Source organism: Variovorax sp. Soil_C_26 (genome assembly GCF_057657075.1).
The window spans coordinates 57,672-221,815 of sequence record NZ_JBDGJC010000008.1 but is presented as its reverse complement, the minus strand read 5'-3'; the positions used below and the strand labels follow the sequence as shown (position 1 = coordinate 221,815).

Here is a 164,144-nt window from a genome sequence, read left to right as displayed (position 1 = left end):
CAGTGTCGCCACGTCAATCACTCCTGTGCTCCTGCCGCTAAAAGCAGCAGGTTAGGGTTCTTACGTGGGTCAGATTTAGGTGGAAATCGCCGGGCTTAGTGGGTCACTTCTGGATGGAAATCAACAAAATTGCCATACTTTTCGCTCTGATCCTGCTCAACGGCTTGTTCGCCATGTCCGAGATCGCGCTTGTGACTGCGCGCAAGGCGCGGTTGCAGAAGCTTGTGGATGAGGGCAACCGCTCCGCTGTCGCTGCCGTCGAACTGGGTCAAGACCCGACGCGCTTTCTCTCGACCATCCAGATCGGCATCACCTCCATCGGCGTCCTCAACGGCATCGTCGGCGAGGCAGCGCTTGCCGCACCGCTCGCCGTCTGGCTCTCGAGCCTCGGTGTCCCCGATCCGTACGCCAGCTACGGCGCCACGGGCCTCGTCGTTCTGGTCATCACCTACTTCTCCATCGTGGTCGGTGAACTCGTGCCCAAGCGCATCGGCCAGTCGTACCCCGAGACGTTCGCCCGCCTGGTCGCGCGGCCGATCAACTGGCTCGCCGTTGCCACCAAGCCCTTCGTCGTCCTGCTGTCCGTCTCGACGCGCACGCTGCTGCGCCTGCTGGGCGTGAAGGAAACCAGCGGCAGCCCGGTCACCGAGGAAGAGATCCACGCGATGCTGGTCGAAGGTACGACCGCAGGGGTGATCGAGTCTCACGAGCACGCCATGGTCCGCAACGTTTTCCGCCTCGACGACCGCGAGATCGGGTCGCTCATGGTGCCTCGCGGCGACGTGAAGATCCTGGAGGTGGACTTGCCTTTCGAGGAAAACCTCGCCCGGATCGAATCCTCGAACCACGAGCACTTTCCAGTTGTGCGCGGCGGTCTCGACAACGTGCTGGGCATCGTCAATGCACGCAAGTGGCTGTCCCAGGCCCTGCGCGGCGGACAACGCGCCCTGAGCAGTCAACCGCTGCAGACGCCGCTCTACGTACCCGAGACGCTGACCGGCATGGAGTTGCTCGACAACTTCCGATCCTCCGATGTCCGCATGGCGTTCGTTGTCGACGAGTACGGTGAAGTCCAGGGCATCGTCACGCAGGACCTCATCGAGGCCATCACCGGCGAGTTCCAGCCGCGCAATCCAGAGACATCGTGGGCCGTTCAGCGCGATGACGGCAGCTGGCTGCTCGATGGCCACATCCCAGTTCCCGAACTGAAGGACAGGCTGACACTGGACGAGGTGCCGGAAGAGGATCGCGGCCGTTACCACACCCTCAGCGGCATGATGATGTTGCTGACGGGACGCTTGCCGAAGATCACCGACACCGTCGACTGGGAAGGCTGGCGCTTCGAGATCGTCGACATGGACGGCAAGACCATCGACAAGGTTCTGGCGGCACGCGTCCCCAAGGCCCCGGCCTCGAGCCGATGAAACCTTCGCTCGGCGTTGAGTAGATTCCGTGGCAAAGCATCGAGTCGCTGCTTCTGCCGGCCAGAGGGTCGCCGGAAGCTTGCTCCTCTTGGCTGCCCTCGGCACCGCTTGCACCGACGGCTACCCGACCAAGGACGTCCCGCTCTGCTGAGGCCGGAGAACATGGGCATCTCCGAACTTCTGCGGCAACCCGACGTGATCGGCGATCAGGCGCACCTCAGTCGCCAGGCCAAGGAGACGCACCTTCACCAAGCCGAACTGCCGCTTTCGGTGGACTTGTTCAGATGGCATGGGCGCGTTTGATGGGACAGGCAGGTCGGACCGGGACGAGCACACTCCGATAGGGAACAAGAGCAGCGAGCTCGATGTTCAGATGGGAACCTTGTCAGCGAAAACCATCAAGGCCAGTGCGCATATCAGCCTGCAGAACAGGCCGGATATAAGACTGCAGCCCTGCCTCCTGCCTCTTCACGCTACGATTTCCTTGTGATCCGGGAGGCGCCCGTCCAAGACCTTCCCTAAAATGGGTTGTCGTCGTCGTCGAAGCCTTTCTCCGCCGCTGGCGCCGCATGTGGCGCTCGTGTTGCGGAGGTGCTTTTCCTGGGTGTTTCGCTGCTTCTCTCAGCGGCAGCAGCGCCGAACATCGATGCCCCGACACCCGCGCCGTCGAGAGCCGCCTTGAGCGCCGCTTCGACAGCGTCGATGCGCTCCTTGCAGACCTTGTACGCATCGACGGACTCCGTGACGATCGTCAGCAGGTCGTCGATGTTCGGTTCGTTCTGGTCGCGCAGCGTCTCGGCATGCCGCTGCAGCACGCCGTACGCCTCCTTGAAACTTCGTTGAGCCATGGTCATTTCCTTCTTTGGGCAGGGACGGTCCGGACGTCGGTGGGTCCGTCCTTGAATTGAATCTGGAGTTGCGGCGCGCTTCGCGCCTGCACGCTCGAGGTCACCGGCTTCCCGTCGGGGGCGCGCACGATGGCGAAGCCGCGGGTCAGTGTCTTCTCGGGGCCTTGTCCGGCGATCTCGCGTATCAGTCCCTGGGCGTTGTCTCGGGTCCGTTGCATGACGCCGTCCGAACGCTCCGCGACCTGCTGCATGCACCCATCCAGCGCCTGCGCGGTGGCGCGCGCCGCCGCGCCCGTGCGGTCGACCACCGTGTTGAGGGCGACGCGTGTGGCCGATCGGGACGCATTGAGATTCGCCAGCGCGCCGGCGCGGATCGCGGTCATCCAGGACGGCACTTGCTGCCCGGCCGTAGCCAGTGCTTGAAGCGCGTCGCCGCGCGCCTGGTTGAATAGGGCTTCGGTATGCCTCGAGGCGTCGTGGACGCGCTGCACCGAACCGACCGAGACCGCATGGAGCGCCGTCGTGTTGGCTTGCTTGGCCCGGAAGAGATGCTCCCGTGCGTCGGCCCGGATCCCCGCGTTGAAACGCTCCAGCGACACCGAGACGGTGCGCGCGTCGCGCGCAGAGGCTGCGAGGATTGCGTCCCAGGCCATCCGGGCTTCTCGCGCCCGGCGCGCGATCTGCTGCTCGATGCCCCCGATGGCCTTGCTCGGCGTGTCGAAGCGGGTGTGCGCCACCTCGTCGGCCATCGTGCTGTCGCGCTCATGGCCGATTCCGGTCAGGACCGGGATGTTCTGCTCGCAGATAAAGCGGGCCAGGTCGTAGTCATCAAGCCACGCGAGATCATTCACGGCCCCGCCGCCTCGAATGACGACGATGGCGTCGGGGCGGGCCTCAAAGTCATTTTCCATTCTGCGCAGCGCCGCGGCCGCGGCGCCGGCGATCTCGCGCCCCGCGCCCTCGCCCTGGAAGCGGCTGTGCGCGTAGACGAAGCGGCAGATGCCGAATTGCGCAAGCCGCTCGGCCTCCTTACGGAAGTCGCCCAGCCCGGCGGCTTCCTGCGGCGCAACGACGAGCACGAGGCTGTAGTCCCACGCGGGGGGAAGCCGGCGATTTCGGTCGAACAGGCCTTCCTGCTGGAGCCGTGTGCGTATTCCCTTCTTGCGCGCCTCGAGGTCGCCGAGCGTGTATTCGGGATCGATGGCATCGATTTCCAGGTTCAGGCCGAACCGCGCGTTCACCACCGGCTTGGCCCGCACCAACAGCTTGATGCCCGCGCCGATCACGGCACCGGTGGCGTTTTCGAAGTCGGGCAGGATGCGGGAGGCCGTCGAGGCCCAGATCATGGCCCGCGCCCGGGCGATCGGCTGGCCACTGCGATCGCGCTCGGAGAGCTCCAGATAGACATGCCCGTTGCGGATGCTGGCCTCGTTGACCTCCACCAGGGTCCAGACGCCGCCGGCGAAAGCCTGGGCCACGGCGCTTGCAACGCCACCGAGGAGGCGCGAGAGCGGGATGCCACCCTTGGGAAGGGCCAAGCCCGTTTCCGCGGTGCCCGCGAGGGCGAGGTCGCCGGAGCCAGCGCCCGCAGAGGCTGCATCCGCCGGCAGCCAGGCGCCAAAGGGGACGAGGTCGGTGCCGGGCTCGACGTACCAGCGCTTGACCGCACCATCGAAGCGCGCGCCGAGCGCCTTGGCAGCGTCCTTCTGAGCGAAGGGAACGTTCAAATATTGGCGAGACATCGGTGCGGAGGGACCCTGTGCTGCGGCATTGTTGCCGAAAGGTGTTGAGCGAGCGCCCGATCGATGCCGAGTTGGACGCACTCAGGCAGCAGGTCGATTTTCCCAGATAGCCCGTTGCTGCAGGCGCTTTCATCGCGGGCTCGTACACCTGGGGCAGGTTGAAGGCGACGCTGCTCAGGGCCAGCACGAACAGCATCGCCCACATCCGTGATCCTGTGCAGTGCAGGTCGATGTGCAGTTTGCGGCCGCCGTTGCGGCAGCGTCCACGCCGGCCACCAGCGCACGAGCCACGGCGCTCGTCGGCGTCGCGCCATTGTGAGCCGCACGAACAACAAGGCCGCCAGGCTTTGGGCACCGGCGGCCTTGACGGGCCTCCTCGCGGCTGGGTTCCTCCTGTCGTCGAGCGGACACGACCTGCCCTGGTGGGGCAGGCGTCGGAGATTCTGATCGCGCGTCGCGGGTCACGCGCGCACGATGGGGTAGCTACCCGGCGGCTCCTGCGAGAAAGAGTTGTAGCCACTGACAACGCGCCTGGCTATCGTCTTGGCTATCGGTATGCGCGGCATGCGGCGATGACGCAAGCGCGGCGGCGGCGCCATCGCGAGGGCTCGCAAGCCAGGTCCCACCCGGCCACGCGATGCTCAGCATCCGCCGTACTTCTTCCGCCCCCTGGCGGTGATCGTGTACGTTGCGCCGCGGGAACCGACGGGGCAGGTCTTGCCTCCGGCGGCGCCGTTCTCGGTCCGGGAGACAGCAGTGCGCGGCGCGCCTGGCGCATGCACGGGCTGCGGCATGGCCGAGTCCTGGCTTGAGAGGGGCGGGGCGCCGTGGCCGATGCCGCTGGCTGCACGCAGGCACTCGAGGCGGTTGCTGGCCGGCTCCATCGCGTTGCATGCTTCCAGCAGGACCGCAGGGTCTGCGCCCAGGCCGGTGCGCTCGCGGCCAGCGCCACGAGGATGGTCCACGGCTTCATGGCTGTTCTCCTCCAAACTTCGCAGGCTTCGGTCCGTGAGATGCTCCCAACCGCATTCTGCCTGCCCTTCGCGGCGTGGGCGTTGGCAGTTTCACCGATCGGACAGGTCCCGACCCTCGGCCGTCGTTCTTCGCCCGGGCGCGCCGCGCCGCCAATGGCGGATGCAGCGCCACAGCTCCTCGAGGTAGCAAGCGCCCAGCAGCACGGAAGCCACCGCGAGCACGGCCAGATAGCCCAGCGGCGGGGCATCGGCGCGCAGCACGGGCGCGAACGCTGCCTCGCCCCGACGCCCAGCAACGCAGTGTGGCCTCCCAGTGCAAGGAAGCAAGCAGGGCGATGGCCGCAACGGGCAGCATCTCCTGCACGCTGTGCACCATCTGCTCCAGCGGGGTGATCGCCCGCCGAGGCGCTGCCCACCGCAGATCGAGGTACACCGTGACCTCGTACATCGCGAAAGCCCAGAGGCACAGCGCAAGCACACCGGCGTTGAACTCGAGAAGGATCACGGCCAGGATGGGAATGCCGATCTCGGCCAGCATGACGATGTGCAACACCGACTCCCGCACGCCCGCGTTGCGTTCGAACCCGCGTGCGCCGGTGCAGCGCCCAGTCGGCGAAGCCGGCGGCGAACCACGCCGGCATGACGACGCACATGAGAAGGATCGTCTGCGGCAACTTGCAGATCTCGTCGTTGCCATGGAACCAGCGGCCGTTACAGCAGGTGGTGCGGTGTGCCGCGCTCCAGTAGCGCGAAGGACAGGGCATCGGTGTCAAAGACAAGGTGCATCGGGGCTCCAGTCGGCGTCGTCTTGCTCGGCTTAGCGGGCGGCGTAGATCTCGGCCTGGGCCGGCTGGCCGAGCATCCCCTGCTAGGACGGGCCGGACAGATCCTCGGCACGCGTGAGTTGATCCCACACGAGAGCTATCGGCTGATCTACGAGGTGCGTGCCGACGCTGGATATTGACCTTGGTGCATATCGCTCGCCAGTGGCCGCCGACCAAGGTCGTGATCGATGCCCCCACACGCCATGGTCAGAGCGCCGCGCCTTGACCAGCACCGACGCAAAGTTATAATACAGAAATCTGTATCGCATTTTTGGCGGGTTGATTATGAAGACGACGCTCGATCTGAACGACAATTTGTTGATGCAGGCCAAGTCGCTTGCGGCGCAGCAGCGCACGAGCCTCACGCGCCTTATCGAGGAAGGGCTACAAATGCGGCTGAAGGTCAAGCCGGCAGCTTCCCAGACTGCGCGTTTGCCCGTGTTTCGCGGCAAGGGGGGGCTGGTCGGCCGCATGAGCGGCCTGAGCAACAAGGAACTGCTGGACGCGGCTGACCGTGACGCCTGACGTGAATGTTCTGGTCGCGGCGTCTCGAAGCGACCATCCGAACCATGCAACCGCACTCAGCTGGCTTGAGCGAGCGCTTGCGGATGCGAGCGCAGGACGCTCTCTTGCCTTGCAGCCTATGGTGGTTGCGAGCTTTCTGCGCCTGGTGACGAACTCAAAAATCTTTGTGATGCCCACGCCGATCGATGCGGCGCTGAATTTCGTCCAGGCTATCCTGAACTCACCCGGGGTCGAGATGAGGGAGCTTGGCGGTGAATGGGATCTGCTGCATCGACTCTGCGCCGACAACAATCTGACCGCTAACGACATTCCGGACGCGTGGTTGGCTGCGGCGGTCTCGCACCAGGGCGAGCACCTTGTAACGTTTGACGGCGATTTCAAGCGGCTCCTCACCAGAGCGCAATTCACGCGGCTTGCGACCTAGGAAGATGCTGCCGCAGTCGGAGCACGACGTTCAGATCGAGGAACGGTTCGCCGGACCGGTTCGGCGAATGCGAGATGCCGGCTGAAGTTTCGGCTTGGCCCGCTGCGAGCTCGCCTGCGACAGTGAGGACTTGGCCGGACGCCTTCTCGAACTTGCAGCGCAGCTAAGCTGCGGGTGGCAAGGATCTGCGGCCAGGCCGGGAATCGACGCCCGTCGGGCGCTGTGCTCCTTCCGTCTTTTGCACGCCGAGCGTTGCCGCAACACCCTGGACGTTTTCGCAGTCATGCAGGCTTAGCCATGCCGCAGGCCCGGGGTGCGGCCGTCGGAAGGGTGTGTCGCCGTTGCCAACGATCAACGGGGCCACCATTGAAGGACACTGCGCCTGTCGTTCACTGCGCGACGACGGCGATCCCTCGGATCTGGCCCGCGCCGGGCGGACCCGCGGGCCTCGGGTAGCGATCCGGCGAGAAACGGTGCATCAGCTCCGCCTCGCGGGCGCGGGCCATGGCAAGGTTCGCGAGCTTCACATGGCCGAAGCCGCGGATCGCGAGCGGCAGTGCGGCGATCTGGGCGGCGAGCACCTGGTTGGCAGGCGTGAGTTCGCATGCGAGTTCGTCTAGCCGGGCTTCGAACTGGCCGATCAGCGCCCGTTCGAGCCGTCGCTCCGCCGTGTGGCCGAAGGGATCGAAGGGCGTGCCGCGCAGCCGCTTGCCGTGGGCGAGCCATTTCATGGCAGGCAGCATCCAGCCGCCCAGGCGGATCTTGGCCGGTGGCTGGCCGTTGCGGGGACGCGCGAGAAAGGGTGGTGCCATGTGGAACGCGAGGCTTGGATTGCCTTCGAATTGCCCGGCGAGCTCCTTGCGGAAGCGGCCGTCGCTATAGAGCCGCGCGACCTCGTATTCATCCTTGTAGCTCATGAGCTTGCGCAGGCTGCGTGCAGCATTGCGCGCGAGCGGCAGGGACGGATCGCCGCCCACCAGCGCGGCCTCGCACTGAGCGATCCGGCGCACGCGCGTTTCGAAGCGCCGCGCCCAGGCGGCGTCCTGGTAGCTGTGCAACTGCGTACGGGCTTCGGCGATCAGCGTATCGAGCGATGCATCGGCGAGGTCCGTTGCGGCGGCTGCGCCGCCGCCTCGCAGCGTCTCGATCGCCTCTGGCCGTTCTGCGGCGAGGCGCCCGAGTGCGAACGCCGTGAGGTTCGCTGCGACGGCGACGCCGTTGAGCTCGATGGCGCGCGTCAGCGCCTCGAGGCTCAGCGGGATCAGGCCGCGCTGCCAGGCATATCCGGTGGCGAGGATGTTCGAGGCGAGCGTGTCGCCGAGGAATTCCTCGGCCAGGACCTGCGCATCGAACGTTTCGACCTGGTCGCGGCCGGCCGCGAAGCGCATCTTCTCGCACAGCAATTCGATTTGCAGGTCGGCGTCGGGATTGCGCAGCGATTCGGCCACCGGGATCCCGTGCGTGTTCGCGAGGATGCGGGTGCGGCCGTGGCGCACGGTCTGCAGGGCTTCCGGCGAAGCGCCGACCACGATGTCGCATGCGAGGATCGCGTCGGCCTGCTGGGTGTCGATGCGCACCTGGTTGAGTCGTTCGGGCCGGTCGGCGAGCCGCACGAAGCTCAGGACGGCGCCGCCCTTCTGCGCGAAGCCCATGAAATCGAGCACGCTGGCGGACTTGCCTTCGAGGTGAGCCGCCACCGCGATCACCGCGCCGACGGTGACCACGCCGGTGCCGCCGACACCGGTGACGAGCAGGTCGTAGGGCGCTTCCCAGTCGCTGCGAGCGGCAGGTCCGGGCAGTGCCTGCACCTGCTCAAGGAAGGCGTCGTGCCCGTCGGCCAGCGCGCCGCGCTTCCTGCGCAGCGTCCCGCCTGTCACGCTGACGAAGCTCGGGCAGAAGCCCTTCGCGCACGAATAGTCCTTGTTGCAGCTCGTCTGGTCGATCTTGCGCTTGCGGCCGAGCGCGGTCTCGAGCGGCAGCACCGCGACGCAGTTGCTCTGGACGGAGCAGTCGCCGCAGCCTTCGCAGACCGCCTCGTTGATGAACAGGCGCGTGGGCGGATCCGCCAGGTGCCCCTTCTTGCGCCGGCGGCGCTTCTCGGCGGCGCAGGTCTGCTCGTAGATGAGCACGGTCACGCCGGGAACCTCGCGCAGCCGGCGCTGGACCGCGTCCAGCTCGCTGCGGTCATGGAATTCGGTGCCGGCCGGGAAGCGGCCGCGCTGCGGCGCGTACTTCTCGATCGCGTCGCTGACGACGACGATCTGCCTGACCCCTTCGGATTCGACCTGGCGCGCGATCGCGTCGACGCTGATCACACCGTCGACCGGCTGGCCGCCCGTCATCGCGACCGCGTCGTTGAAGAGGATCTTGTAGGTGAGGGTCGCCTTGGCGGCGACGGCCTGGCGGATCGCGAGGTAGCCCGAGTGGTAGTAGGTGCCGTCGCCGAGGTTCTGGAACACATGCGGGGTGCGCGTGAACATCGCATGCGAGATCCAGTCCACGCCCTCGCCCCCCATCTGGATCAGTCCCGCGGTGCTGCGGTCCATCCAGTTGGCCATGAAGTGGCAGCCGATGCCGGCACGCGCGGTCGAGCCCTCGGGTACCCGTGTGCTCGTGTTGTGCGGGCAGCCGGCGCAGAAGTAGGGCAGGCGCTTGACCGTGTCGCTCGCGTTGCCGAGCAGCTGCGGCGGCGTGAAATCGCGCACATGCTGCAGCAGAGGGCCTCCGAACTCGTGGTGGTCCGGAAAGTGGGCGGCAAGCCATCGGGCCACCTGCTCGATCAGGCGCGACGGCCGCAGCTCGCCGAGCGCCGAGATGAAGGGCCGGCCGTCGCGATCCTGCTTGCCCACCAGCGCCGGCCTGGCGCCCGCTGGCGCGTTGTAGAAGAGGTCGCGCAGCTGGGTCTCGACGACGGGGGCCTTTTCCTCGACGACGAGGATCTCTTCCAGGCCCTGCGCGAAAGTGCGCATGCGGGTCTGCTCGAGCGGGAAGCTCAGGCCCACCTTGTAGAGCCGCACGCCCGCGCGCGCCAGCGTCTCGGGCGTCAGCGCGAGGCGGCGCAGCACTTCCATGAGGTCGTAGTGCGCCTTGCCGCAGGTCACGATGCCGACCCTCGCCTGCGGGCTGTGGATCACTTCGCGATCGATGCTGTTGACGCGCGCGAAGGCCGCGACGGCCGCGAGCTTGTCGGCCAGCCGCGACTCGATGCGCAGCGACGGCAGGTCGGGCCAGCGGTAGTGCAGGCCGTCGGCCGGGGCGCGATGGCCGGAGGCGGCGTGCACGCCCTCGGCATCGGCCCAGGCGGCGGCGCGCGCGGCGATCAGGTCGAGGTCGACCGTGCCCGCGCTCTCGACCACCTCGGAGAGCGCGGCCATCGCGACCCAGGCGCCCGAATAACGCGAGAGCTCGTAGCCATAGAGGCCGAACTCGAGGTACTCGGCCACGCAGGCCGGCTGCACCACCGGCATGCTCCAGGCCGCGAACGCGTGGTCGCTCTGATGCGGCATCGAGGACGAGACGCAGCCGTGGTCGTCACCTGCGACGACCAGCACCCCGCCGTGCGGGGATGATCCGTAGGCATTGCCGTGCTTGAGCGCGTCGCCGGCGCGGTCGACGCCCGGGCCCTTGCCGTACCACATCGCGAACACGCCCTCGACCGTGCGCTCGGGGTCGGATTCGACGCGCTGCGTGCCGAGCACCTGCGTGGCCGCGAGTTCCTCGTTGATTGCCGGTACGAAGCGGATGCCCGCATCGGCGAAGTCCGGGCCGGCCTTCCAGATCGCCTGGTCGACTATCCCGAGCGGCGAGCCGCGGTAGCCGCTGACGAAGCCGCGGGTGTCGAGGCCGCGCGCGGCGTCGCGCTGTCGTTGCATCAGGAGCAATCGCACGAGCGCCTGCGTGCCGGTCAGGAACACGGCGCCCGAGCGGGCCCAGAGGCCGTCGGAGAGCTGGTAGCTGGGGCGCTGGACAGGGGAGGTGGCGGGCGGCTTCATGCAAGGATTGTTCTTCGCCGCCCGGAGGAATACTCTTCCCGATGCACCCGAGGTCACCCTTGTTTTGAGAAGAACTTCCTCCCGAAACCACCATGAACGACGATTCTGTTCCTCTTGATGCCTACTCGCTCCAGATCCTGCTCGAACTGCAACGCGACGCGCGCCAGTCCGTGCAGCAGATCGCCGACAAGGTGGGGCTGTCCTCGACCCCATGCTGGCGCCGCATCAAGGACATGGAGGCCACGGGCGTGATCCGCGGCTACACGGTCGTGGTCGACCGCGAGAAGGTGGGGCTCAACCTTGCCGCCGTGACCGAAGTCAACCTGGACCGGCATCACGAGTCCAAGGTCCGCGACTTCGAGCGTGCGGTGCAGGCAAGCCCACAGATCGTGCGCTGCGTTTCGGCCACGGGGCCGGCCGACTACATCCTCACGGTGCTCGTGCCGGACATCAAGCACTACGAGAAATTCCTTCACACCACGCTCTTCGAGCAGGCCGGCGTCACGCATGTGCGCTCGGCGGTCGTGCTTCGGGAAGTGAAGGCCGGCGGTACGCTGCCGATCGATCTGGGTCAGACAGCGCCGACGGCGCGCAGGGCGATCTGAATCGGGGCGCGCTTCCGACATCGGGCAAACAACCCGCGCGACCTGGCGTGCAGAGACTGTGTCGCGGGGCAGTGCGAAGGCGTCAGCCTGCCTCGGAGACGGCGCGCAGTCCTTGGGATCGGGCGCCGCCCGGCAGAGTTCCGATCTGGGGCGCCTGCGCCATCGCGCAATGCGAGATGCGGGGCGCAGGACCGCCGCGTGCACACGCGAGAGCCTGATTGCGTGTCCTCCGGTCCCGATGCGCTCGTTGCACCCGGGCGCCAGGGCGCTCAGCGTTCCGGTGGCAGGTGGATCCCTTTGAGCAGGTGCCGCATGGATCTGTCCACTTCCTCGGCGCTCGGCCGGGCCGGGCGTCCCCCCGCAATCAATCGCTCCACCAGCGACAGCATCTCCGGAAAGTCGAAGGGCTTCGAGAGGAAAGCGTCGTAGTCCCGAAAGAGGCGCTGCACGACCTCTTCGTTGGTCCCGCTCATGAAAACGAACGGTACCTGAGACAACGTCGAATCGCTGCGCACGGCGTTGCCGAGTTCGGCTCCGTTCATGATCGGCATCATGAAGTCCGAAAGAATCAGCGCCGGCCTTTCACCCTGGAGCAGCGCCAGCGCGGCGCGTCCGTTGGACGCGGCAGCCACGCGATAGCCCTCGGCTTCAAACAAGAGCCGCAGTACCTCGGCATTGCCAAATTCGTCCTCGACGATCAGGACCAGCTTCATGAACGGCTCCTTTCACTCAGGCGTTTGGGGGCTGTGTGGCATCGAATCGGGACAGGTGAACGTCGGCGGCTCTCTTGGTGGCGCGCGTTCCGCGAACCTTGGTGATCTCGAGGGGACGCCTGCCGGGTTGCAGGGCCTGAACCGCCGCTGCGGAGAAAGTGAAAGCGTTGTCGAACCGGCCTACCACGCCATCGGCGAGCGGGGTACCAGCCGCAACAGCCAAAGCGGCGGGATCCACCGTGAACATCGATGTCACGCCGCGTTGCTTGAGTTCGAGAAGCAGTCGACCCAGAAAGCGGTAGCCCCGCTCAGGAAATGCCAGGGTGTCCGCCAGGCCTTCAAGGCCATCCACCACCAACCTTCGGATCCTCAGCTCGTCGACAAGCCTCAACAGCTTGTGCCCCATCTCATCCATAGACTCGTCCTCGCCTCCCAGTTGTTCGATCGTCAGGACACCCTCGTCCACCGCTTCACCCGCGGCGAAGCCCAGTTCGGTCGACGCAAGCAGCAGATCCGCCGCGGATTCGGTGCCGCAAAGCAGCAGGCCAGGTGAGGCCGGAGAACAGCCGGATGCGAATGCAAGGCCCAATGCTGTCTTGCCCGAGCCACTGTGCCCGATCACCACTGAAGAGCTGCCGGAGAGAACTCCACCGGCTTGTAGGACTGCATCAAGCGGGCCCAGGCCAGTCGGGAGAATGCCGCGACCCAGTTCGACACTGTCGTCGCGCCGCGGCAGGCTCTCGAGCCTGGGGAAGAACTGCAGCCCCTGCATCGTGATGCAGAACGTATGCTGCCCGCGTATGACCTGGCTGCCGCGGAACTTGCGAACTTGCATGCGGCGCTCGGCACGCCAATGGAAGCCATGGTCCTCGAACGAGAAAATGCCGTCGACCATGGTTTGCTCGGCGCTCAGGGCATTGCCGGTGCCGCTCGTCAGCACCAAGCAGGTACATGACATCGCGCTGACCAGGCTCTGCAGCTCGTGCACAAACTGGCGCACGGAATCATCGGTGGTCACACCCCTGTTGACCACCAGTCCGTCAATGACAAGAAGACCGGCGCCGCTGCGCTGGAGTTCGCCGCGCAGCAACTCGACCACGGCCTTCAGCCCGCCCTGCTCGAACTCGCGATAGCCACTGACGTAGAAGACCTCGGCATTGACATCGGCCTGATCAAAGAACACCTGCTGTTCCATGTGCTGCAGCATGCGCGCATGCGACTCGGCAAGCATGGTCACATAGAGCGTGCGCATCCTCCGCCGGGCCAGCGTGTACGCGATCTGGTTGGCGAGCGTTGTCTTTCCCACGCCGGGCGGTCCTTCGAAGATGTAGACGCCACCCTCGAACAGCCCGCCACTGAGGATTACGTCCAGGCCTGGAACTGCAGTGGGCAATCTTTTCATTCGCATCGGAAAATCGGGACGGGTTGGATCTGTGGTGAGGCAGCGGCGAGCACCTCGGGAGTGCTCCGCGGCTCAAATTCTAAGATGGGATCTCCCTGCACGGGCCGGGGCTGCGCCTGTTTGGGACGCAGCGATCGCTCCCGTGCCTGTGAGGCGGCGCATCGGACTCGGCGACGGCCGCACCCCGACGCCGCTCGTGCTGTTCGATCACCAGCCGGCGCGGAATCACCTGAGCGCGGAGGGTGCTGCATCGGAACCGATGAAACCTGCCAATGACCGCTGACGCGAGAGCATGCAACTCGGAACCTTTGCAGGCGACACGAGATCGCGGCGTCGCTAGGCTGGCGTGACGTCGAACGGATGACGCCGGCGCCGCCGGCGGGCCGCTCGGATCGGAGGTTCCCATGCAGCTGCCTTATCTGGAAACCGGCCTTCGGGCGGCCGGCGCCTGCCTCGTCGGCATGGTCTTGCTCGCGTGCGCTTCGGATGCGCACGGGCCTGACCCGGGCACTGGGTTCTCGCGGCTCGTCGCGATGAGCGCGGTGCGGCTCGACCTGTCGCGCCAGGTGGCGCTCACCAAATGGGACACAGGCCAGCCGGTCGAAGATCCGCCGGGCGATCCGCGCGAAGGCCAGGTCGTCGCCGCAGCAGCGCGCGAGGCGAACGACCGGGGCCTGGCGCATGAAGTGGCGACGGCCTTCTTCACGGACCAGATCGAAGCGAGCAAGCTCGTCCAGTTCGCGCTCATGGCCGAGTGGCGGCGCGGGGGGCGGGCGCCGGCAGAAACTCGCGCCGATCTGCGCGGCGAGCTGCGCCCCGCGCTCGACCGCCTGCGCCCGCGGTTCATCGATGAACTCATCGCCACCCGTTCGCTTCGCGCTCGGACCGACTGCCGCCAGCAGCTGGCCGATGCCACCGCACGGCACGCTGCGGCGAACCGGTTGCCGCCGCTTTACGGGATCGCGCTGGACCGCGGGCTGGCGCGCGTGTGCGCGAACTGATCGACCCGTGCCCGCCGGCGCACCGGATCAGAAGACCTGGCTGAGGAATCTCCGGATCCGCGGGTCGGCGCCTTCGCCGAAGAACTGGCCGGGTGGTGCCGACTGGACGACGCGGCCGTCGTCCATGAAGACGACCTTGTCCGCAACCGCGCGGGCGAAGCCCATCTCGTGCGTGATGCAGATCATCGTCATGCCGTCGCGCGCGAGGAGGATCATGGTCTCGAGCACTTCCTTGACCATCTCGGGATCGAGCGCCGACGTGGCCTCATCGAACAGCATGACCGTGGGATTCAGGCAGAGCGCGCGTGCGATGGCGACGCGCTGCTGTTGTCCACCCGAGAGCTGAGCCGGGTACGCCGAGGCCTTCTCGGCGAGCCGGACCTTCCCCAGGTACTCGAGCGCCGTCTCGCGGGCTTCGCTCGCGGAACGGCGCCGGACCCAGCGCTGCGCCAAGGTGCAGTTCTCGAGCACCGTAAGGTGCGGGAACAGGTTGAACTGCTGGAACACCATGCCGATATTGGCCCGCACCAGATCGGCGTGGCGCATGCGCGGCGAGACAACGACCCCGTTGACCGTCACCGCACCGCTTGCGTAGCCCTCGAGTCCGCTGATGCACCTCGCGAGCGTTGATTTCCCCGAGCCCGACGGGCCGCAGACCACCACGCGCTCGCCCGCAGAAACGTTCAGATCGATGTGGTCGAGGACCTTGTGGGCTGCGAACGCCTTCGACAGGCCCTCGACGGACACCACCGGGGAAATGGTGGCGGCCGGCGTGCCCGCGCTCATGCCGCCCCCTTGTAGAGTTCGGCTGCCGGGCTGTCGCGCCAGGCGGTCAGTTCCCCCGTGCGGACGCGGGTGCGGCCGTAGACCATCCACGCATCGTCCACCGTGCCGATGAACTGCGCCATGCGCAACTGCGCGGGATGCTCTTGGGCCGCACGGGCATAGCCCACGCCGGCCGGATACCTGCCGTCGATCACGCCCTGCGTGACCTCTGCGACAGTGTCCACGAACTCGATGTGCTGCCAGCGATGACGGTCGATGTAGGGCAGGGTGGGGCGCATGACCGCGAGCGACGTGGGCTGCGCCGCGTCGTGGCGCTGGAGGATGGCGAGGTCCTGGCTCGGGGCGATGAAGGTGTCGATCAGATGCAGCCCGATGAAGCACTTCGCGACGGTCGAAGCGGTCTCGGGATGCACGGCGCACTGGATCATGAAATCCGCGGTCCCCCGCAGCACGGCGTCTGCGCATCGATCGAAGTCCTGCGCGAGGGCCAGGCTTGCGGTGTGCTGCAGTCCATGGAAGTCGAGGTAGCGGCGGGCCACGAATTCGTGGTTGCTGCCGGTCGGGCCAAGGGTGATGAATTTCATGGGGATGCTCGATTCAGTGCCCGCGGCTGGGAGGGGCTTCCAGCGCGCGCAGCCCGCGCAGCAGCGCGTAGTTGATGGCGAGGTAGACGATGCCAGCCCCTAGAAAAACCTCGTAGGGCGCATAGGTTTCGGAAGTGAGCAGCCGAGCCGTGCCGGTGAGCTCGAGCAGCGTCACGGTGCTCGCGAGCGAGGTGGCCTTGCAGGTCAGGATGACCTCGTTGCCGAACGCCGGCAGCGCGGTGCGTGCCGCAAGCGGCAGTTCGACCAACCAGAAGGTGTGCGCACGTGCGAGCCCGAGCACGCGCGCCGCTTCCCGGGTGCCGCGCGGAACGGCCGCGAGCGCCGCCCCGAGCGTCTTGCCTGTGTAGGCGGCGGAATTCAGTCCCAACGCGATCACGACGCACCAGAACGGATCGCGCAGCACGGGCCACAGCGCGGAGTGGCGGATGGCATCGAACTGGCCCGCCCCGTAGTAGAGGAGGAAAAGCTGTACCAGCGCGGGCGTGCCGCGAAAGAAGAGCAGGTAGGCATGCGCGACCGCCCGGATTCCGCTCACGCGCGAGTTCTTGCAAAGCGCCACGGGGACAGCCAGGACCGTGCCGATGCCCACGACCCATGCGGTGAGCTTCAGCGTGAGCCACGCACCTTCGAGCAGAGCGGGGGCGACGGACCATAGGAGGGTGATGTCGAACATGGGATCAGCTGGCCAGGGGACGCGCGGCGCGCCGCTCTCCCCACTCGAGGCAGAGCGTGGCGAAGCCGGTCAGGACAAGGTAGATGCAGGCCGTGGCGAGATACATCGTGAACGGTTCGCGCGTCGCGCCGGAAGCTTCGGCGGCCTTGCGCATGAGCTCGTCGCATCCCACGATGGAGACGATCGAGGTCTGCTTGAGCAGCACGATCGACTGGTTGCCGAACGGTGCCAGCGCGAAGCGGACTGCCTGGGGCAGCACGACGGTGCACAGCGCCTGAAGGCCTGAAAGACCGAGCGTCCTCGCGGCTTCCCGCTGCGTCCTCGGAACCGCCAGCAGCGCGCCCCTCGCGATCTCGGCCGCGTAGGCGCCGAACGAGAGGGCCAGCGCGACGACACCCGCGAGGAACGTGTCGATCTCGACATAGCGCCCGGTCAGGGTGGCGAGCGCGAGAGAGCCACCGAAGAAGACCGCGAAGACGACGAGCAGGTCGGGAATGCCGCGGATCACCGCCGCATAGCCGTTGCCGAGCGCCCGCAACCCGCGGTTGCCCGCGAGCTGCAGCGCGCAAACGGCGGCACCGAGCAGTGTGCCGAGCGCGAGGGAGCACGCGGCGAGCTGCAGCGTCACGAGGGTGCCCAGGAGCAACTGGCCACCAAAACCTTGGAGGAAGTCCATTGGAGGCCGCGACGCCTACATCAGCTTGAACGGGAAGTACTTCGCCGTGATGCGATCGTAGGTGCCATCGGCTCGGATCGCCTCCAGCGCGGCGTTGATGCGCGCGAGCGTCTCGCCGTCGTCCTTGCGCACCGCGATGCCGTTGCCCTCGCCGAGAATGCCGCCTTTGAGCTCCGGCCCGGTGAACGCGAAATCCTTCGCCTCGGGCGTCTTCAGGAAGCCGACATGGTAGGTGACCATGTTGCCGAGGATGTACGCGACCCGACCGGCGACGAGGTCGAGTTCGGCCGCCTGCGGCGTGTCGTAGAACTTGAGCTCGGCGTCGCGGTAGTTCTGCGCGAGGTAGGCCGCCTGGACGGAGCCGCGCTGCACGCCGATGGTCTTTCCCTTGAGCGCGGCGGGGCTGACGTCGGGCGGCGTTCCCTTGCGGGCGACGAAGCGCGAGATGGTGTCCTTGTACTTGGCCGAGAAGGCCACGCGCTCGCGCCGCTGCGGCGTGATGGCCATGCTCGCGACGATCATGTCGTACTTGCGCGCGACGAGGCCGGGAATGATCCCGTCCCAGTCCTGGGCGACGATCTCGCACCTGGCCTTCATCTTCTCGCAGAGCGCCTTCGCGATCTCGACGTCCCAGCCCTGCAGCGTCCCTTGCGCATCCTTGAAGCTCCACGGGGGATAGGAACCCTCGGTCGCGATGCGGTAGCTGCCTTGCGCGTGAGCTGCCGCCATCCAGGCGCAGGTCGAGAGCAAGAGGCAGAGGGTTCTGCGGCGCGGACCGGTGAAGGAAGTTCGAGAGTGCATCGTCGTTGTCTCCGGCGTCGTTCGTTGTGATGGCGGCATCCTCGACGAGCTTCTGCGCGTGCGCAACGCTTGCATCGGATGCAACTGTGCGGCGCCAGGCCATCCTTTCGCACACTTGGGGCAGGCCTTCGTCCGCGCGCACGCGTTGCATGACAGGCAATTTCAAGGCGGCGCCGCCAGACGTGCGCTTCGGCCTCGGCACGGCTGCCTCCCGGCTGGCGCATGCATCCGACGCTTCGCGAGGCCGGAAAATTCGCCGCGCCGCTCGTGCCGCTCGGACACGGATGATCTCCCCGCGCAGACCCCTTCATGTGCACTCGCAGCGTGGCCGTCACCTCACCAGCGATCGTTCCGCGGCGGATCTAGAACTTTCGTATCGCGCGTCGGCTCGCATGGGAACGATCCGCGCCTGAACTACCGCTCGGTCTTGATCTGTAACATTCCCTGGCCGAGAATCCGGTCAGACCGCTGCCGGCTCGCCGCGAGGCCTGACCCCGCACCAACAGGGTCCGCCGAAAGCGGGCCCCTCCACCCATTTCCATGACCCTGGCCCGCCTCCCCTTCAACGTGCTCGACGGCTTGCAGAAAGCCGGAATGGATCTGGACGAGGTGGCAGTGCTTGCCGGCCTCCAACCCGACGAACTCCGGAAACCGCTGTCCGGCGAGCAGGCCGACCGTGTGTTCGTCGTCATGCACGAGAAAGCGGCCAACCCCGCTGCGGGCCTCGCGGTCGGTCTCCAGCCGATGCGCTCGGAACTGTTCGGTGTGGTGGGATTCGCCGGCATGCTGAGCGCGAACTTCGGCGCGGCACTGGCCCGGATCGCGCGCTACAACGCGCTGGTGTCGGCCTGCCACATCGACATGCATCCCGGTGCCGAGGAGTGCGAGCTCCGGATCCGCTTCGACGGACCGCCGCGACCCTACAGACGGGCCCAGTTGGACATCCAGATGGGTACGCTGCTCGTCTTCGGGCGCACCTTCACCGAGCGCGAGATCGTGCCGGTGCGCGTGACCCTCAAGGAGCGGCCCTCCTATCACACGATGTACGCCGATGCCTTCGGCTGCCCGGCGCTGTTCGACCAGGCGCACGATACGATCGTCTTCCGCCGCGCCGATCTTGACCTGCCGCTGGTCAGTGCCAACCGGCGCGTGGCCTCCATGTTCGAGGATGCGGCCGAGCGCGACCTGCAGACCTATGAGACCACGTGCAGCGGCACGGCGGCGGCGGTGCGCGAGATCCTGGAGCAGCAGTTGCACGGCGACGTTCCTGACATCGAAAGCGTGTCGCGCGCGCTCTTCCTGAGCGCGCGCACGCTGCAGCGCCGCCTGGCGGACGAGGGTGTGCGCTTTTCCACCCTGCTGGATGAGGTCCGTCTGGAAATGGCGCAGCGCTACCTGTCGGCCGGTCGCGCCACCCTGACCGAGATCGCCTACCTGCTCGGGTTCTCGGAGCCCAACTCCTTCTACCGCTCCTTCAAGCGCTGGACCGGCAAGACGCCGGCGGATTTCAGACAGGCCCGCTGAAGCCGGCCAGGCAGCCGCGCGAGCTGGCCGGTGGTGCGGCCGTGGCGCACTTGGATAGTGACGCTGTCGTGTTCGGTGCTTGTCGCCTGCCAGAGGCGCTTCTATCGTCCGCGTGAACTATTTCACGCTGCCGAACCTCAATGCCTTTGACCTTGCTGCGCGCTGTACGCGGCCCTTCGCCGTGAGCGCCGCGACATTCACTCGTCGCGCGATGACCGCCTCGCTTCTGGGGCTTGAGCCAGGCTGGGTGCCGCGCATGGCACATCAATGCTCTACGCCTCGTTCGACCCGCCGTGAAATCAGGGGCCTCGCATGAGCGGGCTCGCAGGCGCGCAACATGGCCAGCCCGCAACCGTGGCAGGAATGGGCGCGGCAGCGACGCGTTTCGCCGCACGCCTCCTGCCCGAAGAGGCGTGCAACGGCTTTCGAGCACTTGTGCCGACCGGATGGACGATTCCGCTCATGCCGGGAGGCGTCGCGCCTGTCGTGGCGCAGTGCGGACACGCCACTCGGCTCGCCGCGCCTATGAACCTGGAGATCGTTGCAGATCCTCCTTTTCGCGCCGAAGGCTTCTTCTGCGAGGGCCGCCATGGCTGGGTAGGCCACAGCGAAGTGCCGCCTTCCGAGATGCGCGCGCTGCCTGCAGAGAACTGCGTCCCGATCGTGCCCGGCATCAGCATCTGGGTGATCGAGAAAGGCGAGCTTGCGCTCGAAGAGGCGGGCACGGGCCGCACCGAATACGGTCCTGGCACCGTTTTGCTCTGGCGGGGGATGCAGCCACTCCGCGGGCGGTGGGGTCACGCGCGCTTCAGCTACATCCGGCTGAACGCCCCCCGGCACAGTCAGATCCCCGAGCATGTGGCCCCCAGCGGACCGGGCGCTGCGCAGCGTCTCGAGCACCTTGGGCTCGCGCCCTTCCTCGCGGCACAGCTCCAGACCTTCGCCGTCCACGCCGCCACATTGACAGCCGCGGAACTCGGCGAGGTTGTCGGCGGCATCGTCCAGGTCGCCGAGGCGCTGCTCAAGGCGGTGGCGTCCGCGTCCCCGGCGGCCGGTCACGAAAGCCCTGACGCCGCCAAACTGCAGGCGGTGCATCGCTACATCGAGCACAACATGCACCGCATTGAGCTGAGCGTGGCAGACATTGCGCGCGGCACCAGCATGTCGCGCGCGCAGCTCTATCGGCTGTTCGAGACGCAGGAGACCAGCGTGCGCGGCACGTTGCGCGAGCGGCGTCTGCAGAAAAGCATGGCCCATCTGGCGCAGGGCGAGGGCGAGCGGCTGAGCATCGGCGCGATCAGCCATGCCTGCGGATTCTCGGATCCGGCCGTCTTCAGCAAGCTGTTTCGCCAGCGCTTCAACGCGACACCGCGCGACGTGCGCGCTGCGCAAGGGCCGGCGAGGTAGCGCTGTTTCAAATGCAATTTATTTCATTCGAAACATTCGAGCTCGGCGCCCTGGCTGCTCCCACAGAATTGAAATTCACCCCGTCGCTGACGTTGGGTTCCTGGAGAAAACGATGAACATATTGGTAAGCAAGTCGGCAAAGCATGGAATGGCCGGCGCCCTGCTTCGCGCCGGTACACTGGTTGTCGCGGTGGTACTTTCCGCGTGCGGCGGCGGCAGCGGAGGGGGTTCCTCCTTCCCGGTGGCATTCCTGCCAGTAGTGCCGCCCCCGGACTCCGGCAGCGGTGGGGGCGGCGGTGGCGGCACTCCGTCTGCAGATGTCACCTGCAAGGACTTCGAAGGCAATCCCGTCACGGTCAAGCCGAAGTCGATCACGGTGCACAACAACTCCGACCGGGTGATCTATCCCGTGCTCTCGACGAGCGAAAACTCGAAGAACGAATGGATTCGAGGATGCTTGCGCGTCGACGACAAGCTGTACCCGACCGAGAGTGTCTACAAGCTGTACGTCAACGAGGGAACGGGGATTCCGGCCAACTCGTCGGTCACCGTCACCCTCCCGCTGTACACGGCGCTGTCGGCCGAGAAGTACATCACCTGGTGGAACGGCGGCCGTGTCGTCCTGGCGGACAGGAACGACAGGCTGCGCGAGCAGGAGGACGTGAAGCTGCAAACCCCAGGCGCCGTGTCGTGCCAGGGCCAGAACACGAGCTGCGCATTGACCGTCTATTCAAGCAAGGTCCAGTTCCCCGAGAACATCCATGCGCAGCTGTCGGAATACACCTTCGGCGATGCCATCATTCCGGATGGGCAAAAGCCGCTGCTGAAGCCCGACAACGTCGGCTACAACATCTCCTACGTCGACCACGTCTATCTGCCGGTCGGCATCGGCCCCAAGAACAACCCCTACATCGGGTACAGCGGGTCCGTGCAATCTCTGGGCAAGTTCGCCGATGCGCTGGCCTCGTTCATGGCGACCGATGCAGGCAGCGGATGGCCGGTCTACAACCTCCATTCGCTGAAGCTGCCGGGCGGCTACAACGTCTTCGCGCAACGAACGGGTGTGCTGCCCCCCAACGACGACGTGCCGGTCAAGCCGGCGGACAGCCCGCCGGTCCTGACGGTGCAGAAGTGCATCGGGGGCCAATGCACCGAAGACGAGAAGAAGAATCTGCACTTCGGCGAAGCGGTCCAGCGCATGCAGAACCTGTGGGGCTCGTGCGCCAACTGGGGCGCCGAGGACCTCAGCCCCTACGTCACCGAGACGATCGCCTGCCCGGCCGACATGGCGACGAAGATGGAGACGGTCAGGCAGTTCTTCGCGCAGAACCACGCGGACTACCTGGCGCTCTACGAGGGCGGATCCTGCAAGGGCGAGGAGCCCGAGAAGCCGGTCTTCACCTACATGGAGGCCCTCAAGCACATCTACGGCTGGGTGCCGTTCAACGAGGGGTGTGGCGCGGGCGACAACAAGCTGGCGGGGACCAAGATCCCCGGCTGGACGCATGCAACGATCCAACCCATGTACATCCACGACCTGCAATACGGCTACCGGCAGCCTGCGGTCAAGAACAACCCCAAGCTGAACTTCAACCCATACGTCGCGCTGATCCATGAAGATCTGCAGATGAATGCCTACGGGTTCTCGGTCGACGACGCCGTGGGCTTCATGAGCGAGCTGGGCGATGGCCTGGTCTTCGTGGTCGGCGGCGCCAACGGGCTGGAGAATACCAAGCAGTTCAGCTTCACGGATGGCTTCTCGCTCGCGATCGGCGCGCCGTCCACGCTGAGCCAGGGCACCCCGCTGATCAAGAAGTATGGCGTGTGCTCATTGAATCAGGAGGCGAGCGATCCGGGCTGCAGCGCGATCAAGCAGGACGTCACCATGCCGACCAACAGCCTGATCGCGGGTTTCCGGGTGGGCAGCGTGCCGAGCTATCCGGTCAAGGTGCGCTTCACCGACCTGAAGGACAACCTGTACACGTTCCATGTCACCGAGCAGTTCGCGGCGTGCGCAGCGGGTGCCGAGCCGGGACAATGTCCCAGCAACAAGGCCGGGATCAAGGCCGGACTGTCCTGCAGCGTGACCCGAAGCGACGGTGGGGTGCATCCAAAGTCGGCGCAATGGTGCAACGGGGCCAATCCGAACCAGATCAGGGACGAGCAGCTCACGAAGAACTTCCTGAGCTTCCCCGTGCCGGTCGACTACCTGCCCTGAGCGCGGCCTGACGAACGAAACAGCGCGCGCAAGCCGCGCGCTGGCCCTGTGAGACGCATCGACCAAAGCGTGAGACGGACGAGCTAACGCCTCGAGGGCGTTTGCAGAGAGACTTGCCGCGGTCACAACCCTCGAGATCATTCATGAAGAGCCTGCGCCCAGCCTGTTGCGAGCCGCACCGCCGTCATTTCCTGGGCACCTCCTTCGCGGCGGCCCTGGTCGGCGTGGGCGTCGGCACCGCATCGTCGTCCACCGAGGCGGCTTCGCTCAGCGAGGCGCAGCGCAACGCGATGACGCCCGACCAGGTGATCGGGAAGATCATGGACGGCAACGCGCGCTTCCTGTCGGGCGTGCACAAGGAGCGCAACTTCCTGGCGGAGATGCGTTCCAGCGCCGCCGGCCAGTTCCCGGCGGCCATGGTGTTGTCGTGCATCGACTCGCGCGCGCCCGTCGAGGTGGTCTGCGACCTTGGCATTGGCGACACCTTCAACGCGCGCGTCGCCGGCAACGCGGTGAACGACGACATCCTGGGGTCGATGGAATTCGCCTGCGCCGCGGCAGGGGCCAAGGTGGTGATGGTCATGGGCCACACCGGCTGCGGCGCCACCAAGGGGGCGATCGACAACGTCGTGCTCGGAAACCTCACGCTGCTGCTGGCTCGCTTCAAGTCGGCCATCGACGCCACGGTGTTCGCAGGCCCGCGCACTTCGAAGAACGACGCCTTCGTCGACGCCGTGACCAAGACCCACGTGCAGCAGGCGCTGCCGCTCATCCGAGGACGCAGCGCAGTGCTGGCCGGCCTGGAGGCGAACGGGCGTATCAAGATCGTCGGCGCCATGTACGACATTGCGTCGGGCAGGGTCACGCTGGTCTAGCCGACATGCGGTTTGACCAACGCGCACCGCGCTCAGCTTGCATCACTCGGCCGCGCCTGCAGCCTTGCCATCCCGATGCCCCTTGCGCACCATCGGCCGCCCTCGTCGGGGCTCCTTCAACTTCCGGATTCCAATGATCTGCAAACCCGTTCTCCTGCGCCGCTTCGTCCATGCGCTCTTCCTCGCGGCAGGTGCCGCATTGGCCGGCTGCGGCGGCGGTGGTGGTGGTGGTGGCGCAGCGTTCCACGTGCCGCCCTCGTCGCCGGGCACGCCGTCGCCTGCGCCGTTCAACATCACACCCGTTGCCTCGGCGCAGATCGATGCCGCCGTGGCCAAGCTCGACGGCGTGGCGGCCGAAGTGATGCGACGCACGAAGGTGCCCGGTATGGCCATCGCCGTGGTGAAGGACGGACAGGTCGTCTACGCCAAGGGCTTCGGCGTGCGCCGGGTCGGTTCGCCGGAACGGATCGATTCCGACACGGTGTTCCAGCTTGCATCGATGTCCAAGCCGATCGCCGCGACGGTCGTCGCCGGGCTCGTGGGAGGCCATGGCGTCTCCTGGGACATGCCTGCAGCGAGCCATTTGCCGGGCTTCAGCCTGTCGGACGCGGCGGTCACGCAACAGGTCACGATCGGCGACTTCTTCGCGCACCGCTCCGGCCTGCCGCCTGCTGCCGGCGACCAGCTCGAGGACCTGGGCTATGACCGCGAGCAGATCCTGCAACGCCTGCGCTACGTGCCGCTGCGGGCCTTCCGGACCAGCTACGCCTATGCCAACTTCGGCCTCACCGCGGGCGCGGAGGCGGCGGCCAACGCCTATGGCACCGATTGGGCGACGCTGTCCGAGCGCGTGCTCTATGCGCCGGTGGGGATGAATGCCACCAGTTCCCGCTTCGTCGACTTCATGCAGCGCGCCAACCGCGCGACGCCGCACGTGATGCAGGACGGCAGCTACCAGGCCGTCTACCAGCGCCAGCCCGATGCGCAATCGCCTGCAGGCGGTGTGAGTTCGAGCGTCAACGACATCGCGAAGTGGATGACCCTTCTTCTTCGCGACGGCCGCTACAAGGGGCGCACGGTGTACACCCCCGCGGCGCTGAAGCCCGCGATCACCGGACAGATCGTGAACGGGCCCCCGCCCGCGGACCCGTCCGAGCGTGCGAATCACTACGGCTATGGATTCAATGTCGGCACGTCGACGGGTGGGCGCCTGAAGCTGTCCCATTCGGGCGCCTTCATGCTCGGCGCGGGCACTGCCTTCACCGTGATTCCGGCGGCCGACCTCGCGATCGTCACGCTGATCAACGCCGCACCGGTGGGCGCGGCCGAAGCGCTGAACCAGACGTTCGAAGAACTGGTCGAACGTGGCACGACCTCGGAAGATTGGATCGCCGCCTATGGAGAGCGCTTCGAACCGTTCTACGCGCCCGAGGGCTCGCTGGCCGGCCAGCAGTCGCCCGCACAACCGGTGCCCGCGCTCGGCAGCAATGCCTACACCGGCACCTATGCCAGCCGTTACTACGGCAGCGCCATCGTGGAATTCGACGGCAGCGGGCTGGTGTTGAGGATGGGGCCGACGGGCGAGCGGCGCTTCCCGCTGCGTCACTGGAGCGGCAACACCTATGTGTTCGACCTGTCGGGCGAGAACGCTCCCGCAGGATCCCTCGGCAGGGTGGACTTCGAGCCCGGCGCCTCCGGCATCTCCACGGGCCTGACGATGGACTACTACGCGGAGGACCTGGACCGCGGCACGTTCACCCGCACGCCCTGAGCGGGTCAGGTCAGCGCGATCGCGCGCGCCGGGTCCAGCCGGGCGATGGCCGTGAGTGCGGCATGCCGCTCAAGCGGATCGGCATCGTCCTGGCTCAGGACGGGGTAGACCGCCACCCATGCCTCGATCGCCAATTCGGGGTCCCACCGGTCCAGGTCGTGGTGCTCGATCCTCTCGACCAGGAGCCGCGCAAAGGGTAGCGGCACGCGACCCTCCCGGTGCACGCTGAGCAACTGGCACAGCCGGATCTGCGCGCGCAGCTGCGCGGGTGCGTCCGCAGCGCGGGCGATGGCCTGCCGCAGCAGCGACACGGCTGCCTCGAGTTCGCCGCTCGCCGCGAGCCCATGGGCCTGCGCCACCACGCTGCCAAGGCCGTCGCCTGTCATGCCCGCTGCGGCGCCGCTGGCCAACGCCGCGGGCCCGCCCAAGCTGCCAATCCATTCCAGCGTGCGCGCGCTCGCGAAGGGCATGCCGTTGCCGAAGCACAGGCTGTCCAGCCCCGGCAGCCGCTGCAGCAGTGCGAAGGTGCTGCGCTCGACCTCCGCACGCGCGGCAGCGCCGGCATCGCCGATCTGCGCCAGCGCCGCGGCACTGAGCGCCTGCAGATCGAGCCAGAAAGGATAGGCCGGAAACTGGGACTCGGCAAAGCCGATGGCGTCGAGCGGCTCGGCCGCTGCGTCCTGCATGCGCCGCATCGCGTCCGCGACCTGCGAGATCGGCGCACCGATCTGGGTCATGCTGCCCGTGGCGGGTGGCAGCGCGTCGATGCTGCCCCAGTTGGCGAAGCGGCTGATGCGATAGGCGCGGGCATCGCCTGGGTCCGCTGCCATCATGACGTCGACCACGTGGTTCAGATGCGCGAGGGCGGGTGCCAGCGCCTGGGCGAGATCCTCACCGGGCGCCGGTGGGGCCAGGGCGGTGAGCGTGGGCAGGCTGGGCGGCGCTGCGAGCGCAGCGGGCGCTGAGACGGGGGAAGGGGAGGTGCCGGCCATCTCAACTGCTGGCGCGGCGACCGCCGGCGCTGCGTTCTCGGCGACGGGCACCTGATCGATCAACGCCAGCAACGCCCGCATCGAGGGCGCCTCTTCGTCCTTGGCGCGCAGCAGGTCATCGATGCGCCGGCCGGCGGCCAGGAGGCCGGTGACCAGCCCGGAGGCCTGCGGTGCGAGTTCGCTCCATGGCCGCTCCCGGGCACTCAGCTCGATCCGATCAAGCAGCCACTGGAGCGCGTTGCGGCGCGCGCGCAGTCGCGTCACGGGTGGCGACATGGCCTCCCAAAAATGCTCGTGCAGGTCGGCCAGCACCTGCAGGCCAGCGCGCAGGCCGGTCAGGCCGTCCGTCTGCAGCAGTGCGGCATTAAGGTAGCACGCCACCAGCAGGTCCTTGCCGCCATCGGCCAGAAGCGGCGCAGCAAGCCGTGCCACGCGCGGCCAGTCGGTCTGGCCGTCCGCGCCGGGGTTCGAGAGCTTGCCGATCTCCAGCTGCAGCGCGTCGAAGCGCGGATCCTCCCGCACATTGCTGCCCGCGGGCTGCATGGCGGTGACGGGCCGGCTTCCGATGCCGTCCAGCAGGGCAATGTCCACTTTGGTCGTTCCTCGTCGTCTTGTGGCGCAGCGCGCTCAGTCCCAGATGGCCTCGACGCAGAGCGCGTCGAAGTAGTAGCCCGCGCCGCGCTCGGTGCGAAGCAGCGCGGGACGCTTCGGATCGGCTTCGATCTTTCGGCGCAGGCGCAGTATCTGAACGTCGATCGAGCGATCGAACACGTCGTCGAAGGCGCGCGTTCTTTCGATCAGCTGCTCGCGCGTGACGATCGTTCCGGGCGCGCCCAGGAACATCACCATCAGGTTGAACTGGCTCGGCGACAGCGCCACCTCGCGGCCCTCGCCGGACCGCAAGCGGCGCGTGTTGAGATTCAGCTCCCAGCCGTCGAACCGGTAGGCCCGCGGATGCTTGCCGCGCGTCACCGGACTGCGGATTGCATCGGTGCGACGCCAGACCGCGCGCATGCGCGCCAGCATCTCCCGCAAGGAGAACGGCTTGACCACATAGTCGTCTGCACCGAGTTCCAGCCCCATGACCCGGTCGGCTTCGTCCTCGCGCCCGCTCATGCAGATGATCGGGAACCGGTGTTCCTGGCGCCAATGACGCGTCAGGTCCACGCCGTCGCCGTCGGGCAGTCCGAGGTCGAGCAGCACCATGGTGTAGTCGCGCTGCTCGACGGCCTCGAGCGATTCCTTGACGTTGCGGGTCACGTGGCTCTCGATGCCATGGCCCGCCAGGTAGCTGCCGAGGAGCGTGGCCAGCGAACCGTCGTCGTCGACGATCAGGACGGGCCCGCGTGGTTGCGGGTTCGTGGCTTCGATCTTCATGCGCATGGTCTTTCCAGTGGGGGCTCGGCGCCGGCGGTGTCGAACAACGGCACTTCGAGCCGAAACAGGCTGCCGTGCCCTGGCGCCGTGGCCATGCCGACGAAGCCTCCGTGCCCGCTCGCCACGCCCGCCACGATCGCCAGCCCGAGGCCCGAGCCCCCCTGCGCCTGGCGTGTGGAATAGAACGGATCGAACAGGTGCGGCCAGTGATCTGCGGCGATGCCGTGGCCGTCGTCCACGACCTCCACCCAGCCGTGCGCGCCACTGTTCCCGGCGCGTTGGTCGCCCAGCACGATGTCGAAGCGGACGTCGCACCGGGCCGCGGCGCTGTGCGCGCCGACCGTGAGCGTGACCTGCTGCCGCGCTGCCTGCACCGCGTTGCGCAACAGGTTCTGGACCGCCCGCAACAACTGCCCGCGATGGGCCAGCACCAGGGGTGCGGACAACGTCGGGGCGCGTTCGGCCATGGGTGCGCGCGTGATGCGGATGTGCGCGGGGCACAGCGGGCGTGCCATCTCGATCGCCTCGTCGACCAGTGCGCCGAGGTCGACACGCTCGCGCTTCGGATCGCCCTGGCGCGCGGCGAGCAGGATCTGCTGGGTCATGTCGATGCCACGGTCGGTGGCGCGGCCCAGTTGCGCCAGTTCGGCCTGGGCCGGACTGTCGGGCGGAATGCGCTCGCCGGCGATTTCGGCACACGCGCGGATCGTGCCCAGCACATTGTTGAAGTCGTGGGCCACGCCACCGGCCAGAAAGCCGAGCGATTCGAAGCGACGTGCCTGGTCGAGCCGGGCCGCCATGCGCTGGCGTTCGCCGATCGAGACCGCGAGCAGCAGCGACAAAACAGCAATGCCGATGAGGTCGACCTGCAGGGTCCACATGCCGTAGCCGAATTCCTCGTAGGGGCCGAAGCCGGCCAGCGTGAGGCCGACCATGCCGATGGCGATCACCGCATTCAGGGGGGCCACCAGCACCATGCCGCTGCGCACCGCGGCCCAGCACAGCGGCAGGGAGAGGGCCGTGCGCACCACTTCGTCGTGCATGCCGGGCACCAGCGCCAGCGCCAGGCAGGCGAAGGTGGCCGCGATCGGCGACCAGTTGCTGCGCTCGCGCAAGACCGTGTTGGCCGCTGGTGTTCCACAGGCAAGCAGTGCGGGCACCAGCGTCAGCATGGCCACCGCATTGGCAACGTAGACACCTCGCCAGGGCGCCAGCCATTCGGCCGCACTGCCCCACCAGAGCAGGGTGGCGACCAGCGCCGCATGCAGCATCGACCAGCCCACCGGCAGAAGCAGCGTGAAGCGCAAAAGGCGGCGCGAGGAATCCAGGTGCCCGTCGTTCGCGATCCAGCGCTGTCCGAGCCAGGCGCCCAGCGCGACTGCGAGCAGGGCCAGCGCGGCCAGCATGACGTTGACCGCCGACCATGTCGAAGGCGCACGCGCGCCGGCCAGCGCCAGCGCCCCGGAGGCCAGCAGCAGGTACAGCGGCCACTCGCGGACATGCCGGCGCCACAGCAACGCCACGCCGATGGCGGGCGCCGGCCAGGCGAGCGTCGACAGCGACGGGTCGGCCGCCATCCCCAGGCCGGCATGGGCGGGGAGGTAGTAGGACAGGCCGAGCAGAAAGGACAAGGCGGCGCAGCCGGCCAACACACCGGGCGGGCGCAATTTCGGGGACCCCGGTTCTTTCATCTGTAACGGTTGCATTTTGCGGCCGGACTTTAACCGCACTCGGTCAGCCAATTAACGGTTGAGACGAATTGACAAAAGTTTGAGATGCATCGACTAACGGGGAAACACTTTTTAACCCGAAACTTCGTCGCTCCGGAAACGCACGGCATTCAACGTCGCCTGCCACTGAAATGAATACTTTCGATGGCGTCTTGTGTGAAATGCATGGGGCGTTTTTTCCTCTGGCTTTTTGCGTTGGGTCACCCAACCTATTTCAGGAGATTTCCATGGCAGCCGATGGATCAGTCGCTCCCAAGGAGCGCGTCAATATCGTTTATCGCCCCGCCGTCGGCGATGCGCAGTCGGAAGTCGAATTGCCGCTGAAGTTGCTGGTACTGGGCGACTTCACGGGGCGCGCCACCGATCAGGCCGTCGAGGACACCAGGCCGGTGTCGGTCGACAAGGAGAACTTCAACGACGTGCTGAAGGCCCAGAAGCTCGAACTCAGCATCGGCATCGACAGCAACCTCGACCCGAAGGCCCCCGAGGGCGCGCAGTTGCCGGTCAAGCTGAGCTTCGAGTCGATCGACGACTTCTCGCCCGATGCTCTCGTCGGGAAGGTGCCCGAGCTGCAGCAACTGCTGCTGTTGCGCGACGCGCTCAAGGCGCTGAAGGGGCCGCTCGGCAACATCCCCGATTTCCGCAAGCGCGTGCAGGAGCTGGTCCAGGACGATCAGGTGCGCGCGCGCCTGCTGGGCGAACTCGGCATCGAAGAAAAGTAACGGAAGGCCCGCCATGGAAAAAACACAAGCCCAGCCGGACGCCTCTGCGCCTGCCGCCGCCGCTGCCTCGCTGCTGGACGAACTGGTCGCATCCGCGCGCGTCAAACCCGGCGACGATGCCTATCCGATCACCCGCCAGGGACTGCAGGCGTTCATCTCGCACCTGCTCGAGCCGCAGAACGCGGTCGAGCGTGTGACCCAGGCGACCGTCGACGACATGATCGCGGGGCTCGACCAGAGGCTCTCCGGCGCGGTCGACGCGATCCTGCACCATCCCGAATTCCAGGCCATGGAGTCTGCCTGGCGCTCGCTGAAGTTCCTGGTCGACCGCACCAACTTCCGCGAGAACGTGAAGATCCAGATCCTCAGCGTCAGCAAGCAGGCGCTGCTGGAAGACTTCGAGGACGCCGCGGACGTCACGAAGTCGGGGCTCTACAAGAACCTCTACACGGCCGAATACGGCCAGTTCGGCGGACAGCCCTTCGGCGCGATCGTGGCCAACTACGAGTTCGGCCCCGGGGCGCAGGACATCAAGCTCCTGCAGTACGCCGCCAGCACCGCTGCCATGGCGCACACGCCCTTCATCGCGGCGGCCGGGCCGCAGTTCTTCGGCATCGACACCTTCGAGCAGCTGCCGAACCTGAAGGACCTGTCGTCGGTGTTCGAGGGCCCGCAGTTCGTCAAGTGGAATGCCTTCCGCGAGAGCCAGGACGCGCGCTACGTGGGCCTGACCCTGCCGCACTTCCTGCTGCGCACGCCCTATGGGGCCGACACGGTGCCGAGCAAGAAGTTCAACTACCAGGAGAGCGTGACCGGCGGCAACAAGGACTTTCTCTGGGGCAACGCGGCCTTTGCGTTTGCCTCGAGACTGACCGAGAGCTTCGCCGACTACCGCTGGTGCGCCAACGTGATCGGGCCGCAGGGCGGCGGCACGGTGTCCGATCTGCCGATCTACTCGTACGAGTCGATGGGCGCGATCCAGAACAAGATCCCGACCGACATCCTCATCTCCGAGCGGCGCGAGTTCGAGCTGGCCGAGCAGGGCTTCATCGCGCTGACGATGCGCAAGAACAGCGACAACGCGGCGTTCTTCTCGGCCAACTCGACGCAGAAGCCGAAGTTCTTCGGCCAGAGCAAGGAGGGCAAGGAGGCCGAGCTCAACTACAAGCTCAGCACCCAGCTGCCCTACATCTTTGTGGTGAGCCGGCTGGCGCACTACATCAAGGTGATTCAGCGCGAAAACATCGGCATGTGGAAGGAGCGCGCCGACCTCGAGAAGGAGCTCAACCTCTGGATCCGCCAGTACGTGGCCGACATGGACAACCCGGCCGCGGGCGTGCGCAGCCGCCGTCCCCTGCGCCAGGCGGAGATCAACGTGCTCGACGTCGAGGGCGAGCCGGGCTGGTACCGGGTCGATCTGAAGGTGCGGCCGCATTTCAAGTACATGGGCGCGTCTTTCACACTGTCGCTGGTCGGCAAGCTCGAAAAGAATTAGTCCTTTATTGCAGGAGCGGCCCGTCCATGTTGCATGGGTAACCTGGACGGCCCAAAAGGAAATGCTGCGGTAGCCGCTCCCCAACACAATTGAGACCAACGCAGCCAATAACTCTGCCCCAGGCCGCGATTCAAATCCGAATGATGCGAACGCATTCTTCGAATTGACGGGGTTTTAACGTCGGCACGAATTGCCGAACAAAGAAAGTATTCAAATGCCGATGCCGTGCTACCTCACCCTCGAAGGTCAGAATCAGGGAAAGATCGAAGGCTCCACCAAGGTCAAGGGCCATGACGGGAAAATCCTCGTGCAGGCCGTCGAGCACACGATCGAGATTCCCAAGAGTCCGCAGACCGGCCTGCCCACCGGCAAGCGCGTCCACGGCCCGACCACGCTGACCAAGGAAATCGACAAGTCCTCGCCCAAGCTGTTCCAGGCCCTGACCTCGGGCGAGCAGATGAAGTCGGTGGAGCTCGAGTTCTACCGGATCTCGCCCAAGGGCACCGAAGAGAAGTACTACACGGTCAAGCTCGAGAACGCCATCCTCACGAGCATCCGCTCCTGGACGCCCAACTGCCTGAACCCCGAGAACAAGCAGATGGGGCACATGGAAGACGTGGCGTTCACCTACGAGAAGATCACCTGGACCTTCAATCCCGACGGCATCGAAGCCGAGGATTCCTGGCTCGCGCCGAAGTCCTGAGCGGACGGCGGCTGATCGCGTGCCGTGAGTGAATTCCGCCTGCTCGAACGCGTGGCCCGCTGGGAAAGCGGAACCGAGCGCCATGCTGCCGCCGGGGCGAGCCTGCTGATCGACTCCGTGATCGCGCACCTGCGCTGCATCCTGAACACCCGCCAGGGCAGCGTCCCGCTCGATCCGCACTTCGGCGTGCCGGACTTCACCAATCTCGCGGGCGGCCTCTCGGCCGGATCGGTGCGCGACATCGAAGTCGCTATCCGGCAGGTGATCCTGCGCTACGAGCCCCGCCTGGGTGCGCCCCAGGTGAGGCTGCGTGCCGATCCGCTCGAACCGATGTCGCTGCGCTTCGATGTCGATGGGCGGCTCGATGTGGACGGCCAGGAGATCCCCTTGCAACTATCGACCATCGTCGGCAGCAACGGCAAGGTCAGCGTGCCCGACCATGCACTGAGGCGTTGACCGCCTCGCGCGAACCGCGCTCCCAGACGAGATGAGCAAAGCCACATTTCTTCGCTACTACCAGGACCAGCTGCAGCAATTGCGCACGCTGTCGGTGGACTTCGCACGCGCCAACCCGGCGTTGGCGCCGATGTTGGCCGAGCCCTCGGGCGATCCGGACGTGGAGCGGCTGCTCGAAGGCGTGGCCTTCCTCAACGGCCTCACCAGGCAGAAACTGGACGACGAATTTCCGGAGCTGCTCCAGGAGCTCGCCAACCAGCTGTTCCCGCACTACCTTCGGCCGGTGCCGGCGGCGACGCTCGTGGTGTTCGAGCCCAAGGCCCCGCTCACCGAGGCGGTGCAGGTGCCCGCGGGCAGCGAGCTCGCCTCGCTGCCGGTGGATGGCACGCGCTGCCGCTTTCGGCTCAGCCATGCACTGCAGGTGGAGCCACTCGCGCTGCGCGGCTTCGAACTTGTGCACGATGCGGGCCGGGCGCCCGCGCTGCGGCTGGACTTCGCGCTGCAGGGCATCGACCTCTCGCAATGGCGGCGCGGGCGGATCCGGCTCTTCCTGGGCGCGGGCTTTGCCCAGGCCAGCAACCTGCTGATGCTGCTGATGACCCGCGTGGCGCAGGTCGAAGTCGCCGCCGGAAGCCCGCAACAGGGCGGCGAACGCTTCCCACTCGGCCGCGAGGCGCTTCGATGCGCCGGCTTCGATCACGAGATGCTGGCCTATCCGCAGCATGCCTTCTCGGGGTTTCGCGTCATCCAGGAATATTTCGCGCTGCCTGAGAAGCTGCTGTTCATCGAGCTCGACGGGTTCGAGCGCTGGGGTGACGCACGCGCCGGCCAGCAATTCAGCGTCTGGCTCACGCTCACGGACCTGCCGGAGTGGGCGCCCGAGCTGCGTGACAACAGCTTTCAGCTCAATGTGGTGCCGGTGCTCAACCTGTTCGAACACCCCGGCGAACCGATCCCGCATGAACACCGCACGAGCGAGTACCGCGTGCGGCCCGAGAACGAGAAGAAGGGCCACTACCAGATCTTCTCGGTCGACCGCGTCGTCGGCTATGTGCAGGGTGCGGGCGAGGAGCGCGTGTACCTGCCCTTCGGCATGGCCGGCCTGCCGGGCCAGGCGAACCAGGCAGATCAGGCACCGGCGAGCTACTCGCTGTCTCGCCGCGCTTCGGCCGTGGGCCGCGGCCAGGACCTGTTCATGTCGATCGCCACCCCGCGCCACCAGCCGCTGGCGAGCGAGACGCTGTCGATCTCGCTGACCTGCACGAACCACGAGCTGCCCGAGAGCCTGAAGCTCGGCGACATCAGCCAGCCCACCAGCAGCTCACCCGAGCGGCTGTCCTTTCGCAACATCCGGCCGGTCACGCCGCAGCTCGATCCGCCGGCCGACGAGCACCTGCTGTGGCGGATGATCTCGCACATCTCGCTGAACTTCCTGTCGCTGGCCGATGCGGCCAACCTCAAGATGATGCTGGGCCTGTACATCTTCTCCGAGCGACAGGACCATGGCCGCGAGATCGCCAACCGGCACCGCATCGCGGGCATCGAGTCGCTTCTCGCCGAGCCGGAGACGCGGTTGATCGGACGGCGCATGCTCAGCGGCCAGCGGCTGCGCCTGGGCTGCCGCAGCAGCCACTTCGCGAGCCTGGGCGGCCTCTATGTCTTCGGTTGCGTGATCGAGCGCTTCCTGGGCGACTACGCGACCATCAACGCCTACACCAGGCTCGAACTGCGCGACATCGACACGGGCGAGGCCTTCGAATGGCCGGCCAGACTGGGACGGCAATGCCTGCTCTGAAAGACGATCTGCGCGCTCGGGCCTCGAACTACGGCTATTTCCAGGCGATCCGCCTTCTGCGCCGCGCCGGGGCGCGCAACATCCGCGTGCGGCCCCATCTCAGCCTGGGGTTTCCGGACAACGACATCGCGCGCATCGAGCGCATGCGGGGTGCCGCAGCCGACGGCAGCGAGGACGCCTACCGCGTCACGGCCAGCTTCTTCGGCCTCTACGGTGTGTCATCGCCGCTGCCGACCTTCTACACCGAAGACCTGCTCGACGACGAGCGCGAGGGCCGCCACGCGCGGCGCGACTTCCTCGACATCCTGCACGGCTCGCTCTATCCGCAGCTGTTCGATGCCTGGCGCAAGTACCGGCTGCAGATGCGCGTGGTCGAGGATCAGGACCCGGAAGCGCTCGACACCCTGTACGCCTTCGCCGGCCTGGGCTCGCCCGCGCAGCGCGAGAGCCTGGCGCCCGAGGCCGGGAGCCTGCTGCGCCATCTCAATCTGTTCGCGCAGCGCACGCGCTCTGTGCTGGGGCTTCGCATGCTGCTGGCCGATGCCTTTGCGCCGGCCGCTGTCGAGGTTGAGTCCTGCGTGCCGAACTGGGTGCCGATACCCGACGACCAGCGCCTGCGGCTTGGGCTGCAGGCCCATGCACTGGGTGAAACCTGCCCGCTCGGCGTGCAGGTCGAGGACTGCGACAACCTGCTGCGCCTGGTCTTCGCCGAACTGCCGGAGGCGCTTTTCCAGCAACTGCTGCCGGGTGCGGCGGGCCATCGGCGGCTGCAGTTTCTGGTGCGCTTCTATCTCACGCGGCCGCTGCAGGTGGCTGTCGAACTCAGGCTGCGCAAGGACCAGGGACGCACGGCACGTCTCGGTGCGCCGGTCTGGTCGCGCCTGGGCCTGGACACCTGGCTGCCCGGTGCGCGGGACGGCGACCAGCCGGCCGTCGGCTTCCGCCTTGCGGCGCCCCTCACTTCCCCTACAAGGACCACTCCCCATGTTGCTGGTTGAACTCAAGCCGCTCGTCGGCCGCCTCGACGACCATTGCAAGTCCTCGCTCGAGAACGCAGCCGGCCTGTGCATCTCGCGCGGCCATTACGAAATTACGCTCGAACACCTGCTGCACCGGTTGCTTGACGAGCCGCAGGCGGACCTGTCACTGCTGCTGCGCCAGAACGGTATCGATGCCGGCGTCCTGCGCCACGGCGTCGACCGCGTCCTGGAGGAGATGCGCACCGGCAATGCCGGCCGGCCGGCGTTCTCGCCGCTGTTGCTGGAGCTGCTGCAGGATGCCTGGCTGCTGGGGTCGGTGGACCTCGGGCAGACGCTCATCCGCTCCGGCGCCGTGCTCGCCGCGCTGGTGGCGCGCGCGGGTTTCTATGCCGGCGGCGCCCTGGGGCCGCTGCTGCGCCCGCTGCACAAGGAGACCCTGCTCGCGCAGTTCCCCAGCGTCTGCGCCGGCTCGATCGAGGGCCATCCCTCGGCCGTGGGGGAGGGCGCAGGCGTCGAAGGCGGTGCAGGCGGCGCGCCGGCCGGTGCGATCGCCAAATACTGCGAGAACTTCACCGACAAGGCGCGCGCCGGCAAGATCGATCCGGTCTTCGGCCGCGACGCCGAGATCCGCCAGATGGTGGACATCCTCGCGCGCCGGCGCAAGAACAACCCGATCTGCGTCGGCGATCCAGGCGTGGGCAAGACCGCGGTGGTCGAGGGCCTGGCGCTGCGCATCGTCGAGGGCGACGTGCCCGAGATGCTCAAGGACGTGACGCTGCTGGGCCTGGACATGGGCATGCTGCAGGCGGGCGCCAGCGTGAAGGGCGAGTTCGAGAATCGCCTGAAGGGCGTCATCGAGGAGGTCAAGGGCTCGGCCACGCCGATCATTCTCTTCATCGACGAGGCGCACACGCTCATCGGCGCAGGCGGGCAGGCCGGTACGTCGGATGCGGCCAACCTGCTGAAGCCCGCGTTGGCGCGCGGCGAGCTGCGTACCATCGCCGCCACCACCTGGGCCGAGTACAAGAAGTACTTCGAGAAGGACGCTGCGCTGGCGCGCCGCTTCCAGCTCGTGAAGCTCGACGAGCCCGATGTCGCCACCGCGATACAGATCCTGCGCGGCCTGCGCGAGCGCTACCAGGAGGTGCACCAGGTTGCCATCCGCGACGACGCGCTGGTGGCCGCGGCCGAACTCTCCAGCCGCTACATCACGGGCCGCCAATTGCCCGACAAGGCCGTGGACCTGCTCGACACCGCGTGCGCACGGGTCAAGGTGCTGCAGCACGCCAAGCCCGACCGGCTCGAGGACACCGAACGGCGCATGCAGGCGCTCGAACGCGAGGCGCGCGGCCTGCGGCAGGACGTCGATCATCGCCAGCCCGTGGATGCCGGGCGTTTTGCCGACATCGACGCGCAGATGCGCACGCTCGCGGCCGAGGCCGAGGAACTGCGGGCGCGCTGGCAGGCACAGCGCGCCGCCGCCCAGGTTCTGCGCGACGCGCGCGCGGCCTTCGGCGCGGCGCGGCGCGAGCAGGGCGAGCAAGGAGAATTGCCCGAGGCGCCGGCGCTGCAGGCGCTCGAAGCCGTGCTGGTCCAGGCCGAGCAGGCCTTCGCCCGCGCCCAGGGCGGCGACGCGCTGGTGCGTATCGATGTCGATCCCGAGGTGGTGGCCAAGGTGGTGTCCGACTGGACCGGCGTGCCGGTCGGCAAGATGCAGCGCGACCGCGCGAGCACCGCGCTGGGCCTGGCCGATGCGCTCAAGCGCCGCATCCGCGGACAGGACGCCGCGCTCGACCAGGTGGCCGAGATCGTCAAGACCGCGAGTTCGGGCCTGAACGATCCGCGTCAGCCGCTGGGCGTCTTCCTGCTGGTCGGCCCTTCGGGGGTCGGCAAGACCGAGACCGCGCTGGCTGTCGCGGACCTGCTGTTCGGCGACGAGAAGTCGACCGTGGTCGTGAACATGAGCGAGTTCCAGGAGCGCCACAACGTGAGCCGGTTGATCGGCTCGCCGCCGGGCTACGTGGGCTACGGCGAAGGCGGACTCCTGACCGAAGCGGTGCGCCAGCGGCCGTATTCGGTGGTGCTGCTCGACGAGGTCGAAAAGGCCCACCTGGACGTGCTCAACCTGTTCTACCAGGTCTTCGACAAGGGGATGCTGTCGGATGGCGAGGGCAAGGAGATCGACTTCGCCAACACCGTCATCTTCCTCACTTCCAACCTCGCCACCGATGTGATCACCGAGATGACGCAGGGCGACGATCCGGTCGATCCGGCCCTTCTTGCCACTGCGATCCGGCCGCTGCTGTCGAGCCACTTCAAGCCCGCACTGCTCGCGCGCATGACCATCGTGCCCTATGTGACGCTCCACGCCCAGGCGCTCGGCGGCATCGTGCGCCTGAAGCTCGAGCGCATCGCCCTGCGGCTGGCGCACAACAACAAGGTGCGCTTCACCTTTGCCGACGCGGTGGTCGAGCGCATTGCGGCGCGCTGCACCGAGGTGGAGACGGGTGCCCGCAACATCGACTTCATCCTGCGCGGAAAGGTGCTGCCGCTGATGTCGCAGCAGATGCTGCAGCGCATGGGCAGCGGCGAGCCTGCCAGCACCGTTCATCTGGATGTCGATGCCGCGGGCGAATTCACGGTGCGCTTCGATGCCGAGGCCACCGCCTGATCCACGAGTCCAAGCCATGCGCACCCTCTCCGATCGCCTTCCCTCCGACCGCCGCTTCGAGTTCGCAAGCGCGGCCTGCCCGAGCGACACCTTCGCGGTCGTGCGCATGAGCGGCTTCGAGGCCATTTCGAAGCCCTACCGCTTCGAACTCCTGCTCGTCTCCGACAACGCGCAGCTGGACCTCGCGCGCGTGCTCGCCGCCAAGGCCGAGCTGCGCATCCTCGCGCCCGACGGCCGCGCGCAGGCCACCCCGTATGCGGGCGTGCTGGCCGAGTTCGACCAGCTGCACCAGGCTGGCGGCGTCACCTTCTACCGCGCGGTGCTGGTGCCGCGGTTGTGGCAACTCTCGCTCTGCCGGTCTTCCGAGGTCTACCTGCACGAGCAGACCATTCCGGAGATCGTGGAGGCGATCCTGAAGGGCGCGCGCTTCAGCCCGGCGAACGACTACGAATTCAGGCTGATCGAGCGCTATCGCCCGCGCAGCTATGTCTGCCAGTACCAGGAGACGCCACTGGACTTCGTCTCGCGGTGGTTCGAGCGCGAGGGCATCTACTACTATTTCGAACAGGTCGATGGCGCCGACCGCTTGGTGTTGCTCGACGGCAAGATCGCCCAACCCGCCCAGGCGGTGGCGGTCAACTACCGGCCGGCCGACGAACTCGATGTCGGACTGGCGCCGGATTCGGTCCAGGGCTTCGTCTGTCGCACGCGACCGCTGCCGCGCAGCCTGGTGCTGCAGGACTACAACCACCGACGCGCGGGTGTGCCCTTGGTGGCACAAGTCGAGGTCGCGGCCAACGGCATCGGCGAGGAGATGCTGTATGGCGAGAATTTCCGCACCGAGGAGGAGGGGCAGCGCTACGCCAACATCCGTGCGCAGGAACTGCGCTGCGGCGAGCGCGTATTCAGTGGCGAATCCACCGCCGTGGGCCTGCGCACCGGCTATTTCATGGACCTGTCGCACCACTACCGCGACGACTTCAACGGCCGCTACCTGGTCACGGAGATCACGCATGAAGGCTCGCAGGCGGGCGCGCTGCTGGCGGGCCTGAAGACCCCCTTCGACGAGCGTGAGGGCCACACCAGCTATCGCAACAGCTTCCTCGCGCTGCCGGCGGCGGCCCAGTTCCGTCCCTCGCGCACCACACCGAAGCCGCGCGTGGCGGGCACCATGAACGCCACGGTCGACGCCGAGGGCAGCGGCGACTACGCCGAGCTCGACGCCTACGGCCAGTACAAGGTGCAGATTCCTTTCGACCGCACGGAGAAGGGTGCGGCCAAGGGCTCGGCGCCGGTGCGCATGGCCTCGCCCTACGCGGGCAGCGATCACGGCATGCACTTTCCGCTTCACAAGGGCGCGGAGGTGCTGCTGTCGTTCACCGACGGTGACCCTGACCAGCCTGTGATCGTCGGCGCAGTGCCGAATTCGCAGAACCCGAACGTGGTCGACCAGCGCAACCCGCAGGACAACCTGATCAGCACCAAGGGCGGCAACCAGGTGCTGATGGCCGACACCAAGGGCAAGGAAGTGATCTGGCTGCATTCGCCCTTTCACAAGAGCAGCATCGGCATCGGCTCCGTTCATCCCGAGGGCGGCGGCAGCATCTACGAGGCCACCACCGGCGGCATGGACGCGGTGTCCTTCGGCAACAACAACGCGATGAGCTTCGGGCCGTCGAATTCACTCTCGCTCGGTACCAGTGCGTCGATCGGCGCGGCCTTCTCGAATGCTGTCTCGATGGGTACGAGCATCGGCATCAGCGCGTCCTCCAGCATCAGCTGGTCGATGAGTCTGGGGACGCTTCCCGCCATGGGCGCGTTCAAGGGCTCGGACGGCCTCAAGAACCTCTCGATCGACGACTCGAGCGGGGTCAGCCTGTCGCGCTCCTTCGGGGGCAAATCCAACGACACGGCAACCATCCAGGCCGGCGCGTTCGAGGATGAGGCCACCTCTGCCGCACTGGAGAAGTCGAAGCAGAAGCTGCGCGCGATGATCGCTGCCTACACGGCGCTGAACTTCGCGCAGTCCACCGCCTTCGGCATGGCGGTGAACGCGAGCGCCGGCGGGGCTGCACTGGGCTCGAAGCAGAAACAGGCCAAGAAGGACCAGGAGGCCAGGGACGCCAAGTTCGCCGAGGACGAGGCCAAGGACGAGGCGAGCGAAAAGGAAGGTCTCAAGAACAAGCTGATTCCTTCAGACGTCAAGACCGACGCCGACAGGCTGGCATGGCGGCTCGCCGAAGAAAAAGAAATCGAGGACAAGTACAAGAAGCGCGCCGCCGAACACGCCGCCTCTTCGAACCCCGATCGCCAGACGCTGCAGGGCTGGCCCGGCATCATCGGCAAGTTCGGGCTGGATGCAGTTTCCAATGTGACCGCGATGGCCTTGATGCAGGCCTATGCAAGAAAGCTGCAGGCCGAGATCGAGGACCTCAAGTTGATGAGTGAGATGAGCCTGGGGGTGGACGGCATCAAGCAGACGGTCAATGGCCCCGACGCGGGCATACCGGCGTTCCAACCCATGCAGGCGCTCGATGTTCACTGCGAGTTCGACATGTCGCCCTCGAAGGGCGTGAGCATCCAGGCAAAAAAGAAAACCGATTGGAATGCGAATCCGCCGACCGGGGGCGAAATAACCATGGGCGCCAAGCGCATTCACTTGTCTGCCGACGAACTCGAGTTCGATGCGCCGACGGGCCACCTGGGCAACCTCGTCGGCAACCGGTTGACGGGCTTTTCCTATTCGGTGGGCAAGGACACGGCAAGCCTGCAGTCCAAGCAGGGCACGGTGAAGGCAGAAGCGGATGCCCTGGACCTGGCTGCGCCGAAGGTGCGGATCAGCGTGGCGGCCAACAACGTTGCCTCGGCGACCCGGCGCATCAGCATCGACAGCAGCTCGGCCTCGCTGACCTTTGGTGTTTCGGGGTGGAAGGCCAGCGATCAGGGCCTTGAGCTCACAAGCGGATCCGCATCGGGGAAGTTCCAGTCGTTCGGCGTCAGCCTCGACGGCGCCCTGGTCAAGCTGGGCTGAGACCTCGACCATGAAGATCATCAAGCCCGACAACATGGCGGTCGTCCATCGCGCGCTGCGATGGCAGGCACAGGACCGCCTGGCCGTCGGCCTGGTGGCCCTGTTTCCGCTGGCGTCGGCGGGCCTCGATGCGCTGCGCCCCGAAACCGAGCTGTGGCAGCGACTGGCGCAGGCGCCCGGCGCGCCGGCCGTGCTCGACGAGGGCTACCCGAAGCCGAAGGCCGAGTTCCTGATCTACGGCGAGGCCTGTGCGCCCGGCGCCAAGGCCGTGACCGAACTCGCGGTGCGCGCGCGCGTCGGCAGCCTGGTCAAGCCCCTGATCGTCCATGGCGACCGGCAATGGAGCGCACTCGGCACGATGTCGGCGACCGCGCCCTTCACACGCATGCCCCTCGTGCCGGCCAACGCCTTCGGCGGCCCGGGCAACGAAGCGAACGCGCTCGGCAAGGCCGCGCCGGCCCTGCCCAACGTGGAGGACCCGCGCGATCCGATTGCCTTCATGGGCGACCGTCCGGCGCCGGCCGGCTACTGGGGTGTCGACAGCGGCGCGCCGCAACGCCAGCGGCACCTGGGCGCCGTCGGCACGGCCTGGCTGCAGAAGACCTGGCCGCACCTGCCCGAGGACACGGGCGGCGACTACTTCCAGAGCGCGCCGCCGGACCAGCGACTGGCCGGATTCTTTGCCGGCGACGAGGCGATCGAACTGAGCCATCTGCATCCCGAGCAGCCGCACATCGAGAGCGCGCTGCCGGCCTTGCGCGGTCGCTGCTTCGCGGCGCTTCGCGGCCAGGGCGAACAGGCCGGGTTCAGGGAGATCGCCACCCGTGCCGAGACGCTCTGGCTGATGCCGGGCCTGGGCCTGGGCGCGGTGCTCTACCGCGGCACGCTGGAGATCGACGACGAGGAGGCACAGGACGTTGCCTGCCTCGTCATGGGCTGGGAGCGGTTGTGCGACGCGCCGCTGCCTGATGCGCACTACCGCGACCAATTGCCGCCCCCGGCGGCCGCGGGGTCGGCAGCGGCAACGGTGGCACCAGCACCCGTGCTTGCAGCGCCCGCTGCAGCGGGTGCGACCGATTCGGCATCGCCGGGGCAAGCCCCGAAGCCGAACGTGGCCGCCCCGGTGCCCGCAGTGCTTGCCGACCCTGCATCGGCCGAGATCGAACGCCTCACGGCCGAGATGAATGCACAGACGGATCGGCTGCTTGCCGAGCACGGCATCCCGCGCTCGCAGATCGAGGCCATGATGCAGCCGCCTCCACCGCCGGTGCGCGACGTGTCGCTGGCCGAGATCGATGCCATGACGCAGAAGCTGCAGGCTGAGCGCGCGGCCGTGCTGGCGCAACACGGCCTCACGCAGGCCGATGTCGACGGGTTCATCCGCGGGCGCCAGGGCGCGTTGCCGCCGGCCGACGTGAGCCTGGCGGACATCGAGGCGCAGACACGGCAGATGCGACTGAACACCGAGCAGGTGATGCGCGACAACGGCATCGACCATGACGACGTGGCTGACTTCCTGAGCAGCCGCGGTGCCCATGACGATGCGGTTTCCTTCATGCGTCAGTTTCCGGCGTTGGCTTTGATCGATGCGAAGCCGTCGGCGCTGCCGCCGCCTGGCGCACCGTCGGCCACCGGCGCAGCGGCCGCCCCAACGCCTGCGAGCATCGCGGCGGCACCAGCAGCACCTGCACCAGAACCGGAACCCGCGTTCGCGCCCGCGCCCGCGCCCGCGCCTCATCCTCCGACCAACCGCGAGGAAGTGATCACCTGGCAGGCCGAGGGCCGCAGTTTCGCGGGGCTGAAGCTGGACGACCTGGACCTGAGCGAGCTCGACCTGTCCAACGCCGACTTCAGCACGGCCACGCTCGAGAAGACGCGCTTCGACCGCACCCGACTCGCCGGCGCCCGCTTCGACCAGGCCATCCTGCAGGGGGCCAGCTTCGAGGGCGTCGATGCGACGAACGCCAGCTTTCAGTCGGTGCGCGCGGCCGGCAGCCGGTTCACCGGTGCCGCACTCGGAGGCGCCACATTGAACGCGGCGGATTTCAGCGGCAGCGCGTTCAACGCCGCCAGCCTGCAGGACGCCCAGTGCGCCAGGGCCGACTTCAGCGGCAGCCGGATGGCCGGCCTGCGTGGCGCGAACCTGCAAGCCGAACAAGCCGACTTCAGCGGCTGCGCGCTCGAGGGCGCGGACCTCACAGGTGCGACGCTGACGGCCGCGCGCTTCGATGGAGCGCTCATGGAAGGCGCCGTGCTGGCCTGCGTCCAGGCCGAGCGTTCGCAGTGGTATGCCACGCAGGCGCCGAAGGCGGACTTCAGCGGTGCCAAGCTGCGCGGCGCGCGCGCCGGCGTGGGCAGCGTGTTCGCGGGCGCGAACTTGCGCGGCGCGAATCTCGATGGCGCGGCCTGGAGCGATGGCGTCGACCTGCAGGGCGCGGCCATGCAGTCGGCCTCGCTGGAAGGCGCGGACTTCAGCGGCGCGCGCGCGGCCGGACTCCTGCTGGCCCGCGCCAATGCGAGGGGCGCCAATTTCTCCCGCGCCGCGCTGGACGCTGCCGACGCCTCCGGTGCCAACCTGATGGGCGCGTCGCTGCGCCATGCGCAGCTCGCTGGCGCGCAACTGGGCGGCGCCAACCTGCACGCCATCGACGCCTATGGCTCGGCCATCGTGAATGCCCACACGGCGGGCGCACTCACCACAGGCACGCTGATGCAGATCCCGGGCCGGCCCGAGGCGCGACAGGCATGAACGCGACCGGACCCGCTTCCTTCGCCGATGCCGACGCCGCCCTGGCGGCAGTTGCCCAGGGCGGCCGCCAACTGGCCGGTGCCAGCGTCGCCGGACTCGACTTCGCAGGGTGCGACCTTTCCAGGGTGCACTGGCGCGACGTCGACCTGCGACAGGCGCGGCTAGAGCGTGCCAACCTGGAAGGCGCCGTTTTCGAGCGCTGCACGCTGGCCGGGGCCGTGCTCGCCGAGGCCATGCTCACGGCCACCCAATGGCAAGCCTGCGACCTGCAAGGCGCGCTGCTGCGCGACTCGCTTGGTGAGCGCATCTCGATGAGCGAATGCAGCCTGCGCGAGGTCGATGCCGCAGGCGCGCGATGGACCCATGCCACGCTCGACCGATGCGATCTGTCGGCAGCCCGCTTCACCGATGCCGCGCTGCTGCGCGTCGATGCGTACCAGTGCCGCTTCGACGGCACCGATTTCAGCCGCGCGCTGATGCAGCGCTTCACCGCCATGGACGCCGACCTGGGCAGCGCCCGCTTCGACGCCACCGACCTGACCCAAGCCTACCTCGCCGGCGCCAGGCTGGCGGGCCAGCGACTGGGCAACTGCGTGCTGCTGATGGCGCAGTTCAACCGGGCCGATCTCGCGGGCGCCGACTTCTCGAAGGCGCAGCTGCGGCAGGCCCAGTTCCAGCACGCGATGCTCGAGGGCGCAGCGTTCAGCGGTGCGACGGGCCTGCACGTGCGCTTTGGCGATGCACGCCTGGCGCGCGCGCTGCTGGACGAAGCCAACTTCGAGATGTCGGACTTCGCGCGTGCCGATCTCGTGGCCGCGCGGCTGGTGCAGCTGCGCGCAACGCAATCGAACTTCGCGGGTGCCCGCTGCCAGGGCGCGCAGATGGCGCGGGCGGTGTTCGTCGACAGCGACTTCTCGCATGCCGATCTGAGCGACGCCGATTGCAGCCATGCCGACTTCAGCGGCGCGAACCTGCATCGCGTCGTCGAGCGCGGCACGAACTGGCGCGACGCCGTGCGTCGCGGCAGCCATGCAACCGATGCCGGGCGCGCCCGCGCCGAAGACTGGCGCCCGACGCCGGCCACTCTTTCCTGAGAGCACCTCCCCATGAGCAACCACGACCCATCCCTCTCGACCTGCGCGCTCGACCGCGCTGCAGAGCCCGGGCCCCGTCTCGTCACAGGCACCGTCTGCGGTGGCGCCGGTGCCTGGCTGTTCGTGCGCAGCAGCGAAGGCGAGCAGCGCGCGCAGGTCGCGCCCAGCTGTCTGCTGGCGCCGGAAGACGGCGACGTGGTGCTGCTGTGCCTTGTGTCCGACATGCCGCTGGCCGAGCCGCGGAATGGCGCGACGAGCGTGCTGCCCTGCCGCCAGCACGTGTTGGCCGTGCTGTCGCGCCCGGCGACAGCGCAGGCAACGCTGCAGCTGCCGGGCGGCGCCAGGCTCGTGACGCAGGAGGGGAGCCTTCGCATCGAAGGCCGCGAGGTCGGCATCACGGCGTCCTCCGGGCTGCGGGCGCGCACGCCGCAGTTCACGCTGGAGGCCACCCGGGGCGACCTGCGCTTCGGCCACGCGAATGCCTCGGCCGGCAGCTTCACCGGGGTCGTCGGCGAGATGCGGCTGTTCGCACGCGATCTCAGCGCGCAGGTCGGCCGCCTGGTGCAGAAGGTGCGAAGCAGCTTCCGCACGGTCGAAGAACTCGACGACCTGCGTGCCGGGCGTACGCGCTGGGAGGTCGAAGGCCATGCCCAGCTGCATGCGCGGCAGGCCACCGTGCTCGCCGAAGGCACCGTCAAGATCGACGGCCAACGCATCGACCTCGGTTGAAGGGCGCCACCCATGTTCGCAGTGACCCTTGCCGGCGGCCAGTGCCTGGCCACCCCCGATGTCTGCCAGGTGCCCACGCCCCTGGGACCGGTGCCCACGCCCTTTCCGAACATCGGCGTGCCGCCGATGGGCGATTCGCCGACCACCAAGGTGCTGGTGAGCGGCATGCCCGCGCTGACCAAGGCCTCGAAGATTCCGCTCACCAACGGCGACCAGCTCGGCACGGCCGGGGGCGCGGTGTCGGGAAAGGTGATGGGCGAAGTCGAGTTCATCGCCGGCAGCGCGAAGGTCAAGTTCGAGGGCCAGGCCGCCGTTCGGTTGTCCACACCCACCAAGCAGAACGCCGGCAACGCCGTGGGCGCGGTGCTCGCACCAAGCCAATCCAAAGTCGTCATCGTCAGCTGAATCGGAAACAGAGGAACCCACATGAAATTCCACCCAGGCAAGAAACCCCCAACCGACACCCTTCCATTGCCCGGCCGTCGACAGGCGCTTCGCAGCGCCGCCGCGGCCATTGCAGCGCCTGCCCTCGTGGCCTGTGGCGGCGGGGGCAGCAGCTTCAGCAGCTTTGCCCAGTCTGCGCCCGCGGCCGTCAACCAGGCGATCAGCGAGTTCATGGCCATGGCGCCCGACACCGCGGGCGCGATGGTGCGTGCGGACGTACCGCTCACGCCCTGGTCTGCGGGGCAGGGCACCGAGCGCAAGCTCTTCGCAGCGAGCGCGGTCAAGACCTTCATCCTCGCCCAGTTCCTGCGCGGGGCCGAGGCCGAGGGCAGCAGCGTCGGCCTGTCCACCCGCTGCGAGGTGAGCGACATGCAGCGCAGTCTCGGAAGCCCGGTGCTGGGCGAACTCACCGGCACATCGAACTATGGCAACGTGCTGGACGCCATGATCGCGCGCAGCGACAACACGGCCACCGACATCGCGATGGCGGCGGCCGGACCGGAACGGGTTCGCGGCCTGATCGCGCAGGCGGGCCTCACGAACACGCAGATCTTCGACTCGACCCGTCGCGTGTTCTCCTACCTGGCGGGCGCCCCGATCGGGGTCGACCTGGGCTGGCCCGGCATGCAGAAGATCCAGAACGGCGAGAGCAGCGGATTTGCCTCGCGGACCGATGTCATCAATCCCACCGAGTCGATGCTGAGTTCTGCCGCCGACCTGGTGAACTGGTATCAGCAGGTGCTGACCGGCAAGTACTTCTCCACGGCGGCCAGCCTGCGCGAGTTCAAGCGCGTTTCCTCGCAGGCGACGGCGTTGTGGCAGGTGGTGCCCGCGGACGTGATTTCCTACGGCAAGGGCGGCAGCATCGACTGGGAAGATTTCCATGCGCTGTCCCTGGCAGGGCAGATGCGATTCGACAACGTGCCGGTCACCTTCGCCTTCATGCTGAACTGGCGCGGCGGCGAGACCAGCAACGCACGCACGCCTGCCTTCGGCGCGGCCGCGTCCAAGGTCCTGAACGCGGTGGCCGACGCGCTGCGCACCGCGTGAGAGCGCAATGACCATCGTCGCCGTCACCGCGCTCGCCCCCGATCCGCAGCGGCTGTCCGCCGTGGCCGGCACGCTCGCGCGCTATGGCCTCAAGGCGCTGGGCGGCACATGGGAGACCACGTCGCAGAAGGTGCTCGAAGTCGATTGGCGACCGATGGTGGATGCGTTCGTCGCGCGGCGCGCCGCGCTCTGGCTGGTGCTTGCCGATGCCAAGGCGCTGGAAGACCCGTCGGTGCGCTACGGCCTCAACCTGATCGCCGCGAACCTGCGCAGTGCCCTGGGCGGCGACTTCGGAATCGCCGTCCTGTGGCCCGACGACGCCGGTGCGGGAGGCGCGTCGGATTCCGCGCGTGCCGCGCTGCCCGCGCAGCTGCGCGATGCGCTCGTGCTGGCGCCTGGCGCGGCCTGGCCCGCCAAGCTGGTCGCGCACGTGCATCGGGCAGGGCGCCGGCCCGCGGCGAGCGCCGACCGGATCTCGGTCCACGGCAACGCGCAACTCGGTCAATGGATCGAACTTGCCCCCGGTGCGGGCAGTTGGCAAGGCGTGATGTTCGCCGTCGCAGGCGAGGGCGCCTCGATCGACTTCCACGCCACCGGGCCCAGCGGTGGCCTGCCCGAGACATCGACCATCGCCTACGGGCAAGCGGGCCTGAAGCTCGAGAGCGCCGGGCGCACCTTCACCGGCTGGGCCCTGCGCAACGAGGTCGGCGCCACGCCGGCCGGGCCCATGTCGTACTACGCACGCGTACGCGGACGCCCCGAGGCGGTGCTGTGGATGCCCTACACGGAAGAGGACGATGCCGATGCCACGCTGCTCGCACTCGACTGAGGCCAGCGCCCTCATGGTTCACAGCTTCTCAGGGCAGCAGGGCGGGTCCGATCACGTGCCCGAGCGAATCCAGGCGCAGCGCGGCACCGGGGTCGTAGCCGAGATCGACGCTGTATTCCTCGCCGTCGAACCCGTAGGTGACGCGATAGCGTGCGGCCTGCAGGCGCTGCGTGGCGACCGGGTCGCAGACGGTCTCGGGCGCGAAGGCCGGTGGCGGAACATCGCCTTCTGCAGTGGGTTCGGAGGAGAACATCCGCGACCACAGCGATGCTTCGGGCGGCGCTGCGAACTGCACGCCACAGCGCTCGCGCGTGCCGTTCTGCATCACCTGCGTGCGGTACACCGCGAGCACCGCAGCGATGCTGAACGGGCCGACGGCAGTCGGGGCGGGTACCACGGTTGGCGGCGTGGCAACCGGCTGGGCTTCGGCACCGGGTGGGGGCTTGGGTGCATGGGCGCAACCCCCTGCGATGGCCGCCGTGCAGAACACGGCGGAGGTCCAGGCGAACCGAAGAGAGAAGGGCAGGCAGTGCATGCAAGGGCAAGGCGGAAGCGGTCCGCCATCGTACGGGCTCGGGCCTCGGTGCGCCTTGCGAATCGACACGCGCTTTGTTTCATCGGCAACATGGCCGGAGGGCGTTCGTGAGCCGCCGATGGGCCGCCGCGCTGGCGCTGGGTGCCGTGGCCGTCGCCGTGCTGCAGGGCTGCGCGGCAGCCAATTCCGCGATGGGCGGCAACACGGCCAGGCAGGCGCGCGCCGAGGTCAGCTGGGAGGCAGGAAAAGACGGTGTGCTGATCGAGATCACGTCCGCCACCGATCTCAACCTCCACGAGAACGTGCCGCACACGCTGCTGCTGAGCGTGTTCCAGATGACCGACGCCGCAGCCTTCCAGAAGCTGAAATCCGACCCGCAGCGGATGTCGCACGTGCTCGCAAGCGGCCAGGCCGGCCCAGACTTCCTGCAGCTCAGCCGGTATGTGGTGGCGCCGGGCCGGCGCACGCTGCTCGCGCTCGACCGGGCGCAGCAGGGTCGCTACGTCGGCTTCGTGGCCGGCTACTACCAGCTCGATGCCGAGGGCAACGCCCGGCTCTTCGAAGTGCCGCTCACCGTGAGCAGCAAGGGCTGGCTCTCGAGCACCTACAGCGCCGAGCCGGTGCCGCTGGCGATCCGGCTGAACCTGGGCGCGCAAGGCATCGTCTCGGCGAGCATGCTCAATGCCTACCCGATACCGAAGAAGGAATCGGCGTGGATTCCGCTGGACGGGGGAGGCCGCGAAATCGACCTCGCGCCCCGGTCCGGCGAGGCCCTCGATCCGTCCACCCGCAAACTCTGAGCACCCATTCCATGAACGAGAAGGCCGGCATCTATTGGCAGCAGGGCATGTTCCTGCAGCCGCAGCATTTTCAGCAGTCCGACCTGCACCAGCAGTTCCAGCGCAAGCCGGCGCTGGAGAGCGGTCAGCCGCATTTCTGGGGCGTGGGCGAGCTCGTGCTGGGCGCTGCGGCCATCGCGAACCAGCGCATCGAATTGCAATCGGCCCGGGTTCTCTTTCGCGACCGCACCTATGTGGAGTACCCGGGCAATGCGGTGATCGCGGGCCGGAGCTTCACGACGGAGCAGTTTCAGGGCGACGAGCCGCTGACCGTCTACCTGGGACTGCGCCGCCTGCACGCGACAGAGTCGAACGTCAGCACGGTCGACGAGATCGCCGATGCGGCCCTCGCACCCACCCGGTACGCCACCACCTACGCGAGCGACGAGGTACCCGACCTCTATTCGAGCGCGCCTCCCGCGCAGGTGCGCTCGCTGGTGTTCGTGCTGCGCATCTTCCTGGACGGCGAGATCGAAGCCCTGCAGGACTACGAGCTGGTGCCGATCGCCAGGCTGGTGCGCGACGGCGCCCTGGTGCGGCTGGTCGAGGACCACGTGCCACCCTGCTATGCGATGACGGGCTCGCAGTGGCTGCAGCAGCAGGTCCGCGACATCCGCGACGAGCTCGCGGGCCGGGCCCGGCAGCTTCAGGCCTACAAGGCCCCGGGCGAGACCCGCGGCGCGGGGCTTGACGCAGCGGACGTGGTGCTCTTGCTGGCGCTGCGAACCATGAACCGCTTCAGTCCGCAGTTGCAGCACCTGAGCGAGGTCGAGAACCTGCACCCCTGGGCGGTCTATGGCGTGCTGCGACAACTGGTGGGTGAGTTGAGCTCGTTCTCGCAGCGCTTCAACCTGTTCGGCGAGGCCGAGGATGGCACCGCCGGCGTTCCGGCCTACGACCATCGCCAGATCGGGCGTTGCTTTGCCCGCACGCATGCCCTGATCACCCACATGCTCAACGAGATCACCGTGGGCGCCGAATTCATCGTGCAGCTCCAGCCCGAAGGCGACCATCTCTACAACGGCGAACTGCCCAAGCGCCTCTTCAGCGAGCACAACCGCTTCTACCTGCTCATTCGCAGCAACTCGATTCCCCTCGCGATCGCCCAGGCGATACCGAACGATGCCCGGCTTGGGCCAGCCGCCGAGATGCCCAGACTGCGCTCGCTGGCGCTGCCGGGCCTTGAGCTGATCCACCTGCCGGTGGCGCCGCAAGGGCTGCCGCGGCGCGCGGATTCGCATTATTTCCGCATCGAGCAGATCAGCCGGCAGTGGGAGTCGATCACGCGCGACGGCTTGATCTCGCTGTCGTGGCTCGATGCGCCAAGCGACCTTCGCGCCGAGATCGCCGTCGTCAGAAGGTAGGCCGTGAAACTGGTCGATGCTTTCATTCCGGTGTTGGCCGTGGTGCGCCAGTTCGCTCTGGCCCCGGACGGCGACGCCGCGGCGACGGCCGAGCGGCTGCAGCCGCTGCTGGTGCTGGCGCAGCAGGAAGCGCTCGCCATCGGAACGCCCGAGGACGACCTGCGCAGTGCACTGTTCGCGGTCGCGGCCTGGGTCGACGAAACGCTGTCCACCTGCGACTGGCCGCACGCCGGAAGCTGGCAGCGCCATTTGCTGCAGCGGCAGTTCTTCAACGTGTCGAATGCGGGCGTGGCCTTTTTCGAAAGGCTCGCCAGGCTTGGCGACGCGCAGACCGACGTGCAGGAGGTCTATGTGCTGTGCCTCTCGATGGGCTTTACGGGCCGCTTCGGCCATGGCGACCCTGGCGACGCAGGGCGCGCACTGGCCGACATACGGCTTCGCGCGATGCGTCGCGTGCTCGCCCAGGCGAATGCGCGGGGCCTGGACGCGGCGGAGGTGGCCGCGCTGGTGTTCCCGGGCGTCGAACTGAAGGCGCCGGAGGGCAGGGGAACGACGCGTCGCCGGCGGTTCGCGCTCTCGCGCCTGAGCGTGCTGGTGCTCACGGTGCCGGTGCTGGTGCTCTGCGGCTTGTACCTGGTCTTTTTTCTGGTGCTGCGCAATGAGGTGCAGGCCATCTTGCCCCTGATCTGATGAAGCTCCTCCGCAAACTGATCGTCTGGGCCTGCGTGCTGGCGTTGCTCGCGCTGCTCGGCTGGGGCGTGTCGCTCTACCTCGGGTGGCCATGGTGGAGCGCGGTGGCCTTCGTCTGCGGCGCCGTGGGCCTCTACCTGCTCTACCGCTTCTTGCGCCGCCTTCTGGTGGCGGCACGCTCGCGCAGCGCCATCGCGCGGACCGACATGGACCAGCGCCTGCGCACCGAGGCGATGGCGCCGCAGGCGGTGCTCAAGCGGCGCTGGAAGATGGCCGTCGACACGCTGCGGCGCTCAGGCCTGCGGCGCCACGGCAACCCGCTCGACGTGCTGCCCTGGTACATGCTGGTGGGCCGTTCGGGCGCCGGCAAGACCACGGCGCTCACGCGCTCGCGGCTGAGCCTGCCCCTGCAACAGGTCGACCGCAACGCGCCGATCCTGCAGACTGCCAACTGCGACTGGTGGTTCTTCGACGATGCCGTGCTGATCGACTGCGCCGGCCGCTACGTGGAAGCCGAAGGCTCGCGCGAGGACCGCGAGGAATGGAGCGTGGTGCTCGACCAGCTCGCGCGCTACCGTCCGCACGAGGGCATCAACGGCCTGGTGCTCACGATCGACGTGCGGCGTTTGCAGCACCCCGATCGCGATGGCCTGGCCGAGGAGGGCCGGGTGCTGCGTGAGCGCATCGAGCAGCTGATCCGGCTCTTCGACCGGCGCTTCCCCATCTACCTGCTCGTGACGCAGTGCGACCACCTGTACGGTTGGGAGGATTGGTCGGCGCGGCTCGAACCCGGCGCGCTCGACCATGCCATGGGCTATCTGGCGACGAACAGCGAGCAGCACTTCGTCGACCGCGCATTCGCCCGCATCGGGGAGCGGTTGGGCCTGCTGCGCCTGCAGCTGGCGGCGCGCGCGCCCGGCGCCACGCCGGCGCTGCTGATGTTCCCCAGCGAACTCGCGCAAGTGAAGGCCGGCTTGCGCCTGTTTCTGGACGCCTGCTTCAGCGACCATCCCTACCTGGAAAGTCCCTTCCTGCGCGGCCTGTTCTTCAGCAGCGGCGCGCAGCAGGGCGGCGCCGTCTCGACCCTGCTGCCAGAGCTGCTGGCGCCGGTGCCCGCGCATCGCACGACCCATACGGGCCTGTTCCTGCACGACTTCTTTGGCCGCGTCCTGCCGCGCGACCGCAACGCCGGCCTTCCAGCCGCGCTGGTCAACCACTGGCGGCGGGCCACGCGCCACCTCGGGCTGCTCGCGTGGGTGACCCTGTGCCTTGCGGCCGTCTTGCTGATGGCGGCGGCCTTCCAGCACAACCGCACGACAGTTGGGTTGGTGCGCGAGACCTACCCGCTGGATGCGCGCTTCGTCGGCAAGCTCGACGAGGATGCGCGAACGCTCGAGCGCATCAGCGACGCACTGGCCGTGGTCGACAGGCGCAACGACCGCTGGGTCGGCCAATGGATGGTGGCGACCAGCGAGGTGGGCGAGCTCGAGCAGCAGCTCCAGCGCAGTTTTGTTTCCAACTTTCGCCGCTACATCGAGAGGGGGAACTACGAGGCCTTTCAGGATGTGGGCCCGAACAGCGGGATATCGACCCAGCAGTTGCGCGCGGGCCGCGCGTACAACCTGGTGCGCCGCATCCATCACATCCAGCGGCGCCTCGCGGGTGATTCGCGCAGCGATCTCGACGGGTTGCCGGGTCTGCTGCCGGTCGATCCGGCCCGCCGCGTCGACGCGCAGATGGTCCACCGGCTGGAGCGACTTGGGCTCTCCTACATTGCCTGGCATCCGGATGAGGACGGGTTCCTCGATGCCCGGCTCGCGTCTTCGCAGATGCAACTGGAGCAGGAGGCCTATGCCGGGGCTTTGCCACTGGCCTGGCTGCTGGACCTGCCGGCGGATGCCTTGCTGGGCGACGACGTGACGTTGGCCCTGTTTTGGCGGCCCGTGGCGGGCGCCGCGGACGGCATGAGCGCCAAGGCTGCCGCAGCCGAGCTGGCCGCCCCGCGCGTGCCGGTGGCCTTCACGCTTGAGGGCCAGCGCGCCATCGACCGGTTCCTCGACGATATGGCAAGCGCGGTCCGGGATCGACCCCGGTTCGCGCGTGAAAGGTTGCGCTTCGAGCACTGGTACCGGCTGCAGCGTGCCAACGCTTGGCACCATTTCGCGATCGGCTTTCCAGCCGGCGAACAGCTCCTCGCAAGCGAAGCCGCTTGGCGAACCGTGCTGGCGCGCGTGGCCCACCGGCAGGATCCCTACACGATGCTGATCGAGCGGCTGCGGCAGGAATTCGCGTCGCTCCGCGACGAGGAATTGCCGCCCTGGCTCCTGCTGTCACGCACGCTGGGGCGGCTCCAGGTCGAGACCCGGACCGGCGCGATGCTGGCGGACAGTGCCACCGTGTCGCTGATGAGTTCGCTCGACGCGGTCGGCGGCCGGGCGCTGAAGGCGAGCACGTCCAGCCTGTCGCTCGGGCGCGAGACAGTGCGGCGGGACCTCTCCCTGCGCAAGCAGTTGAAGATGTACGACGCCAGCCTGGATGCGGTCATGCGAGAGGCGCTCGACGGCGAAGGCAAGTCCATGGCGCTGGCGGGTGAGTTCCATGCTTTCGGCAGAGACCCGTCCGTTTCCTCCTCCCGCCTGCATGCCGTGACCGATGCCATGCGCGAGCTCCGCAAGGACTCGGGCTTCGACGGCGGCGAAAGCGCGGTCGTTTGGAAGCTCGCCAGCGGTCCCTCGCACCTGCTGTTGCGCTATGTAGACCAGCAGGCCTCGTGCGTCCTGCAGAAGGATTGGGAGACCAGTGTCATGTGGCCGCTGCAGAGCGCCACCTCGATGACCCAGATCATGGACCAGCTGTTCGGCACCCGGGGCACCGTATGGGCATTCGTCGACGGGCCTGCAAAGCCGTTCCTGCGGCGCGACGCGACGCGCTTCGGCATGGTCGAGACGCTGGGCTACAGCTTGCCCGTGACGCCCGACTTCCTGCCGCTGCTCAACGGCGCCGTGAACAAGCGCGTCGAGCAGCTTGTCGGCCAGCAACAGCTCGAACTTGCACAACGCAAACGCCAGGCCGACATCGAAAAGCAGCAGCTCGAAGCCAGCCAGGCGGTGCAGGCGATCGATTCACGCCTGGCCGAAACCCGCCGCCAGACAGAGACCCTGCGCGCCGTGCCACTGCCGTTGACCCTCACCGCGCAGCCCACCGGCGTAAATCCGGGGGCCACGGTCAAGCCCTACCTGACGACGCTCACGCTGCGTTGCGCCGCGCGTGCCAACGTGATCAACAACTACAACTTCCCGGTGACCGAGCAGCTCGAATGGAGCGCTGCGACGTGCGGGGAGGCCACGCTGGAGATCCGGCTCGGCGAGCTCACGCTGAGCCGGCGTTTTGCGGGTGCCACCGGAGTGGCCGACTTCGTGGGGGAGTTCCGCGACGGCACACGCGACTATGGCGTGCTCGACTTCCCCCAGAGTCGCGCACGGCTCGAGGCCATGAAGGTCAGCAGAATCACCGTGCGGTACGACATGCAGGGGCAGGACGCACTCCTGAAGACGCAGGCCCAGCTCACGAAGCTCGCCCGCGATCTGGTGGAGATGGCGGCCGAGAAGCAGCGCCTCGCCGCGCAGCAGCTCGGACAGGCGCAGGCACTGGTGGACATTCGCACGCCGGGCGCCTCTGGCGAGCCGCTCATGCAGGTTTCGGTCCCGCCGCGCGTGGGCGCGTGCTGGAGCCTGGACAGCCGCCGCAAGTCGCCCCAGACCCTGCAGGCGATGTTCGACGCGCTGATCGCCCCCGGCGGCGCGCCGTGACGCGAAGATCCGTGATGGAACCCTTCGGAACTCCGAGCGCGCCTGCCATGCCTGCTGTTTGGCCATCCAGCGCGATGACAGGAGCCTCGCGCGCTGGCCTCCGGGCAGACCCGACGGCCTCGGACAAGTCGATGGCGGCAGCCTCTTCCGCGTTCGGCGGCGGACGGCGCTTTGTCTCGGCCGCCGGCCGAAGCGCTGCCACGCATCGCAGCGAAGTCACGACGGACATTTTCAGATCGATGCACCTGGAGCTCGCATCGGACGATGCGGTGCGCGGCCATGGCGTGCTTTGCGAAGACTCCAACGGAACTGTCGCGCATTGCGAAGTGCCTGCATCGGAGATGCGCTCGACCCTGGGATGCATCGGCGCGCCTCGAGAGGCCGACATCTGCCTGTGGCTCATCGAGCGCGGCACGCTCACGGTCGAGCAGAGCAACGGCATACAAACCCGCTTCGGGCCCGGCAGCGCATTGCTGTGTGACGTGGCGCAGCCGTTGCGTGGGCGCTGGGACCACGCGCGCGTCAGCATCGTGCGCCCCGCCAGGCCGCGGCTGGTGCAGCTGATCGGCCAGGCGCCGGCGGCAAGGGCGCGCTCGATCGAGGCCATCGGCCATCTTGCGCTCGCGCCTTTCCTGGCATCTCAGCTGGGTACCTTTGGCCACCATGGCGTCGCGCTGGGATCTGATGAGCGGCAGGCGGTCCTGGCAGGCATCTTCCAGACTGCTGAGACGTTGCTCGGTTCGGTGTATCTGGCCGGGTCCGCGCCCGCCGTGGATCGACTGCAGATGGTCCACCGGTTCCTCCAGAGCAACCTGCATCGGCATGACCTGAGCGTCGTCGACATCGCACGGGACACCGGGCTGTCGCGTGCACAGCTCTACCGCCTGTTCTCTTCGCAGGACATGAGCGTGCACGCGACCCTGCGCGAAAAGCGCCTGCTCAAGAGCCTGGGTTATCTGCAGCAGCCCAAAGGCGGCCAGCTGAGCATCGGCGCCATCGCCTACGCTTGCGGCTTTTCCGACCAGGCGGTGTTCAGCAAGCTCTTTCGCCAGCGCTTCGGCATGTCCGCGCGCGAGGCGCGTCGGCGCATGCCAATGGAACATGCGGTGGATGCACGTTTCGCTACCGTGACGATTGATTCCGGACCATCCGGAGATCCGTCAGCTTGAAACCTGAAACACGGACGGTTTCCAGTTCGAAGTGCAACACACTCGATCCCGAAGGAGAGAGCTTGCATGAACAGAAGCTACGAACAGTTGAGTGACGGAGAGCGCGGGATGATCATGGGGAAGAAGCTGCAAGGCCACCGTGCCAGATCGATCGCCCGGACCTTGCAGCGCGCTCCCAGCACCATCACACGAGAGTCGGGACGCAGCGGTTTCGAAGCCGATGCAGAGCTCGACACGATCGGGCGCCCGCGCATCGCGGGTGGCTACGACGTGGTGAGGGCCGGCGCTCGCTCGCGCCGCGTACGACGCCGGGCACGGCGCCTGTGCAAGCTCCACTTCGAGGGCGCGCTGTGGCGCAAGGTTCGAGCATTGATGGCGCAATGCTGGTCGCCCGAGCAGATCGCCGGCACACAAGGAGTTGGTGGCGCTGCTGCGCCAAGGTAGCGACTCGTCTTGGCCTTGCCTTGGAAGCGATCGCCTTTGCGCCAGTACTTGCCGGCAACCCATTGACGCAAGACATGCCGCCGCCCTCTGCGTAGCGCTCGCCAGTCGGGGCGCGCTTGTGCTTCACTTGCCTCACGAATGTGTCTGTCAGCGGCATCGCCATTCCCTTGCTGTCGGTACGTGGTTCAAGCCAAGTGCAGGTACCTCCAGAAGTACCGACGGACGCGAAGATTTCGATGCCATGCATCGCCACATGGCGAGAGGCAAAGAAAGGCCCCCCTGTGAGAAGTGCAAGTTGTGAAGCGGCGAGAAGCCGTATGAAATGAGGGACTGGCCCGCCCGGAGGTTCAGGATGCTCGACCGGTCAGTTCCTCGGCAAGGACGGCATCGGCCGCGCTTCTCGCCGGCTCCATGCGCACAAGATCCTGAGGCCGGATCGTTGTGCCTACGTCAAGCGGCAGCAGCAAGGGCAATGTCGCTGCGAGGCGCATCACGGGCCTGTGCGACGGGCAGTACGGCGGCACATCCGCCTTCGGGCCACCTCTTGATCGACGCATAGCTCGCGCGTGCCGTTGTCCAGGGCTCGGGCTTCGCCACCGTCCTCACCCGGTCCTCTCGCTGTTCGGCTGCGGCTTCCGGGCGGTCCCTGGACATCGCCCCTTTCACTCGCTCTTCATGCGTCGAGGCGGCTCCGAAAGCAGATCTTCAACCACCGCGGCACACCCCGCAGAAAGGCCCAGTCATGCGCGCAGTACGCAATCCCGTTCGCCAATCTCGGTCAGATGCCTTGGCAGCCACGGGCGTTCCCCCCGTACCCCCCGAGGGCTCACCAAAAGCAGCGCTCGGGAGCAATCGGGCATCGAAGTATGGATCCATCGGTCGCAAGGACCCGCGCCAGATCCTCACGGACCGGATCATTGCCATGCTCGAGAAGGGCGGCCATGTTTTTCGCGAACGTTGGCTGCGGGCAGCCGGCCGCGGAATGCCCCGCAACGGCAAGACAGGCAAGGCCTATCGCGGCGCGAATGTGCTGGTTCTCTGGGACGAGGCGATCGAGCAAGGCTACAGCTCCAACGTCTGGCTGACTTACAAGCAGGCGGCCTCGCTGGGAGCCCAGGTCAGGCGCGGAGAACGTGCTGTGATGTGCGTGCATTTCGAGCGCGCGCTCTCAGATCGCGGCCAGCGCGTGGACGAGGATCGCGATCCGCCGGCCGATGAGCGGGTGCAGCATGCGCCGTTCGAGGGCCGGCTCCTGTGTCGGCCGTTCTGGCTGTTCAACGTGGCTCAAATAGCTGGGCTCCCGAGCGAGGTGGCTGCACTCGGTCCACCGCCCGAGACATTCGCTGGCGGACCGGTGGAAGCTGCGGTGCGGCTCCTTGGCGGCTGCAATCCCACCATCCGCCATGGTTTTGAGCGCGCGATGTACCTGCCGGACCTCGACGAGATCCGGCTGCCGCTGCCTGAGCGCTTCACGAGTGGCGAAGCGTATTGCGCGACGTCGCTGCATGAATTGGTCCACTGGACTGGTCACCCGAGCCGCCTGAGTCGGTGCTTCGGCCAGCGCTTCGGCGACAGTGCGTATGCGTTTGAGGAATTGGTTGCGGAACTCGGCGCCGCCTTCGTGCTGGGGCACTGCGGCCTGGTCGAAGCGACGATCGAAGGCCATGCGGCCTATCTAGAGAGCTGGCTGCGCGTTCTGCGCGGCGATCGCAGCGCCATCTTCACCGCTGCGCGCCATGCGGGCGACGCGTTCGAATTCATCCTCGCCCGCTCGATGGCCCAGCCAGGAGACCTGGCCGCTCCGTAAGCTTCGCGAACTCCGTTGCCTAGGGCGTATGGCGGCGCAAGTGTGTCGCCGATGCCTGCGTTCCGGCTCCGGCTACTGGATGCGATGTTCGCATCTCGACTGTTCGGCATGCCGAACGTGGCGGCCTTGTGTTGCTATGAGGGCAGGATAGACTGATGTCAGCCATCGTATACGTCCAATAGATTTCCTGATGCGTTGCGCCCCACGCCCCGCTGTCGTCTCAACCCGAGTCCCCCGCGAGACCAAGGCGGCCCTTGCCTTGCTCGCCTCGAGACAAGGGCTTACGGAATCCGCGCTGCTTGCACTTTCCATCGATAGGCTGCTCGGTGCCAGCTTCGCTGGAGACACACACAACGTACTGACGGAGATGCCGGATCCCAGGAGAGCAAGTGACCGGGTCACGCTCAGGTTGCGGCCTGGCGACCGGGCGTTGGCAGAAGCCCGTGCCGCAAGTCGGCACATGAAGACATCTCGCTATCTCTCGATGCTGATCCGAGCGCACGTGCGCACCGCGCAGGTCATGCCTCCTGCGGAAATCGATGCTCTCAAAGCACTTGCTGGGCGCTTAGGCGCGATTGACCGAAATCTGAAAATGTTGCGCCTGTCTCGACACGATCCAGTATCTGCGTCCTGCACGCCGGACGGCCTGATGGAACTCGCGCGTGCCGTTCAATCGGTCCGTGAAGCGGTTGCTTCGGTGGTGCGGGCGAATCTCAAGAGCTGGGAAGCCGGTCATGGCTAGGCATCTGGTGGTGCTGCCCCGCACGCCAGGCTTGGAGCTGGACCTCGTGAGCCACGGCCGACGCGGGCCCGTCGCCACTTGCCGGTCAAGCGGCGGAGCGGTCGAGTTGGCGAGGGCAGCCAATCCCGATGGACCCGAAGTGGTGGTGAAAATATCCGGCGGCGCAAGAGACATCGAAGGAGCGTTGGCGCACCTGACCTACATCGGCCGCAACGGGAAGCTCGACATCGAAACGGACGATGGCGAGCTGGTGCATGGACGTTCCGCGATCAGTCGTCTGGTCGACGGATGGCAGCTTGACCTGTGCTCTAGCGGGTACCGGCCGAAGCCGCCGAAAGGCCGAAAGGACACGCGTGCGAAGCTGCTGCACCATATCGTGCTATCGATGCCGGATGGGACGCCGCCGCGCAAGGTGATTGCCGCTGCGCGCGCTTTTGCCCGTCAGAACTTCTCGTCGAAGTACCGATATGCGATGGTGCTTCACACGGACCAGGCCCATCCTCATGTCCACCTGAGCGTCAAATCCGAGCCGGAGTACGAACCAGGCGAACGACTGTGTGTTCGCAGGGATACGCTGCGACGATGGCGAGAGCAGTTTGCGGCATTGATGCGGGCGCAAGGCGTGGCGGCAACTGCCACGCCTTGGCAGGCCCGCAATCAGCGCGAGGTTGTCCACGACGGCGCGGAGGACCATGCTCCGCGCTCGCTGCGCCTGCTATGCATTGGTGCGGGCGCAGCAGACGGCAACACGCAACGCTGTGCGACTAGCGATACCCGACGGACCGAGCCCGGTGCACCAAGGGACCGCACACACGATTCCACTTACCCTCCCCAAAACCGCAGCCGGTGACACGGGCGTTTTTCGCATGCGCGCGGACGATCAGGGGCTACGTTCGAGCGGCGCAGCAGGAAGCGCCAGGCGGAATGTCGACCCACTGGCGCCTGTCTCGTGCAGTACCACATCGCCCCCATGGCGCATCGCGATCTCGCGCGACAGGTGCAGCCCCAGGCCGGTGCCCGCCACCGCGCCCACGGTTTCGGCTCGGAAGTATTTCTCGAAGATCCGGTCCGCGTCGGCCGGTGCAACACCGGGCCCGCGGTCGATCACGTCGACCTGCACGGTGTCGCCCGTCTGCCGCAGCACGACGCGAACCGGGTGCTCCGGCGGCGAGTACTTCAGCGCGTTCTGCATCAGGTTCTGCAGCGCGATCTCGAGCAGCGCGCGGTCGCCGCGCACCTGGGTCAGGGGGGCGTGCACCTCGAGCAGCAGGCGCGAAGCGCCGGGGAAGTCGAAGCCCTCGCACAGGCCGCGCGCAAGCGCTGCCAGGTCGAGGGCTTCGACGCGAAGCGTCCGGTTCTCGGGCTGAAGGCGGTCGGCCAGCAGGATGTTCTCGATCAGCATCGTCAGGCGCTGCACGGCGCGCCGGATTCGCTCGGTGCGCTGCTTCACCACGGGCTCCGCGCCGAGCTTCGAGATGTCGAGCGACTGCGCCGCGCCGTCGATCACCGTCAACGGCGTGCGGAACTCGTGCGACACCATCGAGACGAACTCGCGCTGCTGCGCGATCGCTTGCCGCTCGACGTCGAGCGACGCGCGCAGCCGGGCTTCGAGGCGGGCGCGGGCCGCGACTTCCTCGTGCAGCGCGGTGTTGGCCTGCTGCAGTTCGGCGGTGCGCCGCGCCACCGTGCCTTCGAGTGCCTGTTCGGCTTCGAGCCGCACCGCGAGCACGCGCTCGCGCTCGGCGCGGTAGTCGCGCTCGGCGCGCCGCGTGCGGTCGGCCACGGCCACGTTCAGCAGAATGAGGTGGACCATGGTCCCGAGCCAGTAGATGCGGTCGGGCGGCGCGCCCGGCACCCAGTCGCCGAACCAGAGCTTCAACAGCCCATAGAGCCCCAGCACCGTTCCCACCGCAAAGGCCGAGGCCGGCAGCAGGTATCCGAACTGGCGTCGCACGAAGATCAGGTAGCAGACGAAAACGGCGCCGAACAGCGTGGACGCGGTGCTGCCCGCGCTGACCCAGGTCGCGATGGCGGCGTGATGGCCGGCCAGGGCCAACATGAACGCGACGAAGTTGAACACGACCACTGCATTGAAAAAATGCGCAGCGGGCGGCCAATGGCGCCGGAACTGGAAGATGCGCGACATGAACGCGGTACCCACCATGTTGAAGAAGCAGTTGACCGCCAGCAGAGTTTGCGCGACGCGCTCCGGGCGATGGTCGAGAAACCACTCCGCTGCGAACCCCTGGCGGTTGACCGACAGTGCTGCGATGCAGAGGACGTAGAGCGCGTAGTGGACGTAGAGCCCGTCGCGCAGCCAGGCCCCGAAGATCAGGTTCATGCAGACGGCGAGCATGACCGCGCCGAGCAGCACGCCCATGATGGCGTAGTCGGCCGTGCGGTCGCGCTCGAAGCCGACGGGCTGCCACAGGTCCAGCTCGGCCCGCAAGGACGGCCCGTTGTTGCGCAGCCGAAGGAAATAAGTGGCCGGCTCCGTCGACAGGTCGACCGGGAACACGAAGTTGTGGTCGGGGATCTCGCGCGCCGCGAAAGGGCGGGCGTCGCCGAGCGGCGTCTCGACGAATCCGCCGCGCCCGTCGGGCGCATACAAGGTGGCTTCGTGGATGCGTGGCGGGCGCACCCGCAGCAGCCATCGTGCAGGCGCATCGGCCGTGCGCGCCAGCGAGAATCGCAGCCACACCGCGTCGCGGCTGAAGCCTTCCTGCACCGGCCCTTCGAGCGGCGCGAATCCGTGCTGCTGCGCGCCGCCGGCCACCTCGGCAATGCGCCACCGGCCCGAGGGGTCGCGCTGGATCTCGAGGCCGCTGGAGAGCTCGAGGCCACGGTCGATGCCATCGGAAGCCGACAGCACCAGCGCGCCGGCTGGCGTCGCAAAGCACCACAGCAGCAGCAGGCAGAGAAGAACGAGCAGGCGGCCCGGGACTGCCCGGATGGTTTCGACGTGGAGGCGCATTGGGGCGCGACTTTATACTTTCCGTGTCATGCCATCCTCAAGCCCGCGTACCGGTCTTCGCGTCCATGTGATCGAAGACGACGAAGACATCCGTGCAGAAACCGTCTTCGCGCTTGGAGAGCTCGGCTTCGACGCGGAAGGCTTCGGCGATGCCTCGTCGTTCTACAAGGCATTCGCGGTTCAGCCCTGCGACATCGCAGTGGTGGACATCGGGCTGCCAGGCGAGAACGGCCTCGCGATCGTGTCGCACCTGCGTGCGGTGCGGCAGCGGCTCGGGCTTGTGCTGGTCACCGCGCGGGGCAGGCTCGAAGACCGGCTGCTGGGCTTGCGCGAAGGTGCCGATGCCTACCTGGTGAAGCCGGTGAACATGATGGAACTGGCCGAGACGCTGCACGCTGTCGGACGGCGCCTCATGGCCGCGCCGCTGGAGAACGCAGCGCCTGTGCCGCCCGAGCCCGCCGCCTGGCGGCTGCTCGAAGGCGACTGGATTCTCGGCGATCCCGAAGGCCGGCAGATGGCGCTGACGACGAGCGAACGCGCCTTTCTCGGCTGCCTTTTCGGGCAGCGTGGCACGGCAGTGAGCCGTGACGACCTGATCCGCGCGCTCGGTGGCGACGTGTTCGATTTCGACGAACACCGCATCGACGCGATCGCCAGCCGGCTGCGGCGCAAGGCCGCGAAGCTCGGCATGCGGCTGCCGTTGCATTCGGTGCGCGGCACCGGCTACGTGCTCGCGAACTGACGCTCCCCGGGCAGCGGCACGGACGGGCCTGGCGCGTGGTCAGGAACCGTCAGAAAAGGTCAGGCAGGGCGCAGGAAAAAAAACACCGGGACTTGCACCATGCGGCACGCAACGCGCCGCATCTTCATGTCCTACTGGCTTCAATCTCCCGCCGAGCGTGCGCACATCATGGTCATCGACGACAACGTCGAGGAACTCCAGGTGCTGCTTGCATCGCTGCGCCACGCCGGCCACCGAATCAGCCTGGCCTTCGACGCGCTCGAGAGCTACCGCCGCGCCGGCGCGCTGCAGCCCGACCTGATCCTGCTCGACGTGCACCTGGGCGCCGCCAGCGGCTTCGAGGTGTGCCGGCTGCTGAAGGCGGACCACGCCACGGCGCACATTCCGGTGATCTTTCTCACCGCCGGGGCCACGCTCGAAGAGCGGCTGACCGGCCTGCGCGAGGGCGGCGTCGACTACATCCTCAAGCCCTTCGAACCCGAAGAGGTGCTGGTTCGCGTCGCGGTCCATCTCACACTCGCACGTCGCAGCGCGCAAGTGCCGCACGGTGTCGTCGGTGCGCCGGGCACGCCGTCGGAATCCGGAGACCAACCAGCTCACGACGTGGACCGCGTGATCGCCGCGGCCGCGCAGCGGCTCATCGAGAGCGATCTTGCGAAAGTGCCTCCAATGCCGACACTCGCCGCACGCGTGGGCACGCACGAGAAGCGGCTGGCGCGGGCGTTCCGCGTCCACACGGGCCGGACCGTGCCCGGATTCGTGCGGGAGGCCCGGCTGTTGCGCGCGCAGCGACTGCTCGTCGAGACGCCGCTCGCCATCGAGGAAGTGGCGCATGCGGTCGGGTTCTCGGGTGCCGCGAATTTCACGACGGCATTCCGGGAGCGCCTCGGTAGCACGCCGGCGGCGTATCGGCGGCTGCATCGCAGTTGCGCCTGCGGCGCCTGACGCGCAGCATCCACCACGCAGCGTTCGCCTCAGCCTATCCGCTCGGCCTGCTTGCGCTGGCGCTCCAGCGCCTTGCGCACCGAAGACTCGATCGCGCGCAGCTGCAGGGCAATGTCCTGCAGTTGCTGCGCCACGCTCACGAAATCCGTGCGCTGCGGCAACTCCGCGGCCGCAAGGGATGCCAGCCTGAGCCGCGTATCCGGCGTCGCAACGCCCATCAGGGCATCGACACTGACCGCCGCGCTTTCGGCAGCGGCACGCACCGCGGCCAAGGCCTCGTCGAGCTGCACGTCGCGGCGGGCCATGGCGTGCGCCAGCGAGCCGTGCCGCGCAGTGGCAGCGGCGACTGGCTCCTGGTCGAGCAGAGGTGCGATCTCCTTCATGGCGCCGATTGTGTCGGAGAACCGTGCTGTGGCCATCTGGAGTGCGCGGGCGATTTACCATGCGTCCATGTGTGTGTCGAAAATAGCGTCGGAACATCGTCCCGGGCGGTGCGCGTCTTGAGGCGGCTCGATGGGGCCATCGCAAAGCTGCTCTGGCGCTTGCTCGCACTGGTGCTGCTGGCCCTCGGCCTGATCGGCGTGTTCCTTCCGGTGCTGCCGACGGTGCCTTTCCTGCTCGCCGCCGCCTGGGCGGCCGGCCATGGCTGGCCGGCGCTGGAACGCTGGCTGCTCGCGCACCCGCGCTACGGCGAACACATCGTGCGCTGGCGGCAGTCGGGGGCGGTGCCGCGCCGCGCGAAATGGGCTGCCACCGGCATGATGAGCCTGAGTGCGGCCGTGCTGCTGGCCACGAGCGCGCCGCTGGCGGTGAAGGTCGGGGCGCCGCTGGTCATGGCGGCGGTGGCGTTCTGGCTGTGGCGACGGCCCGAGGCCTGATCACACCACGTCGGCCGGGCCCTGCAGAACGCGCTGGTACTTGCCCATCGCCTCTGGTTCCACACCGAGCCAGCGCGCCACCTCGTCGATCCGCGCCCCGCGACGCAATTGCCGCAGCGCGAAGGTGTGGCGCAGCAGGAACGAGCCGCCGCCGACCGCTTCGATCCCGGCCTCTTCGAGCACCTGCCTGGCGGCGACGTACTGCGCCTCTTTGCTCCAGGGTTTGCCGGTGCGCGTGGCCGGAAACAGGAAGTCGCCCGCGATCCCGGTTTCGGCACGCACTTGCAGCCAGTGCTGGAGCAGTTCGCCGGCCCAGGGCGCGACCGGCGCCTCGCGCGCCGGCGAGTTGCCGTTGCCGGGCACCGCGAGCTTCCAGGGCCGGTCGCGGCGGCCCGCGATCTGCGAGCTCGGCGCATCGAGCCGCAGCACGCGCACGTCGCCAGGCGCGAGCCCTGCGCCGAGCTGCAGGGCCACGGCCACGCGGTTGCGCAGTGCCTGCCAGCTCAGCGCGCTTTGCGCATGCCGCGTGCCCGTGCTGCCGGGCCGCGGGCGGGCGCTCGAAAGCCAGGTGATGAGCTGCTTCGCCTCGGCGAGCGAGAGGAACTCGGGCAGCGGATCGGCGCGCGCCGAATCGGCGTAGCGCACGGTCGGCTGCTCCGCGAGCCAGTCGGCGGCGGCGGTGTTCGCCCGCTGGCCGGTCGCCTCGGCATGGTGCCGGAGCACGCGGTCGATCAGGCGCAGCAGCCGAAGCGCATAGCGCGGCGAGAGCGACAGGTCGGCGCTCTTCATGCCGAAGCGCGCCTGCTGGAACGCCGCCAGGTCGCCGCGGTCGAGCGAGGCCAGCGTCACCGCCGGCGACTGGCCGAGGCACCAGGCAGTGAAGCTGCCCCACATGTCGCGGTAGACCGCGACCGACGAAGGAAGCCGCAGCGCGCCGTTGGCCTGCTGGGCCGCAAGCCAGCCATCGAAGGCGGCCTGGTGCGAATCGCCGGCGGGCTCGGGGAACAGTGGAAGGGACGACATAAAAAATACGCTAACGGCGACCGATGTTGGATGAGTATGTCTTTCCACTGGTGGACGGATTGCTGCGCGACGTGTCGGTTGAGCGCGTGCTTTATTCAAGCCGATTGCCGTTAGTGTATTTTGAAAGTGGAGTTTCAGGTTGCGGATTCCACCCTGCTTAGAGGAGCGCCCGCCCGCCTGCGTCGATCAGTAGACTGCCGCGCATGACGCCTCTATCCGTTCTCGACCATTACGACCGAGGCCACCTGTGGCCCGCTGACCGCGTGCTTCCGATCGCCGCGGACATCGACGCTGCCTACCAGCAGGCATTGGCGCTGCGGGCGTTGCGCATGGGCCGCGGCGAGCGCCCCGTGGGCTACAAGATCGGTTTCACGAACCGAACCATCTGGGAGCGCTACGCGGTGTATGCGCCGATCTGGGGAACCGTCTGGAACACGTCGCTGTCGTGCGCGAGCGACGGTGCAAGCGAGGTGGGCCTCGCAGGCACCTGCCAGCCCCGGCTGGAGCCAGAGATCGTGTTCGGCATCGGCGCAACGCCACCGCGCGATGCCACGCTGGAAAAGCTCTTCGAGTGCATCGTATGGCTGGCCCCCGGCTTCGAGATCGTGCAGTCGCACTGCCCCGACTGGAAGTTCAGCGCCGCGGACACCGTGGTCGACGGGGGATTGCATGCGCGCCTGCTCATCGGGCGCGAGACGCCGGTCAGGCGTCTCGCCAGTAGCGGGCAGTCACTGGACGATCTGCTGGGCCGCACCCGCGTCCGGCTGTACCAGGGCGACGTGCTGATCGACGAAGGCACCGGCATCAACGTGCTCGATGGTCCGTTGCATGCCCTGCACCATTTCAGCCAGGAACTGCAGCGTTGCCCGGGCGCGCCGGCATTGCAGCCCGGCGACGTGGTGACCACCGGCACATGGACCGATGCCTGGCCGCTGGCGCCGGGACAGCGCTGGCGCGCCGAATTCGACGCGCCCTTCGAGTCGCTCGACATCACGCTGCGGTAGGAGGCTGTCGGGCTTGCCGGCGCTCAGGCGGCAAGCGCAAAGCGCTCGTCTTCAGCCGCGGGAACCGCCGCCACCGCCTTCTTGATCTTGACCTTGTGTCGCTTCTTTGCGACCCATAGGTCGAACTCGCCCTGCATGCGAAGCCAGGTGCCGGCATCGCCTCCAAGCCATTCGGACAGGCGAATCGCCATCTCGGCGCTGATCGCTGCGTGCTCGTTCAGCACACGCGACAGCGTGGGGCGTGCAATCTCCAGTTGCGCCGCCGCTTCCGTCACACTCAGACCCAATGCAGGCAGTACATCCTCACGCAGAATCGAGCCGGGGTGCGGAGGATTGAACATATGAACCATCGCAATTCCTTTCAATGGTAGTCCTGGTAATCGACCAGGATCGCATCCGTGCCCTCGAACGAGTAGGTCACGCGCCAGTTGCCACTCACCGAGACGGCCCAGTGGCCAGCCAGGTCGCCATGGAGGGCGTGCCAGCCGAACCCGGGCAGGTTCACGGCTTCTGGCGTTGTTGCGGCATTCAGAACCGCCAATAAGCGCCGCAGCTTTGGCGCGTGATGAGGTTGAATGCCCTTCTTCGTGCCGGCCAGGAAGAACGCTTCCAACCCCTTGTGGCGCCATGTTCTTATCATCTTCCAAGTGTAGCGTGTAACGCTACACAAATCAACAAAGAACCGCTGTGTAAAGGCCGCCACGCGCCGGGCCCTTCTCGACATCCGCCTTGCGGCGAAGAGCACGACGTTGGGGATCACCTGGCGGTCCCGTCGGCACAGCGTGCCGCTCGACACGCTGACGAGTGCCCCGTTGTCCGGACGCCCGCTGGCGGTCGATATATGAATGCGTCGTTTCCCGGCCCGCCGACCGCAGCGGCAGCGCTTCAGCCCGCCGGCTGCAGCCGCGGCGCCGCCTGCCGCGCGGTACGCGGAAAGGTGAGCGCGACCGCCACCGCACCGAGACCAACGGCCATCGAGCCGATGTACATCCACGTGTAGCTGCCGTAGCGGTCGAACAGCCAGCCGCCGAGCACCGGCCCGAGCGCCATGCCCAGGCTCGAGAGCATCGTCGCCGCGCCGAGCACGGTGCCGAGGATGCGCGGGCCGAAGTAGTCGCGCGCCAGCACCGCATAGAGCGGCATCACGCCGCCATAGGCGAGCCCGAAGACGATCGCCACCGCATAGAAGCCGCCGAGCTGGCTGACCATCAGGTAGCTCGCGGCAGCGAAGGCCTGGATCAAGAGCCCTGCGACGAGCACTCGCTTGGCGCCGAGCCTGTCGGCCAGCACCCCGAAGATGAGGCGTCCGCCGAGGCCGGCCGCGCCTTCCATGCTGTAGATCGTCACGGCCGCGAAGGTCGGCAGGCCGCAGCCGATGGCATAGCTCACGGTGTGGAAGATCGGGCCCGAGTGCGCCGCGCAGCAGGCGAAGAAGGTGATGCCGAGCACGAGGAAGGCACGCGAGCGCAGCGCCTGGCCGACCGGCATGGCCGGCGCCGGGGCGACGGCACCCGCGCCGGCCGCGCTGCCGGTGCCCGGCGCCGCGCGAATGAACCAGACCGCGGGCAGCAGCAGCACCCAGGCGCCGATGCCGATGATCAGCTGGGCCATGCGCCAGTCGTAGCGGGTCACGAGCCAGGCGGCCAGCGGCGCGATGGTCATCGGCGCCACGCCCATGCCGGCCGACACGAGCGAGACCGCGAGGCTGCGGTGGCGTTCGAACCACGACGCGGTGGTCGAGATCACCGGCGCGAAGAAGCTGCCGGCCGCAATGCCCATGAGCACGCCGAACATCAGCTGGAACTCGAGCAGCGAACTCGCGCGGCTCGCAAGCACGGTCGCCAGGCCGAGCAGCAGCGTGCCCGCGAGCACCACCACGCGCGGACCGTAGCGGTCGCTCAGCGCGCCCCAGCCGAAGCCGGCCACGCCCATGCTCAGGAAGGCGAAGGTCATGGCGGTCGAAATGCCCCCGCGCGACCAACCGGTGGCCGCGCTCATCGGCTCGAGGAACACCGCGAGCGAGAACACCACGCCGATGGCGACGCATGTCATCAGCGCGCCTGCGGCAACGATGGACCAGTTGGTGTCGATCGCGGCGACGGCGCGCCGGCTTGCGGGATCGTTCATGGGTCTTGTTCCAGAAAAGTTGAAAGTGAACCAATAGGTTTACTTTAAATGGATTCCGTCCCGAATGCATCCGGGACAGGGCGCCGGCGCCGCCGCCGCCGGCGCGGCCTCGTAGCGGTCGTGGTGCCGCAGCCATTCCATCTTGTGCGGCACGTCGCGTTCGCCGCGGCCCCGGGGCACGAGGTCCATCATCTGGTAGGCGCCCATCATCACTTCCACGCCACGCCCGTAGGTCGAATAGGTGTGGAACACCTCGCCCGCGTCGTTGCGGTAGAACACGCTGAGGCCCGGCGCCTCGTCCGACGGGAAGGGCCGCACCGCATAGTTGTAGTAGACCTCGCCCTTGGCCACGTCCACGGGCGCGAAGCTCACGTGGAAGTCGTGGTTGAAGTCGCTGCCGTGCGAAGACACCCAGCTGAACTGCCAGCCCATGCGCTGGCGGAAGTGCTCGATCTCCGCCAGCGGTGCACGCGAGATCGCCACGAAGCGGATGTCGCGTTGCGCAAGGTGCACGTTCATGCCGTCGGTGTGGTCGGCCATGAACGAGCAGCTCGGGCAACCCTGCGCCCAGCCCGGGCCGAACATGAAGTGCTGCACCAGCAGTTGGCGCCGGCCGTCGAACAGGTCGGCAAGGCGGCGCGGCCCCTCCGGCGTGTCGAAGACATAGGCCTTGTCGACGCGCCGCCAGGGCAGGGCGCGGCGCTCGCGTGCGACCTGGTCGCGCAGGTGCGTGAGCTCGCGCTCGCGCGCCATGAGCTTCTTGCGCTCGGCGAGCCACTGTTCGGTGGAAACCACAGGATGGTTCGCGATGCCCGCTTCGGAAACGGCTTCAAAGACGGCTTCGGTGTCCATGGTCTGTGCTCCTTCGCCTCAGGCGCGCACGGCCTTGGGCCGGCGCACCGCGCGGACCTTGCCGCTCGCGCCGCCGCCGCAGTAGAAGAGATCGGCGCCGTCCGATTCGAGCCCGCTGACGCCGGTGCCCTGCGGCATCTCGAGCCGCGCGAGCACCGCGCCGCTCTGCGGATCGATGCGGCGCAGGTCGCTTTCGTCGCCTTCCCAGGTGCCGTGCCACAGCTCGCCGTCGACCCAGGTCACGCCGGTCACGAAGCGCGTGCATTCGATGGTCCGCTTCACCGCGCCGGTGGCGGGGTCGATCTGGTGGATCTTGCGGTCGCGGTACTGGCCGACCCAGAGGCTGCCTTCGGCCCAGGTGAGCCCCGAATCGCTGCCGGCGCCAGGCGAGGGGATCGAGGCCAGCACCCGGCCCGTGGCGGGATCGATCTTGTCGATGCGCGCTTCGGCGATCTGGTAGAGGTGCGTGCCGTCGAACGCGGTACCGGCGTCGGCGGCGCGGTCGAAGGCGCGCGCCGATTCACCGCTGGCGGGGTCGAAGGCGACGAGTTTCGCGCCGATCGCGGCCCAGACATGCCGCCCGTCGTGCGTCACGCCGCCGACCGAGGTCGCGGGTTCGAAGGGGCCGTACTCGCGCACGATCTCGGCGGGCTGCGTGGTGGGTTCGGCGCGGTGGCTGCTGCCGCTCGTCGCCATCGTCGTCGTGGTGGTCTTGCTGCTCATGGCTGCTCCTGGTGATGAATCGCGCCGGTTCGACGCCCTGGAGCCACTCTATTCAATCGGCAGCGCAGCGGGGAGTAACAAGATCGTCGTGAATCCCGCGAGCGGCGGCGCGAGCCAGCGGCGCGAGCGCGTCTGGCCGATGGAGCGCACACGGCCTTCGGCCTCGAGCTCGGCGAGCGCGCGCTGCACCGTGCGCTGGCTCGCGCCGAGTGCGAGCGCGAGCGCCGAGGTCGACCACGCCGCCCCGTCGGACAGCAGGGCCACCAGCGCACCCTGGTCGCCATCGACGGGTGGCGCGAGCACGGCCACCGCACGCTCGCCATGCGGATGGAGCACGAAGCCGCGCGCGGTGGCCTCGATGGCCGCGAGCGGCGCCACGAGCGCACGCAAGCGCCCGATCTCGACGCGCAGCCGCGCGCGGTGCGTCTCGTCGGGGAGGCGCATGCGAAAGGCATGCGCGATCAGCGCTTCGCGGTCGATGTCGGCAGGCCAGGCCTCGGCCAGCGCCCGCGCGAGCGCGAACAGCACCGGCCGGCGCGCCAGCGACCGCCATCGCCCGCCGGCACCGACGCCGCGGCGGCAGGCATCGACCACCAGCGCGTCCGATGCCAGCAGCGCCGCGACCTCGTCGAGGCGCAACGCCTGCTCGCCGCCCGCAGCGAGACGCCGCGCGGCCGGCCGCTCGAGCACGGCCTGCGCCTCGGCCACTTCGGCGCGCAACGCAGGCACGCCCGCACGGTCGGCCGCCTCGCGGGCCCGCGCAAGCGCCGCCCGCGCTGCCTCCACGCGCAGCGAGCGTAGCGCGAGCTCGGCCTGTGCGAGCGCTGCCACCGCCGCGAGCGACGGCGAAAGCCCCTTCGCATCCACGAGCCGCGCGAGCGCCTCCGCGGCTTGGTCGAGCCGGCCCAGCAGCAGCAGCCGACGCGCCGCGATGAGCCGCGCCTGCAGCGCATTGGCCGCATCGCCGTGCGCTTCGAGCGTGGCCGCCGCCTGCGCGAGCCCGCGCGGTGAATCGCCGATGTCGCGCGCGGCCAGCGCCACCTCGGCTTCGGCCACCACGCAGCGGGCACGTGCGAGTTCTTCATGGACGCCGAAGCCGCGCGCCGCCAGCCGCAGCAATTCGCGCGCACGCGACAGCTCGCCGAGCTGCGCCATCGCGATGCCGCGCAGCGCGAGCGCCGGCGGATCGTCGCGCAGCGCCACGCGCTTGAGCGCGCCGAGCGCATCGCCCGCGGCCAGCGCGCGCGCGGAAGCGGCGATCAGCGAATCCATGCCGTCCGGTCCGTCGTCGGGTGTTCGATGTCCATGCGCCTTCCGTCGTGGGGCCGCGCATTGCGCCGCCGTGCCCGGAATGTAATGGCACGCCGATACGCGACGCATCGGTGCACGTCGACCGCTATGGCGCTTCCGCCCGCGCCACCCCGAGCTTGCGCAGCGCGCGATGAAAGTTGCTGCGGTCCATGCCGGCCTCGCGCGCCGCATCGGCCACATGGCCGAGGTGCCGTGCCAGCACCTCGGCGAGCCAGGCGCGCTGAAAGGCTTCGGTGGCTTCGCGCAGCGTGCCGCCGGCAGATACCGCGGCGGTGGATGGAGCGATGGCCGCTGAAGGCTCGGCCGCAGCCGGCGCAGCCGGCGCTGCCGCCGCGCCGGCCGTCACCGCGGCCGCATCGAGCGCAAGGTGGTGCGGCTCGATCGCCGTCCAGCGCGCGCCGCGGCGCGGCTCGGTGAAGGCCCTGAGCGACGCGCGGCTGATCACATGCTCGAGCTCGCGCACGTTGCCGGGCCAGCGGTGCGCGAGCAGGGCGGCCTTCGAGGCCGGCGACAGCCGCAGGTTGCGCGCACCCAGGCGGTGCTGGTTCTCCTCGAGGAAGCCGCCGGCCAGCGCCACCACGTCGCGCCCGCGCGCACGCAGCGGCGGCACTACCAGCGGGTACACCGAGAGCCGGTGGTAGAGGTCGGCGCGAAAGCGGCCCTGCGCGATGGCGGCAGGCAGGTCGCGGTTGGTGGCCGCGATCACGCGCACGTCGACCTTGAGCGTCCGGTCGCTGCCGGGGCGCTGCACCTCGCCGCTTTGCAGCACGCGCAGCAGCTTGGCCTGCACGCCGAGCGGCAGCTCGCCGACCTCGTCGAGAAACAGCGTGCCGCCGTCGGCGAGCTCGAACTTTCCGCTGCGGTCCTGCACCGCGCCGGTGAAGGCGCCGCGCTTGTGGCCGAACAGCTCGCTGTCGGCCAGCGACTCGGGCAGCGCCGCGCAGTTCACCTGCACCAGTGGCGCATCGTGGCGCCGCGAGCGGGCATGCAGGCGCTGCGCGACCAGGTCCTTGCCGACGCCGGTCTCGCCGAGCAGCAGCACGGTCAGGTCCGATGCGGCGACGGTGTCGATCTCGCTGCAGAGCTGCTTCATCGCGGGGCTGTTGCCGAGCAGTTCGCGCGGCGCGCCGCGGCCCGCGCGCAATGCCTGCACCACGGCCTGCTCGCGCATGGCACGCGCCGCCATGTCCTCGATGGTCTGCGCGGCTTCGATGCCGGTCTCGACCAGCGCGACCAACGCGTCGAGCTGCGCCGGGCTCACCGCCTCGAAGGTGCCCGGGTCGAGTGCGTCGAGCGTGAGCAGGCCCCACACCTCGCCGCGCAACCTGAGCGGCGCGCCCATGCAGTCGTGCACCGGCAGCAGCGTCGGCTGCCCGGCGACGAGGCCGTCGTACGGATCGGGCAGGCCGCAGTCGTGCGCAAAGCGCAGGCCGCGCCCGCTCTCGAGCAGGCGCGCAAAGCGCGGATGCGCCGCCACCGGGAACTGGCGCCCGAGCGTCTCGTCGCTGAGCCCGTCGACCGCGAGCGGGCGCAGCACCTCGCCTTCGAGCCGCAGCAGCGCCGCCGCATCGCAGCGCACGAGCCCGCGCGCGGCGGCCAGCAGCGCACGGAAGCGCTGGCCTTCCGTAGCGAGGTTTGTGGTCGATTCGACACTTTCCGTGGTCATTTGCACAACATCCTGTTTGTTGCGAATTTGACCACGCTTGAAGAATCCCCAACAGCAGCAGGCACTTGCGAGCGCCCGCCGGCTGGCACGGAACGTGAGAGTGCACAGGCATCCGTCACCATCGTTCGAAGGACACCCAGATGAACCCCCAGACCATTGCCATTGTCAAGGCCACCGTGCCCGCGCTCCAGGCGCACGGCGAGGCGATCACCCGCCACTTCTACCAGCTCATGTTCGATCGCCATCCCGAGGTGAAGGCCTTCTTCAACGAGGCGCACCAGGCCCAGGGCAGCCAGGCGCGCGCGCTCGCGGGTGCGGTGGTGGCCTATGCGCAGCACATCGACCGCCTCGAAGAGATCGCGGGCGCATTGCCACGCATCATCCAGAAGCATGCCGCGCTCGGCGTGCTGCCCGAGCACTATCCGGTCGTCGGCGCCTGCCTGCTGCAGGCGATCAGGGACGTGCTCGGCGAGGCGGCAACCGACGACATCATCAATGCCTGGGGCGAGGCCTACCAATCGCTCGCGGCGCTGCTGATCGGCGCGGAGGAAGAGGTCTACCGCGCCAACGCCGCGCAGCCTGGCGGCTGGCGCGGCACGCGCGAATTTCGGGTGGCCCATCGCGAGGACGAGAGCGACATCATCACGTCGTTCTACCTCGAGCCCACCGACGGCGGGCCGCTGCTCGCGTTCACGCCGGGGCAGTACCTCACGCTGGTGCTCGCGATCGACGGCGAGCCGCTGCGGCGCAACTACTCGCTGTCCGACGCGCCGGGCAAGCCGTTCTACCGCATCAGCGTGAAGAAGGAAGAGGGCGGGCGCGCCTCGAACTGGCTGCATGCGTCGGCCACCGTCGGCACGCTGCTGCAGGTGCAGGCGCCCTGCGGCGACTTCGTGCTGCAGCCGGCCGCGGCCGCGGGCGGCGAATCGGCGGCGCGCCCGCTGGTGCTGGTGACGGGCGGCGTGGGCATCACGCCCGCGATGAGCATGCTCGAAGCGGTGGCGCACACGGGGCGGCCGGTGCATTTCATCCACGCGGCGCGGCACGGCGGTGCGCATGCGTTCCGCGCGCGCGTCGATGCGCTCGCGGCGCGGCACCGCAACGTGAAGGCGCTTTACGTCTACGATGCGCCGCGCGCCGTCGACCAGCCGCATGCGACCGGCTTCGTCACGCGCGAACTGATCGCCCAGGCGCTGCCCGAGGACCGCGACGTCGACCTGTACTTCCTCGGCCCCAAGCCATTCATGAAGGCGGTCTATGCGCACGGGCTCGCGCTCGGCGTGCCGAAGCAGCAGCTGCGCTACGAGTTCTTCGGGCCGCTGGAAGCGCTGGAAGGCTGAGCGCGAACGCGCCCGTGTGGGCGCCTTCGTGGGTGCATTTCCTACAGCGCTTCGGTGTCCCGCTGACACACCGCGTCGCGCAGGCATTGCAGTCTGGTTTCTCGATGTGGCGCGCTCCTCGGGGCGGATGCCGAACGGTGCTTCAAAGCAACCAGCGAGCACGATGCGCACCAGACCCGACACACCGGCAGGCAGACCCAACGAGCCAGTCTCCTGGGCGAGCGCATGGTGTGAAAAGCCCGCCACATCCCTTTTTTTTTGAACGAGAAAAGGAGCACCGATGACCAGCAACAAGACCCTGCTCGACGGCGCCAAGGTCGCCATCCTCGTGACCGACGGCTTCGAGCAGGCCGAGATGACCGAGCCGCGCAAGGCGCTCGAGGCAGCGGGCGCGGCGACCTTGATCGTGTCGCCGAAGGACACCGTCGTGCGCGGCTGGAAGCACCACAAGCAGGCCGACGAGTTCAACGTCGACACCCCGCTGTCGCAGGCGGCCGCGCACGAGTTCGATGCGCTGCTGCTGCCCGGCGGCGTGATGAACCCCGATGCGCTGCGCATCGAGGAGGCGGCCATTGCCTTCGTGCGCGACTTCGTGAAGGCCGGCAAGCCGATCGCCGCGATCTGCCACGGCCCCTGGACGCTGATCGAGGCCGATGCGGTCCGCGGCCGCACGCTGACCTCGTGGCCGTCGCTGCGCACCGACCTGACGAACGCCGGCGCGAAATGGGTCGACCGCGAAGTGGTGGTCGACGGCACCCTGATCACGAGCCGCAAGCCGCAGGATCTGCCGGCCTTCGACCGGGAGATGGTCCGCCTCTTCGCGGACGCGTTGGCGCATGCATGAATGAAGGGGTGACACATGACGGTGCAGTGGGACGAACTCCGCGTCGCCTACGAAACCTGGCGTGGCGAGCGCGACAAGCACGACCGCTGGATGACCGCGATCGCGGCCGGCGAGCCGTTCGACAAGGCGGCGCTGCGGCGCGACCTCGACGAACTCGAGGCGCGGCACAGGGTGTTCCTGGAAAAGATCAGGCCCTTCGTGCAGTGACGTGCCTCGCGCGACGATTTGGCCGGGCGAGCGTCGCGACGAATGCCACGGCCGCGGCTGCCGCGAATGCGGGCCGTGGGCCCCATCCCTCCAGAAGGCCGCCGATCAGCGGGGCGGCCACGCCCTGGCCGAGCGACAGCGCAAGGAACGCGAGTCCGACGCCGGCGCCGGGCGCAGAGGCGTACACCTGGGTTCCCCAGATCAGCAGCAGCCCCGTCACGATCATGTAGACGGCACCGAACACCGCCGCGCTGAGCCATGCCACCACATTGACGCTCGGGAATGCGGCCAGCAGGAGGGTCGCGACGCCCAGTGCCAGCATGCCCGCGACCCATCCTGTCGCAATGCCGAAGCGGCGTGCCAAGTCACCGGCGGTGGCGCCGAGCAGGCCCGCACCGCCAAGAAGTATCCAGGCGATGGTCGATGCCCATTCGTCCATCCCGCCGATGGTGACCAGCACATCGCGGCCGAATGTCCATACCGCGCTGCTGGCCACGCCCAGCAGCGCGGCGGCGGCCATCAGCCTGCCGGCGCCGGCAGGCAGCAGCGGCCTTGGCAGCAGCCCGCTCGTCGGACCCCGGCCCACCGTTCGATGCGTTGCTTCGGGGACGGCGAACGCAACCCATAGGACGGACGCCGTGCCGACGACCGCGAAGGACATCCACGCATTTCGCCAATGCGCCTGGGTGAGCAACGCGATCGCGCCGGCAACGGCCAAGCCAAGGCCGGCCGCCGCATTGATCACCGTCTGCATCCGGTCGCGCGCGTTGGTATTCATCGTGCGCGCGACCGCATCGGCCAGCGGAGGCGAGGCCACGCCTGTGCTCGATCCGGCAATGAGCACGCCCGCTGCGAGCACCAGGGTGTTCGGGGCCAAAGCCACCATGAGAACGCCGCCGACCGCGAGACAGCCGGCGGCCACGGCCACGGGACGGGCGCCGACGCGCGGCGTCAGCATCGTGGCCAGGACGATCGCGACGCAATAGGCCGCGTACGAACCAGCGGCGATCAGGCCCACGGTCGCGCCATCGAGGCCGAACTCGGTCCGAAAGACCGGCACGAAGAAGCCGTAGGCGTATCGAGCCAGGCCGTAGCACACGGCGATCAGCAACACGCCGGCCCCCATGAGCTGAAGGTCATGACGCCGAGCGGGCAGCGCCGCCACGGCTTGTTCCGGTTCCAGGCATCGATCCGCCATTTTTGCTCCAATCTCACAGGTCTGTAAACCACTCGAGGTTATCTATACTGGTCTGTGAAGTCAATCGAACACGGGAGGAAAGCCATGGCGAAAGAGAGAACCATGATGAAGCCGGACCATGATCCTGACGGCGTGCTGCGGACACCCGCACTGACGGCCGGTGCGCAGCGCATCCTTGAGGTCGCCTCCGATCTGTTCTACCGGTGCGGCATCCACGCAGTCGGGGTCGACACTATCGCCGCCGAATCAGGCATCACCAAGCGCACGCTGTACGACCGGTTTGGCTCGAAGGAGGGTCTGGTCGAGGCGTATCTCCAGGCGCGGCATCAGCGGTGGTGGGAGCGCATGGAGCGGCGCCTCGCCGAGTCGAAGGGCTCGCGGGTGCTCGCCGTCTGGGCGTCGTACGCCGAGGACACGGAGTCCTCCGACCGCGGCTGCGGATTCATCAACGCCGCCGGGGAACTGCCTGCCGACCACCCTGGCCACCGCGTGATCCGTGCACACAAGCAGGCCGTACGGCGCCACCTTGCGGCACTGATCCGCGCCGATCACCCCGAGATCGGTGAGGCCGACACGGCGGCGGACCTGATCTTCCTGCTGCTCGAAGGCGCCATCGCCCACCGCGGCATCGACGGCGACGACCGGCTGTTGCGGGGCGCACGGACGATGACCGAACGCATACTGCGCGACGACCATCTGGCGGGGAAGGCGACCCGCACGACCGGCGAATGACGCGTTACGCGGGCACCTGCTCGCCGCGCGCCGGGTAGTCGTTCTTGATGACGAAGTCCAGCGCCTGCACCATCTCCGCGAACGCGGGCCGCACGAACGGCATCGACTGGACCGACAGATAGTAGAGGCTGTTGTCGGGCTTCACGAGGAACAGCCCCGGCTCGGAGAACAGCGCGGGCTCCTCGATGCCGATCGAAGTCTTGCCGCGCGAGGCCGACACGTACAGGCCCCATGCGCGTGCGTCGGCCAGCGGCAGGCCATAACCGATGCGCAGCGCCTGCGCGCCGATCTTCTCGGCCATGGCACGTGCGCGATCCTCGGTATCGGAACTGATCGCGATGGCTCGCACGCCGCGCTCGGCAAAGGCGGGCGTGAGCCGCTCCAGCTCCTTCAGGTAGGTGGCGCAGATCGGGCAGTGCAGCCCGCGATAGAAGCACACGAGCGTCATGCGCTCGGGGGTTTCGTCGGCCAGGCGAAAGCGGCCGGCATCGAGCGTCTCGACGGTGAGTTCGGGCGCCTGTTGGCGTGGGATCAACATGGTGGGAGCTCCTTGGGGTTTCGGCAGGATTGCCATGGCTGCCCAAAGATCGCATGCTCGAAGCCATGGAACGTCCGTCTTTCATGATCCAAAGTCCGAACCCGCCGAAGCTCGACCGGCTTGCGGCCTTCATCGAAGTCTTCAAGCTCCGCGTCGCGGTTCTGTCGCCGGCCGAAGCCGGCACCGCGGCGCTGGTGCTCGCGGGTTCGCCGGTGCATGCGGCGCGCATGCTCCTGCGCTCCCGCGGCTTCGCGCAGCTGCCGCCCGACACGTTGGTCGCCGCTGCCGTGGATTTCGACAACGAAGCCAATCCGCTGATGAGCGCCATGCCTGAAGAGATCAGCGTCGCGCTCGACGGTGCGCCCTCACTGCAGGCCACGGCCACTGCATTCATGGCCGAGGCCACCGAAAGCCGTTGCGGCCGCAGCGCGGCGCTGAACCGGCTCGGCGAAGTGCTGGTGCTGATGGTGTTGCGCAGCGCGGTGGACGCGGGTACGCAGAAGCCCGGCCTGTTCGCCGCGCTCGCCCATCCATCGCTGCACCGCGCCGTGGTGTCGATCCACGACATGCCCGCGCGGGCGTGGACCGTCGACGAACTCGCGGGCTGTGCGGCCATGTCCCGCAGCAGCTTCATGTCGACCTTCCGTGCCGTCGTGGGCACCACGCCGATGGCCTACCTGAGCGCATGGCGCCTGGCGCTCGCGAGGCGCTACCTGATGGCCGGCGATACCGTGAAGCTCGCGGCGCGGCGCACCGGCTTCGGCAGTGCCGAGGCGTTCTCGCGCGCATTCTCCAAAGCCTATGGCCATGCGCCGGCCACGATGAAGAGCGCGCGCGCAGGGCGTGCGACCGACGTGCTGCGGCCGGCGACCATCTTCTGACAGAAACTATTATTTCCAGATTTTCTTTATTTGTGAAAGAATAGTTTTATGCCAAGGAGATCGAACGCCGTCGAAAGCCTGCCCGGGGTGGTGCTGAATGCATTGGCGCAGCTTGGCAACGACCTGGCCATCGCGCGCAAGCGCCGCAAGCAGTCGCTGCGCGGATGGGCAGCCCGGTTGAACGTCTCCGTGCCGACGCTGGCGAAGATGGAAAAAGGCGATCCCACGGTATCGGCGGGCGTCTACGCCACAGCGCTCTGGCTGACAAGGCGCCATGAGGCCCTGGCGGCATTGGCGGACCCGAAGCACGATCTGGTAGCGCTGGAAAACGACGTCCAGACGGCCACGCGCCGGGGAGCGAAGACCCATGTCTGACGGCAGCACCTACGAACCGACGGACCGGCTGTCGCTCTGGATGCTCACCGACCCGCACAACCCCGTGCGCGTGGGCGAGGTCTCGCTGTCGCTGCGCGGGCAGGGCGTGGCCTTGCGCTATGACTCACATTGGCTTCGGCACGGGTTTGCGATCAGCGAGGATCTCCCGCTCGTCGACGAGCTCTTCGTTCCTTCGCAGAAGCAGGAAGCGGCCGGGGCGGTGGACGATGCGCGGCCCGATCGATGGGGTGAGCGGGTCATCCGCAAGTTCGAGCGCTCGCCGCGCATGTCGCTGCTCGAGTTCCTGCTTTTCGCTGGCGCGGACCGCTACGGCGCACTCGGCGTGAGCCAGCTGCCGGACACGTACAGCCCCTGGGGCGCATCGCCGATCCCGACGCTCGGCGATCTTCCGGCGATGGGCGAAGTGATCCGCAAGGTTCTTGCCAATGAAGCCGTTGGAGACATCGAGCAGCGGCTGCTGCGGCCCGGGGTCTCGCTCGGCGGCGCACGGCCGAAGTCGCTGGTCGAGATCGACGGCGAACCCTGGCTCGTCAAGTTCTGCGAAGGCGAGGACGAAGACACGCCGCTGATCGAACATGCAACGATGACGCTCGCCGCGCAGTGCGGCATCGACGTGGCCCCCACGCGGGCGCTGCCGGTGGGCGCGCGGCACGCTGTCGCGGTTCGCCGCTTCGACCGGGACGCGGCCTGGCGCATCCACGCGATTTCTGCGCACGTGGCCTTGCGCGCCGTGGGCGAGGCCTACGGCTACCCGAACCTGGCGCAGCAGTTGCGGCGCATGGCCCGCGCGAACGAGATCGCGCAGCAGCAGGCCCAGCTGTTCAGGCGCATGGTGTTCAACATCCTCATGGACAACACCGACGACCATGAAAAGAACCATGCCCTGCTGCGGCACGCGGACGGCAGCTGGTCCCTGTCACCCGCGTTCGACGTGGTGCCGAGCATGAGCGGCCTCGGCTACCAGGCGCTCCTCGTGGGGCGTGACGGTTCGGCTTCCACGCTGGACAACGCGTTGTCCGGACATGCGGCCTTCGGGCTCAAGCTTCCCGCGGCCAAGGCCATCGTCCAGGCGATGGCACAGGTCGTGGGCCACTGGAAATCGCACTTCCGGGCTTGCGGTGTCGGCGAGGCCGACCTGGCCATGCTCGCGCAGTACCTGGACAACGACAGGCTCGGCACCCAACGCAGGGCCTACGCCGCCGCTGCCGGCGCCAGCACGCTCTCCAGAAAACGCTGAGCCGCTGAAGTCTGGCCGCCGGGCGGCAGCGCGAGCGCGATGCCGATCGCCGTCTGCGCGCCCGGTCCGGCCAGCTTCTTGAAGACGATGTTGCGCGCCACGTGGCGCGCCGCCACCGAGGGCACCAGCGCCACGCCCAGGCCGCTTTCGACCAGGCTGATGAGCGTTTGCACCTGCACCGCCTCCTGCTGCACGTTCGGAATGAACCCCGCCTGCTGGCAGGCCAGCAGCGCCGCGGCGTGCAGGCCCGGCACCTCCATGGCGCCGTACATCACGAAGGTCTCCCCGGCCAGGTCGGCCAGGGTGAGCCGCCGGCGGCGTGCGAGCGGGTGGTCGACCGAGAGCGCCGCCATGAACACGTCGCGCTCCGCCGGGAAGATGCGCGCCTTGCATGCGCGCCCGATCGGAAAGCGCACCAGCCCCACGTCGACGTCGCCGCTTTCCACCATCTCGACGATGCGCGCCGTGGTCGACTCGGCCAGCTGCAGGTGCACGCCCGGGTAGCGCGCACGAAAGCGCGGCAGCACGCGCGGCATCAGCGCATAGGTGGCCGAGCCCACGAAGCCCACGCGCAGGATGCCGGCCTCGCCGCGCGAAGCGGCCTGCGCCGCAAGCGCGAACTGCTCGCTGTGGAACACCGCGCGCCGCGCGTTCTCGAGCGCGGCCGCGCCGGCGGGCGTGAGCTCGGTGCCGCGCCGGTTGCGCACGAACAGCGGCACGCCGAGTTGTTCTTCGAGCCGCCGGATCGAGGCCGACAGCGGAGGCTGCGCCATGTGCAGCCGCTCGGCCGCGCGATGGAAGTTGAGCGTCTCGGCCAGAGCGATGAAGTGGCGCAGTTGGCGTATGTCCATGATCTCCAAAAGGTATCACAGAGCGGGAATTTGATATTGGACGGCGCAGCGCGCCCTTTCCAGAATGGGGGCCAGGAGACAAACAGACGATGCTTCCCCTTCAGGGTGTGAAGGTGCTCGACCTATCGAGCGTGGTGTTCGGGCCGCTGGCCAGCCAGACGCTGGCCGACTACGGCGCCGAGGTGATCAAGATCGAGCCGCCCGAGGGCGACTCGACACGCCACACCGGTCCGGCCGCCGAGGCCGGCATGTCGGCCGTATTCCTCGGCAGCAACCACAGCAAGAAGAGCGTGGTGCTCGACCTCAAGCGCCCGGCCGCACGCGAGGCGCTGCTGGCGCTGCTGGCAGATGCCGACGTGTTCATGCACAGCATGCGTCCGCAGAAGCTCGCCGCGCTCGGCATCGACCCCGAGACGCTGACCGCGCGCTTTCCGCGCCTGGTGTATGCCGGTCTGCACGGCTTTGCGCAAGGAGGTCCCTACGCGGGGCGCCCGGCCTACGACGACGTGATCCAGGGGATGTCCGGGCTGTCGGCCCTGATGGCGCAGCAGGGCGGCGAGGCGCGATACCTGCCCACCATCGCGGCCGACAAGACCTGCGCGCTGGTCGCGGCGCAGGCCATCCTGGCGGCGCTGTTCGGGCGCGAGCGCACGGGCCGCGGCTGCTTCGTCGAGATCCCGATGTTCGAAACCATGGTGGCCTTCAACCTGGTCGAGCACATGTACGGCCGCCACTTCGAGCCGCCGCTCGCCGCGGCCGGCTATCCGCGCGTGCTCACGCCCTGGCGCCGGCCCTGGCGCACCGCCGACGGGCACATCTGCATGATGCCGTACACCACCCAGCACTGGCAGCGCTTCTTCGCCGAAGTCGGCGAGCCGGCGCTGGCGTCCGATCCGCGCTTTGCCGACATGGCCGCGCGCACGCGCCACATCGGCGAGCTGCTCGCGCTCGCCGGCAGCTTCGTGGCGCGCGGCAGCACCGCAAAGTGGCTGGCCACCTGCGAGCGGCTGGAAATCCCGGCCGCACCCATCCGCGCGCTGGACGACCTGCCGGCCGACCCTCACCTCGTGGCCACGGGCTTCTTCGCCGAACTGGACGACCCGCACATGGGGACGATGCGTTTCCCCGGCGTGCCGGTGAAGTTCGACGGGGTGCGCCCGCCGGTGCGCATGCCGCCGCGCCTGGGCGAGCACACACGCGAAAGCCTCGCCGCGGCGGGCTGGTCCGCCGCACGCATCGACACCTTCCTGGAGACCTCCCGATGACCGATCTTCCGCAGTTCACCCCCGCGCACCGCGCGCTGCCCCGCCTGGGCCAAGGCTTCGCCTGGCAGGACCTCTCGGTCGGCCAGCGCATGCGCACCTTCCGGCGCAGCATCACCGAGGCCGACCTCGTCAACTTCATCGGCGTGACCGGCATGCTGGAGGCGATCTTCATCGACGCCGAGTACGAAGCCGGCGCCATCGCGGGCCGCCCCGTGCCGGCCGCGCTCACCTACACGCTGGTGGAAGGCTTCATCCTGCAGACCATGATCCAGGGCACCGGCCTGGCCATGCTCGAGCTGGTGCAGAAGATCCATGCGCCGGTGCGGGTGGGCGACAGCATCGAGGCCGTGGTCGAAGTCACCGGCATCCGGCCGACCTCCAAGGGCAACCGCGCGATCGTCGACTCGCGCATCGAGGTCTTCAACCAGCACGGCCGATGCGTCATGCACTACGACGCGCGGCGCCTGCTCGCGGGCCGCGCCGCGGACGCATCCGCCTGATTTCGAACCGCCAACAACCACAACGGAGACAACACCGCCATGAAAGCAACCCGCCTCTTTTCGCGCCGCCGGCTGGCGATCGCGAGTGCTGCCGCCGCAGTGCTCGCGATCGCCGCCCCGGCCGCCTTCGCACAGGCGCCGGCCTGGCCGGCCAAGCCCATCACGCTGGTCGTGCCGTTCCCGCCGGGCGGGCCGACCGACCTCGTGGCGCGCGTGCTCGCGCAGAAGCTCGGCGAGCAGCTGGGCCAGAGCGTGCTGGTCGACAACCGCGGCGGCGCCAACGGCAACATCGGCGCGCAGATGGTCGCCAAGGCACCGGCCGACGGCTACACCGTCCTCTACAACACCTCGTCGATCGCGCTGAGCCCGGCGCTCTACAAGAGCGTGTCGTACGACGTGCTGAAGGACTTCGCGCCAGTCGCGCTGGTGGCCGTGGTGCCGCTCGCGCTGGTGACCCATCCGTCGATTCCGGCGAACAACGTGAGGGAGTTCGTGGCCTATGCCAAGGCCAACCCCGGCAAGCTCTCGTACGGCTCGGCGGGCAACGGCAACGTGACGCACCTGGGCGCCTTCCAGTTCGTGCAGGCGCACGGCCTGGAGGCCACGCACGTGCCCTACAAGGGCAGCGCGCCGGCCGACGTCGACCTGGTGGGCGGCCAGATCCAGTTCATGACCGACACGGTCAACTCGGTGATGGGCTTCGTGCGCGACAAGCGCATGAAGATGCTGGCGGTGACCACCGCCAAGCGCATGTCGCTGTTTCCCGATGTGCCCACGCTGGCCGAGTCGGGCATGCCCGGCTTCGAGGTGGGCGCATGGCAGGGCGTGATGGTGCCGGCCGCCACGCCGCCGGCCGTGGTGGAGCGCCTGAACGCCGAGATCGTCAAGGCGCTCAAGTCGGCGGAGGTGCGCGACCGGCTGGCCGTGCAGGGCGCCGAACCGCTGGGCTCTACCCCGCAGGAATACGGCGCCTACGTGAAGAAGGAACTGGCACGCTGGGCCGGCGTGGTCAAGGCCACCGGCGTGACTCTGGAATGAAGGTGCCGACCATGTCCATGTCCTTCCTCCATCGCGGTTTCGCCGCGTCGCTCGTGTGGCTGGCGGCCCTGCTCGGTGGGGCCCCGCTGCATGCGCAGGACTTTCCTTCCAGGCCCATCAAGTTCGTCGTGCCGTTTCCGCCGGGCAGCGGCACCGACACCTCGGCGCGCTACTTCGCACGCAAGCTCACCGAACTCACGGCCCAGCCCGTGGTGGTGGAGAACAAACCCGGCGCCAACGGCTTCATCGCCGTGAAGGCCGTGCTCTCGGCGCCGGCCGACGGCTACACCGTGTTCGTCGGCAGCAACTCCACGCTGGCGGTGAACGTCGCGCTGTTCAGGCAACTGCCCTACGACCCGGTGGCCGACCTTGCGCCGCTCACGATGATGATGCGGTCGCCCGCGCTCGTCGTGGTGCCCGGCAACTCGAGCTACAGGAATTTGTCGGCGCTGATCGAGGGCGCGAAGGCCCGGCCCGGCGTGCTGAACTACGGTGCGGGCTCGGCCGGCTACCAGCTGATGTCCGAACTCTTCAACGACGCGGCCAAGGTCCGCACCACGCATGTGCCGTTCAAGGGTGCCGGCGAGGCGGCGATGGCGGTGGTGTCGGGCACGGTGGACATGGCCTTTGCGGAAATCACCAGCGTGCAGGAACTGACCAAGGCCGGCAAGGTGCAAGCGCTGGCCGTAGCGGCCGACAAGCGCGTGCCCGTGCTGCCAGACGTGCCGACCGCCAGCGAGGCCGGCCTGCCGGGCTTCGCGGCCTACACCTGGGTCGGCGCCATGGTGTCGGCCAAGACGCCCAAGGCCGAGACCGACACGCTCGCGACCCTGCTCACCAAGATCGCGAACCTGCCCGAGACGCGTGCGTTCTACGAGCGCCTCGGTGCCGAGGTCATGCGCGGCGGGCCCGAGGAGATGCGCGCCTTCCAGGCCGCCGAGATCCAGCTGTGGAAGCGCATTGCGGTCAAGGCCAATGTCGAGCAGCAGTAGCAAGGCGCCACCGGTGCCGCCGCAGGCCGCCGTCGGCGCGCTCTCGCACATCCGCGTGCTCGACCTCTCGCGCGTGCTCGCTGGCCCCTGGGCCAGCCAGACGCTGGGCGACCTGGGCGCCGAGGTCATCAAGGTCGAGCGGCCCGGGCGCGGCGACGACACGCGGCTGTGGGGTCCGCCCTTCCTGAAGGACCGCGAGGGCGCCGACACGCGCGACTCGGCCTACTACCTGTGCGCCAACCGCAACAAGAAGTCGGTCGCCATCGACTTCACCACCGCGCCAGGCCAGGCGCTGGTGCGCGAGATGGCCAGGCGCTGCGACGTGGTGATCGAGAACTTCAAGGTCGGCAGCCTCGCGCAGTACGGCCTCGACCACGCGGCGCTGCACGCGATCAATCCGCGGCTGGTCTACTGCTCGATCACCGGCTTCGGCCAGACCGGGCCGTACGCGGAGCGCGCGGGCTACGACTTTCTGATGCAGGGCATGGGCGGCCTCATGAGCATCACCGGCCGTGCGGACGGGGAAGAGGGCGCCGGGCCGATGAAGGTGGGCGTGGCGCTCACCGACATCCTCACCGGGCTCTATGCCAGCACCGCCATCCTGGCGGCGCTGCAGTCGCGCGACCTCACGGGCGTGGGCCAGCACATCGACCTGGCGCTGCTCGACGTGCAGGTGGCCTGCCTCGCCAACCAGGGCATGAACCACCTCTACGGCGGCACGCCGAAGCGCATGGGCAATGCCCATCCCAACACCGTGCCCTACCAGGACTTCCGGACGCAGGACGGCTTCATGATCCTTGCGATCGGCAACGACGGTCAGTTCGGCAGCTTCTGCCGCGCGGTCGGCCGCGCCGAGTGGGCCGACGACGCGCGCTTCAGCACCAACGCCGACCGCATCGCACACCGCGCCGAGCTCATCGCACTGATGCGCGAACTGACCGTGACGCGCACCACCGCCGAGTGGATCGCGCTGTTCGAACAGGTGGGCGTGCCCTGCGGCCCCATCAACACCATTGCCGACGTGTTCGCCGACCCGCAGGTGCGCGCGCGCGGCACGCAGATCCGGATGACGCACCCCGTGGCCGGCGAGATACCGCTGGTGGCCAGCCCATTGCGCATGTCGCACACGCCGGTGCAGTACCGCCGTGCGCCGCCGCTGCTGGGCCAGGACACGCACGATGTGCTGGCCGATGTGATGGGCATGGCGCCAGAGGCCATTGCCGATCTGATGAAAGAAGGAGTGATCGGATGAGTGCCCTGACCTCGCTGTCGCTGACGGCCATTCCGCCCGAGGACGAGGCGCTGCGCGCGCCCGTGCGGGCCTTTCTTTCGGAGGCGCTGGCGGGCGTGCCCGCCCGTGTGCGCGCCCGGTCGTGGTCGGGCTACGACAGCGCCTTCAGCCGCGAACTCGGCCGGCGCGGGTGGCTCGGCATCACCTTGCCTGAGGCCTACGGCGGCGGCGGCCGCAGCGCCTTCGCGCGCTACGTGCTGGTGGAGGAGTTCCTCAACTTCGGCGCGCCCGTCGGCTCGCACTGGATCGCCGACCGCCAGAGCGGCCCGCTGATCCTCAAGTACGGCACCGAGGCGCAGCGGCAGTTCTACCTGCCACCCATCTGCCGCGGCGAGTCGTTCTTCTGCATCGGCATGAGCGAGCCCGATGCCGGCTCCGACCTGGCAAGCGTGCGAACCCGCGCGGTGCGCACGGCCGAAGGCGGCTTCACGCTCGACGGCCAGAAGATCTGGACCACCAACGCCCACCACTGCCACTACATGATCGCGCTGGTGCGCACGTCGGGCGATGCGCAGGACCGGCACAAGGGGCTGTCGCAGGTCATCGTCGACCTGCGCCTGCCGGGCGTGACGGTGCGGCCGATCACCGACCTCTCGGGCGACTCGCACTTCTGCGAGGTCTTCTTCGACAACGTGGCGCTCGCACCCGACGCGCTCATCGGCGAGGAGGGCAAGGGCTGGGAGCAGGTGACGGCCGAGCTGGCCTTCGAGCGCAGCGGGCCCGAGCGGCTCTACTCCAGCATCGTGCTGTTCGACGAATGGCTCGCCTTCGTGCGCACCCCCGCCGGCCGCACGTCCGCATCGGTGCGGCTGGCCGGCAAGATCCTCGGCCAGCTCGCGCCGCTGCGCGCGATGTCGATTGCCGTCACCGAGAAGGTGGCGCAGGGCGGCAGCCCGGTCGTCGAGGCGGCGCTCGTGAAGGACCTGGGCACCGGCGTCGAGCAGCTGATTCCGGCCGCCATCGCCGACGACCTGTATGCGCGCGACGGGCAGGACATTCCGCTCGCGCTGCTGCACACGCTCGACTACGTGACGCAAGTGGCGCCCTCGTTCTCGCTGCGTGGCGGCACGCGCGACATCCTGCGCGGCATGATCGCGCGCGGCCTCGGCCTGCGCTGAGCGCAAGAGAAAGAAGCAGAAAGAGACGAACCGATGGACGACATCTACATCGACGCCCTGCGCGCCATGCTCACCGATCACTGCAGCCTCGACGCCGTGCGCCATATCGAGGGCGGCGCCTCGGCCGCAGGCCTGTGGCAGGCGATCGAGGCATCGGGCTTTGCAGACACGCTGCTGCCCGAGGAAGAAGGCGGCACCGGGCTCTCGCTGCCCGAAGCCTTCGCACTCATCGAACTCTGCGGCGAATTCGTGGTTCCCGTGCCGCTCGCCGAAACCATGGTGGCGCGCGCGCTGCTCGCACGCGCCGGGCTGCCGCGGCCTGCGGGCAGCATCGCGCTGGCGCAAGGCCGCATGCAGGCCGGCGGCATGCTGGTGTGCGACCGCGTCATGGGCGGCCGCGTGGCCGACTGGGTGTTCGCCGAGGTCGCCGGGCCCGGCGATGCAGGCCGCGCCTGTCGCCTGCTGCCGGTCGATGCCGCCGTTTCGGCCGGCGCCGTTGCGGCGCTCGACGCCGCGCTCTCGTGGCCCGCGCCGGTGCTTGCCGCCGCGCCGTCCGTGTCCGAGGCCTTTGCGCCGGCGGACCTGCGTGTGCTGCAGGCCGGCCTGCTGGCCGCGCAGCTGGCTGGCGCGCTGGGCAGCGTGTTCGCCCGCACGCTGCGGTACGCCAACGAGCGCCAGCAGTTCGGTCGGCCCATCGGCAAGTTCCAGGCCATCCAGCACCAGCTCAGCGTGATCTCGGAGCACGTGTTCGCGGCCCGCATGGCCGCGCAGCTGGGCTGCGGCGGCGACCGGCTGCGCGTGGCGATCGCCAAGGCGCGCACCAGCGAGGCCGCGCTCGAGGTGGCGGCGCTGAGCCATTCGATCCACGGCGCCATCGGCTTCACTGCCGAGTTCGACCTGCAGATGTACACCCGCCGGCTGCACGCCTGGCGCCAGGCCGGCGGATCCGAGTCTTTCTGGCACGACGTGCTGGGCAGCGAGCTGGTCGACCAGCGGCAGGGCCTGGCGCTCGACCTCGTGCGTGACACCACCGATCCCGTTTGAGAACAAGGACGCCCCCATGACCCGATTCCTGAAGACCGCGCGCGACGGCGCCATCCTCACGCTCACCATGAGCCAGCCCGAGACCCGCAACGCGCTCACCGGCAACACCGCCGTCGAAGAGATCGTCGCGGCGTGCGACGAGATCACGCGCGACCGCGGCATCCGCGTGGTCGTGCTCACCGGCGAAGGCCCCGTGTTCAGCTCGGGCGGCAACGTCAAGGACATGCAGCGCTACGAGAAGGAAGGCCTCTCGCCCGAGGTGATCCGCGAGGAGTACCGCAACGGCATCCAGCGCCTGCCCAAGGCGCTCTACAACCTCGACGTACCGGTCATCGTCGCCGTCAACGGCCCGGCGGTGGGCGCGGGCCTCGACCTCACCTGCATGTGCGACATCCGCATCGCCTCGGAGAAGGCGACCTTCGCCGAGAGCTTCGTGAAGGTCGGCATCGTGCCCGGCGACGGCGGCGCATGGCTGCTGCCGCGCGCGGTGGGCATGTCGAAGGCCTGCGAGATGGCATTCACCGGCGACGCGCTGAGCGCGCAGGAGGCCCTCGCCTGTGGCCTGGTGTCGCGCGTGGTGCCGCACGAGCGGCTGATGGAAGAAAGCCTCGCGCTCGCCGCGCGCATTGCCGCCAACCCCGGCGGCGTGCTGCGCATGACCAAGCGCCTGCTGCGCGAAGGCGAGCGCAGCACGCTCGAGTCGCTGCTCGAGATGTCGGCCGGCTACCAGGCCATCGCCCACATGACGGGCGACCACCGCGAGGCGGTGCGCGCGTTCGTGGAGAAGCGCAAGCCGATGTTCGGCAACGACTGAAGTTCGCCACGACGCGCGTCCTTGACAAGGCCTGGGCCGCTTTCGATACTCAACCACCAAGTTTAGTATTGAAGGAGCATCCCATGGAAGACACCGCAACCGCCACGAAGCACATCGGCAGCTGCCATTGCGGCCAAGTGAAGTTCGAGGTGGAGGGCGCGATCGATTCGGCGCTGTCGTGCAATTGCTCGATGTGTCAGCGCAGGGGTTCGCTGCTGTGGTTCGTGCCACGGAGCGCCTTGCGCCTGCTGACCCCCGACGAGAACGCCGGCACCTACCGGTTCAACAAGCATGCGATCCGGCATCGCTTCTGCCGCGCCTGCGGCATCCACCCCTACGGCGAGGGCAGGTCGCCCGCGGGCGGCGAAATGGCGGCCATCAACATCCGCTGCATCGAGGGCATCGACCTGCAGGCGGTGCCGGTCACGCTGCACGACGGCCGCTCGGCCTGAGCTAAAGGTACGGACGAACCACGCGTGCGATGTTCTGCAGGTTGTCGAACTCTGCGTCGCTCAAGGCCTGCTCCTCGACATCGAAGTGGCAGAGCGTGCCGAACACCTTGTCGTCCTCGTCAGGGATCGGCACGCCGTGGTACGCCACCATCACGCCCTTGTAGGGATGGCCGTCGAGCCTGTCGTCGCCAGCGGAATCGGCGGTGAGGAACACACCGTCCCTGAGCACGAACTGGCAGAAGCTTGCGGCCAGCGGCACTTCGGCGAGGAACTCCGGGCGCATCTGCTGCGCCTTGTCGACCAGCGCCACGTTGCGCAGCACGGCGCCCTCGAGCCGGTAGATCGCTGTGTAGCGGTGGAGCACGCGCCGGTTCAGCGCTTCCAGTGCCGCGCCGAGCCCGTCGGCCGCGCACGCCGCGAGGAACTCACCGACCGCTTCGCTCGGAGGCGTGTCGGCCGCCGCGCCAAGGCGCTGCAGGGGGTGGGGTGGGTCGGGCCGATCGGATGTCATGGGAAGAACGCCGCATCGTACCCGTTTGCCTTGCAGGCCATGCGCGTCTTGGCCCCGCAGCACAAGCTGCTCAAAGCTGGGCCGCGGCGGTGCTGCCGGGAGCGCCAGGCAGCCGCAGCGTGTCCACATGCGCGCCAGCGGGGCAAGGGCCGTCGGAATAGCTCGCCCCGTGGGGGCCGGCGCACTTGTGAACTTCGATGACAGCGGCCGGGGCCGTGCTCACGGTGCTGCGCACAGGCGTGCTGTGCGAAGCGGGCGTGGCCAGCGATGCGGGATACGCATGGCGTGGGACGCGGGCCGCCTCGGGCGGCGAGACCGCGTCGGCTGTCTCGAGCGTGCGCGGCGGCGCGGGTTTGTGGACTTCGATGATCGACGGCGGCAGGCGCGGCACGCGGGCGACGCTTTCGCGCACGATGTCCGTCAGCGTCGCATAGAACACGTACATGGCCACGAGCACCACGGCCCCGCCGATCGCCAGACAGCGGCGCAGCGGCGCACCCTCGGGGCCGCGCAAGGTCAGCGTCGTGGCCATCCGAGCCCCCCGGACTGCAGGACGCCCGCGAGCTTGGCAACGCCGCCCGAGCCGCTGGCCGCGCGCGCAATGAGCGCACCCCCGGCCGCTCCGGCCGCAATGCGCATGAGGAACGAGCGGCTGCGGCCCGCGGCCAGCAAAAGCAGCACGCCGGCACCGAGCACCGCAAGATGTTCACCCGGATAGTCGGCGCGGCTGGCGTCCACACGCCTGAATTTTTCAATCGTCTGCTGCAGCGTCATCGCGAGCTCCTTCTTCGTTCTGTTGGCTTGTGGATCTTTGTACGCAGCCGGACCGCGCGGGCTTGTAGGCGCGCGCGATGCGCACCTGAGGAGGGCGCCTCGTTCGCAACGAGGACGAGGCCGCGTCGGCACCGCGCTACCGGAGAGATCGTCGTGTAGGAATTCGCCTACAGAAAAATGCGCACTCGGGCTTTTCATGGAGGCGCAGGACATGCTCGCGCCCGGCTACGATCGATGCCGTGAAACGGCCCGCCGGGCCTGCAGCGGTTGCTTCCTTTCTTGCAGCCTCGGGTTTCACGCACACATAGAACGACAGAGGAACTCATGAAGAACGACCACCAGGTGCTGCTGGCCCTCCTGAGCGAGGAAGAGCAGGGCATCGTCGCGGGCTGGCTCGACGAAGCCGGCCTGAGCGATCCCGCGGTTCGCCGCAATACGCAGGCCGAGGCAAGCGAGATCGTGCGCCGGCTGCACGAGGGACTGCAGGCCGATGCCGACCCCGCGCGCTTCGACGCGCCCGCCTGGGCGCCGCTGCGCGACGCGCTCTCGGAACTGTCGAGGTCGCGCGCGGCCAAGGGCCAGTCGGCGGGCGACACGAGCATGTTCGTGCTGGCGCTCAAGAAGCCGCTGTTCGAAGCGGTCCAGCGTCGTCTGGCTGCCGAACCGGTCGCAATGGGCAGTGCGCTGTGGGCGCTGTCGACGGCCGTCGACCGGCTGGCGCAGCACACGGTCGCGACCTTCCAGATCGCACGCGAGGACATCATCCGCCGCCAGCAGGAGGAACTGCTCGAACTGTCGACCCCGGTCGTCAAGCTATGGGAGGGCGTGCTGGCCGTGCCGATGATCGGCGTGCTCGACAGCGGACGCACGCAAATGGTCATGGAAGCCCTGTTGCAGAAGATCGTGGAGACCGGCTCCGCACTGGCGATCATCGACATCACCGGCGTGCCGACGGTCGACACGCTTGTGGCCCAGCATCTGCTGAAGACGGTCACGGCCATCCGGCTCATGGGCGCGGACTGCATCATCAGCGGCATCCGTCCGCAGATCGCCCAGACCATCGTGCACCTGGGCATCGACCTGCAGGGCGTGCGCACCAAGGCCACGCTGGCCGACGCGCTGGCGCTCGCGCTGCAGCAGGCCGGCTGGCGCATCTCGCGCGAGGGCTGAAGCACGCACCATGGACCGCATACCCATTCTTCGCATGGGCGACACCCTGCTGGTGACCATCCAGGTCGACATGCAGGACCAGACCGCCCTCATGCTGCAGGACGACCTGGCCAACCGCATCGCCGCCACCGGAGCGTCGGGCGTCATGATCGACATCTCGGCGCTCGAGATCGTCGATTCGTTCGTGGGGCGCATGCTCACGAGCATCTCCGGCATCGCGCGCATCCTCTCGGCCACCACCGTCGTGGTGGGCATGCAGCCGGCGGTGGCGATCACGCTGGTCGAGCTCGGCCTGTCGCTCGACGGCGTGAAGACGGCGCTCGATGTCGAGCGCGGCATGGAACTCCTGCGGCGCGCCCGGCGGGAGAACGCGATTGGCCGTTGAACACACCGGCAGCCTGCCACTGCGGGACGAGCAGAACATCGTTGCAAGCCGGCAGATGGTCCGCGCGCTGTGCCAGGAGCTCAAGCTCTCGCTCGTCGACCAGACCAAGATGGTCACCGCCGCCAGCGAGCTCTCGCGCAACACACTGATCCACGGCGGCGGGGGACGCATGCGCTGGGAGTTCGCCGAGCGCAACGGACGCCGCGGAATCACGCTCCACTTCGAGGACGAAGGTCCGGGCATCCCCGACATCGCACTCGCACTCACCGATGGCTGGACCAGTGGCACCGGCATGGGCCTGGGGCTGCCGGGCAGCAAGCGGCTGGTGAACGATTTCGACATCTCGTCGACGCCCGGCGCAGGCACGCGCGTGAGCATCACCAAGTGGAAATAGCCGGCGTGGTCTCGGGCTGGACCCACCGGGCGTTCTCGATCGACGACGCGAGCCGCGTGGGCGAGGTACGCCGCCATGCGGCGCGCGCTGCGTCGGACATGGGCTGGGGCGAAGTCGATGCGGGCCGGCTCGCGCTGGTGGTGACCGAGCTCGGCACGAACCTGCACCGCCATGCGAAGGGCGGCCGCCTGCTGGTGGCGCAGCGCACGGCATGGCGCGAAGTCGAGATCGTTGCCATCGACGAGGGGCCGGGCATTCCCGATGTGGCGCTCGCGATGCAGGACGGCCATTCCTCCGCCAGCACGCCCGGCACCGGCCTGGGCGCGGTGCGCCGGCTGGCCGACGATTTCGACATCCATTCCGCCTTGCCCGACGGCACGGTGGCCGTGGCGCGCGTGCGCGAGACGAAGCCCGCTCACGAAGGCCCTTCGGCCGGCACGCCATGGGCGGCTGCGCCCGTGGAGATCGGCACGATCTGCCTGCCGGCGCCGCACGAGACCGAGTGCGGCGATGGCTGGGCCTTCGCATTTGACGGCGACGAGGTCTCGCTGCTCCTCGCCGACGGGCTGGGCCACGGACCGGAGGCGGCCAAGGCCTCGCGGGCGGCGATCGGCGCCTTTGCAAGGGCGCCCCACGACGACCTGCGCGAGACCGTGAAACGCGTGCATGCCGAACTGCGCACCACGCGCGGCGCGGCCGTGTGCGCGCTGCGCGTCGACACGGCGGCCGCGGCCGTGCGCTACAGCGGCGCGGGCAACATCGTGGGCCGCGTGCTGTCCGGGGTGTTCGACAAGTCGCTCGTCACGCAGCACGGCACCGCCGGCCTGCAGATCCGCAATCCCGAGACCACCGCGCTCGAGCTGCCGCCGCATGCACTGGTGGTGCTGCACAGCGACGGCATCGACACGCGATGGACGCCCGAACGCATCCGGCCGCTGCTGCAGCGCGACCCCACGCTGGTGGCGGCTGTGCTGCTGCGCGACCACACCCGGCACCGCGACGATGCGACTGTCGTGGTCATCCGCCGAAAGGAATAGCAGATGAACCCGCCCGCAGCGACGACCGACCTGGAAGCCGCACTGGCCGAGACCCAGCGCGAGATGGAGGCCTTGCGCGCCGAACTCGAGGAAACCAACCGCGGCGTGGTGGCGCTGTATGCCGAGCTCGATGCCCAGGCCGAGCAGCTCAGGAAGGCGACCGAACTCAAAAGCCGATTCCTGGCCTACATGAGCCATGAGTTCCGCACGCCGATCGGCGCCATTCGCAGCATCGCGCGGCTGCTCAGCGACCAGATGGACGGCCCGCTCACGCCCGAACAGCAAAAGCAGGTCGGCTTCGTCAGCACCACCGCGGCCGAACTCGCCGAGATGGTCGACGACCTGCTCGACCTGGCCAAGATCGAGGCGGGCCGGGTCGACATCTCGCCGGCATGGTTCGAGATGGTCGACCTGTTCTCGGCGCTGCGCGGCATGTTTCGGCCCGTGCTGCACAACCCCGAGACTGCGCTGATCTTCGAGGAGCCGCACGGACTGCCGAAGCTCTATACCGACGACCGCAAGCTCTCGCAGATCCTGCGCAACTTCATCTCCAACGCGCTCAAGTTCACGCCGCACGGCGAGGTGCGTGTCACCGCGACGCCCGCCGGCGAAGACGCCGTGAAGTTCTCGGTGGCCGATACAGGCATCGGCATTGCGCCCGAGCACCACGCGGCGGTGTTCGACGATTTTGCGCAGGTCGATTCGCCGGTGCAGAAGCGGCTGCGAGGTACCGGGCTCGGGCTCTCGCTGAGCCGGCAGCTCGCCGGGCTGCTCGGCGGGCACGTCGAAGTGCAGAGCGAGCTCGGCAAGGGGTCGGTGTTCTCCGTGACGTTGCCGGTCCTGTTGCCGCGGCAAGCGCCCGGTCCATCGGATTGACCATGGCACCAGAGCCCCTGATCAACATCACGATAGACCGATCGCGCCATACGGTGCTGGTGGTCGACGACAACCCCGCCACGCGCTACGCCACGGCCCGCGTGGTCCGGGCGGGCGGGTTCCAGACGCTCGAGGCGAGCACCGGCGGTGAGGCGCTGGCGCTCGCCACACGCCAGATTTCGGCAGTGGTGCTCGATGTGCACCTGCCCGACTTCAGCGGCTTTGAGGTTTGCCGCGAGCTGCGCTTCAGGCCCGCGACCGCGACGCTGCCGGTGGTGCACCTGTCGGCGACCTTCGTGCGCAACGAGGACAAGGTCGCGGGCCTCGATGCCGGTGCCGACGCGTACCTCGTGCACCCGGTAGAGCCCCCGGTGCTGGTGGCGACGCTGCAGGCGCTGATCCGCGCGCGCATGGCCGAGGAGAAACAGCGCGACAGCGAGGCGCGTTTTCGCGCGATCTACGACCATGCGCCCACGGGCATGGCGCTGATCGACAACGAAGGTCGGTTCGCCGACGTGAATCCGGCCATGGTGGCGATGCTCGCGCGGTCGCGCGGGGCATTGATCGGGCACACCATCAGCGCCTTCGCGCCGGCCGATTGGGCGGGCGTCGTGGCGCAGCAGACCGCGGGCGCGCAGCCGGCCGCATCGTCGTGGAAAAGCGAGTTTCCGCTGCTGCGGCGCGACGGCTCGTGGGTGCGGCTCGAATGGACCATGTCGGCGCACATCGAGCCGGGCTTGCGCGTGGGGATCGCGCTCGACGTCTCCGAGCGCTTCGAGCTCGAAGCCCAGCGCCGCGAAGTGCTGGAGCGCGAACAGGCCGCACGCGCTGCGGCCGAGCGGCTGAGCCGCACCAAGGACGATTTCGTGGCGGTGCTCTCGCACGAGCTGCGCAATCCGCTGAACACCATCGGCGGCTGGGTTCATGTGCTGAAGGTCGGCAACCGCACGCCCGAGCAGATGGAAAAAGGACTCAATGCCATCGACCGCAGCGTGAAGGCGCAAACGCGGTTGATCGCAGACATCCTCGACGTGTCGCGCATCAGCTCGGGCAAGCTGCGCCTGCACCAGGAATGGATCGAGCCGCGCTCGCTGGTGAGCGCGGCCATCGATGCGCTGGCCGCACCCGCTGCCGCCAAGCAGTTGAAGATCGTCTTCGACCAGGGCAGGGCGGACCCGCCCGCCTGGCTCGATGCCACGCGCTTCCAGCAAATCGTCTGGAACCTGTTGTCGAACGCCATCAAGTTCTCGACCGAGGGCGGCCAGATAGAGATTCAGATGGACCGCGAGGGCGACACCCTGACCTTGAGCGTGCGCGACCACGGCCGCGGCATCCATCGCGACTTTCTGGCTCACCTGTTCGACCGCTTCACGCAGAGCGATTCACCCGACAACCGCTTCCACGGCGGACTCGGACTCGGCTTGTCGATCGTGAAGAACCTGGCCGAACTGCATGGCGGCAGCGTGTCGGCGCACAGCGAAGGCGAGGGCCGAGGCGCGACCCTGCGCGTGGTGCTGGGCGTGGTGCCTTCGGGCGCCGCACCGGCCGTGCCGCGCCAGTCCGCCGACGCACACCCGGGTGCCTCGACCGTTCGCGTGCTGGCGGGCCTCGATGTGCTCGTGGTAGAGGACAACGCCGACGCGAGCGAGATCATGGCGGTCGTGCTGTCCGATGCCGGCGCCACGGTGCGCCTCGGCGTCGACCACGACTCGGCGCTGGAACTCTTCGATGAGAGGTGGCCCGACGTGCTGATCAGCGACATCGGTCTGCCGGGGCGCGACGGCTACGAGCTGATCCGCGAGGTGCGGCAGCGTGAGCGCGCCATGGGCCGGCCCCGGCTCTACTGCGTGGCGCACACGGCATTCACCCGGCCACAGGATCATGTGAAGGCGACCGAGGCGGGCTTCGATGCTCACCTGGGCAAGCCGCTGCAGCCCCATGCGCTGGTTTCCCTCATCAGCGCTCGAACGAAGACTCGCGCCGACTGAGCGAGGACCGCGCGCGATGCCGCGTTCAGTCGCTCTGCTTTGCATCGGCATCGGGGTCGGTCTTGAACAGCCCGCGGACGTTGAGCGCGGCCAGGCAGACCTGAAGCGCGATCAGCGCCATGGCCGAGGTGTGAATGCCCCAGACCGTCCACAGCACGTTGCTCAGCAGGAAGACCCAGAAACCGAGGTTGCGGCGGCGCTCGTGGCGCGAAGCCACCAGCCAGGCGGCGGCAACCGAAGCAACGAAGGCGGGCCACTGCACAAGATCGAGCGCGCCGTTCATGGGCGGGCTCCTGCCTGGGGAGGGGAGGGGATGACTGGCCGTGAAGAAGAAGAAAATCTCATGCTGGGCGACGGTATGCTGCACGCCGAAGGGTCGCGTGCCTCCTGCGCGCGGTGCGTCAGGCGAGGGAGTTCGCCGCTGTAGGCCGGCGACACGCCGGGGCTTCCGCGCCGCTGACGCGGTGCAGCGCCTCCTGCCCGCGTGACCCAGGGGCGCCCTCGCTACGATCGAGCGGGCATATGAAGGATATGAAGAACAACTTCGTTTCGGAGGACCGGGGGACATGACGCTGCAACTGACCGAAGTCAGGAACACCCTGGTCTGGTACACCTCGCCTGACGGGTCCGTCGCCACGCTGAACCCGTTGTGGCAGGCCTTCACGGGCCAGACCTACGACGACTACGCGGGTTGGGGCTGGCTCGATGCGATCCACCCCGACGACCGCGCGACGGTGCGGGCACTGTGGGACGAGGCGGCCGCGTCGGCGCAGCCGATGACGCTGCAATACCGCCTTCACCGCAGCGACGGCGAGTACCGCCACGTGGTCGCGCAGGGCGCGCCCGTGATCGACGACGGCAAGGTCACGCAGTGGGTCGGGTTCGTCATCGACGTGACAGAGAGCATGCAGGCCCAAGCCGCACGCCGCGTGAGCGAGGAGCGCCTGCGCATCCTCGACGAGATCGGCCAGGCCACGCGCCACCTCCAGGACGGCGATGCCGTCATGGCCGTCACCGCGCGCATCCTCGGGCAGGCGCTCGGCGCCACGCGCTGCGCCTATGCCGATGTCGACAGCGACAGCGACCGCTTCACGATCCGCAGCGACTGGGCCGTAGACGGTGTGCCCAGCAGCGCCGGTGTCTACTCGCTCGACCTGTTCGGCCCGCAGGCCACCTCCAACCTGCGGCAGGGCCGCCACCTGGTGGTGAACGACGTGGACGCGGAACTCGGCGACGACGGCGGCGCGCGCATGTTCAATGCGATCGGCATCAAGGCCATCATCTGCGCGGGGCTGGTGAAGGAAGGCCGGCTGGTGGCGATGATGGCGCTGCACCAGGCGCGACCGCGCCGCTGGACGAAAGACGAGGTGACGGTCGTCTCGGAGGTGGTCGACCGCTGCTGGGCACACATCGAACGGGTGCGCGACGCCGCCATGCTCAAGGAGCAGGACGTGCGCAAGGACGAGTTCATCGCCACGCTGGCCCATGAGCTTCGCAACCCGCTGGCCCCGATCAAGTACGCGGTGGCCATTGCCGCGCGCCAGAACCCGTCGCCCGCGCTGGCCGACAAGCTCGCGGTGATCGACCGCCAGGTGAGCGTGATGGCGCGGCTGATCGACGACCTGCTCGACGTCTCGCGGATCAACCGCGGGCTGATCGAACTCCAGTGCGAGGACGCGCAACTCGACGGCATGGTGGCGCGCGCGCTCGAGGCCACCGAGGCCTTGCTGAGCGCGCAGGCTCACCAGGTGGAAGTGCGGGTGCCGGCGGGCATCACCGTCCATGTGGATCCCACGCGGCTGGTGCAGGTGGTCGGCAACCTGCTCACCAACGCGGCCAAGTACACGCCCAAGGGCGGACGCATCGACGTCGAGGCGGCCGTCGCCGACGGCAAGGTCGTGCTCTCGGTGCGCGACACGGGCATGGGCATCTCGCAAACCGACCAGGGCCGCCTCTTCACGATGTTCACCCAGTTGGCGCACACCAAGTCGCGCGCGCAGGGCGGGCTCGGACTGGGGCTCGCCCTCGTGAAGAACCTGATGGAGATGCATGGGGGCGCCGCGTGGGTCGGCAGCCCCGGGATCGGCCAGGGGAGCACGTTCTTCGTCGAGCTTCCACTCAGCGAATCGCCCATGCTCGCGGCAGATGCCGAAGGCGCTGCCGCCGCGCCCGGCCCTGCCGATCACCTCGCCAGCGAGCAGGTGCCTGCCCGGGCACGGGTGCTCGTGGTGGAAGACAACGACGACGGGCGCGAGACCTTGATCGAACTGCTGCAGGACCTGGGCTACGAAGTGCAGGGTGTCGCCAGCGGACCGGACGCCGTGCACCAGGCAGCGCGGCATGTGCCGCACCTGGTGCTGCTCGACCTCGGCCTGCCGGGCATGGACGGCGTCGAGGTAGCAAGGGAACTGCGCCGCCAGTACCCGCCGCAGCAGATGGCGATCGTCGCGCTGACCGGATGGGGCGCCAAGCACGACCGGGCCCGCACCGAGGCTGCGGGTTTCGACGAGCACCTGACCAAGCCGATTCAACCGTCGGTGCTGGCGCAGGCGGTGCGGCGGGGGGTGGAACGGGTGCACCGCCATGTCTCGAACTCCGGACCAGGGGCGCAGACTTGCGACATCTCTAGTTAGCGAGCCGCGAGGCTGGGGAACGAACGCCTTCTCTAGGCGCGTCAGAACGGATAAACGCGCGGCGTCGTCTGCACCGTGATCCAGCGCAGTTCAGTGAACGCATCGATTGCCGCACGGCCGCCGAAGCGTCCATAGCCCGACGCCTTTACGCCTCCGAACGGCATCTGCGCCTCGTCGTGCACGGTTGGTCCGTTGACGTGGCAGATGCCGGATTCGATGCGCCGGGCGACCTGCAGGGCGCGGGAGACGTCGCCACCGAACACCGCAGCGGCGAGGCCGTACGGATTGTCGTTGGCGCAAGCCACCGCAGCGTCCACGCCGGCCACGCGCACCACGGCCTTGACCGGACCGAAGCTCTCCTCGTGGTAGATGCGCATCGCAGCGGTGACGTGATCGAGCACGGTCGCCGGCATCAGCGTGTCCACGGCCTTGCCGCCGCACACCAACACGGCTCCATTGGCCAGCGCGTCATCGATCAGCGCATTGCAGCGTTGGACGGTGCCCATGTCGACCACCGAGCCGAGGACGACCGGACCATTGCGCGGGTCGCCCAGCGGCAGTGAGGCGGCACGAGCGGCGAGCTTCTGCACGAAGGCATCGGCGATCTTCTCGTCCAGGACGAGGCGCTCGGTCGACATGCAGATCTGGCCGGAGTTGGCGAAGGAGCCGAAGACCGCCGCATTCACCGCTGCATCGATGTCGGCATCGTCGAGCACCACGAACGGCGCCTTGCCGCCAAGTTCAAGCACCGCAGGCTTCAGGTGGCGGGCGCAGGTCTCGGCAACAATCCGGCCGACGCGTGTCGATCCGGTAAAGTTGACGCGCTTGACGGCTGGGTGAGCGACCATCGCCTCCACGATGGCGCCCGCATCGGCCGGCGCGTTGGTGACGAAATTGACCACCCCGGCCGGGAGCCCGGCCTCCTGCAGTGCTTCGATGATGAGGCCGTGCGTCGCAGGGCACAGCTCGGAGCCCTTCAACACAACCGTATTGCCGCACGCCAGCGGCGTGGCGATCGCGCGCACAGCAAGGATAACGGGCGCATTCCAAGGTGCAATGCCCAGCACCACACCGGCCGGTACTCGCAGGCCCATTGCAAGGCTGCCCGGCACGTCGGAAGGGATCACTTCGCCGTTGATCTGCGTGGTGAGCGATGCGGCCTCCTGCAGCATGCCCGCCGCGAGGTGCACGTTGAAGCCGGCCCAGGGGCCGCTCGCGCCGGTCTCGGCGGCCATCGCGGCGGCGAACGCCGCTCCCTTGGCTTCCAGCACGGCGGCCGCCTTGTTCAGCAGCGCACGCCGCTCGCCCGGCCCCGTTGCGGACCACGCCGGGAAAGCCCTCGCTGCAGCTTCCACCGCATCGACCGCGTCCTGCGGCGATGCGGCCGGCGCCCGGGTCGCAATTTGGCCATCGAGCGGGTTGCAACGTTCGAAAGTGGCGCCGTTGGCGGCAGCAGTTTGCTCGCCCCCTATCAGCATGCGGATGTCGTTCATGGCAGTTCCTGTTTCTTCTGGTTCAGTGGGCCCGGCGACGGGGCCATTTGGAGGAAAGCGGCGGCAAAGCATCCTCACCGCGTGCGCAGCTTCGGCTTCGGGCGTGCGTCCCTGCGCGAGGGCGTGGGCGACGCCGGCGACGATGTGCGCGATCTCCCCACATTCGGGCTCGCGCATGCCCCGCGTCGTGAGCGCCGAAACGCCCAGCCGCAGGCCGCGCGCGCTGGAAAAATCGGAATCGCCGGGAACCGGCGCGGCATTGCACCCGACGTTCAGCGCGTCCAGCGCCCGCACCACCGGGCCGGCAGTGATGGCCAGTGGCCGCAAGTCGGCGATCAGGAACGGAACGTCGCTGCCACCGGTGAGCATCGGAATGCCGCGCCGCCGTAGCGCGTCGCCCAGCGCGCGCACGTTGCGCAGCACCTGCCCGCTGTACGCAGCAAACTCGGGCTGCAGCGCCTCGTGAAAGGCCACCGCCTTGGCGGCGACCATGTTCATCACCGGTGTGCCCTGCAGCCCGGGGCACACGGCAGCGTCTAGCCGCGCCGCCAGCACCGGGTCGTTGCACAGGATCAGGCCACCGCGGGCGCCCCGAAAATTCTTGTAGGTGGTGCTGGTGACGATGTCGGCATGCGGCAGCGGATTCGGGAAATGGCCGGTGGCGACCAGCCCCGCCACATGCGCGATGTCCACCATCAGGTGGGCGCCAACTTCGCGCGCGATCTGCGCGAAGCGCGCGAAATCGATGCCGCGCGGATAGGCCGACGCGCCGGCGATGATCAGCCGCGGCCTGTGCTGCCGCGCTAGCGCATGCGCCTGCTCGTAGTCGATCAACTGCGTGCGGGCGTCGACGCCGTAGTGATGCGCCTGGAACCATTGTCCGGACAGCGTGCCGCGCTCGCCGTGGCTGAAATGGCCGCCGGCGGCCAGACTCATCGACAGTAGCGTGTCGCCCGGGCGCAGCAGCGCAAGGAACACCGCCTGATTCGCCTGCGTGCCCGAATGCGGCTGTACATTCGCGAAGCGCGCGCCGAACAGTTTGCAGGCGCGCTCGATCGCGAGCCGCTCAATCCCATCGACTGCCGCGGACGCCGCGAGGAAGCGGGCCCCCGGGTATCCCTCGACAGTGGTGTTGCCCAGCACGCTGCCACTGGCCTCGCGCTGCGCTGCGCTGATGTGGTTCTCGGAAGCCACAAGCTCCAGTCGCTCCGACTGGCGCCGCTCCTCCGCGGCGATATGGGCCGCGACTTCCGGGTCGACCTGCAGCAGACTGCGCTGCGCGGGTGCGGCTCGTTGCCCCACCGTCACGCCGCCAGCGGCGTCTTAGGCTGCAGGAGGCAGTCGTCGCTCAGTGACACGAGTGGATCACGGTCGCGTTCATGCGCCATTTCGGGCACGTCCTTGCTGGCGGGGTTGCTGCACGGGTTGTAGATTACCGAGAAGATCCAGCGCGAGTAGGGCGACACATTCGCGGCCGAGACGTGCAGCATGTTGTCGCCGAAGATCAACAGCGTGCCGCGGGGTCCTTTGGCAGACACCATGCCGAGCTCGTTGACAAGATCAGTCACTGCGTCGTGGGGCACTGTCCACAGCTCCCACTTCTCCCCGTCCACGCTCCTCTTCAGCGGGATCTCGCGCTTGTGGGAACCGGGCACGAACATCAGCGGTCCGTTGAACTCGGTGACATCGTCCAGGTGAATGTGGAAGTTGAGGGCCAGCGGCTTTGGCACGCCGTCCCGGTTATGGTGGGTCGCAAAGTCGGTGTGCCATTCGAAGCCACCGCCGTCGAAGCCCGTCTTCAGGTTGATCTTGACCTGCTGGGCATACACGTCCTCCCCGAGAATCTGGCGCGCGGCATCCAGCATCCTCGGGTGACGAACCAGACGCCGGTACATCTCGTTGCGGCGATGTAGCGACAGGATGTTGCGTACGGATGCGGTGCCCGCTTCTCGCGGATTCTCTGCGCAGTCCTGCGCAACGAGGCCAGGCACCTCGGCTCGAAGTACATCGATTTCGTCTGTGCTGAACACGTTGGGCAGAACGAGGAAACCGTCCTCATCGAGGCCTTGCAGTTGTTGTTTGGTCAGCTTCATTCTTCAGTCCGTTGGCTTTGTTGAATCGCGAGAAATCTTATGCCTCGCCCTCTAGCATGAGCTTGCTTAATTGCGCTGAAAATCGCCCGTAGGCGCGAGATTCACCTATATGACCGGCACCTTTTGGTCGAATACACCTATGCGCTGGTGGCGGCCTGCCAGCATGTGAGCGGAGGAGTGCGCCTGATGCGAGAACAACAGCTCGCCCTGCCGGAGTGCGACGAGGCGCCCGGAGAGGTTCAGCTCGATTGGCCGGGTTTTTCGAGCATGATCGTCCCCAACAATCACATTCCATAACTCGAATCGCCTAAGATAAAGCTCTTTGGAGACCGAATGCTTTCTGCCTGGATGGACCGTATTGACGTCAAGATCCTGGCTTTGCTGCAGCAGGAGGGTCGTCTGTCCAACGTGGAGTTGGCGGAACGGGTGGCGCTGTCGCCGACACCTTGCATGCGCCGAGTGAAGCGGCTGGAGGAAGACGGCGTGATTGCCTGCTATCGCGCTGAACTCGACAAGAGAAAGTTGGGCCTCGGCGTGACGGCATTTGTATGCATCAACATCGGCGACCACGGCCCGAAAGCAACTGAAGCCTTCTTATCCAACGTCGAACTGATCGACGAGATCGTCGCCTGCCACGTGCTGTCGGGTCAGTTCGATTTCCTGCTGGAAGTGGTGACGGAGACGCTGGACCACTACGCCAACGTGATGCTCGATCGCTTGGGAGGCCTGCCCGGCGTCAGTGCACTGCAGACCAGTTTCGCGTTGCGCACGACCAAGGCCCGACGCAAGCTGCCGCTGGGGCACCTGGGCGTCAGCTGATCCGCAGCACCGCACCCTGCAGTTGCCGCCCCGTCGACGGCGCATGTCGCGTTCGGCTGGTTCCCCCAAGGGGTCGCTCACAGCAGCATGCTGTCCTGATCGAACTTTCTGCCACGCGCGAGAGAGAAGGAGTCGATCAGGCCCTCGATGGTCATCGCTTCCCGCTCGGCACCGCTGACGTCCCGCACGATCTGTCCACGGTGCATCATGATGGTTCGGCTTCCGTAGGCCAGCGCCTGTGCCATCGAATGCGTCACCATCAAAGCCGTCAGGCCATGCTCCTGCACGATCTTGCGGGTCAGCCCCATCACCAGCTCGGCCATGCCGGGGTCGAGCGCGGCAGTGTGCTCGTCCAGCAACAGGATCTTCGATGGTCGCAAGGTTGCCATCAGCAGGCTGACCGCCTGACGCTGCCCACCCGACAACAGTTCCATGCGGTCGCCGAGCCGCAGCTCCAGGCCCAGACCCAGCGTCGACAGCAGGGCCCTGTAACGCGCACGACGGGGCCGCCCCAAGGCAGGTAGCAGGCTGCGCCGGACACCACGGTCATCGGCGAGTGCCAAATTTTCTTCAATGGTCAGCGGCCCGCAAGTTCCAGTCAGCGGGTCCTGGAATACACGGGCGCATAGGGCGCTGCGGTGGTGGGCTTGTTGCAAGGTGACGTCGCTGCGTTCGATCTCGACCCGCCCGCCGGCCACGGGCGCGCTTCCAGCCAGCACATTCAACAATGTCGACTTGCCGGCCCCGTTGGAGCCTATGACAGTGACGAAGGTGCCCTGCGTCACGTCGAGATCAACGCCGTTGAGCGCAACGTGTTCGTTTGCAGTACCTGCGCCGAAGATGACCTTCAGACCTGAAATACGGACCATCACGCCTCCTTGTGCGCATGCGCTTGAATTGGCCGCACCTTGCGCAGGTTCAGTTTCCGGCTGAGCCCGGAGAACAAGAAGGCGATGGTGACCAGGACCGCGGTGATGGCATTCAGGTCCGAAGTCCCCAACCCCAGAAACTCCGACTCGAGTGCCAGCGAGATGGTCACCCTGTATGCGACGGCGCCGCCCACGCATGCAACCACCGCGGCGACCGGCGACAGGCTTCGCACGAAGGCCTCGCCGAGGATCACGGCAGCCAGTCCGATCACGATTGTGCCAACGCCGAGCGTCACATCTGCGAAGCCGTAGAGCTGCGCAAACAGCGCACCCGCAAGGCCGCACAGTGCGTTGGAGACGGCAAGGCCGACGAACACACGCTGCGAGCACGGCACACCGACTGCGGTGGCCATTCGCGCATTGGTGCCGGCAGCGCGCAGACTCAAGCCGTATCGCGACGCCAGAAAGGCTGCGATCAGCACGCCACTTCCAACGCAGAACGCCGCCGCAATCAGGAACTTGGCGGCTTGTACGCTGAGCCCGAGCGCCTGCACGGAGTCGACTAGCGTGATCTCGCCCAAGAGCGGAAGGTTGGGGCGCCCCATGATCCGGATGTTGATCGAATAGAGGGCGGTCATGGTGAGAATGCCCGCCAGCAGGTTCAGGATGCCAAGGCGCTCGCTCAGGAACGCAGTCAACAAACCGGCACACGCGCCGGCCGCTGCGCCCGCGGCCACGGCAACCCAGGGGTTGCCGCCATGCAGGATCACGCTCGCAGAAACCGCGGCTCCGAGCGGAAAGCTGCCGTCCGAGGTGAGGTCCGGATAGTTGAGCATCCGGAAGGACAACAGCACGCCGATGGCAACAAGGCCATAAATCAAACCCAGCTGAAGCGCGCCGGAGAAAGCATAAAAGGACATAGTGCGATTGGTTGGCGAGGGAATCGATTCCGACTACTTTTTGGAGCGCGACGCCACCGCGTCCGGGATCACGAAGCCAATGCGGCGTGCCTCCTCTTGATTGATGACGATCTCGAAGTTGGAACTGGTTCCGACGGGAATGTCTCCCGGCTTCTTGCCCCGCAGAATCTCGACCACCATCCGTCCGGTGATGCGGCCGAGCTCGTGATAGTCGAACCCGCCGCCGGCCGCCATCACGCCACGCTGCACAAAGCTGTTGTCGCCTCCGATGGTTGGGATCTTCAGCGAGCGCGCCGCCGCGACGATCGCCTCCACGCCACTCGCCACCACATTGTCGGTGGGGACGTACAACGCATCGACCTTGCCTCCGAGGCGCTCGATGGCTGCGCTGAGGTCCGCCGTGCGATTCGCCGGCGACTCCACCAACTCTAGGCCGGCGGCCTTGACCGCGGTGCGCAGCTTGGCAATCAGAGCCACTGAATTGGCTTCGCCGGGGTTGTACACGACGCCCAGGCGCTTGAGCCCGGGAACCACGGTGCGCGCGAACGCGACATGCTCATCAAGCGAGACCGCGTCGCTTACCCCGGTGATGTTGCCACCCGGCCTCGCCGCGTTCACGACCAATTTGGCCGCCACCGGGTCGGTCACGGCAGAAAACACGATCGGGATCTCGCGCGTCGCACCGAGGGCGGCCTGCGCCGAAGGGGTCGCGATCGCGACGATCACATCCGCTCGCTGGCCCACCATCCGATTGGCGATCTGGACTGCATTTGCTGGCTGGCCTTGTGCACTTTCAAAGCTGGTTCGAAGCGTGGCGGGCGTCGAGTAGCCCTCTTTGGCCAGTTCCTCGAGCGCACCCTTGCGCACCGCGTCGAGCGCCGGATGCTCGACGATGGCAGTGAACGCCACATACGGCGGAGATTTCTGCGCCCAGGCGCCGCTAGCAGACAGATAGGCGGCCATGCATATGGCCAGCAAACGAATCTTGGTCATCAAAGTTTCCAGTCAATTGGGTTGAGAGGGATCTCATCACGTGGAGTGCGGCCGGTGTGGTGCAGCATGTGTGTCGAAGCCGACCGCACTATCGCGCCACGCTGGTTGCGTAACCTTGGCTGCCCAAGGATTGCCGTGTTCGGCAAGATCGGCGTGCTGCATTTGCTGGAAAGTCTAGAAACAAAACACCAATTTTTTCGACCAAAAGCTCCCTGACTTGCGCATCTGTGGAGCGCTTTAGGCTACTTTTTCAATGATTCTTGGCGTTTTATAGCGCTCTGCCTCGCCTTGCCTGTCGTGGTTGATCCCGCGGCCGCCGCCGCCGCGGATGTAGGCATGGGGACGGCGAGCAGTCCAGCGCGGAAGATACCGGCGGTGAGCGACAACGAGAACTTATCAGTCGTCACGGGACCGAAGCCTGCTCCATTCGACGGGGGTGCCAACTAATCCATCTTCCGCGCAGCACGTTCTACTACCGGTCGACGGCGGAGGACGAAGATCTGGGAGACGCCCGGCTCGCCGAGTTGTTTGGGTTCATCCAGGACGAGGTGCCAGGTTACGGCCACCGGCGCCCGCACGAATTGCGCCGCCGCGGCCACGTGGTCGATCACAAGCGGGCCGCACGTGTGATGAGGGCCCACGGCCTGAACATCAAGCTTCGCAGGCGATTCGTTCGAACGATTTACAGCAAGCACAACTCGCCGATCTTGCCCACCCTTATCGCAATGTCACCGCCGGCGCCGACGAACGTGGTCTGGGTCGCCGACTTCACCGATATCCGCATCGCCTCGGGTTCTTGCTGTCTAGCCGTGATTCTGGATGCTCGTAGCCGCAAGGTTGTGGGCTACGCGATCTAGCGCAGCATCGACACGACGCTGGCTCTGGCCGCATTGCGATCTGCAGTGGAGGATCGACAAGCTCCGGCTGGCTGCATCATTCACAGGGGAGAGCAATATGCAAGTGAAACCTATCGCAGGACCCCGCAGGTAGCCTGCGCGGGTCGATGAGCTCGCCCGGCAATCCGTACCACAATGCGCAGGCTGAGAGCTTCATGAAGACGCTCACGGTCGAGGTTGTCTACATCGGCGGCCGACACCTTCAGTGATGTCGCCAGCCCGCTTCCACCGTTCATCGAAGAGGTCTACAACGCAAAGCGGCTTCACTCGGCGCTCGGCTATCTTCCACCCAACGAATTCGAATCCCAGCTCGCTCGGAAGGCGACTTAGTTCGCATGAGCCCCGCGGTCCAGCCGCAGGGGTTCACTCCAAAGCAAAACGCCCCGCGCGGGGCGGGGCGTTCCGTCAGCAGGCGGGCCGTGTCAATTGACGGTCGGCGCCGGCTTGTTCAGGCTCAGGTTGAGGAAGCCGTTGGCATTGGTCGCGCCCAGGCGCGCCACCACGGTCAGCCCGCCGCCTAGGGGCAACTGGATCACCGGCGAGATGTCGGTGGCGCCGTCGCGCTTGCGGTAGCCTGGCAACGGCGCGTTGTAGCGCACCGTTTGCACGACGCTGCTGTTCGTGCCCGCGTAGCGCGTCACGATGCTGGTGCCACTGTCGACGGAGACGATGGTGTTGTAGTCCGCCGTCACGCCGGTCGCGGATACGCCCAGGGTGTCGGCCGAGAACTGCCAGTAGTGGTTGACCTGGCCCTCTGGCGGCAGGCTGGAGCTGCGTTGGTTAGTTAAGAACTGGACGCTGCCGCTGTCCTTGTTGTACGCGATCAGCGTCACCACGTCGCCGAACTTGAGGGCGTAGGCGTGGTCGTTGACCAGCCCGCCCGTGCCCGAGAAGCCACCGGACGCGCTATCGGCTACGAAGCCGGTATTGGCTGGAATGTCGTTGGGGACCACCAGGGACGTGCAGCCGCCGGCGATGCTGGGGGTGATGGGGCAGGCCAGGCCATCAGCGACCACGCCGCCGTTGAAGCTGACGGCGCCGTAGGCTAGCGAGAAGTTGTCCGCATCGGTGTCGCGTTCCCAGCCCAGACGGTTGAACACGCCGTTCAAATCGGACGCCTTCACCGCACCGTCGCCCGTCTGCTCAGGGAAGAACAGCGTGACGGAGTAGCCTGGCGTGCCGGCATAAGTGACCGGGTCGGTGGCTAGCCCCAGGCCGTTCGGGCCGATCACGAGCTTGCTGCTACCGTCGAGCATGAACTCGCAAGCGCTGCCATCCACCGGCGCCAGCGTGGTGGTGGCGCCGCTGGCGTCGGTGAACTGCGCCGTGCGCGTGGTGCCGTCCGCTCCCAGCAGGCCGGCCTTGACCTGGAGCAGCCCGGTCGCATCGGTCTTGTCGCTGGACGTGAGGTAGCGATAGGTGCCACTGGTCAAGCTGGCGCAGGTGGCCGCCACGCCCGAATCGTCTTGAGCGGCCGGTGCGGGCGCAGGGGCTGGTTCCGGTGCGGGGGTCGCCGCCGGGGGTGGGGGGAAGGCGAAGCCGCCGCCGCCACCGCCACTGCCGCCGCCGCAGGCCGCAAGGGTGAGCATCAGGGCCGTCGCGCTTGCCAGTCGAGTCGTTTTCGGGATGCGCATCTGAGTGTCTCTCGTTGTTAAAATAGTAAAAAAGGCTACTTGTCCGGCGCCGAGTGTCTCGGCGGGTGCCGGCCAGGGCCATCGCATGAACAGGGGATTGCGCGACCACAAGGACGTGGTCCGAGACGCTCTTCCAGCCAATCCCTCACCTCAAAATCCCAGCATCACGCTACATCCGTTGTGAAACGAACAGCTGATCAAGATCTCACTGGGCTCTCGGCCTGACCGAGAGAGTCTTGGATTGACGGCATAAAACCAGTCCAAGTTTTTATCCGCACCCCCCTACCTACAAAACTGGCTCAGTTTCCGGTCGGCGCCTTCCCAGGCACCACCTGCTCCTCTCTTCGAGGAAGACCTCACGCCGCGTCTTCTTGCGCTTGCCCGCGTACTCCGCGTCCGAGAAGCTGATTTGGCACATCGCTGCAACTCCTTTGCGATTAGGGCCCGGCAGTGCTGGTCAATTGGTGCGGTGGTCCCGCTGGGCGGGGGCGAAGTCCGCGTCGGCTCTTCGCAGTACACGACCGACTTGGCTACCGGCGCCACGCCGCGGTCAAGAAAGCTCGCCATCCAATATCGCCACCACCTTTCCAAACGCACCGCGCTCTACACGGCCTACGGTCGCGTGCGCAACAGCGGCGGTGCGGCCGCACCAGTGGTTGCCGGCGCCGGTAGCCCTGGCGTTAACCGTGCTTCTAGCGGTTTCGACTTAGGCATCCGACACAGCTTTTAGGCCGAGGCTCGGCTTCAGCTGGGAGGCGCGGCCCATTGGCCGTGCCCTATCGATAGCGCAGGCGGGAGTGACGTTGCACCACCGCGATGTCGATGCCCTCCAGCAACCAGTGCAGCTGTTCGGCCGTCAGCGTGGGGCCGCCTCGGCCGAGGGCCAGATGAATCGGTCCTTCTCCAGGCGCTTGAGCAGCAGCCAGAAGCCGTTGCGCTCCCAACCCAGGATCTTCACCCAGTCGCGTCGGCGGTTGCTGAACACGTACGCGCACGAGGCGAACGGGTCCAGGCCCAGTGCCTGCTCTACCAGCACAGCCAAGCCGTTGATGCTCGAATAGCTTCAATTCAGGGCGTTCGTTGCAAATGAAAACTAGCAATGCTCGAGCGAGCGGGATAACGACGAGCCCAGTTCGCCGCTGGAAGGTCCGATTCTGTGCCATGCTGCGCGACTTGAGTCCGCCGAACAAGATTCGCAGAAAGGCAAGTGATGATGATCGGACGGTCGCTTGATGTCATGACGGGCATACGGCACATGCTCTTTTTTGTTCTTCTGGCCTTCGCTGCCACTTCGGGCGCAGAAAAGGGCTACATCGGAGGCTATGCGGGGTTGGAAGGCTGCCTAAAAGGCTGCAGGAACCCGTCCGTCCCGGGGCGTGTAAAGCCCAAGGGGAACGAATGCGCGGACCTATGTAATTGCGCCTTGCTCATTGAGAGAGCGGAACTCTGGACGGAAGCTAAGAAGCTGCCGTATCGATACGACGTCTGCTTTGCCAAGATATGGCCCGAACATTTTGATCCGCCGCCTCCGCCTGAAGCGCCGAAGGTCGACGGGAAGCGCGACCAACTTCGCTCTACGCCGGCGGAACAGAGGCTAGTAGTGGTTTGCACCCCTCAGCTCACTGATGCGCGTGGCAACTTCCCTCCGGACATTCGCAGGGCAATGGACACGGGTGCGTTAGCTCAGCATTGGGCAAGGATCAATGCTGCAGCCGATGCCTTGAAAAACGACCGTGGAAGCGCACTTCATAGCGCTGTCGCATCCAGCAAGACGGTGATGCTCTACGCTGCGAGGTATGGCGACAGTGCCAGCGCTTTGGTGACGACAAAGGAACCGTCAAGTGCGAACGCACGTTGCGCCGACGCACATTTGGAATCGCGGTTCAGGTTCGACGACTGGGTGAAGAAGCAGGGGCTTCAACCAAAGGATGCCGAGAGGTTGTAGGTGCCTATGCTTCAAGGCTGTTCCATATCGAATCAAACAGTCGGGGCGGAAAGTGCCGAAGGCAGATGTTGAGACCGTTTGGGCAGTTCCGCTGGGGACGGCGTGCGAGGATGAATCTGGTGTTGGTAGGTTGGACTACTGATCCTCTGTGGGCGGCTTCCCGGCGTCCATCATTCGCGCCAACGGGCTCACCTGGGACGCCCCGGCGCGGAAATATCCCGTCACGACGTCCATGCTGCGGTGTCCGGTCATGGCCATGGTCTCCTGCAGCGGCATGTTCTGGCGGCCGGCCTCCGTGACGAAGCCAGATCTCAGCGAGTGGGCCGAGAAGTCGTCGCCCACGCCGGCAAGCGAGCAGCGCGCCTTCACGATGTCGCGGATCGCCGTGCCGGTGAGAGCGTCTTCGCCCAGCCGCCCGGCTTTGTTGATCCGGCGGAAGAGGGGGCCTGAGGTGATCCCGCTGGCCTTCAGCCAGGCTTCCATCGCTTCGGCCGCACTACCGACCACGGGCTTCACATCCTCGGGCTTCACCTTGCCGTTGTGGTTCGTCTTGGAATTGGCGAGCGTGTAAAGGAAGTCGCCTTCATCGGCGCGGCGCAGGTTCTTGAACATCGCCTCCGAGACCTCGGATCGCCGGCGCCCGCCTGACGACCAGGCGAATAGGAGGAGGGCGCGGTCGCGCTTGCCCTTGAGCGAGTCGTCACAGGTTGCCAGCACCGCCTCGAGTGGCTCCTTGGTCAGCGCGCGCTGCTTGTGAGGCGTGGCATTGCGCTTGGCGTACGCCTTGCGGGTCTTGCTCAGAAGCGCCTTTACCGCGGAGTCGGTGCAGGGGTTGGGCTGCTTGGCCAGGTGGTGGGCCATCGAGAGGACCGAGATCCGATGCATCAGCGTGTTCAGCGCTGGCGCCCCGGCCTTTCCCTTGAAGCCGGCCTCGACCAGGGCCGCATCGATCTCCGGCGGCAGTTGGTGCACCAGCCCGGCTTTGGTCGAGCGCTCGGCGTGATCGACGATGAACTGGACCACCACCGGAACCGGCACGGGCAGATCCATCTGGCGGCCATATCGCGCCCCGAACCAAGCAGCCCAGTAGCGCATCGCCGTGCGGTACGACACCCGCGTGTTGCTGGACTCGCCTTCGGCCATCAACTCGTGGGCGGCCTCCTCGGCCATGTCGGACAGCCGAGCCGGGTCAAGGAGGGCGTGGTTGCGCCGCAGGGGGGTAAGGTCGGCCATTGAAGCGTCAAGGGTCCGGTCGGCTTCTTTCACTGCAAGTTCGCGCATTGATTCAGAGGGGGTGCAATGCCCCGTAGATGTACCGCTCGATCGAGGATTGCCTGCGCATCGACGAGCTTGCCGATGCGTTGAAGGCCAAAGAGAAACTCCGAGGTCCAGGTGAGCGCAACTTCCTCTGGCAATCGAATCAGGAAGTTCTGCCTGCAGACCATGCTGTCCTCGAACAAGAGGATGGCGCCGAACTCAGCGTTTTCGAGCTCACGCGCGAGCACCTCGGCAGCCGCCTGCTCGCCGCGAGCCTTCGTCGTGGTCAACGGGTTTACGCCGCGCAGTACCTCGAACTCTTCGAACACCTCGGTGCTCGCGATTCGCACGCGAACCGGTTCGTGAGCCCGGATCCAGTCAGCCACCTCGCGCGCCCCCGGCTTGTCGAGATCGCAGATCACTTCGAACCGGACCCATGTCCGGAATGATCACGGGCAATCCTGGGAGGAGAAGGGCGTCGAGCGCCTCGCCCGCAGCCAGCCTGATGAGGGGTCCGGAATCCGTGACGATGAGATGGTCCATCTTGGTATCTCTCAGTGGATGCCATGTGCGACGTCGAATCGCTGGGCCAGCTCTGCCAGCCGTCGATCCAGGGTCCACAGGCGTGCGCCCGGCGTGATGAGGGTCGACGCCAGCAGCGCCATGTCGACCAGTCCACATCCCAGCCCGTCGAGCCTTTCGCGCTCGATCAGTTCCTGCACCTCATCCAATGTCGCCTGGTTGCATGGCCTCAGCAGGCCCAGGCTCCCAAGCGTTTCCTTCCGCTGAGCCGGCGGCGTGCCACAGGCCAGTTCAACGATCACCATCGGATGGGTCATGGCCAGGTCCAGGTTGACCAGGCTTGCGAGGGCAGCGTTGCCGGCGCGGAAGTGGTCGATCCAGACACAGGAGTCGACGAGCACGCTCATGGCGAGACCGGCTCGCCTCGCCGACGCGGCACGTCCTGGATATCGGGCGCACTACCTCCGAGCGCGATGAGGCGCTTGCCCGCCTGAACACGTACGAACGTGCGGATGGCTTCCCGAAAGATCTCTGCTTTGTCCATTTCAGGATCGGCCATCTCGAGGGCCTTCTCGAAAAGCGAATCTTCGATGGTGACAGTAGTACGCATCTGAATGGCGTGAATCAATAGTGATGTGATCTTGCATCAGGTTGCGCATCTTTGCCAAGACCGCGCGGATTGGCCAACCCATTCGTATTCGCACATATAACGTAAGATATATCACTCTCGCGGACGGTAACTTTCGATAAGTCTTTATTATCGCAAGTAAAAATTGGAAAGGATTCTCAGCATGAGTTTGGAAAGTTCGAGCGTTGGATTTGAGCCGCGCGGCGCCGGTCGCGGCGTGCAAGAGGCTCAGGTCTGGGCTGCGGCCGACGCGTTGCTGCATGAAGGCCTGCGGCCAACGATCGAACGTGTGCGCCACAAGATCGGCAGTGGGTCACCCAACACGGTTAGCCCGATGCTGGAGCGCTGGTTCGCCACGCTCGGCAAGCGCCTGGATGACCATGGCGCAAGCTTCGCGGATGGGGAGGCCCATCAGCTCCCCTTGGCGATCGTCCAGGCCGCAAAGCAATTCTGGCATGAAGCCCGTAGGGACGCTGCCCAGGCCCAAGCACAGGCCGCTGCGGCGAGTCAACGAGAGTTGGAGCTGGCCCGCGACACCCTCGCCCAGCAGGACGCCGACCTGCGCCAGCGGGAAGCCGCCTTCGAGCAGGCACGCGTGGCGCTCGAGGAAGCGGTGACCTCGTCGCGCCAGGCCGTCGCCGCCATGCAGGCCCAGATGGAAGCCCAGCACCAAGAGTCCGCCCGCCTCCTGGCGGAGAAAGAGGCCGAGGTGCGCGGCCTGCGCAAAGTGCTCGAGGAGGCCGTGGCCGCCAAGGATGCGGTACGCGAGAAGGCAGCGATGGAGATCCTGGCCCGCCAACGTACCGCGGAAGAAGCCGAAGAGCGTCACGTGAAGCAGGAACGCCGTCTGCTCTCGGAAATCGACCGCGAACGCATGGCCACGCGCCAGTCGCTCGCCGAACTTGCCCGCGAGCAGAAGGCCCGTGCAACCGAAGCCGATGCGGCGCGATCGACCCTGGCCGCGGCGCAGCGGGCCGTGGAGGCCGAGAAGTCCGCGCACCGGGATGCTGCCGCCACCTGGTCACGTCAGCACCAAGACGCCCAGCTCGAGCTCGCCACCTTGCGCGAGCGCGCCGGCGGTGCGGAGCAGCGCGCGAACGACCTGGCCGCACAGCTGCAGCGCCAACAGGCGCAGGCCGACCGGGACATCGCCCAGCTGCGGGAAAGCCAGGCAGCAACGGCCGCGGCCCTTCGCCGGCTCGAAGCCCACGGGCAAGAGGTCGACAAGCCCCCGGTAGGGTCGCGCTCCAGGAAGTCGCAGAAGTGAGGGCCTGCCGCGAGCCGGGCTTCGAAGGCCCGTCACGGCCGCGTCTTGCCCAGCTTCATGCGTCCATTCGTGGGGCGCCCCATCCAGACCAGGATCGGCGAGGTCAGCGGGCGCGACTTGTGGGCATGGGACCGCTCCGAACTGCCTGGTCCTGGAGTGGCCGCCGAGATCCGGGACGCTGTCGTAAAACGGCGCCGCACCACCTTTGGAGTCATTTGGCGCTGCCCAATCCAGGTGCGATTGCCTGACGACTGGCGCCGCGCCGTCACCGACGCCGAGCGCTTGCGCCTGGCGAAACTGGTCGAGACCGAGGAGGCCGCAGCAAGTTTTCCCGCTGACCTTGCGTGAGCTCAAGGACCGGCTCAACCTTTCCGCCGCCGATACGCTTGGGGTCCTGGCGAAATCGAGGCGCTGTACTGGGTCACCGTGCCGGCGCAAGACGCCCCCCTGCCCCGCAAAGCCGGTCTGACGTGATCGTCGACGAGTCTTCCATTCAATCGGTGCAGTCGTTTCTCTCGGCAGGTTGGGTCACCGAACTGGCCGAGGACGACCTGTTTCCCCCATCTGGCGGGCCAGACGAACGACACCTCTTTCGTGTGCACCTTGCAAACTCGCGTGAAGTCTTGCGTGGTCACATCGCCGCCCAACAAGCTGGCCTACGGGGGCACCAGCCGTCCATGACTGTGGTCAGCACCGGTGGACTCAACTGACCACGGAACGGCGCCTGCTCCTGAGCGGCCGCTGAGGATCACCTGCCGGCCACTCCTTGCTACTCTCTCGGGCTGATGAAATAAGATACTGCGAGACAAAAAATTATCAGAGGGGTTTTGGATGCTTCAAACTGTCCTAGACACGATGCCAATCGAGGCGCGCGTGAAACCGTTGTTGACCCGCGACGCTGTAGAGCGAACTGGTGACGATCGCATTCCGGGTCACTACTGCGAGACACGCCACGTGTGGCTCGTCGATGATCGCCCGATCGTTCAGACCCACGCAGGCCTTGCGGAACTCACGACGAAGACCGATGCCATGCTCGAGCGCGACGACACGTCGGAAATTTCGCTGCTTGAGATGCAGACCAAAACCAAAGCCGAAGTCGAACAGGACGATCAGGACTTCAACATCTTTGCCTTGGGCCTGGGCACGAAGACGTTCGCCAGCCTGGAGCGCGACGACTGAGTACGACCATGTACCTTGTCGTTACCAGCAAGCGAGACTTAACCAGCGACTTCATCATCCTTGAGTTGCAGCGGCGCGGCCTGTCCTACCTGCGGCTCAATACGGAAGATCTTCCCAAAGGCACCTTCCATTGCTTTCCGAGCGCAGATGACGATTGGAGCTTCGAACTCCCGAACGCATCTTTTAAGCTCTCTTCGATCACCGCAGCGTATTTCCGGCGCCCCGGGCAGCCCGAATTGCTCCAGGGGCTGGGTGAGTCAGAACAGCACTACAGCGCTGGCGAATGGCAGGCTGCGCTCCAGAGCCTGTACTGGGCCATCGGGGAACGTTGGCTAAACGCGCCGCATGCGATCGCGTTGGCAGAAAACAAGGTGCGCCAGCTCGCGCTGGCTCGCTTGATCGGCTTCAAGATCCCCGATACGTTGATCGGCAACGATCCGTGTGCAGCCACTGCTTTTGCAAGCCGATCGGGCATTGTCGGGAAAGCACTTCGTAGCGCCGTCATCAAGGGTGAGCAGCGCGATCGCATTGTCTTCACGTCGCGCGTGCGCATCGAAGCCGACACCGATCCTTTTTCGATCCGCGCCAACCCATTCATCCTGCAAAGCGAGGTGAAGAAGAAGTTTGACGTGCGCGCGACGGTCGTCGGCGATCGCGTGTTCGCTGCGACAATAGATTCGCAACGCTACGAAGCGACCGAGGTCGATTGGCGCAGGACGAGCAAGCCTGATCTGCCTCATTGCGTGTACACGTTGCCCGAGAACGTCGAAGAGCAATGCATTGCCCTTACGCGAAATCTTGGACTTCGTTTTGGCGCCGTCGATCTGGTACTCGGCGAGGACGACCAACACTGGTTTCTGGAGGTCAATCCCAACGGACAGTGGGGTTGGATCGAGAGCAGGACGGGCCACCCTATCGCCGCCGCGCTCGTTACGGAGCTGCAGCGCATTGCAGATGCAAAGATTTCTGACCGCTCTTTGGCCGCGACCTGAGCGGCTCACCGCGCAGGAGCGTACCGAGGAGTCGGCGCGCGAGCGCGATCTTGATGCACGCATTCGGCAACTCAAAGGTCTAGCCACTGTCGATACTGCGCTCCACCTGGAGGCGGCCAAGCGCATCGCGGATGAGGAGAACGCCCGTAAAACAGGTGCCGAGAGTCGGGCAACGACATTCATAGCTGCGGTGGCCGCGTTGATTCCCTTGATGACCTGGGCCATCGGCAATGCCTCCCCCGCATCCTTGTGCAAGGCCGGCTTGGGCTGCGCAGTCTGGACCAGCGTGTTCGTAGTCGCTGTGTGGTACTTCGTCACGGCGGCCTACTGGGCGTTGCGCACGCTTGCGGTTGCTAATTTCTACGTCATCGGAGTGGAAGACCTCGTGCAGGCACGGGAGCAGCAAAAGGACATCGGCAAGCTTCTGATTCAAGAGACGCTGCTGCTGGCGCGCAGGAACAGAGCCGCCATCAATCTGAAGCTTGATTTCATACAGGTTGCGCAACGTCGATTTTTCAACGGCTTGGTCGTGCTCGGCATGCTCTTGATGTTTGATCCGGTGTCTCGACTCGGCGTTTGGGACAACACGAAGCGGCACGTGCATCGCTTGATGACGGCCCACGTTCAAGACGAGCCGAAAACATCGCTGCAGCCGAAGGATTCACAGCAGTCGCCGATCGGTGCAGTGCCACATCTGCCTCAGACACCGAGCGCCCCTGCGGCGCCGGCCAGTGCTGCGGGCCCGACAACTCCAGCAACTGCGAAGAGCTGAGGGGCGCTGCGTTGCGTTGCCGTCTTCACTCCTACCCCAAACGCCTTCGGCGAAGCGCAGGAAGCTTGGTCTCTCAGACTTAAATGCCATGTCTCAGACTTTAATGCGCTGTCTCAGACAGCATTGGCAGAGAACAGTTGCGCCAGCAATATGATTCAAACCCGGCCCCGGGGCACAGACTTTGCGACATCTCTACTTAGCCAGAATGGGACATTACTATTCAGCCACTACATTTTTTGTCAACCCAAAGTTCAAATGTCGCACTGCCAGCCAAATAGAAATGTCGCATTTCTTCTTTCTTGATGGAGCCCGGCGAACGCAGTGACTGCCTTGCTTTTGAACTCGCACAGGCCTTTCAGCCGGAGGCCAACAGGATTGTTTTCTTGGGTGCCCGGCAGACCGATCTGACCGCTTCGTCGAGGTCCTGTGACGTGAACTGCCTGGACCGTTTGGTGCCTGGCAAAGCCTTGGTGGAGTAGGGCGCCTGCCCCTGATTCGTTCGTGAGGGCGTACTGGACTTCCTTCTGTCGTCCCGCTGCGCCTGGATCACCAGCGCAGCCTGCAGAGCGTGGCTCAGGCGCTTGTTCTCGACGATGGCGGCGGTGTCGACGTGCGGCAATCGGTCATAGCGCTCGCAGACCAGGTTTGCACCGTCGGCTCGCAGCTCAATCCGGCCATCCGGGTACTCGAAGACATCGATGTAGCGATGGATCAGCTTGCGGTTGGCTGGCGTGTCCTTGAGCAGGTAGATCACCCGGTCGTGCTGCAGCGTGAGCGACAGCGACACCTTGCGCTGCAGCCGCCAGGTGAACAACAGATCCAGATCTTCATCGGCGCGCACTGGTCGATGCGCATCGAACTCGCGCAGTGGCGCCTTGGCGAAACGCGCGTTGAAGTCTGCAATGAAGTGCGGCGCGAACGCATTGGCCGCTTCGCGCGTGTTGATCCCACGCAGGCGCAGTTCCTTCACCAGGCGATCCTGCAATGTGAGGTTGGCACGCTCTACACGGCCCTTGGCCTGGCTCGTGTTGGCACACATGATGTCGATGTTCAGCTCGAAGAGAACGCGTCCGAACTGCGTCGTGCCGCGGCCAAAGTCGGTCGAATCGCGCACCGCGCGGAAGATGCTGGCCTTGTCGCTGTAGAACGCCACCGGCTTGCCATGCTGCTCGAGGTAGGCCCGCGTGGCTTCGAAGTACGCGAAGGCCGACTCGGTCGGCACGAAGTGCAGCTGCATCAGCCGGCTCGTGGCGTCGTCAATGAAAACCAGCAACGTGCAGTGCACATCACGCTCCTCGAACCAGGCGTGGTCGCTGCCGTCGATCTGGATCAACTCGCCGACGCACGCCCGGCGATTGCGAGGCTGGTGGATCTTGGCCGCGCGCTGTTTGCGGGGCGTCCACAGGCCGGCCGCTGTCATCAGCGCTCGCACGGTCTCGACACCGAGCTTCAGGCCGTGACGTTCGGTCAGCTTCTCGCAGGCCAGCGTCGGACCGAAGTCCGCGTAGCGCTCCCGGATCAGTCCGATCGCACGTTCGGCGACGCCTGACGCCAGTTGATGGTTGCTGGGCCGGCCGCGCTTGCGCGAGACCAAGCCAGCGACACCATCCTCCTTGTACCGCTGGATCAGACGCTCAAGCTGCCGTCGGCTCAGGCCCAGCCGCTGCGCGGCCTGGCCCACGCGCGCCATCCGATCCACCACGCCCTGGATGGTCTTGAGGCGATCGGCTTCGCGCATCGACATGGTGATAGTTGCCGCCGGTGTTGCCATCGCTGTGCCTCGGATCCAGGAGCTGGACCGGAGCAACAATGCGACATTACTATTTGGGACCTACATGTGAGAGTTACACAATGTGTGTTATGTTAAACACAAGCCAGGCATTTCGCGATAGTCAGTGCTCGCAACGCGATCCGGCCCATGGCCGACCTCCCGCAGTCGATCCGATGCCCGCCCGCTCGCCTACTTCAGCCGTACGTTCATCTCTTGCGCAAACACACGCTTCCACTCCTCGATGATCGACTCGGTGACGAGCGACGCGTGGGCAGCGATGCTGAGTGCCAGGTGCGGCGCGCCGCTGGCGCTGGGCACCGCGGTGCCCATGCCGAAGCCGTCCGTCACCACCGTTCCCTGGCTCAAGGCGAAGCCGGTCTTTCGCGCCATGCGCACCGCACCGCGCACGCTCTGAGGGTTGAGGCGGGGGTACGGCTTCAGCCCCGGCGCGATCAGTTCGATGATCTGTTCGCCATGCTCCTTGTCCAGCGCCGCCAGCAACGCAGTGGCGCCCGCCCCCACGCCGAGCAGGCGCCGCTGGCCGACTTCGACGGGCACGAAGCGCATGAGCGCCTGGCTGTCCGCCTTGGCGAGACAGACGGCTTCGACACCGCTGCGTCGCATCAGGTACGCGGTGGCGCCGGTTCGGTGTGAGATCGCCGTGAGCACGGGCCGCCAGTGCGCCACTTCGAGCATGCTGGCGGACGGCGCGAGGCTCAGCTCGTGGACCAGCTCGCCCAAGCGGTAGCGCTTGTCCTGCTCGGGCGCGCTGGCAAGCCGCTCCTCTATCAGGCAGCGCAGGATGCGGTGCGCGGTGGAGCGCGCCAGCACGCAGTCGCGCGCCACCTCTGCCAGCGTGGCGCCCTCGGCGCCGGCCTTGCCCAGCGCGCGCAGCACGGCCGCGGCGCGCCTGATCGCCTGCGTCCCGTCGGGTGCGGCTGGTTCAGGACGAGAAGAAGTGCCCATGATGTGGAACAGTTGCGGCCGTGATTTCCCTTGCCGATGGATCAAGGTGCTGGATACCTTCGTGCAGATGCGCAGAATTCAATGCCCGAGTATCCCACCATGTGGTTGATACCAACTTCACCCAAGCCGCAGAGGAGCACGAACGACATGGGCCCCATCTTTTCCATTCCGCCTTCCGGTCGCCGGCGCAGCCTGCTGCTGGCAGCCACGGCCGCCGCCGCACTGGGCGGCATCGCTTCGTGGCCCGCCTCGGCGCAAGGCACCTTCCCCGACAAGCCGGTGCGCATCGTCGTACCGTTCGGCGCTGGCGGATCCGACTCCCTTGCTCGTGCGCTTGGCGAGAAGCTCGGCGCGCAGCTCAAGCAACCCGTGATCGTGGAAAACAAGCCCGGTGCGGCGGCCCTCATCGGCACGGAATACGCGGCCGCACAGCCGGCCGATGGCCACACCATCCTGTTCCTGGGCGGCGGCAGCCTGACGCCTGTGCTGGTCAAGGACCTGAAGTTCAACCTGCTGCGATCGATGCGGCCCGTCGTCTGCGTGGCGCGCGGCGGCATGACGCTGATGGTGCCGGGCACGCTGCCGGTGAACAACTTCCGCGAGTTCGTCGACTACGCCAAGAAGAACCCCGACAAGGTCAATTTCAGCTACACCGCGGGCAGCATCCTGCTGGCGGGCGAAATGCTGAAATCGCGTGCGGGCTTCGAGGCCACGCCGATCCCCTACAAGGGATCGACGCAGGTCGCCACCGCCCTGGTCGCCGGAGAGATCCAGATGGGCATCGACGTGCCGCTGTTCTACGTGGGCCTGATCAAGGAAGGCCGCATCAAGGCACTGGCGCATGGTGCCGCCGAGCGCTCCCCTTCCCTGCCCGACGTGCCCACGCTGGCGGAAGTCGGCGTGCCCGACCTCACCTTTGCCTTCTCGTTCGGCTTCTGGGCACCGGCCGCCACGCCCAAGCCCGTCGTCGATCGACTCAACGCCGCATTCAACGAGGTGCTGAAAGACCCCGACATCCGCGCCCACCTCGCGCAGGCCGGCGTGATACCGGTCGGTGGTGCGCCGGAGGTCCATTCCCGCCAGGTGGCGGCCGAGCAGCAGATGTGGGCGCAGGCGGCTGCGGCGATCGGCTACAAGCCGGAGTAGGCGCATGTTCTCCTTGTCAGGCAAGACGGTCGTCGTCACCGGCGGCGGGCGCGGCATCGGCCGGGGAATCTCGCTGGCGGCCGCGCGCTGCGGTGCCAACGTGGTGGTCAGCGGCCGATCGAAAGAGGCGTTGGACGAGACGCAAGCCGAACTGGAAAAGCTGGGCGTTCAGGTGCACGCCGTGGCCGCCGACATCACGCGCGCCGAAGACATCGCGCGCATCGTCGCCGAAGCGGAGCACCGGTTCGGCGCCATCGACGGCTGGGTCAACAACGCCGGCAGCGCAGCGCGCGGCGACACCGGCCCGCTGCTGGAGGTGCGCGAAGACCAGTGGGACCGTGTGGTCGACCTGAACCTGAAGTGGACCTTCTTCGCGGCGCAGGCGGCCGCGCGCGCCATGCAGCACGGCGGCTCCATCGTGAACATCACGTCGCGCAGCGCCTCGCATCCCAACCCGAACACCGGCCACTACGGCGCGGCCAAGGCCGCGGTCGAGAACCTCACGCTCACCATGGCCGCCGAATGGGGCCATCGGGGCATCCGCGTCAATGCCGTCGCGCCCGGGGTGGTGATGACCGAGGAACTGGCGAAGGTCTTCGACACCGAAGCTCGCATCCGTCGGCAGGTGGAGACAGTGCCATTGCAGCGCCTGGGAACACCCGATGACATCGGCCCGCTCTGCGCCTACCTGCTGTCGGACGAGGCGTCATGGACCACCGGTGCCTTGATCGCAGTCAACGGCGGCAGCCCTGTCCCCATGGGCTATTTGAGCTACCTCCACAAGGTGAACAACGCGTGAATTTCGAATGGACCGACGAACAGCGGGCCCTGCGGGAGCGGGTGCGCGCGCTGCTGGCGCGCGAGCTGCCGCCCGACTGGGAACACATCAGCCGTCACGGCCCGGGCTCCCCGGCGCAAACGGCGTTCTCTCTGGTGTTCTGCCCCAAGCTGGCCGCCGAGGGCCTGCTGGTGCCGCATTGGCCGGTGGCGCATGGCGGGCGCGGTGCACCGGCGTGGGAGCACTTCATCGTCGGCGAAGAGCTGTTCGCCGCGGGCGAGCCGCGCGGCCCGCAGTACATGAACGCCAACTTCATCGGCGCCACGCTGATGAAGTACGGAACGCCGCAGCAGCAAGCCCGCTACCTGCCGGACATGGCCGCGGGCCGCGCGCTGTGGTGCCAGGGCTTCTCGGAACCCTCGGCAGGCTCCGACCTGGCGTCGCTGGCCACGCGTGCAACGCTGCACGGCGACGAATACATGATTAACGGCAGCAAGGTGTGGACCTCCTACGCGGGCATGGCGCAGACCTGCTTCCTGCTGGCGCGCACCGGCGCGGGCAAGGGCGGCATCGCGATCTTCCTGGTGCCCATGGACACGCCCGGCATCACCGTGCGTCCAATCCCATCGTTGATCGGCCATGGCGACATCCACGAGGTCTTCTTCGACGACGTGGTGGTGCCCGCGACGGCACGCCTCGGCGAGGAGGGCCAGGCCTGGGCCATCATCGGCTACGCGCTGTCGCTGGAGCGGGTGGGCCTGGCACGCTATGCGTTCTCGCGCCGCGTGCTGGACCGGATGGTCTCTGAATTGAAGGCACAGGGCCGATTCGCCGATACTGCCGTCCGATCTCAAGCGGCACAGGCGCTGGCCGCATGCGAGGCGGCGCGCCTGCTGGTCTACCGCGTGGTGGACGAGCGCGCGCGCGACCTGCCGCCGAGCGCAGTCGCCAACCTGGCGCGCGTGGCCGTGGTGAAGGCCGACCATGCCGTGTCGGATTTCACGCTGGCGCATTTCAGCGACGCGCTGTGCGGCGACGGCTGGCCGCTCGTGCTGGCACACCACGAACGCGCCATCGCCGCAGGCATCGCATCGGGTGCGGCGGAAATCCAGCTCAACCTCATCGCGCACGAGTGGCTGCAGCTGCCGCGCGAACCTCGTCCGGCAAGCGCATGAACCTTGAATTCAACCCCGACCAGGTGGCCCTGCTCGATGCCGTCGAGCGCATCGCGGCGGACCACGAGGCGCGCCCGGTGCTTGGCGTGAACCACTTCGAGTTTTCCGCATCGCTGCAGGCCGACCTGACCTCCGCCGGCCTCTTCGACGCCGCGGCCGTGGAGGAGCTCGGCCCCGTGGCCGCAGCGGCGATGGTCCACCGCCTGGCCAAGCTGCCGCAGTGCCTGGAGCTTGTCGCAGCTGCGCTGGTGCTGCCCCTGCTCGCATCCGCCCTGCCCGGCCCATGCGCCCTCGTCTGGGATCGCCGCGACCGGCCCGCGCGCTGGCTGCCCGGCGCGCGCACGGTGCTCTGCATCCGCGGCAACACGGTCGAGTGCGCGGCGCTCACGGACGCCGACGCCGCAGCGCTGGACAGTCCCTTCGGCTATCCAGTCGGGCGCCTGGTCGCACCGGACATGCTCTCGTGGCGGACGCTCGACCTGGACGGCGCCGAATTGCGCCGGCTCTGGCGGGTGGGCGTTGCGGCCGAGCTGAGCGGCTGCCTCGAAGCGGGCCTGCACGCCGTGACCGCCCATGTGCGCGACCGCCGCCAGTTTGGACGCCCCCTGGGCGCGTTCCAGGCTGTCCAGCATCGGCTGGCCGCCGCGGCAGTGCAGGTGGAGGCTGCGCGCTGGCTTGCGCTGCAGGCGGCACACAGCGGGAGCGCCACCGATGCCGCCTGCGCGCTGGCGCACGCACAAGGATGCACGCCCGCCATCACCTACGACCTGCACCAGTTCATGGGGGCCATGGGCCTGACGCTCGAACATCCGCTGCACCGATGGACCACGCGCGCCAAGATGTTGCGCTCGGACCTGGGCGGCGCCGAGGCGCAGCAGCTGGCACTCGCGGCCGCAGCCTGGAATCTGGAGGAAGCAGCATGAAAAACGACACGCGCACCCGCATGCCGCTCACCGGCGTCAAGGTCCTCGACCTGAGCCGCATCCTGGCGGGGCCACTGGCCGCACAGGCGCTGGCGGACCTCGGTGCGGAAGTCATCAAGGTCGAGCGCCCCGGCAACGGCGACGAGGCGCGCCGCTGGGGGCCGCCGTTCCTGAAGGACCGCGACGGCAACGACACGCGCGAGTCGCCCATGTACCTGTCGGCCAACCGCAACAAGCAGTCGATCACCATCGACATCGCAAGTGCCGAAGGGCAAGACCTGGTGCGCCGCCTGGTCGCGCGCTCCGACGTGCTGATCGAGAACTTCAAGGTCGGCGACCTGGCGCGCTACGGGCTGGACCATGCATCGCTGCGAACGCTGAATCCGCGGCTCATCTACTGCTCGGTCACCGGCTTCGGCCAGACAGGCCCGAAGAGCCACCTGCCGGGATACGACACCGTGTTCCAGGCCATGAGCGGCATGATGAGCGTGACCGGCTTGCCGGACGGCGTGCCCGGTGGCGGCCCGATGAAGACCGGCCCGAGCCTGGCCGATTTCATTGCCGGGCAGTACGCGGCCTCGGGGGTGCTGGCCGCGCTCTACGAGCGCGACGGTCCCAATGGCACGGGCATGGGCCGGCACATCGACATCGCGTTGCTCGACTGCACCATCGCCGCCCAGACGCATTCGGTCATGACGTATCTCGCGGCCGGGGTGGTGCCGCCGCGCCGCGGCACCGAAGGCAACGGTGGTCTGCCTTCGCAAGCCTTCGAATGCGCCGACGGCGGCATCATCGTCATCTGCGGCAGCGAAGCGCAGTACCGATCGTTCTGCCACGTGCTGGGCCACCCGGCGCTGGCCGACGACCCTCGCTTCGTCACCAATTCCGAGCGCCTGGCGCACCGGCGGGAACTGGCCGAGGTGTTCAACGCCCTCACCCGGCAATGGCGCGCCGGCGAGCTGCTGGCGGCGCTGGAGCAAACGGGCATCCCCAGCGGCCCGATCAATCGCTATGCCGAAGTGTTCGCCGATCCGCAGGTGGTGCACCGCGGCGTGACGCAGCGCGTACCGCACCCCACGGCCGGCGAAGTGACGCTGTGCGTCAACCCGATCCGCTTCACGGGGACCCAACCGCCGCCGCCCACCGCGCCGCCGACCATCGGCGAGCACACCGACCGCATTCTGCGCGACGTGCTCGACATGGACCCGGCCGAGATCGCAGCCCTGCATGCGCGGCGCATCGTCTGAGGACGCATCTATGACGCGTGGTTTCGGGACCCTCCTGTGCGACATGTCGGGCGCAGGCGTCGCCACGCTCACCCTCAACCGTCCCGCGTCGCTGAACGCCCTGAGCCGGCAGATGGCCGATGAACTGACCGACGCACTCACGCGCCTTGCCGCCGAGCCCCAGCTGCGCGTGCTGGTCCTGCGCGGCGCAGGCGATGCCTTCTGCGCGGGTGGCGACGTGCGCGACATGGCCGGCCACGGCGCACGGCAGGCGACCGAAGCGCTCGAAGGCATGGCCCGGTACCGCCGGCTCGTGCTCGCGCTGCATGGCTTCCCGCGGCCGGTGATCGCCGCCGTCGACGGCGTGGCCTTCGGCGCGGGCATGAGCCTCGCGCTGCTGGCCGACATCGTGCTGCTCAGCGATCGCGCCAGGCTCTGCATGGTGTTCCAGCGCATGGGCCTGATGCCCGACTGCGCGGCGCTCTACACCCTGCCTCGCCTGGTCGGGCTGCAGCAGGCCAAGGCGCTCGCGCTGTCGGCGCGCGAGATCGACGCGGCCGAGGCGCAAGCCATGGGCCTGGCCCTCGAAGTGCTGCCTTGGCGATCGCTGCATGCACGCGCGAACGAACTGGCCGCCGCGATCGCCAAGGGTTCGCCCACCGCGCTCTCGCTGACCAAGCAGGCACTGGACGCATCGCTGCAGAGCGACCTGCCGACGATGCTCGCCATGGAGGCGAGCGCGCAGGCCATTGCCCTGGCCAGCGAGGCGCACCGGATTGCGGCGCAGGCTTTCGTGCGGAAAGAAGAACCGACCTACGTCTGGCCCGCGCGATCCGCAGCGACCGGGCAGTAGGTGGCGCCCTACAACTTTCGGGTCCATCGATAACGCAATCTTATCGATCCGCGCAATCACAGTATTGGACGCGTCGTGGGGTACCGATTCCAATGCGCAACCATGGAGACACCGCTGATCGCCGCCAGCCTGAGATGGCTGTTCACCGAATGGCCGCTGGCCGAACGCTTCCGCGCGGCGGCCGCCTGCGGCTTCCGCGCGGTGGACCTGAGCCTGCCCTACGAGCTACCGCTGGCAGAACTGCGCGCGTCGCTGCTGCGCCATGACCTGCGCTTCCTCTACCTGCTGGCCGCACCGGGCGATTGGGGCGCCGGCGATCGCGGTCTGGCCGCCGTGCCCGGGCGGCAGGAAGAATTTCAGGCCGGCATGCACGAGGCGATACGTTATGCACTGGAACTCGGCCGCCCGCTGATTCACCCCCCGGCCGGCAACGTGCCCGAGGGTGCCGACCCGGCCGAATGCGCGCATTTGCTGCTCGACAACCTGCGCTGGGCCTGCATGCGGGCCTCCGAGCACGGCCTGCGCGTCGTGCTGGAGCCGGTGTGCCGACGTGACTTCCCGAGGTACCCGGTCAACACCGTGCACCAGGTGATCGATCTGGCCGAGCGCATCGGTGCGGCCAATCTCGGCATCGTGCTGGACTTCCATCACGTGCAGTGGGAGCACGGGCACGACATGGCGCAAGTGCATGCCGAACTGCGCCGCGCAATGCCGTTGCTGTCTTACGTGCAGATTGCCTTTGCGCCGGATCGCCGGGGCCCCGACGAATCGGGACACGACGTGCACGCCATCATCGTCGAAGCGCAACGCCTCGGTTATCGTGGCGCATTCAGTTGCGAGTACCGGCCCACCGGCAGCTCGCGAGCGAGCCTGCGTTGGGCAGATCGTTATGGCATCCGCGCCACTCCAGGATGGCAAGAGGAGACGCAACTTTGACTTGTATGCACCGCCGCTCGCTGCTGTCGCTGGGCCTCGCATGGGCCGCCGGCGCGCGCGCGCAGTTCGCCGCCGCGGACAAGCCGATCAGGTTGATCGTGCCCTACAGCGCGGGAGGCTCGCTCGACACCATCGGGCGCTCCCTGGCTGAAGGCATGAGCCGTGACCTCGGCGTGCCGGTGATCGTGGACAACCGCACCGGCGCCTCGGGCACGATCGGCGTGGCAGCGGCCGCGCGTGCCGCGCCCGACGGCCGCACGCTCCTCCTCGGCGGGTCCAGCACACATGCGGTGCTGCCGGCGGCATCGCCCAGACTGCCCTACGACGCGGTGGCCGACTTCACCCCGATCTCGATGGTCGCCGAGGTGGAGAACGCGCTGGTCGTCAGCCCAACGCTGCCCGTCAAGAGCATGGCCGAGCTGGTGGCCTATTGCAAGGCGCGGCCCGGGCAGCTGGCTTTCGGTTCCTCGGGCGCGGGCGGCATCACGCACCTGGCCGGCGAGCTGTTCAGGATGGCCGCAGGCGTGGACGCGATCCATGTGCCCTACAAGGCGAACTCCGAAGTCGACGTGGCCTTGCTGAGCGGGCAGCTCCAGTTCGCCTTCGCCACGCTCGCGACGGCCATCCCGCACATCCGGGCTGGCCGCATGCATGCGCTCGCGCTGGCCAGCACGCAGCGCTCGGACTTTCTGCCGGCGCTGCCCACCACGGCCGAAGCCGGATTTCCGGGGATCGTCGCGGTGTCCTGGGCGGCCCTGTACGGGCCCGCGAAGCTGGACGCCGCCGAGGTCGCGCGGCTGAATGCGGCAGCCCAGAGCTCGCTGGAGCGACCCGAGTTGAAGGCGCGCTTCAACGCGATCGTCACGCGCGTGCTTGCAAGCACGCCGGAAGAACTGGCCGACTACCAGAAGCGCGACCATGCGCGCTGGCGCCGCGTGGTCCAGGCCGCCGGCATCAAGCTGGAAAGCTGAGCTACGCCCCGCCTGGGGCGCTCCCCAACCTCGAACTCGATCGCAGCGGGCATCGAGCGGCGCAGCCCGCCCGGACGCCCCCGATGGCCGTTGCCCCCAACGGGCTTAAAGTCGGCGAGGATTGACGAGCAAACCTTCACCTACATGAACCTGCGCCGCCTTCGCTATTTCGTCGTGCTGGCAGAGGAGCTGCACTTCGGGCGCGCCGCGCAGCGCCTGCATGTAGCCCAACCCGCGCTCACGCAGAACGTCCAGGCGCTCGAGGCCGAGTTCAACGTCGCGTTGCTGGCCAGGTCGAGCCGCCGCGTCGAGCTCACCGAGGCCGGCGCGGTGCTGTTCGCCGAGGCGCAGCGCCTGCTCGAGCTGGCGGATCAGGTCGGCCACCGCATGCATGCTTTCGTGCTCGGCCGCGAAGGCACCCTGCGCTTGAACTTCGCCCGGTCGGCGGCCGGCGGTGCCTCGAGCGCGATCGTGGAGATGCTGCGCAGCGAGGCGCCCGCGCTGCAATTGCAGATCAATTCCCAGTACACGGCCAAGAGCATCGAGGATCTGCTCGACGGCAAGCTCGACGCGGCTTTCGTGCGCTCGCCGCTGGAGCTGGCAGACCCGGCAGTCGGTCAGTTGCAGGTGCTGCCGATCGGCAGCGAGGCGCTCGTGGTCGGCTTGCCGCGATCCCATCGCCTGACGCGGCGCCAACGCATCCGTGTCGCGGACCTCGCCGACGAACCGATCGTGACCGGATCCGCCGAGCGCGCCCCGGGCTTCTATCGCATGATGTTCGGCCAGATCTGGGGCGAAGGCTCTCCGCGGATCGTCCTCCACGAGCCCGACGAGGAGCACATGCTGCGCGCCGTGGCCGCGGGAACCGGTCTCACGATCCTCACCGAGTCACGTGCAAGGGCCATCCAGGTCCAGGGCGTCGCCATACGCCGGTTCGCGGCGCCGGAGCCGCGCGCGGGATTGGCGCTGGTTTGGCTGGCGGGCAATCTCAACACCGCACTGGCCGCGCTGGTCGACGTCGCGCATCGGTTCGTCTCGCAGCCCCCCGCCTGACCGCGACGGGCCCCGCCCCGCCCCGCTCCGCCCTGCCCTGCCCTGGACTATCGATCGGATTTACTTATCGATCGGGCGAGCAACAGTATTGGACGCGACCCGGGCCGGCTTTTCTAATCGTCGGCAGGAGACCAACCATGTTCGATATCACATCTGCCTGCGGAGTGAAGACGGGGCGAGCCCGATGAACGGCGCCACGAGCCTGGTGAAGACGCTGCTGGCCTCGGGCGTCGACACCTGCTTCGCCAACCCCGGCACGAGCGAAATGCACTTCGTCGCGGCGCTGGACACCGTGCCCGGGATGCAATCCGTGCTCGGTTTGCAAGAGAACGTCGTGACGGGCATGGCCGACGGCTATTTCCGCATTGCGCGCAAGCCGGCCTGCACACTGCTGCACTGCGGCCCGGGCTTCGCCAACGGCATGGCCAACCTGCACAACGCCCGCCGGGCGCGCAGCGGCATCGTCAACATCGTGGGCGACCAGGCGACCTTCCACCGTCCCTTCGACGCGCCGCTGACTTCCGATACGGCGGGCATGGCGCAGACCGTCTCGGCCTGGGTGCGCACCAGCACGCATGCGGCAGAGCTCGGCCGCGATGCCGTCGAGGCGATCGGCGCCGCACGCGCTTCAGGCGGCCAGATCGCCACACTGATCCTGCCCGCCGATGTGTCGTGGGAGGAAGGCGGCAAGGTCGGCGCGCCGAAGGCGGCACCCGTGTCGCCGCCGATCGATCCCTCGGCCATCGAAGGCGCGGCCCGCATGCTGCGCGGGCGGGACGACGTGCTGCTGCTGCTGGCCGGCGGCGCCGTACTGGGCGAAGCGCAGCGCCTGGCCTGGCGTATCGCAAAGGCGACCGGCGCCATGTTGATGGCCGACTTCGTGAACGCACGCCTCGAGCGTGGGCGCGGCCGCCTGCCGATCGATCGAGTGCCGTACGCGCGTGATGAGGCGCTGGCGGCGCTCGGGCGTTACCGGCAGATCGTGCTGGTGAACGCGCGCCCGCCAGTCGCCTTCTTCGGGTACCCCGGCGTGTCGTCGCTGCAGTACGCGCCGGGCACCCGGTTCCATGTGCTGTCGCGGCCCGACCAGGATGCGGAGGAAGCCCTGCGCGCGCTGGCCCAGGCGTTGGACGTGCCGGATGCCGAAATGCCCGATGCCGGACAGCGGCCTGAACCCGCACGCGGCGCACCGTCGCCCGAAGGCCTGGCGCAGACGCTGGCCGCGCTGATGCCCGAGGACGCCATCGTCTCCGAGGAAAGCGCCACCTACGGCCGCCACTTCTACCGCTTCACCCACAGTGCACCCGCGCATGATTGGCTGCACCTTACCGGTGGTGCCATCGGCGACGGCATGCCCGTGGCCACGGGTGCCGCACTGGCGGCAGGCCGTCAGCGTCGCGTGATCAGCCTGCAGGCCGACGGCTCGGGCATGTACACGGTGCAGTCGCTGTGGACCCAGGCCCGCGAGCAGCTTCCGGTGACGACCATCATCATCAACAACGGCAAATACAACATCCTCATCGGCGAATACCGCAAAGTCGGCGCCGGGGCCACGCCGGGCACCACTGCGATGTCCATGCTGGACCTGGGCAATCCGCCGCTGAACTGGGTCAGCCTGGCCCACGGCATGGGCGTGGAGGCCGCCAGGGCCACCACCCTCGAGCAATGCGCCGACCTCATGCGCGCCAGCTTTGCCCGGCGCGGTCCGTTCCTGATCGAGCTCATGGTGTGAGTTGGCCGATTGCAGCTGCAACTGAAACGAAGGAGACACGCATGAACACCCTCGACATCGGCAACCGTGGGCCGCGCCCGGTCAGACGCCGGACGGTCCTTGCCGCCGGCCTCGGGCTGGCAGCGACGATTGCGCACGCCCGCGTTGCGCTGCCCATGCGCAAGGTGACCATGATTCTTCCATTCGGCCCCGGCGGATCGGCGGATGTGATCGCGCGTGCGCTGGGTGCGGGCATGGCCGAGGAACTCGGCCTGCCGATCGTCATGGACAACCGCCCCGGCGCGTCGGGCGCCATTGCCGCGTCCGCCGCCGCGCGAGCGCCCGGCGACGGATCGACGCTGTTCTTCGGCGCATCGTCGACGCAGTCCGTGCTGCCGAACGTGCGGACCTCGCTGCCGTTCGATCCGGTGGCCGATTTCACGCCGATCTCGATGGTGGCGGAGGTCGAGAACGCGCTGGTGGTCACGCCCTCGATGCCGGTGCGGTCCGTCGGCGATCTCGTCGCGGATGGCAAGGCACGCCCCGGGAAACTGGCCTACGGCTCCTTCGGCGTCGGCAGCATCACCCATCTCGCAGGCGAGCTCTTCAAGATGTCGGCCGGCATCGACATGCTGCACGTTCCCTACAAGACCGCGACGGACCAGGACGTGGCGCTGATGACCGGCGAACTGCAGTGCGCCTTCGTCACCCTGGCTTCGTCCATGCCGCACATCCAGGCCGGAAAGATGCGGGCGCTGGCCGTGGCCAGCCGCGAGCGGTCGCCGTTCCTGCCGCACGTGCCGTCCACGGCCGAGGCGGGTCACCGGGCTGTTGTGGCGGTGTCGTGGGGAGCGCTCTACGCCCCGCGCAAGTTGGACCCGGCGCTGGCGACCACCTTCAACGCCGCCGTGCGGGCGGCGCTGGAGCGCCCGGATGTACGCCAACGCCTGGCCACCATCCACGTGCGACCGATGGCGAGCTCGCCGCAGGCGCTCGCTGCGTACCAGGCGGACGACCGGGCGCGCTGGGCCGAGGTGGTCAAGGTCGCCCGCATCCGGCAGGAGGCTTGAGCATGATCCGGCTCGATCCCAATCTGCGCTGGCTGTACACCGAACTCCCCATGGCCGAGCGTGCCGCTGCCGCGGCGGCCGATGGATTCCGGGGCGTCGAAGTGGCGTTTCCGTACGCGATCGCGGCGCGCGACTACCGCGCTGGCCTCGAGGCGTCGGGCCTGGCGCTCGTGCAGATCCTTTCGCCGACCGACTGGGACGCGGGTGAGCGCGGACTGACGTGCCTGCCCGGCCGGGAGGACGACTTCCGCGCCACGATCCGGGCCGCCGTCGCCTACGCCGTCGAATGCGGCCGGCCATTGGTCCACGCGCCGCTGGGCAACGTGCCCGCCGGTGCCAAGCGGGCCGACTGCATCGCCGTGGCGCGCGAGAACCTGCGCTGGGCTGCCGACGTGGCTGGCGCGCACGGGCTCACGGTCCTGATCGAGGCTTGCTGCAGCGCACGAATCGCCGACTACCTGCTCCATGCCAACAGGGATGCGGTGGCCCTGATCGAATCGGTGGCGCGCAGCAACCTGAAGCTGTGCTTTGACACCTATCACGTGGCGATGGAGGGGAACGCGCTGGCGGAGGATCTCGACATCGCCTGGCCGCACGTCGGGCACGTGCAGATCGGCAACGCACCCGGGCGCCACGAGCCAGGCGAGGGTGAACTGGACCTGCAGGCCTTCCTCGGGCTGCTGGAGCGGCGCGGCTGGAGCGGCTGGGTCGGGCTGGAGTACACGCCGCGCCGCACTACCAGCGACTCGCTGGCCTGGGCGCGCGCGCTGGGCCTGCTGCCGGAGCATGTGCAATGAGCAGCGCCAAGGGGGCACCAGTGACCGAAGTGCAGGCCCTGATCGGCACCTGGCGCCTGCTGTCGTTCCGCATCCTCTACGACGACGGCGGCGTGGAGTTTCCGATGGGTGCCGATGCCGAAGGCCTGATCGTCTACACCCACGCCGGCTTCATGACCGGCGCGCTGATGCAGCGTGGCCGGCCGAAGTTTTCGGCGGTGCGCGCCTCGGTGGCCGAGCGCGGCATCGGCTCGGCCGACGAGATCGTTGCCGCCTTCAACGGCTATTTCTCGTACTTCTGCCGCTTCGAGACCGATCCGGCCCAACGCAAGCTGACGCACCGCGTCATCGGCTGCCACCTTCCGGATTGGGAAGGCCGCACGCTGGAGCGGTTCTGGCAGTTCGAGGACGCCGGCGACCGACCGCGGCTCGCGCTGCGCTCCGCGCCGCTGTCGATCAACGGCCGCCCGGCCTGCAACGAGTTGAAGTTCGTGCGCGAGCCGGACGTTCTCCCGAGCGGGGTGGGCGCATGAGGGCCGTGCTCATCGCGCGCGACGACAGCGGCGCGCCGCAGCCTCGGCTGCAGGAGGTGCCGGAAGCCGTGCCCGGTCCGCGCGAAGTGCTGGTCAGGGTGCTCGCGGCCGGCATGAACCGGGCCGACCTGTCGCTGAAGACCGGCCACTTCCGTGCCATGACGGGCAGCGGGCCGGCCGGCGTGGCCGGGCTCGAGATGGCCGGCGAGGTCGTGGGCTACGGCGCGGAGGTGCGGGCCTTCGGCCTCGGCGACAAGGTCATGGCGATGTGCAGTGGCGCGCACGCGGAGCGGGTCTGCGTGGACGAACGCCTGCTCATGCGCGTGCCCGCCGGCGTGGAGGCAATACAGGCGGCCGCCTGGCCGGCCGCGCTGATGACGGCGCATGACGCGCTCGTCAGCAACGGGCGCCTGGCGCGCGGCGACCATGTGCTCGTGCAGGCCGCGAGTTCGGTGGTCGGCATCGCCGCGGTGCAACTGGCACGGCTGCTCGGCGCCGGGCAGGTGATCGGCACCAGCACCTCGACCGACAAATGGGAGCGCCTGCGCGCGCTGGGCGTGACCCTGGCCGCGCACAGCGGCCCCGCGCTCGAGGCCGCCGTGCGGGAAGCGACGAACGGCCATGGCGTGGACGTGGTGGTCGACCACCTGGGCGCTCCCGCGCTCGCCGAGAACATGGCCTGCGCAGCGCTCGGCGCGCGCATCGTGAGCGTGGGACGCATGGGCGGCACGGCCGGGCCGGTCGACCTCGACCTGCTTTCGCTCAAGCGGCTGTCGCTGGTGGGCGTGACCTTTCGCACGCGCACCGCCGACGATGTGGCCGCGCTCATCGCGCGCATGCTCGCCGACGTGGCCCCGCTGCTGCAGGCCGGGCGCTTCAGCATGCCGATCGACAAGATGTTCGCGCTGGACGACGTGGCCCAGGCCCATGCGTGGATGAAGTCGCGCCAGCAATTCGGCAAGGTGATCCTGCAACCATGACACAAGAAGAAGACAGAACCCAGCGGATCGCCTGGATCACCGGCGCGGGCTCCGGGATCGGACGCGCCGCCGCGCTGGCCCTGGCGCAGGCCGGCCACGTCGTCGTCCTGTGCGGCCGCCGGGCCGACGCACTGCAGGCCGTGGCCCGACTGGTGGCCGTGCAGGGCGGCACGGCGCACAGCTTCGTGCTGGACGTGACGGACAGCGAGGCCGTCGCCTCCACCTTCGTGGCCATCGAACGCGACGTCGGACCCGTCGACGTGCTGGTGAACAGCGCCGGCATCAACGTCACGGCGCGGTCCTGGGCCGAGGTCGGCATCGCCGACTGGCGCCGGATCGTGGACGTGAACCTGACCGGCACCTTCCAGTGCATGCACGCCGTGCTGCCCTCGATGCGGGCCCGGCGCGAGGGCCTCGTCGTCAACGTCGCGTCGTGGGCAGGCCGACATGCATCGCCGATCGTCGGGCCGGGGTACAACGCGACCAAGCATGCGGTGGTCGCGCTGACGCACAGCTTCAACATGGAGGAAGGGCGCAACGGCTTGCGCGCCTGTGTGCTCATGCCCGGCGAGACGGACACGCCGATCCTCGACCAGCGGCCGGTGCCCGTGCCGGCGCAGGAGCGCGCCCGCATGCTGCAGGAGGACGAACTGGGCCGGACCATCGCCTTCGTCGCCGGCATGCCGGCGCGGGTCTGCGTCAACGAGATCCTGATCAGCCCAACGCACAACCGGGCTTTCGGCGCATGAGTGGCCGGGCGAAGCAGCGCAGGCAAGGGGCCATGGCCCGCCTGCACGCCACAGGAACCTCGCGCGGGCCACACAGCCTGCTACTGCTCGATGATTGCGTTGACTAGAACAGACCTCGACTCACCGATGTGCTTTTTCAGCAACTCGCCAGCGCGTGCAACCTCGCCAAACCTGACGGCAAGAAGAATTTCCACATGATCGGCACTCGAGGTCGGATCCCAGTCTTCGGCTTGGGTGGCACCAATCATGTAGCGTGTTCTCGCGACGTGGAGTTCCCTGATCGAATCGAGCAAGATCGGCATGCCGCAGGGCTCGTACAAGGCCATATGAAAGCGCCGGTTCGCCTCTTCCCAATCTCGCATGTTCTTGGCTTTTTCGCTCGCGGCGATGGCCGCTTTCGCCAGCGCAAGGCTGGCGTTGGTCATCTTCTTCATCGCCTCGGACAGCGCTAGTGGTTCCAAAGCTTGACGCATCAACGTGATTTCGACGACAGACGCGAGATCCAAAGGTGCAACCCGCACACCCTTCCTGGCGATTGCAACCAGCAGCCCCTCGGACTGAAGCTGCCGGAATGCTTCCCGCACCGGGATGTGGCTGGTGCCGAACTCCTTGGCGATCGCGTCCTGAAGGACTTTCTCGCCTGCCTTGAGCGTGCCATTGACGATCCGCTCCTTCAGGATGCGCGCGATCTTCTCGGACCACGGCAAATTCGATAGATCGTTCGACATGGGGATGAATTGCTTTCGTATTGCCGGCTACAGACCCAGCGAGCCCACTCTGGCCTCGACCGCGGCGAGTATCGAACCGTCGACGACGGCCTTCTTGAGCGAGTCCAGGTCATCATGGACCCAGCGGTCCTCGCCCAGCGTTGCCGGTACGACCGCTCGTATGGCCTTGAGCGCGGCCTGGCTACCGATCCCCAGCGAAAATTGCTTCAGGTTGCGCTCGCTCAGATCGAGGGCTTGCGCAGCCAGAAGCAGTTCGACCGTGACGACCGCTTGCGCATTCTCGACCACCGTGCGGCTTCGCCGGGCAGCGAAGCACGAGTTGCTGATGTGATCCTCGGTGTTGCCTTTTGCAGGCAAGCTGGTCGCGCTGGCAGGACTGCACAGGCCCATGTTCTCAAGAACCAGACCGGTTCCCATGCTTTGCACAGTCGGGAATCCGGAATTCACGCCAGGACGCTCCGCAATCAAATTGGCAGGCAATCCGAAGTTGCAAGCCGGATCAATCAAGCGCGCGCTGCGGCGATCGCAGATGGCACCGAGATCAGTAACGACCAGAGCGAGCAAGTCCATGGCCTGTGCGATGTACTGGCCGTGGAAATGACCCGCGGAGATGATCTCGTAAGCATCTTCTTCCGGAAAGATAAGAGGGTTGTCGGTCGCGCTGTTCATCTCCGTCTGGAGAATGCCGTCGATGTAGTCGAGAGCGTCCAGAACGGGCCCATGAACTTGCGGCGCACAGCGCAGGGAGTACGCGTCCTGAATCCTCGGCGACAGAGGCGGCTTCTGCGGCAGACCGACTGCCGACTTCTCGGCATTCGGCGTTCCCCATAGAACGATCTGCCGCGCCGGTTCCGTACAGCGCGCCGAACTCTCGATGAGCTTGCGGATGGACGCGGCCACACGCCGTTGGCCTTTGTGGGGCCGCGCCAGCATGACGCGATCCTGGAAGCACGCGACATCCGCGCGCAAAGCCTCGAGCGAAAGAGCAAGCGAGACCGTTGCAGTTGAAAGCAGAGCGCGGGCGTCATGCGCTGCAAGCACCGCGTAGGCCAGGGAAGCAGTTGCCCCGTTGATCAGCGCCGTCGCGTCCTTGGCCTGCACGTCCAGGGTCGGCGCAAGGCCCGCTCGCTCGAACGCAGCGGCCGCTGAGAGCACCTCGCCCTCGTATTCGACCTTGCTCTCGGGCATTCCCATCATCGCCCCCGCCATCAGCGCCAGCGGTGCAAGATCACCACTCGCACCGACGCTGCCTTTCGATGCGACGATCGGCGTGATGCCGTGGTTGAGCATGTCGACCAAGCGGTCGACCATCGCAAGTCGAACGCCGGAGTGATTGCTTGCAAAGGCATTCACTCGCAAGACCATCATCGCCCGAACGACCTCCTTGGGCATCAACTCACCTGTGGAAGCCGAGTGCGACCGAATCAGGTTCGTCTGGAAAGCGACAACATCCTTCGCCCCGATCCGCAGGCTCTTGAGCGAGCCAACGCCGGTATTGAAGGCATACATGAGGGGCGCCGCGTCAGTCAGCCAGTTTGTCTCTATGTACTCGCGCGCCTGGGCAAGCGCTCTCCTGCACTCTTTGTCCAACTCGAGCCGTTGGTGCTCTCGTGCGACGGCGATCAGCGACGCGGGAGTCAGGCCTTTTCCATCGAGGATGACAGGAGCATGTTCGGTGTTCATAGGCTGCCCAGTTAAAAGCATATATTATCTATGAAACTTCACGGGTTCAACCCGCGGTGACTTCGTCGCTGCAGGGGCGCGCATGTACGCGCCCGCGTGGCTGAACTGATGCCTTGCTCCGGAAGACGCCAGATGTGTCCGCACACCGAACATGCGCGGGAATCTTGAGCCCGTGCGAGGCCCCGCGGCGTACGCTGACTCAGTACTTCTTGTCCTGCCAATGCGCTCACATTGGCCGCCGAATACCGCCTGATTCAGACCCGAGGAGAAGCCGTGAACTTCCGCTACGCGATGATCGCCCTCGGTTGGTTCTCTGCTGGCAACGCTCTGGCGGATCCGCCCGCAGACGTCATGCAGATTGTCCGTGCTGCGGATATCAAATACGTTCCCAGCCGTTTCGGCCCGAACTTCCCCATCGCATTGCTGGCCGGCGATCCGACACAACCGGAGTCCTACGTCGCCCGTGTGAAGTTCCCTCCTGGCTTCATGAGCCCCCCTCACTTCCATAGGGAGACCCGATACATCCTTGTGCTCAAAGGCACCTGGTGGGTTGGCGCCGGTCCGTCGGGCAGCAAGGACGCGACCTTTCCAGTTCCCGCAGGAAGTCTCGTGGTTCGCCATGGGAACAAGATCCACTTCGATGGCGCCAAGGATGAGGAAGTGGAACTGCAGATCATCGGGATCGGCCCCAGCGTGACGACAGACGTCGATGAGATGGGGCAGCCCAAACGATAGCTGTGCAGCCACCAGAGCCTAACGGCTGTCCACGGCGCGGACAAATCCTGCGTTGCGCCTTGCGCGCGAGGATGCGCCTCTAGCATCGAGAGAGCACCAGATCTGCATCGCTTTCCGGTCCGCTCCATTTCAACGCCAACCACGCAGGCCCACCATGCACATAGCACGAGATTCCAAGGGCGAGATCGTCGAACTGCCGCCCCTTCCATCGACGCTCAATCCGTTTCCCGAGTACGCCAAGCTTGCGGACCGAGGTCCCGTGGTGCGGGTCAAGACCCCTGTGGGCACCGAGGTCTACCTGGTCACGCGGTGGGCGGAAGCGCTCCAAACAATGACCCATCCCGACGTGGCAAAGGGTTCGGAGCATCTGCACAGGGCCATCACCGCGCAGGGGCGCAGCGGGCCGGGCGCGGGCTCGCCCATCGGTGGCACGGTGCCGGGCAATCTGCTGAATTCCGATCCGCCCGACCACACGCGCCTGCGCTCGCTGGTCATGCTTGCATTCACGCCGCGGCGGCTCGAGCAGGTCAGGGACAGCGTGGAGCAGCTGGTTGATCGACTGATCGCGCAGATGAGCGGTCGTTCCGAGGTGGATCTCATCGGCGATTTCGCCTACCCGATCGGCATCACCACCATCTGCACGATCCTCGGCGTTCCAGAGGGCGACCGCACGAACTTCAGGCAATGGGCTGAGTGGGCCATGACGCCCGGCCACGCCGAACAGACGGGCTCCATCGGGCTGCTGCAGGCGTACCTTGCGAACCTCATCCAGTCGAAGAGCGATGCGGTGGCCGAAGGCTCCCAGCCCGACGAGCAGCCGGACCTGCTCAGCGCCATGATGGCTGCGCGCCATGCGTCGAATGCGCTCACGCTCCAAGAAGCCAAGAGCATGGCGTACCTGCTCCTGATCGCGGGCCACGAGACGACGGTCGGGCTGATCGGCAATGCGCTTTTGCACCTGATGCTGAATCCTGAGCAGAAGCAACTGCTCGTGCAGGACCGTTCATTGCTGAGGAATGCATTGGAGGAAACGCTGCGGTACGACGGTCCCGTGCCCTACACCACCTTCCGCGTCACCACGGCCGACGTGATGATCGGGAACTCGGTGATCCCGGAGAACAGCATCGTTCAGGTGGTCCTGGCGGCCCTCAACCGCGATCCCCTGAGGTTCGAGGAACCGGACAAGTTCGACATCCGCCGCAAGATCAAGCAGCACATGGCTTTCGGAAGCGGAATACATTTCTGCGTCGGCTCGCATCTGGCACGACTGGAAGCGCAAACCGCGGTCGGACGTTTCCTCCAGGCGTTCCCCGAGGTCGAACTCGGCTGCAGCCCGGAAGACATTCCCTGGCTGGGCACAGTGATCCGGGGAACGCGGTCGCTGCCGGTGCGCCTCGGCAGCCGCCCGCAGGTCAAAATCTGAGATGGAGCGCCGCTTCAACATCTGCGGCGGACACGATGCCGCCAGTGGAGACTGGTACGTGGTCGAGGATCCTGCGTACCTGACCCCCATCGCCCACGCGCCCGGCAGCACGAAAGCCGACGTCGACGATGCCGTCGTCTCGGCTGCGTCCGCATTGGCCGCCTGGGCGCGCGATCCTGTCGCGCGTGCCAACGCGCTCCAACGCTGCTCCGATGTGCTGGGCGCCGACCTGGAAGCTTTGGCCATCCTGCTCAGCCGGGAACAGGGCAAGCCGCTGCCGGCCGCGAGGCGCGAGCTGCAGTCCGCGCAAGCGCACTTGGCGTACTTCGCTGCGAAGGCGCCCCGGGCAAGCGAAGTGATCCTGCGCGAGGCCGGCCGGACCGTGCTGGCCGTGAGTGCGCCCGTGGGTGTCGTCGGACTCGTGGTCCCGTGGAACTTCCCGATCGTGCTGCTGACCATGAAGCTGGGGCCGGCGCTCTGGGCGGGCAACACGGTCGTCGTCAAGCCCGCGCCGACGACGCCCCTTACCACGCTTGCGATCGCGAAGCTCTTCGCCGGTTGCCTGCCGGCGGGCGTGATGAACACCGTCAGCGGTGGCGCCGAGGTCGGTGCAGCGATCGTCAGCCACCCGGGCGTTGCGAAGATCTCCTTCACCGGTTCGACCCCCACCGGAAGGACGATCATGGCGAGCGCGGCAGCGACGCTGAAGCGACTCACGCTCGAACTGGGCGGCAACGACGCGGCGATCGTGCTGGAGGACGCCGACATCGACGCATGCGCCGCACCCTTGTTCGAGCGCGCCTTCATGAATGCCGGGCAGGTGTGCTGCGCCGTGAAGCGGCTCTACGTGCATCGGCGCCTCCATGAACCGCTGGTGGAGAAGATGGCCGCGCTGGCCAATGGCTGGCGGCTCGGCCCGGGCCTGCTGGCCGATGTGCAGATGGGGCCGTTGAACAACCGCCGGCAATTCGATCATGTGAAGGCGCTGCTCTACGACGCAGTCGCCGCGGGTGGTCGAATCGTCGCAGGCGGCACGTCGCCGCTGGAGTGGCCGGGACATTTCATTCGGCCGGCCATCGTGGTCGATATGCCGCACAGCAGCCGGCTCGTCCGCGAAGAACAGTTCGGCCCCGCGCTGCCGATCCTGCCGTTCGACGACGAGGACGAAGCCGTCGCCATGGCCAACCATTCCGAGTTCGGGCTCGGGGGCTCGGTCTGGTCCTCGGACGTCGAACGGGCGGCTGCGGTGGTCGGCCGGCTCGACGCGGTGAACCTGTTCGTGAACCAGCATGCGACGCCGCCGGAGCCATCGATCCCCTTCGGCGGCATGAAGGACAGCGGTCTCGGCTACGAGTTCGGGGAATGGGGCTGCGATGAATTCCTGGTGCGCAAGCTGCTGCACCGGCCGGTGGGGGCTGTCGCATGAGAACGATGAAGGCGGCCATCCTCGAGCAGCCGGGCCAACCCCTGCGGATGGTCGACGAGGTGGAGATCGACGATCCCCGCGCGGGTGAAGTGCTGGTGCGGATCAGGCACTGCGGCGTCTGCAGCACGGACCTGGCGCTTGCGGACGGCAAGGTGGCGTACCCGATTCCCGCCGTGCTCGGCCACGAGGCCTCCGGCACCATCGCGCAGCTCGGCGCCGGCGTCGATGATCTGGCGCTGGGGCAGCGGGTCGTCGTCTCGATGAAGCCCGCGTGCGGCACCTGCTACTTCTGCCTGCGCAACCAACCCGTCCTGTGCGCCGCGGCGGAGAGCTCGCGCACATCGGGCCCGGCGGGCAGCGACGCACGGCTGTGGCTGCATGGCGTTCCGCTCACGCGGGGCCTCCGGCTGGGCGCCTTTGCCGAGTACGTCCTGGTGGAGCGCACCGGCGTGGTCCCGGTGCCCGACGCGATCCCGCTCGCCCATGCCGCGACGATGGGCTGCGCGGTGCAAACGGGCATGGGGTCGGTCGCCAACGTGGCAGCGGTTCCGCAGGACGCGACGGCAGCCGTGATCGGCCTCGGCGCCGTCGGCCTTTCGACGATCCAGGCACTTCGCGTGGCAGGCGCGCGGCTTGCCGTCGGCATGGACCGGCATGAGGGCCGCCGCCTGCATGCGACGGACTTCGGCGCGCACCACATCCTGGACAGCGCGGGCGATCCATGCCGCCGGCGCTGCCTGGACCTGACCGGCGGCATCGGGTTCGACTTCGTGTTCGACGGCGTCTGTAGCCCCGAGACCCTGGCCCTGTCCGCGGCGGTGGTCCGCAAGGGTGGAACCATCGTGATGATCGGCGTCGCGAAGCCCTCCGAGCCGGTGTCGGTCGGCGCCCTCGACATGGTGCTGCGGCAATTGCAGGTCAAGGGGTCCTACCTCGGCAACAGCCACGCGCAGCGTGATCTGCCCCGGTATTTCCGCTTGTGCTGCGAAGGCGCTCTGAACCTCGGCAAGCTCGTCACGAAGGAACGGCCCTTGCACGAAGTAAACGACGCACTGCGCGACCTGCGCAATGGCGACGGCATCCGCACGGTGCTGGCCATCTAAGGCGATCTCTTTCCAACTGCAACATTCATTAGGAGGTCCGACATGGTGAACCGGCGCGACTGGCTTCTGGCCACATCTTCAACTCTCGCCTGCGGAGCATGGGCGCAGTCCGCGGCCTTCCCGTCGAAGCCGATCCGCGTGGTCACGTCATCCGTTCCCGGCGGGCCGGCCGATGTGGCGTTGCGCCGGATCGCGCCCACGGTCTCGGAGCTGCTCAAGTACGCCGTGATCGTGGACAACCGGCCAGGCGCCAATGGCGTGATCGCTGCACAGGAAGTCATGCGGGCGCCGCACGACGGACACACCCTGCTGAATGCCACGGTCAGCCTGACAGTGAACGACGCCGTGCGGCCTTCGGAAGGCGCCCGCATCTTCCAGAACCTGCTGCCGCTCACTGATCTCTCACAGGGCCCGCTGGTGCTCCTGGTCAACCCGTCGGTACCGGCCCGGAATGGCCGCGAACTCGTCGCGTACGGCAAGGCCAGCCCCAACGCGCTGAGCTACGGTTCCGGCGGCCCGGCAAGCTTTCTCCAGATCACCGGCGAGCGCTTGAAGATCGAAACCGGGCTTGTGATGAACGAAGTCCCGTATCGCTCCCCGGGAGCGGACATCATCGATCTCATCGCCGGGCACATCCAGGTCGGCTTGACTGTGTGGGGCGCATGCGAACAGCACGTCAAGTCCGGCAAGCTCCGCGCGCTCGCCGTGGCGGCAGGTAAGCGCATCCCGATCGCACCCGAGTTGCCGACCTTCTCCGAAGCAGGCCTGGGCAGCATCGTCGCCACGGCCTGGACCGGCCTCTTCGCGCCATCCGGGATCCCGCCAGACGTGATGGGGCTTCTGAACCGCACCTTCGCCGACGCCGCGAGGCGCCCGGACTACGTGGCGTTCTATACCCGGGACGGCAGCGAAGTAGGCGGCAAGACTTCCGAACAGTTCGCCCAGTTCCTTCGCCTCGAGCAGCAGCACTTCCGTGAGGTGATCGCCAAGGCGAACATCAAGGTCGAGTAGCAGGCGGGGCATTCCGCCCCCGCCAGGGTGGCGATCTGTCCGCGGACCGAACACGTGCGCGACGCGCATCGCACCCAACGCAGATGGGGCCTACGCTTCAAATCCTTCATCTCCACGGAACCCGAACTAGATCGTATGAACAAGACCCTGGATAACAAAGTCGTCGTGGTCACCGGTGCCGGCCAGGGGATCGGCCGCGCGATTGCGACCCAAGCCGCTGCCGCCGGCGCTTGTGTGGTGGTTGCGGATATCGCGAAGGCCAACGGCGACGATGGGAGCATGGCCTCGCTTGCCGACCGTGTCGTCGAGGACATCGTCGCCGGCGGCGGGAAAGCCGTCGCATCCTGCGAGGACATCTCCGACCCCGCCGCGGCTAGCCGCATCATCGCTCGGGCGATGGACACCTATGGACGCATCGACTGCGTCGTCAACAATGCCGGCATCCTGCGAGACCGGATGTTCTTCAACATGAGCGACGCCGAATGGGATGCGGTAGTCAAGGTGCACCTCTACGGCTACTACAACGTTTCGCGTGCGGCGGCCCCCTTCTTCAAGCAGCAGAACGCCGGCTGCTACGTCCACTTCAGTTCGTCATCGGCGCTCATCGGCAACGTGGGGCAGGTGAACTATGCAGCCGCCAAGATGGGTGTGGTGGGCCTGTCGACCGGGATCGCACTGGACATGGCGCGCTTCGGCGTGCGGTCCAACGTCATCGCGCCGTGGGCCTGGAGTCAGCTGCTGGAGTCGGTTCCGATCCGCGACGCCGAGCACGGCGAGCGCATGCGCAAGCAGAAGGAGACGATGAAGGCCGAGCAGATCGCCCCCTTGTCGGTGTTCCTGGCAAGCGACCTGGCCAAGGACGTGTCCGGCCAGGTCTTCGGTGCGCGAGGCAACGAGATCTATCTTTTCAGCCAGCCCCGGATCGTCCGATCGGTCCACAAGGCGGACGGATGGGATCCGCAAAGCATCGCGGCCACGATGCTGCCTTCATTCCGCAACGACTTCCTGCCGGTTCAATCGCATCGCGATGTGGTCTGCTGGGACCCGATCTGACGCACGGCGATGCTGAACCTGGAACGAATCCGGGCCCTGCCGCCGTTGCAGGTTCCCGTTGCGTATGACCGGAAGGACGTCGCGCTCTATGCGCTGAGCATCGGCATGGGGGCGCCGTCCGACGCAGAACTCGAGTACGTGTTCGATGAGAAGTTGAAGTGCACGCCGATGTTCGCCATGGTGCTTGCACACCAGTTGCCCTGGCTTCGCGATCCGGAGAACGGCATCGACGTTCGCCGGATGCTGCATGGCGAGAGCAGCCTCGAGGTCCACCATCCGCTGCCTGCGGCCTGCGCCGTCGTCGTGCACGGCCGCATCACGCAGGTCGTCGATCGCGGTCCGGGCAAGAGTGTGTCCATCTACTTCGAGCAGCGCATCCTGCGGTCGGACGGCGGCCATCACATGGCTACCGTGGGGGGATGCTTCGTCTTTCCAAGCGCGGGGGTCGAAGCCGCGGCCGGTCCCGATCGGCCAGGCAAGGCGGCATGGATTCCCGACGGCATCGCGGATGCCGAAGAGACGGTCCAGGTGCCTGTCAACGCAGCCCAGCTCTACCGGCTCAACGGGGACCGGAACACGCTGCATGTCGATCCGGAGGTGGCACATCGCGCAGGCTTCCCGAAGCCGATCCTGCATGGACTCTGCACATTGGGCTACGCGGGCGCGGCAGCGATCCGCACCGTGTGCGATGGCGATGCCGATCGGATCGCTCGCGTCCGGGCTCGCTACGCAAGCCCCATCTACCCGGGTGAGCGGCTGCGGACCCAGTTCTACCGGGCTGGACACCGGGAGTACCGCTTCCGCTGTATCGCTGAAGACCGCAACGTGACGGTGCTCGATGCCGGCGAGCTTGCCTTGCTGGAGCCGCAATGACGGATGCCAACGAACGACTGCTGCCGCGCCCCACGCCCGAGACGGCGCACTTCTGGCATGGGACGGCCCAGGGGCAGTTGCTGCTGCAGCGCTGCGCCGACTGCGGCGACGTCTACTTCCCTCCGCGCGCGTTCTGTCCGGCCTGCAACTCGCGAAACGTGAGCGTGCATCGGGCAAGCGGCGCGGCGACGCTCCTCAGCTATGTGATCAGCGCAAGGCCTGCACCCGGCATCGAGGCGCCCTACTCGGTCGCGATCGTGCGGCTCGAGGAAGGCCCCACGCTGATGTGCAATGTGATCAACTGCCCGCAGACGCCGGAGCACCTGAAGCTGGACATGCCGCTTCGCGTGGTGTTCGTCCGCCAGACGGCCGACATCACGCTGCCGCTGTTCGAACCTGCGGGCGAAGAATGACACGGGGAACGGCAATCATCGGCGCCTCCGAGACGGAGCGCCTGGGCCACATCCCCGACCAGTCCCAGATCGGACTGGCCGCCGACGCGGCGCTGCGGGCGCTGGCCGACGCCGGCATGACGGCCCGCGACGTGGACGGCATCGCGACCGCAGGAGAGTCCCCGGTCCTGCTTGCCCACTACCTGGGCGTACGTCCGGCCTGGCTTGACGGCACTGCGGTCGGCGGCTGTTCCTTCATGCTCCACGTGCGCCACGCGGCGGCCGCGATCTCCGCGGGGCTGTGCAAGACGGTGCTCATCGTCCATGCGGAAAGCGGCAAATCCAAGGTGGCGGGCAGCCCATTGCCCTGGCCTCCCCCGCCCGGTTCGCTGGCAGGCCAGTTCGAAGCGCCCTTCGGCGCGATCTCATCGTCGACCATGTTCACCGTGCCGGTCCTGCGGTACCTGAAACAGCACGGCCTCACGACCGCGGCGCTCGCGCAGGTCGTCGTCGCACAGCGCAAATGGGCGGCCCTCAACCCACGTGCGCTGCTCAAGGAGCCCATGAGCGTCGACGAGGTCCTTGCCGCGAAGGTCATCGCGTATCCGTTCACGCTGCCGATGTGTTGCCCGCTCACCGACGGCGGGGGCGCCCTGGTGCTGGTGGCGGCGCATCGGGCGGCCGACTTTTCGGGCAAGCCGGTCTATGTGTGCGGCACCGGCGAAAGCGCCGAATCCCCGATGGTCAGCCAGATGGCGGACCTCACGAGCTCCCGCGCCTTCCGCGATTCCGGCAGGGCCGCCCTAGAGAGCGCCGGCATCGCCCCCAAGGACGTTGATCACCTGATGATCTACGACGCCTTTGCCCACCTTCCGCTGTACGGCCTCGAGGACCTCGGTTTCTGCGCACCCGGCGAGGCTGCTGCATTCATCGCGCAAGGACACACGTCGCCGGGAGGCAGGCTGCCCGTCAACACCAATGGCGGCGGCCTCTGCTATACGCATTCGGGCATGTACGGCATGTTCGCGCTGCAGGAGAGCGTCCGGCAGGTGCGAGGCACCGCCCCCGCGCAGCAAGGGGTTGTGAACGTCTCCATGTGCCACGGCGTCGGGGGCATGTTCGCAACGGCCGGGACCATCGTCCTGGGCAGCCAACCAACACGAGAATAGCCGTGTACATCGGAACCCAAGCCAAGGCAGCGGCAGACAAGCCGGCAATCATTCATGCGCGGACTGGCGTCAGCATGACGTACGGGCAGCTGGACGCGGAGTCCATCCGGGTGGCGCGCCTGCTGCACGCACGCGGGCTGCGCCGGGGCGACCGCATCGCCATCTATATGGAGAACCATCTCTCCTACATGGCCCTGATCTGGGCGGCGCTGCGGTCGGGGTTTTGTGCCGTGCCGGTGAACCGCTACTTCACTGCCGAGGAACTGGCCTACGTGATCAATGACTGCGGCGCCAAGGCGGTCTTCACCACGGTCCAGCAGGCGGATGCCGCGCAGGCGCTGGGCGATCGGATCCCGGGCTGCGCGATCCGGCTCGTCGCAGGCGGATCGCTGCCGGGTTGGGACGGGTATGAGGCGGCCATCGCGGCGTTCAGCGCCTCGCCGCTGAACGAGGAGCGGATGGGCACCGTCATGTCCTACACGTCCGGCACGACCGGCAAACCCAGGGGCGTGCTGCGGCCGGCACCCGACATGCCGGCCTCCGACACATGGCCGGGCTGGGGCGAGACCGGCGCGCTCTACGGCTTCGACCACAACACTGTCTACCTCTCGCCAGCGCCTCTGTATCACGGTGCGCCGCTGCGTTTCTGCCGTGCGGTGCACATGGCGGGCGGAACAATCGTCATGATGGACAAGTTCGATGCGCAAGGCGCCCTCGCCTTGATCGAACGCTACCGGGTGACGCACTCGCAGTGGGTGCCGACGATGTTCGTCAGGATGCTGAAACTGGACCCGGAGATCCGCAGCGGGTTCGACCTTTCCTCCCATCGGGTGGCGGTGCACGCCGCGGCGCCTTGTCCGATCGACGTGAAGCGACGGATGATCGACTGGTGGGGCCCCATCGTCCACGAGTACTACGGCGGCACGGACAGCGCAGGCATCACTTCGATCAGCTGCGAGGAGTGGCTCCTGCACCCTGGCTCCGTGGGACTGGCGGACCCCGCGCGCGTGAAGGTGTGCCGGGAAGACGGATCGCCGGCCGCCGCAGGACAGGTCGGGCTGGTGTATTTCGTCGGACGGCCCGGCATGCTTCCCGAGTACCTCAACGATCCCGAGAAGACCCAGGCGGCACGGCACCCCGACCACATGAACTGGGTGACGGGCGGCGATGTCGGCGTCGTCGATGCCGATGGCTATCTCTACCTCACCGACCGGAAGGCGTTCACGATCATCTCGGGAGGAGTCAACATCTATCCCCAGGCGATCGAAGACGTGCTCATCGAGCACCCGTCGGTGGTGGACGCTGCCGTGATCGGTGTTCCGAGCGACGAGATGGGCGAGGAAGTCAAGGCCATCGTCGAGCTCTCCAAAGGGCATGCGCCCTCTGCGGCGCTGGCGGAGGACCTGATCGGGCATTGCAAGAGCCGCTTGGCCCGGTACATGGTGCCCCGGTCGGTCGAATTCGTGGACAAGCTCCCGAGGACGCCGATGGGCAAGCTCATGAAGAAGGAACTGCGGGATCCGTACTGGGCGGGGCGCAGCCTGGTTGGCTGAAGCCCCTACTCCGGCTTGAAGTCGAGCGTGCGCAAGGATTCGCGCACACGATCGATCTCTCCCGTGACGATGGACTGCAACTGCTCGGGCGTGGTCGGGCGCACCAACGAACCCCACATGGTCCGGATGCGCTCGTTCGTGTCCTTGTCGCCGAGCGCCTGGACGATGGCCTGGTTGAGCCGTGCGAGTACAGGCTCGGGCATGCCGGCGGGTCCCCAGAACCCAGTCAGCAGACTGAAGGGCCGCATGCCCGGCACGACTTCACCGATCGCGGGAATGTCCTCGAAGGGGTAGCGGCGCTCGTCCGCCAGGATCGCGATCGGCGTCAGCTTCCCTTCCTTTGCGGCACCCGCCAGGTTGCTGGTGGAGATGATGGCTCCGTTGATGTGACCCGCGATGGCGTCCACGACGGCCTGCCCCTCTTCCTTGTACGCAACGCTGACAAGCTTGACGCCCGGAATGGCCTGCTCGATCAAGATCCGGTTCAGATCGTTGATCGACGGCGAGCCCGACATGCCCAGCGTGACGGGCACCGGACTGCGCTTGGCGAACGCAACGAAGTCGGCGAAGTTCCTGATCCCGAGCCTTGGATTGACCGCGATACTGAACGCGCTCACCGTCAGCCGCGAGATCGGCGTGAAGTCCTTGACCGGATCGTAGGGCGGACTGCGCATCGTGAGCGGCCGGAACATCATTGCATTGCTGCCGACCACCAGGATCGTGTGGCCGTTCGGCGCCGAGCGCGCGACGGTCCTGGCCGCGACCATCCCTGCCGCGGCCGTCATCGGCTCCACCACGACCGGTTGGCCGCCCAGCGCCTCGCTGATCCGGGGGGCGAGCAGTCGCACGATCCCCTCGGCGCTGCCGCCGAAGCCGACGACAAGCCGGACAGGTGCGTTGGCCTCCAACGCCACGGCCGCCGTGGACCACGCCATCAGCAACGCAGTCGCGGCCTTGAACAGGCCGACCCCAAGTTTTTTTTTCGTGATGGCAGATGTCATGGTGTGCTGCGGTGCAGAGTTGGTCGTCGATACATGCTAGGAGGGATGTATCGGCATCGACCGGGGGCGTTTGAACTGTCCGCCTCACGGACAGCCCGGCCCGCACGGCGGCAAGGGATGCAGGGTTTGTCATAAGTGCCCGCCTGATAGACACTCGTCTCAGTTTGAATCAAAATCGTCCGGACACGAAAGAAACACTTTGCCCACGGAGGCATGGAATGAGTGATGCAACGATCCGAAGCTTCCTGCGCGGCCTGGAAGTACTCAAGGCACTGAACATCAGGAACTACGTCACCGCGCTCGAACTGAGCCGGGCCGCGTCCTTGCCGCGGCCGACGGTCTACCGGGTGCTCGAAACCTTGATGCAGGCCGGCTATGTCGTTCGCGACGAAGTCACCGACGTCTACAGCCTGACGGCCCAGGTGACGGATCTGTCCAGCGGCTTCGCGCCGAGCGCTCATATCCTCGAGGTTGCCAAGCCGCTGATCAAGGAGTTCAGCGATCACATCTGCTGGCCGTCATTCCTCCACGTCCGCGACGACGGTGCCATGGTGACTCGCGCCATCTTCCGCTCGCCAAGGGCGCTGGGCTATCCCAGGATTGGCAAGCGCCACCCGCTGGCATCGAGTTCCCCAGGGCGAGCCTATCTCGCCTCCATGCCGATGGAGGAGCGGCAGTGCTGGATCCGCGCTTCCCTGGACATGGGCTGCAGCCCCAACGCCGAGCGCTGGCCGTCGAACGAACTGAACAGCCTCATCCGCGACGCCGGACTGCTGGGTTGCGGCTTCCGTGAAGGCGGGCTGGTCCCGCGCACGTGCTCCATTTCCCTGCCGATCTGCGCGGGCGAGCAATGCACTATTTACTGGACCATCGTGATGATGAGCTCCGTCGTTTCGGTCAAGAAGGCCATCTCGACGTACTTGGCCGATGCCCAGCATGTGGTCAAGAGAATCGAGCAACTGGTGTCGTCGCCCATCCCTCGGGAACCGGGCTCCATAGCACCGCCGTCGACGCCGCGAGCGACGGCGACTCATCCCTAGCAAACTCATCCATACCAGCATGAATCCACCATCGAAGCCTCCAATGCCAACTGGCGCGCCGTCCCATTGTGAAATGCCGGCCGGAGAGGCGGGCGACTCCGTGGTCGCTGCCCTCGCGGCCGGCGGCGTCGACTGCCTTTTCTTCACCTCCGGATCGGAAATCGCGTTCTTCCAGGAGTCCATCGCGAAGGCTGGCGCCACCGGCAAGCCCGCGCCGCGGATGATCGTCGTCACCCATGAGCATGCGAGCCTGAACGCGGCGCTCGGCTATTCGGCTGTCACGGGGAAGGTTTCCGCCACCGCAGTGCACGTGGACGCGGGCACCTTGCACCACGGCGCGGCAATCCACACCGCGATGCGGGCCAACCTGCCCATCGTGATGACAGCGGGCTTCCCACCGACAAGCGCCACGGGCACCTCCATCGCCGCGCGAAACCAAGGCGGCCATCTCTGGCTGCAGCAAACCTACGACCAGCACTCCGTGGTCCGCCAGTACGTCAAGTGGGATCACCGGCTTGCTGCCCACGACAGCCCCGGCCTCCTGACCAGCCGAGCACTGCAGATGGCCACGGCCGAGCCGGCAGGGCCGGTCTATCTCGCGATGGCGCCGGAGGTCTCGATGGCGGCAATGCCTGCGCACAGTTTCCCGACCGTGCACGGGCTCGGGCGCGTTGTTGCCGCGGCGCCCGATCCGGACGGCATCCGTGAAGTGGCCGAGCGCCTGCTCTCGGCGCGCGCGCCCCGCTTGGTGGTATCGGGCTCCGGGCGCGATCCGCGGACGGTCCCTGAGCTCGTGGCGCTCTGCGAGCTGCTCGGCCTTCCGGTTGCGCATGCGAGTACGCGCAACTACATGAGCTTTCCGATGGCACATCCGCTGCTGCAGCTCGACGCGGACCTGTCGGACGCCGATGTCGTGGTCGTGCTCGAGGCGGAAGTGCCGTGGTTGCCGGGCCCGCGTGCGCCAAAGCGCGATTCCTGGGTGGCCGTCCTGGGGCACGACCCGGTAAAGAGCAAGATCCCGACGTACGAGTTCACCGCGAACCTGCGCCTTGCGGGCGATCCATTGCAGGCCATCCGCGCGCTACGCCGTGAAGCGCGCGACCTGATGACGCCTGACCATGCCGATCGCGCCCACGCACGCGCGAAAGAGGCGGCCCGCGCGTCGGGGGCGTATCGCGCGGGGCTCGCTGCCGAGGTGGCACGTCTCGAAGGCTCCCCGATCATCCAGCCGCTGCAGGTGACGCAGGCGCTCGCGGACATCGTCGACGACGATGCCGTGGTCTTCGACGACACGCTGCCGCACAACCGGGTCTTCGAGTTCCTGCGCTGCAGCCGGCCCGGCTCCTATTTCTTTACGCCGGGCACCAGTGGCGGATGGGCGCCCGGTGCGGCGTTCGGAGCCAAGCTCGCGCTGCCGGGGCGGGACGTCATCGCCGTGACCGGCGACGGTTTCTACATGTTCGCGACCCCGGCTGCCGCGCTGTGGTCCGCCGTCCACTATGGCGCGCCCTACCTCACCGTCGTCTACCAGAACCGGAGCTGGGCGACCGGCACGCTGCGAACTGCGAAGACGTATCCAGACGGCTTCGCGCAAAGGTCCGGCCTGGAGGGCGGTTACTTCGATCCGCCGATGGACTTCGCCCTGGAAGCCCAGGCCTGCGGCGCGTATGGCGAGAACGTGAAGGACCCCGCGCAATTGCGTCCGGCACTCCTTCGGGGCCTCGAGCAAGTGCGCGCGGGCAAGCCGGCCGTCATCTCGGTATGGCTACCTCGCCATCTGCAAGCCGATTGACTGTAGTCGAGTGATGCAGGCCTGCAGGCACGATGCGCGCCCAGGTGTCCTGCAACCGCTCGACAGCGAAGTCGACGAATTGCCGCACACGCGGCGCAAGCTGGCGGCCGTTCGGGAAGACCACATGCAAGGGCTCGGTCGGCGCCGCGAAGTCCGGCATCACGCGCAGGAGGCGCCCCGCGTCGATGTGGACGCCGACATCCCAGATCGACTTGAAGAAGATGCCGGCGCCTTCCAGTGCCAGCGACTGCGCCACGTCGCCGTCGTTCACAAGAAAGGTCCCCTGGATCCTGATGGCGAGCGGCTGCCCGTTCACGTGGAACAGCCAATGACCCGCGGGACGCGGGCCGTACGCGATGCACGCATGGCGGGACAGTTCGTCCGGTGTCGTCGGCGCGCCATGGCGTGCCACATAGGACGGCGCCGCACACAACACCCGGTGGTTCGGCGCAACCTGGCGCGCACTGAGCGACGAGTCGTGCAGCGTGCCGAAGCGAAAGGCAACGTCAATGCCGCCCTCAACCAGGTCCAGCACGTCGTCGCTCAACCTCAAGTTGACCGACAGCGCGGGATGCTTGGCCTGGAAAGCAGCAACGATGGGCGCGAGGTACTGCCGCGCAAACGTGCGCGGCGCGGTCAGCGTCAGCATGCCGCTGACGGTGTCGCGACTGCCCGCCATCAGGTGCTCCGCGCCCTGGATCTCCTGCAGGATGCGGGCGCAGCGCTCATGAAAGGCCACGCCCTCCGGCGTCAGCGACTGGCTTCGCGTGGTGCGCAGCATCAGGCGCACGCCCAGTTTTCGCTCCAATGCCCCGATCCGCTTGCTGACCACGGCCAGTGACAGGTCCATCTCGCGGGCTGCGGCCGACATGCTTCCAGTCGCGACCACGCGAACGAAGACCCTGAGGTCCAGAACATCGTCAATCATGCGTTTACTCTCAACGGAATGGATATAGATTATCCGTCATTTGATGCTTTATAAACTCTTTAGAGAATAAGAAACTGGCGGTCGTCCCTTAAACACTCAGGAATGTCTCGATGACTGCTCGTCAATTTCTCACCCCGCTGCTCGCCGCCCTGCTGATCGCAGGCGGTTCGGGGTTTATCTCGTCGGCGCATGCGCATAACGCGGCCGCGCCCCCCTCCAAACTCGACAAGAGCCAGGCGGGCTTCTATCGCCTGAAGATCGGGGGCGTCGCCGTGACTGCCCTGTCGGACGGCACGATTCCGCTGGACACGAAGATCCTGACGAACACGAAAGGCCATCCCGTCGCCAAGCTGCTGAAGGACGGCTATGTCGGAACGACGATCGACGCCTCGATCAATGCGTTCCTGATCGAAACCGCCGGCCGGCTCATCCTCGTCGACGCCGGTACCGGTGAGCTCTACGGGCCCACGCTCAACAAGTTGCCGGCCAGCCTGAGAGCCATCGGCCTGGAGCCCGCGCAGATCACCGACATTCTCCTCACGCACGTCCACACGGACCACAGCGGCGGGTTGATGGACGGCACGACTCGGGTCTTCCCGAACGCCGTGATCCACGTCGAGCGCAAGGAGGTCGACTACTGGCTGAGTGCGCAAGCGCTCGCGCAGGCGCCCGAATCGCAGAAGCAGTACTTCGAGCAAGCCAAGGCGAAGATAGGTCCTTATGTCGACGCCGGCCAAGTCAAGCCGTTCGACGGTGCCGTCGAGCTGTTTCCGGGCATCCGCTCCGTGCCGGCGCCGGGCCACACGCCCGGCCACACCTTCTATTCACTCGAGAGCGAGGGCGAGAAGATCATGTTCTGGGGCGATGTGCTGCACGTCGCCGAAGTGCAGCTGCCGGCGCCGGGCGTCACGATCCAGTACGACGTCAACCCCCAAGAGGCGGCCGCGGCGCGACGGCGCGCGTTCGCGGATGCGGCCGCGAAGGGTTATCTGGTTGCGCCGGCCCACTATTCCTTCCCCGGCGTCGGCCATCTGCGCAAAGTGACCGACGGCTACCGCTTCGTGCCGCTGCCCTATATCAACGACGCGCATCCCGGTAAGAAAGAGGCTCCGGTGCCCGTATCCAGGTGACCTGGCCGGCGCACTAGGACAATCTGGCGCGGCCGGTGCGCACGCTGGAATTTCTTGAGCTGCTCGCCAAGGCGCCATCGGCTTCTGGCCGCGCGGGCGCGGCCACGGCCGCGGAAAACGCCAGGCGTGCGAGCAGCGCAACGAACATCGGCCTCTCGTGCACCGCCAGGGGCTCCAGGATTCGTTGGTTGATCCGATCCATGGCCGCGTTGGAGGTATTCAGCAGCGACTGCCCTTTGCGGGTCAGGGTCAGCACCTTCAGGCGCCTGTCGAGATCCGAGCCTTGTCGCTCCACCAGCCCCCGCGACTCCAACCCGGCCAGCACCGCCCCCACCGTCGCGCGGTCGTAGCCCACGATTCGCCCGATCTCGGTCTGGTGGCAACCGGGATTGGCCATCAGTGCGGACAACACGTTGTGCTGAGGCGGTGTCAGGTTCAGCTTCCCGATTTCTTCCGAGAAGATGGCAACCGCCACCTGGTGCGCCTTGCGCAGAAGAAAACCAGGTCGGTGCGTGAGATCGTGGAGGTCGTCCAGCGGTTGAGTCATGGAACCCGAGCGAAAGTTTGCTGCGTTCCAGTTTAGCGTCCGCTCTCCCGAGTCGGCCTGCGCCGATCGCATGCATTGCCTGGATCGTGCTCAAGAGATAGAATTGATTTTCATGTCCATCTAACGGACATAAAAAGGAGCTCGGGGTGACGACTGCATGGATCGAAGTTCCTGGCACGACGGATGCGCCCGCCATGGGCGCTTACCTCGCACTGCCGCCGAACGGCCGCGGCCCGGGCATCGTCCTGTGCCAGGAGATCTTCGGCGTGACCGCCTCCCTGAGGGCCGTGGCCGACGACCTTGCGCAGGAGGGCTACGTGGTCCTTGTGCCGGACCTGTTCTGGCGCCTGCAGCCGCGTGTCGAACTCAGCTACTCCGAACAAGACGTCGCCCGAGCAATGGCATTGAGCCAGCAGCTCGATCAGCAGCTGCTTCTGGAGGACATGCGGGATACCGTGCAAGCCCTCGAGCAGCACCCGGCGGTCGTGGGCCGGATCGCCGCGTACGGGTTCTGCCTCGGTGGCCGCGTCGCGATGCTCGCGGCTGCCGCGGGCCTTGTCAGCTGCGCGGTGGCGTACTACCCGGTCGCGCTCGAGCAGCACCTCGAAAGGCTTGCGACCATCAAGGTCCCGGTGGTGATCCATTTCGGCGCCGAGGACCCATTGACGCCCCCCGTTGCAGTCAGCACTGTCGTCGCTGCGCTTGCCCGCAGCAAGGAGGCATCGGTGCACGTCTACCCCGGCGTGAAACACGGCTTCGCTGCCAAGGGACGCCCTGCCTACTGTGCGCCCTCAGCGGGCATGGCCTACAGCCGCAGCCTGGCCGTGCTCCGCGCGGTCCTCGGCCCGTGGTATGACCTCAACGCGCTCTGGGAAGCGCATCGCGCGTGCGAGTTCGTCTCGCGCGATGCCGCGGCCACCATGGCCACCATGGTTCCCCAGCCCTACGTCAATCACGTTCCGACAATGACGGGCGGATACGGACAGACGGACCTGCATCGGTTTTATAGTGACCACTTCATACCGCGCAACCCGGCCGACATGCGCACGATCCCGATCTCGCGGACGATCGGTGTCGACCGCGTGGTGAATGAAGGGATCCTCTGCTTCACACACGACACCGAGATTCCGTGGATGCTTCCGGGCATCGCACCGACGGGGTGCTACGTCGAAGTCGCGCTCGTCGGGATCATCACATTTCGGGGCGACAAGCTCTATCACGAGCACATCTACTGGGATCAAGCCAGCGTGCTCGTGCAGATCGGCTTGCTCGATCCGGCTGCCCTGCCCGTCGTTGGGCGCGAACAGGCACGCAAGGTACTTGATCCGAGCCTTCCTTCCAACGAGCTCATGCCGCAATGGACATGGGGAGCCTGAGGAATGGCGATCATCCGCATCAACCATTGCGACTTTCAGTACGAACTCACCGGCAAGGGGCGCGACATCGTCTTCGTCCATGGCGAAATCCATGGCATGCAGTACTGGGAGGCGCAGGTGGCGGAGTTCTCGCGCGACCATCGCTGCCTGATCTACAACCGGCGCGGCCACGCGGGCACGGAGTGGACCCACTACGGCTTCTCGCTCGTCAACCAGGCGCGGGACCTGGCCGGCCTCATCGATGCGCTGGAGATCGAACGGCCCATCGTCATCGCGCTGGCCTTCGGCACGACGATCGCTGCGCAGTACGCGCTGTCGCACCCGGACGGCGTCGCTGGCATGGTGATTGGCGCCTGGAGTGAACTTCATGAAGCGCCGATGTACATGGATGTGTGGACGGCGGCGAGCAAACGCGTGGTCCCGGTCCTCGAGTTCGAGGGCCGGCAGGCACTGATCGAACTGCTGCGCCGGGAGGGCGGCACCAACATCTACCGCGTCATTCCCCGGGAGGACGGCGCATTCCGCGAGCGCGTGATCCAGATGATGGCCAGTCATCCGCTCGAGCAGTACCGCCGAGGCATGCTCGAGCTCGGCAACTCCGTGCCGAACCTGGCGCCGCTCTTCAGCCGGCTCGACATTCCGGTCATGGGCATCTGCGGCGCAGAGGATCCCTATCCTGACCAGCCGGAGATGCTGCAAGGAATGAAGAACTTCCATGAGGCGCCGGCGGTGCCCGGTGCGGGCCGTTACGTCAACTGGCAGAAGCCCCAAGAGTTCAACACCGTGGTGCGCGAATTCATCGAATCGCTTCCCCGCGCGGGCGTGACGCGATGAACGCGATGCCCGAACACGCCAGCGTTTCCGGCCGGGTTGTGCTTGTCGTCGGGGCCAGTGGCGGAATCGGGACCGCACTCGTCGATGCACTCCTCGAAGCAGATGCGCATGAAGTGATCGCTGCGAGCCGTAAGCCATCTGCAGCGCCGCATCCTCGGGTGAAGCCGATCCACATGGATGTGACTCGGCATGACAGCGTGATGGAGGCCGCGAGAATCCACGGGTCCCGCGTGGATTGGGTCATCTGCGCCAATGGGATCAATTCGAACCACCGGCTGGCGCATTACGACGAAGCGGCCGCCCGAGCGGAGATGGAAACCAACTACTTCGGCCTCATCAACATCTTCTGCGCGTTCGCCCCGGCGATGAAAGCGCGCGGACATGGCGCCATCGTCAACATGCTGAGCGCCCTCGCTCATGTGAACCATCCCATGATGGCGACCTACTGCGCAAGCAAGGCCGCCGCCTTCTCGGTGACGCAGGCGATGCGCGCGGAGCTTGCGGCCTCCGGCGTTCGCGTCCGTGCGGTGCTGGCGCCGGCGGTCGACACCCCAATGACCGCGCACCTCAAGCAGACGAAACTGGCGCCAGGCGCCTTCGCAAAGCTGCTGATCGACGCCATGCAGCGTGACGAGGAAGACATCTATCCGGCTGCAGCACAAGCGTTGCGCGAAGCTCTGCAGCGCGACCCCAAGGCCGTCGAGCACTCGTTCGCCGCTCACCTTGCGTGAAGGGCCGCGACCTCCTTGCGGAACTCCGCGAGGATCTTCTCGGGTTGCTTCGTCCCGCGCGCCGAGGCGTCCTGCACCCACTTCTGCTCCAGCGCCGAGGTCCTGGCCTTGACCGCGGCCACGAAGCCCGGGTCGGCCATCGTGACCTGGATCTTCGACGCCTGCATGTGGGCGCGTCCGCTGCGATCGAGGATGTCCCACTGGCGGCCGAAGATCCGTGCGAGCACTTCGCCCGAGACCGAATCCACTGCTCTCTTCTCATCCGCGGAGAGCTTGTCATACCGCGCGGGATTCATCATGAACACCCAGCTGAGATTGTAGAGGCCGCCAGGGAAATACGTCGCGTGGCGGATGACCTTGTCGAGCTTGTAGGCCTCAATGGATTCGGCCGGGAAAAGCGCCCCGTCCATGACACCGCCGGACAAAAGCTCATAGGCGTCGGACGCGGGCTTCAGCGTGACATTCATGCCCAACGACCTGGCGATCTCGTTCACCATCCCCCCGCCCACACGGAACTTCAGCCCCTCGAGGTCCTCGATCTTCGCGATCGGCCGCTTCGAGTTGAACACCATGCCCGGCCCGTGCGTGAAGTAGCCGAGCACATGCACGCCCTTGTGTTCCCGGGCGAACTCGGGATGCCTGGAGGCCACCCTGTCGTAGGCGACCGACATGGCCTCCGCGCTGTCTCCGTTGAAAGGGAATTCAGCCATCTGGGTGAGAACGAACCGGTTCGGCGTGTAGCCGTGGACTGTGAGCGAGACGTCGACGACACCGTTGGCAACCGCATCGAAGCTGCCGGGCGGCGAGCTCACCGGTCGCGGCAGGATGTTGCATTTCAGCTTGCCGGCGGATTTGCTGTCGAGCAGGTCGCACCACGCCTTGACCGCCTGGGTCTGGCCGGGCCCGGTCCAGTTGGAGACCGCCAGCACAGTCTGAGCATGGGCCACGCTGCCGGCAGCGAGCAGACCCAGCACGAGGATGGAAGCTTTCATCATGACTTTCTCCTGGAGATCGACCTGCGTTTTTCACCGGGTGCGCGTTCGGCGCGTTCGCATCGCGCTCGTGCACGATGACCCACTATAGGACAACACATGAAAAAAAGAAACATCAGTCCACTACATGGACATCGCATGCAGCGCCCGCTAGTACATCGTCGACGGCAGCCACAAGCTGATCTGCGGAAAGGCGATCAGCAACACGAGCACGATCACCATGATCAGCACGAAGGGCCAGCATCCGCGAAAGATCTGCCGCAGTCCAACGCCAGGCAGTAGCGCATTGATGACGAACAGGTTCATTCCGACTGGGGGCGAAATCAATCCGATCTGCACGATCATCACGATCAGGACACCGAACCAGACAGGGTCGAATCCCAGGCTGGTCACGATGGGGAAGAACAGCGGGATTGTCAGCAGCACCATGGTGAGTTCCTCCATCACGGTTCCCAGCACCACGTAGATGGCCATCATGGCCACGATGATCATGATGGGCGACAAACCCAGATGCGTGATCCACTCCTTGAGATCGTTCGGCATCGAGGTGAAGTTCACGAAGTTGGCGAAGATGGTTGCCGCAATCAGCAGCGTGAAGAGCATGGCGGTAGTGCGCGCCGATTCCACCAGCACCTTGTACAGAATGCGCCAGGTCAACCGCCCACGGCAAAGGGCGAAGAGGAAGGCTCCCGAGGCGCCGATCCCGGCGCCCTCGGTGGCGGTGAACAGCCCGCCGTAGATGCCGCCCAGAACCACCACGACCAGCAGCGCCACGCCCCAGATGCCGCGCAGGGCACTCCAGCGTTCGGCCCAGCTGGCACGCACGGCGGGCGGTGCGTGCCCGGGGGTGAGAGACGTGATCGCAACGATGCCCGCCATCAGCATCGCCGCGCTGAGCAGCCCGGGAAGCACGCCCGCAGCAAAGAGCTTGCCGATGTGCGTCTCGGTGATGATCCCGTAGATCACCATGACGGTGGATGGAGGGATCATGATGCCCAAGGTACCGCCAGCGGCCATGACGCCAGTGGACAGCGATTCGCTGTAGCCCAGCTTGCGCATGGACGGGTAGGCCACCTTGCTCATGGTCGCTGCCGTGGCGATCGAAGAGCCGCAGATCGCGCCGAAGCCGGCACAGGCCACAACGGTGGCGTGCGCCAGCCCCCCACGCATGTGCCCCATAAAGGCGTAAGCGGCGTGGAACAGCTCATGTGCCAGGCCGGCCCGCGCCACGAAGTTGCCCATCAGGATGAACAGCGGGATCACCGAGAGCGTGTAGGCGAAACCTGTCTCGTAGACCACCTGGGCTGCGCTGGCGAGGGCTGGTGTCCAGCCGCGCGTGAGACCGGTGGCCACCAGGCCTACTGTGCCCATGGCGAAGGCCAGCGGAACGCGGGCCAGCGCCAGCACGAAGATGGCCAGGAACCCCAGCAGGGCAGCGGTCACAGCGCCGTCCCTTGCCCACTATCTCGCGCTTCATCGGATTTCCAAGCCCGCAGAAGATGCACGGTACCGGTGAGCGCGCTCAGGAGCGCCATTCCATAGATGAAAGGCGCCTTGAAGATGCCGAGCTGCGCCGTGGTCTCACCCGTGTCGTGGAATGCCCCGCCGGTCTTCAACATCAACCAGCCGAGCCCAAGCAGCAGAACTGCGCAGAACAGGTGCACGCAGGCAGCTTGGACCTTGCGCACACGAGGCGGAAGCAATGCGTCGAGCGAGTCGAACTCGACATGCTCGCCACGTGCCGAAACGAGCGGAAGCCCGGCGAAGATGACCAACACCATCAACAGCTCTGTCAGTTCCAGCGATCCGGTGATCGAACGGTCGAAGAGCTTGCGTCCCAAGACATCGAAGAACGTCAAGGCCATGATCGCGAACAACGCACTGGCAGCGGCCAGTTCACACAGGAGTGGCAAGTGCTTCTTCATGAGTGATCTCCATCGTTGTAGTTCTTCGGTCTCGCAGCCTCGTCGACTCCACTTTTCGTCAACGACAAGCCAGAGGCGATACGGGAAAGATGGCATTGATCTGGCCAGTGCCGGAGCTGGCAAAGTAGGGTGTGACGATCTCCGCCCGCCCTTCGTACTTGTCCCAGCCCATCGCGCCGAGGAGCATGGCCGTGTCGTGCATGTCGCCCTCGCCCCAGCACTTTTCGGCATACATCGGCAACATGCCGATGAAGGTCTTCCATTCACCGGCCCTCCAGAGTTCGACGACTCTGTGATCGACCTGCTCCAGGAATGGATCGTAGATCCTGTGCATGAACTCGGGTGCGCGCCCGTTGTCTGCGAAATGGTGCGACAAGGAGCCGCTGGCAAGCACCGCCACTGTGCCCTCGTACCTGTCTTCGATTGCACGGCGGACGGCCAGGCCGAAGCGCGCGGACTCCTGCAGGTCGTGCCAATCACACCAGCCGCTGATGCTGATCACCTTGTAGTGCCGGTCACTGTTCATGTAGCGCATCGGCACCAGCGTCCCGTACGCCAACTCCAGGGTGGTGTCGGAATGGGCACGGCTCTTGACGCCCATCTCGTTGGCGACGTCCGCGATCAAGTGCCCCAGCGACGGGTTGCCTGGATAGGCGTAAGGCATGTTCTTGATGAAATGCGGGAGCTCGTTGCTTGTGTAGATGCCCTCGAACCAAGGGCCGCAGTTGATGTGATATTCGCTGTTCACCTGCCAGTGCACGTCGAACACCACCATGGTGTCGACCCCCAGTTCGCGGCACCGGCGATCGATTTCCTTGTGGCCATTGATGGCCGCCTCACGGCAGCCGAAGTTCGGCCCTGGAAGTTCAGAAAGGTACAGCGACGGAACATGCGTGATCTTGGCCGCTAGCCCAAGTTTTCCCATGATCAGCCCTCCCGATCGACGGTGGCGGGGTTGACGGCCTCGACGTAGAAAGTTGCCGCGACGCTCTCGCCGGCGATGAGATGGTTGATCTGCATGCTCTCGACTTCTACAAAAAGGTGGTGAGCATCTTCACGGTCAACACGTTCTCGGTGAGCAAGATCTCCCGCCTCCGCAATTGCCAATCGCCGCCCACCTTCTGGAGTACGTCGTTGCGCCTTGCCGAGAGCATCATCGATTCGTGCTGATTCCGGTTCTGCCGGACGAAGACGCGACTGGAGACGGAGAGCTCGGCGCACGTGTCAGCCACGGCGGTCACGTACACGTTCGAGACATGATGCGTGGTCCGTGAGACGGGCTCCTCGGCGAAATGGACGCCAGTGCGGATCTGCTCGATGCGCTTGGCCAAGGTCCACTTTCCCTCCTCGAACCAGCTGATGTCGACACCCTCGCGCGTGGACTCCCGCTGAAGCTCGTTGTGGCGCGTGTTGCGTTGCATCGGCATGAAATAGACGATCCCCTCGTGCAGCGTCGCAAGCCAGTCCTCGTAGCGCCGGGTGTCCAGGAGGTCGGCCTCGCGGTACAGAAAGCGCTCCGCCTCCCAGGTCAGCACGCGCAGGTCTGTTTCCTGCGAAACGCGCGCGGCTTCATTCATCGTCGGCTCCTGCGAGGTTCTTGAAGATCGGGTCATCTCGACCCATCAGTCGATCCCAGTCGTCTCCCTCCAGGTAGTCCGCCCAGCGGGTATAGAAGGTGCGGGGGTTTTCCTCGGATATCTGCGTCGATACGTTGCCCGCCAGCGTTTCGTGCTTGCCAGCCCGACCCAGCGACTGCTGGTAGTTGTACGGGTATCTTCTGGCGATCGGGCCGGCACTGGACTCGGTGGCCATCTGCCAGTTCTCGATGTCGTCCTGCTCGGTCATCCCGGCAGGCCCTTGGTAGCGCATGTAGAAATGGCGCATGAGATCCCGGACTTCGGGCGGTGCCCCCTTGTCGATCAAGTACCAGCGCCACATTTCGGTGTGCATCGGCCCATGCGGATGGAACACCGTGATCGACCGCGGCTGGCGGCCG

Annotated in this window: 159 protein-coding genes and 2 pseudogenes (1 of these 161 only partly in view); 104 read left to right on the top strand and 57 right to left on the bottom strand. The window is 67.1% G+C overall.

Annotated elements, in window-relative coordinates:
* Positions 1-113 precede the first annotated feature (113 nt).
* Positions 114-1,424, top strand: coding sequence for a hemolysin family protein (locus AC3A6G_RS22220; RefSeq protein WP_487874566.1), 1,311 nt, complete (start codon positions 114-116; stop codon positions 1,422-1,424).
* 162 nt (positions 1,425-1,586) lie between these two features.
* On the top strand, positions 1,587-1,727 hold the full coding sequence (locus tag AC3A6G_RS22215) for a hypothetical protein (RefSeq protein ID WP_487864973.1): 141 nt from the start codon (positions 1,587-1,589) through the stop codon (positions 1,725-1,727).
* Between the two features lie 215 nt (positions 1,728-1,942).
* Here AC3A6G_RS22215 and xseB read toward each other — a convergent pair whose 3' ends face one another.
* The 3 genes from xseB to AC3A6G_RS22200 form a co-directional block, all read right to left on the bottom strand.
* A complete protein-coding gene (xseB, locus tag AC3A6G_RS22210; RefSeq protein ID WP_487874565.1) occupies positions 1,943-2,278 on the bottom strand; it encodes an exodeoxyribonuclease VII small subunit in 336 nt (111 codons plus the stop codon).
* Positions 2,275-4,014 carry an exodeoxyribonuclease VII large subunit gene (gene xseA / locus AC3A6G_RS22205; protein WP_487874564.1) on the bottom strand — a complete coding sequence of 580 codons (1,740 nt, stop codon included), beginning with the start codon at positions 4,012-4,014 and terminating at the stop codon, positions 2,275-2,277. Before xseA ends, xseB begins: the two co-directional genes overlap by 4 nt.
* A 1,064-nt stretch (positions 4,015-5,078) precedes the next feature.
* Positions 5,079-5,249 carry a hypothetical protein gene (locus AC3A6G_RS22200; RefSeq protein ID WP_487874563.1) on the bottom strand — a complete coding sequence of 57 codons (171 nt, stop codon included), beginning with the start codon at positions 5,247-5,249 and terminating at the stop codon, positions 5,079-5,081.
* Between the two features lie 848 nt (positions 5,250-6,097).
* Here AC3A6G_RS22200 and AC3A6G_RS22195 point away from each other — a divergent pair.
* Complete coding sequence (locus AC3A6G_RS22195; protein ID WP_487861928.1) at positions 6,098-6,337, top strand: DUF6364 family protein; 240 nt, start codon at positions 6,098-6,100, stop codon at positions 6,335-6,337.
* A gap of 1 nt (position 6,338) precedes the next feature.
* Positions 6,339-6,761: a TA system VapC family ribonuclease toxin gene (locus AC3A6G_RS22190; protein ID WP_487861929.1), complete on the top strand. Its 423-nt coding sequence runs from the start codon at positions 6,339-6,341 to the stop codon at positions 6,759-6,761.
* A 389-nt stretch (positions 6,762-7,150) separates the two neighbouring features.
* On the opposite strand, the gene AC3A6G_RS22185 is transcribed toward AC3A6G_RS22190, so the two are convergent.
* Positions 7,151-10,753 carry an indolepyruvate ferredoxin oxidoreductase family protein gene (locus tag AC3A6G_RS22185; protein ID WP_487874562.1) on the bottom strand — a complete coding sequence of 1,201 codons (3,603 nt, stop codon included), beginning with the start codon at positions 10,751-10,753 and terminating at the stop codon, positions 7,151-7,153.
* Between the two features lie 92 nt (positions 10,754-10,845).
* On the opposite strand from AC3A6G_RS22185, the gene AC3A6G_RS22180 reads away from it, so the two are divergent.
* Positions 10,846-11,358 carry an Lrp/AsnC family transcriptional regulator gene (locus tag AC3A6G_RS22180; protein WP_487864978.1) on the top strand — a complete coding sequence of 171 codons (513 nt, stop codon included), beginning with the start codon at positions 10,846-10,848 and terminating at the stop codon, positions 11,356-11,358.
* A 269-nt stretch (positions 11,359-11,627) separates the two neighbouring features.
* Here the strand turns inward: AC3A6G_RS22180 and AC3A6G_RS22175 are convergent, their stop codons facing one another.
* Positions 11,628-12,071: a response regulator gene (locus tag AC3A6G_RS22175; RefSeq protein ID WP_487874561.1), complete on the bottom strand. Its 444-nt coding sequence runs from the start codon at positions 12,069-12,071 to the stop codon at positions 11,628-11,630.
* 16 nt (positions 12,072-12,087) lie between these two features.
* Complete coding sequence (locus AC3A6G_RS22170) at positions 12,088-13,473, bottom strand: RAD55 family ATPase (protein ID WP_487861933.1); 1,386 nt, start codon at positions 13,471-13,473, stop codon at positions 12,088-12,090.
* A 404-nt stretch (positions 13,474-13,877) separates the two neighbouring features.
* Here AC3A6G_RS22170 and AC3A6G_RS22165 point away from each other — a divergent pair, with 404 nt between their 5' ends.
* Entirely contained in the window at positions 13,878-14,474 is a 597-nt protein-coding gene (locus tag AC3A6G_RS22165; RefSeq protein WP_487874560.1) for a chorismate mutase, read from the top strand.
* Between the two features lie 27 nt (positions 14,475-14,501).
* On the opposite strand, the gene AC3A6G_RS22160 is transcribed toward AC3A6G_RS22165, so the two are convergent.
* Genes AC3A6G_RS22160 through AC3A6G_RS22140 form a run of 5 tightly spaced genes read right to left on the bottom strand, consistent with a single transcriptional unit; the run spans position 14,502 to position 18,015 of the window.
* Positions 14,502-15,260 (bottom strand): amino acid ABC transporter ATP-binding protein, encoded by a 759-nt coding sequence (locus AC3A6G_RS22160; protein WP_487861935.1) that lies wholly within the window; start codon positions 15,258-15,260, stop codon positions 14,502-14,504.
* Positions 15,257-15,844, bottom strand: a complete 588-nt coding sequence (locus AC3A6G_RS22155) for a hypothetical protein (protein WP_487861936.1) — start codon at positions 15,842-15,844, stop codon at positions 15,257-15,259. The genes AC3A6G_RS22160 and AC3A6G_RS22155 overlap by 4 nt, the downstream gene beginning before the upstream one ends.
* Positions 15,845-15,857: 13 nt before the next feature.
* Positions 15,858-16,538 carry an ABC transporter permease gene (locus AC3A6G_RS22150; RefSeq protein ID WP_487874559.1) on the bottom strand — a complete coding sequence of 227 codons (681 nt, stop codon included), beginning with the start codon at positions 16,536-16,538 and terminating at the stop codon, positions 15,858-15,860.
* A gap of 4 nt (positions 16,539-16,542) precedes the next feature.
* The gene (locus tag AC3A6G_RS22145) at positions 16,543-17,214 is read right to left on the bottom strand and encodes an ABC transporter permease (protein ID WP_487861938.1); all 672 of its coding nucleotides are present in this window, start codon (positions 17,212-17,214) and stop codon (positions 16,543-16,545) included.
* 15 nt (positions 17,215-17,229) lie between these two features.
* Positions 17,230-18,015 (bottom strand): ABC transporter substrate-binding protein, encoded by a 786-nt coding sequence (locus AC3A6G_RS22140; protein ID WP_487861939.1) that lies wholly within the window; start codon positions 18,013-18,015, stop codon positions 17,230-17,232.
* 540 nt (positions 18,016-18,555) lie between these two features.
* Between AC3A6G_RS22140 and AC3A6G_RS22135 the strand changes: the two genes are divergently transcribed.
* From AC3A6G_RS22135 to AC3A6G_RS22115, 5 genes are all read left to right on the top strand, one after another.
* On the top strand, positions 18,556-19,539 hold the full coding sequence (locus tag AC3A6G_RS22135; RefSeq protein ID WP_487861940.1) for an AraC family transcriptional regulator: 984 nt from the start codon (positions 18,556-18,558) through the stop codon (positions 19,537-19,539).
* 312 nt (positions 19,540-19,851) lie between these two features.
* Complete coding sequence (locus tag AC3A6G_RS22130) at positions 19,852-20,946, top strand: helix-turn-helix transcriptional regulator (RefSeq protein WP_487874558.1); 1,095 nt, start codon at positions 19,852-19,854, stop codon at positions 20,944-20,946.
* A 112-nt stretch (positions 20,947-21,058) separates the two neighbouring features.
* Positions 21,059-23,164 carry a hypothetical protein gene (locus AC3A6G_RS22125; RefSeq protein ID WP_487874557.1) on the top strand — a complete coding sequence of 702 codons (2,106 nt, stop codon included), beginning with the start codon at positions 21,059-21,061 and terminating at the stop codon, positions 23,162-23,164.
* Positions 23,165-23,307: 143 nt separating this feature from the next.
* Entirely contained in the window at positions 23,308-24,039 is a 732-nt protein-coding gene (locus AC3A6G_RS22120) for a carbonic anhydrase family protein (protein ID WP_487861943.1), read from the top strand.
* 133 nt (positions 24,040-24,172) lie between these two features.
* Positions 24,173-25,810 (top strand): serine hydrolase, encoded by a 1,638-nt coding sequence (locus AC3A6G_RS22115; protein WP_487874556.1) that lies wholly within the window; start codon positions 24,173-24,175, stop codon positions 25,808-25,810.
* Positions 25,811-25,815: 5 nt separating this feature from the next.
* Here AC3A6G_RS22115 and tssA read toward each other — a convergent pair whose 3' ends face one another.
* The 3 genes from tssA to AC3A6G_RS22100 are packed head-to-tail and all read right to left on the bottom strand — an operon-like array spanning position 25,816 to position 29,810.
* Positions 25,816-27,393 (bottom strand): type VI secretion system protein TssA, encoded by a 1,578-nt coding sequence (tssA, locus tag AC3A6G_RS22110; RefSeq protein ID WP_487874555.1) that lies wholly within the window; start codon positions 27,391-27,393, stop codon positions 25,816-25,818.
* A 36-nt stretch (positions 27,394-27,429) separates the two neighbouring features.
* Complete coding sequence (locus AC3A6G_RS22105) at positions 27,430-28,179, bottom strand: response regulator (RefSeq protein ID WP_487861946.1); 750 nt, start codon at positions 28,177-28,179, stop codon at positions 27,430-27,432.
* Positions 28,176-29,810, bottom strand: a complete 1,635-nt coding sequence (locus AC3A6G_RS22100) for an ATP-binding protein (RefSeq protein ID WP_487874554.1) — start codon at positions 29,808-29,810, stop codon at positions 28,176-28,178. The genes AC3A6G_RS22105 and AC3A6G_RS22100 overlap by 4 nt, the downstream gene beginning before the upstream one ends.
* 326 nt (positions 29,811-30,136) lie before the next feature.
* On the opposite strand from AC3A6G_RS22100, the gene tssB reads away from it, so the two are divergent.
* From tssB to AC3A6G_RS22030, 14 genes are all read left to right on the top strand, one after another.
* Positions 30,137-30,631: a type VI secretion system contractile sheath small subunit gene (gene tssB, locus AC3A6G_RS22095; RefSeq protein ID WP_487874553.1), complete on the top strand. Its 495-nt coding sequence runs from the start codon at positions 30,137-30,139 to the stop codon at positions 30,629-30,631.
* A gap of 13 nt (positions 30,632-30,644) precedes the next feature.
* Complete coding sequence (gene tssC / locus AC3A6G_RS22090; protein WP_487861949.1) at positions 30,645-32,126, top strand: type VI secretion system contractile sheath large subunit; 1,482 nt, start codon at positions 30,645-30,647, stop codon at positions 32,124-32,126.
* Positions 32,127-32,340: 214 nt separating this feature from the next.
* Positions 32,341-32,829 (top strand): Hcp family type VI secretion system effector, encoded by a 489-nt coding sequence (locus tag AC3A6G_RS22085; RefSeq protein WP_042579186.1) that lies wholly within the window; start codon positions 32,341-32,343, stop codon positions 32,827-32,829.
* A gap of 24 nt (positions 32,830-32,853) precedes the next feature.
* On the top strand, positions 32,854-33,285 hold the full coding sequence (gene tssE, locus AC3A6G_RS22080) for a type VI secretion system baseplate subunit TssE (protein WP_487861950.1): 432 nt from the start codon (positions 32,854-32,856) through the stop codon (positions 33,283-33,285).
* A gap of 31 nt (positions 33,286-33,316) precedes the next feature.
* Positions 33,317-35,080 carry a type VI secretion system baseplate subunit TssF gene (tssF, locus tag AC3A6G_RS22075; RefSeq protein ID WP_487874552.1) on the top strand — a complete coding sequence of 588 codons (1,764 nt, stop codon included), beginning with the start codon at positions 33,317-33,319 and terminating at the stop codon, positions 35,078-35,080.
* A complete protein-coding gene (gene tssG / locus AC3A6G_RS22070; protein ID WP_487874551.1) occupies positions 35,068-36,078 on the top strand; it encodes a type VI secretion system baseplate subunit TssG in 1,011 nt (336 codons plus the stop codon). Before tssF ends, tssG begins: the two co-directional genes overlap by 13 nt.
* The gene (tssH, locus tag AC3A6G_RS22065) at positions 36,065-38,731 is read left to right on the top strand and encodes a type VI secretion system ATPase TssH (RefSeq protein WP_487864989.1); all 2,667 of its coding nucleotides are present in this window, start codon (positions 36,065-36,067) and stop codon (positions 38,729-38,731) included. The genes tssG and tssH overlap by 14 nt, the downstream gene beginning before the upstream one ends.
* Positions 38,732-38,747: 16 nt before the next feature.
* Positions 38,748-41,762, top strand: coding sequence for a type VI secretion system Vgr family protein (locus AC3A6G_RS22060; protein ID WP_487874550.1), 3,015 nt, complete (start codon positions 38,748-38,750; stop codon positions 41,760-41,762).
* Positions 41,763-41,772: 10 nt separating this feature from the next.
* Positions 41,773-44,511, top strand: coding sequence for a DUF2169 family type VI secretion system accessory protein (locus AC3A6G_RS22055; RefSeq protein WP_487874549.1), 2,739 nt, complete (start codon positions 41,773-41,775; stop codon positions 44,509-44,511).
* Positions 44,508-45,605 carry a pentapeptide repeat-containing protein gene (locus AC3A6G_RS22050; RefSeq protein ID WP_487861956.1) on the top strand — a complete coding sequence of 366 codons (1,098 nt, stop codon included), beginning with the start codon at positions 44,508-44,510 and terminating at the stop codon, positions 45,603-45,605. Before AC3A6G_RS22055 ends, AC3A6G_RS22050 begins: the two co-directional genes overlap by 4 nt.
* Before the next feature lie 12 nt (positions 45,606-45,617).
* The gene (locus tag AC3A6G_RS22045; RefSeq protein WP_487861957.1) at positions 45,618-46,334 is read left to right on the top strand and encodes a DUF3540 domain-containing protein; all 717 of its coding nucleotides are present in this window, start codon (positions 45,618-45,620) and stop codon (positions 46,332-46,334) included.
* Positions 46,335-46,346: 12 nt separating this feature from the next.
* Positions 46,347-46,739 carry a DUF4150 domain-containing protein gene (locus tag AC3A6G_RS22040; protein ID WP_487874548.1) on the top strand — a complete coding sequence of 131 codons (393 nt, stop codon included), beginning with the start codon at positions 46,347-46,349 and terminating at the stop codon, positions 46,737-46,739.
* Positions 46,740-46,760: 21 nt separating this feature from the next.
* On the top strand, positions 46,761-47,828 hold the full coding sequence (locus AC3A6G_RS22035; protein ID WP_487874547.1) for a serine hydrolase: 1,068 nt from the start codon (positions 46,761-46,763) through the stop codon (positions 47,826-47,828).
* 7 nt (positions 47,829-47,835) lie between these two features.
* Positions 47,836-48,657, top strand: coding sequence for a hypothetical protein (locus AC3A6G_RS22030; protein WP_487864995.1), 822 nt, complete (start codon positions 47,836-47,838; stop codon positions 48,655-48,657).
* Between the two features lie 28 nt (positions 48,658-48,685).
* Here the strand turns inward: AC3A6G_RS22030 and AC3A6G_RS22025 are convergent, their stop codons facing one another.
* Complete coding sequence (locus tag AC3A6G_RS22025) at positions 48,686-49,147, bottom strand: hypothetical protein (RefSeq protein WP_487874546.1); 462 nt, start codon at positions 49,145-49,147, stop codon at positions 48,686-48,688.
* Between the two features lie 152 nt (positions 49,148-49,299).
* Between AC3A6G_RS22025 and tssJ the strand changes: the two genes are divergently transcribed.
* The 9 genes from tssJ (at position 49,300) to AC3A6G_RS21980 (ending at position 60,906) form a co-directional block, all read left to right on the top strand.
* Entirely contained in the window at positions 49,300-49,992 is a 693-nt protein-coding gene (tssJ, locus tag AC3A6G_RS22020) for a type VI secretion system lipoprotein TssJ (RefSeq protein WP_487874545.1), read from the top strand.
* A gap of 11 nt (positions 49,993-50,003) precedes the next feature.
* On the top strand, positions 50,004-51,395 hold the full coding sequence (tssK, locus tag AC3A6G_RS22015) for a type VI secretion system baseplate subunit TssK (protein ID WP_487874544.1): 1,392 nt from the start codon (positions 50,004-50,006) through the stop codon (positions 51,393-51,395).
* Positions 51,396-51,398: 3 nt separating this feature from the next.
* Entirely contained in the window at positions 51,399-52,085 is a 687-nt protein-coding gene (locus AC3A6G_RS22010) for a DotU family type IV/VI secretion system protein (protein WP_487874543.1), read from the top strand.
* Positions 52,085-55,894, top strand: coding sequence for a type VI secretion protein IcmF/TssM N-terminal domain-containing protein (locus tag AC3A6G_RS22005; protein WP_487874542.1), 3,810 nt, complete (start codon positions 52,085-52,087; stop codon positions 55,892-55,894). Before AC3A6G_RS22010 ends, AC3A6G_RS22005 begins: the two co-directional genes overlap by 1 nt.
* A gap of 131 nt (positions 55,895-56,025) precedes the next feature.
* Positions 56,026-57,063: a helix-turn-helix transcriptional regulator gene (locus AC3A6G_RS22000; RefSeq protein WP_487874541.1), complete on the top strand. Its 1,038-nt coding sequence runs from the start codon at positions 56,026-56,028 to the stop codon at positions 57,061-57,063.
* A gap of 66 nt (positions 57,064-57,129) precedes the next feature.
* Positions 57,130-57,507: a helix-turn-helix domain-containing protein gene (locus tag AC3A6G_RS21995; protein WP_487874540.1), complete on the top strand. Its 378-nt coding sequence runs from the start codon at positions 57,130-57,132 to the stop codon at positions 57,505-57,507.
* 922 nt (positions 57,508-58,429) lie between these two features.
* The gene (locus tag AC3A6G_RS21990) at positions 58,430-59,314 is read left to right on the top strand and encodes an ArdC family protein (protein ID WP_487861968.1); all 885 of its coding nucleotides are present in this window, start codon (positions 58,430-58,432) and stop codon (positions 59,312-59,314) included.
* 460 nt (positions 59,315-59,774) lie between these two features.
* Positions 59,775-60,056, top strand: coding sequence for a hypothetical protein (locus AC3A6G_RS21985; protein ID WP_487861969.1), 282 nt, complete (start codon positions 59,775-59,777; stop codon positions 60,054-60,056).
* Positions 60,049-60,906 (top strand): relaxase/mobilization nuclease domain-containing protein, encoded by an 858-nt coding sequence (locus AC3A6G_RS21980; protein ID WP_487874539.1) that lies wholly within the window; start codon positions 60,049-60,051, stop codon positions 60,904-60,906. The genes AC3A6G_RS21985 and AC3A6G_RS21980 overlap by 8 nt, the downstream gene beginning before the upstream one ends.
* A gap of 30 nt (positions 60,907-60,936) precedes the next feature.
* Here AC3A6G_RS21980 and AC3A6G_RS21975 read toward each other — a convergent pair whose 3' ends face one another.
* Positions 60,937-63,030, bottom strand: coding sequence for a sensor histidine kinase (locus AC3A6G_RS21975; RefSeq protein WP_487861971.1), 2,094 nt, complete (start codon positions 63,028-63,030; stop codon positions 60,937-60,939).
* 28 nt (positions 63,031-63,058) lie between these two features.
* Between AC3A6G_RS21975 and AC3A6G_RS21970 the strand changes: the two genes are divergently transcribed.
* Both AC3A6G_RS21970 and AC3A6G_RS21965 read left to right on the top strand, forming a co-directional pair.
* A complete protein-coding gene (locus AC3A6G_RS21970; protein WP_487865003.1) occupies positions 63,059-63,772 on the top strand; it encodes a response regulator transcription factor in 714 nt (237 codons plus the stop codon).
* Positions 63,773-63,898: 126 nt separating this feature from the next.
* On the top strand, positions 63,899-64,717 hold the full coding sequence (locus AC3A6G_RS21965; RefSeq protein WP_487865004.1) for a helix-turn-helix domain-containing protein: 819 nt from the start codon (positions 63,899-63,901) through the stop codon (positions 64,715-64,717).
* 29 nt (positions 64,718-64,746) lie between these two features.
* Here the strand turns inward: AC3A6G_RS21965 and AC3A6G_RS21960 are convergent, their stop codons facing one another.
* A complete protein-coding gene (locus AC3A6G_RS21960; RefSeq protein WP_487865005.1) occupies positions 64,747-65,100 on the bottom strand; it encodes a hypothetical protein in 354 nt (117 codons plus the stop codon).
* A gap of 117 nt (positions 65,101-65,217) precedes the next feature.
* Between AC3A6G_RS21960 and AC3A6G_RS21955 the strand changes: the two genes are divergently transcribed.
* On the top strand, positions 65,218-65,595 hold the full coding sequence (locus tag AC3A6G_RS21955) for a YbaN family protein (RefSeq protein ID WP_487874538.1): 378 nt from the start codon (positions 65,218-65,220) through the stop codon (positions 65,593-65,595).
* On the opposite strand, the gene AC3A6G_RS21950 is transcribed toward AC3A6G_RS21955, so the two are convergent.
* Positions 65,596-66,618: a tyrosine-type recombinase/integrase gene (locus AC3A6G_RS21950; protein ID WP_487865007.1), complete on the bottom strand. Its 1,023-nt coding sequence runs from the start codon at positions 66,616-66,618 to the stop codon at positions 65,596-65,598.
* Between the two features lie 203 nt (positions 66,619-66,821).
* Between AC3A6G_RS21950 and AC3A6G_RS21945 the strand changes: the two genes are divergently transcribed.
* Complete coding sequence (locus tag AC3A6G_RS21945) at positions 66,822-67,622, top strand: 2-keto-4-pentenoate hydratase (RefSeq protein WP_487865008.1); 801 nt, start codon at positions 66,822-66,824, stop codon at positions 67,620-67,622.
* A gap of 23 nt (positions 67,623-67,645) precedes the next feature.
* On the opposite strand, the gene AC3A6G_RS21940 is transcribed toward AC3A6G_RS21945, so the two are convergent.
* The 7 genes from AC3A6G_RS21940 to norR all read right to left on the bottom strand — a co-directional run bounded on the left by AC3A6G_RS21940 (position 67,646) and on the right by norR (position 74,301).
* Positions 67,646-67,972: a HigA family addiction module antitoxin gene (locus AC3A6G_RS21940; RefSeq protein WP_487865009.1), complete on the bottom strand. Its 327-nt coding sequence runs from the start codon at positions 67,970-67,972 to the stop codon at positions 67,646-67,648.
* An 11-nt stretch (positions 67,973-67,983) separates the two neighbouring features.
* Complete coding sequence (locus AC3A6G_RS21935; RefSeq protein ID WP_487865010.1) at positions 67,984-68,382, bottom strand: type II toxin-antitoxin system RelE/ParE family toxin; 399 nt, start codon at positions 68,380-68,382, stop codon at positions 67,984-67,986.
* A gap of 125 nt (positions 68,383-68,507) precedes the next feature.
* On the bottom strand, positions 68,508-69,749 hold the full coding sequence (locus AC3A6G_RS21930) for an MFS transporter (RefSeq protein ID WP_487874537.1): 1,242 nt from the start codon (positions 69,747-69,749) through the stop codon (positions 68,508-68,510).
* A gap of 39 nt (positions 69,750-69,788) precedes the next feature.
* A complete protein-coding gene (locus AC3A6G_RS21925; protein WP_487874536.1) occupies positions 69,789-70,601 on the bottom strand; it encodes a DUF899 domain-containing protein in 813 nt (270 codons plus the stop codon).
* A gap of 18 nt (positions 70,602-70,619) precedes the next feature.
* Entirely contained in the window at positions 70,620-71,297 is a 678-nt protein-coding gene (locus AC3A6G_RS21920) for an NHL repeat-containing protein (protein ID WP_487874570.1), read from the bottom strand.
* Positions 71,298-71,372: 75 nt separating this feature from the next.
* Positions 71,373-72,596, bottom strand: coding sequence for a helix-turn-helix domain-containing protein (locus tag AC3A6G_RS21915; RefSeq protein ID WP_487865013.1), 1,224 nt, complete (start codon positions 72,594-72,596; stop codon positions 71,373-71,375).
* A gap of 124 nt (positions 72,597-72,720) precedes the next feature.
* Positions 72,721-74,301, bottom strand: coding sequence for a nitric oxide reductase transcriptional regulator NorR (gene norR, locus AC3A6G_RS21910; protein WP_487874535.1), 1,581 nt, complete (start codon positions 74,299-74,301; stop codon positions 72,721-72,723).
* 140 nt (positions 74,302-74,441) lie between these two features.
* Here norR and hmpA point away from each other — a divergent pair, with 140 nt between their 5' ends.
* The 3 genes from hmpA (at position 74,442) to AC3A6G_RS21895 (ending at position 76,692) form a co-directional block, all read left to right on the top strand.
* Positions 74,442-75,641, top strand: coding sequence for an NO-inducible flavohemoprotein (gene hmpA, locus AC3A6G_RS21905; RefSeq protein WP_487874534.1), 1,200 nt, complete (start codon positions 74,442-74,444; stop codon positions 75,639-75,641).
* Positions 75,642-75,921: 280 nt separating this feature from the next.
* A complete protein-coding gene (locus tag AC3A6G_RS21900; RefSeq protein ID WP_487874533.1) occupies positions 75,922-76,485 on the top strand; it encodes a type 1 glutamine amidotransferase domain-containing protein in 564 nt (187 codons plus the stop codon).
* Between the two features lie 15 nt (positions 76,486-76,500).
* Positions 76,501-76,692, top strand: coding sequence for a hypothetical protein (locus AC3A6G_RS21895; protein ID WP_487861989.1), 192 nt, complete (start codon positions 76,501-76,503; stop codon positions 76,690-76,692).
* Here the strand turns inward: AC3A6G_RS21895 and AC3A6G_RS21890 are convergent.
* On the bottom strand, positions 76,673-77,890 hold the full coding sequence (locus AC3A6G_RS21890) for an MFS transporter (RefSeq protein WP_487874532.1): 1,218 nt from the start codon (positions 77,888-77,890) through the stop codon (positions 76,673-76,675). The two genes, AC3A6G_RS21895 and AC3A6G_RS21890, sit on opposite strands and share 20 nt — an antisense overlap.
* Before the next feature lie 102 nt (positions 77,891-77,992).
* Between AC3A6G_RS21890 and AC3A6G_RS21885 the strand changes: the two genes are divergently transcribed.
* Positions 77,993-78,622, top strand: a complete 630-nt coding sequence (locus AC3A6G_RS21885; protein WP_487874531.1) for a TetR/AcrR family transcriptional regulator — start codon at positions 77,993-77,995, stop codon at positions 78,620-78,622.
* Positions 78,623-78,626: 4 nt separating this feature from the next.
* Here the strand turns inward: AC3A6G_RS21885 and AC3A6G_RS21880 are convergent, their stop codons facing one another.
* The gene (locus tag AC3A6G_RS21880) at positions 78,627-79,160 is read right to left on the bottom strand and encodes a peroxiredoxin-like family protein (protein ID WP_487874530.1); all 534 of its coding nucleotides are present in this window, start codon (positions 79,158-79,160) and stop codon (positions 78,627-78,629) included.
* Between the two features lie 83 nt (positions 79,161-79,243).
* Between AC3A6G_RS21880 and AC3A6G_RS21875 the strand changes: the two genes are divergently transcribed.
* From AC3A6G_RS21875 to AC3A6G_RS21865, 3 genes are read left to right on the top strand one after another with little or no spacing between them, the layout of a single operon-like run.
* Positions 79,244-80,041, top strand: coding sequence for an AraC family transcriptional regulator (locus AC3A6G_RS21875; protein WP_487874529.1), 798 nt, complete (start codon positions 79,244-79,246; stop codon positions 80,039-80,041).
* A gap of 48 nt (positions 80,042-80,089) precedes the next feature.
* A complete protein-coding gene (locus AC3A6G_RS21870) occupies positions 80,090-80,416 on the top strand; it encodes an XRE family transcriptional regulator (protein ID WP_487874528.1) in 327 nt (108 codons plus the stop codon).
* Complete coding sequence (locus tag AC3A6G_RS21865) at positions 80,409-81,674, top strand: type II toxin-antitoxin system HipA family toxin (protein ID WP_487874527.1); 1,266 nt, start codon at positions 80,409-80,411, stop codon at positions 81,672-81,674. Before AC3A6G_RS21870 ends, AC3A6G_RS21865 begins: the two co-directional genes overlap by 8 nt.
* Here the strand turns inward: AC3A6G_RS21865 and AC3A6G_RS21860 are convergent.
* On the bottom strand, positions 81,629-82,525 hold the full coding sequence (locus AC3A6G_RS21860) for a LysR family transcriptional regulator (RefSeq protein WP_487865022.1): 897 nt from the start codon (positions 82,523-82,525) through the stop codon (positions 81,629-81,631). The genes AC3A6G_RS21865 and AC3A6G_RS21860 overlap by 46 nt on opposite strands.
* Positions 82,526-82,614: 89 nt before the next feature.
* Here AC3A6G_RS21860 and AC3A6G_RS21855 point away from each other — a divergent pair, with 89 nt between their 5' ends.
* The 9 genes from AC3A6G_RS21855 to AC3A6G_RS21815 all read left to right on the top strand — a co-directional run bounded on the left by AC3A6G_RS21855 (position 82,615) and on the right by AC3A6G_RS21815 (position 91,039).
* Positions 82,615-83,790, top strand: coding sequence for a CaiB/BaiF CoA transferase family protein (locus AC3A6G_RS21855; protein WP_487874526.1), 1,176 nt, complete (start codon positions 82,615-82,617; stop codon positions 83,788-83,790).
* A complete protein-coding gene (locus AC3A6G_RS21850) occupies positions 83,787-84,290 on the top strand; it encodes a MaoC family dehydratase (RefSeq protein ID WP_487874525.1) in 504 nt (167 codons plus the stop codon). Before AC3A6G_RS21855 ends, AC3A6G_RS21850 begins: the two co-directional genes overlap by 4 nt.
* A 39-nt stretch (positions 84,291-84,329) precedes the next feature.
* Positions 84,330-85,328 carry a tripartite tricarboxylate transporter substrate binding protein gene (locus AC3A6G_RS21845; RefSeq protein ID WP_487861999.1) on the top strand — a complete coding sequence of 333 codons (999 nt, stop codon included), beginning with the start codon at positions 84,330-84,332 and terminating at the stop codon, positions 85,326-85,328.
* Between the two features lie 11 nt (positions 85,329-85,339).
* Positions 85,340-86,320: a Bug family tripartite tricarboxylate transporter substrate binding protein gene (locus AC3A6G_RS21840; RefSeq protein ID WP_487862000.1), complete on the top strand. Its 981-nt coding sequence runs from the start codon at positions 85,340-85,342 to the stop codon at positions 86,318-86,320.
* Positions 86,304-87,572: a CaiB/BaiF CoA transferase family protein gene (locus AC3A6G_RS21835; RefSeq protein ID WP_487874524.1), complete on the top strand. Its 1,269-nt coding sequence runs from the start codon at positions 86,304-86,306 to the stop codon at positions 87,570-87,572. The genes AC3A6G_RS21840 and AC3A6G_RS21835 overlap by 17 nt, the downstream gene beginning before the upstream one ends.
* Positions 87,569-88,729 (top strand): acyl-CoA dehydrogenase family protein, encoded by a 1,161-nt coding sequence (locus tag AC3A6G_RS21830; RefSeq protein WP_487862002.1) that lies wholly within the window; start codon positions 87,569-87,571, stop codon positions 88,727-88,729. Before AC3A6G_RS21835 ends, AC3A6G_RS21830 begins: the two co-directional genes overlap by 4 nt.
* 33 nt (positions 88,730-88,762) lie before the next feature.
* Positions 88,763-89,773 carry an acyl-CoA dehydrogenase family protein gene (locus AC3A6G_RS21825; RefSeq protein ID WP_487874523.1) on the top strand — a complete coding sequence of 337 codons (1,011 nt, stop codon included), beginning with the start codon at positions 88,763-88,765 and terminating at the stop codon, positions 89,771-89,773.
* Positions 89,774-89,789: 16 nt separating this feature from the next.
* Positions 89,790-90,587 carry a crotonase/enoyl-CoA hydratase family protein gene (locus AC3A6G_RS21820; protein WP_487862004.1) on the top strand — a complete coding sequence of 266 codons (798 nt, stop codon included), beginning with the start codon at positions 89,790-89,792 and terminating at the stop codon, positions 90,585-90,587.
* An 83-nt stretch (positions 90,588-90,670) separates the two neighbouring features.
* Positions 90,671-91,039 (top strand): GFA family protein, encoded by a 369-nt coding sequence (locus AC3A6G_RS21815; RefSeq protein WP_487874522.1) that lies wholly within the window; start codon positions 90,671-90,673, stop codon positions 91,037-91,039.
* Position 91,040: 1 nt separating this feature from the next.
* On the opposite strand, the gene AC3A6G_RS21810 is transcribed toward AC3A6G_RS21815, so the two are convergent.
* The 3 genes from AC3A6G_RS21810 to AC3A6G_RS21800 form a co-directional block, all read right to left on the bottom strand.
* On the bottom strand, positions 91,041-91,550 hold the full coding sequence (locus AC3A6G_RS21810; RefSeq protein ID WP_487874521.1) for a guanylate cyclase: 510 nt from the start codon (positions 91,548-91,550) through the stop codon (positions 91,041-91,043).
* Between the two features lie 70 nt (positions 91,551-91,620).
* Entirely contained in the window at positions 91,621-92,082 is a 462-nt protein-coding gene (locus tag AC3A6G_RS21805) for a hypothetical protein (RefSeq protein ID WP_487874520.1), read from the bottom strand.
* The gene (locus tag AC3A6G_RS21800; RefSeq protein ID WP_487874519.1) at positions 92,067-92,324 is read right to left on the bottom strand and encodes a hypothetical protein; all 258 of its coding nucleotides are present in this window, start codon (positions 92,322-92,324) and stop codon (positions 92,067-92,069) included. Before AC3A6G_RS21800 ends, AC3A6G_RS21805 begins: the two co-directional genes overlap by 16 nt.
* A 324-nt stretch (positions 92,325-92,648) precedes the next feature.
* On the opposite strand from AC3A6G_RS21800, the gene AC3A6G_RS21795 reads away from it, so the two are divergent.
* The 6 genes from AC3A6G_RS21795 to AC3A6G_RS21770 are packed head-to-tail and all read left to right on the top strand — an operon-like array spanning position 92,649 to position 98,174.
* A complete protein-coding gene (locus AC3A6G_RS21795) occupies positions 92,649-93,494 on the top strand; it encodes an STAS domain-containing protein (RefSeq protein WP_487874518.1) in 846 nt (281 codons plus the stop codon).
* Positions 93,495-93,504: 10 nt separating this feature from the next.
* Positions 93,505-93,879, top strand: a complete 375-nt coding sequence (locus tag AC3A6G_RS21790; RefSeq protein WP_487862015.1) for an STAS domain-containing protein — start codon at positions 93,505-93,507, stop codon at positions 93,877-93,879.
* Positions 93,869-94,273, top strand: coding sequence for an anti-sigma regulatory factor (locus AC3A6G_RS21785; RefSeq protein WP_487862016.1), 405 nt, complete (start codon positions 93,869-93,871; stop codon positions 94,271-94,273). The genes AC3A6G_RS21790 and AC3A6G_RS21785 overlap by 11 nt, the downstream gene beginning before the upstream one ends.
* Entirely contained in the window at positions 94,264-95,310 is a 1,047-nt protein-coding gene (locus tag AC3A6G_RS21780) for an ATP-binding protein (RefSeq protein WP_487874517.1), read from the top strand. The genes AC3A6G_RS21785 and AC3A6G_RS21780 overlap by 10 nt, the downstream gene beginning before the upstream one ends.
* Positions 95,311-95,313: 3 nt before the next feature.
* Positions 95,314-96,186: a sensor histidine kinase gene (locus AC3A6G_RS21775; RefSeq protein WP_487865034.1), complete on the top strand. Its 873-nt coding sequence runs from the start codon at positions 95,314-95,316 to the stop codon at positions 96,184-96,186.
* Between the two features lie 2 nt (positions 96,187-96,188).
* Positions 96,189-98,174 (top strand): hybrid sensor histidine kinase/response regulator, encoded by a 1,986-nt coding sequence (locus AC3A6G_RS21770; protein ID WP_487874516.1) that lies wholly within the window; start codon positions 96,189-96,191, stop codon positions 98,172-98,174.
* A gap of 25 nt (positions 98,175-98,199) precedes the next feature.
* On the opposite strand, the gene AC3A6G_RS21765 is transcribed toward AC3A6G_RS21770, so the two are convergent.
* Complete coding sequence (locus AC3A6G_RS21765; RefSeq protein ID WP_487862020.1) at positions 98,200-98,457, bottom strand: hypothetical protein; 258 nt, start codon at positions 98,455-98,457, stop codon at positions 98,200-98,202.
* 283 nt (positions 98,458-98,740) lie between these two features.
* Here AC3A6G_RS21765 and AC3A6G_RS21760 point away from each other — a divergent pair, with 283 nt between their 5' ends.
* The gene (locus AC3A6G_RS21760; protein ID WP_487874515.1) at positions 98,741-100,807 is read left to right on the top strand and encodes a hybrid sensor histidine kinase/response regulator; all 2,067 of its coding nucleotides are present in this window, start codon (positions 98,741-98,743) and stop codon (positions 100,805-100,807) included.
* A 41-nt stretch (positions 100,808-100,848) separates the two neighbouring features.
* Here the strand turns inward: AC3A6G_RS21760 and AC3A6G_RS21755 are convergent, their stop codons facing one another.
* From AC3A6G_RS21755 to AC3A6G_RS21745, 3 genes and pseudogenes are all read right to left on the bottom strand, one after another.
* The gene (locus tag AC3A6G_RS21755) at positions 100,849-102,300 is read right to left on the bottom strand and encodes an aldehyde dehydrogenase (RefSeq protein WP_487874569.1); all 1,452 of its coding nucleotides are present in this window, start codon (positions 102,298-102,300) and stop codon (positions 100,849-100,851) included.
* A 63-nt stretch (positions 102,301-102,363) separates the two neighbouring features.
* Positions 102,364-103,602, bottom strand: a pseudogene (locus tag AC3A6G_RS21750) (serine hydroxymethyltransferase); the annotation flags it as partial.
* A 2-nt stretch (positions 103,603-103,604) separates the two neighbouring features.
* Positions 103,605-104,393: a phytanoyl-CoA dioxygenase family protein gene (locus tag AC3A6G_RS21745; protein WP_487874514.1), complete on the bottom strand. Its 789-nt coding sequence runs from the start codon at positions 104,391-104,393 to the stop codon at positions 103,605-103,607.
* A 123-nt stretch (positions 104,394-104,516) separates the two neighbouring features.
* Between AC3A6G_RS21745 and AC3A6G_RS21740 the strand changes: the two genes are divergently transcribed.
* Together AC3A6G_RS21740 and AC3A6G_RS21735 are read left to right on the top strand one after the other, a co-directional pair.
* Positions 104,517-104,690, top strand: a complete 174-nt coding sequence (locus tag AC3A6G_RS21740) for a hypothetical protein (RefSeq protein WP_487874513.1) — start codon at positions 104,517-104,519, stop codon at positions 104,688-104,690.
* 36 nt (positions 104,691-104,726) lie between these two features.
* Positions 104,727-105,212, top strand: coding sequence for an Lrp/AsnC family transcriptional regulator (locus AC3A6G_RS21735; protein ID WP_487874512.1), 486 nt, complete (start codon positions 104,727-104,729; stop codon positions 105,210-105,212).
* A 77-nt stretch (positions 105,213-105,289) separates the two neighbouring features.
* Here AC3A6G_RS21735 and AC3A6G_RS21730 read toward each other — a convergent pair whose 3' ends face one another.
* From AC3A6G_RS21730 to AC3A6G_RS21720, 3 genes are read right to left on the bottom strand one after another with little or no spacing between them, the layout of a single operon-like run.
* Positions 105,290-106,081 (bottom strand): ABC transporter ATP-binding protein, encoded by a 792-nt coding sequence (locus AC3A6G_RS21730; RefSeq protein ID WP_487874511.1) that lies wholly within the window; start codon positions 106,079-106,081, stop codon positions 105,290-105,292.
* The gene (locus AC3A6G_RS21725; protein ID WP_487874510.1) at positions 106,081-107,001 is read right to left on the bottom strand and encodes an ABC transporter permease; all 921 of its coding nucleotides are present in this window, start codon (positions 106,999-107,001) and stop codon (positions 106,081-106,083) included. Before AC3A6G_RS21725 ends, AC3A6G_RS21730 begins: the two co-directional genes overlap by 1 nt.
* A 33-nt stretch (positions 107,002-107,034) precedes the next feature.
* Positions 107,035-107,994, bottom strand: coding sequence for an ABC transporter substrate-binding protein (locus AC3A6G_RS21720; RefSeq protein ID WP_487874509.1), 960 nt, complete (start codon positions 107,992-107,994; stop codon positions 107,035-107,037).
* 524 nt (positions 107,995-108,518) lie between these two features.
* On the opposite strand from AC3A6G_RS21720, the gene AC3A6G_RS21715 reads away from it, so the two are divergent.
* Positions 108,519-108,851 (top strand): hypothetical protein, encoded by a 333-nt coding sequence (locus AC3A6G_RS21715; protein ID WP_487874508.1) that lies wholly within the window; start codon positions 108,519-108,521, stop codon positions 108,849-108,851.
* A 461-nt stretch (positions 108,852-109,312) separates the two neighbouring features.
* Here AC3A6G_RS21715 and AC3A6G_RS21710 read toward each other — a convergent pair whose 3' ends face one another.
* Together AC3A6G_RS21710 and AC3A6G_RS21705 are read right to left on the bottom strand one after the other, a co-directional pair.
* Positions 109,313-110,524, bottom strand: a complete 1,212-nt coding sequence (locus AC3A6G_RS21710; protein WP_487874507.1) for a hypothetical protein — start codon at positions 110,522-110,524, stop codon at positions 109,313-109,315.
* Between the two features lie 317 nt (positions 110,525-110,841).
* Positions 110,842-110,942: pseudogene (locus AC3A6G_RS21705) on the bottom strand (IS5/IS1182 family transposase); the annotation flags it as partial.
* On the opposite strand from AC3A6G_RS21705, the gene AC3A6G_RS21700 reads away from it, so the two are divergent.
* Entirely contained in the window at positions 110,934-111,254 is a 321-nt protein-coding gene (locus AC3A6G_RS21700) for a porin (RefSeq protein WP_487874506.1), read from the top strand. The pseudogene AC3A6G_RS21705 and the gene AC3A6G_RS21700 sit on opposite strands and share 9 nt — an antisense overlap.
* Before the next feature lie 126 nt (positions 111,255-111,380).
* On the opposite strand, the gene tnpB is transcribed toward AC3A6G_RS21700, so the two are convergent.
* Positions 111,381-111,566 (bottom strand): IS66 family insertion sequence element accessory protein TnpB, encoded by a 186-nt coding sequence (tnpB, locus tag AC3A6G_RS21695; protein WP_487874505.1) that lies wholly within the window; start codon positions 111,564-111,566, stop codon positions 111,381-111,383.
* A 168-nt stretch (positions 111,567-111,734) separates the two neighbouring features.
* On the opposite strand from tnpB, the gene AC3A6G_RS21690 reads away from it, so the two are divergent.
* The gene (locus AC3A6G_RS21690) at positions 111,735-112,469 is read left to right on the top strand and encodes a hypothetical protein (RefSeq protein ID WP_487874504.1); all 735 of its coding nucleotides are present in this window, start codon (positions 111,735-111,737) and stop codon (positions 112,467-112,469) included.
* Between the two features lie 135 nt (positions 112,470-112,604).
* Here AC3A6G_RS21690 and AC3A6G_RS21685 read toward each other — a convergent pair whose 3' ends face one another.
* The gene (locus AC3A6G_RS21685; protein ID WP_487874503.1) at positions 112,605-113,702 is read right to left on the bottom strand and encodes a site-specific integrase; all 1,098 of its coding nucleotides are present in this window, start codon (positions 113,700-113,702) and stop codon (positions 112,605-112,607) included.
* Between the two features lie 77 nt (positions 113,703-113,779).
* On the opposite strand from AC3A6G_RS21685, the gene AC3A6G_RS21680 reads away from it, so the two are divergent.
* Complete coding sequence (locus tag AC3A6G_RS21680) at positions 113,780-114,175, top strand: hypothetical protein (protein ID WP_487874502.1); 396 nt, start codon at positions 113,780-113,782, stop codon at positions 114,173-114,175.
* A 105-nt stretch (positions 114,176-114,280) separates the two neighbouring features.
* Here the strand turns inward: AC3A6G_RS21680 and AC3A6G_RS21675 are convergent, their stop codons facing one another.
* Both AC3A6G_RS21675 and AC3A6G_RS21670 read right to left on the bottom strand, forming a co-directional pair.
* Entirely contained in the window at positions 114,281-114,655 is a 375-nt protein-coding gene (locus AC3A6G_RS21675; protein ID WP_487874501.1) for a type II toxin-antitoxin system VapC family toxin, read from the bottom strand.
* A complete protein-coding gene (locus AC3A6G_RS21670; protein ID WP_487874568.1) occupies positions 114,652-114,858 on the bottom strand; it encodes a type II toxin-antitoxin system VapB family antitoxin in 207 nt (68 codons plus the stop codon). The genes AC3A6G_RS21675 and AC3A6G_RS21670 overlap by 4 nt, the downstream gene beginning before the upstream one ends.
* 181 nt (positions 114,859-115,039) lie before the next feature.
* Here AC3A6G_RS21670 and AC3A6G_RS21665 point away from each other — a divergent pair, with 181 nt between their 5' ends.
* The 6 genes from AC3A6G_RS21665 (at position 115,040) to AC3A6G_RS21640 (ending at position 119,086) form a co-directional block, all read left to right on the top strand.
* Positions 115,040-116,143 (top strand): DNA-binding protein, encoded by a 1,104-nt coding sequence (locus AC3A6G_RS21665; RefSeq protein WP_487874500.1) that lies wholly within the window; start codon positions 115,040-115,042, stop codon positions 116,141-116,143.
* A 156-nt stretch (positions 116,144-116,299) separates the two neighbouring features.
* The gene (locus AC3A6G_RS21660; RefSeq protein ID WP_487874499.1) at positions 116,300-116,491 is read left to right on the top strand and encodes a hypothetical protein; all 192 of its coding nucleotides are present in this window, start codon (positions 116,300-116,302) and stop codon (positions 116,489-116,491) included.
* Between the two features lie 122 nt (positions 116,492-116,613).
* Positions 116,614-116,853, top strand: coding sequence for a hypothetical protein (locus tag AC3A6G_RS21655; RefSeq protein WP_487874498.1), 240 nt, complete (start codon positions 116,614-116,616; stop codon positions 116,851-116,853).
* Positions 116,854-116,998: 145 nt separating this feature from the next.
* Complete coding sequence (locus AC3A6G_RS21650; protein WP_487874497.1) at positions 116,999-117,322, top strand: hypothetical protein; 324 nt, start codon at positions 116,999-117,001, stop codon at positions 117,320-117,322.
* An 8-nt stretch (positions 117,323-117,330) separates the two neighbouring features.
* The gene (locus AC3A6G_RS21645; protein WP_487874496.1) at positions 117,331-118,314 is read left to right on the top strand and encodes an MvdC/MvdD family ATP grasp protein; all 984 of its coding nucleotides are present in this window, start codon (positions 117,331-117,333) and stop codon (positions 118,312-118,314) included.
* A complete protein-coding gene (locus AC3A6G_RS21640; protein WP_487874495.1) occupies positions 118,277-119,086 on the top strand; it encodes a hypothetical protein in 810 nt (269 codons plus the stop codon). The genes AC3A6G_RS21645 and AC3A6G_RS21640 overlap by 38 nt, the downstream gene beginning before the upstream one ends.
* A 355-nt stretch (positions 119,087-119,441) precedes the next feature.
* Here the strand turns inward: AC3A6G_RS21640 and AC3A6G_RS21635 are convergent, their stop codons facing one another.
* Together AC3A6G_RS21635 and AC3A6G_RS21630 are read right to left on the bottom strand one after the other, a co-directional pair.
* Positions 119,442-120,830 (bottom strand): ISNCY family transposase, encoded by a 1,389-nt coding sequence (locus AC3A6G_RS21635; RefSeq protein WP_487874567.1) that lies wholly within the window; start codon positions 120,828-120,830, stop codon positions 119,442-119,444.
* Between the two features lie 216 nt (positions 120,831-121,046).
* On the bottom strand, positions 121,047-121,823 hold the full coding sequence (locus tag AC3A6G_RS21630) for an IclR family transcriptional regulator (RefSeq protein WP_487862025.1): 777 nt from the start codon (positions 121,821-121,823) through the stop codon (positions 121,047-121,049).
* A 147-nt stretch (positions 121,824-121,970) separates the two neighbouring features.
* On the opposite strand from AC3A6G_RS21630, the gene AC3A6G_RS21625 reads away from it, so the two are divergent.
* The 15 genes from AC3A6G_RS21625 to AC3A6G_RS21555 all read left to right on the top strand — a co-directional run bounded on the left by AC3A6G_RS21625 (position 121,971) and on the right by AC3A6G_RS21555 (position 136,703).
* The gene (locus AC3A6G_RS21625; protein WP_487862026.1) at positions 121,971-122,969 is read left to right on the top strand and encodes a Bug family tripartite tricarboxylate transporter substrate binding protein; all 999 of its coding nucleotides are present in this window, start codon (positions 121,971-121,973) and stop codon (positions 122,967-122,969) included.
* Positions 122,970-122,973: 4 nt separating this feature from the next.
* Positions 122,974-123,768, top strand: a complete 795-nt coding sequence (locus AC3A6G_RS21620) for an SDR family NAD(P)-dependent oxidoreductase (protein ID WP_487862027.1) — start codon at positions 122,974-122,976, stop codon at positions 123,766-123,768.
* The gene (locus AC3A6G_RS21615; protein WP_487862028.1) at positions 123,765-124,922 is read left to right on the top strand and encodes an acyl-CoA dehydrogenase family protein; all 1,158 of its coding nucleotides are present in this window, start codon (positions 123,765-123,767) and stop codon (positions 124,920-124,922) included. The genes AC3A6G_RS21620 and AC3A6G_RS21615 overlap by 4 nt, the downstream gene beginning before the upstream one ends.
* On the top strand, positions 124,919-125,845 hold the full coding sequence (locus tag AC3A6G_RS21610; RefSeq protein WP_487862029.1) for an acyl-CoA dehydrogenase family protein: 927 nt from the start codon (positions 124,919-124,921) through the stop codon (positions 125,843-125,845). The genes AC3A6G_RS21615 and AC3A6G_RS21610 overlap by 4 nt, the downstream gene beginning before the upstream one ends.
* On the top strand, positions 125,842-127,092 hold the full coding sequence (locus tag AC3A6G_RS21605) for a CaiB/BaiF CoA transferase family protein (protein WP_487862030.1): 1,251 nt from the start codon (positions 125,842-125,844) through the stop codon (positions 127,090-127,092). The genes AC3A6G_RS21610 and AC3A6G_RS21605 overlap by 4 nt, the downstream gene beginning before the upstream one ends.
* Before the next feature lie 10 nt (positions 127,093-127,102).
* On the top strand, positions 127,103-127,924 hold the full coding sequence (locus AC3A6G_RS21600) for an enoyl-CoA hydratase/isomerase family protein (protein WP_487862031.1): 822 nt from the start codon (positions 127,103-127,105) through the stop codon (positions 127,922-127,924).
* Between the two features lie 102 nt (positions 127,925-128,026).
* Positions 128,027-128,860, top strand: a complete 834-nt coding sequence (locus tag AC3A6G_RS21595) for a hydroxypyruvate isomerase family protein (RefSeq protein WP_487862032.1) — start codon at positions 128,027-128,029, stop codon at positions 128,858-128,860.
* A gap of 5 nt (positions 128,861-128,865) precedes the next feature.
* Positions 128,866-129,831, top strand: coding sequence for a Bug family tripartite tricarboxylate transporter substrate binding protein (locus tag AC3A6G_RS21590; RefSeq protein ID WP_487862033.1), 966 nt, complete (start codon positions 128,866-128,868; stop codon positions 129,829-129,831).
* A gap of 144 nt (positions 129,832-129,975) precedes the next feature.
* Positions 129,976-130,884 carry a LysR family transcriptional regulator gene (locus AC3A6G_RS21585; RefSeq protein ID WP_487862034.1) on the top strand — a complete coding sequence of 303 codons (909 nt, stop codon included), beginning with the start codon at positions 129,976-129,978 and terminating at the stop codon, positions 130,882-130,884.
* 184 nt (positions 130,885-131,068) lie between these two features.
* Positions 131,069-132,616, top strand: coding sequence for an acetolactate synthase large subunit (locus AC3A6G_RS21580; protein ID WP_487862035.1), 1,548 nt, complete (start codon positions 131,069-131,071; stop codon positions 132,614-132,616).
* 41 nt (positions 132,617-132,657) lie between these two features.
* Positions 132,658-133,665 carry a Bug family tripartite tricarboxylate transporter substrate binding protein gene (locus AC3A6G_RS21575; RefSeq protein ID WP_487862036.1) on the top strand — a complete coding sequence of 336 codons (1,008 nt, stop codon included), beginning with the start codon at positions 132,658-132,660 and terminating at the stop codon, positions 133,663-133,665.
* A gap of 2 nt (positions 133,666-133,667) precedes the next feature.
* Positions 133,668-134,462, top strand: a complete 795-nt coding sequence (locus tag AC3A6G_RS21570; RefSeq protein ID WP_487862037.1) for a hydroxypyruvate isomerase family protein — start codon at positions 133,668-133,670, stop codon at positions 134,460-134,462.
* Entirely contained in the window at positions 134,459-134,974 is a 516-nt protein-coding gene (locus AC3A6G_RS21565) for a lipocalin-like domain-containing protein (protein WP_487862038.1), read from the top strand. The genes AC3A6G_RS21570 and AC3A6G_RS21565 overlap by 4 nt, the downstream gene beginning before the upstream one ends.
* Positions 134,971-135,954 carry a zinc-binding dehydrogenase gene (locus AC3A6G_RS21560; protein WP_487862039.1) on the top strand — a complete coding sequence of 328 codons (984 nt, stop codon included), beginning with the start codon at positions 134,971-134,973 and terminating at the stop codon, positions 135,952-135,954. Before AC3A6G_RS21565 ends, AC3A6G_RS21560 begins: the two co-directional genes overlap by 4 nt.
* Positions 135,951-136,703, top strand: coding sequence for an SDR family oxidoreductase (locus AC3A6G_RS21555; protein ID WP_487862040.1), 753 nt, complete (start codon positions 135,951-135,953; stop codon positions 136,701-136,703). Before AC3A6G_RS21560 ends, AC3A6G_RS21555 begins: the two co-directional genes overlap by 4 nt.
* An 80-nt stretch (positions 136,704-136,783) precedes the next feature.
* On the opposite strand, the gene AC3A6G_RS21550 is transcribed toward AC3A6G_RS21555, so the two are convergent.
* Both AC3A6G_RS21550 and AC3A6G_RS21545 read right to left on the bottom strand, forming a co-directional pair.
* Complete coding sequence (locus AC3A6G_RS21550) at positions 136,784-137,431, bottom strand: GntR family transcriptional regulator (RefSeq protein WP_487862041.1); 648 nt, start codon at positions 137,429-137,431, stop codon at positions 136,784-136,786.
* A gap of 27 nt (positions 137,432-137,458) precedes the next feature.
* Complete coding sequence (locus tag AC3A6G_RS21545; protein WP_487865051.1) at positions 137,459-139,114, bottom strand: HAL/PAL/TAL family ammonia-lyase; 1,656 nt, start codon at positions 139,112-139,114, stop codon at positions 137,459-137,461.
* Positions 139,115-139,387: 273 nt separating this feature from the next.
* Between AC3A6G_RS21545 and AC3A6G_RS21540 the strand changes: the two genes are divergently transcribed.
* From AC3A6G_RS21540 to AC3A6G_RS21495, 10 genes are all read left to right on the top strand, one after another.
* Positions 139,388-139,849 carry a cupin domain-containing protein gene (locus tag AC3A6G_RS21540; protein ID WP_487862043.1) on the top strand — a complete coding sequence of 154 codons (462 nt, stop codon included), beginning with the start codon at positions 139,388-139,390 and terminating at the stop codon, positions 139,847-139,849.
* 154 nt (positions 139,850-140,003) lie between these two features.
* Entirely contained in the window at positions 140,004-141,272 is a 1,269-nt protein-coding gene (locus AC3A6G_RS21535) for a cytochrome P450 family protein (protein WP_487862044.1), read from the top strand.
* Between the two features lies 1 nt (position 141,273).
* Complete coding sequence (locus AC3A6G_RS21530) at positions 141,274-142,698, top strand: aldehyde dehydrogenase family protein (protein ID WP_487862045.1); 1,425 nt, start codon at positions 141,274-141,276, stop codon at positions 142,696-142,698.
* 5 nt (positions 142,699-142,703) lie between these two features.
* Entirely contained in the window at positions 142,704-143,801 is a 1,098-nt protein-coding gene (locus AC3A6G_RS21525) for an alcohol dehydrogenase catalytic domain-containing protein (RefSeq protein WP_487862046.1), read from the top strand.
* 42 nt (positions 143,802-143,843) lie between these two features.
* Positions 143,844-144,812, top strand: a complete 969-nt coding sequence (locus tag AC3A6G_RS21520; RefSeq protein WP_487862047.1) for a Bug family tripartite tricarboxylate transporter substrate binding protein — start codon at positions 143,844-143,846, stop codon at positions 144,810-144,812.
* Positions 144,813-144,947: 135 nt separating this feature from the next.
* The gene (locus tag AC3A6G_RS21515; protein ID WP_487862048.1) at positions 144,948-145,865 is read left to right on the top strand and encodes an SDR family NAD(P)-dependent oxidoreductase; all 918 of its coding nucleotides are present in this window, start codon (positions 144,948-144,950) and stop codon (positions 145,863-145,865) included.
* Positions 145,866-145,874: 9 nt separating this feature from the next.
* Entirely contained in the window at positions 145,875-146,738 is an 864-nt protein-coding gene (locus AC3A6G_RS21510) for a MaoC/PaaZ C-terminal domain-containing protein (RefSeq protein ID WP_487862049.1), read from the top strand.
* A complete protein-coding gene (locus tag AC3A6G_RS21505) occupies positions 146,735-147,151 on the top strand; it encodes a Zn-ribbon domain-containing OB-fold protein (protein ID WP_487862050.1) in 417 nt (138 codons plus the stop codon). Before AC3A6G_RS21510 ends, AC3A6G_RS21505 begins: the two co-directional genes overlap by 4 nt.
* Entirely contained in the window at positions 147,148-148,299 is a 1,152-nt protein-coding gene (locus AC3A6G_RS21500; protein WP_487874494.1) for a thiolase C-terminal domain-containing protein, read from the top strand. Before AC3A6G_RS21505 ends, AC3A6G_RS21500 begins: the two co-directional genes overlap by 4 nt.
* Before the next feature lie 2 nt (positions 148,300-148,301).
* A complete protein-coding gene (locus tag AC3A6G_RS21495) occupies positions 148,302-149,852 on the top strand; it encodes an acyl-CoA synthetase (RefSeq protein ID WP_487862052.1) in 1,551 nt (516 codons plus the stop codon).
* Positions 149,853-149,857: 5 nt separating this feature from the next.
* Here the strand turns inward: AC3A6G_RS21495 and AC3A6G_RS21490 are convergent, their stop codons facing one another.
* The gene (locus AC3A6G_RS21490) at positions 149,858-150,853 is read right to left on the bottom strand and encodes a Bug family tripartite tricarboxylate transporter substrate binding protein (protein ID WP_487862053.1); all 996 of its coding nucleotides are present in this window, start codon (positions 150,851-150,853) and stop codon (positions 149,858-149,860) included.
* 218 nt (positions 150,854-151,071) lie between these two features.
* Between AC3A6G_RS21490 and AC3A6G_RS21485 the strand changes: the two genes are divergently transcribed.
* Positions 151,072-151,893 (top strand): helix-turn-helix domain-containing protein, encoded by an 822-nt coding sequence (locus AC3A6G_RS21485; RefSeq protein ID WP_487862054.1) that lies wholly within the window; start codon positions 151,072-151,074, stop codon positions 151,891-151,893.
* Between the two features lie 100 nt (positions 151,894-151,993).
* Entirely contained in the window at positions 151,994-153,685 is a 1,692-nt protein-coding gene (locus AC3A6G_RS21480) for a thiamine pyrophosphate-requiring protein (RefSeq protein ID WP_487874493.1), read from the top strand.
* Here AC3A6G_RS21480 and AC3A6G_RS21475 read toward each other — a convergent pair.
* Positions 153,645-154,613, bottom strand: coding sequence for a LysR family transcriptional regulator (locus AC3A6G_RS21475; protein ID WP_487862056.1), 969 nt, complete (start codon positions 154,611-154,613; stop codon positions 153,645-153,647). The genes AC3A6G_RS21480 and AC3A6G_RS21475 overlap by 41 nt on opposite strands.
* 110 nt (positions 154,614-154,723) lie before the next feature.
* On the opposite strand from AC3A6G_RS21475, the gene AC3A6G_RS21470 reads away from it, so the two are divergent.
* Positions 154,724-155,743, top strand: a complete 1,020-nt coding sequence (locus tag AC3A6G_RS21470) for an MBL fold metallo-hydrolase (RefSeq protein WP_487862057.1) — start codon at positions 154,724-154,726, stop codon at positions 155,741-155,743.
* 13 nt (positions 155,744-155,756) lie between these two features.
* Here the strand turns inward: AC3A6G_RS21470 and AC3A6G_RS21465 are convergent, their stop codons facing one another.
* Positions 155,757-156,290 (bottom strand): MarR family winged helix-turn-helix transcriptional regulator, encoded by a 534-nt coding sequence (locus tag AC3A6G_RS21465; RefSeq protein ID WP_487862058.1) that lies wholly within the window; start codon positions 156,288-156,290, stop codon positions 155,757-155,759.
* Positions 156,291-156,436: 146 nt separating this feature from the next.
* On the opposite strand from AC3A6G_RS21465, the gene AC3A6G_RS21460 reads away from it, so the two are divergent.
* Genes AC3A6G_RS21460 through AC3A6G_RS21450 form a run of 3 tightly spaced genes read left to right on the top strand, consistent with a single transcriptional unit; the run spans position 156,437 to position 159,231 of the window.
* Complete coding sequence (locus tag AC3A6G_RS21460; protein WP_487862059.1) at positions 156,437-157,666, top strand: dienelactone hydrolase family protein; 1,230 nt, start codon at positions 156,437-156,439, stop codon at positions 157,664-157,666.
* Between the two features lie 3 nt (positions 157,667-157,669).
* The gene (locus AC3A6G_RS21455) at positions 157,670-158,500 is read left to right on the top strand and encodes an alpha/beta fold hydrolase (protein ID WP_487874492.1); all 831 of its coding nucleotides are present in this window, start codon (positions 157,670-157,672) and stop codon (positions 158,498-158,500) included.
* Complete coding sequence (locus tag AC3A6G_RS21450; RefSeq protein WP_487862061.1) at positions 158,497-159,231, top strand: SDR family NAD(P)-dependent oxidoreductase; 735 nt, start codon at positions 158,497-158,499, stop codon at positions 159,229-159,231. The genes AC3A6G_RS21455 and AC3A6G_RS21450 overlap by 4 nt, the downstream gene beginning before the upstream one ends.
* On the opposite strand, the gene AC3A6G_RS21445 is transcribed toward AC3A6G_RS21450, so the two are convergent.
* The 6 genes from AC3A6G_RS21445 to AC3A6G_RS21420 all read right to left on the bottom strand — a co-directional run.
* Complete coding sequence (locus tag AC3A6G_RS21445) at positions 159,219-160,226, bottom strand: TRAP transporter substrate-binding protein (protein ID WP_487862062.1); 1,008 nt, start codon at positions 160,224-160,226, stop codon at positions 159,219-159,221. The genes AC3A6G_RS21450 and AC3A6G_RS21445 overlap by 13 nt on opposite strands.
* 147 nt (positions 160,227-160,373) lie before the next feature.
* Positions 160,374-161,666 (bottom strand): TRAP transporter large permease, encoded by a 1,293-nt coding sequence (locus AC3A6G_RS21440; protein ID WP_487862063.1) that lies wholly within the window; start codon positions 161,664-161,666, stop codon positions 160,374-160,376.
* On the bottom strand, positions 161,663-162,148 hold the full coding sequence (locus AC3A6G_RS21435) for a TRAP transporter small permease (protein WP_487862064.1): 486 nt from the start codon (positions 162,146-162,148) through the stop codon (positions 161,663-161,665). The genes AC3A6G_RS21440 and AC3A6G_RS21435 overlap by 4 nt, the downstream gene beginning before the upstream one ends.
* A gap of 58 nt (positions 162,149-162,206) precedes the next feature.
* A complete protein-coding gene (gene hpaD, locus AC3A6G_RS21430) occupies positions 162,207-163,073 on the bottom strand; it encodes a 3,4-dihydroxyphenylacetate 2,3-dioxygenase (RefSeq protein ID WP_487865053.1) in 867 nt (288 codons plus the stop codon).
* Between the two features lie 106 nt (positions 163,074-163,179).
* On the bottom strand, positions 163,180-163,725 hold the full coding sequence (locus AC3A6G_RS21425; protein WP_487862066.1) for a 3-phenylpropionate/cinnamic acid dioxygenase subunit beta: 546 nt from the start codon (positions 163,723-163,725) through the stop codon (positions 163,180-163,182).
* A protein-coding gene (locus AC3A6G_RS21420; RefSeq protein WP_487862067.1) for an aromatic ring-hydroxylating oxygenase subunit alpha crosses the window boundary here: on the bottom strand, positions 163,718-164,144 show its 3' end. The gene runs 983 nt beyond the window's last position; the window shows 427 of its 1,410 coding nt (coding positions 984-1,410); its start codon lies beyond the right edge, outside the window; the stop codon is at positions 163,718-163,720. The genes AC3A6G_RS21425 and AC3A6G_RS21420 overlap by 8 nt, the downstream gene beginning before the upstream one ends.

Bases quoted from the DNA above. Each gene is read 5' to 3' on its own strand.
- AC3A6G_RS22220 (WP_487874566.1), top strand. From the start codon at position 114: ATGGAAATCAACAAAATTGCCATACTTTTCGCTCTGATCCTGCTCAAC.
- AC3A6G_RS22215 (WP_487864973.1), top strand. From the start codon at position 1,587: ATGGGCATCTCCGAACTTCTGCGGCAACCCGACGTGATCGGCGATCAG.
- xseB (WP_487874565.1), bottom strand. From the start codon at position 2,278: ATGACCATGGCTCAACGAAGTTTCAAGGAGGCGTACGGCGTGCTGCAG.
- xseA (WP_487874564.1), bottom strand. From the start codon at position 4,014: ATGTCTCGCCAATATTTGAACGTTCCCTTCGCTCAGAAGGACGCTGCC.
- AC3A6G_RS22195 (WP_487861928.1), top strand. From the start codon at position 6,098: ATGAAGACGACGCTCGATCTGAACGACAATTTGTTGATGCAGGCCAAG.
- AC3A6G_RS22185 (WP_487874562.1), bottom strand. From the start codon at position 10,753: ATGAAGCCGCCCGCCACCTCCCCTGTCCAGCGCCCCAGCTACCAGCTC.
- AC3A6G_RS22180 (WP_487864978.1), top strand. From the start codon at position 10,846: ATGAACGACGATTCTGTTCCTCTTGATGCCTACTCGCTCCAGATCCTG.
- AC3A6G_RS22175 (WP_487874561.1), bottom strand. From the start codon at position 12,071: ATGAAGCTGGTCCTGATCGTCGAGGACGAATTTGGCAATGCCGAGGTA.
- AC3A6G_RS22170 (WP_487861933.1), bottom strand. From the start codon at position 13,473: ATGAAAAGATTGCCCACTGCAGTTCCAGGCCTGGACGTAATCCTCAGT.
- AC3A6G_RS22165 (WP_487874560.1), top strand. From the start codon at position 13,878: ATGCAGCTGCCTTATCTGGAAACCGGCCTTCGGGCGGCCGGCGCCTGC.
- AC3A6G_RS22160 (WP_487861935.1), bottom strand. From the start codon at position 15,260: ATGAGCGCGGGCACGCCGGCCGCCACCATTTCCCCGGTGGTGTCCGTC.
- AC3A6G_RS22155 (WP_487861936.1), bottom strand. From the start codon at position 15,844: ATGAAATTCATCACCCTTGGCCCGACCGGCAGCAACCACGAATTCGTG.
- AC3A6G_RS22150 (WP_487874559.1), bottom strand. From the start codon at position 16,538: ATGTTCGACATCACCCTCCTATGGTCCGTCGCCCCCGCTCTGCTCGAA.
- AC3A6G_RS22145 (WP_487861938.1), bottom strand. From the start codon at position 17,214: ATGGACTTCCTCCAAGGTTTTGGTGGCCAGTTGCTCCTGGGCACCCTC.
- AC3A6G_RS22140 (WP_487861939.1), bottom strand. From the start codon at position 18,015: ATGCACTCTCGAACTTCCTTCACCGGTCCGCGCCGCAGAACCCTCTGC.
- AC3A6G_RS22135 (WP_487861940.1), top strand. From the start codon at position 18,556: ATGACCCTGGCCCGCCTCCCCTTCAACGTGCTCGACGGCTTGCAGAAA.
- AC3A6G_RS22130 (WP_487874558.1), top strand. From the start codon at position 19,852: ATGAGCGGGCTCGCAGGCGCGCAACATGGCCAGCCCGCAACCGTGGCA.
- AC3A6G_RS22125 (WP_487874557.1), top strand. From the start codon at position 21,059: ATGAACATATTGGTAAGCAAGTCGGCAAAGCATGGAATGGCCGGCGCC.
- AC3A6G_RS22120 (WP_487861943.1), top strand. From the start codon at position 23,308: ATGAAGAGCCTGCGCCCAGCCTGTTGCGAGCCGCACCGCCGTCATTTC.
- AC3A6G_RS22115 (WP_487874556.1), top strand. From the start codon at position 24,173: ATGATCTGCAAACCCGTTCTCCTGCGCCGCTTCGTCCATGCGCTCTTC.
- AC3A6G_RS22105 (WP_487861946.1), bottom strand. From the start codon at position 28,179: ATGAAGATCGAAGCCACGAACCCGCAACCACGCGGGCCCGTCCTGATC.
- tssB (WP_487874553.1), top strand. From the start codon at position 30,137: ATGGCAGCCGATGGATCAGTCGCTCCCAAGGAGCGCGTCAATATCGTT.
- tssC (WP_487861949.1), top strand. From the start codon at position 30,645: ATGGAAAAAACACAAGCCCAGCCGGACGCCTCTGCGCCTGCCGCCGCC.
- AC3A6G_RS22085 (WP_042579186.1), top strand. From the start codon at position 32,341: ATGCCGATGCCGTGCTACCTCACCCTCGAAGGTCAGAATCAGGGAAAG.
- tssF (WP_487874552.1), top strand. From the start codon at position 33,317: ATGAGCAAAGCCACATTTCTTCGCTACTACCAGGACCAGCTGCAGCAA.
- tssG (WP_487874551.1), top strand. From the start codon at position 35,068: ATGCCTGCTCTGAAAGACGATCTGCGCGCTCGGGCCTCGAACTACGGC.
- tssH (WP_487864989.1), top strand. From the start codon at position 36,065: ATGTTGCTGGTTGAACTCAAGCCGCTCGTCGGCCGCCTCGACGACCAT.
- AC3A6G_RS22060 (WP_487874550.1), top strand. From the start codon at position 38,748: ATGCGCACCCTCTCCGATCGCCTTCCCTCCGACCGCCGCTTCGAGTTC.
- AC3A6G_RS22055 (WP_487874549.1), top strand. From the start codon at position 41,773: ATGAAGATCATCAAGCCCGACAACATGGCGGTCGTCCATCGCGCGCTG.
- AC3A6G_RS22050 (WP_487861956.1), top strand. From the start codon at position 44,508: ATGAACGCGACCGGACCCGCTTCCTTCGCCGATGCCGACGCCGCCCTG.
- AC3A6G_RS22045 (WP_487861957.1), top strand. From the start codon at position 45,618: ATGAGCAACCACGACCCATCCCTCTCGACCTGCGCGCTCGACCGCGCT.
- AC3A6G_RS22040 (WP_487874548.1), top strand. From the start codon at position 46,347: ATGTTCGCAGTGACCCTTGCCGGCGGCCAGTGCCTGGCCACCCCCGAT.
- AC3A6G_RS22035 (WP_487874547.1), top strand. From the start codon at position 46,761: ATGAAATTCCACCCAGGCAAGAAACCCCCAACCGACACCCTTCCATTG.
- AC3A6G_RS22030 (WP_487864995.1), top strand. From the start codon at position 47,836: ATGACCATCGTCGCCGTCACCGCGCTCGCCCCCGATCCGCAGCGGCTG.
- tssK (WP_487874544.1), top strand. From the start codon at position 50,004: ATGAACGAGAAGGCCGGCATCTATTGGCAGCAGGGCATGTTCCTGCAG.
- AC3A6G_RS22005 (WP_487874542.1), top strand. From the start codon at position 52,085: ATGAAGCTCCTCCGCAAACTGATCGTCTGGGCCTGCGTGCTGGCGTTG.
- AC3A6G_RS22000 (WP_487874541.1), top strand. From the start codon at position 56,026: ATGGCGGCAGCCTCTTCCGCGTTCGGCGGCGGACGGCGCTTTGTCTCG.
- AC3A6G_RS21995 (WP_487874540.1), top strand. From the start codon at position 57,130: ATGAACAGAAGCTACGAACAGTTGAGTGACGGAGAGCGCGGGATGATC.
- AC3A6G_RS21990 (WP_487861968.1), top strand. From the start codon at position 58,430: ATGCTCGAGAAGGGCGGCCATGTTTTTCGCGAACGTTGGCTGCGGGCA.
- AC3A6G_RS21985 (WP_487861969.1), top strand. From the start codon at position 59,775: ATGAAGACATCTCGCTATCTCTCGATGCTGATCCGAGCGCACGTGCGC.
- AC3A6G_RS21980 (WP_487874539.1), top strand. From the start codon at position 60,049: ATGGCTAGGCATCTGGTGGTGCTGCCCCGCACGCCAGGCTTGGAGCTG.
- AC3A6G_RS21975 (WP_487861971.1), bottom strand. From the start codon at position 63,030: ATGCGCCTCCACGTCGAAACCATCCGGGCAGTCCCGGGCCGCCTGCTC.
- AC3A6G_RS21970 (WP_487865003.1), top strand. From the start codon at position 63,059: ATGCCATCCTCAAGCCCGCGTACCGGTCTTCGCGTCCATGTGATCGAA.
- AC3A6G_RS21965 (WP_487865004.1), top strand. From the start codon at position 63,899: ATGTCCTACTGGCTTCAATCTCCCGCCGAGCGTGCGCACATCATGGTC.
- AC3A6G_RS21960 (WP_487865005.1), bottom strand. From the start codon at position 65,100: ATGAAGGAGATCGCACCTCTGCTCGACCAGGAGCCAGTCGCCGCTGCC.
- AC3A6G_RS21950 (WP_487865007.1), bottom strand. From the start codon at position 66,618: ATGTCGTCCCTTCCACTGTTCCCCGAGCCCGCCGGCGATTCGCACCAG.
- AC3A6G_RS21945 (WP_487865008.1), top strand. From the start codon at position 66,822: ATGACGCCTCTATCCGTTCTCGACCATTACGACCGAGGCCACCTGTGG.
- AC3A6G_RS21940 (WP_487865009.1), bottom strand. From the start codon at position 67,972: ATGGTTCATATGTTCAATCCTCCGCACCCCGGCTCGATTCTGCGTGAG.
- AC3A6G_RS21930 (WP_487874537.1), bottom strand. From the start codon at position 69,749: ATGAACGATCCCGCAAGCCGGCGCGCCGTCGCCGCGATCGACACCAAC.
- AC3A6G_RS21925 (WP_487874536.1), bottom strand. From the start codon at position 70,601: ATGGACACCGAAGCCGTCTTTGAAGCCGTTTCCGAAGCGGGCATCGCG.
- AC3A6G_RS21920 (WP_487874570.1), bottom strand. From the start codon at position 71,297: ATGGCGACGAGCGGCAGCAGCCACCGCGCCGAACCCACCACGCAGCCC.
- AC3A6G_RS21915 (WP_487865013.1), bottom strand. From the start codon at position 72,596: ATGGATTCGCTGATCGCCGCTTCCGCGCGCGCGCTGGCCGCGGGCGAT.
- norR (WP_487874535.1), bottom strand. From the start codon at position 74,301: ATGACCACGGAAAGTGTCGAATCGACCACAAACCTCGCTACGGAAGGC.
- hmpA (WP_487874534.1), top strand. From the start codon at position 74,442: ATGAACCCCCAGACCATTGCCATTGTCAAGGCCACCGTGCCCGCGCTC.
- AC3A6G_RS21900 (WP_487874533.1), top strand. From the start codon at position 75,922: ATGACCAGCAACAAGACCCTGCTCGACGGCGCCAAGGTCGCCATCCTC.
- AC3A6G_RS21895 (WP_487861989.1), top strand. From the start codon at position 76,501: ATGACGGTGCAGTGGGACGAACTCCGCGTCGCCTACGAAACCTGGCGT.
- AC3A6G_RS21890 (WP_487874532.1), bottom strand. From the start codon at position 77,890: ATGGCGGATCGATGCCTGGAACCGGAACAAGCCGTGGCGGCGCTGCCC.
- AC3A6G_RS21885 (WP_487874531.1), top strand. From the start codon at position 77,993: ATGATGAAGCCGGACCATGATCCTGACGGCGTGCTGCGGACACCCGCA.
- AC3A6G_RS21880 (WP_487874530.1), bottom strand. From the start codon at position 79,160: ATGTTGATCCCACGCCAACAGGCGCCCGAACTCACCGTCGAGACGCTC.
- AC3A6G_RS21875 (WP_487874529.1), top strand. From the start codon at position 79,244: ATGATCCAAAGTCCGAACCCGCCGAAGCTCGACCGGCTTGCGGCCTTC.
- AC3A6G_RS21870 (WP_487874528.1), top strand. From the start codon at position 80,090: ATGCCAAGGAGATCGAACGCCGTCGAAAGCCTGCCCGGGGTGGTGCTG.
- AC3A6G_RS21865 (WP_487874527.1), top strand. From the start codon at position 80,409: ATGTCTGACGGCAGCACCTACGAACCGACGGACCGGCTGTCGCTCTGG.
- AC3A6G_RS21860 (WP_487865022.1), bottom strand. From the start codon at position 82,525: ATGGACATACGCCAACTGCGCCACTTCATCGCTCTGGCCGAGACGCTC.
- AC3A6G_RS21855 (WP_487874526.1), top strand. From the start codon at position 82,615: ATGCTTCCCCTTCAGGGTGTGAAGGTGCTCGACCTATCGAGCGTGGTG.
- AC3A6G_RS21850 (WP_487874525.1), top strand. From the start codon at position 83,787: ATGACCGATCTTCCGCAGTTCACCCCCGCGCACCGCGCGCTGCCCCGC.
- AC3A6G_RS21845 (WP_487861999.1), top strand. From the start codon at position 84,330: ATGAAAGCAACCCGCCTCTTTTCGCGCCGCCGGCTGGCGATCGCGAGT.
- AC3A6G_RS21840 (WP_487862000.1), top strand. From the start codon at position 85,340: ATGTCCATGTCCTTCCTCCATCGCGGTTTCGCCGCGTCGCTCGTGTGG.
- AC3A6G_RS21835 (WP_487874524.1), top strand. From the start codon at position 86,304: ATGTCGAGCAGCAGTAGCAAGGCGCCACCGGTGCCGCCGCAGGCCGCC.
- AC3A6G_RS21830 (WP_487862002.1), top strand. From the start codon at position 87,569: ATGAGTGCCCTGACCTCGCTGTCGCTGACGGCCATTCCGCCCGAGGAC.
- AC3A6G_RS21825 (WP_487874523.1), top strand. From the start codon at position 88,763: ATGGACGACATCTACATCGACGCCCTGCGCGCCATGCTCACCGATCAC.
- AC3A6G_RS21820 (WP_487862004.1), top strand. From the start codon at position 89,790: ATGACCCGATTCCTGAAGACCGCGCGCGACGGCGCCATCCTCACGCTC.
- AC3A6G_RS21815 (WP_487874522.1), top strand. From the start codon at position 90,671: ATGGAAGACACCGCAACCGCCACGAAGCACATCGGCAGCTGCCATTGC.
- AC3A6G_RS21810 (WP_487874521.1), bottom strand. From the start codon at position 91,550: ATGACATCCGATCGGCCCGACCCACCCCACCCCCTGCAGCGCCTTGGC.
- AC3A6G_RS21805 (WP_487874520.1), bottom strand. From the start codon at position 92,082: ATGGCCACGACGCTGACCTTGCGCGGCCCCGAGGGTGCGCCGCTGCGC.
- AC3A6G_RS21800 (WP_487874519.1), bottom strand. From the start codon at position 92,324: ATGACGCTGCAGCAGACGATTGAAAAATTCAGGCGTGTGGACGCCAGC.
- AC3A6G_RS21795 (WP_487874518.1), top strand. From the start codon at position 92,649: ATGAAGAACGACCACCAGGTGCTGCTGGCCCTCCTGAGCGAGGAAGAG.
- AC3A6G_RS21790 (WP_487862015.1), top strand. From the start codon at position 93,505: ATGGACCGCATACCCATTCTTCGCATGGGCGACACCCTGCTGGTGACC.
- AC3A6G_RS21775 (WP_487865034.1), top strand. From the start codon at position 95,314: ATGAACCCGCCCGCAGCGACGACCGACCTGGAAGCCGCACTGGCCGAG.
- AC3A6G_RS21770 (WP_487874516.1), top strand. From the start codon at position 96,189: ATGGCACCAGAGCCCCTGATCAACATCACGATAGACCGATCGCGCCAT.
- AC3A6G_RS21765 (WP_487862020.1), bottom strand. From the start codon at position 98,457: ATGAACGGCGCGCTCGATCTTGTGCAGTGGCCCGCCTTCGTTGCTTCG.
- AC3A6G_RS21760 (WP_487874515.1), top strand. From the start codon at position 98,741: ATGACGCTGCAACTGACCGAAGTCAGGAACACCCTGGTCTGGTACACC.
- AC3A6G_RS21755 (WP_487874569.1), bottom strand. From the start codon at position 102,300: ATGAACGACATCCGCATGCTGATAGGGGGCGAGCAAACTGCTGCCGCC.
- AC3A6G_RS21745 (WP_487874514.1), bottom strand. From the start codon at position 104,393: ATGAAGCTGACCAAACAACAACTGCAAGGCCTCGATGAGGACGGTTTC.
- AC3A6G_RS21735 (WP_487874512.1), top strand. From the start codon at position 104,727: ATGCTTTCTGCCTGGATGGACCGTATTGACGTCAAGATCCTGGCTTTG.
- AC3A6G_RS21730 (WP_487874511.1), bottom strand. From the start codon at position 106,081: ATGGTCCGTATTTCAGGTCTGAAGGTCATCTTCGGCGCAGGTACTGCA.
- AC3A6G_RS21725 (WP_487874510.1), bottom strand. From the start codon at position 107,001: ATGTCCTTTTATGCTTTCTCCGGCGCGCTTCAGCTGGGTTTGATTTAT.
- AC3A6G_RS21720 (WP_487874509.1), bottom strand. From the start codon at position 107,994: ATGACCAAGATTCGTTTGCTGGCCATATGCATGGCCGCCTATCTGTCT.
- AC3A6G_RS21710 (WP_487874507.1), bottom strand. From the start codon at position 110,524: ATGCGCATCCCGAAAACGACTCGACTGGCAAGCGCGACGGCCCTGATG.
- AC3A6G_RS21690 (WP_487874504.1), top strand. From the start codon at position 111,735: ATGATGATCGGACGGTCGCTTGATGTCATGACGGGCATACGGCACATG.
- AC3A6G_RS21685 (WP_487874503.1), bottom strand. From the start codon at position 113,702: ATGGCCGACCTTACCCCCCTGCGGCGCAACCACGCCCTCCTTGACCCG.
- AC3A6G_RS21680 (WP_487874502.1), top strand. From the start codon at position 113,780: ATGTACCGCTCGATCGAGGATTGCCTGCGCATCGACGAGCTTGCCGAT.
- AC3A6G_RS21675 (WP_487874501.1), bottom strand. From the start codon at position 114,655: ATGAGCGTGCTCGTCGACTCCTGTGTCTGGATCGACCACTTCCGCGCC.
- AC3A6G_RS21670 (WP_487874568.1), bottom strand. From the start codon at position 114,858: ATGCGTACTACTGTCACCATCGAAGATTCGCTTTTCGAGAAGGCCCTC.
- AC3A6G_RS21665 (WP_487874500.1), top strand. From the start codon at position 115,040: ATGAGTTTGGAAAGTTCGAGCGTTGGATTTGAGCCGCGCGGCGCCGGT.
- AC3A6G_RS21650 (WP_487874497.1), top strand. From the start codon at position 116,999: ATGCCAATCGAGGCGCGCGTGAAACCGTTGTTGACCCGCGACGCTGTA.
- AC3A6G_RS21645 (WP_487874496.1), top strand. From the start codon at position 117,331: ATGTACCTTGTCGTTACCAGCAAGCGAGACTTAACCAGCGACTTCATC.
- AC3A6G_RS21640 (WP_487874495.1), top strand. From the start codon at position 118,277: ATGCAAAGATTTCTGACCGCTCTTTGGCCGCGACCTGAGCGGCTCACC.
- AC3A6G_RS21635 (WP_487874567.1), bottom strand. From the start codon at position 120,830: ATGTCGATGCGCGAAGCCGATCGCCTCAAGACCATCCAGGGCGTGGTG.
- AC3A6G_RS21630 (WP_487862025.1), bottom strand. From the start codon at position 121,823: ATGGGCACTTCTTCTCGTCCTGAACCAGCCGCACCCGACGGGACGCAG.
- AC3A6G_RS21625 (WP_487862026.1), top strand. From the start codon at position 121,971: ATGGGCCCCATCTTTTCCATTCCGCCTTCCGGTCGCCGGCGCAGCCTG.
- AC3A6G_RS21620 (WP_487862027.1), top strand. From the start codon at position 122,974: ATGTTCTCCTTGTCAGGCAAGACGGTCGTCGTCACCGGCGGCGGGCGC.
- AC3A6G_RS21610 (WP_487862029.1), top strand. From the start codon at position 124,919: ATGAACCTTGAATTCAACCCCGACCAGGTGGCCCTGCTCGATGCCGTC.
- AC3A6G_RS21605 (WP_487862030.1), top strand. From the start codon at position 125,842: ATGAAAAACGACACGCGCACCCGCATGCCGCTCACCGGCGTCAAGGTC.
- AC3A6G_RS21600 (WP_487862031.1), top strand. From the start codon at position 127,103: ATGACGCGTGGTTTCGGGACCCTCCTGTGCGACATGTCGGGCGCAGGC.
- AC3A6G_RS21595 (WP_487862032.1), top strand. From the start codon at position 128,027: ATGGAGACACCGCTGATCGCCGCCAGCCTGAGATGGCTGTTCACCGAA.
- AC3A6G_RS21590 (WP_487862033.1), top strand. From the start codon at position 128,866: ATGCACCGCCGCTCGCTGCTGTCGCTGGGCCTCGCATGGGCCGCCGGC.
- AC3A6G_RS21585 (WP_487862034.1), top strand. From the start codon at position 129,976: ATGAACCTGCGCCGCCTTCGCTATTTCGTCGTGCTGGCAGAGGAGCTG.
- AC3A6G_RS21580 (WP_487862035.1), top strand. From the start codon at position 131,069: ATGAACGGCGCCACGAGCCTGGTGAAGACGCTGCTGGCCTCGGGCGTC.
- AC3A6G_RS21575 (WP_487862036.1), top strand. From the start codon at position 132,658: ATGAACACCCTCGACATCGGCAACCGTGGGCCGCGCCCGGTCAGACGC.
- AC3A6G_RS21570 (WP_487862037.1), top strand. From the start codon at position 133,668: ATGATCCGGCTCGATCCCAATCTGCGCTGGCTGTACACCGAACTCCCC.
- AC3A6G_RS21565 (WP_487862038.1), top strand. From the start codon at position 134,459: ATGAGCAGCGCCAAGGGGGCACCAGTGACCGAAGTGCAGGCCCTGATC.
- AC3A6G_RS21560 (WP_487862039.1), top strand. From the start codon at position 134,971: ATGAGGGCCGTGCTCATCGCGCGCGACGACAGCGGCGCGCCGCAGCCT.
- AC3A6G_RS21555 (WP_487862040.1), top strand. From the start codon at position 135,951: ATGACACAAGAAGAAGACAGAACCCAGCGGATCGCCTGGATCACCGGC.
- AC3A6G_RS21550 (WP_487862041.1), bottom strand. From the start codon at position 137,431: ATGTCGAACGATCTATCGAATTTGCCGTGGTCCGAGAAGATCGCGCGC.
- AC3A6G_RS21545 (WP_487865051.1), bottom strand. From the start codon at position 139,114: ATGAACACCGAACATGCTCCTGTCATCCTCGATGGAAAAGGCCTGACT.
- AC3A6G_RS21535 (WP_487862044.1), top strand. From the start codon at position 140,004: ATGCACATAGCACGAGATTCCAAGGGCGAGATCGTCGAACTGCCGCCC.
- AC3A6G_RS21530 (WP_487862045.1), top strand. From the start codon at position 141,274: ATGGAGCGCCGCTTCAACATCTGCGGCGGACACGATGCCGCCAGTGGA.
- AC3A6G_RS21525 (WP_487862046.1), top strand. From the start codon at position 142,704: ATGAAGGCGGCCATCCTCGAGCAGCCGGGCCAACCCCTGCGGATGGTC.
- AC3A6G_RS21520 (WP_487862047.1), top strand. From the start codon at position 143,844: ATGGTGAACCGGCGCGACTGGCTTCTGGCCACATCTTCAACTCTCGCC.
- AC3A6G_RS21515 (WP_487862048.1), top strand. From the start codon at position 144,948: ATGAACAAGACCCTGGATAACAAAGTCGTCGTGGTCACCGGTGCCGGC.
- AC3A6G_RS21510 (WP_487862049.1), top strand. From the start codon at position 145,875: ATGCTGAACCTGGAACGAATCCGGGCCCTGCCGCCGTTGCAGGTTCCC.
- AC3A6G_RS21505 (WP_487862050.1), top strand. From the start codon at position 146,735: ATGACGGATGCCAACGAACGACTGCTGCCGCGCCCCACGCCCGAGACG.
- AC3A6G_RS21500 (WP_487874494.1), top strand. From the start codon at position 147,148: ATGACACGGGGAACGGCAATCATCGGCGCCTCCGAGACGGAGCGCCTG.
- AC3A6G_RS21490 (WP_487862053.1), bottom strand. From the start codon at position 150,853: ATGACATCTGCCATCACGAAAAAAAAACTTGGGGTCGGCCTGTTCAAG.
- AC3A6G_RS21485 (WP_487862054.1), top strand. From the start codon at position 151,072: ATGAGTGATGCAACGATCCGAAGCTTCCTGCGCGGCCTGGAAGTACTC.
- AC3A6G_RS21475 (WP_487862056.1), bottom strand. From the start codon at position 154,613: ATGATTGACGATGTTCTGGACCTCAGGGTCTTCGTTCGCGTGGTCGCG.
- AC3A6G_RS21470 (WP_487862057.1), top strand. From the start codon at position 154,724: ATGACTGCTCGTCAATTTCTCACCCCGCTGCTCGCCGCCCTGCTGATC.
- AC3A6G_RS21465 (WP_487862058.1), bottom strand. From the start codon at position 156,290: ATGACTCAACCGCTGGACGACCTCCACGATCTCACGCACCGACCTGGT.
- AC3A6G_RS21455 (WP_487874492.1), top strand. From the start codon at position 157,670: ATGGCGATCATCCGCATCAACCATTGCGACTTTCAGTACGAACTCACC.
- AC3A6G_RS21450 (WP_487862061.1), top strand. From the start codon at position 158,497: ATGAACGCGATGCCCGAACACGCCAGCGTTTCCGGCCGGGTTGTGCTT.
- AC3A6G_RS21445 (WP_487862062.1), bottom strand. From the start codon at position 160,226: ATGATGAAAGCTTCCATCCTCGTGCTGGGTCTGCTCGCTGCCGGCAGC.
- AC3A6G_RS21435 (WP_487862064.1), bottom strand. From the start codon at position 162,148: ATGAAGAAGCACTTGCCACTCCTGTGTGAACTGGCCGCTGCCAGTGCG.
- hpaD (WP_487865053.1), bottom strand. From the start codon at position 163,073: ATGGGAAAACTTGGGCTAGCGGCCAAGATCACGCATGTTCCGTCGCTG.
- AC3A6G_RS21425 (WP_487862066.1), bottom strand. From the start codon at position 163,725: ATGAATGAAGCCGCGCGCGTTTCGCAGGAAACAGACCTGCGCGTGCTG.